This window comes from Exiguobacterium sp. UBA7533, from assembly GCF_002479335.1.
GTDB lineage: Bacteria > Bacillota > Bacilli > Exiguobacteriales > Exiguobacteriaceae > Exiguobacterium_A.
In genome coordinates this window covers 1-230686 of the sequence record NZ_DLMP01000001.1, presented here as the reverse complement: position 1 = coordinate 230686, position 230686 = coordinate 1, and the positions used below count along the sequence as shown (strand labels likewise).

Here is a 230686-nt window from a genome sequence, read left to right as displayed (position 1 = left end):
AAAATGCCGATGCCTGCCATGGATCCTACTGCAAGCATGGCAAGTAACAAAAATAGTAGACGCATGTTTTTTCCCCCTCTACCCGTGAGTACGTTAACAGTGTAGCGTGAATGAAGAATAATGAAAAGGCTTTCGAGATGATGTCGAATCTTAGTCATTGCCAATTAGGACTCTACCTGTGCTATACTCTTAAAGTTGACCGAAAGTATGATAAGATTTATTTAAATGAATAGAAAGAGGTACACACCTATGACAACATTAGTACGAAATGATTTACGCAACGTTGCGATCATCGCTCACGTTGACCATGGTAAAACAACATTAGTCGATGAGCTTTTAAAACAGTCTGGTACGTTCCGTACGAACGAACAAGTCGAAGAACGCGCAATGGACTCAAATGACATCGAGCGGGAACGTGGAATCACGATTCTTGCGAAAAACACTGCAATCGACTACAAAAACACACGCATCAACATCGTTGATACGCCAGGACACGCCGATTTCGGTGGAGAAGTTGAGCGAATCATGCGTATGGTGGATGGCGTCATCCTCGTTGTCGATGCACGTGAAGGCTGTATGCCACAAACACGTTTCGTTTTGAAAAAAGCACTCGAGCAAGGACTTCAACCAATTGTCGTCGTCAACAAAATCGACAAACCGATGGTCCGTCCTCTTGAAGTCGTCGACGAAGTCGTGGATCTCTTGATCGACCTCGGAGCTGACGAAGATCAACTCGAATTCCCAGTCGTTTATGCATCGGCAGTCAACGGCTCAAGTTCATTCGAACCTGAATTAGATAAACAAGAAGATACAATCACGAACGTTCTTGATTTAATTCTTGAGCATACACCAGCACCTGTCGATAACACAATGGAGCCACTTCAGTTCCAAGTTACGATGCTTGACTATGATAACTACCTCGGACGGATCGGTGTTGGTCGTGTCTTCCGTGGCGAAATCAAAGTTGGCGATAGCGTTTCACTTTCAAAACTTGACGGTTCAACGAAGAACTTCCGTGTCACGAAGTTGTTCGGTTACTTCGGTCTAAAACGTGTCGAAATCGAAACTGCAAAAGCAGGAGACTTGATTGCGATCGCTGGTATGGAAGACATCAACGTCGGTGAAACAGTTTGCCCAACTTCACACGTTGATCCACTCCCATTATTACGTATCGATGAGCCAACGCTTCAAATGACATTCATCGTCAATAACTCGCCATTCGCTGGTCGTGAAGGGGATCTTGTTACTTCACGTAAAATCGAAGAGCGTCTTGAAAAAGAACTTGAGACGGACGTTTCACTCCGTATCGAAAACACGGATTCACCGGACCGCTGGATCGTTTCTGGTCGTGGGGAGCTTCACCTCGGGATCTTGATCGAGAACATGCGCCGTGAAGGATACGAAATCCAAGTATCTAAACCGCAAGTTATCATCAAAGAAGAAGAAGGTGTCAAAGTCGAGCCATTCGAACGCGTCGTCATCGATACACCAGAAGAGTACACAGGTTCTGTCATGGAATCGATTGGTCTCCGTAAAGGTGAATTAACGAACATGCAAACAATGGACAACGGTCAAACGAAAATGGAATTCATCGTTCCTTCACGTGGTTTGATCGGTTACCGTAACGAATTCCTTTCTGCTACACGCGGATACGGAATCATGAACCACACGTTCGAAGAATACCGTCCGTTCATCCAAGCGGATATCGGTGGACGTCGTAGTGGTGTTATGGTCTCAATCGAAACGGGTAAAGCAACTGCTTACGCGATCTCAGCTCTTGAAGACCGCGGAACGATCTTCATCGAGCCTGGTATTGAAGTATACGAAGGTATGATCATCGGCGAATGTAACCGTGATGTCGATCTCGCTGTCAACGTCGTTAAAGCAAAACAATTAACGAACATGCGTGCATCTGCAAAAGACTCAACGAACGTTCTTAAACGTCCACGTGTCTTCTCACTTGAAGAGTCGTTGACATTCTTGAATGAAGATGAGTACTGTGAAATCACACCACAATCGGTTCGTCTCCGTAAACAAGTCTTGAACAAAAACGAACGTGAAAAGCAAGAAAAACGTCGTCGTCTAGGTAAAGATTGAGTCTTGAACGAATAGGGGGATTGGCAATGAATGCACAAGCTGCCGTTGCTTCTGATTTTCCGAAATACGATATTCCGTTCATCGCGAAACTTCTCGGTGTCGGAAGTGATCCGAATAACATCGAAACGGGATTTTATCCTTTAATGATCACCGTCGTCATCTTGACGCTTGTCGTCTTTAAGTTAGGATTTGCTAAGGAACTAGCATGGTGGAAATCACTGATCGTCTATCTGTTGCTCGCTGTCTTCTCGGCAGCATTGACGCTTGTCTTCTGGACATGGCCGATTCCTGAAGTACTCCTTGCGATGGTCTTCGTACTTGGTATTTATCGCTTCCGGATGTGGATGGTCAAGCGTGAACGTGAACGGACAGCTTCTTGACGGAAGCATGTCATGAATCAAAAGAACGAATCTCTTCGGAGGTTCGTTCTTTTTTTGTGCTAATTCAGATGCATGATTTAAAGCGTAGCGGGAACAGGGATACTAAAAGGGGGGAGAAAACAGTGAAAATAAGGTATGTCATACCCCTGCTGTTAGCGGGTATTCTGATCGGCTGTACACAAACGTCAGAAGAATCGTCAACAAAGGAAACCAATCAGAAGACACAAAAAAACAATCAACAGGATTCAGGTAATCAAGAAGATACGCAATCATCACAAACGCAAGAAGGAGTCGTATTTAAAGAGCTAAACGCCCCATGGAATATCGTTCGCGAAGGAGAGACTTTTTATATTACAGAGCGCGAAGGAACAATCGTCAAAGGAAAACAAGGTGATTATGAGAGGATGCGCTTGCAACTGAAGAAAGATGTAATTGCTGAAGGAGAAAGTGGATTACTCGGTATGGTACTTGACCCTGATTTTAAGAACAATAAGACGGCATACGTCTATCATACGTATGCAAAACAAAATCAAGCGACCAATCGTGTCATTGCAATCAAAGAGGAAGGCCATCAGTGGGTCGAAGAGCGTGTGTTACTCGACGATATTCCGGGAGCGACGATTCACAACGGAGGACGACTTGAGTGGGGTCCAGAAGGTGCACTCTACGTCACAGCAGGAGACGCAGCAAATCCTGAACTGGCGCAAGACATCGATTCACTTGCAGGAAAAATTTTACGCATCACACCTGAAGGAAAACCGTTCAAGGGGAATCAAAAAGGCTATGTCTATAGTCTTGGTCACCGAAATCCACAAGGGCTTGTTTTCGTCGATGACCAACTGTATGCAAGTGAGCACGGACAAAGTGGACACGATGAAATTAATCGAATTGAACAAAAAAATTATGGATGGCCAACGATTGAAGGAACAGAGAAAGCAGAGGGACTCGTGACACCGTGGTACGAAGTGGGAGAGCGATCCGTTGCACCAAGTGGGATTGCAGAAGCGGATGATACGTTGTATTTTGCAACACTTGTAGGTCAACGATTACAAGCGATGGATTTAAAGACGAAACAGGTCAAAACGATTGTCGAAAATCAAGGGCGGATTCGCGATGTGTGGATTGATAAGACGTCAATTTATTATATTACGAACAATACAGATGGTAGAGGGACTCCGTCGACCGAGGATGATCGATTGGTTCGAATCAAACGGTGAACAAAAAAAGGTCTGCCAGGGAAGTTTCCCACAGACCTTTTATTTACCAGTGTTTTCGTTTTGTTTCCCAAGTAGGGTATAAATGAAATTGTCCAGAGGCATGGCGTTCGAGTGTCCGTTCTTCTACGCGAGATCGACACTCATCACATAGATGGACACGAACTGGTTTATTGCGTAATCGCTTCGCCGTGAAGGACCAATCATCAATCGTCTCACGCTTATCGCAAATCGTACATTTCACTCGCATGTCGGGTCCTCCCTTTTTTTCTTAGTATATCATATTAGAAGATTATTCAGATGTAAAAAAGGGAATCGAGAAGTATATCTCGAAATATCATCACTAAGTCATAGAGGAGGTGATGTCATGGCAAATAAAGTAGAGCAACATCTCAGCTCACATCAACTAGATGCGTTATCACAATTACCACTTGTTTTTTTGATCACGCATGATCAATCCAAACATTGGCCGATCACACATGCAATTAGTTGGGTATATGCGAAGGATTCACAAACGGTTCGTTTTGCGATCGAAGCAGATTCTCATCTCGTCAAAACGTTACGAGAACATCCGGTTTTCACCTTGATCTTCTTTGCAGAGCAGTCGACACACAGCTTAACGTGTACGGACGTCAAGGTGTTTACGCCGCAAGAACCACTTCCACTTTCGCTCTCTTTTTATGAGGGGCGCGTCGAAGAGGTACGTGACATCTTATTTTACGGAGCAGCTGTCACACAACGACCGACCATTGAAAAAACATACGATGAACAGGCAGCTGAACGGTTGGATCAACTTGTTCATCGCATCCTAAAAGCGTAACATTCATCACAAACTCGACTCTAAAGGGGCGAACGATGGAATGAAAAAAATATACGTACTTGATACCAATGTCATGTTGCACGATCCACTTTCTCTCTTTCAGTTTCAAGAGCATGATGTCGTCATACCAGCGATCGTACTAGAAGAACTGGATGGAAAAAAACGCAACATGGATGAGGTGGGGCGCAACGCACGAGAAACAGCTCGCATTTTAGACCAATTGCGGGAAACCGGTCAGCTTCATGCGGGAGTTCCGCTTGGTAACGGTGGCATTCTTCGCGTCGATATCGGTGACTCCATTTACGAGGGCTCGCCGTTTATCCATGAATCGAACGATAATAAGATTATCGAGCTCGCATGGTCGATTCATCGTGAACAACAAACTGAAGCGACGCCACGAGATGTCATTCTCGTCTCAAAAGATATCTTAGTCCGCGTTAAAGCGGATGCGTATGGATTAGTCGCTGAGGACTATATGACGGATCATATCGCTGACTTGACTGGTCTTTATACAGGATTCATCGAAGTGACCGTCGATCAGGAATATATCGATGCTTTCTATCAGGATAAACGACTTTCAGTTGATGTATTGCCGGAAAAAGTGCAACCAAATGAATTCATCATTCTAAAAAGTAATATGTCAAAAGCCTCTGCCATTGCTGTCGTTGATCAGAATTTGCCGATCATCCGGGCACTTTCGATCGATGTCGATCAAGTCTGGGGTGTTATTCCCCGAAACGTTCAACAACGGATGGCGTTTGAGTTATTACTTCGAGACGATGTACCGCTCGTTACACTCGTTGGGAAGGCAGGTACCGGAAAGACCTTACTTGCACTCGCTGCGGGGCTCCTGCAAGTAGAAGACGAGCATAAATATAAAAAACTTGTCGTTGCTCGTCCAGTCGTGCCGATGGGAAATGATATTGGCTACTTGCCAGGTGAGATGGAGGAAAAGCTTCGTCCGTGGATGCAACCGATCTACGATAACCTCGAACATCTCTTTAATACGGGATCAGGAGACGAACTTGGTAACATTCTCGCGGGAATGAAGACGATTCAACTGGAAGCGTTGACATATATTCGAGGACGGAGCATGCCGGGGCAATTCATCATCATCGATGAAGCGCAGAATTTGACGAAACACGAAGTCAAGACGATTTTAACACGTGTCGGTGAAAACTCAAAAATCGTGTTAGTGGGTGATCCGCAACAGATCGATCACCCGTATTTAGATGAATATTCGAACGGTTTATCCTACGCCGTAGAACGCCTTAAAAATGAGAAAATGACGGGACACGTCAAACTCGTCAAAGGGGAACGCTCGAATCTGGCGCGCCTCGCAGCCGACTTATTATAAAAAACGTGGTGCGTCTATTCAGGCGCACCACGTTTTCCTTATATGACGGTAACCGTGTGAACAGATTTGACGATCCGTTGTCCGTGCAACAGGTGAACGGGTCCATCTGCTAACACTTTGCCGTCTTGTGAGAACTGCAGGTATACTTCGTCGAGTTGCTCAAGTGGAAGTTCGACCGTTTCTTCACCTTCGAAACGAATAGCGGTCGCTTCCGGTAAGAGTTCAGCATTCCGGATGAACGGTGCGAGCGCCATGGCGAATGACCCTTGAAGCGCGGCTTCTTTTTCAGCGCGTGTCATCGGACGATTATGATCCGTACGACTGCCTTCCATGATGCCTTTATCCCACGCTGCCCCCATTTTCGCGTAGTACGCCTCTTGTTCGCTCGTATCTGCTGGTTGGCCAATCTTCTCGATCGCAACCTTTCGTTCATCAAAGATCCAAACTGTCGGATCAATCGTCAACTGGTGCCGTACTTTACCGTTAATCGGAAAAATCATTTGTTATACCCCCTAAATGTGTAAGTCCAACAAATCCATTATACCGAAACGTTGAATTGTTGGCGAAAGTAAGGTAAAGTTTAGCTATAACAGGAACGCGTCATTTGATGAGGAGGGATTGGATTGTCAACTGAAATCGAGACAGTTCATCGCCAGCGCGCTCTTGAGCTACTAGAAGCGGATGCACAAAAAATCCGCCGGTTGATCGAGGTCCAGCTTGCGAATTTAACGATGCCACAATGTCCTCTTTACGAGGAAGTATTGGATACACAAATGTTCGGATTGTCCCGTCAGATTGATTTTGCGGTACGTCTTGAACTGATTGATGCGGGTGAAGGGAAACAGTTGCTCGAATCACTTGAACAGCAATTATCTGATTTACATGATGCGGAGACGTGCTGATTTTCTACTCAAACGTGAAATGCGGCGTTTGGGTATTTTTTTTTAGAAAACGAAAAAAAGGACGTGTACATATGTTAGCGAAGTTTAAAGAAAAACGAGCATTTTTTGACTACGGTCTCTTCTTTACGATGCTCATCCTCATGGCGATCAGTACAGTCATGGTCTATAGTGCCAGCGTTTGGAACGGTGGCGATTATGCGAATACGTCCTTCTTTGAGAAGCAGTTGATGTTCGATGCGATGGCCATCGTGCTGTTCCTTTTAGTTTCGCAAGTGAATCATGAAGTATTTCGTGGACCAGTCATTCGTTTACTCTTGTACGCGATTACATGGTTGATGCTGATGGCAACACTATTTTCGGCTCCCCTAAACGGAGCTCGCGCCTGGTTGAACTTCGGTATCTTCTTAATTCAACCAATCGAGCTTTGTAAATTCGTGCTCGTCGTCGGGCTTGCCAGTTATTTTGATCAAAAGCACAAAGGAAAGATGGATGGCGTGATTGGGATTGTCCATCACTTCATCCATCGTCAAATTCCAGCGACGTCCCCCGGAAAACGGATTTTACTTAGTTTCTCGGACTGGATCTTGATTCCAATGCTTGTGTTACTTGCACCTTACGCGATCATCATTCGTATGCAACCGGATGACGGCGGATTATTCATTCTGTTACTCATCACGGCGATGATTTTATTTGCAGTAGGATTACCGAGTGGTTACATCATGTTATGTGTCGTTACCGTTCCGATCATCTTCTTGTACGCATGGAACAATTTTTCGGATAATCAGATGCAACGGATTCAAGCGAGTTTGAATCCCTTTCTTGACGCAGAAGGTAAGGGATATCAGCTCATCAACTCCGTCATATCGATTGCCCATGGGGGATTGTTCGGAGTGGGTCTTGGGAATAGTTTTCAAAAGTATGGTTATCTGCCAGAGCCTGAAACCGACTACATCATGTCGATCATCTCGGAAGAACTCGGCTTCATCGGGGTCCTTGTCGTACTCGGTCTATTGTTTTACCTGATGATTCAAGGGGCGATCATCGCTAACCGGTGTGTCTCACTTTATTCGAGCATGCTCGCACTTGGGATTTCCGGTATCATCTTCATCCAGACATGTATCAATATCGCAGCCATGTCTGGTCTGTTTCCAGGTACAGGTGTCACCTTGCCATTCATCAGCTACGGTGGGTCATCGTTACTCGTCATGAGTACGATGCTTGGTGTAATGGCAAACATTTCTATGCAAAACAAATATCGGGTGGCTTATCATAAAGAAGTGCAAACTGCACGTTCGATGAGTGCCACGAGCTCATTAACTAAAGGGGGAGCATCAGTTGACTAAAATCCAGAAGATTCTCGTAGCAAACCGCGGGGAGATCGCGATTCGCGTTTTCCGTGCAGCGACAGAACTCGGTATTCGTACCGTTGCTATTTATTCACGAGAGGACATGGGTTCTCTTCATCGTTATAAAGCCGATGAAGCGTACCGGATCGGAGAAGGAAAAAAACCGATCGAAGCCTACCTCGACATTGAAGATATCATCGCAACAGCGAAAAAAGCCGAATGTGATGCGATCCATCCTGGTTATGGATTCCTCTCTGAGAATATTGAGCTAGCCAAACGTTGCCGCGAAGAAGGAATCATCTTCATCGGGCCGCAAGAAGATCACCTGTATAAGTTCGGAGATAAGGTACGGGCACGGACGACTGCAATTGAAGCGGGTCTTCCTGTCATTCCAGGAACAGATGGTCCGATCTCATCAATTGATGAAGCGTATGCGTTCGCAAAAGAAGCAGGCTATCCACTCATGGTCAAAGCATCGCTTGGTGGTGGTGGACGTGGTATGCGTGTCGTCCGGACAGAAGAAGAGCTTCCAGACATGATTGAACGAGCGAAATCTGAAGCTTTAAAAGCATTCGGTTCGGATGAAATTTACGTTGAAAAATTAATCGAACGACCAAAACATATTGAAGTCCAAATCATAGGGGATGCACATGGAAACATCATTCATTTGTTTGAACGAGACTGTTCCGTACAACGACGTCACCAAAAAGTCGTCGAAGTGGCGCCATGTGTCACGCTTTCAGAAGAAGGGCGTAAAAAGATCTGTGACGCGGCTGTCACGTTGATGAAACATGTCGGATACGAAAATGCGGGTACGGTCGAATTTCTCGTCACACAAGATGAATCGTTCTATTTCATCGAAGTCAACCCACGTGTACAAGTCGAGCATACGATTACAGAGATGATCACAGGCGTTGACATCGTTCAGACTCAAATCCGTGTTGCTGAAGGCGAATCATTACATAGCGACCTTGTCGGCATTCCACAACAAGAAGAGATTAAGATGCTTGGTTTTGCGATCCAGAGCCGAATTACTTCAGAGGACCCAGAGAACGGCTTCTTGCCGGATACAGGTAAGATTAAAGCGTATCGTTCACCAGGCGGCTTTGGTGTACGTCTCGATGGTGGGAATGCCTATGTCGGAGCAGAAATTTCACCGTATTATGACTCGTTGCTCGTTAAAATCTCGACGCACGGTTTGACGTATGACCAAGCGGTCGCGAAAATGCGTCGAAACTTAAGTGAATTCCGGATTCGTGGTATTAAGACGAACATCCCATTCTTGAGCAATGTCTTGAAACACCACGCGTTCGTCAGCGGCGATTACAATACATCGTTTATCGATGATACACAAGAATTATTCATCTTCCCAAAACGTCAAGACCGGGGAACGAAGCTGTTGACGTACATCGGAGAGGTTTCCGTCAATGGATTCCCGGGAATCGGAAAACTGGACAAGCCACTTGCGCGTGACGTCCGAATTCCAAAAAATCTTCCGGCAGACTACACGCCAGGCGCAAAAGCGATCCTTGATGCAGAAGGACCGGAAGCTGTCGCGAAATGGTTGAAAGCACAAGACAACGTTTTGTTAACGGATACGACATTCCGTGACGCTCATCAATCGTTACTTGCGACACGAATGCGGACGAAGGATCTCGTTGCGATCGCAGAGGCGGAAGCGAAACTGCTTCCTGAATTGTTCTCAGTCGAGGCATGGGGAGGGGCAACGTTTGATGTCGCGTATCGATTCTTATCAGAGGATCCATGGGTTCGTCTGATGAAATTGCGTGAAAAGATGCCGAACGTCCTGATTCAGATGTTACTTCGCGGTGCGAACGGCGTTGGTTACAAGAACTATCCAGACAATGTCATCCATACCTTCGTCAAGGAAGCGGCGCAAGCGGGAGTCGATGTCTTCCGGATTTTCGACAGCTTGAACAACCCGGAATCAATTCAACTCGCCATCGATGCGGTCTTGCCAACAGGTAAAATCGCGGAAGCAGCTGTCTGTTACACAGGGGATCTGTTCGATGCGAATCGTCCGAAATATCATCTGCCGTATTACGTCAATCTGGCGAAACAACTGGAAGAGAGCGGTGCTCACATCATTGCCATCAAGGATATGGCGGGTCTCTTGAAACCGGAAGCAGCCTATGCACTTGTATCGGCACTTAAAGATGCAGTATCGTTACCAATCCATCTTCACACCCATGATGCAAGTGGAAACGGGATTTATACGTATGCGCGTGCGATCGATGCCGGGGTCGACGTCGTTGACGTCGCGGCATCAAGTATGTCAGGACTGACGAGTCAGCCAGCGGGTGGTAGCTTGATTCATGCCCTAAGTGGTCATCCACGTCAACCACTCGTCTCAGCACAGAAGTTCGAACAGATTTCGGACTATTGGCAGGACGTGCGTCATTTGTATCAAGCATTCGAACTTGATATGATCGCACCAAATCCAACCGTCTACGATCATGAGATGCCGGGTGGGCAATATTCGAACTTACAGCAACAAGCAAAAGCGGTCGGGCTTGCGGATCGTTGGTCTGAAGTCAAAGAAATGTATGCGCGTGTCAACATGTTGTTTGGCGATATCGTTAAAGTCACACCGTCGTCGAAAGTCGTTGGAGACATGGCGCTCTTCATGGTCCAACATCATCTGACGGAAGAAGACGTACTGCACCGAGCAAGTGGACTTGATTTCCCGGATTCAGTCGTTGAACTGATGAAGGGCGAACTCGGAACTCCGCCGGACGGTTTCCCGCAAGAAGTACAACGTGCCATCTTGAAGGGAGCTGCTCCGTTGACGGAACGTCCTGGTAAGATGATGCAACCACTCAACTTTGATGCAATAAAAAATGAGTTGTTTGAGAAACTTGAACGACCAGTCACTGAATTTGATGCTCTCGCTTACGCGCTCTATCCAAAAGTCTTCATGGACTACAGTTCGTATGTCGCGCGATATGGCGATATCTCGGTTCTTGATACGAATACATTCTTCCACGGTATGCGCCTAGGCGAAACGATCGAGGTCGAAATTGAACGAGGGAAGACACTATATCTCAAGTTGATTCAAATCGGTCAGCCAGACGATCACGGGATGCGGACAATCTATTATGAGATGAATGGTGTTCCTCGTGAAGTCGAAGTCAAGGACATCAGTATTAAGGAAAGTTCATCAAGCCGTCCAAAAGCAGATCGAAGTAACGCAAAACAGATCGGTGCGTCGATGCCGGGTAGTGTGCTGAAGGTACTCGTTGAGACAGGCACTCGTGTCCGTAAAGGAGAACAACTTCTCGTTACGGAAGCGATGAAGATGGAAACGACGATCCAAGCACCAGAAGACGGTGAGATCAAAGCCGTCCATGTTAAAGAAGGCGAAGCTATTGCGAGTCAAGACTTATTGATTGAATTCGTATAAGGTCTCAATGAAAAACAGGCGCACGCTCGGCGGGCTGCCTGTTTTTCATTCAATATGTAATGGGAGAGGATACGGTTGAACATTATTTGTTGGATTCGAAGCGATTTTCGATTACAAGACAACCACATGTTGGCACGTGCGATTGAATTACTGAAGGAAAATCCAAAAGCGACAGTCGAGTTCGTCTTTTGGCTTAATCCAGATTACATTGGAGAATATGAAGCGCGGCAACAATATTTCTTTCAAGCGCTCGAATTGTTTTCAGATGATTGTAAAGAAAAAGAGATGCCGATTCGCTTCATCGAAGGCGATGAACAAGCTTTCTTAGATGCAACCAATGATGCGGACGTTCTGTTATTCAACGCGGAATATGTCGAACCATTCAAGGCGCGGGATGAGGGAATCATCAAAAAACGTAAGGAACGACAAACGGAGCGCTTGTTAGACCGGCATCTGCTCCATCCACATGACATTAAAAAGCAGGATGGAAAGTTCTATAAAGTATTCACGCCGTATAAGAATGCGTTCATGAAAAAAGAAATTCCGACACCCTATGATGTGAAGTGGCAAACGCTACGGGATCATTATCATAAGCGCCAGCACACTAATAGTTTCATTGATGCCTATTTTAAAAAGGCACAGTCTGATGCGGCATTTCATCCGGGTGAGAAGCAAGCGAAACAACGCTTAAAGAAATTCATCGAGCAATCGCTTGAAAACTACGAAGAGAATCGTGATCTTCCAGCGATGGACGGTACGAGTTTACTCTCACGTTATCTACGGACCGGTGAGATCGGGATTCGAACGGTCTATGCAGCTATTCAAGATGCAAAAGAGTCGAAAGGGAAGCAGACATTCATCACCGAACTCATCTGGCGTGAGTTTTATTACATGATTTTAATGCACTTCCCGGAATCGAAACGACAAGCGGTCAACACCCAGTACCGAGAAATCGAGTGGGAAGAAAACGAGGACGGATTCAAGGCTTGGTGTGAAGGGAAAACCGGCTATCCGATCGTCGATGCAGCGATGCGTCAATTGAACCAAACCGGTTGGATGCATAATCGTCTGCGGATGATCGTCGCGTCGTTCCTGACAAAAGATCTATTGATCGATTGGCAAAAAGGGGAACGTTATTTCCAACAGAAACTCGTCGATTATGAAGCGGCTTCGAACATCGGTGGTTGGCAATGGGCGGCATCGGTCGGGACGGATGCCGTACCGTACTTCCGAGTCTTCAATCCGACGACACAATCAAAGAAGTTCGATAAGGACGGAGAGTTCATTCGGCAGTATGTCACGGAAATCAAAGATCTGTCGAAGCAATATATTCATGAACCGACGCAGCAACAACGAGAAGACTCTGGATACCCAGAACCAATCGTTGCACATGATGAAGCGCGAAAGCGTGCAATCGCTCGATTCAAATAATGAAAAAAGGATATTCCTCAGTGGAGGAACATCCTTTTTTTTACGACCTTATTGAAGACGGCTATTTGCTTTACGTGTTCGGAATGCATGATACGTCAAGTAGGATAAGACACCGAAATAACACGTAATCAAGAAGGCGTGCAGTAACGGTACATATGTTGCATGTCCACCGAGAACGATCCAAGCACCTGTAGCAACTTGACACGAGATGAAGAACGTCGCGAATGCCATGCCGATTGTCGTCGTCCGGTGTTTTAAGCGAATGGCTGTAATATGAACGAACAACGTATAGAGGAATAATAGCCCAGCCATGATTCGGTGAATCATTTGGACCCAGGCTTCGAACGTCATCGACGGTTGGGAACAAACGGGCCAACCCACACACGCATATGTAGCGCCAACATGGCGAACGTAAGCACCAGTATAGACGACGATCAGCGTGTAGACGAGCAGACCGTACAAGAGCTTCCGCAAGAATGCTGGGACAGATTCCCTGAATTCCTGACCAGGACGCTCCATGATCAATATCGTTAAAATCAATAAGGCAGCAAAGGAAATCAAGGAGATACCAAAATGTAACGCCATGACGAGATCTGATTGTTGCCAAACGACAGCTCCTGCTCCGACGATGGATTGAATCAACATGAAGATGAAGGCAAGAAATGCAAAAATCTTCGTATCTAATCGATCCTTAAAGGCAACGAGCGTCCAGAGACATAAGGCGATGATTAGGAGTCCAACGACTCCGGTCACAGCGCGGTGACTATATTCAATCATCGTTTCAACACTTGGGTTTGTCGGGATGAGTTCCCCATGACAGAGTGGCCAATCTGTTCCGCAGCCATCTCCCGAGTCCGTTTTTGTGACTGTCCCACCCATCAGCAAGACGATCATCATCGTAAACGTGACGAAGGCTGAAAACATCGAAAGCTTTCGATTCAAGATTTGGACACCACCTTTCTAAAAAATACGAAATACATGGATTTCCATAGGACTAGTATCGCATAAAAAGTCTCGAAACGCTTGCAATCTTTTAGAACAACGCTATTCTAGTATTAGGTAAATATGGTGAACTGTGATGAAAATCACATAGATTTCACATTTTGTTCATTATGTCGAAAGTATTTTCATACGTCACGGTCCTAAATATGTGGTATCTTTTATAGAGAAAAGGACGTTTCGTGGCATGTCTGTGTTATTTCTGTGAAGAAATTACGTGAAGCCTAGGTGCTACACGGAAGCAGATGGTGAAAAGGAGGGAACAGCATGGCGAAAGTTACTGGAGAGGCACTGGATATGGCAATCGAGCAGGCGGATCAGCCCACATTCAAGGACTATATCACCCTAGCAAAAATGGGGATCGTCCGTGCCAATCTGATTACGGTCTTCGCAGGGTATGTCGTAGCGGCATCGTACATAACGGATGATGTCCTATTGTATCTATGGCAAACCAAGTGGATGTTACTGTGGACGCTTCTCGGGAGTGGATTAGTCATTGCCGGAAGTTGCTACCTCAATAACTACATTGACCGGGACATCGATTATAAGATGGAACGGACGATGGGAAGACCAAGCGTTACTGGGAAGATGGATGGACAGCGAATACTCGCGCTAGGACTCGGGATTCTTGCGACCGGTACGGTATTGTTGTTGATCGTCAACCATGTGGCGGCAGTGTTCGGATTGATCGGATCATTCGTTTACGTCGTGATTTATACGATGTGGTTAAAGCGAACACACACGATCAATACAGTCGTAGGTGGTATATCAGGAGCTGTGCCACCAATCATTGGATTTGCGGCAGTCACTCCGACGCTTCACATTGATGCGTGGATTTTATTCCTCATCATGTTCGTGTGGCAACCACCACATTTCCTCGCACTCGCGATGCGACGGACAGAGGAGTATCGGGCAGCAGGTATCCCGATGTTACCTGTCGTAAACGGATTCGCGATCACGAAACGACAAATTGTATGGTGGATTGCAGTACTTATTCCATCATCACTCCTCTTAGCACACTATGGCATCATCTACATGATCGTCATGGCATTGCTCGGTGGATATTGGCTCTATATGGGACTGAAAGGTCTGAAGATCCAAGATGAACAAGCCGAAATCAAATGGGCGTCGAAGATGTTCTTCTTCTCACTGTTTTATTTCACGGCTTGGATCGTGACGGTCGTACTCGTTTCTTTCTAAAACGATTTGACATAATTCACGTACACCATTACGAAAGACAAAATTGGGGACAAAGAAAGTGGGGATGGTTGTGAAAAAATCAGTAAAAATGCTCTTCCGGCTTCTTCCAATCGGCTTGATGGCACTCATGTTATCAGGTTGTGGAATTCCGGAATTGTCTGCGCTACAGCCTCGCGGAGAAGGCGCTGAAATGCAACTTGAGATCATCAAGCTTAGCTTGTGGGTCATGTTGTTCGTCCTTGCGATCGTAGCCGTCATTTATATTTACGTACTTATGAAATTCCGTCGTAAATCAGGTGATAACACGGTTCCGAAGCAAGTCGAAGGGAACCACACGCTTGAAATCATCTGGACAGTTATTCCGATCCTTCTCTTGATCGTTCTTGCAATTCCGACGATCAAAACAACGGTTGAACTTGCGGATGCAAAAGAAGCGAAGAAAAACGAACAAATCAACGTTACAGCGAACCTTTACTGGTGGGAATTCGAATATCCAGACAAAGGTGTTTCGACAGGACAAGAACTTGTCATCCCAGTCGGTAAACGTGTTGCGGTTAACTTGACGTCTAAAGACGTCATTCACTCATTCTGGGTACCGGCTCTTTCTGGTAAGACAGATACAAACCCAGGTCTTGATAACGAAATGTGGTTACAAGCAAAAGAAGCAGGCACGTACTACGGTAAATGTGCCGAGTTGTGTGGTCCTTCTCACGCATTGATGGACTTTAAAGTCGTTGCGATGGAGCAGGATGACTACGACAAATGGTTGAAAGACATGAAATCTGCAAAAGAAGCAGAAACAAAACAGCTTGATAAAAAGAATGAAAAGAACTGGACGACTGGTGAGCAAGTCTACGCCCAGAACTGTCTCAGCTGTCATGGCGGCGGGAAAGTCGCACCTAGCTTGACGAACTTCGGTGATCGTCAGCGTATCGCGGGTTACCTCAAGCATGATAAAGAAAACCTCGAAAAATGGATTCGCGATCCACAAAAAGAGAAACAAGGTACAAAAATGCCTGGATTCTCTGAAGATAAGATCAGCGATGAAGAATTGAGCGAATTGGCAGATTATCTATTGGACAAAAAGCTCCAATAATTTTTTAAGGGGGAATCATAGTGGGGACACATACTATGGGTATGCCGCAGAAAAAAAGCGGCATCATGGACTGGCTAACGACAGTCGACCATAAGAAAATCGGGATTCTCTACATCATCTCTGGATTGTTCTTCCTTCTAGTTGGTGGCGTAGAAGCCCTAATGATTCGTTTTCAATTGATTAAACCGATGAACGATTTCGTCAGCGGTGAACTTTTTAACCAATTGATCACGATGCACGGTACGACGATGATCTTCTTGGCAGCGATGCCGATGTTGATCGGTTACATGAACGCAGCAGTACCGCTTCAAATCGGAGCACGCGATGTTGCGTTCCCATTCTTAAATGCACTTGGTTTTTGGTTGTTCTTCTTTGGTGGAGTCTTACTGAACCTTTCATGGTTCTTCGGCGCTGCGCCAAACGCAGGTTGGACAGCTTACGCACCACTCTCGACAGTACCAGAGTCGCTTGGTGTTGACTTCTACTCACTCGGGTTACAGATTTCTGGTTTCGGTACACTTATGGGGGGGATCAACTTCCTCGTTACAATTTTGAACATGCGTGCACCAGGTATGAAACTGATGCGGATGCCGCTCTTCACATGGACAGCATTCGTTGCTTCTGCCTTGATCGTTTTCGCATTCCCACCACTTACGGTTGGATTGTTCCTCTTGACGTTCGAGCGACTCTTCGGAGCGCATTTCTTTGACCCGGCAGCGGGCGGGAACATCGTCATCTGGGAACACCTCTTCTGGATCTTCGGTCACCCGGAAGTTTACATCTTGATTTTACCGGCATTCGGTATCTTCTCTGAAATCATCCCTACGTTTGCTCGTAAACGTCTCTTCGGATACACGACGATGGTCTTTGCGACGATGTTGATCGGTTTCCTCGGATTCATGGTATGGGTTCACCACATGTTCACAGTCGGTCTCGGTCCGGTTGCGAACGCGATCTTCGCAGTAGCGACGATGGCGATCGCTGTACCGACAGGGGTCAAGATCTTCAACTGGCTCTTTACGCTATGGGGCGGGAAGTTGACGTTCCCAGTCGCGATGCTTTATTCGGTCGCCTTCATTCCATCATTCCTTGTTGGTGGTATGACAGGGGTCATGCTTTCAGTAGCACCTGCCGATTATCAGTACCACGACAGTTATTTCGTCGTTGCCCACTTCCACTACGTTATCGTTGGTGGGGTCGTCTTTGGTCTCTTCGCAGGTCTTTACTACTGGTTCCCACTCATGTTCGGGAAACAACTCAACGAGTTCTGGGGTAAAATTCAATTCTGGTTGTTCTTCATCGGCTTCCATTTGACATTCTTCCCACAACATATTCTTGGTCTTACAGGTATGCCACGTCGTGTCTTCACGTACTTGCCAAACCAAGGCTGGGAAACAATGAACTTACTTTCTTCAATCGGTGCAGCCTTCATGGGTGTGTCGACGATCATTCTCGTCATCTCGATCGTTGCCGCATTGATGTCAAAAGAATATGTAAAACGCGACGTATGGGGCGATGGACGTACGCTTGAGTGGACACTTCCTGTTCCAACTCCAGAATACAACTTCGCACAAATTCCACTCGTCAAAGGTTTAGATACGTACTGGCTCGAAAAAATGGCAGGTAACAAAACAGTCTCTGTTTCGGAAGAAGTCGGTGATATCCACATGCCGAACAACTCGATCTTGCCGTTCGTTATGTCAGTCGGTCTGTTCCTTGCAGGTCTTGGATTCATTCTTCGCCTAGATTACGGTACTGTCGGTCTGGTCATTGCCTTGATCGGTCTTGCGATGACATTCATCGCGATGTTCTTCCGTTCTTGGATCGACGATGAAGGATACTACATCCCGAAATCAGTCGTCGAAGAAGATCTACGCCTTGAAGCAGAAAAGGAGGCGAAGTAAGATGGGTCATCATTCAGTACCAAACAACCCGATCACGGGTATTCCGGATCATGTTGAAAAAGCAACACTTGAGGGTAAGAATAAATATGTAGCCTTCTGGTTCTTCCTTGGAGGAGAGACGACTTTGTTCGCCTCTCTCTTCGGAACATACATCGGACTTCATAACTCCGGTGCTAAAGAAGGTCTACGCAGTTATGACATCTTCGAAATGGGTCTCGTCTTCATCATGACGATGCTCCTCTTGACAAGTTCGTTGACAAGCGTTCTTGCAATGATGGCAATGAAACGTAACGATGTGAAAAAGATGAAGCTTTGGCTCATCATCACATTGCTTCTCGGTCTTGGATTCTTAAGTGGTGAGATCTATGAGTTCAATCACTACTACCACATCGGTCATACGTTTACGTCGAGTGCATTTGGTTCTGCCTTCTATACACTCGTTGGGTTCCACGGTGGACACGTCTTATTTGGTCTTCTTTGGATCTCGACATTGTTGATCCGGAACTGGAATCGTGGCATTACAGTCGTGAACGCGCCGAAGTATTATGTTTCAAGTCTTTACTGGCACTTCATTGACGTCGTCTGGGTCTTTATCTTCTCAGTCGTCTACCTCATGGGGATGGTGAAATAAGATGGAAAAACACGAACCGCAATTAACACGCAATCAAGTCGAACTCGAAATGAAAGCAGAACGTGGTCGTGAGACTCAACTGCAACTCATCAGTTTCGCACTCATGATTTTCTTGACGCTCATCGCTTTCGGTGCAGTCATGGCAGATCTCATGCCTCACTGGGCAGCTGGTGGATTCTTGATCATCATGGCAATCGTTCAAGTTTATCTCCAGCTTTATATGTTCATGCACATGAACAATAAAGGCAACACATGGATCAAAGTTATGATGGGTCTTGGTATATTCGTCGCCTTGACGATCGTCGCAACGCTCCGTCTGTTAATCTGGTAAGAAATGTGACCATTCTGCTAACGTTTAGCAGGATGGTCTTTTATTTTGGAATCGTTTTATGAGAAACCTTTACAATGAAATAGGGGAACGGTAATCTTAGTTTGTAAGAGAAAGGAACGGGGTGAAGAAATATGTTAGGCAATTTAAGGGGAGCACTTTCGCAATTCGAATGGACTGTCTTATGGAGTCCGTATTATGCGTTGATACTCGTTGGATTGTATATCCTATATGCTGTCGTGACAGAAAAGCTGCGTCGTCCGGACGAGCCGGAAACAACGCTCGGACAAAAATTTTCGATGCTCGCGGCATTGGTCGTTTTTTACATCGGTTTTGGAAGTCCGTTAGACCTGCTAGCGCATATCACCTTCTCTGCACATATGTTGCAGATGGTATTCGTCTATATGGTCGCACCGCCGCTCTTGTTGATTGCACTACCAGAGTGGCTTTATAAGCGCTTGTTCAATATACCGTATCTTGGGAAGATTCTTCGTTTCTTCGTCAAGCCGTTGATTGCACTCGTCGTCTTTAATGCCTTGTTTACGTTTTATCATATGCCATTTATTTTTGATTATGTCCTGACGAACTATACCGTTCACCGTCTGTTCCATGGAACACTTATTTTCTTGAGCATGACGATGTGGTATCCGATCATTGCACCCGTCAACGAAAACGATAGTTTGTCTGACCTGAAGAAGATGGTCTATATCGTCGCGAACGGTGTCTTATTGACACCTGCTTGTGCGTTCATGATCTTTAGTCAAAGTTTCCAGTATCAAGCGTATCAGGATCCAGCGACGTTCGCGAAAGTACTCGCTTACTGTATGCCGAACAATGATTTGAGCGGGTTGAATCTGGAACGATTGCTTGGAACGACTGATGACTTACTAGAGGATCAACGCTTCGGTGGTGTCCTGATGAAGCTCGGTCAAGAACTCGTATACGGTCTATTCTTCGGATTGACCTTCTTTACATGGGTACGCCGTTCGAAAAGTACTGCCGTGGATGAAGGCATGTCCTTCACACCAAAAGCGGATTAAATTGGAGGAAGTTGGAACATGAGTTATTTGCCGTTGATTTGTGTATCGCTGATTGTCATCAGTGCGATTTTCGTAGCGATTGGCTGGTTCTTGATTGCTCAGACACGTCGCAACATGAAAGCTCACCAAACCGTGATGACAATCGCTGCTGCACTCGCTTTACTGTTTTTCATTATGTACGCCTTACGGACGATTCTACTTGGTAATACCGCTTTTGGTGGTCCTGCATCCGTCAAGCCATATTACACAGGATTCTTGATTTTCCACATCCTACTTGCGACATCCGGTGGGGTGCTTGGATTGATGGCGCTCTATCATGCCTATAAGAAGAACTTTGCGCGTCATCGTAAAATCGGACCAGTTGCTTCGATCATTTGGTTTTTGACGGCAATCACCGGCGTCATCGTCTATTGTCTATTATATGTCGTCTACGATCCTGGTGAGACGACGAACGTATTCCGGGCGATCTGGAGTCATTAAGGGGGAGCCAACTTGAAAAAAAATAGTTACTTGACGGTTGCTGCCGTTGTCCTCATCTTAGTTGCGGCAGCCGGGGGATATTATTATTTCTTCATGAAAGAAAAATTGCCTGTTATCGCTGAGCCGACACCATTTGAATTAACGAACGCCGTGAACGGTAAGTCGTTTAACTCGGAAGATGGAAAGGTCAAGGTATTGACATTCTTCTATTCGAACTGTCCTGATATTTGTCCATTGACGCTAAATGATTATCGGAAACTAGAGAAAAAGCTTCGTAGCGAAGAGCTATATGGAAGTGACGTCGAGCTCGTTGCAGTGACAGTCGATCCGAAAGTCGATACACCGAAAGTCTTAAAAACGTATGCTTCCAACTTCGAAGCAGATGCTGAAGGATGGAGAGTACTGACAGGAGACCCAGTCGTCATCGATCGTCTGACACGTCAGTTGAACTTCTATTATTCAAAAGCAGAAAGCGGCTTAGTGACACACGGGACGCAAATGTTTATTTTAGACCGTGAGAACAAAGTTCGGGCGATCTCTTCGATGGCGAAGACACCGGACGAACCAGTCGACTTGGAAGAAGTCATGTCTTCAGTCACACAACTAGCAAAGGAGTGAAGGAAGATGACTTATGAAGATTACATGCAAGGAGATGTGATCGTCTCTGTTCAAGCAATCGAGGAGTTACTCGCTTGTACGATCGAAGATTACGGGGTTCGACACTATCGGATTAAACGGATGGACTGGGAAGAGATTGCTTTTAGTGTAAAAGTGGATGTCTCAGCGACGTCACTGCATGCGCTCTATCAACATGTACGTCAACAACTTAAGATTCAACTCGGCGATGACGTCGTATCTTACGTACAATTCGTCACGCGCTAAGATAAAACACACGAACGCTGCGCAATCACTATACAGATAGGTAATGAGCCGATGACTTCATAAGTAGTACGAAGTCATCGGCTTTTTTATTGGAAAAAAGACCGAAAAAAATAGAGGTCCCGATTGGAACCTCTACGTGTAGCTTATTTTTCAAGTGTTTCAAGCAGTGCTGCTAAACGACGTTCGCAGTCCTTGACGATTTCCGGTGGGAACGTCTCATCATACTCGACGCCGTGTGGATAGTAATGTTTCCCTAGAAGTGGTGTCATCATACGGACGACAGCGTGACGATCTTCGATCTCACCTTGGATCGCATAGACTGGAACACGGAGATAGAATACTTCGCCTGTTGATTGTTTTTCGTATTTCATGTCGTACATCGCACGTTCGTAATCCCATTGTCCTTCGCGAACGAAACGGTGATGATCCATAATTGTTTCAAGAAGACCGAACTTCAGTTCCTTGCCTTCGATGCCATATTGTTCAAACTTCATGTTTGAATCCCCCTATACCCCAGTTTGCTAGTAGATACTAGTCTTTCCAAACTATCATACCATAATGAATGAAACGATGACGTAAAAGTTGTGAAGTCATTTTGAAGAATTCATGAACTTCCGTATTTTCGTTCAACGTACTCAAGGATCGTATCTGGTGCATGAATGCCGAGGTGATTAAGTCCTTCACCACCAAAGAAGACATTGAACTCGAGAACGTACCATTGTCCGTCGCGGATGATAAGATCAAAACCAGCGTGATCGATATCAAGCTGTTTCGCAAGCGCGAGCACGAAATCAATTGCACCTTGTGGCACATCATCGAAATCAAGGACGCCACCTTGAGCGACGTTATTTAAGAACTGTGCACCACCGACGCGCCAATACGCCGCGAGGACTTGATCACCGACGACGACGACACGTAAATCCTTTTCGTTCGGAATGTACTCTTGGATGTAGAACGTCTCGTGTGTATCCGTGTATTTCTTCCAGTCCGCTTCATTTTTGATGAGATGGACACCTTGCCCCATCGAGCTACGGACTGTCTTAGCGACGAACGGAAACGAAAATTCACGTAAGACTCGATCGACCGTGAACTCATTTTTCCCGTAGATGCCTGTCCGAGGGATATTGTCCGGAATGACGGTCTGAAAAATCCGAGTCATCTCGATTTTGTCATGACCTAGGTGGAACGTAGCGGCAGATGGAAAGATCGGCTTCTTCATTCCATAGATGATCGAGTGGATTTGCCAGTATTCCGGGAACAAGACGACGTCCGCCTGTTCAATCTTTTTCAAGGAATCAAAGTGATAATCTGATTTGGCATGTTCCGTCTTGATTCCAATCGTCCGGAACATATTAAAAGAGAGCAGTTGCATAAAGTTCATTCCTTCCTTCTGAACAAATTATACACAATTCAACGGGCTAGGAGGGAGAGAAATGTTATGATAAGATGGTAAAGTTAAGGAGGAGATTCGTTGTGATATATACCGATAAGACGATTGACCTCATCAACGCAGCGGAAGACCTCATTCGATCTCTCGCTCAAAGTGAAACGGGGCAAGCATATAGATGTGCGAAACAAGCACAGCAAGAGTCAGTGGAGGCACAGTCCGTCATTCGAGACTTTCATCAAGTCAAAGAAGATTACGAGCTCGTGCAACGATTTGGACGGTACCATCCGGACTATCAGACGATCACAAAAAAGGTCCATGAAGTCAAACGTCGACTTGATCTACAAGAGGAAGTCGCGCAGTTTAAAAAAGCAGAAAAACAACTCGAGACGCTACTTGGACAAATTAGTCTGAAACTCGCTGGTGAAGTATCACCGCAAATCAAAGTACCAACGGGGAATCCATTCTTTGACCAAGGATGTGCCGGAGGCTGTTCGACCGGTGGAAGTTGCAGTTGTAGCGGATAATGAAGATGAAGGGGGTAGGCTGGCGTGATCAAGGAACGAGTGGGACTCATCGTCTATGTCAATGCGATGAAAGCATCCCGTCAATTACGCCGTTACGGGAACGTCTACTTTACGTCTAAACGTGAACGATACGTGCATCTGTATGTCGATTTAGATCAGCATGAACAGGTGATGGAAGTCATTTCGACTCTTCCGTTCGTCGATTCGATCAAACGTTCAGAACGACCGTTCATCACGGAGACGTTCGCGAATAAAAAAGGTAAAATGCAAGAAGAAGCATAATCCAAGGAGCGATGAGGACATCCTCGTCGCTTCTTTGTTGAAAGGAATGAAGGAAATGCGAGTCATTTCAGGGGAACGGAAAGGAACGCGGCTAAAAGCAGTACCAGGGGATCAGACACGACCGACGACGGATAAAGTAAAAGAATCGTTGTTCAACGTCATCGGTCCCTATTTCAATGGAGGACGAGCGCTTGATCTGTTTGCGGGTAGTGGTGGTCTTGGCATCGAGTCTCTTTCGAGAGGATGCGATGAGGCGGTATTCGTCGACCAACACCATAAAGCCATTCAGACCATTCAAGATAACTTGCAGACGACGCACTATACGGATCAAGCACGTGTGTTGAAAAAAGACGTTACGATCGCCTTGACGGAACTAGCCTCCGAAAAGCCATTTAAATTAATTTATTTAGACCCTCCCTATGCAAAAGAACGATTGACGGAACACGTCACGTACATAGAGCAACACGACATGCTGACAGACAATGGTGTCATCGTGTGTGAACATGACTCTGCTGTTGTATTACCGGACCGGATCGGACGGCTAGAGGTCGTTCGTCGACTTCGTTATTCCGCTGTCATCTCAATCACGTTATATGAATTTATGGAAGCGGAGGAAGACCACGTATGAAACGAATCGCCATTTGCCCAGGGAGCTTTGATCCAATCACGAACGGACATTTAGACATCATTGAACGGGCTGTTCCGATTTTTGATGAGATCATCGTTGCCGTATTGAACAATTCTTCGAAGCAACCGCTCTTTTCTGTTGAGGAACGGATGGAGTTGATTGCAGATGTGACGTCGCATCTACCACATATCAAGGTCGATTCCTTCAATGGTTTGCTCGTCGATTACGCAGCGGAAGTCGGCGCAACCGCGATCGTCCGTGGTCTACGGGCGGTCTCGGACTTTGAGTATGAAATGCAGGTCGCATCCATCAACAAAAAGATGAACGATCAAATCGAGACACTGTTCATGATGACGAATAACCAGTATTCCTTCTTAAGTTCTTCGATCGTCAAGGAAGCGGCCAAATACGGTGCTTCCGTCGTTGATCTCGTGCCATCTTCCGTCGAAGAGGCGCTACGTCAGAGATATACGAGAGGAGAACTGCGATGAAAGCTTGGAAACCCGCCTTAGCAGCGGTCATTGCTGCCTTGCTCGTGTTTTTCGTGCCACTTCCGTATTTTATCTCCTATCCAGGTGATGCGACATCGACTGAAGATTTGATTGATGTGTCTGGGGGTGACAAGGAGCCAGGCGATTTGATGATGCTGACGATCGCCCAACGTCGAGCAACCCCTTACTTCCTCGTAGAAAGCCTCTTCCTACCGTTTTCCGAAACGTCGAGCGTAAGTGATTATTTGTACGACGGAGAGTCAGATGCACAGTATGAAACACGTCAGAAACTATACATGGAAGAAGCACAACATAATGCGACGATCGAGGCCTATGAATTAGCTGATAAAAAGGTCGATATCGACTTTAAAGGGGTCTATGTGTCCGGTGTCATTCCAGGTGGTCCAGCCGAAGGGAAACTGAAAGCTGGAGACCGGATCACGGGCGTCGATGGGAAATCGATTACGTCATTTGATGGCTTCATGAAGACGATTCAATCGAAAAAAGCAAAAACAGCCGTTCCAATTCAGTTCACGCGTAAATCGGAAGTCAAGAAGACGACGATTCGAGTGGATCAGTTGTCGAAAGAAGTCAAACGTGTCGGACTTGGTATTTATGAACCATTACCGATCTCAAACGTAACGACAGACCCCGCTATTAAGTTTCAGATCGAGGATGTCGGTGGTCCTTCTGCAGGAATGATGTTCACGCTTGAAATCTATGATCAATTGACGCCGGGTGATTTGGCGAAAGGACATAAGATTGCCGGTACAGGAACGATTGAAGAAGGCGGTAAAGTTGGACCGATCGGTGGTGCGTGGCAAAAGGTAGTCGCTGCTGACGAGGCAGAAGCAGAAATCATGTTCGTACCAGCAGGAGAGAACTACAAAGAAGCAAAACCATCCATAAAAAAACTCGGAACGAACATGAAGCTCGTTCCGATCAAGACAGTTGAAGATGCGATTGATTATTTGGAAGAACTTCCAGCGAAATAAGGAAAACGACGGTGTTCGAGCAACGCGTCGTAGCGAGCCAAGGGCAGTGCGTATGCAGCTGTCACTTGGCTTTCTTTTGTTAGCCAAGGATGGCTCGTGAACGTACTTAAAACAGGGACACGCGTTTTGATACTCTTAAGTGCCAGTCGTCCTTGTTCTGAAAAAGCGAGGGGGCGAACGAAATCAACATGATCATAATCAATCCGTGCGACCTCTTCCGTTGTCGTTGAAGTCAACAGATAGACAATGGCACGCTGCAGGCTTGTACGCGTATAACGACGTGTTTTGACGTGATTTAAAAAGAAATCGAACGTCTCTGCTTGTTTGGCACCTTCGATGAGACGAGGAGCTAGTGAAGCATCAATTCCGGCGATTCGTATCAACTCAGATACGGGAGTCGTCAATAGGCGTTGTCGAATCCATGGATAATAGTGCGAAAAATGAGCGAAAGAAGCGTTTGTCAGGACGTCCTCCGTCTGTTCGGGAAGTGCGAGCAGCTGACCGTGCGTCTGGTAATGGGCGCGTATCGCAGTGGCGCTCATGATAGCTCCGGTTGATAGGTCATGATAGCCACTTCCAATTCGTTTTGTCGTATGAAGCGAAACGGTCTTCGCGGCGCGAGCATAATAATAACCAAGTGTATTGTTCGGTTGTGTCAAATCAAGCGTCTGTGAGACACTCTTGAACGCTTGACTAGCAGCGTGAGCAGAAGAAAGACCAGCTGTTAATCCGTCACGTAACGCTTGCTTATATGCAAGAGTCTCTTCAATTTGTTCCGATGCCGCATGCAAAAAGGGATGGATGTCTCCACATTCGCTTCCGAACGAAAGTGACTCACAACCAATCGTCTCAGCGATCGTCACCCCACCGAGCGCAAACCGATCTGCGCGTTGGACGGCAAAATAAAAGGGGAGTTCAAGAACGAGATCAACGGCACCACTTGTGACTGCTGCTTGAGCACGTGTCCATTTGTCTGTAAAAGCGGGCTCACCACGTTGCATGAACGTCCCGCTCATGATGGCGACGATGACGTCGGCATCCGTTTCCCGTCGTGCTGTCGTCGCTTGATAATAGTGTCCATTATGAAACGGATTGTACTCTGAAATGATAGCTGTCATCCTCATGAAAACTTTCTCCTTTGCAAACCGAATTAAGTGCGGTAATATGGATAAAGACGTCCAAAAGTGTTCGTTCTCTAGCGATTTCAGTGTAAAGAAAAAACATTGACAAAACAAGATGTCCTCTCTATAATTCATATTGTTGCAATTGAGGTGATTCGGATGAAATGGTCCCTGATGCAATTGAATAAATTGCGCAATCTGGGTCAACTTCAGGTTAACGAGACGATCGAGCTCAATGAGCTAGTCGCCCTCCATCCGGATATCCGGGCGGTGCAACCTGTGCACGTTCGTGCAAATGCATCGTTTACATCGAATCAATTAATATTCAATCTCCGGATTACCGGCGAAATGACGCTTCCGGATGCCCGGACGCTAAATGACGTCGCTTATCCATTCGAGATTGAATCCATCGAGCCATTCCTGCTCGAGGTTGATGCTGTTTCGAACGAAGCAGATGACATCAACGTGCCGATCGGGAATACGGTCGATCTTCGACCGCTCGTGCAAGAATTGATTTTACTTCATGTGCCAGTGCAAGTGCATGGGGATGATGAAGAGAATCAGTTGGTTGAGGGGGAAGGCTGGACGATTCTTTCTGAAGAGGATCCAGAGGAAACCGAACCAAAAATCGATCCGCGACTCGCGGGTCTCGCTCAGTTCTTTAAAAAAGATCAGGATTCCTGATTTCTGAAGTAAAGGCGAGTGTATTTTTTCAAGGAGGTGGACAACGATGGCAGTACCATTCCGCAGAACGTCGAAAACACGCAAACGTCTTCGCCGTACTCATTTCAAACTCCGTGTACCAGGTATGGTCGAGTGCCCAAACTGTGGTGAAATGAAACTTTCACACCGTGTTTGTAAAGCATGTGGCTCGTACAAAGGTAAAGAAATCGTCAGCAAGTAAGCTGATTGATCGGTATAAAAGCGACCTTCGAATCGAGAAATCGGTTTTGGGGTCGCTTTTTTCATGAAAGGGGAAATGATGAAGATGAACGTTGGAATCATTGGCGCGGGAGCCATCGGTTTATTGCTTGCCTCTTATTTATCGGAAGAGCATGCAGTCACGCTCTATACTCGACAAGAACAAGAAGAGGAACGTTCGATCATTCGCGATGGACAGGCAAGTCGACTTGTACGAATCCGGAAGATTGATCGACTCGAGTCAGAAGACTTGGTGTTTGTAGCGACAAAGTCGTATGATATAAAAAGTGTGATTCCATTCCTCAAACGGCTGACGTGTCCCGTCATGTTCCTGCAAAATGGAATGGATCATTTGAAATGGAAAGAGCAATTGCCGCAAGTCTTATTCGGTGTCGTCGAACATGGAGCCATGCGCACTGCGCCGTTTGAAGTCAGGCATACTGGACAAGGACGTATTCGATATGGAAATCAAGAAATTTCGAACTTGTCGTCAATACAGCTCCGTTTTGAATTCGAGTCGGATATGGAAGCGGTCTTATTGACGAAACTGTTCATCAACGTCGTCATCAATCCAGTGACGGCATATTACGGTGTTGAGAATGGATCTTTGTTAGAAATGCCTTATCGACAAGAAGCACGTCAATTATTTGACGAAATGCAGACGATTTTTCCGAATCATAGCATTACTTATTCCGAAATCGAGCGAATCATGGAGAACACGAGTAAAAATCGTTCTTCGATGTTACGAGATCTTGAGCAAGGACGCCAAACAGAAGTGGAACCGATACTTGGATACGCGTTACGTCAGGCGACGACTGCGACGCCACGTTTATCTTTTTATTATGAACAGATCAAACAGAGGGAGGGTCCGCAGTGACGGTCTTCATCATTTTTCCTTTATTCAGCCTACTTGCGTTGTATCTCATCTTTTTACTTCTGTTTCGAAAACACGGGAAGGCAGTCCGATTCGCACTCGACGTTGGGACATTCATTGTTCTATATGCCATTCATGTCGCATTGATTGCCTTGACCGGAACAAATTACTTAGGATGGATCGTCATCGTCGTGTTGGTAGTGTTTGCGTTGAACGCGCTCTGGCAACGGATTCGGCAACTTGATGTCGATTTAAGACAAATGATTCGGCACAGTTGGCGGATCATCATCTTGCTAGCGTTACCCGTTCATTTCGTGTTATTCGTGCTCGGTATACGTCAACTGTTCATCAGCTGACGAGTTAGGTAAGAAAGAAGGGATTTTGTTTGAAGGTACAACCATTTGAAGCCTTATATGATGATAACTCGCTGATGCATCGTGCTTCACGAGAAGAATTCTTAACATATGTCGATCACCTCGGAACGAGTGGTTTAGCGTCGAGAAGCCGCTTACTTGAAGAGCGTCACTATCCGCATCTTGCGGCGCTAACGGACGAACTCGAACGCCAAAATCCAAATATGACGGAGCGATTGCGGGAGCGTGTCGCGAAACTTCGTACAGGTGAGGCACAAGCTGTGGTCACAGGGCAACAAACCGGCATCTTTGGCGGACCATTATATGCCATCTATAAACTGTTGACCTGTCTTAAGGTCGCGCAGCAGGCGGAAGCGACACTTGATCGCCCTGTCGTTCCAATTTTTTGGCTCGCGACCGAAGATCACGATTTTGATGAGATCAATCATGTTTATGTTCCGACAGCAGATTTTCAAACGCGAAAAATCGCAGTCGCCCCTGCGGAAACGATTGCCCGCTCGGTCAGTCGCTTGTCTTTTGATCAGCCGGCACTTCTAGAAATCATTGAAGAAACGTTCCGGGCAATGCCGGAGACGATCCACACGAAACGATTAGTTGCGCGGCTGAAACAACTCGTTGAAGAATGTACATCGTATGGCATGTTTTTCTCACAATTAATCGGCGAATTGATCGATTTCGATATCGTTTTCTTTGATGCTGATACACACCCTGTCCGTGAACTCGAGATTCCGTTTTTTGAACGGTTGATTCAAGACAATGCGGAATTCAGACAGGCATTGACGGACGGAATAACACAGACGAAAGAGTTACCCGACACATTCTTGAACGAGGAGGCCGCGCATCTTTTCATCGATGATCACGGTCGTCAGTTGCTTTATCCGACAGCAAGCGGATTTGAGACGAAACAAGGGAAGCAGTATACAGAACTTGAATTGATCGCGTTACTGTACTCCAGTCCGGAACGATTCTCAAACAGTGTGGTGACCCGACCATTGATGCAGGATTATCTGTTCCCGACGCTTGCCTACATTGGTGGACCGGGAGAATTAGCTTACTGGACGCGCTTACGCCCACTGTTTCACCATCTGAAGTGGACGATGCCGTTATTGATCCCTCGTATGGGCGGATTACTCGTGCGTCATAGCGATGAAAAACGGCTTATGAAACTCGACGTATCACTCGAAGAGATCGTCCGGTCAGGCGTTCCGATTCCCGTCTATTCGGAAGAGCAGATGACAGGGCGCCTGCAGACGGCAGCGATGCTGAAAGATAGCTTCGTCTCCGAGTTTCTTTCGCTCGAACATCAGCTACTGCGAACTTCGAGTAAGAGTGAGAAAATCAAGAAACAACTCGAACAATCGATTGCTAGTTTGTTAGCAGAAGATCGACGTCAATTTGATCGACAGACGCGACAGTATAAAGAAACGGCCTATCATTTGCTACCGGATGGAGCGCCACAAGAAAGGATTCACTCCATCTTACCGTGGTTGAATCATCATGGTCCTGATTTTGTTCGGGACTTAAGGAACGCTTATGAGGCAAATGCGGCTGAACAACTGAAAATTTTCCTTTAAACCTGCTGAAACAAGCAGGTTTTTTTGATTTTTTAGCGAAAATTACACAAAAGTTAAATAAATCAAGGAAACTGTCTCATTTTCGTAACGTTTTCATGAGAGAATGTGATACATTGAAAAAGAGTAACGTCCTTCAAGGACAGTGAAAGGTGAGGCAGGACATGTTTGAGCATGAAACGGTATTGAAATGGGAGTCAATCGAAGGACTCGCGATTAAACCCGACGGTATTTACGTCGATTGTACATTAGGTGGAGCAGGACATAGCGAAGAGATTGTCAAACAACTGACGACAGGTCATCTATACGCATTTGATCAAGATGATGTCGCCCTTGCTCATGCAGCAGAACGTCTCGCGGCGTATGAAGGTCGCTTTACTTTAATAAAGAGTAATTTTGCTTATCTAAAAGAGCAATTAGCAGCACATGGCGTCGAGAAAGTAGACGGCATCTTATTCGATCTCGGTGTCTCTTCACCACAATTAGACGAAGGGGAACGGGGATTTAGTTACAATCACGATGCACGTCTCGACATGCGCATGGATCAATCTTCTCCACTTTCTGCCTATGAAGTCGTCAATGAATGGTCTTATAATGATCTCGTACGTATCTTCTTTACATACGGGGAAGAGAAATTCTCAAAACAAATTGCACGCAAAATCGAAAAAGCACGAGAAGAGCAACCGATTGAGACGACGTTCGAACTCGTCGAATTGATCAAGGATGCGATTCCAGCACCAGCACGACGTAAAGGTGGTCACCCCGCGAAACGGACGTTCCAAGCGATCCGAATTGCCGTCAATGACGAATTGAACGTCTTTGACCGTGCGGTACACCAAGCAATTGATGTATTACGGGTTGGTGGACGTTTATGTGTCATTACGTTCCATTCACTTGAAGATCGCATGTGTAAACAGGCGATCAAAGAAAAATCATCACTACCCGAGCTTCCACCGGGCTTGCCGATGATACCAGTCGAGATGGAGCCCGAACTCCGACTCGTCACACGCAAGCCGATTACAGCTGGTGTCGAAGAGCTGGATGATAATCGTCGCGCTCGATCGGCAAAATTACGAATCGCTGAAAAAATGAAAGAATCTTGAGAGGAGCATTCCAATGGCAGAACCACTTCGTAAATCGGTCCAAACGGTTCAACCCGTTCGTCAACAACCTGTTCAGGAACCACGGAAGACGGAAGATATCGCACGTCGCGTCGCCGTCCGTCCGAAGTATCGCTTGTATCCCTTTGAAAAATTCTTATACAGTGCGATGATTGGTGGTCTTGTGTTATTTGGGAGTTTGACGATCAGTACGCACAACGAGGCGTACAATGTCAGTCGTGACTTAGCGAAAGAAAACCAAGTCACACAGTCACTCAAAAAAGAAAATGAACGTTTACAACTAGAGGTCACGAACTTAAGCTCTCCGGAACGGATTTATAAGATTGCAAAAGAACAGGGTCTTGATATGCGTAAAGGGAACATCAAGGTGATTCCTAAATGAATCCACTGAAAAAATCCCGTTGGAGAGTAGCCTTTATCATGGTGATATTTGCTACTCTCTTTTTTGTGTTTATTGGCAGATTTTTATACTTAGCGACAACTAAACAATTCCATGGGGAAGATATGATTGCCTATGCTGAGAAAAAGCGATGGGAGTCCCAGGAGACGCTTGGAGCAGAACGCGGTGAAATTTTTGACCGTCTCGGTTCTCCAATCGCCATTAATGTTCCGTCGTATCACCTGATTGGTATTTACCGACTAGGTGGCGTCAAGGATCCGGATGAGACGATCGTCGACTTCAAAAAGACGGCTGAAGGTCTTGCACCGATACTTGGAATGACGACGAAAGAACTGGAAACCTATTTGATTGAGAACAAAGAACGTTCGCAAATCGAATTCGGAAAAAAGGGAAATGACTTAACACTCGATCAAAAAGAGAAGATCGACAAGTTAAAACTCCCTGGAATCCGGATGATCGAAGAGCCAAAACGATACTATCCAAACGGTATCTTCTTGTCCGATACACTCGGATTCGTCCAAAAGATCACCGAGGAGAATGGTCGTGTCGCGTTACAGGGACAAATGGGGATCGAAAAACAGTATGATAATGCCTTGAGTGAGTCTTACGGAGCACGCGTCTTCGAGAAAGACCGGAGTGGTAATCCGTTGATCCAAGGTTCTTCACGTGTCTCGAATGAACCGAAGGACGGATCGAATCTGTACTTGACAATCGATCATCGCATTCAACAGTCGCTTGAGAAACAGATGCAAAAAATGTACAACACGTATAAGCCGAAAAACGCAACGGGTATCGTCATGGATGCGAAGACTGGTGAAATCCTTGCCATGGCGGATCGGCCATCATTCAACCCGAATTTACGTGACATGAAAGATTTTACGAACTTCGCCGTATCCTCACGATTCGAACCGGGTTCAACGATGAAGATTTTTACGCTCGCAGCAGCGATTGATGCGGGAGTCTTCCGTCCGAACGAGAAGTATAAATCGGGTAGCTATAATTACAAAGGAACGGTCATCAAGGATTACAATGATGTTGGTTGGGGCACAATTCCGATGATCGAGGGCGTCTATCACTCCTCGAACGTCATGTTCTCGAAGTTGACAGCAGAAAAACTTGGGATCGAACGGTATAAAGAATACTTTAAGAAGTTTCATTTTGACCAACGAACGGGTATAGACATCTCGGGAGAAGTAAACAGTCAGTCTGATTTGTCAAAACCGCTGAATGCGCTCATCACTTCATGGGGACAATCGACTGCAGTCACACCAATGCAATTACTCCAAGGGGCAACAGCAATTGCTGGTGACGGTGAAATGGTCAAACCGCATATCATCCAAAAAGCTGATCATACGGATAAAGCACCTTACCGAGCGAAAACAGAAGTCGTCGGTAAGCCAATTTCGGCAGAGGCGGCCAAAGCGACGCGGGATGCACTGGACGGTGTCGTCAACAGTAAAATCGGAACGGGTCAAATGTACAAGTTGAAAGACTACCGTGTCATCGGTAAGACCGGTACAGCTCAAATTTCTGAGAACGGAAAATACATTCAAGGAAAATTCATTCACTCGTTCATTGGCATGGCACCAAAAGATGATCCGGAATTGATCATGTACATCGCGGTCGATCGTCCGTCAAAAAATGAATCATCGGTTTCAGGACCACTCATCATGAGTCCGGTGTTCAAAAGTGTCATGAATACAGCATTACAGTACCGGAGCATTCAACCGGAAACGCAAAAAGATTCGGTGGATGTCAAAGCGAAGATTACGCCGAGCTATATCAAGAAGAGCGCTCGACAAGCAACGGATTTGGCGAAAGAACAAGAAGCTGTTCCAATCATCCTTGGGGATGGAGCGGAGGTCGTTTCGCAGATTCCGTCTCGTGGTCAAGAATTCGTCAGTGGAGAACGTGTCTTGCTGAAGACGGCGAACACATTTAAGATGCCGAATCTGACGGGGTGGTCGCAGCGAGACGTCAAAAAGCTCGTCAGCTTATATGACTTGAAGCTCGATGTCATCGGTAAAGGTTTTGTAACCAAACAATCAGCTCGAACTGGTACACTAGTGAAGGAAAATGGAAAGTTGACGGTCGAACTAGCTGAACCTAAAGAATAACGGTGGGGCAAGTTTCCTGATTTCTACAGGAAGACGAGGACGAACAGGAGTCATTCGTTGACTTTTGCATTCGTCCTCTTTTGCTGTCATCGAATGGAGGTATATATCATGTTAACAATTACGCAAATTGCTGAGTGGCTGCATCTTGATGTCAGAGACGACCGGGTCGTCCGCCACTTCGCAACGAATTCACGCGCACATCTTGAAGATGGTCTCTATGTTCCGATTCAAGGAGCACGCGTCGATGGTCATCGCTTCCTGGAAGGCGCAAAAAATCAAGGAGCGATCGTCACCTTATGGAAGAGAGGGATTGATCGACCGGACATCGATGTCGTTTTCTTAGAAGTCGATGAACCACTGGTTGCCTTGCAAGAGATCGCTAAACAATACTTAATGCGGATTGCGCCAAAAATCGTTGCCATCACTGGATCGAATGGCAAGACATCGACGAAAGACATGGTCGAAAGTGTACTCAAGACAACGTTCAAGACACATAAGACACAAGGGAACTTCAATTCGGATATCGGGATGCCGTTAACGATTCTCATGATGCCGGCTGACACGGAAGTCGCCGTACTGGAAATGGGAATGAACGGTTTTGGCGATATCGAATTCTTATCGAATCTTGCTGAACCAGATATTGCGCTCGTCACGAACATCGGTGAATCCCATGCGGAGCAAGTCGGTGGACGTAGTGGAATCGCCAAAGCAAAGCTTGAGATTCGGTCTGGTCTTAAACCAGGAGGTCATCTGTTCGTTGATGGGGATGAACCACTTCTAGCAGAAGTCGAAGCGGAGAAAATCGGTTATCAGATTGGGAATACGTACCGGATCGAGACGACAGAAGCAACATTTTTCGGAACAGCCTTTGCTTACGATGGTACTGCCTTTCATCTGCCTGTGTTAGGAAAACACCAAGTCCGAAATGCAGCGTACGCGATTGCGACAGCGCGCGCGCTTGGCGTGACGGATGCCCGGATCCAAGAAGGATTCGACGCGGTTGAACTGACACCAATGCGGATGGAACGACTGCTCTTTGAGGAGACGGCGGTCATCAACGATGCGTATAACGCAAGTCCGACATCGATGAATGCAGCGATTGAGACAATCACTGCATTAGAAGGGTATACGACGCGCGTTCTCGTGCTCGGCGATATGTATGAACTAGGAGACCAGGAACGCTTGTTACATGCCTCGGTCGGAAAGCGGATTACGTTACCGGTCTCGCATGCTATTCTAGTAGGGGAGAAAGGCGCGTGGATTGCTGAAGGAATCAGCGACCCATCCGTCCAAATCCAATTTGCGGCAACTGTTGAGGATGCTGCTGAACAATTGCGTTCGCTGCTTGGAGAACGAACAATCGTTTTATTGAAAGCGTCACGTGGGATGGCGCTCGAACGGATATTGACCTATCTGAACGAAAACTAATTTTTGAAAAAGGGTGTCTGCTATGATCACATTATTCATCAGTCTTATTCTTGCATTTCTTGTTGTACTACTTGTTATGCCAAAGGCAATTCCGTTTCTACACCGATTGAAGTTCGGTCAGGAAATTCGGGAAGAAGGACCTCAATGGCATCAGGTCAAATCGGGAACGCCAACGATGGGCGGGATCGTCATTCTCGTCGCGATGATCGTCAGTGTTCTTGGAGCAATCGTCATGGGTGATTTATCAACGACACAGTTATCGTTACTCTTTTTAACACTTGCATATGGTGCGATTGGTTTCATCGATGACTACATCAAAGTCGTCAAGAAGCGTAATCTCGGCTTGAATTCGAAGCAAAAACTGATTGGGCAAATCGTCGTCGGATTGTTATTCGTTTGGTTGAGTGGTGGATTTACGAGTGACGCGACGTATCTGTCGATTCCATTCACAGACTTCAAACTTGATTTTGGTATCATCTATCCGTTCGTTGCCTTGTTCTGGTTAGTCGGATTCTCGAATGCTGTCAACTTGACAGACGGGTTAGACGGTCTCGTATCGTTTACGGCGATTCCGACATTCCTCTTCTTCGGTTTGTACAGTTGGTTCATCGCGGATGAAGTGGGTGCTGCTTGTTTTGCCTTCTCAGCAGTTGGTGCCCTAATTGGATTCCTTTTATTCAATGCTCATCCAGCAAAAATCTTCATGGGCGACACAGGGTCCCTTGCACTCGGTGCCGCACTAGCAGGTCTATCGATTGTCCTAAAACTAGAACTTCTCCTTGTCTTGATCGGCATTGTCTTCGTTGTAGAGACACTATCTGTCATTCTACAAGTCATCTCATTTAAGACGACAGGGAAACGTATCTTTAAAATGAGTCCGATTCATCACCATTTTGAAATGGTTGGTTGGAGCGAATGGCGGATTGTCGGTACATTCGCAGGAATCAGCTGTTTGATGGCATTCATCGCCTACGTATTTATGTGATAAAAACGAAGAGAGAAAGTGAGCGATTCAACAATGGAACAACGACAATGGAATGATCAAAAGGTGCTCGTTCTCGGAACGGCGAAAAGTGGAATCGCAGCCGCTCGTTATTTAGCGAGCGTAGGTGCAGAAGTGACAGTGAATGACGGGAAAACACCGTCCGAGAGTGATCAAGCAGTGCTTGCATCACTCGATGTCCAAACGGTTTATGGTGGGCATCCGCTTACACTACTCGATGACATCGATTTGATCGTCAAGAATCCAGGGATTCCGTATCAGATCGAATTGTTACAAGAAGCATTACGACGCAACATTCCCGTTTGGACAGAGGTGGAACTGGCGTATCACGCAACAGATGCGACGTGGATTGCTATCACAGGATCAAACGGGAAAACGACGACGACGACACTCGTTCATGAATTGTTGAAAACAGGGTCTCGACGTGTGCATTTGGCAGGAAACATTGGATTCCCGGCAATTGAAATCGCACGTCAGGCGAAACGAGATGACATCATCGTCATTGAATTATCGAGTTTTCAATTGATGGGGATCGATCAGTTCCGACCATACACAGCAGCCTTTTTAAATCTATCACCGGCACATCTCGATTATCATGGTGATTTTGAATCATACGGAGAAGCAAAAGCTCAGATTTTCAAAAACATGACATCTTCGGATCGGCTTATCTTGAACGCTGATGATGCATCGGTCAACGAGCTCGGTAAGACAGCAAATGTGACGCCGCTCCTATTCTCACGTCGTCAATCTGCTTATGCAGAAATAGTGAATGATGTGTTGACGATCAATGGATCGAGTATTCTACCCGTCAAAGAACTTGCTCTCGGTGGTGGTCACAATGTTGAGAACGTCCTCGCGGCCTTAGCGCTTGTCGAACCATTCGACTTACCATTAGCGAATGTCCAGCATGTGTTGCGGACATTCGGAGGAGTAGAGCACCGGACACAGTTCGTCGGTGAAATTGCTGGTCGAAAAGTTTATAACGATTCGAAAGCGACGAATAACGTCGCGACAGAAGCAGCCCTATCTGGATTCACGACAAACATCATCTGGTTATGTGGTGGGCTCGAGCGTGGAGCGGATTTGACACCGCTACTCGATGCGATGAAGCACGTCAAACATGTCATCGGACTGGGAGAAACCGGACATCGCTTCGGAACGCTTGCATCTGAAAACGGCTATTCATCAACGGTCGTCAAGACGATGGATGAAGCCGTGAAAGTAGCGTTTGAAGTATCACAACCTGGAGACATCATTCTTTTATCACCAGCATCCGCAAGTTGGGATCAGTATAAGACATATGAAGAGCGCGGCGATCATTTCGTTCGTGCCGTACATGAAGTAGGGGGAACAACAGTATGAAAATCGTCGTCTCTGGTGGCGGTACAGGTGGTCACATCTATCCGGCACTTGCCATGATCCGAGAGCTCGAAGAACGCATGCCGTGTGAGGTCCTCTATATCGGAACAGAAAACGGTCTCGAAGCGGACATCGTCCGTCGGGCAGGAATTCCATTTGAATCGATTGAGATCTCTGGCATCCGTCGTTCGCTGTCGTTCGAGAACGTCAAGACGGGTATCCGGTTCGTCAAGAGTGTCCGACGGGTTCGCCGACTACTGCGCCAGTTCCAACCGGATATTGTCGTCGGTACAGGTGGGTTCGTCTGTGGACCTGTTCTGTACACAGCAGCAAAAATGGGTTTTAAGACACTCGTTCATGAACAAAACAGTCTTCCCGGTATCACCAATAAATTTTTAGCGCGTTATGTGGACCGTGTCGCATTATCCTTCAAAGGATCCGGTCATCACTTCGGTAAAAACGAAACAAAGACGGTTCTGATCGGAAACCCACGCGCTTCTGAAGTAGCGGAGTTACAAATCAACCCAACGGAAGAGCGTCAACGTTTCGGTTTCGAGGAAGGGCGTCCACTCGTCGTCATCTATGGTGGTAGTCGTGGTGCGCCTGCCATCAATGAAGCAGTCGTCGACATGATGCCGAAAGTTGAACAAGCCGGATGGTCGCTCCTCTTCGTTACGGGTCAGATTCATTACGATACGATTGTTTCACGCGTTGGCTCAGTACCTGAACGCATTCAACTGCGTCCATTTGTATATGATTTACCGAACATCCTAAAAGCAAGTCAACTTGTCATTTCGCGTTCGGGAGCAAGTACATTAGCAGAACTGACGACGCTTGGGTTACCGAGTGTCCTCATTCCAAGTCCTTACGTGACGGAAAACCATCAAGAAGTCAATGCCTCATCGCTCGTCGAGACAGGTGCGAGTCTATTGATTCGTGAACAAGAACTGACAGGTGAACGGTTATTTGATGCATGTGAAAAAGCATTGGCGCAACAACAAAAGATGTCTGAAGCAGCACTTGCGCTCGGTATGCCGAATGCATCACGAGACTTAGTTGATGAATTGTTACGACTAACAGGACAAAAAAACTAAACTATTGCAGGAAAAGACCGATAGGGAAATGAACTGTTACGTATAGAGGAGGAATGAGACGTGAGGGAACGGAGAGCGGTCGGACGACCGCAAGAGGACAAGAACGTCCGCAGTCTCGAGGATAAGATACCTTATATCCGTGAACAACGTCGCAAAAAAGCTAACCGAAGACTCATTTATGTCCTGATTTTGATTGGTCTATTGGTCGGTGTCGTCTTTTATCTGCAGTCAAGCTATTCCCGGGTCGCTCGATTTGATGTTGATGGTAACGTCAATGTGAAATCAGAGGATATTTTGCAAGCATCCGGGATCAAGGTGAAAGAGACACATGCCTTTAATGTGTCAGAGGAAGACGTTCTTGAACGGATTGAGAAGGTCCCAGGTATTCAAGAAGCAACGATGCAAAAGCAATTTTTGCACCAATATCGCGTGACGGTGACGGAAGAGAAAGAGATTGCCTATGCGAAAGATAAACCGGGAGACCGGATCGTCCTTGCGGATGGAACGATCATTCCCGGTAAGTCGAAGGAAGAATTGTTTGACGCTCCGATCCTGACTGGCTTCACCGATCAATCTCTAAATCGATTGACGAAGGAGCTTGTTAAAATCGAGCCGAAAGTACGGAGCCGGATATCCGAGATCGTCGCTAATGATAAGACTGACAAAGGTGGTCTGAAGTTGTTCATGACGGATGGGAATACGGTTTTGCTCAGTACTTCTGCCTTTTCTAATTCATTGAATGAATATGTAAAGGTCATTTCTGCCTTACCAAAAGGAAAGACAGGAACAATTACAATTGATGGTGGTATCTATTTCAAACCATATAAAGGGAAAAAATAGAAGATTCGTAAAGGGCTGACGAACAAAAAAACAAACATGTGTTTTCATTCGTCGACCTTTATTTGAATCGTCATCAAATCGTAATCTATTAGGACGCTAAGACGGGCAATAACTTCTTTTCGTAAGTATTTATATAGTGTAGACTTAAACGAGAAGAAGCCTGATCTATTCCTAGAATATAATTAGGAATAAAAAGGATTAGTATTATGAAAGTGGAGGTGTCACTCCCATGGAAACGAAAGGTACGATTGCCGCACTCGACATTGGGACATCGGAGGTGAAGCTCATCGTCGGTGAACTACTTGGTGGAACGCTGAACGTACTTGCTGAAGGTTCTGCACCATCCGCGGGTGTTAAACGAGGTGTCATCGTTGACATCGATCAAACGGTACATGCCATTAAACAAGCGGTCACAGAAGTGGAACGTACACTTGGTGAACCAATTGGTGAAGTATATGTCGCTATTTCGGGCGAGCACATTCAAGTCAAGGATTGCCAGGGGATGACGTCAATCAAAGGTGAGGACAATGAAATCACGGATGATGATGTGAAAGATGTCTTGCATTCTGCGATGGTCATGCGAATTCCAAATGAACTCAGTGTAGTTGATGTCTTGCCGAAGACGTTTACGGTTGATCAGCAAACAGAAATCACTGATCCAAGAGGAATGATTGGTTATCGTCTCGAAGTAACAGGGAAGCTCATCATCGGAGCGAAGACGATCCTACATAGCATTAAACGTTCCATTGAACGGGCTGGTTTAGAGCTTGCTGGATATGTGCTGGAGAGTTTAGCGGTATCTAGAATCGCAGCATCGATTGATGAACTAGAACTCGGTGTTGGGATCATCGATATCGGACATGAGACGACGACGCTTTCCATCTATGAAAAGAACGATCTCGTCTACTCGACGACGTTGCCTTACGGTGGAGATCATCTGACACGTGATTTGACGTACAAGATGAACTGCAAATACCAAGATGCGAAACTCGCTAAAGAAGAATACGGCGTTGCACTCGAAGCACTCGGTGATCCGGAGGAGAAAGTCTCATACGTCACGATCAACGGGGAACATCGTTTCGAACCACAATCAGAGATCGGATTCGTTTTAGAAGCGCGACTTGAGGAAATCTTCGAGATGATTCAAAAACGAATGACGCAAGCGGGATACGCTCACATGAATAGCGGCTTGATCTTATGTGGTGGAAGTTCTTCACTACCTGGCATCGATCAGCTCGGAAAACGGATTTTCAAGCAGAGCGTCAATGTTTATCAGCCTGCTAGTCTTGGTATTCGTCATCCGAAGTATGCCGTTGCAGCTGGTATGTTACGTTATGTACTCTCAAGAAGCGCCGTATCGAAATCAGGTTTCGACCGGGCAGAAGAGAAAGAAGTCGTAGCATCCGGACGTGAGCAGGATGCACTGCTCATGAACGAACAGGCATCACCTGCTCGTGAAGAACGACCAACGCGTGAACAGCCTCCAAAAGAGAAAAAGTCATTCAGTAGTTTCTTTGAGAAATTCTTTGGTTAATGCCTACAAAAAAATCCAATGAGTAAAAAATATTAGGGGGCCCTTTTTATGTTGCATTTTGATGAAATGATGGACCAAGTAGCAAAAATCAAGGTCATCGGTGTAGGCGGTGGCGGTTCGAACGCCGTCAACCGAATGATTGAACACGGTGTCCAAGGCGTAGAGTTCATCGCTGTAAACACAGACGCTCAGGCATTGAACATGTCACAAGCTGACGTGAAATTACAACTCGGCGCAAAATTGACACGTGGTCTCGGTGCGGGTGCAAATCCGGAAATCGGTAAAAAAGCGGCAGAAGAGAGCCGTGAACAATTAACAGAAATCCTTTCAGGAGCTGACATGGTCTTCGTCACAGCCGGTATGGGTGGCGGAACTGGAACAGGAGCTGCTCCAGTCATCGCTGAGATTTCAAAAGAAATCGGCGCATTGACAGTCGGTGTCGTGACAAAGCCATTCATGTTCGAAGGACGTAAACGGATGCAACATGCTGTTTCTGGTGTCCAGAACTTCAAAGAAAAAGTCGATACGTTGATCGTCATCCCGAATGATAAGTTGCTTGAAATCGTCGATCGGAACACACCGATGCTTGAAGCGTTCAAAGAAGCGGATAACGTCTTACGTCAAGGTGTACAGGGTATCACGGACTTGATTGCCGTTCCTGGTCTAATCAACCTCGACTTCGCCGATGTGAAGACGATCATGACTGAAAAAGGTTCTGCTTTGATGGGTGTAGGTGTCGCAACAGGTGAACATCGCGCGACGGAAGCCGCTAAAAAAGCGATTTCAAGTCCATTGCTTGAAACATCAATCGAAGGCGCGAAAGGTGTTCTAATGAACATCACGGGTAGTGCGAACCTCAGCTTGTATGAAGTAACGGAAGCCGCACAGATCGTTCAAAGTGCAGCAGATGAGGAAGTTAACTTGATCTTCGGTTCGGTCATCAATGATAACCTAGAAGATGAAATCATCGTCACAGTCATCGCGACAGAATTCGAAAACGAACCACTCGACTTCGAAATTCCATCCGCACAAGAGATGATGAAAAACCTATTGAAGAAAAAACAAGCGACTCCACCACCAACAGAGGAGTCTAAACCACAAGTCGAAGAGACGCCTGTCAGCTCAAATCCTGAACCAGCTAAAGCGCCAGATGTCGAAGAAACGATGGACATCCCATCATTCCTTCGCCGGAATAATCGTTGATCGATGTTCCAGTGACACGACTGCTAAACCAAGAGGTGTCGCGAAAGCGGCGCCTCTTTTTTTAAAATCGAAGGAGGCATCAACATGTTTGGACAATGGATCAAATGGGATACACCAACAGGTACCGTACGTGCCGCCTTTACGACGAAGTTTGCAGCACCACATGGAAACGGTAATTTAGGATTACATGTCAACGATGATCGTGACGGCGTCATCCAGAACCGACAAGTCATTGCTCGACAGCTTGATCTATCTCTTGAGAACTCAATTTGGGCGCAGCAAATCCATGGGAATCACGTTGAACAGGTGACGACACTTGACTCCGGACGCGGCGCTCTGGATTACGAAACAGCGATTCCGGGTACAGATGGATTGGTGACGACTGATTCGAATGTCTTACTGATGATGCTCTTCGCTGATTGTGTTCCGCTTGTCTTCTGTGATCCGACGACAGGAATCATCGCGAATACGCACGCCGGATGGCGGGGGACTGTTGGCAATATCGTTGAAGAGACAGTCAAACAAATGGAGCGTGCAGGTGCGAGTCGCTCATCGATTCAGATGGTCATTGGTCCATCGATTCGTGATTGTTGTTACGAAGTCGATCAACCCGTTATCGATGCGATCGACGCACTTGAACTCGATGAGTCTCCTTACATACGCAAGGAAGATGGAAAAGCGATGTTATCGCTACAAAAAACAAATGCTGCGCTTGCTGAGCGTTGTGGAGTGGGTGATGTCCTTGACTCAGGTCTATGTACACATTGTCAGGCGGAAGATTACTTCTCTTATCGCCACGGCGACCACGGCGGTCGGTTCGCGAGTTTGATCGTAAAGGAGTCATTGGATGTCAATTCTTGAAAATGTACAAGAGGTTACACGACGGATAAAACAAGCGAGTGAAAAGAGTTCATCCAAAAAGCAGGTACAGTTGATTGGCGTGACGAAATCAGTCTCAAGTCAAGTTGCTTCTGAATTATTAGAGGCCGGTGTAACGCATCTTGGAGAAAATCGTCCGGATGGACTGCTCGAAAAACAAGCAGAACTTGGACGTACAGCCTGTACATGGCACTTCATCGGCACGTTACAGACGCGTAAAGTTCGTCAGATCATCGATGCCATTGATGTGCTGCATTCGCTCGATCGTCTTCATTTGGCAGAAGAGATCAATAAACGAACGAACCGAATCATTGATTGTTTCATTCAAGTCAATATCTCGGGAGAAGAATCGAAGCAAGGTATTGCACCGGAGGATGTACCGTCGTTCTTACACGAAATCGGTCAGTATCCCGCGATTCGTGTCATCGGACTGATGACGATGGCACCGTTGACGGAAGACACGACGCGTATACGTGAGGTATTCCGGTCATTAAAAACATTGCAAGAAGAGGTCAAGGCAAAAAAATTGTCGTATGCTCCATGTACAGAGTTATCCATGGGGATGTCATCGGATTTTGAGATTGCCATCGAAGAAGGGGCGACGTTCGTCCGAGTCGGGACGACGCTCGTTCACACCTAAACGAGAAGAAGGGAGAATGGATATGGGTTTCAAATCAAAAATGCAAAATCTATTTCTCGGCAACAGCGATGATTTAGATGAACTCGAATATGAAAATGATGCTACAATAAATAAAGGTAGAGGTGCTTCACAACAAGAGTACGAAGAGTATTACGAGGAATCTACCCCAAGTGTTACTCAAAAGGAGGACAGCGTGAGACAATCGAATATCGTGCCGCTACATGCGACGAAAAAAACGAAATCGCAGGTCATCTTGAGTGAACCACGTGTCTTTAACGAAGCCCAAGAGATTGGGGAACATCTTCGTCAGAACCGTGCTGTCATCGTCAATATGCAACGTATGTCAAAAGATCAATCACGACAGATGATCAACTTCTTATCTGGTGTCGTTTTCGCTCTCGATGGAACGATCACGACGATCAGTCAGAATACCCTCCTCTGTGTTCCAAACAATGTCGAGTTGGCTGGTAGCATCTCGAATCTCCTAGGAGAAGATGATATTAATCATAAGGGGTGGTAAGTATGGATTCACAAGTGATGTACGCGATTGGTCGTACATTAAGTACGTTATTACAATATTATAGTTATGTCATGATTGTGTACATTCTGCTATCTTGGTTCCCGAATGCCCGTGATTCGAAATTCGGACAAGTGCTCGCGATGTTGGTCGAGCCATTCCTAGCACCCTTCCGTCGTATTATCCCGCCTATCGGAGGCATGCTAGATATCTCGCCGATTGTTGCCTTTCTCGTCTTGAACTTGGCACAATCCGGTATCCGAGCTATCTTCTTCGTATGAGTGTATATGATCATTATCGTGGAAGCGAGCGGGAATTCGTCGATTCGGTCTTGAACTGGATTGATCACGTGGAAGCGACGTATACGTTTAAATTAACGGATTTTCTAGACCCTCGTGAACAGCAAATCACACAAGAACTCGTCGGTTCGAAATGCGCCCTCTTTTTTGAGGGCGGTTTCGAAGGCGCCGAACGTAAACGAGCAATCCTCGCACCAGACTATTATGAATACAACGCGGATGACTTTGACATTTCCATTTATCGCATTCATTATCCTACTAAATTCGTTGAACTATCTCATCGTCAAGTCACCGGTACATTATTGAACGTCGGATTGAAGCGTGCCAAGTTCGGCGACGTCATCATCCAGGATCAAGTGCAATTTGCTGTCGCGGACGAAGTTGCGACATATATCGAAGCAAACGTCGAACGCGCAGGTAAGACGAAGATTCGTCTTTCGCGCGTAGACGCAGAAGATCGCTTGAAAGTGAAGGAACAAGAGTGGGAAGAGACGCTCGGGTTCGTCAGCTCACTTCGGTTCGATACGGTCGTCAGTGAAATTCTCGGCTTCTCCCGTCAAAAGGCACAGACGCTCATTAAACAGGGTGAAAGTAAAGTGAATTATAAGGTAGTCGATGACGTGAGTTTCATGCTTGAAGAAGGGGATCTGCTTTCCTTACGTGGAACGGGACGCGTTAAACTGATTGCGATTCTCGGATCAACGAAACGGGATCGAATCAAACTACAATACGGTATTTTAAAAGGATAAAAAAAATGCGGAGGAGGAATTCATCATGCCATTAACGCCACTCGATATTCATAATAAGGAGTTCACACGAAAGTTTCGCGGCTATGACGAGGATGAAGTGAACGAATTCCTAGATCAGGTCATCAAGGATTTTGAGTTGTTGTTACGTGAGAACCGTCAACAACAGGAAGTCATCCAAAACATGCAAGCGCGTGTCGATTACTTTAGTTCGATGGAAGAAACATTGAATAAATCGATTATTGTCGCACAGGAAGCGGCAGAAGAAGTGAAAGCGAATGCTTCAAAAGAAGCAAGCTTGATCTTGAAACAGGCAGAACGCGAAGCAGAGCAATTGCAAGATGCGGCACAACGCCGGGCACAACGGACGGACTTCGAAGTGGAACAGATGCGTAAGAAAATCGAGCTCTATCGCAATCGCTTCAAAGTGTTGATCGATGCTCAAATGGAATTATTGACGAGCCACGACTGGGATGCATTTGATTTCTCTTCTCGTGGAGCGCTTGACGATGTTCCAGCAGTTGCGTATAATGACGACGATGTCGTATAAATAAAATCAATGATAAGGACACGTCGCATCTTGGACAGTTGACAGCGAATCGGGAAATGGTGGAAGCCCGAGCAACGAAAGAGATGGGATATCCCCTTAGAGTGTATGACTGAACGTTCTCCGAACAGTAAGTCATGCCGGTTCACTCCCGTTAGCGAGTTCTTAAGCGGTCCTGCGTCGTCGAACAGACGAGCAGGATTAGTAGGGTGGTACCGCGAGTTCAGCCAAGCTCGTCCCTATCTCAGGGATGAGCTTGGCTTTTTTTGTACTTTTAAAGCGAAAGGTGAGAGATGGTCAGATGGATTACAAAGAAACCTTATTGATGATGAAAACGGAGTTTTTAATGCGAGGCAACTTGCCAAAACGTGAGCCGGATATGCAAGCACGATGGGAAGAGATGAATCTCTATGCTGCGGTCCAAGAAAAGAATGCTGGAAAACCGACGTTCATTCTTCACGATGGTCCTCCTTATGCGAACGGTGACATCCACATGGGTCACGGATTAAACAAAGTCTTAAAAGACATCATCGTCCGTTACAAATCGATGAATGGCTTCCAGTCCCCTTACGTACCAGGTTGGGACACACATGGCTTGCCTATCGAGACAGCACTTCAAAAAGCAGGTGTTGACCGCAAATCGATGACGGTCGCGGAATTCCGTGAGTTATGTGCGAAATATGCGCTCGAACAAGTCGATCACCAACGTGATCAATTCAAACGTCTCGGTGTTCTCGGTGACTATGACAATCCATATATTACGCTTCAACCAGAATTTGAAGCAGCTCAAATTCGTTTGTTCGGGGACATGGCGAACAAAGGCTATATCTATAAAGGGAAAAAGCCGGTCTATTGGTCACCGTCTTCTGAATCAGCACTAGCTGAAGCAGAAATCGAATATCAAGACAAACGGTCAGCTGCGATCTATGTCGCATTCCAAGTCATGGATGGAAAAAACATCCTTGAGCCGACGGATCATTTCGTCATCTGGACGACCACTCCATGGACGATCCCAGCGAACCTTGGAATCTCTGTCAGTGCGGAATTGACGTATGCGCGGATCGAGTATCAAGGAAAAGGATATATCGTAGCGGAAACACTTGTTCCAGAAGTCATCGAAGCGCTCGGATGGGAAGACGCGACAATTGGACGTGTCTTCAACGGTGCGGACTTCGAGTACGTGAAAGCGAAACATCCGCTTTATGACCGTGAATCACTCGTCATGCTTGGCGACCACGTTACAGCGGAAGCGACGGGTGTCGTTCATACAGCTCCAGGACACGGGGAAGATGACTTCCGTATTGGTCAAGCATACGGGCTTGACGTTCTCTGCCCAGTTGACGATAAAGGTGTCATGACGGCAGAAGCTCCTGGATTCGAAGGCATGTTCTATGAAGATGCGAACAAAGAAATCGGTCTCGCACTCGAAGAAGCAGGCGCTCTCTTAAAACTGTCATTCATCAAACACTCGTATCCACACGACTGGCGGACGAAAAAACCGGTCATCTTCCGGGCAACGCCACAGTGGTTCGCTTCAATCAAAGACTTCCGTGCGGAAATCCTTGATGAGATCAAAGGCGTCCAGTGGGTACCAGAGTGGGGTGAAACACGTCTCCACAACATGTTCAAAGACCGCGGCGACTGGGTCATTTCCCGTCAACGTGCTTGGGGCGTTCCACTTCCAATCTTCTACGCTGAAGATGGAACGGAAATCGTCACACCAGAAACGATTGATCATATCGCGAATCTATTTGCAACTCACGGATCAAATGTCTGGTATGAGCGCGAAGCAGTCGACTTGCTTCCTGAAGGATTCACACATCCAGCAAGTCCGAACGGTATCTTCAAAAAAGAAACGGACATCATGGATGTCTGGTTCGATTCTGGTTCATCACATGCCGGTGTCCTTGCGACACGTCCTGAATTGACGCGTCCAGCGGATCTCTATCTTGAAGGTTCTGACCAATACCGCGGTTGGTTTAACTCGTCGCTATCGACAGCCGTCGCAACGACTGGGAAAGCACCATACAAAGCGGTCGTCAGTCACGGATTCGTTCTGGATGGTCAAGGTCGCAAGATGTCGAAATCGATTGGTAACACGATTGCACCAATCCAAGTCATGCAACAATTCGGAGCAGAGATCCTTCGTTTGTGGGTGGCATCTGTCGATTATCAAGCTGATGTTCGGGCATCGATGGATAACTTCAAACAAGTCTCAGAATCATATCGTAAAATCCGGAACACGGTTCGTTTCCTTCTCGGAAACTTGGATCAATTCGATCCTGCGACGCACCGAGTCGCATTTGAAGACTTACCAGAGTCAGACCGTTTCATGCGTACGAAACTGGACCAACTTGTTGGAAAAGTAAAAGCGGCTTATGATGCGTACGACTTCATGTCGGTCTATCAATTGCTCCACAACTTCTGTGTCCTTGATTTGTCGTCGTTCTACCTCGATTACACGAAAGATATCCTGTATATCGAAAAAGCAGACGCGACATCGCGTCGTGCGGTTCAGACGGTCATGTATGATACAGTCGTCGCCTTGTTGCAATTGATGGCACCTGTCTTGCCACACACGGCAGACGAAGCATGGGAATTCGTACCAGCTGTTGAGACGAAGAGCATCTTCTTGACGGACCTTCCAGAAACGGTCGAAGTCTCAGAAGAAGGACTTGCTCTCATCGAGAAATGGAACGCGTTCCTGACGTTCCGTGATGATGTCTTAAAAGCACTCGAGGAAGCACGCGTCGAGAAACTCGTCGGTAAGACACTTGAAGCAAAACTCTTGCTTGCACCGAAGGAAGAAACAAAAGCATTGCTTAAAACGATTGATCATCTTGAGCAGTTGCTCCAAGTCTCACAACTCGAATTCGTGGATACAACGGATAAGATGTATGAGACGACCGGTATTACAGTTCAAAAAGCTGACGGTGAAAAATGTGAACGTTGTTGGACATATTCGACAGAACTCGGACAAGATCCGGCTCATCCGACGCTTTGCCCACGTTGTACTGAAGTCGTCAATTCTTTATAATGATACAAAGGGAGGGGCGACTGCGACTTCGCAGGACGTCCCTCATTATTTTTGGATGCGGAGGACAATAGGATGTGGCTTTACTTAGGGATTGCTGCTTTACTCGTTGGAATCGACCAGTTGACGAAATGGATCGTCGTTCAAAATATGACGATCGGTCAAGCGATCACAGTCATTCCGGATTTCTTTTATCTCAACTCGTATCGGAACCGTGGCGCTGCATGGGGAATGCTCGAAGGTAAATTCGGCTTCTTCTTCTTCGTCACGATTATCGTCGTCATTGGATTGATTTACTTCCTCTACAAGGAAGGCACGAAAAATAAGGTATTTGCTTGGAGTATCTCGCTACTACTTAGTGGTGCGATCGGAAATTTCATTGATCGAATGGTTCGAGGAGAAGTCGTTGATTTCTTCCACTTCTTCCCGTTCGGCTATAATTTCCCGATCTTTAATGTCGCAGACGTCTGTTTGACGTTTGGTGTCATCACGATGCTGATTAGCGTCATGTTCGAAGAACGGTTGACTAAGAAAGGAACGATGGATAAATGAATGAAGTAGAAACATGGTCCGTACAAGCGGATGGAGCGACAGGGCGCATTGATAAGTGGCTCGCAGATCAAAATGAATGGTCGCGTTCGCAAGTACAGGAATGGTTAAAAGCGGGACGCGTCGAAGTCGATGGTCGTGTCGTTAAACCAAACTATAAATTATCGGGAACAGAATCGATTGCCGTTCATATCCCGGAAGCGGTAGAACTTGAGATTTTACCAGAAGATATCCCGCTTGAGGTCGTCTACGAGGACTCAGATGTCATTGTCGTCAACAAACCAAAAGGAATGGTCGTCCACCCAGCGGCAGGTCATGTCTCAGGGACCCTCGTCAATGCCTTATTACATCATTGTCAAGATCTCTCGGGCATTAATGGAGTCAAACGTCCAGGAATCGTTCACCGAATCGATAAGGACACGTCTGGTCTGTTGATGGTTGCTAAGAACGACTTAGCGCATGAATCACTCGCGCATCAGTTGAAAGAGAAAACGACGGAACGTCTCTACATTGCGCTCGTGCACGGTGAGATTCCGCACGAGCTCGGAACGATTGAAGCACCGATCGGACGCGATAAGAACGATCGTCAACGGATGACGGTAACGGATAAGAATTCAAAAACTGCCGTAACCCATTTCCGTGTTCTCGATCGGTACGAAGGGTTTACAGTCGTGGAATGTAAACTCGAAACAGGGCGAACACACCAAATCCGTGTCCACATGCGTTATATCGGTTTCCCGCTTGCCGGTGACCCGAAATATGGTCCACGTAAGACGATGAAAATGAATGGTCAAGCCTTGCATGCTGCGGTTCTCGGCTTCGAACATCCACGGACAGGCGAATGGATGCGTTTTGAAGCACCACTCCCAGAAGAGATGACATTCGAGATTGGTCAACTGAAAAAACTTGAATTAGAGTCTTGACGTTTTTCTAATAAAACGGTAGAGTATCACCTAGAGAGCGATGCGAGACATCCTCTACTGACACTTCGGTCGTCCGAGCGATGATCCTACCAAACTAGTATCACCTTTAATCGAGTCCGGAGAGGCTGCGAAAGGGAGAACCTACCACAAACGTGCGTAGGCATGCATACAAGACGTATGCCATGATTCTGTCTTCGATGACCTTCTGCGGATTTCCGCAGAAGGTCTTTTGTATGAAAGGAGAAACTATGAAACCAGCCGTCATCTTAGATGAAGCCGCGATTGGACGCGCACTGACACGGATCGCCCATGAAATCATCGAACGTAACAAAGGCATTGCTGATTTAATGATCGTCGGAATCAAGACGCGTGGTGAGACACTCGCGCGCCGCCTTGCGAAGCGGATCGAACAGATCGAAGGAAAGCCGGTCTTACTCGGTGTCGTCGACATCTCAATGTACCGAGATGACTTGTCAAAGCGAAGTTTAGAGCCAGAAATAAAAGGATCTGATCTACCGGAAGACATTACCGGAAAAATCGTCGTCCTCGTTGACGATGTGCTCTACACAGGACGCACCGTCCGTGCCGCGATGGACGCACTCGTCGACCACGGAAGACCGAGTATGATTCAACTCGCTGTCCTCGTCGATCGTGGGCATCGAGAGTTACCGATCCGTCCAGATTTCATCGGCAAGAACGTTCCGACGTCACGTGACGAGCAAGTCGTCGTCGCGCTCGCTGAAGTCGACGAAGCCGATCAAGTATTCATTAAACGCTAAAAATCAAAACCTTTAAGGTGGTCCAGAGAGACCAGAAAGGGAGTCATCCATATGGCAAAACATGCCGCAGTACTTGATGTACAAGAAGTACCTACTCACCCTCTAAATTGGCTGATGCTCAGCCTACAACACGTCTTCGCGATGTTTGGTGCGACCGTGCTCGTCCCACTCTTAACGGGACTCAACACATCGGTTGCACTCGTCGCAAGCGGAGTCGGCACACTGATTTTCCTCGCCGTCACTCGCTTCAAAGTACCCACATATCTTGGTTCTAGTTTTGCCTACATCGCCCCGATCATCGCCGTCAGTGAACGGTGGGGTGTCGAGGACGCCTTAATCGGCGGAATGGTCGCTGGACTCGTCTACGGACTTGTCTCACTTCTCATCCGTTACACGGGGGCTGCTTGGTTGCTTCGCTTACTCCCGCCTGTTGTCATCGGTCCGGTCATCATGGTTATCGGGTTATCGCTTGCCCCGACCGCTGTCAACATGGCGATGAACGGAGCGGACGGTAAGTACAACGGACTTTACTTCCTCGTCGCGATGGTCACGCTCGGTGTCACACTTCTCGCAATGACGTATTTAAAAGGAATGTGGAGCACGATTCCGATCCTGTTCGGAATCACGGTCGGTTATCTCGTTGCGGCATCGGTCGGAATCATTGACTTCAAACCACTTCAACAGGCAACGTTCTTCCACGTGCCGGACTTCACGATTCCGTTCTTGAATTACACACCATCATGGAATACAGCTGCCTTGCTTCTGATCGTTCCCGTGACGCTCGTCACACTGACGGAGCACATCGGCGAACAAAAAGTGACATCACGGATCATTGGGCGCGAGACGCTCCTTGATCCAGGGATGCACCGGACAGTACTTGGCGACGGAATCGCGAAGACAGTCGCTTCGATGCTTGGTGGACCACCGGTTACGACGTACGGTGAGAACAACGGCGTCATGTCGATCACACGGGTCTACAGTGTCTTCGTCCTAGGTGGGGCAGCGGTTCTTGCTATCAGCTTCGGATTCCTCGGATATGTCGAAGGATTCATCAAGACGATTCCTACACCAGTCATGGGTGGCATCAGTATTCTCTTATTCGGAGTCATCGCGTCAAACGGTCTCCGGACACTGACGGAAAGTAAGATCGACCTTGCTGATAAACGGAACTTGACGATCACAGCTGTCATTCTTGTCACGGGAATCGGAGGGGCCGCCTTGAAAATCGGGAACTTCTCCCTCGAAGGTATGGCACTGGCGACGATTCTTGGGATCATCCTGAATCTGATCCTTCCGAAAACGACGGAACAGGTCGAAGAAACAGTTGAAACAACGGAAAACTCTACAACTCAATCTGTAGCGAACAACTTTTAAGACGTTCCGAGAGAACGATAAAGTGAAGGCCATGAAAAGATGCAGGGACTCCTCTGTCTTCTTTCGGCGCACCTTCACTTAGAAGGTGCGCCTTTTTCATGACCTGAAGGAGTGAAATACATGAAAACGATCTTGCAAACCCGACATTTCGTCAATTTAGAAAGCTTATCCATAACGGAGATCAATTCGTTGATTGAACGTAGTCTCGCTTTTAAACAAGGCGAACCGGCACCAGACTTTTCCGACAAGACACTCGTCAATCTGTTTTTTGAAAACTCGACGCGGACACGCTCTTCCTTTGAAATGGCAGAGCATCGCTTGAACATGCATCTACTGCCGTTTGAAACAGCGACGTCATCCGTGCAAAAAGGGGAGACGTTACACGATACGTGCAAAACACTCGAAGCGATTGGTGCCGATGGATTGGTCATTCGTCACGGTGACACCGGTTATTATGAAGAATTGATTCAGACACTCGATATTCCGATCATCAATGCAGGAGACGGGAGCGGACAGCATCCATCGCAGTCCTTGCTTGATTTGATGACGATGGTCGAGACGTTTGGAACGATTGTAGGAAAAGTAGTCGTCATCTGTGGGGATTTACAACATAGTCGTGTCGCTCGGTCGAATGCCGATATCTTAAAACGACTTGGGGCCATCGTCTATGGATCAGGGCCACGCGAATGGTATGACGAAGCGATGGGAATACCGTATCTTTCAATGGACGAAGCAGTTGAACAGTGTGACATCTTGATGTTGCTTCGAGTCCAGCACGAACGGCATGACGGAACGACACGGTTTGATCCAGATGTCTATCACGTCACACATGGATTGACGCATGAGCGGATGAATCGACTGAAACCTTCAGCGATCGTCCTACATCCGGCACCGGTCAATCGCGGAGTCGAGATTGCCGACGAACTCGTCGAACACCCGCAATCGCGGATTTTTGAACAGATGAAAAATGGTGTCTTTGCGCGAATGGCGATTCTGGAATGGTGCTTTTCGATGAAAACAATCAAAGGAGACGATGCAGATGACAACACGAATTGAAAATGCGAGATGGTACGAGGCTGGACAAGTTCGAACAGGGGATATTCGAATCGAAGCTGGAAAAATCACGGACTTAGCAGCAATACCGCAAGTTGGGGAAACGGTCATTGATGCTTCCGGATTATTCGTTGCACCAGGATTCGTCGACATCCATGTCCACCTGCGGGAACCGGGCGGCGAACATAAGGAGACAATTGCGACAGGTACGGCAGCTGCGGCAGCTGGTGGATTTACGACGATTTGTCCGATGCCGAATACGCGTCCCGTACCGGACGATCGTCAAACACTTGATGCATTGTTCCAAAAGATTGAAGAGACGGCATCTGTCCGGGTTTTGCCTTACGCGGCGATTTCAAAAAATCAACTCGGACAAGAACTCGTCGCGTTCGATCAATTAACGGATGCCGTGGCATTCACGGATGATGGTGTCGGGGTCCAGACGGCAGCCGTCATGCGAACGGCAATGCAACAAGCAGCACGGCTCGGGAAGACGATTGTTGCCCACTGCGAAGATGATTCGTTAAAAGCAGGATGTGTGCACGAAGGAAACTACAGTCGACGGGAAGGTTTGCAAGGTATTCCATCGCTTGCTGAGAGTATCCACATCGCACGTGATGTCCTGATTGCAGAAGAAACCGGCTGTCATTATCACGTCTGTCATGTCTCGACGAAAGAATCCGTTCGCGTCATTCGTGACGCCAAACGAGCAGGGATCCGAGTGACAGCAGAAGTCACACCGCACCATCTTGTATTGATCGATGAAGACATATCGAATCAGGATCCGAACTTTAAAATGAATCCACCACTGCGGAGTGAGGCAGATCGCCAAGCATTGCTCGAAGGATTAGCAGACGGAACGATTGATTGCATCGCAACGGATCACGCTCCTCATGCAGCAGAAGAGAAGGCACTCGGTATCGAACGCGCCCCGTTTGGCATCACAGGATTCGAGACAGCATTCCCGCTCCTCTATACGAAGCTTGTCGCTGAAGGCAAGATGACACTTGAGACACTGATTCGGAATTTGACGGACAAGGCAGCAGCGATTTTTGAACTACCTTACGGCAAACTCGAAGTGGGGGCGGAAGCAGACTTAGTCCTGCTTGATCTAGAGACGGAGCGGACGGTTTCACCGGAACGGTTCCGTTCAAAAGGTAAGAACACACCGTTCGCAGGAGAACGGTTAAAAGGATTCCCGGTCATGACGTTCGTCAAGGGAGAAATCGTATTCAAGGAGGACATAGCACATGCGTAAACGGACACTGGTGTTAGAGGATGGTATGACGTTTGAAGGAACGGCGTTTGGATCGGACACGACAACAACAGGAGAGGTCGTCTTCCAAACCGGAATGACTGGTTATCAAGAGATGCTATCGGATCCATCTTACTGTGATCAGATGATCGTGCTGACGAATCCGTTAATCGGCAATTACGGAGTCAATCGAGAAGACTATGAAACGACGCGTCCACTCGCTAAAGCATTGATTGTCCGCGAACATTGCCAAACACCGTCGAACTTCCGCAGTGAGATGTCGCTCGATGCAGCTCTTCGAGATCTTGATATTCCAGGATTAAGTGGAATCGATACGCGACAGTTAACACGACATATCCGCTCGAAAGGCGTCATGCGCGGCCGACTCGTTGATGGAGAGTTCGACCTAGAAGAGGAATTAAGCCACCTGCAAGATGCACCAATCGAGACGGATCAAGTCAAACGTGCTTCAACGGAACGGGCGTATATCATCCCAGGAGCTGGACCACGAATCGTTCTCGTCGACTTCGGAGCGAAGCTCGGAATCGTCCGCGAACTTGTCAAACGCGGCTGTGAAGTTGTCGTCGTACCATACGACGTGAGTGCAACGGAAGTCTTACGCTATCGTCCAGACGGTGTGATGCTGTCGAACGGACCAGGGAACCCAAAGGATGTCCCGACAGCGATTCCGCTGATTCACGAATTAACAGGGAAAGTCGTCATCTTCGGAATTTGTCTTGGGCACCAGTTGATTGCACTAGCACATGGCGCGGATACGTTCAAACTGCCATTCGGTCACCGGGGTGCGAATCATCCCGTCCAAGATATCCGGACAGGTCGCGTCGACATTACGTCGCAAAACCATGGATATGCCGTCGATGAACAATCATTGCAACATACAGTGCTTGAAGTAACGCATCTCGCAATCAACGATGGAACGGTCGAAGGCATCCGTCATACGTCAGCATCTGTCTTCTCCGTCCAGTATCATCCGGAAGCATCACCCGGTCCAATGGATGCGAACGGTCTATTCCAACAGTTTTTAGAAGAAATCACGAAACAACAGGAGGTCTCTCATGCCTAAACGTCAAGATATCCAGAAGATTCTCGTTATCGGGTCCGGTCCAATCGTAATCGGACAAGCCGCTGAATTCGACTACGCAGGAACACAAGCGTGTCAAGCCTTAAAGGAAGAAGGATATGAAGTCATCCTCGTCAACTCGAATCCAGCGACAATCATGACAGATCCAACAGTTGCTGATCGTGTCTACATCGAGCCTCTTCAAGCAGAGTTCGTTTCGCGGATCATCCGGAAGGAACGACCAGACGCCTTACTTGCGACACTTGGCGGTCAGACGGGTCTGAACTTGGCTGTTGAACTAGATCGTCTTGGTGTCCTAGCTGAATACAATGTCGAGTTGCTCGGAACGAAATTATCAGCAATCGAAGAGGCAGAAGATCGTGATTTGTTCCGTCAACTGATGTTTAGACGCGGACATGGCGTACCGGATAGTGAAATCGTGCATTCGCTCGAAGAAGCACAACAATTCCGACAACAGATTGGTCTACCAATCATCATCCGTCCAGCATATACACTCGGAGGAACGGGTGGTGGAATCGCCCATACACCGGAAGAGTTCACGCGAATCGTCGAAGGGGGACTCAAGGCAAGTCCGGCAACACAAGTACTCCTTGAAAAATCAATTGCTGGGATGAAAGAGGTCGAATTTGAAGTCATGCGTGATGCAACGAACCAAGCCATCATCGTCTGTGCGATGGAAAACTTCGATCCGGTCGGTGTTCATACCGGAGACTCGATCGTCTTTGCTCCGACGCAAACGTTATCGGATCGCGATTATCAACTGCTACGTAACGTCTCGCTCGATATCATTCGCGCACTCGGTATCGAAGGTGGATGTAACATCCAGTTCGCGCTGGATCCGACGAGCTTTGACTACTATGTCATCGAAGTCAATCCACGTGTTTCCCGCTCGTCCGCACTTGCTTCAAAAGCGACCGGTTATCCGATCGCAAAACTTGCTGCAAAGATTGCCGTCGGGTATGCCTTATCTGAATTAAAGAACCCGATCACCGAGACGAGCTTTGCTTCGTTCGAACCGGCACTCGATTATGTTGTCGCCAAAATTCCGCGCTGGCCGTTCGATAAATTCGAAACGGCAGATCGGACGCTCGGGACACAGATGAAGGCGACCGGTGAGGTTATGGCAATGGGGCGGACGATGGAAGAGGCATTACTGAAAGCCGTTCGTTCGCTTGAAATCGGTACAGCGGATTTGTACATGCCACGCTTCATCGAAATGGCAGATGATGCTTTGCAACAAGCGATTCGCCAGGCGACAGATGATCGACTTTTCGCCTTATACGCTGGTTTTGTCCGCGGCTATAGCGTCGAACAGATTCATGCTTGGACGGCAATTGATCGCTTATTCCTCGAAAAGCTACAGCACATTTGGCAACTTGAGCAATCGGTCGCTACCGGTTTGACACCTGAACTGCTACTTCATGTGAAGCGGTATGGATTCAGTGACCCAATGCTCGCTCGGATCACAGGACAAACGGAAACAGAGATTCGCCGGATGCGTGAAGCGCAAGCGATTCATCCTGTGTATAAAATGGTCGATACGTGTGCGGCAGAGTTCGCTTCTGATACACCGTACTACTATGGAACATACGAACGCGAAAATGAGGCAATCGCGACGAATCGTTCTTCGATCCTCGTCTTAGGATCGGGTCCGATCCGGATTGGTCAAGGAGTCGAGTTCGACTATGCGACAGTCCATTCGATTCAAGCGATTCGTCAAGCTGGCTATGAAGCAATTATCGTCAACAACAATCCGGAAACCGTGTCGACCGACTTCTCGATTTCCGATCGACTCTACTTTGAACCATTAACGACGGAGGATGTCCTCGAAGTCATCCGAAATGAACGTCCGCTCGGTGTCATCGTCCAGTTCGGTGGACAGACAGCAATCAACTTAGCTGAGTCATTAGCAGCAGAAGGTGTAAAAATCCTCGGGACATCGCTTGAGGATTTAGACCGGGCAGAGGACAGAAAACAGTTCGAAGCAGCGTTGACGGCGCTCGACATTCCACAGCCACCAGGTAAAACGGCCGTCACAGTCGAAGAAGCGGTCACGGCAGCAGCGTCACTCGGTTACCCGGTCCTCGTTCGTCCATCGTATGTCCTCGGCGGTCGGGCAATGGAAATCGTCTATGCACAAGAAGAACTGGAACATTACATGAAACACGCGGTCATCGCCTCACCGGAACGACCGGTCCTCGTCGACCGTTACCTGACAGGAATCGAACTCGAAGTCGACGCGATCTGTGATGGAACAGATGTCGTCATTCCAGGCATCATGGAGCATATCGAACGTGCCGGTGTTCACTCAGGTGACTCGATTGGAGTTTATCCGCCACAACGTGTCTCCCAAGACATCAAGGACCGGATCGTCGACTACACGACACGAATCGCCAAAGCATTCGGCATCAAAGGATTGCTCAACATCCAGTTCGTCTATGCGGACGGCGCACTCTATGTTCTTGAAGTCAATCCGCGTGCCAGCCGGACGGTGCCATTCATCTCGAAAGTGACGGGACTTCCGGTCGCGCGGCTCGCGACGGACATCATTCTCGGTGAAACGCTCGCTTCTTACGGGTTAACAAGTGGTGTCCTACCGGAAGAATCGCTCGTCTCGGTCAAAGTACCGGTCTTCTCGTTTGCGAAGCTTAAAGAAGTCGACCCGACGCTCGGACCGGAAATGAAATCGACCGGAGAAGTCATCGGAACAGACCGAACACTTGAAAAAGCACTCTACAAAGGATTGCTTGCTTCAGGGATGGCGATTCCAGAACACGGTCGTGTTCTCTTGACGGTCGCAGACCCGGACAAAGCAGAAATGACGGATCTCGCACGACGCTTTGCCTCACTTGGATTCACGTTGCTTGCGACGGAAGGAACGGCAGCGTACTTGACGGAGCAAGGGTTACCGGTTCAGACGGTCGGTAAAATCGACTCGTCTTCCGAATCGATGCTCGACGTGATTGAAAAAGGGGAGATCGAGTATGTCATCAATACGATGAGTCGCGACTCACAAGTCACGAAAGACGGCTTCATCATTCGCCGGGCAGCAGCGGAGAATCAAGTCGTTTGTCTAACATCACTCGATACGGCGGAAGCGATTCTACGCGTCATCGAGAGTCGCTCGTTCGAAGCGAGTGCGATTCAAGCCTTCACACACGAAAAGAAAGTGGTGATCCAATGAAGCAACTCTTGACGGTCGTCTCTCGACGAACGGTAGCTCAAGGCGCGACAGAACTCGTCTGTCGCCTCGAGCAACCGCAGGACATTGCGCCGGGGCGATTCATGCATCTACGCGTCGGTCCACTCTTACGCCGACCGATCTCGATTGCTCGGGTCGATCGTGATCTGATTACGTTTCTCTTTAAAGAAATCGGACAAGGGACAGCAGAACTAGCTTCCTTGCGTCCCGACGACAAAATCGATGCCCTCGGACCACTCGGAAACGGTTTTCCGATCGAGGCCATCAACCGAGATCAACGGGTCGTTCTCGTTGGTGGAGGGATTGGGGTACCGCCGCTGTATGAGACGATGCGCCAACTTGTCGCGCGTGGTGTGACGTGTGAAGCGATTCTAGGATTTGATACGGCAACGAGTGTCTTTTACGAAGCGGAATTCCAAGCGCTTGGTAAGACGACGGTCACGACGGTTGATGGAACGCATGGAATGAAAGGGTTCGTTACGGTTGCCTTACATCCGGAAAGCTATGATGTGTTACTCGCTTGCGGACCAGAGCCGATGTTGCGGTCACTCCAGCAACAACCGATTGAGCATAAGTATCTCTCCATCGAAAATCGAATGGGGTGTGGCATCGGTGCTTGTTTTGCCTGTGTCTGTAAAACACCAACAGGAGGGTACGTCAAGACTTGTTCCGATGGTCCAGTCTTTCGGGCAGAGGAGGTCGTATTATGATGGAACGATTACGTGTCGAGTTGCCGGGACTTTCCTTGAAAAACCCGATCATGCCGGCATCTGGATGTTTTGGATTCGGTGAGGAATACGCGAAGTTATATGATCTATCAGAGCTTGGGGCAATCATGATCAAAGCAGCGACGGGCGAAGAACGTTACGGAAATCCGACGCCGCGTGTCGCGGAGAGTGGAATGGGGATGTTGAATGCAATCGGTCTCCAAAATCCGGGTGTCGATGGTATCTTAACGAAAAAACTACCGTTCCTTGAGACGTTTGATACAGCAATCATTGCGAATGTCGCCGGATCGACACCAGAAGAGTATGAGCTTGTCGCAGAAAAAATGAGCCGTCACCCTGGCATTCATGCATTGGAATTAAATATCTCCTGTCCGAACGTCAAATCAGGTGGAATCCAGTTCGGAACGGATCCGTTGCTTGCCGCTGAATTAACGCGTCGAGTCAAACAGGTCTCGACCAAACCGGTTTACGTTAAGCTTTCACCGAATGTCACTTCAATCGTCGAGATGGCACGTGCCGTCGAAGCAGCAGGTGCAGACGGGCTGACGATGATCAACACACTCGTTGGGATGCGAATCGATGTCCGAACGGGACAGCCAATCCTTGCCAACCGGATTGGTGGATTATCCGGTCCATCCATCAAGCCAGTCGCGATTCGGATGATTCATGATGTCGCACAAGCTGTCTCGATTCCTATTATCGGGATGGGTGGCGTGATGGAAGTCGATGACGTCTTAGAAATGATATACGCTGGGGCTTCCGCTGTTGCCGTCGGTACCGCAAACTTCGTCAATCCATACATCTGTCAAGAATTAATCCAGCAGTTACCGGATCGCATGGATGAACTCGGCATCGACCATATTTTAGACATCAGGGGGAAAGCATATGAATCAACTTTACATCGCGCTTGATTTTCCGACCGAAGCAGAAGCGTTTTCGTTCCTCGAACAGTTCGAAGAGACACGACCAGCCGTAAAAGTTGGGATGGAATTATTTTATGCTGCAGGGGGATCGTTCGTCCAAAAACTCGTCGAGCGTGGGCACGCTGTATTCCTCGACGTCAAAGTCCATGACATTCCAGAGACGGCGCGCCGGACGATGCGCATCATCGGGCAATTAGGTGTTGAATTGACGAACGTCCATGTTGCCGGTGGGAAAGAGATGATGATCGCAGCGCGAGAAGGACTTCGTGAAACGAATGCTAAGACACAACTAATCGGCGTGACGCAGTTGACATCGACGGATGAAGCGATGTTACGCGACTTAAAGGTTGAAGGAGCGATGCCAGCAGTCGTTCGTGAGTATGCGCAACTGGCAGAAGCAGCCGGACTAGATGGTATCGTCTGTTCGGCGCTCGATCTTCCTGAACTAATCGAAGTTTGCCGAACGGACTTCCGTTTTGTCACACCAGGTATTCGTCCTTCTAGTAATGAAGCAGATGATCAAAAGCGAGTCGCGACCGTTCTTGGTGCGCGTCGAAATGGAGCGACGGATTTAGTAATTGGTCGCCCGATTACACGTGCCAAACAACCAGAACAGGTCTATCAGGCGTTACTCGAAGAATGGAAGGGGCAATTATCATGTTAAATCCAATTGCAAATGCATTACTCCGTATCAAAGCCGTCACGTTATCTCCAAACGATCCGTATACGTGGGCGAGTGGGCTCCGTTCTCCGATCTATTGCGATAATCGGTTGACACTTTCGTACCCAAAAGTCCGCTCTTTGATTGCCGATGCCCTCGCTGAGAAAGTGAAGGATTTAGGAATCGAAGTCGTTGCCGGAACAGCGACAGCAGGTATTCCTCACGCGGCATTCGTCGCGGAACGATTAGGGTTACCGATGGTCTACGTGCGTAGTGGCAGTAAGAAACACGGGAAAGGTAATCAAATCGAAGGTGTTATTCAACCAGGCCAACGCGTCGTCGTCATCGAAGACTTATTATCAACGGGGATGTCTGCGATCGAGGCAGCGGAAGCACTCCAAGCAAAGGGAGCGAACGTCATTCGGATTCAAGCGATTTTCTCTTACGGGATGGAACGCTTGAAGAACAATCTCCGAGACGCGAAGATTGACGCGGATGCATTACTGACGTTCGAAGCGTTACTCGAAACGGCACAACAACAAGGGGATATCACGGTAGAAGAACAGGAACAATTGGCAGATTGGTCGAAGGACCCAGTTGCTTGGAGCGAACGTTTTACCGCAAACGTGTAAAAACAGATAGATTCCGTCGGACGACCTACGATTTCTAGTGCATGATTTGGTACACTATAGAAATAAAGGAGGTCGTCGACTATGGTGACGCATTATCGTGATTATGAACAATTCAAAATGGTCGTCCTCCCGTTTCTGCTTGAACGTCCAGATACGCATCAGTTGATGCTAGGTATATTAGAACGTGGGGATGAACCGCTCTTGATGGCAACGGCACAAGAAGGCGATCATCGTCTCGTCATATTGCAAACGATACCGGAGCAAGTCATCGTCGCAGGGGATATGTTCTCGCAAGAAGGGATTCGAAAGCTTGCGCGAATTCTGGATAGTCCAGGATTCGTCGGAGAACAGGCCATCTTAGCGCCGCTTTTACTCCCACATTCCATGTATGAGGTACATATGGAACAAGGGATGTATGCATTGACGAAGGTCGAGATGCCACATGTTCCGGAGAACGTCGTCTTCCGACCGGTTTCGAACGATGAAGGACAACAAGCCTTAGAATTTGCGTCCGGATTTTTATATGAGGTCGAAACGCGTCCATCTGATCGACAGCTTACGCAACTCCATCAGTCAATGACGCGACACATTCAGCAAGGAAGCTTGTTCGGATTGTTTAGCGGAAATACGCTCGTCGCGATGGCGGCAGCGACACGTCCCACGCAAACTGGGATTACGATTTCTTACGTCTATACGCCGAAAAAACTACGTGGGAATGGATATGCTTCTTATCTTGTCGCAAAACTATCTGAACACCTCCTACAGTCTTATCCGGTCGTGACGCTCTATACCGATTGGTCGAACCAGACAGCGAATAAAATCTATCAGCATGTCGGTTTCGAGTTAGTCGGACGATCCTTACATATCAAAAAACAAGAACGCTACCGGTGAACATGGCTGATGCTTTTTCAGTCAACGTTCAGGAATTAAAAAATAGAGTACGACAGCAGCCGACCGTCCTATTATCTAAGGACAGTCGGCTGTTTTATGCCGCGGCAAGTATTAGTTAAATTTAGCGATGATTTTACCACGGACGTGACGTTCAGATAGACGTTGTAATCCTTTGACGATGTCCGCTGCTGGAATCTCCTCTGTGACGAGTGGATCGAGTTCTTTCGTTGCGACCAGTTGTAATAATTCACTTGCCATATGACCAAGGTTTCGGATCGCGCGGTCATCTTCGCTTGCATAAGCAGCCGCAAGTGCTACTTCATGGATCGAAGGGGAGAGCGTGAACGGCTTGACGACCGATTGATCAGGACCGCCGGCGATGAAGGCGAGTTGACCCGAGAAGGCAAGACGTCCGAGATCTGCTGTTGCTTCATTTCGACCGACCGTATTGAAAATCAAGTCAGCGCCGCGATCATTCGTCCAATCGCGAATGACCTCGGTTACATTTTCTTTTTTGTAGTCGATGGCAAGATCGGCACCGAGTCGCTTGACCCACTCATGGTTTTCCGTCGAAGCAGTCGTCGCGACCTTAAGACCCAGGCGTTTTGCGAGTTGAATGCCGATGCCACCCACACCACCTGCACCAGCATGGATGAGAATCGTCTCTTTACCTGTCGTATTCATCTTTTGGACGATCGCTTCATAAGCTGTCATGCCTGCGCAAAGAATCGCAGCGGCTTCAGCGAATGAGACGTCTTCTGGAATCGGGGCAAGAGCACGTGTATCAACAAGTACGTATTCAGCAAAAGCACCATCGCGTTGCAGGTTCGTATGAATCGCTACACGATCGCCGATTTTCACTTCTGCGCCGGGTCCGATTTGTTCGACGACACCCGCTAGGTCAACGCCCGGAATATGCGGGAACGTCCAAGCTGGATTTTTGGTTGCCTTATAGTCGACGGGATTCAGTGCGACCGTCTTGACGCGAATCAAGGCTTGTCCTTCTCCTGGCGTCGGTGTCTTGACCTCTTCGAATGTCCATTGATCAATGGCTGTACCTGAGTGGTTTAACCATGCTTTCATGTTTAATAAGCTCCTTTCGAATACGTGAGTTAATATGAGTGAGAGTAAATTTCGACGAGATTACCAAATGGATCCTCACAGTAGACTATCCGGTAAGGTTTGTCTCCTGGATAGTATTCGCAGATCGACATCCGTTGTTTACCGCCGTGAGGACGATTTTTTCGACGAACCCTTCGACATCTGGGCCTTGAACCGTATAATGCAAGATACCTGTTTCAGGAATTCGCAATTACTCTCGGATTGTTCATTGTTCGGGAATTCAAACAACTCGATGTCGATGCGATCATCTGACGCCATGTGGGCGATCCGGAACTTGTCCCATCATGTACCAAAGACGTCTGTGTACATGACACCGATGGTAGAATCATCTTCGAGGACATCAAATGGTTCCATGATAATATACCAGTCCTTCATCTCTTGATAAAAACGAACAGCTTCGTCGAGATTCGGCACGGAAAGACCGATGTGCGAAAAATTATATGGATACGTCATGTCTAACACTCTTTTTGCAAAATGATTTAAGCATACTTTAACCTGCGCTACACTCCATTTCATAGTACGCACTTTGAAGTAACGACTTTGGGGGAGAGAACAACATGTCGACTGAACAATTTCCGGTCAATCGGGAGCTCGCCATCATCGGCGGAAAATGGCGTTCACAATTATATTGCACGTTAGAGAAAGATACGAAATATTTTTAAGTTACAACGTGCCATTCCCGGGATTTCTCGGAAAGTCTCGACTGATCAGTTGTAGGAACTTGAACGACTCAAAATAATTGAGCAGATTGAGTATGATGAAGCCGTTCTGCACGTCGAATACAAATTGACAGAGGCGTCATTTACACTACAACCGGTCATGAAAGGTTTATGTGCATGGGGGGAAGGGAATCAATTATCCGAATCCTAATCGAGAGGCAGTGAACTAGATGAAGCTAACTTATCATGGACAGTCAACAGTAACGATTGAAACGAATGGTCACCATCTCGTCATCGATCCCTTCTTTAGTGGTAACGATAAAGCGACGACGAATCCCGATGACGTCAAGGCGGACTTCATTCTTTTGACGCATGCGCATGCCGATCATATGCTTGATGCAGAGCGGATCGCGAAAGCAACGGGGGCGACGATCATCGCTACGCATGAGTTGGCAACGTATTTAAGCTTCAAAGGATTGAATGTCCACCCGATGAACCTTGGCGGACAGTTTGAATTCTCGTTTGGTAAAGTAAAGATGACACAGGCATTCCATTCATCAAGCATCATCGATGAAGAGAAACAAACCATTACGTATATGGGGATGCCGGCTGGATTCTTGCTGACAATCGAAGGCAAAGAAATCTATCACGCAGGCGATACGGCACTGTTCGGGGATTTAGCCCTTTATGGCGCCCATCACGAAATCGATTTAGCCTTCTTACCGATCGGTGATAACTTCACGATGGGTCCGGATGATGCGTTGATCGCTGCAGATATGTTGCAAGCGAAAGCAGTCGTACCGATCCACTACGATACATTTGATTTAATCAAACAAGATGCGAACGCATTCTGTGAACAAATTGAAGCGCAAGGTCAAACTGGTCATTTACTCGCGATCGGCGAGTCACTCGAATTATAATCCGTTCTTAAGCAAAGGAGAGGAAACGTCAAGGTTCCTCTCCTTTTTGTCGATTATTCTTCTGGAATATCTGTAGTTCATCCGATTATGCTTCCTTCTTCCGCCCGATGGCGAAACGGTGAACTTCTTCTATGATAAGAAGGGGCTGTTGACAGCCGATTCAGATATTCGGAATAATGGTAGACATGAGATGGAGGGACTGACATGGAAGAGCATAATAGTAGGAGTGTGCGGAAACGAAAACAATCGTCGTTCACACGCTTAAAAAATAAACAAAAACAAAAGATGGATGCACGGTTGAACCGCATTGGAGAAAAAGGACCAGTGAAGCGACCGCTTTATTTATACGGTGGTGTCGTTCTCGGACTTGTCGTCATCTATTCGATTACATTGCTCGTCTCAACGGAATTGTTATCGCGCGGCGAAACATTCAAGACGACGAATCGCTATAAGTCTCTCGCTATCGAGGCACCGCACGCAACGGTACAATTCGTTCGAAGCACAGACGGAAACGTCCAAATCAAACTCGTCGATAGTGCGTCGAGTGGAAAACGACTGAAAATCAGTACATCGACGAATACGGTAACGGTGACAGGACGAGATGGTTGGCTGTCTCGACTCGGCAATCGTCCGAGCGAAAAAACAGCAGACTATACGATTCAAGTGGGACTACCGAGTTATATGAACCGTGTCGATGTCGATGCTGGAACACTTAAAGGAATGGGCATCTACGCAAAAACGATCGAGATGGACGGAGAAGCGATGAGTCTCGATAAAGTAAAAGGTGATGAGATTACACTGAATGCAACACGTGCGATTTCCATCAAAGAGATGGATGCCGTCCATGCGCAAGTGACAGGTGAAAGTGTTTCTCTTGCGGAATATGTGGCGAAGTTGAGTCTCGACGTCACAACGATTGACGGCGCGACGAAGCTAAAACCAAATAAATCAGCCGGTACGATTACGATTGACACAGGAGGCGATATTAAAGCCTCTGACCGATATACGAAACAAAAGAATAAGGATGAGACAATTTATGAACTGTCGAAACAAGAAAAACCGGAAGTGACAGTCAATAGTGAAGTCGGGCAGGTGACGCTCGAGTGAAATTAAAGTTTCGGATTGGACTACGAACGGTCAAGACCGGTATCGCGGTAGCTCTTGCGCTTAGTATCTCCTGGTATGTGTTCGATATTTATTCGGGAATGGGGGCTGTCGCAGCAATTGTTGCCATGCAACCGACGATTCATCGGTCGTTTAAAATCGTCTTCAACCGGATTTTCGGAACAGTACTTGGATTAATGTGTGGTCTTGCGATTGTTGCGACACTTGGGGCGAATCCGCTGACGATTGGACTCGCCGTAATTGTCTCGCTCGTCCTTAATTCGATGATTGGAAGAACGGATATGTCGACGTTCGCGGCCTTTGCCATCGTGTTGATGTTCGAGAGTCCGACCGCCGACTACGTCCACTATGCATTATCACGTTCGTTGTTGACTGTCGTCGGTGTGTTATCTGCTGTCCTCATCAATTACATCGTCTTCCCGCCACATTATGAGGATCGTTTACTCTTGCTTGTCAAAAAAACGACGCAACAGTTGATGGAAGATTGGCGGAGTCTTGTGCAAGATGATACGAGGCTGCTTGCCGTTCGGAAACAAATTCTCAAACATGAAGAAATGATGTTGATGCTTCAAGAAGATCAAAAATATCCATTGATGGCAAGCGGTCAAAGTGAAGCGTTCATCCGACTGAAGGAGCTTGTCGATCTTGAAGACAAGTTGCTCGTCTTGCTTGAAAGCATTGCCAGTCATCGGGATATCCCGATGACAGAAGAACAGGAAAAGACGCTCGGCCAGGAAATTGATTTCTTACTCAGCCATCATTACGATGTCATCTTCTCCCACGAACGAAAACAAGCGATGTTCTCATTCAATCAAGAATTAAGCGAGGCGAAGGATATCATCCATGGGCATTTGCTCGATTATCGGGAACAGTTAGAAAAAATGAAGTGAAGATGAAAAAGCGCTGTCTCTCCTAAGTGATATTTAGGAAAAACAGCGCTTTTTTGTGTAGCGTCATTGACGTAAGGATTGGACGACATCTGGATCAGGTGTGACGTAAAGTGTCGTTTGATCCGTATAGATGACGAAGCCGGGTTTTGCACCACTCGGTTTTTTGACATATCGTAACTCCGTAAAATCGACCGGGACTTGGCTCGATTCACGTGCTTTCGAGTAGTAGGCGGCAACAATCGCTGCTTCTTTTAACGTTGTCTCATCCGGTGCATCACTTTGAATGATGACGTGCGATCCTGGGATATCCTTCGTGTGTAACCACGTATCGGACCGACGTCCAAACTTGAACGTCGCGTAATCATTTTGTTTATTGTTCTTTCCGACGAAGAATGGAAGGCCGGTCGAAGAACGATATTCTTCGAGTTGTGGGAGTTGTGGTTTCTTTTTCTTCTTTTGTCGTTCGCGCAGATAACCTTCTTCGACGAGTTCCTCGCGCATTTCCCGGATATCTTCCGGGGATGCGACATCGAGTTGGGCAAGCAAACCTTCGAAGTACGCAATCTCGGCTTGGTTCTTCTCAAGCTGGCGCGCGACTTCGACTTTGGCGGTTTTTAATTTGTTATACCGTTTGTAATAACGCTGTGCGTTCTCGTTTGGCGAGAAGCGGGGATCAAGCGAGATCGTGATTTCAGCACCGTCTGGATCATAGTAATCGACGACGGTTGCTTCCTTCATCCCGCGTTCGAGCTGATAGAGATAAGTCGTCAGCAGTTCTCCTTTATGCTTCCATTCATCCATTCGTAACGTCGCTTCTAAATCTTTTTCGAGTTTTGAGCGCTTTAAGATATTCTTATCGTACTCACTCTTGATGAACCGTTCGAGATCGGCCGCTTGTTGTTTGACACGATCGCGGTTTGCTTTTTGATGGAAGAATGCGTCGAGGACTTGACCACTCGTCGCGAACGTCTTTTCGTCAATGATTGAACCTTCCGTTAAGCGGACCGGTGCAAAGCGTTCCTTGCCGCCTTCCATCCGTTGCAATACATAAGGACCGTTTAGTTCTTTTAAGACGTCCTGGAAAGCGGTAGCAAGATTCGTCCGGTTCGCAAGACCTGCCCGCGTGACGACTTCCTTAGCAATTTGTGGAGACAGACCACTGAAGAGACCAAGTAACTGGCGATCCAGTTTCCCAGCGTTCCAGTCGATTCGGTGGAGTGCCTTTTCGATATCTCCTGTGAGTGGATCCACTTTATCCTGTGCTGGTGGAAGTTGATAGGTCATCCCTGGCATGATCGTCCGGAATGTATTTTGACTGAGTGGTAAGTGTTTGATCGCATCGAGGATCTTATCTTGTCCATCGGTCAAAATGATGTTCGAGTGTCGTCCCATCAACTCGACATAGATTTTTTTCGCTTCCTCATCGCCAAGTTCGTTGCGGGAACGGACACGTAAGACAATGATCCGGTCGCGTTCGAGTTGTTCGATCGATTCGATGAATCCGCCTTCGACATGCTTGCGGAGCATCATACAGAAGAGTGGGGGTTCACTCGGGTTGCTGACCGCTTCCGACGTAATGTGCATCCGTGCATACATGGCATTCGCAGAGGCGAGCAACAATACGTTTTTTCGCTCGGCCCGGACCTGGAATACTAAATCCAATGTATATGGTTGGTATACCTTATTGATCCGTCCTCCGACGAGCGGTTGGAGTTCTTTGACGACGCGTGTCGTCATCAATCCGTCAAAAGCCATACGATTACCTTCTTTCTTGATTTCGTTCTCACTTTCTAAAGGTAACAGAAATGGCATCGTTATGGTATGATAAAGCAGTCGAGCTAAAAAAGATGACTTGCGAACTTCCTATCTCTACTGCTAATATGAAACAATGTGAAGTTTGTGAGATGGAGGGGTTTTTGAAGTGATTTTCAAAGAGCGTGGCTTATTACTCGTATTATCTGGTCCAAGTGGTGTCGGAAAGGGAACGGTCTGTCGTGCCTTGCGCGAAGATCAGGATAACAATCTGCATTACTCGGTATCCTGTACGACGCGCCAACCGCGTGAAGGAGAAGTAGATGGTGTCCACTATTTCTTTAAATCGCGTGAAGAATTCGAAGAGATGATTGCGAACAATCAACTCTTGGAATATGCTGAATTCGTAGGGAACTACTATGGAACACCTGTCGAATGGGTGAACCAGATCCTAGATGAAGGAAAAGACGTCATTCTCGAAATCGAAGTTCAAGGGGCCATGCAGGTCAAAGAACATTTTCCGGAAGCTGTCTTCTTATTCCTTGCACCTCCAAGCCTCCAAGAATTACGGAACCGCCTCGTAGGGCGTGGAACGGAATCGGAGGAAGTCATTAAGCAACGTCTTCTCGTCGCTAAGGAAGAGATCGAGATGATGGATGCCTATGACTATGTCGTGACGAACGACGAAATTCATAAAGCCTGTGACCGGATCCAAGCGATCGTCACAGCGGAACATTGCAGTCGGGAACGTGTCGCGTCCCTATATAAAAAAGCCATGGAGGTTAAGTGATATGTTATATCCATCAGTTGATAAGCTTCAAAAGAAAGTACCGTCGAAATATACAATCGTTACAGTTGCCGCTAAGCGTGCGCGTCAAATCCAAGACGGGAAACGCGTGAAAGTCACGAACCCAAAATCGCATAAACCGGTCGGGAAAGCTTTAGAAGAGCTTTATTTCGAAGAAGTATCCGTCACGAACCAACCGCAAGACTAATTTTGAAGCAGCCACTTGTCATCGTGGCTGTTTTTTTCAATAAGGAGGACACCTACATGTTAACCAACCGAAACATTCTACTGTGTGTCGGCGGTGGAATCGCTTCCTACAAATCAGCAGCACTCGCTTCAAAGCTTGTTCAAGCAGGCGCACACGTTCAAGTCGCGATGACGCGTAATGCGCAACAATTCGTCGGTAAGACGACGTTTGAAGCACTGACGCGAAAAGCGGTCTATGATGACGTCTTCATCGAGCATGATCCGTCAAAGATCGCCCATATCGATTTAGCGGACGAAGCGGACCTGATCGTCGTCGCACCAGCGACCGCGAATTTAATTGCAAAACTCGCGCACGGGATCGCGGATGATTTCATCACGACGACGATCCTTGCAGCGACATGTCCCGTCATCGTCGCACCAGCGATGAATGTCAACATGCTCGAACATCCGGCGACAGTCCGCAACATCGAACAACTGAAGCAGGACGGTGTCCAGGTGATTGCACCGGGAGTCGGAAATCTCGCATGTGGTTGGGTCGGGAAAGGTCGTTTACCTGAACCGGAAGACTTAGTCGCAACACTCTCAACGTTCTTTGAAGAGAAGTATCTAGCCGGACGAAAAGTCTTGATCAGTGCGGGACCGACCGTGGAACGGATTGATCCGGTTCGTTACTTGACGAATGATTCTTCCGGAAAGACAGGAATTGCGCTAGCAGAAGCGGCAAGAGACGCAGGTGCCGATGTCACGCTCGTCCATGGACCACTTCGGATCGGATTACCGACCGGGATAGCGACGATTGCTGTTGAATCAGGAGAAGAGATGCTTGAAGCCATGTTACGTGATTATGAAACGCAAGACATCGTCATCATGTCAGCTGCCGTAGCTGACTATCGACCGTCTATCCAGTACGATCAGAAGCAGAAAAAAATCCACGGACCACTTCGAATTGAACTCGAAGAGACGACCGATATTCTGAAGACGCTTGGTGAGCAGAAACAACATCAGCTATTAGTCGGATTTGCGGCTGAGACGACGGATGTCGAGACGTTCGCTAAACAAAAACTCGTCCGAAAGAAAGCCGATTTCATTGTCGCGAACGATGTGTCACGATCTGATATCGGATTCGTCAGTGATGAAAATGAAGTCGTCGTTTTTGGAAAGAACGATTCCGTCACGCGATACGATCAACAATTGAAATCGACGCTCGCCAAATCGCTCATGCGCCAATTCGCGGAGGCATTGGCATGATAGCCGAAGTCATCGTTGACGTCGCAGCAGCAACGGTCGATCGTCCGTTCGATTATGCCGTTCCAGAACTCTGGCAAGAGCTGATCGTTCCCGGTATGCGCGTCGAAGTACCATTTGGTCCACGGGCGTTGCTTGGAATCGTCGTCGGAACGAAAGCAACGTCTGATCTGACGAACGTCAAATCGATCGTCCGTGTCTTAGATGAGACCCCGACCTATACACAGGAATTACTCGAGTTATCGGCGTATCTATCGGAAACGACTTTGTGTTTTCAAGCGACGGCATTGCTTGCGATGCTGCCGGCTGCCTTAAAGGTGAGTTATGATAAACTGGTCATAGTCGAGTCGGGCCCACTTCGGGCATATCATGGCAAGAAAATGAGTCAATTGCCAACGGAAGTCCAACAAATCGTCTTAACAGCGGCGAAACAAGCTGACGTGACGCTTCAACCGGTCATTCGCGAGAAAAAGACGTCTAAGATCGATAAACGGATTCGTCTTCTAAAGGAGCAAGCAACTTTTACGAAACAAGCGAGCCAACAAGCGGCACTTTACTCGTATATTCAAGAATTTCCGGATGCGCTTTGGAGTGAAGTCAAGCAGGCAACGGGCGCAACGAGCGCGACGTTGAACGCCCTCGAGAAAAAGAGCATCATTCAAGTCGAGACGATCGATGTTCGGCGAAATCCTTATGAACATCTCGTTCAAGACATCTTTGTGCCGTCCTCTTTGACGGAAAAGCAACAGGAAGCTGTCTCGGCGATTACGGCTGAAGCTGAGACCGGAACGTTTTTGTTACATGGCGTAACAGGAAGCGGTAAGACGGAAGTGTATCTTGAATCGATTCATGCACAACTCGAACGCGGTAGACAAGCGATCTTGCTCGTCCCAGAAATCAGTCTGACGCCGATGATGGTCAAACGGTTTAAACGCCGTTTCGGAGAACGGGTCGCTGTCTTGCATAGCGGTCTATCGCTCGGAGAAAAGTATGATGAGTGGCGCAAAATCGCCCAAGGCGAGGTCGATGTCGTCGTCGGTGCACGGTCTGCTGTGTTTGCGCCGCTGACGAACATCGGAATCATCATTCTCGATGAAGAACATGAAACAACTTATAAGCAGGAAGAGAATCCGCGCTATCATACGCGCGACGTCGCAAAATGGCGGGCAGCCTATCATCGTTGTCCCGTCGTGCTCGGAAGTGCAACACCGTTACTCGAGACGTATGCACGGGCACAAAAAGGGGTTTATCGTTACTTACCGCTTCGTGAACGATTCGGTGGGGAACTGCCTCCAGTCGACATCGTTGATATGCGTAAGGAACTCGAACGGGGCAATCGTACGCCGTTCAGCCTCGCGCTAGTCGAAGGCATCAAAGAACGCATCGAACGTGGGGAACAAACCGTCTTACTCCTGAACCGTCGCGGATATACGACCTTCGTCTTATGTCGGGATTGCGGGGAGACGCTACAATGTCCGCATTGTGCCGTGAATTTAACCTATCACCAACATGAAGATCGCTTGAAATGCCACTACTGTGGGTTTGAAGCCGCAATGCCGAAAACTTGTCCGTCCTGTGAATCGACGAAAATTCGTCAGTTCGGAACGGGTACGCAAAAGATTGAGGAAGAATTGGCACACTTGATTCCGGAGGCGCGAATCATCCGGATGGATCAGGATACGACGTCGCGTAAAGGTGCGCATGAGAAATTACTCGATGCCTTTGAACGCAAGGAAGGAAACATTCTGCTCGGAACACAGATGATCGCAAAAGGTCTCGACTTTCCGAACGTTACACTCGTCGGAGTGATTGCTGCCGATGCGACGCTTGGTATTCCGGATTTTCGAGCAAGTGAGCGCACGTTTCAGTTGATCACCCAAGTGTCGGGTCGTGCCGGACGGGGTCAACTCGCTGGTCAGTCAATTATCCAGACCTACAACCCGGAGCATTACGTCATTCAAACGGCCAAACAGCATGATTTCGAAACGTTTTATAAGCGAGAGATGCAATTGCGAAAGCTCGGTGGGCATCCACCATTTTGGTTCCTTGGTCTGATTACAGTTTCAGCAGCGCATCCGCTCGAAGCACAAGCAGAAGCGCAGCAAATCGCTTCCGAGCTTCGTGCCTTTGAATCTGAGGATTTAGTCGTCAATGGACCGTTTGATGCACCACTCGCTCGACTCAAAAATATGTACCGGCAACAGGTCTTAATTAAACATAAAGGACAGGAGGATGTCCGGACACATCTCCGTGATATCTTATCCCGTCGTCAAAAATCAAAAACACAAGTCGCGATTGACTTGAATCCATTTGTATTCATGTGAGGTGTCTGTATGTATAAAGTAGTAGAAGTACCAAATGATGTATTACGACAGGTGTGTGAACCTGTCACGAAGTTTGATAAAAAACTCGGTAAAATGATCGACCGGATGTTCGATACGATGTACGAATATGACGGGGTTGGTTTAGCCGCACCGCAAATCAACCAGCCGATTCGTGTAGCCGTCGTTCATACCGATGATGAGACGGGACCAATCGAGCTGATCAACCCGGAAATCATCGAAGCGGACGGTTCGCAAATCGATGATGAAGGATGTCTCAGTATGCCGGGCATCTTCGGACCGGTTGAACGGTTCGACCGAATCGTCGTCAAGTCTCAAGATCGTCTCGGGCGGACGGTTAAAATCAAAGCAAACGGTTTTTTTGCACGTGCCATCCAACACGAGATGGATCATTTAGATGGTGTCCTGTTCACGGATAAACTCGTCGAGCAAGAAAAACCGCGCGTCGTTTTCATGGGTACGCCTGAGTTTGCAGCAGGAACGCTGCGTGAAGTCATCGATGCTGGGTATGACGTCGTCGGTGTCGTCTCACAACCAGATAAACCAGTCGGACGAAAACGGGAAGTCAAACCGACGCCTGTAAAACTCGTCGCGATGGAACACGACATTCCTGTGTTGCAACCGAAACGAATTCGAGAGGATTATCAAGATGTTCTCGATTTAAAACCAGATCTCATTATCACGGCAGCTTACGGTCAGATCGTCCCGACCGCTATTCTCGAAGCACCACGTTTTGGGGCGATCAACGTCCATGCGTCACTCTTACCGAAATATCGTGGCGGTGCACCGATTCATCAAGCGATCATCGATGGAGAAAAAGAGACAGGTGTGACGATCATGTATATGGTCGATCGGCTAGACGCAGGTGATATGTTGTCAAAAATCATCGTTCCAATCGAAGAGAACGATACAGCCGGTTCGATGTTTGAGAAGTTAGCGGACGCAGGAGCGCGCCTGTTACTTGAAACGTTACCACGTCTGTTAGCAGGTGAATTGACACCGGAAGCACAAGTCGAGGAAGAAGCGACATTTGCGCCGAACATTTCACGTGAGCGGGAACGACTTGATTTTACGCTACCGGGTGAGACACTCTACGATCAAATTCGTGGGATGAATCCATTCCCGAGTACGTATACGATGCTTGGGAACGATCGCTTAAAAGTCTTTTTCGCAACGAAAGTCTCAGGAACGGGACGACCGGGTGAAATCATCGCATTAGAAGCGGATGGTCCCGTCATCGCGACAGGTTCCGAAACAGCGTTGAAGCTGATCGACTTACAGCCGTCCGGCAAAAAACGGATGGATGGTGCCACGTTCATGCGCGGGATTGGTCAATCGCTTGAACTCGGACAACAAGTAGGTGAGAACGCATGAATGTACGCGACGCAGCAGTAACGACACTGATGAAAATCGGACAAGGTGGCGCCTTCTCAACAATTACGGTCCACCAAATGCTTGAAAAACGCGCCATCTCGGCGTCAGATGTCGGCTTGTTCACGGAACTCGTTTACGGGACGCTCAGTCGTGAATTGACGCTTGATTATATTTTAGAACCATATTTAGCGAAACAGAAAAAACTTGATCCATTCATGCGCCCATTGTTAAGAATGAGTGTCTATCAGTTGTTTTATCTCGATCGTGTACCGGATCATGCCGTCATTCATGAAGCCGTTGAAATTGCTAAAAAACGTGGGAAAGTCCATGTCTCGAAAGTCGTCAACGGAGTGCTACGGAATGTATTACGGGCGGGAATGCCTCATTTCGCTGAGATTGAGCCTGCTGCAAAACGAATCAGCATTGAAACGAGTCACCCGCAGTGGCTCGTCGAACGTTGGATCGAACTGTTTGGTCCGGAAGAAACGCTTCAGATCTGTCAATTAAATAACACACCGGCACCGGTCACGGTCCGCATCAATCGCACGAAAACGACGCGGGAGGAAGCAATCGAGCTTCTACTCGATCAAGGTGTGACGGCAAAACCATCTACGGTCGCGCCGGACGGTCTCGAAATCGAACGAGGAAGCGTCCAAAAAACGGATCTGATTGACCGTGGGTATCTTTCTCTTCAGGATGAGAGCTCAATGCTCGTCGCCCGTGCGCTTGGTGCAGAAGCATCCGATCATGTACTCGACAGCTGTGCCGCACCTGGTGGGAAAGCGATGCATATTGCTGAAGGTTTGACGACGGGTACACTACAGGCACTTGATCTTCATCCACATAAGATTAAATTGATTGAACAGCAAGCGACACGATTAGGTCTTACGACTGTTCAAGCAGAAGCGTTAGATGCCCGTAAAGCAGGGGAACGCTTCAAAGTAGAATCCTTTGACCGGATTCTTGTCGATGCACCTTGTTCAGGACTTGGTGTCATTCGGAGAAAACCGGATATCAAATGGACGAAACGTCCAGAACAACTCGAGCAACTCCCAAAAATTCAACGAGACATCTTGACATCTGTCTTACCACTCGTTAAAAAAGGTGGAATCTTCGTCTATTCGACTTGTACGATTGATCCGACCGAAAACGAGGAGCAGACAGCGTTCATTCTCGATCAGGGTTTTGACTTTGATGCATCTTTCGCGGAACGCATGCCAGAATCCGTGCGGCATCTAATCGGAGATCGAGCAGAACTCAAGTTGTTACCGACGACAGTCGGAACGGATGGCTTCTACATTGCCGCGTTTAAGAAACGAGAAGATTGATACGAACGGAGGACTGTCATGGAGTTAGCTCACCTTTCGACCACTGGGAAAGTCAGGACTAAAAATGAGGATACGGTATTACTCATCGGGAACGCTGAACGTGGTCTTGCTGTCGTTGCGGATGGTATGGGAGGTCACGCTGCTGGCGATATCGCAAGTGCGATTGTTCGCGAGGTATTTGAAGCATCCTTTTCCCTCATGCCAAATCGTCCGATGGAATTGTCCGAATGGATAGAACAACGTGTAGCCGAAGCGAATGCCCGGATTCTTCAGTTTTCAAAAGAAGAACAACTTGCGATCGTCGGAACGACCATTGCCTGTGTGTGCTGGGTCGAGGATTTGCTCGTCATCGGTCATGTTGGAGACAGTAGGGTCTATGCCCTTGAGGGTACGGCGTTAAAACAATTGACGGATGATCATTCTTACGTCAACATGTTACGACAAATGGGAGAGCTTTCGGACGAGGAAGTCGAAAATCATCCACGTAAAAATGTCATCACACGATCGGTCGGCTCGAACGAAACGGTCGAAGTCGACATTCAAGTAAGAGATGCTCCAGACTATGACCTCGTCCTTGTGTGTAGCGACGGGTTGACCGATGAAGTGCCAGATGATGTCATCGAACAAATCATCTTACGGGATGATCCGCTTGATGAGATCGTCGGACGATTGGTGAAAGAAGCGAATGCTCGAGGAGGCGCGGATAATATTACGATTGCCGCCATCCGGTTCAAAGAAAGAAAGAGGGTCTGAATATGCGATACGGAGATCGATTAAATGACCGCTACCGCATAGAACGGCTAGTTGGAAGTGGCGGGATGGCGAATGTCTATCAAGCCTATGATGAGATTTTAAAGCGTCATGTTGCCATTAAGATTTTACGGACTGAATTTTCGCATGACGAACAGTTCATTCGTCGATTCGAACGTGAAGCGCATGCTGCTACCAGCTTGAATCATCCAAACATCGTTGCCGTCTATGATGTAGGCGAAGAAGATGCCATCTATTACATCGTCATGGAGTATATCGATGGTATGACATTAAAGACATTTTGTGAAAATCAAGCATTACCTGTGCCGCAGGCCGTCGATATCATCGCTCAAATTTGTGATGCGATCGATCATGCCCATGCACACCGAATCATCCATCGCGATATCAAACCGCAAAACATGTTGATTCGAGAGGATGGTACCGTCAAAGTAACGGATTTCGGAATCGCTGTGGCGATGTCGAATGCGACTCTGACGCATACTATGTCCGTCCTTGGGTCTGTCCATTACTTCTCGCCAGAACAAGCAAAAGGTAAATTTGCCGATGAGAAGTCGGATATCTATTCGCTTGGTGCTGTCTTATACGAACTTGTGACAGGACAAGTCCCGTTCGAGGGTGATTCACCGGTTGCGATCGCTTTGAAGCATCTGCAAGATACACCGCGTCGTCCATCCGTCTTGAATCCGAAAGTGCCACAAGCGCTTGAGAACTGTATCATGCAGGCGCTCGCAAAAGCACCGCATGACCGTCAGCAGTCCGTCGCAGCCTTTAAGGCAGATATGGTGACGGCGTTGTCTGACGAACGAGCAAGTGAAGGCATCCGAGGTGCAGAAGAGGATGAGATGGAAAAGACGATGGTCTTATCACCTGTACAAGTGCCAGAAGAATCAAAAGCGGAACCGGACACACCTGTCGTCACGACCGTTCAACCGAAACCGTCAGAAAAGAAAAAGAAAAAACGCTGGTGGGTCATCCTATTATTACTGGTATTACTCGGTGGAGCGGCTACGACGTTTGCGATGTGGCCGGATCCTACCGTTACGGTACCGTCCGTCGTCAAAACGGATGGAGATGAAGCGGAAACGAAGCTTGAGAAACTTGGATTTGTTGTCGAGACGACAGAACGAAACAGTGATACGGTCGATGAGGGAGACGTCATCAGTCAGACACCGCGTGAAAACGCACAGGTCAAGAAGGGCTCGACAGTCAACTTGGTCGTCTCTACCGGAAGTGCTCCGGTCGAAGTACCGGATGTGACAGATGACGCTGAAAAAGAGGCGATTGAGACGTTAAAAGAGGCTGGATTCGCTAAAGTCGAGGTCGAACGTGAAAAGTCGGATGAAATCGAGCGAGGTAATGTGATCCGGCAATCGATCTCGGCTGGTACGGAGGTCATCGCGAAAGAACAAACGATTACGATCACCGTCTCGGAAGGAACATCTTCCTTCGAGTTGAAGGATTTGACGAACTTATCGAGTGACGAAGCAAAAGCCTACCTGGACGAAAAAGGGCTCGATGGAACGTTCGAGCAAGAATTTTCTAGCGACGTGAAACTCGATCAAGTTATCCGTCAATTCCCACAAGCAGGGACTCAAGTCGAACCGAACGACTCCGTGACGGTCTTCATCTCAAAAGGTGAGGAAGAAAAAACGTTGACAGCGACGTTCCCTGAAAAGGTCGTCTATGACGCGGTCAGCGAGAACGAGGACGAGGAACCACCGAAACAAGTCATCCGGATTGAGACGGAAGATGCGAAAGGGAAGCGGACCGTCATCGAGGAATCAATTGACCAAGATGAGACATTCGACGTGCCGGTGACGATTGATCCGGGAGAAGAAGGCAAGATTACGATTTATAAAGACGATACGGTGTATCGTTCAAAAACCATCACGTACAATCAAGCAAAAGACGCACAGTGACTGTGATGAAAAAGGAGTGCATAGGATGACGGAACAACGCATCGAAGAGAATCGAGAAGGAACGATCATACGCCTGCAGGGTGGCTTTTATGATGTCATGACACCAGAAGGAGAGGTCCGTTCACGGGCAAGAGGGAATTTCCGAAAACGCGGCATCAGTCCAGTCGTTGGAGACGAAGTCGTTCTTCATATCGAAAGTGAGACCGGGTATATTCTCGAAGTGAAGGAGCGGGACAACTTTTTAGTACGCCCGCCTGTCGCGAATATCGATCAAGCGTTGCTTGTCGTCTCGGCTGCAGAACCTGATTTTTCAGCGCACTTGCTCGATCGTTTCCTCGTCTTGATCGAAGCGAAGGAAATCCAACCCGTCATCCTGTTAACGAAGATGGACTTGCTTGATGATGTCAAAGGTCCTGCAGTTAGAGAGGCAATTGCCGCTTACCGGAAGATTGGTTATACGGTCATCGAGACATCAAGTGAGACATTGACAGGTGTTGAACAAGTCCGTCCGTTACTGGCCGGGAAAACGAGCGTTCTTGCCGGACAATCCGGTGTTGGGAAAAGTTCGCTCTTGAACGCACTTGAACCAACACTCGACTTAGAGACGAGTGCGATTTCGAAATCACTCGGACGTGGACGGCATACGACACGTCACGTCACGTTGATGCCACTTGCCGAAGGCTTGATTGCTGATACACCAGGTTTCTCGAACCTTGATTTTCCGTATGATATGGAAATCGAGGATGTACGGTGGAGTTTTCCTGAATTCGTGGCTGTACAGGACGAATGTAAGTATCGAGGATGTTTGCACTTGAATGAACCCGGATGTGCCGTCAAGGAAGCCGTCGAAGCACAAGAAATCATGTCCTCTCGTTATGAGAACTATGGTATGTTTATAGACGAAATCAAGAATCGAGCCCGGAGGTATTGAAGATGATTAAAATTGCACCATCTATCTTATCAGCAGATTTTGCGAATCTTGAGCGTGATGTCAAAGCAGTCGAGGCAGCAGGCGCGGACTATATCCATTTTGATGTCATGGACGGTCAGTTCGTACCGAATATCTCGTTTGGACTACCTGTGCTTAACAGCTTACGTCAAAAGACGGATATGATTCTCGATGTCCATTTGATGATCGACCAGCCAGAACGTTTCGTCGAGGATTTCGTCAAAGCAGGGGCGGACATCGTGACGTTCCACGTCGAAGCGACGAATCATGTCCATCGTGTCTTGCAACAAATCAAAGCAGCGGGCGCAAAGGCAGGAGTCGTCTTGAATCCCCATACGCCATTATCAACGATTGAACACGTCCTTGAGGATGTCGATATGGTCTTATTGATGACGGTCAATCCGGGCTTCGGTGGACAAGCCTTCATCGAGCGTGTCATGCCAAAACTCGCATCACTTGCGCAAATGAAAGCAGATCGCGGTCTGACATTTGAAATCGAGATTGACGGTGGCGTCAATCCGGAAACGGCAAAGCTTTGCATCGATAACGGTGCGAACGTTCTCGTCGCAGGATCAGCAATCTACAATGCACCAGATTATGCGGAAGCGATTACTAGCATTCGTCAAGGGGCTGCCGTATAATAAGAACGAGAAAACGAAATATGATGACCGCAAGGGGTGTCGCTTGAAAAGCGGCTGAGAGGAGTCTTTTAGACTTTAACCCTTCGAACCTGTTCCGTTCAAACGGACGTAGGGATGTGGCGCACGCAGGCAGTACGGCGTTCGTCGTACTGCCTTTTTGCGTCCTCTCGTACAATGAAGGAGGAAAATAGCATGAAACGGTTACAAATGATGATGGAAATTGCCATCTTCGCCAGTCTCGGAGTCGTCTTTGATTTACTGATTCCATTCAAAATGCCACAAGGTGGCTCGATCAGCTTAGCGATGTTACCGATCTTCGTCATGGCATTTCGCCACGGGGTCGTCGGAGGGGTCGTCACGGGAGCGCTTGTCGGTACGATTCAATTGATGTTCGCTCCACAAGTCTTGACGATCGTTCAACCGATGCTTGACTATACGATTGCGTATGGTGTCGTCGGATTAAGTGGTCTGTTCGCGCGTCAAGTCAGACTAGCCGCACGCAATGGACAAAAGAAAAGCTTGATGGCGTTCGTTCTCCTGGCGACGTTATTAGGCGCAGGACTCCGTTATATCTGTCATGTCATCAGTGGAATCGTCTTTTTTGCCGAGTATGCCGAAGGTCCAGTCGTACCGTATTCATTGATTTATAACGCGACATACATGGTACCGTCTTACGTTCTTTGTGGTGTCGTTGCGGGTCTTTTATTTACGACTGCGCCACGCTTACTCCGTTATTCGGCACGAGGCGTCTGAGATGCGGGCGATTCTCGTCTGTGCCGGTCCGCGAGAAGAAGCGCCGGATTTACGGACGTTTTGTCAGCCAGGTGATTTTATCGTCGGTGTCGACGGTGGTGTTCAGACGATTGAATCGTTTGGGCTGACATGCGACCTGACGATTGGTGATTTTGATTCGCTTGGTTATGTACCAGAAGGGGCAATCGTTCATCCGGCCGAGAAAGATGAAACGGATCTCGAACTGGCACTTCGTACAGTCTCAGAGAAGAAACAGTTTGAGGATACCTTCATTATCGGGGCGACAGGTGGGCGGCTCGACATGACCGTCCAAAATGTATATCTATTGAAGCGATACCCAGAGGCACGACTCGTGACGAAACGAGAAGAGGTACGATACTTGGCTGAGGGAACGTATGCAGTCGAAGCAGGGAGCTATCATTATCTTTCGTTCATTCCACTCGTACCATCGACTTTAAGCTTATCCGGAGTCAAATATCCACTTGATGCACATCCAGTACCGGTCGGAGGTTCCTTGACCGTCAGTAATGAATGGTGTGCGTCAGAAGCGAAGGTAGAGCTCCATCAAGGAGAACTATTGATGATGCGGACGCTTAAGGAATAGCACAATCATAGGAAAGAGGCCGTGGATGACTCCGCGGCCTCTTTTTAGATGAAATTATTCTTCGAGTTGAGAAGGGGCGACACGGATGTCGCTTTGAGCGGATAGATGTTTTCCTTTGACGAAGAGATGATAACTTCCCCACATGACAAGGAAGAAAGGAACACCGATGTATAGAGCGATTCGTTGATCCGCTTGAAACGCAAGACTGACGAGGACGACGACGTTAAGTGTCAACGAAATCAGTGGTAACACCGGATAGAGTGGTGTCTTGAATTTCAGTTCGGATACATCGTGTCCGTTTCGGACGAACTGACGACGAAATGCAAGCTGCGAAGCAGAGATTGAAATCCAGCCGACTTGAGCCCCGAGTCCGGCTAAGGACAAGAGCCAAATGAAGACGGTATCTTCTGCGAAAAATGCGGTCAGAAGCGATAACATCGCGAACATCATCGTAAAGAGCAACGCCCGCATCGGCACACCACGTGCATTGACGTAAGATAATTTCTTTGAAATCATCCCTTCTTGCGCCATTGCCCATAACATCCGAGTCGCCGCATATAATCCGGAGTTTCCGACGGACAACAACGCTGTCAAGACGACGATGTTCATCAAATCAGCAGCGTACGGAATACCGATCGCATCAAAGACCATGATGAACGGACTGCTGACTCCGCCAGCTGTTTCATACGGAATCAATGCACCGACGATCGTAATCGATAAGACGAAGAAGATGAACGTCCGCCAGACTGTATTGCGGATCGCTTTTGGAATCGATTTTTCGGGCGTGTCGGACTCCCCAGCCGCAACACCGATCAATTCCGTTCCTTGGAAGGCGAAGTTGACGGCAATCATCGTCGTCAAGACACCGAGAATCCCGTTTGGAAACCAACCGCTTGCCGTAAAGTTCGCAAATAACGATGTTGGGCGATCTGCTTCCATCGGTAACCAGCCGAACCAAGCAGCGCCACCTAGAATGATGAAGAACAGGATCGCGAGGACCTTCAAACTCGAGAACCAGAATTCAGCTTCACCGAATGCTTTGGCGGAGACGGCATTCAGACCGAACAGTAAGACCGTAAAGACGGTACACCAGACGACAACGGGTACGTTCGGAAACCAGCGGTCCATCAAACTGCCGGCAGCTGTAATTTCGAGTGCCACCGTCACGGCCCAGCCGAGCCAATAAATCCAACCGACGGCAAAGCCGATTCCTGGTCCGATGAAGCGGGTCGTATAGGTCTGAAATGACCCCGAGACCGGCAGATAGACCGCTAATTCTCCTAGACATAACATCGTCAGATACATGATGGTCCCACCCACGATGTAACTGAGGACCGCCCCGAGAGGTCCTGCTTGTGAAATCGTTAACCCTGACCCTAAAAATAAGCCTGTTCCGATGATTCCGCCGAGTGAAATCATGAACAGGTGTCGACTCGTCATCTCTCGTTTGAGTTGCATGATGACTTCCCCCAATTCTGACAAAATAAAGTACGTTCCTATTGTAAGCGTTTTCAATAAAAGCGACAATTAGTTTATGAGAAAAATAAATGAGGGCATAAAAAAACCGGAAGGGAAGATTCCCATCCGGTGGTTGCGCCTTATACGCGTTCGACTTTACCTGATTTAAGAGCTCGAGCTGAAACCCAAACCTTTTTCGGCTTACCGTCGACGAGGATACGTACTTTTTGTACGTTGACTCCCCAAGTACGTTTTGTTTTGTTCAATGCGTGTGAACGGTTGTTACCCGACTTTGGCGATTTCCCAGTAACGTAGCATTTACGTGCCATGCGTTCCGCCTCCTTTTATGTTGTTTTGCGTTCGTCCTAATAGACACTTTGCTATCTTAGCATGGTGTCAGGGCGGTTGCAACATAAAAAAAGTAGCTGACAAGAAAAAAACTTGACAGACAACCTCGAAATTTAAAATAATGGATGAGGATGATGGTAAAAGTTCATTTGACCGCTACTATTTTTCACTTATTCATTGTATAGTCAGTACGGCGACTTTTCAATAGTAGGTCCTTATAGTAGAATTATGAGAAGAATACAATATTCAAAGGGGGCTACTCAGGTGGCGATCGAGATGAAAACGACCTATGGAAAGATTGATGTAGATAATGATGTCGTCGCGCAACTTGCGGGCGGCGCAGCAATGGAATGTTTTGGTGTCGTTGGTATGGCATCCCAGTCTCAAATCAAGGATGGTCTTGCTGAACTCTTAAAACGTGAGAACTTTGCACGCGGTGTCATCGTTCGACAGGCTTCAGAGCAGGTCCATATCGATATGCATATCATCGTAAGCTATGGAACGAAAATCTCAGAGGTGGCGAACAACGTACAGAGTCGCGTGAAATACACGCTCAGTCAGGCACTAGGTCTTGACGTGACATCTGTGAACATCTTTGTCCAAGGAGTCCGCTTGACGAATGTCTAAGGCGGGAATAGAGGAGGAAACTTTAGTGAGTGTAGATCGTTTAACAGGAGCGCAGTTAGTCAAGATGATTCAAAATGGCGCGGCGAATCTCTATCAAAACGCAGATTTCGTCGATTCATTGAACGTCTTCCCTGTGCCTGATGGTGATACGGGAACGAACATGAATTTGACGATGACTTCAGGTGCAAAAGAAGCAGGTAAATCCACTTCGGATTCTGTATCGGAAGTCGCAAACGTCTTCGCACGTGGATTATTGATGGGGGCGCGCGGAAACTCTGGCGTCATCTTAAGTCAATTGTTCCGTGGATTCTCGAAATCAATCGAAGGAAAAGCAACGATTGATACGAAAGAGTTCGCTGATGCGTTACAAAAAGGTGTCGATACAGCATACAAAGCAGTCATGAAACCGGTCGAAGGAACGATCTTGACAGTTGCCCGTGAGACAGCTGTCGCTGCTATCGCACAATCTGAAACGACGACGGATTTCTTAGAGTTGATGCGTCAACTCGTCGAAGCATCGAAAGTATCGCTTGACGGAACTCCTGACCTTCTTCCTGTATTAAAAGAAGTTGGTGTCGTTGACTCTGGTGGTCAAGGTCTCGTCTGTATCTATGAAGGATTCCTCGCGACACTCGAAGGAAAAGAACTTGATAAGCCACATGCGCCAGTCATGGAAGCACTCGTCGAAGCAGAGCATCATAAATCGGCTCAAAGCTTCATGTCGACAGAAGAGATCCATTACGGCTACTGTACGGAAATCATGGTTCGCTTCCAAGATGACAAGTTAGCAAATGCGCCGTTCAGTGAAGAAGCATTCCGGAACGAATTAGCGGAATTCGGTGATTCGTTGCTCGTCGTCGCGGATGAAGAGCTCCTTAAAGTTCACGTCCACGTTGAAACGCCAGGAGAAGTCATTACAAAAGGACAACGTTTCGGTGAGCTCGTTGCTGTTAAGATTGAAAATATGCGTCAACAACACTCGACGATCCTCGAAGAAGAGGGCGCGAACCAAGTCACTCCAGTCGCTGCACCGAAGACAAAAGCGAAAGCAGCCCTCGTGACAGTCGCAATGGGTGAAGGTATCAGTGAACTCTTTAAATCACTCGGTGTCAGTGTCGTCATCGAAGGCGGACAAACGATGAACCCGTCAACGGAAGACATCGTCAAGGCGATCGAGGATGCACACGCTGAACATGTCTATGTTTATCCGAACAACTCGAACATCATCATGGCCGCTGAACAAGCAGCTTCTGTTGCGAATTGTGGCGTAACAGTCGTGAAATCAAAGACAGTCCCACAAGGTTTGGCGGCGACGATCGTCTATAATCCGGAAGCGACTGTTGAAGAGAACGAAGCACACATGGAGGATGCGATCGCAGCTGTAAAGTCGGGTCAAGTCACATATGCCGTTCGTGATACGAATATTGATGGTGTTGAAATCAAGAAAGACGATCACATGGCGATTGCTGAAAAACAAATCGTCGCTACGGACACTTCGAGTCTTGGTGCTGTCAAGAAACTGGTCGATACACTCGTCACAGAGGACGACGAAATCATCACAGTTCTTTACGGTGAAGGCGTTTCGACAGAAGAAGTCGACGACCTCGTCGCGTACATCGAATCGGTTAATCCGGATGCTGAAGTGGAAGTCCACGACGGCAAACAACCACTTTATTCGTACATTTTAAGCGTCGAATAAAACCATCATACTGAAAAAGGGCGACTAGCCTTTTCACGAATCCCACCATCTGCGATAATAGAGGTGGGATTTCGTTTGTTTCATAGAGAGGGGAAAAGAAATGAAATATCGTAGCGTCTTTGACATCATCGGACCAGTCATGGTTGGTCCATCGAGCTCGCATACAGCAGGGGCTGCACGGATTGGATTGATGGCGGGTAAATTATTCGGGGAAACGCCTACTGTCATCCACATCACGTTTTACGGTTCATTCGCTGATACGTATCGTGGACATGGAACGGATGTCGCCATCATCGGCGGTGTTCTCGGATACGATACGTTTGACGACCGGATTCCGCAATCGATCGATATCGCGAAGTCGAAAGGGATTGAGATTCATTTCGAGACGAGTGAAGCGTTGACGGATCATCCGAATACGGCTCGTGTCCATTTGACGAATGGAGTAGAAGAGTTTGAATTGGTCGGTATTTCAATTGGTGGGGGAACGATTGAAATCACGGAATTAAATGGCGTACCGCTTCGTTTGTCCGGTGGGGGACCGGCACTTGTCGTCTTACACCATGACCGGTTCGGAGCAATTGCAGCCGTGACGAGCATTTTGGCTGATTACGAAATCAACATCGGGCATATGGAAGTATCACGGCACGAAAAAGGAAAACAAGCACTTATGGCAATTGAGATTGATGACCGGATAACGGCAGAAGTGTTGGAAGAAATCGATCGGTTACCTCAAGTCGAGCGTGCCGTCATGATGGGAGAGTGAAGAAATGTTTAAATCCGTTAAAGAACTCGTCGCCATCGCGACGGAACGAAATATTCCAATTTCGGAAGTCATGATCGAACAAGAGATGACGGTTCGTCATTTGGAGCGAGATGAAGTCTATGCGATGATGGAACGAAACCTACAAGTGATGGAAGATGCGGTCGCTCGTTCACTTGATGGCGACGGTGTCCAATCGGTGACAGGTTTAACTGGTGGAGATGCTGTCTTACTCCAGCGGTACCGTGCTTCAGGTAAAGGATTATCCGGTGATTTATTACTGGACGCCGTTAGTAAAGCAATCGGAACGAATGAAGTCAATGCTGCGATGGGAAAAATTTGTGCGACACCAACGGCAGGGAGTGCCGGCGTCGTGCCAGGTACGTTATTTGCGGTCAAAGATCGCTTAAACCCAACGCGTGAGCAAATGCTACGCTTCTTATTCACATCCGGTGCGTTCGGCTTCGTCGTCGCGAACAATGCGTCGATCTCCGGAGCGGCTGGTGGCTGTCAGGCAGAAGTTGGTTCAGCAACAGCGATGGCAGCTGCTGCCATCGTTGAGATGGCGGGCGGAACACCGGATCAGTCAGCACATGCCTTTGCGATCGCACTGAAGAACATGCTCGGACTCGTCTGTGATCCTGTCGCAGGACTCGTCGAAGTGCCATGCGTGAAACGCAATGCGATGGGCGGGGCGAATGCTGTTGTCGCTGCCGACATGGCACTCGCAGGAATCACGTCACGGATTCCGTGTGATGAAGTCATCTCAGCCATGCATGAGATTGGTCAGATGATGCCGTCTGCGCTTCGCGAGACAGCAAAAGGTGGACTCGCGAATACGCCGACGGGTCGCTGGCTCGAAGCGAAAATCTTCGGAGAGTTATCGAATGAATCCATCACGTGACGTCAAGACATTAAAAGGTGTCGGACGGGATTTGGCGAAAAAACTAGAAGAGATGAATATTCTCACCGTTGCGGACGTGCTCGAGCACGTCCCGTTTCGTTATGACGACTTCGTGACGGGAAGTCTAACGGAAGCAATCCATGAGGATAAAGTCAAGTTCACGGGTCAAGTCCAGTCTGAACCACTTGTGCGCTATTATGGCAAAGGAAAGAATCGTTTAACGTTCCGTCTGCTCGTTGAAGAACGGTATAGTGTGACCGTAACAATGTTCAACCGGGCATTCTACAAAGACCAATTGCAACTCGGAGCAGAAGTGACGGTCAGTGGCAAGTGGGATTTACACCGGATGACGATCTCTGCGACGGAATTGCAATTCGGGGCAATCGAAGGCGAATTGACACCAGTCTACTCGCTCCGGGGTGACATGCGGATGAAGACATTCCGACGCGTCGTCGACTTGGCGTTCAAGGAGACTGAGGCATTAGCTGAACGAATCCCGGATAGCATCCGGAAGACGTATCGGTTGCAAGACCGGATGACGATGTTGAAGTCGCTTCATTTCCCAACGAATCGACAAGAGTTGACGGCTGCTCGTCGCAGTTATGTCTACGAGGAGTGCCTCTATTTCCAGCTGAAATTACAGGCGTTACGTCTTGGACGACGGAAAGGTCAAGGGATGGCCTTGCCTTTACATGAAACGGATATTGCCAATTTCATCAAGAGCCTGCCGTTTCCGCTGACAGGTGCCCAGCAACGTGTGACAAAAGAGATCCTAGACGACATCGGTCGCGGCGAACGAATGAATCGGTTGCTGCAAGGGGATGTCGGAAGCGGGAAGACCGTTATCGCTGCCATCGCCTTGTTCGCGACGGTTCGTGCGGGAAGACAAGGCGCTTTGATGGTGCCGACCGAAATTTTAGCGGAACAGCATGCAGCGTCGCTCGCCCCATTGCTTGAACCACTTGGAATCCGAGTCGGTCTACTGACGAGTTCCGTTAAAGGGAAAGCGCGTGCTCACTTGCTCGAAGCTCTTGTAACAGGAGAGATCGACGTCTTGGTCGGAACACATGCGCTGATTCAAGACACCGTCCAGTTCAAGGCATTACACCTCGTCATCACCGATGAACAACATCGCTTCGGTGTCGAACAACGGAAACGATTGCGCGCGAAAGCCGAACAGGCAGATGTATTATATATGACAGCGACACCGATTCCGCGTACGCTTGCGATATCGGTCTTTGGAGATATGGATGTTTCGATCATCGATGAGATGCCGGCGGGACGAAAGGAAATCGAGACCTACTGGGCGAAACCGCAACAGATGGAACGCGTTTTCGGGTTCGTCGAGAAAGAATTGTCGCAAGGTCGACAAGCCTACGTCATCACGCCATTGATCGAGGAATCCGAATCACTCGAAGTTCAAAATGCGATCGAATTACATGCGACATTGACCGAGCGGTTCAAGCCCTATCATGTCGGTTTGATGCATGGGCGCTTGACTTCTTCAGAAAAAGACGAGGTCATGCAGGCGTTCAAGGACAACACCGTTCAAATTCTTGTTTCGACGACGGTCGTCGAGGTCGGCGTGAACGTTCCGAATGCATCGATTATCGTCATTCATGATGCAGAACGCTTTGGGCTAGCTCAATTACATCAATTAAGAGGACGCGTCGGACGAGGCGATGCTCAGTCATACTGTATTTTGATCGCTGATCCATCTTCTGACACAGGGAAGGAACGTATTAAAACGATGACGGAAACGAATGATGGCTTTAAGCTAGCGGAAAAGGATTTAAAACTGCGTGGAGCCGGAAATTTCTTTGGTACCGAACAAAGTGGATTACCAAGATTCGTCTTAACCGATCCAGCACTTGATATTCAAGTCATGGAAACGGCCCAACAAGATGCAGTCCGATTACTGCGATCGGATGCTTTTTGGCAAGCGCCGGAATACGATGTCTTACGTGAATATATCGAACGGCAAGGGCTTCTTGAAGGAGAAAGAATCGAATAATACTTGAAAGTGAACAACAAGGGATATATACTACTGTTAGTACCAGGTAATAATAGTAGTCATCCTTCTTGTGGGAGGAACGTACATGCGGGTACCTAAAAAACAGAGACAACAAGAATTATTACAGACGATCGAGCAAAATCCGTTCATCACGGATGAAGCGCTGGCGACACGATTTCGTGTCAGTATCCAGACGATTCGTCTGGACCGGATGGAATTAAAAATTCCGGAATTACGGGAGCGAATTAAACATGTCGCGACTGAACGCCTGGATGATGTGCGTACGTTGACTGAAAATGAAGTCATTGGTGATATGATTGACCTGAAACTTGATACATCTGCCATCTCAATCCTTGAGGTTTTGCCGGAACATGCGTTTAGTCGAAATGCAATCGCCCGTGGACATATCTTGTTCGCACAGGCGAACTCGCTTGCGATTGCGCTCATCGATGATGAACTCGCGTTAACGACCCGTGCGAACGTTCAGTTCACACGCTCCGTCCACGTCGGAGAACGCGTCGTTGCGAAGGCATTCGTCAGTTCCCATCGCCAAGATGGGCGTTCTGACATCACGGTAGAGAGTTATGTCGGTGAAGAATGTGTCTTTATCGGCGAATTCACAGTGTATCGAAGTAGTAAGGAGGAATCGAAATGATTTTAGCAGTTGACGCCATGGGGGGCGACCATGCACCCCGTGCCATCGTAGAAGGGGTCGTTGCCTATCTGGCAGAACGTCCAAACGACAACATCGATATCCGACTAGTCGGAGATGAGTTGAAGTTACGCTCATACACAATCGAGGATCCGCGCGTGACGATCGTCCACGCAGCATCCGTCATCACCGGAGAAGATGAACCGGTACGTGCCATTCGCCGCAAGAAAGATAGCTCACTCGTTGTGGCTGCAAACCTGGTGAAATCAGGAGAAGCAGATGCCTTGATTTCAGCAGGCAACACGGGAGCGCTCATGACTGCCGGATTGTTCGTCATCGGTCGGATCGAAGGAGTTGACCGTCCTGCACTGGCCCCGACTTTCCCGACACGTAATGGGAAGGGTGTCGTCATCTTAGATGTCGGCGCCAACCCGGATGCGAAGGCAGAGCATTTGCTCGATTATGCCATCATGGGGTCTGTCTACGCAGAACAAGTTCGCGGTATCACACGTCCTAAAGTCGGGCTCCTGAATATCGGATCAGAAGCCGGTAAAGGGAATGCATTGACGAAGGAAACGTATCCGCTACTTGAGACAGCACCGATTCATTTCGTTGGGAACGTCGAGGCGAGAGAAGCGATGAGCGGTGACGTCGATGTCATCGTTACGGAAGGTTTTGCCGGCAACACGTTACTTAAGAGTACTGAAGGGGCAGCCAGTATGATCATGGGTGTCATGAAAGAACAATTCATGAGCTCGTGGACATCAAAGCTCGCCGCTCTCGTACTTAAACCGAAGTTGAAAAAAATGAAGCAGTTGCTCGCCTATGAAGAATATGGTGGTGCCGGACTATTCGGTATTGCGGCTCCGGTCATCAAGGCGCATGGATCAAGTAATGCCTATGCATTCAGCAGAGCGCTCGTTCAAGCTGAAAAGATGGTCGAACAAGAAGTCGTTGCCAAAATCGTTCAGGCGAAAGCAACTGAAGCACGTTAAGAAGGAGTGAGACGAGATGGGGAAAACAGTTTGGATGTTTCCGGGACAAGGGTCACAGACGCCTGGAATGGGACAGACGCTCATCACGCAAGACGAGACACGCCAAGCACTCGCTGACCTCGGAACGCGAATTGGTCTGGATCTGACGACGCTGATGACGACAGGGACGAAGGATGAATTGAAAGCGACGGATATCGCTCAACCAGCCATCGTCGCACACAGTGCATTACTCGCACAGCAGTACGCAGCACAAGGACATACACCTGATTTCGTACTCGGACACAGTGTTGGAGAATATAGCGCGCTCGTCGCAGCTTCTGTCATCACACCGTCTGAAGCCGTCTATCTCGTCCGCGAACGCGGAAAACTTATGAATCAAGTCACGGGTGGAACGATGGCAGCAGTCATTGGCATGAATGATGTCGAGGCAGCCCATCACGCGGTTGAATCAATTGCGGCAACGGGAGAAATCGTTCAAATCGCCAACTACAACTGTCCTGGACAATTCGTCATCTCTGGACAAATCGCGGCGGTCGAATCTGCCACAGCGAAGTTAAAAGAGCTCGGAGCAAAACGTGTCTTACCGCTTGATGTATCAGGTGCGTTCCATTCGTCGCTCATGACACCATTCGCACCACGATTCGAAGATATTCTCGTCTCGTCACCGTTTGAAGCGGCGAAGACGAAATTCATCTCGAACGTTGATTGTGCATTTCACGATCAACCAGACGAATTGATTCGTTTGCTCGTTCAACAGCTCTATTCGCCGGTCCGGTTCGAATCATGCGTCGAGCGTTTAATCGAAGAGGGTGCGGATACATTCATCGAGTTCGGTCCGTCATCTCCACTTAGCGGTCTCGTGAAACGAATCAAAAAAGATGCGAAAATCATCAGCATCACGACACTTGAGCAATTGGAAGCGGAGGGAATTCGTTGAGTAAAGTAGCACTCGTCACTGGCGCGTCACGCGGCATCGGAGCTGCCATCGCGAAGCGATTGGCAACGGATGGGTTCCGTGTCGTCGTCAACTATGCAGGAAGCACGGACAAGGCGGAAGCTGTCGTCCGTGAAATCAAGGAAGCAGGCGGTGAGGCACTCGCGATTCAAGCGAATGTCGCTGAAGCGGATGCTGTCAAACAGATGATCAAACAAACGATTGATGCGTTCGGTCAACTGGATTGTGTCGTCAATAATGCCGGCATCACGCGTGATGGTTTACTAATGCGCATGAAGGAAGCAGACTTCGATGCCGTCATCGATACGAACCTGAAAGGGGCGTTTCTTGTCACGCAAGCCGCGACACGTCCTTTGTTAAAAACAAGCGGTCGTATCATCAACATCGCATCAGTCGTCGGTATTTCCGGAAATCCAGGGCAAGCGAACTATGTCGCAGCGAAAGCGGGTCTGATCGGGCTGACGAAATCCGTCGCACGTGAACTTGCGAGTAAGGGCGTCACAGTCAATGCCATCTGTCCAGGCTTCATCGAGACGGACATGACGGATGAATTGACAGAAGAACAGCGGAACCTGTCACTTGGGCAAATTCCGTTGAAACGCTTCGGTCAAACCGACGATATCGCTTCACTTGTCAGTTTCATCGCTTCAGATGAAGCACGATACATCACAGGACAAACTCTTGCCGTCGATGGCGGCATGACGATGTAACACAACTAACGGTAGTACTTTGCCAAATCGGCAATCATCTTATATACTCAACTCATGGAGGGATTTTAAAATGACAAAAGAACAAATCTTAGTAGACGTACAAGAAGCAATCGCAGAAAAATTAGGAAAAGAACAAAGTGAAATCACACTTGATAAATCGTTCAAAGACGACCTCGGTGCTGACTCTCTCGAAGTCATGGAACTCGTCATGGACTTAGAAGACAAGTTCGAAATCACGATCGAAGATGAGCAAGCAGAAAACTTGAAGACTGTCGGCGATGTCGTCAACTACATCGAAACACAAGTCTGATCATTGAAGCTGACCCACCGCAATTTGCGGTGGGCTTTAGCTGTTTAGGAGGAACTATGACGAATCAAAAAGGACGTCGTGTCCGAAAAGGACCCTATGTAAAACGACGCAAGGATGCTCGGACGCTCGCTCAAATCGAGCAGAAATTCGAAGCGTTACAAGAGCGTCTGAATATCAGGTTTTCTAATGTCGAACTATTAAAACAAGCCTTCACGCACTCTTCGTTCGTCAATGAACAACGTGAGTCGGAAGGGGATAACGAACGCCTAGAATTTTTAGGGGACGCTGTCTTAGAGTTGACGGTGTCACGCTATCTATTCGAACACTACCCGGAACGTTCCGAGGGGGAATTAACGAAATTGCGAGCGGCGATCGTCTGTGAACCGTCACTCGTCCAATTTGCGAATCACTATCAGTTTTCCGATATGATTCTGTTAGGTAAGGGGGAAGAACTGACCGGTGGTCGGAATCGTCCAGCCTTACTTGCGGATGTCTTCGAATCCTTCATTGGCGCCTTGTATCTTGACCAAGGCATCGAAGCAGCCGAACGATTCCTCGCCGAAGCGGTTTTTCCGAAAGTGGCGACAGGCTTTTTCGAAGAACAGACAGATTTCAAGAGTCAATTACAGGAAGCGATTCAACGTGTCGGTTTAGGTGTCATCGAATATGAAATCATCGAGGAACGCGGTCCGGCGCATAGTCGGGAGTTCATCTCTCGTGTTCAAGTCGCGGATGAGCTCGAAGGGATTGGAACGGGGCGTTCGAAAAAAGAGGCAGAACAACAAGCGGCAAAACAAGCCTTACTTGAATTAAAAAAACAGTTTTAAGCAACAAAAGGCCGACCATCTCTCGAACGCACAAGAGATGATCGGCTTTTATCGTGTGGTGCTTACTCGATTAAACAGTCTTAAGGGATTTCAGTTCATCGACGATCGCGTCGACCTCTGCAAGTGATAGCGAGTCTCGCATCATGACGAACTCATAAATCTCTTTTAAGTCCTCATTTTTTGAGCCATCGAACTGTTCTGCTTTAATGACCCCTTTGTTGATGATATTCAATTTATCTAAGATTGCTTCAATCATTTGTTCAATCGTCATCGTGTTATTCGCTCCTCTTCTTCTTGTTTCGCATGATACTACCTTAAAACCTATCATGTTGCTAGCGTTTCGGCTATGGTAAACTGAAAGAAATTCAAAAGAAATTTAAACATACGGGTGATCAAGATGTACTTAAAACGAATTGAAATCAATGGCTTCAAATCATTTGCCAATCGAACTGAACTAGAATTCCTTCCGGGTGTCACGGCAGTCGTCGGACCGAACGGAAGTGGAAAATCAAATATATCGGACGCTGTCCGTTGGGTGCTCGGAGAACAATCTGCGAAGTCACTACGTGGGGCGAAGATGGAAGACGTCATTTTTGCCGGCAGTTTGTCTGAACACCGAAAACAATTTGCAGAAGTGACACTCGTCTTAGATAACGAGTCGGGAACGGTCGCGTTACCTTATCAGGAGATCAGTGTTACACGTCGTGTCAGCCGTAATGGCGATAGCGATTATTTTTTAAATAAAAAACCATGTCGCCTGAAGGATGTCCTTGATTTGTTCATGGACACAGGCTTGTCGCGTGACGCCTTTGCGATTATCGGACAGGGTCGGGTCGAACAAGTCATTTCCGGAAAACCGGAAGAACGTCGTGCTGTCATTGAAGAAGCAGCAGGCGTCTTGAAGTATCGTCATCGCAAGAAGCAAGCCGAGCGGAAATTAAGTGATACGGAAGCGAATCTATCGCGTGTCGATGATATTTTATATGAACTTGGTGGACGAATCGAGCCGTTACGTGAACAAGCGGCGCTCGCGAAAGAGTATCTCGTCGCTCGAGAACGGCATGATGTACTGGAACGTGGCATCTTGGCGCATGAAATCACGACGTATCAGACGGAGCTCGAAACACTGGCGCGTGATATCGCACAATGTGAAGAACGTCTTGCATCTCAAAAGACGACTCACGAAGAGACCGTCGTGTCCCGGGAGAAACAAGAAGCGACGCTTGAAGAAGAACGACAACAAGAAAACGCTTTGCAGGAGCAACTTCGACATGTCTCGACGCGACTTGTTGAGATCCAAGGTGCCCTTAACCTAGCAAAAGAACGTGAAAAACACGGGACCGAGACGAAAGAGCGACTCGAACAAGAGGTCGCGATCGTCGAAGAACGCGTCAAGGAACTAGAACTCGAACTAACCGCTTTACAGGAACGCCAAGCAGAAGTCGATCAGGAAGCAAAACGGATTACGGCTGAGCGAGAACGAGCTGATCAAGCGTTGACACAAACTGATCGTGATTTTGATAAGGAAGCCGAAGCATTACGTTCGGAAGCCTTTGAAGTGGCGAGCCGATTGGCTGCGACGAATAATGCCTATAATCGGGCGAAGCAAGATCTCATGCAGGCAGAAGAACAACAACGTTCCTTTACGGTGGATAGCGGTACGAAGCAGTCGACCCGTCGTCAACTTGAGGAAGATGTCGCTCGATTAGAAGCGGACGTTGCTTCGATCCGGACAGAATTGGATCAAGTGACTGAGGAAGAGGCAACGGCACTCGCAGCACGAGACGAACAACAACATGCGTTACGCCAAGTTGAACAGTCCGTTGCGGATTTAGAGCGACGTCGTCATAAGACGGAAGATCGGATTGAATTTCTTGAATCCGTCAAAGCCGACTATAGCGGTTATTTCGGTGCCGTTAAGACGATATTAAAACAACGAGATCATTACCCAGGTATTCACGGAGCGGTCGCGGAGTTGATTTCGGTCCCTGCGCGATTTGAAGCGGCAATCGAGACGGCGCTTGGTGGGGCAATGCAAAACATCGTCGTTGATACCGATGCGACAGGACGTCGTCTAATCCAGGAACTGCGACGCTTAAATGCCGGTCGAGCGACGTTCATGCCGCTCGCCTCACTCCAAACACGTGAAGTCAACCGTTCGGTGCGAGAACAAGTCGGGGGGATGTCTGGATTCGTCGGGATCGCAAGTGATCTTGTGACGACAGACGAGACGCTGACGAAATTAAAGATGAACTTACTCGGTACGACACTCGTCGTCGAATCACTTGAACAAGCGAACCAAATTGCCCGTTCGACAGGACATCGCTATCGTCTCGTCACGCTCGAAGGAGATGTCGTCAACGTCGGTGGAACGATGACCGGCGGAAGTCGGAAAAAAGGCACACCATTGTTCAGTCAATCGCGCGAGCTCGACGAGTTAAAAGAGGGACTGACGCGAGGGCAAGCGGTCATTCGGGAGCAGATGCGCCGCTTGGAAGATCTAAGAGCGGCGATTCAGACGCTTGATGCTACTGCTCGGACGCGGACAGAAACGATTCAAGAATTACAAGGACAACTCGAGCAATCGCGGGATACGTTGGCAGATGCGAAGCGTCACCTTGCCGTCATGACGTCCGAATTATCGGTTGAAGATCGGCAGATGGCACGTGTGCTCGAACAAGAAAAGGAAGCACGCCGTATCATCGAAATGTCAGAAGTCGAGATCGCGAAATGGACGGAACGTCAAACAGAGCTCAGACAAGCACTTGATCGTCTTAAGGATGCTCAAGCCCGTGGTGCCGTCACGATGGACGAACTGAAGAAGGAACAAACAGAAGCAGTTCTTGAAGAGCGGACGATCCAAATGAAACAAGCGCAACTTTCGCAAGAGATCGAACGCCTGACGGAACAGGTCAGTCACGCGAAGCTTGAACGTGGTCATAAACGCCGTGACTTGCGTCATGTCCTCGAAGGATTCGACGAAGCGAAAATCGATGCCTTGCACGCGGAACAGCGCGAACAGGAACAGGAACAACAACGGGTCGAGACCGAACTCGTCGCGATCGGGCAACGGATTCAAGTACAAGCAGAATCCCTGCGTTTGATCCGGATCCGCGAAGCGAAGACGAAGGACGATCAACAAACGACGAAACAGGCACTCGAGCAGCTACGACTCTCGCAAGGGAAAACGAGCACGCGTCTTGAGACAAGACAAGAAATGCTGGAAGAGATGGGATTACTGCTCGAACTGATTGCACCACTTGATCTATCGTATGAAGAGGCAAAAGAGGAAATTCATCTGCTCAAGCGTCAACTCGAAGAAATCGGCATCGTCAATATCGGTGCAATCGAAGAATTCGCGGAAGTCGATGAACGGTTTACGTTCCTATCGGCGCAACGAGATGATCTCGTCGCCGCTAAAACGGATCTCTATGGTGTCATTGAAGAGATGGACCGGGAAGTCATTCGATTGTTCCGACAAACGTATGATGCCGTCCGTGAGCATTTCCGAGAAACGTTCCGGGAGTTGTTCGGGGGTGGAGAAGCCGACCTTGTACTCGTCGATCCGACTGATCTACTGACGAGCGGAATCGATATCGTCGCGAAACCGCCAGGCAAAAAGCTACAAAATTTGTCGCTCTTGTCAGGTGGAGAGCGTGCCTTGACGGCGATCGCTCTCTTGTTCGCGATTCTAAAGACCCGTCCTGTCCCATTCTGTGTCCTCGATGAAGTCGAGGCGGCACTTGATGAAGCGAACGTCGCGCGATTCGGCGAATTCGTCCATCAGCTAGCGCGCGAGACACAGTTCGTCATCATCACCCATCGGAAAGGAACGATGGAGGCGGCAGACGTCTTGTACGGCGTCACGATGCAGCAAAACGGGATATCTGAAGTGTTATCCGTTAAACTAGAAGAGGCACGACGTACATTAAGTGAAGAACCAAAGGAGATTAAACAATGAGTTTCTTTAAAAAACTGAAAGACCGCTTGACGACTTCGACGCAAGAAGTCACGACGAAATTCACACAAGGACTGACGAAGACACGCGATGGGCTAGCAAGTGCCGTCAATGATCTCGTCTATCGTTTCCGCGAAGTCGATGAGGATTTCTTCGAAGAATTAGAGGAAGTATTGATTCAAGCCGACGTCGGCGTGACGACGACAATGGATTTGGTCGAGGAGTTAAAGACAGAAGTTAAACGACGTAACGTCAAGGATCCAAAAGAAGTACGTGATGTCCTCGTTGAAGTCGTCGCGAAGATGTTAGTTGAAGAGGAAGAGACAGCACTTGATCTCGATCATGAGCTGAACGTCATTCTCTTCGTCGGTGTTAATGGGGTCGGGAAGACGACGACGATCGGGAAACTTGCGAACCGCTTGAAACAAGAAGGCAAGAGCGTCATGTTAGCAGCGGGTGATACGTTCCGTGCGGGTGCAATCGATCAACTGCAAGTCTGGGGCGAACGCTCCGGTGTACCGGTCATCCGTCAAGGAGAAGGATCGGATCCGGCCGCTGTTGTTTACGACGCTGTCCAAGCAGCTAAAGCACGTAAGGTCGATGTCCTGATTTGCGATACGGCAGGACGCCTTCAAAACAAGGTCAACCTGATGAACGAACTTGAAAAGGTCAAACGTGTCATCGAACGTGAAATTCCAGGTGCTCCCCACGAAGTATTGCTGGCGCTTGACGCGACGACAGGACAAAACGCGATGGTGCAGGCGAAAGCCTTCAAACAAGCGACGAACGTCAGCGGGATCGTCTTGACGAAGCTTGATGGAACGGCAAAAGGTGGAATCGTCCTTGCGATCAAGAACGAATTGAACCTCCCGGTCAAGTTCGTTGGTCTTGGTGAAAAAATCGATGATTTACAACCGTTTGATGCAGAACAATTCGTTTATGGATTGTTCGGTGATGTCTTTGAAGAAAAAGAAAACGTTGACACGGAAGAAAGCGCAGAATAAGCGACGTTTCATGTAAAGAAAAAAACTTGACAACACACTGTGAGGGCTGTACTATACTATCTGTAAAGGAATTTCACTTAACATTGCGGAGGTGCTCGGATGACACTTGATAAAACGAACCGGATGAACTATCTGATTGACTTTTATCAGGAGCTTTTGACACCAAAACAACGGAATTACATGTCACTCTATTACTTAGATGACTTTTCCTTAGGTGAGATCGCCGATGAGTTTGAAGTCAGCCGACAAGCAGTCTACGACAACATAAAACGCACGGAAGCCATGCTCGAGCAGTATGAAGAACGACTATCCCTGTTCAAGAAACACGAACGGCGAAAGCAGTTACTCGATCAGCTGAAGCAATGCGACCTTCCGGGTGAAGCCCTAGTGATCATTGAGACATTGGAGCAATTAGAGTAGGAGGCATTCTTAATGGCATTCGAAGGATTATCGGAACGGCTTCAAGCCAGTCTCGCTAAAATGCGAGGTAAAGGTAAGATTTCTGAAGCAGACGTCAAAGAGATGATGCGCGAAGTTCGCTTAGCGCTACTTGAAGCCGACGTCAACTTCAAGGTCGTCAAACAATTCGTAAATGATGTAAAGGAACGTGCCGTCGGACAGGACGTCATGACATCTTTGACGCCAGGGCAACAAGTCGTCAAGATCGTCCATGATGAATTGACGAATCTGATGGGTGCGGAAGTGTCACCATTGACGCTTGCGAACCGTCCTCCGACCGTCATCATGATGACAGGTCTGCAAGGGGCAGGTAAAACAACGACAACGGGTAAGCTTGCCAATCATTTACGTAAAAAACATAATCGTAGTCCTTTGCTTGTTGCGGCGGATATTTATCGTCCGGCAGCAATCAAACAATTAGAGACACTCGGGAAACAATTGGAGTTGCCGGTCTTCTCAATGGGAGATCAGGTCAGTCCGCAAGAAATCGTTACCGGTGCACTCGATTATGCAAAAGAGCATCATCACGATATCGTGTTGATCGATACGGCAGGTCGTCTGCACGTCGATGAGGAACTAATGCAGGAACTCGTTGATGTTAAAGAGATCGCCAAACCGCATGAAATCTTCCTTGTCGTCGATTCGATGACGGGTCAGGACGCCGTCAACGTCGCAGAAAGCTTCAACGAGAAGCTTGGCGTGACGGGGGTTGTTCTGACGAAGCTCGACGGAGATACGCGAGGTGGTGCAGCACTCTCCATCAAGGCAGTCACCGGAGCACCGATTAAATTCGTCGGTCTTGGAGAGAAGCTCGATGCCATCGAACCATTCTATCCCGAGCGGATGGCGTCTCGGATTCTAGGCATGGGAGACATGCTGACACTGATTGAAAAAGCAGAGTCACAAATGGACGCTACGCGTGCCAAAGAGTTAGAAAGCAAAATGCGCGATGCATCGTTTACATTCGATGATTTCATCGAGCAGTTGCAGCAAGTGAAACAGATGGGTCCACTCGACGAACTGTTGGGAATGATCCCTGGGGCAGGTAAAGGGAAGATGAAGGGGTTGAAAAACGCCCAAATCGATGAGAAGCAACTCGTGTATGTCGAAGCGATTATCCAATCGATGACGAAACGAGAGCGGACTGAACCTGAAATCTTGAATGCGAGTCGTCGGAAGCGGATTGCCCGTGGTAGCGGACGCAGTATCCAAGAAGTCAACCGTCTCATTAAACAGTTCGAAGACATGCGGAAAATGATGAAACAATTTTCCGGACAGATGGGCAAAGGGAAAAAGAAAGGCTTTGGCCTTCCATTCTTTTAAAAGTCTTTTCTCTTTTGCTGTAACGTTGTATACTAATGAAGTTGTCAATTTGACTAAACGAAAAAATCATCTATTATTTGGAGGGACTTACGAATGGCAGTTAAAATTCGTCTTAAGCGCATGGGCGCAAAAAAATCACCTTTCTACCGTGTGGTAGTAGCAGACTCACGTGCACCACGTGATGGTCGTTTCATCGAGCAAATCGGATACTACAATCCAGTTGCTAAACCAGAAGCAGAAGTTAAAATCAACGAAGAGCTAGCTCTTAAATGGCTCTCTGAAGGTGCTAAACCTTCGGACACAGTTCGTAACCTCTTCTCACAAGCTGGTATCATGGAGAAATTCCACAACGCGAAACTCGCGAAGTAAGACGTTAGGAGGTGAGCAAAAGCTTACCTCCTTTTTTTAATTCAAGAAAGGAAGTGAAATGAATGGAATGGTTGGAAATTGCGAAAATCGCCAATACACATGGTCTAAAAGGTGAATTAAAGTTACTCGCGAGCACGGATTTTCCGGAGGAACGCTTTAAAGTCGGGAAGGAAGTTTTTCTTGGATCTGACGGAACGTACACACCGGTGACAATCAGTGGTTACCGAAAACACAAACAATTCATCATGGTGACGTTCAAAGGGATGCACCATATCAATGACGTCGAGAAGTATAAAGGATTGAAACTCTATGTCCACGCAGAAGATTTACAAGACTTAGACGAGCATGAATTTTACTATCATGAGATCATCGGTTGTACGGTTTATGACGGTGAGACGAAAATCGGAGTCGTATCCGACATTCTTGAAACAGGCGCAAATGACGTCTGGACGATCAAACGCGATGGGAAAAAGGATGTCCTGATCCCGTATATCGAGCAAGTCGTTGCTTCCGTCGATGTCGAGCAAAAACGTATCCAAATCACACCGCTTCCAGGATTGATTGAAGAATGAACATCCGAGTGTTGACGCTGTTTCCGGAAATGTTTTCAGCGCTCGATCATTCAATCGTCAAACGAGCGCAAGATGATGAACGTGTCAGTCTTGAAACAATCAATTTTCGAGACTTCTCGACGAATCGTCATGGTAAAGTCGATGATTACCCGTATGGTGGGGGAGCAGGCATGCTGTTGACCCCTCAACCCGTCTTCGACGCGATGGCGAGTCTGCCGGAAGGAAAACGACGAATCATCGTCATGACACCGACCGGTAAACGTTTTTCGCAACGGATGGCAGAAGAGTGGGCACAAGAAGAAGAACTGGTCTTCCTATGTGGTCATTACGAAGGATTTGATCAGCGGATTCATGATCACCTTGTAACGGATGAGGTCTCGCTTGGGGACTTCGTCTTGACGGGAGGGGAACTGGCTGCGATGACAATGATTGACGCTGTCGTCCGTCTCTTGCCAGACGTCCTCGGTGCGTCTGAGAGTCATGAAGATGATTCCTTTTCGACGGGACTTCTTGAATATCCACACTATACACGTCCTGCTGAATATGCCGGATACCAGGTACCCGACGTCTTGTTATCAGGCAATCATGCGCGGATTGCAAAATGGCGACGGGAACAGTCGCTGAAGCGGACATTTGAGCGTCGTCCGGATCTGTTGGCTGATGCTCCATTAACCGAGGATGATCGTCTTTATTTAGAATCGATTTCAGGATTGTCAAACGATTGAATCTATGATAAGTTAAAACATGTGGCAAAAGCCACCCATTAACGATGTTCCGCTGTCGGATGCTGAAAGCAAATGAAGATAAGAACATTGGTGAAAAAAGGAGAAATCATTCATGAACACACAACAATTGTTCCGTGAACTTACACAAGAACAAATCAAGTCAGACGTCCCTGCGTTCCGTCCTGGGGATACAGTCCGTGTACACGTTAAAGTCGTCGAGGGTACGCGTGAGCGTATTCAGCTCTTCGAAGGCGTAGTCATCAAACGTCACGGTGGCGGCATCAGTGAAACATTCACAGTCCGTAAAATTTCTTACGGAGTTGGCGTTGAGCGTGCTTTCCCGCTCCACTCACCACGTGTTGCACAAATCGAAGTTGTTCGCTACGGTAAAGTCCGTCGTGCGAAACTTTACTACCTCCGTAACCTTCGTGGTAAAGCGGCGCGTATTAAAGAAATTCGTCGTTAATCATGTGAAAAAGTGGCTTGTCTCCGGACAAGCTTCTTTTTTTTGTTGTTTATGCGTATACTAGTCCATAGGAAGAAATTGCGTTAATCAAGGGAGTGGAATTCGTGAAGGAGTTATTCAGTTGGGTAAAAGCGCTCGTCGTAGCGCTTGTCATCGCGTTCATCATTCGAACGTTCCTGTTCGTACCCGTCATCGTCGATGGGGAATCGATGATGCCGACCTTACACAATGCGGATCGGATGATCGTCAATAAGATTCCGTATTATTTTAATGAACCAGAAAGAGGCGATATCGTCGTCTTTCATGCAACGGAAACACGCGACTATATCAAACGAGTGATCGCTGTTCCGGGAGATACGATGTATTATAAAGACGATACGTTGTACGTCAACGATAAGAAAGTAGCTGAACCGTATTTAAAAGAGTACAAAGCTCAGATGAATGGTGTTCCATTGACGGAGGACTTTACACTTGAGGAACGGACAGGAAAAACGACTGTTCCAAAAGGGAAGGTATTCGTCATGGGAGATAATCGTCAAAATTCAAAAGATAGTCGTGATATCGGTTTTGTGGATGAGGATCAAATCGTCGGAACGACGAACTTCGTATTCTATCCATTCAATGATGTACGCTCTGTCGATTAAAACGAAAGAAGATGAGACGCTTACCGTGAAAAGTAAGTACCTCATCTTCTTTTCTTGTCTTAAGTTGCGTATACTAGAGAGTGGATGTTTTTTCAAGTATCGTATGATCAGCAAGAAGTCCAGGAATATATGAACGAGGTGAAGGATATGACGATTCAATGGTTCCCCGGTCACATGGCCAAAGCACGGCGGGAAGTTACAGAAAAATTAAAGTTGATCGATGTCGTGATCGAACTTGTCGATGCACGTCTTCCAATGTCGAGCCGTAACCCGATGGTCGAACAAATCACGGCAGGTAAGCCACGATTGATCGTCCTCAACAAAGCGGATATGGCGGACAAACGAGTGACAGAACAGTGGATGCACGCATTACGGGCAGATGGTGTTGATGTCGTCGCGGTCGACGCGAAGCACAATAAAGGATTGAATCAAATTCATGAAGGTGCTTTACGACTAATGAAAGAAAAACATGCACGAATGCGGGAGAAAGGTCGGAATCCGAGTGCGATTCGTGCCTTGATCATCGGCATTCCAAACGTTGGGAAGTCGACACTCATCAATCGACTCGCCGGTCGGAACATTGCGATCACGGGTGACCGCCCAGGTGTGACGAAACGCCAGCAATGGATCAAGATGAAGACAGGTGAGATGGAATTACTCGATACACCAGGTATCCTCTGGCCGAAGTTCGACGATCAAGTCGTCGGGTATCGGTTGGCAGCGACAGGAGCGATCAAGGATGATATCTTAAACATCGACGATATCGCGCTGTTTGCCCTTCGTGAGCTAAAGACGCGTTATCCAGAGCAGTTACGTGAGCGTTATCGTCTCGACGAAGTATCAGGAGAAGCGGTTGATGTACTCGAAGCCATCGGTAAAAAGCGCGGATTCGTTTCAGGTGGCTACGTCGATTTCGAACGGACGAGTGAAATGCTTCTGCATGAACTACGGACGGAAAAGCTAGGGCGTGTGACGCTCGAAACAGTGGAAGAATGGGAAACGCATGCATAACGGACTTGGACATCCTTCGATGTCCAAGTTTTTTTCAAAGGAGCGAAACAGATGAAGATTACGGAATTAAAGGAACGTCTACACAACATCACGATCGAGGAGTTTTCACAATTGAAGCAGGAACTCGCATCGGACGCGCGAAAAGGGGTGCATACACTGTTTCGTCAGACAGAACGACGATTTGCCCTCGAAGAGCAACAACGGATCGATTTCAAGGAGCGGTTCATTTTCGAAGAACAGTATCATCAGCAAGGATATAGACGGATTGCCGGAGTGGATGAAGTGGGACGGGGACCGCTTGCTGGTCCAGTCGTCGCGGCAGCTGTCATCTTACCAGAAGGGTTCTATCATCCAGGCCTAACGGATTCAAAACAAATGAGTAAAATACAACGACAAGCGGCATTTAAACACCTACAAGACGTTGCAGAGATTGCGGTCGGCATCATCGAACCAGCTGAAATTGACGAGATCAACATCTATCAAGCATCGAAACGGGCAATGCAAGTCGCGGTTCGTCAACTCAAACCTGATGCCTTGCTGGTTGATGCGATGACACTCGACGACGATACACCACAACTCTCTCTCATCAAAGGAGATGCGAGAAGTGTCTCCATCGCAGCAGCGAGCGTCGTCGCAAAAGAGACACGAGATGCGATGATGGAACAATACGCGATCGAGTATCCGGGATACGGATTTGAAACACACGCAGGTTACGGGACTGCGACGCATTTACAAGCGCTTGATACACTGGGCGTCACACCGATTCACCGAAAAACATTCCGTCCTGTCAAAGAACGTCTCTAGGAGGGATCGAGCATGCACATCGAACATCGTGCCTTACTACCATTTAAAATCATCGAGCATGCGAACTTACCGTTACGGGAAGGCGCAAACATCGTCGGCAAAGTATTAAAACTGTTGCCGGACGGATTAATGGAACTACAGGTCGGTCAACGCGTCTTGACGGCAGGGACGACGGCTGAACTAAAAGAAGGGAGCATGTATCGCTTTCAAGTCGTTTCAGCAGAAGGACAACCGGTCTTAAAAATCATCTCGACTGAGTCTGTCCCGCAAAAATCAGCATTACCCCAGTTACTCGATTCCTTTTTACAGCGCCAGACGGTACCGACTGCGGAAACACGGGAACTACTAAGGCAAATCGGTCAACCCGTGACGGAAGGAGAAGCGAAGCAGTTAAAACACGCTCTTACTGAACTCGTTCAATTGGCAAAGGGCGACGAGGCAGGTCGATCGCTTGATCGAAAGACGAGTGATCAAATTTTAGCGCAACAACTCGTTCAAGCAACAAATGAAGTAGGAAAAGGAGTATATTTATTTCAATTACCTCAATTCGGACCTTTCGAAGATGTTGATCTCATGATGGAAGCACCGTTCGAACGAACGTTTGATCCAAATCATGCCCGTATCGTCTTATACTTACAATTACCGACGCTTGGTGAGGTCGCAATTGATGTCTTGATCGTAGACCGGAACGTTTCGATTTCCGTCTTTCATCCAAACGCACACGTCAATACGTTCATGCAAGCCTATACGCCTCAGATTCAAGCACGACTCGAGGAACAGGGCTATGCGTTGACGCGATTCGATTGGGTCGAACAGACGAAAGAACGTGTACCACATGATATCTCGACGCGTAATGGAAGGGTGGATCTCCATATATGAAAAAAGCGATTGCTCTATCATACGAAGAACAAATGCATGCGCCGAAAGTCGTCGCTAAGGGATCAGAACACATCGCGGAACGGATTTTAGAAGAGGCATTAAAGCACGATATTCCGATCCGGCAGGACGAAACGCTGATGACGTTACTGGATGCTGTTCAAGTATCAGAACAGATCCCAGAAGAACTATACGGTGTCATTGCCGAATTATTCGCCTTTTTATATCGTCTTGATCAAAATGGAATTCTGAAAAAATAAAGCTTTCGGTCGATAACGATAGACAGCGCTTCCAATTTTAACTACAATGAAAGAGCCGAAACTAAAGGGGTTAAGGGGGATTTTTTCATGAATGTACATGAGTATCAGGCAAAAGAATTACTTCGTTCGTACGGGGTACCCGTACCAAACGGAATCGCAGCCTTCACCGTCGAAGAGGCGGTCGATGCATCAGAACAATTGTCAGGCCCGATTAAAGTCGTCAAAGCTCAAATTCACGCGGGGGGACGCGGTAAAGCAGGTGGCGTCAAGCTTGCGAAATCGCAAGAAGAAGTGAAGGAATATGCGACGGAGTTACTCGGCAAAACGCTCGTCACGCACCAAACAGGTCCCGAAGGAAAAGTCGTTCAACGTCTTCTCGTCGAAGAAGGCTGTGCGATTGATAAAGAATACTATCTTGGAATCGTACTTGATCGTGTGACAGGACGTGTCGTCATCATGGGATCAAGCGAAGGTGGTATGGACATCGAAGAGGTGGCGGAAGCGACACCGGAAAAAATCATTAAAGAAGTCGTCGATCCTGCAGTTGGTCTTCAAGGATTCCAAGCGCGTAAACTTGCGTTCGCAATGGGTGTTCCTGTGAAGCTCGTCAACAAGTTCGTCGGTATGGTCACGAAACTTTATAATTTCTTCGTCGACAAGGATTGTTCAATCGCAGAAATTAACCCACTCGTTACGACGAAGGATGGCGAAGTTCTCGCGCTGGACGCGAAGTTGAACTTCGACTCGAACGCATTATATCGTCATGCGGACATCGTGGCGTTACGTGATGAAACAGAAGAAGATCCACGCGAAGTCGAAGCATCGAAGAGTGATTTGAACTACATCGCGCTCGATGGAAATATCGGCTGCCTCGTCAATGGTGCTGGTCTTGCCATGGCAACGATGGATATCATCAAACACTTCAGTGGTGATCCTGCGAACTTCCTTGATGTCGGTGGTGGTGCGACGAAGGAGAAGGTAACAGAAGCCTTCAAACTGATCTTGTCGGATGAGAACGTTAAAGGGATTTTCGTTAACATTTTCGGTGGAATCATGAAATGTGACGTCATCGCAGAAGGTATCGTTGCGGCGACAAAAGAAGTCGGTCTCGAATTGCCGCTCGTCGTTCGTCTTGAAGGGACGAATGTTGATGCAGGAAAACAAATTCTCAAAGATTCAGGTCTAGCGATTACAGCAGCTACATCAATGGCAGACGGCGCAGAAAAAATTGCTGCGCTCGTGAAGTAAGGGGGAGCTAAAGATGAGTATTTGGGTGAACGAATCGACGAAAGTCATTATTCAAGGGATTACAGGTAATCAAGGGATGTTCCATGGTGAACAGATGATCGACTACGGAACAAACCTCGTAGGTGGTGTCACACCAGGAAAAGGCGGTACGGAAGTACTTGGTGGTGTTCCTGTCTTCGATACGGTCGCACAAGCGGTCGACAAAACAGGTGCGAACGCATCGATTATCTACGTGCCACCAGCATTCGCAGCAGATGCGATCATGGAAGCAGCAGATGCGAACATCGCATTAATCATCTGTATCACGGAAGGTATTCCAGTCCTTGATATGGTTAAAGTAAAACGTTACCTTGATGGCAAGCCAGTTCGTCTTATCGGACCAAACTGTCCAGGCGTCATCACTCCAGGTGTCGCAAAACTTGGTATCATGCCAGGATACATCCATACACCGGGACATGTCGGAATCGTTTCGCGTTCTGGAACGTTGACGTATGAAGCCGTTCATCAATTGACGACGGCAGGCATCGGTCAATCGACAGCTGTCGGTATCGGGGGCGACCCAGTCAATGGAACAGACTTCATCGATACGCTAAAAGCGTTCAATGAAGATCCAGAAACAAAAGCCGTCATCATGTTAGGTGAAATCGGTGGAACAGCGGAAGAAGAAGCGGCTGAGTGGGTCAAAGCGAACATGACGAAGCCAGTCATCGGTTTCATCGGTGGTCAAACGGCTCCTGCCGGTAAACGGATGGGTCACGCAGGTGCGATCATTTCCGGCGGTAAAGGAACAGCTGCTGAAAAAATCAAGACACTCCGTGCAAACGGAATTGAAGTGGCAGAAACACCAGCTGTCATTGGTGAGACGTTAATCCGTGTCATCAAAGAAGCAGGGATCTATGACGAGTGCGTGACGAACAGCACAGTCAAATAAATCAAAAAAAGAGCTGTCCTGATCAAATCAGGACGGCTTTCTTCTATATAAATAAGAAGCTTAAAGAAGGAGCGTTGATCTCATGAATCGAGAACTGTATGTCCGCTTCGCCATGTGTCAGGTACCATATCCGATTGTTCAATTGATTGAACGGTTCGGAATCGTTCCAAGTCATGAATTACCCGTTTCAAATCGGCTTCGAAAACGATATGAACAAGCACTGCAACTTGATCGGATCGAAGAGTCGATTCTAGTTAAAGGAGATCCACTGTTTCCAACCGTACTACTGACGATTCCTCAACCTATCTATGCCCTCTTTTACCGCGGTGATCCGTCCCGCCTAACTCTTCCACGCATCAGTATCATCGGTAGTCGAACTCCCTCACCGCAACACCTTTCCCGCATGCATTTTCTACAATCCTTCTTTCATCCAGATCTCGCCACCGTTTCCGGAGGCGCATATGGCATCGATGCCCTCGTCCATCGTCTATCCTTAAAACATCAACAGACAACGATTGCGGTTCTGGCCGGCGGACTTGATCGTCTATATCCAACTTCCCATGCTGCTCTTTTTGAACGTATCTTCTCGAATGGTCTTCTTCTCTCCGAATATCCACCTGGCACACCCATTCAAAAATTTCAATTTCTAGAACGAAATCGGATTATTGCCGGCTTGTCCTCGTCGTTGATCATCGTCGAGGCAGCAAAACGAAGTGGTACGATGAACACAGCAAGTCACGCGCTCGATCAAGGAAAAGATGTCTATTGTTTACCGGGGTGTCCGACTGAAACGTTCTTTGCCGGAACGAATCAATTGATCGCAGAAGGAGCGATTCCACTCCTTGATCCGGAAGAAGTTTCAAAAACTATTCGGCTGAACGTTGACAAATGGGAATCGAGACTACTATGATAAGTGAGATTAAAATACGGAGTACGCCTCTAATAGGGAGCGATTGCAATGGCAAAATATCTAGTAATCGTCGAGTCACCCGCTAAGGCAAAAACCATTAAACGTTATCTCGGATCCAACTATACCGTGAAAGCGTCGATGGGGCACGTCATTGACTTGCCGAAAAGCCAAATGGGAGTCGACGTCGAACATGACTATGAACCGAAATATATCACGATCCGTGGTAAAGGTCCGGTCTTAAAAGAACTCAAGACAGCTGCGAAAAAAGCACAAAAAATCTATCTCGCAGCCGACCCCGACCGTGAAGGAGAAGCGATCGCATGGCATTTAGCCAAAGCATTAGGCGTTGATGAATCAACAGAGTGCCGCGTCGTTTTCAATGAAATCACGAAAGATGCCATCAAGGATTCGTTCAAGCGACCACGCAAGCTCAATTATGATCTTGTGGATGCACAGCAAGCACGTCGTATCTTGGACCGCCTTGTTGGTTATAGCATGAGTCCGTTATTATGGAAGAAGATCAAAAAAGGTTTATCTGCAGGACGTGTACAATCGGTTGCCGTTAAGATGATTATCGACCGGGAACAAGAAATCAATGCGTTCATGCCAGAAGAATACTGGACGATCAAACTCGAACTCGATGCAAACGGTGAAAAGCTCGAAGCAAACTTCTACGGAGTCGATGGTAAGAAACGTGAACTTCATTCGCAAGAAGAAGTCGATCAAATCTTGAATCAACTCTCAGAAGACTTCACAGTTGATTCCGTCACGAAAAAAGAGCGGAAACGGAATCCAGCGTTACCGTTTACGACTAGTTCTTTGCAACAGGAAGCAGCACGTAAACTGAATTTCCGAGCGAAGAAGACAATGATGATCGCACAACAGCTATACGAAGGAATCGAGATCGGAAAAGAAGGTACGGTCGGTTTGATCACGTATATGCGTACCGATTCAACACGGACGTCTGAATCGGCGAACCTCGAAGCACACGGGTTCATCGAGCAGGCGTATGGAAAAGAATACATCGCAAGTGAAAAACGCAAAGAAAAGAAATCAGCGAACTCACAGGATGCGCACGAAGCGGTTCGCCCGACTTCGACAATGCGTGAACCACAACTCGTTAAATCGTATCTATCGCGTGACCAATTCCGTTTATATAAACTGATCTGGGAACGATTCGTCGCAAGTCAGATGGCGCCAGCAATTCTCGATACCGTCAAAATCGACCTTGTCTCGAACGATGTTATGTTCCGTGCGAACGGATCAACTGTTAAATTCCCAGGCTTCATGAAGGTTTACATCGAAGATACCGATGATGAGGCCGTCACCGACGTCAAGGAAGGATTACTTCCTCCACTTGATAAAGGGGAAGAGTTGAAACAATCAGCAATCGAACCGAAGCAACACTTTACTCAACCACCACCACGTTATACGGAAGCGCGTCTTGTCCGGGCGATGGAAGAACTCGGAATTGGTCGTCCGTCGACGTATGCGCCGACACTTGATACGATTCAAAAACGGGGTTACGTGACGCTTGAAGAGAAGAAATTCTTACCAACGGAACTTGGTGAACTCGTCATCGATATGATCAGCGACTATTTCCAGGAGTTCATCACTGTCCAGTTCACGGCAGACATGGAAGCTTTACTCGATGCGATCGAAAAAGGCGACATGCAGTGGACGGAAGTCGTCGATCCAATCTATAAATCCTTTGCGAAACGTCTGACACGAGCGGAAGCAGAGATCGAGAAGATTGAAATCAAAGATGAACCAGCTGGAGAAGATTGTGAAGTCTGTGGTCATCCGATGGTCATAAAGATGGGACGTTATGGTAAGTTCATGGCGTGCTCGAATTTCCCAGAGTGTCGTAACACGAAACCGATCCAAGTCGAGATTGGTGTGAAGTGTCCGACATGTGGAACCGGTGATATCGTCGAACGACGAAGTAAAAAAGGACGTTTGTTCTACGGTTGTTCGAACTATCCGGAATGTGAGTTCGTTTCGTGGGATAAACCGGTCGAAGAACCATGTCCGGTATGTAGCAGTATGATGGTACAAAAGAAAATCAAGAACGGTGTGAAAGTAGAATGTACATCTTGTGGACATCATGAAACACGCATCGATCAGGAGCAAGAGGAGGAATGACCGTTGAAACGTGTAACGGTAATCGGCGCGGGACTTGCAGGTTCTGAAGCAGCATGGCAACTTGCAAAACGCGGCGTACAAGTAGATTTATATGAAATGCGGCCAGTCAAACAGACACCCGCACACCATACAGACCAATTCGCAGAACTCGTCTGTTCGAACTCACTTCGGGCAAATCAGCTGACGAATGCAGTCGGTGTATTAAAGGAAGAAATGCGTCAGCTCGATTCCTTGATCATGAAAGCAGCAGACTTAGCGAGCGTCCCAGCAGGTGGAGCACTTGCTGTCGATCGGCATGACTTCGCAGGATACGTGACGGAAACGTTAAAAAACCATCCGAACGTTACAGTCCACCATGAAGAAATCGAAGCGATTCCAGATGGTCCGACGATCGTTGCGACGGGTCCGTTGACGAGTGCGGCATTATCGGAATCACTTAAACAATTCACAGGTGAAGATTACCTGTACTTCTTCGATGCAGCGGCACCGATTCTCGATGGGGATACAATCGATCGTGAGAAGGTGTACCTAAAATCGCGTTACGATAAAGGAGAAGCTGCCTACTTGAATTGCCCAATGACGGAAGAAGAATTCCAACTCTTCTATGACGAGCTAATCAATGCGGAAGTCGTTCCGTTGAAGGAATTCGAAAAAGAGATTTACTTCGAAGGATGCATGCCTTTTGAAGTACTCGCTTCTCGTGGGCCGAAAACGCTCTTATTCGGACCAATGAAGCCAGTCGGACTCGAAGATCCGAAAACAGGAAAACGACCATATGCTGTCGTTCAACTGCGTCAAGACAATTCAGCAGGGACACTGTTTAATCTCGTCGGCTTCCAGACCCATTTAAAATGGGGCGAACAAAAGCGGATCATTCGTTTGATTCCAGGTCTTGAAAATGCAGAAATCGTCCGTTATGGTGTTATGCATCGGAACACGTTCGTCAACTCACCGAACTTGTTGAAACCGACGTATCAAACACGTACGCGTGACGACTTGTTCTTTGCTGGTCAAATGACAGGGGTCGAAGGATACGTCGAGTCAGCAGCATCCGGCTTGACTGCCGGAATCAATGCGGCGCGTCTTGTTAACGAGGCAGAACCGGTTACATTCCCGCAAGAGACGATGATGGGTGCAATGTCGCATTACATCACGACGACGGAGGGGAAAAATTTCCAGCCAATGAATGCCAACTTCGGTTTGGTTCCGGCACTTGTCGGTCACCCGGTTCGGATGAAAAAACCAGAGAAGTATGCGCTCTATGCAGAGCGAGCGCTTGAAGCGATCAAAGATTTCACGGATATGTGATTGTTGATGGGGAGAAAGGCGTGATTCAGCGCTCTTTCTCCCCATTTCTTAATTTGTCATAAAAGCGTGATAATTTCGTTAATTTTTCGGTTTTTGGTCTATTGTCAGACTACTTGGTCTGTGCTATGCTAAGGGCGATTCGAGAATGAAATGGTCAGAAGGGGGCGCATTCATGGGGATAGACACTGCTTTTGAGCGACTGCTAGAAGATTTCATGCGGTATGTTCATATTGAACGTCAATTATCTCCGAATACAGGTCGCTCTTATGATCAAACACTTCGACAATACGCCGCTTTTTGCCGCGATCATCAATTACGATCGATTGAATTGGCAAGTGCACGGCGTTATTTGTATGCTCTTTACGATCAGGAGCTGGCGCGAGCAACGATTGCGCAAAAAGTTTCCTGCCTCAAACAATTTGGTCGTTTTTTGACACGTGACACCGATGAACCTAATCCATTTGATGGATTAAAAGCACCAAAACGACAACAAGGACTTCCGACATTCCTTGTCCCAACGGAATATGAACGTTTCCTCGATGCATTTCGATCGAGTGATACGCTTGGTAACCGGAATGTCGCGTTAGTGGAACTTTTATATGCGACGGGTATGCGAGTCAGCGAGGTCGTTCAACTGGATCTTCGTGATCTCGCAACTGATCATTCCTACGTCCATGTGTATGGAAAAGGTGGGAAAGAGCGCATTGCGCCAATTGGAACCTTTGCGAAAGATGCATTAGAACTGTACCTACCATCACGAGATCCAGTTGCAGGTCATGAGCAAGCATTGTTCTTGTCTCATTCAGGACGTCGATTGACGACGGATGCGATTCGGAAAATCATGAAAAAAGGGGAACAACTCGTTGGGAAACATGTGACACCCCATGCGCTTCGTCATAGTTTCGCGACGGATCTGCTAGAAAGAGGAGCCGATTTGCGAGCGGTCCAGGAGCTACTTGGACATGCATCTCTTTCGACGACCGGTCAGTATACACACGTAACAACGGAACGATTACGACATGTTTATCAACAAGCACATCCTCGTGCCTAAGGGAGGAAACATTGATGTTTCATGCAACGACGATTTTTGCGATTCAACATAACGGACAATCCGCGATGAGTGGAGACGGACAGGTGACTTTCGGAAACCAAGTCATCATGAAGAAAAGTGCGAAAAAAGTACGGCGCCTCTATGGTGGCAAAGTCATTGCCGGATTTGCTGGAAGTGTCGCGGACGCGTTTACACTCTTTGAAAAATTCGAAGCGAAACTTGAAATGTATAACGGGAACTTACAACGGGCAGCTGTTGAACTGGCGAAGGAATGGCGAGGCGATAAGATGTTGCGTCAACTAGAAGCACTCTTACTCGTCATGGATGGAACACATCTATTACTTGTATCCGGAAACGGAGAAGTCATCGAACCGGATGACGGCATTCTTGCGATCGGTTCAGGTGGTAATTATGCGCTTGCTGCAGGTCGCGCGTTAGCTCGACACGCAAGTCATCTCACGGCAGAAGAAATCGCTCGTGCGGCGCTTGAGACGGCTGGAGAACTCTGTGTCTTTACGAACGATCAAATCATCTTAGAAACGATCGGAGGCAATGACCATGCATGAATTGACGCCAAGACAAATCGTCGAGAAGTTGAATGAACATGTCATCGGACAAGCTGATGCTAAACGTGCGGTGGCGATCGCTTTACGTAATCGATACCGTCGACAATTACTCGATGCATCGATGCGGGATGAAGTCACGCCAAAGAATATCCTGATGATCGGACCTACCGGTGTCGGAAAAACAGAGATTGCGCGACGTCTCGCGAAACTCGTCCGAGCGCCGTTCGTCAAAATCGAAGCGACGAAGTTCACGGAAGTAGGATATGTCGGTCGCGACGTAGAATCGATGGTACGAGATCTTGTGGAAGCGTCTCTACGTCTTGTCAAAGATGAGAAAAAAGAAGCGCTTAAAGATCGGGCGGAGGCAGTGGCGAACGAACGAATCGTTGATGCGTTGTCTGGCAAAAAAGCGTCATCTGGTCTCGGGGGTGGAACGAATCCGTTTGAGATGTTGTTCGGTGGGAACCAAAAGCAGCAAGAGCCAGATACATCGGAAGCAACAGCTGATCGTTCGCTACTCCGTCAGCAATTGCTGACAGGTCAACTCGAAGATCGAATGATCGAGGTCGATGTTGAAGAACGTCAAGTTGATTTATTCTCCGGACAACAAGGCATGGAGGGGCTCGCAAATCTTCAGGATATGCTTGGACAAGTCATGCCGAAGAAAACGAAGAAGCGCCAGCTCACGGTTAAAGAAGCACGTCCGATTTTGACCGCAGAAGAAGCGGAACGATTGCTTGACTTAAATGAAGTTCATGACGAAGCGGTCCGCCGTGCAGAACAAATGGGCATCATTTTCGTTGATGAGATTGATAAGATTGCGACAAAGGGACATGATTCAGCAGGTGTTTCACGAGAAGGTGTTCAACGAGATATTTTGCCGATCGTTGAGGGATCGACGATCGTCACGAAATATGGACCAGTCAAGACGGATCATATCTTGTTTATCGCTGCCGGTGCATTCCATATGGCGAAACCGTCTGATCTAATTCCTGAACTCCAAGGTCGTTTCCCGATCCGTGTCGAACTCGACAGTTTGACGGAAGATGACTTTGTTAAAATTTTAACTGAACCGAATCAAGCATTACTCAAACAATATAAAGCATTACTAGGGGCAGAGCACGTTCATGTCACCTTTACAGAAGAGGCCATTCGTGAAATTGCACGGATTGCTGCACAGGTAAACGATGAGACGGATAATATCGGAGCGCGGCGCTTGTATACGATCATGGAGCGCGTACTTGAAGAATTATCCTTCGAAGCAGCAGACATGCCTGAAACGGATGTAACGATTACGCCACAATACGTGACGGATCGTGTTGGAAAAGTAGCAGATGATCGAGACTTAAGTCAGTTCATCTTATAAAGTGGAGGAAGAAAAAATGAATTTATTGGCGAAAACGCGGAAGCTGAATACGATGTTACAACAAGAAGCAAGCACACATGTTGATTTCAAGGTCATGGCTGATCGGCTCAGCGAAGTCATGGAATCGAACACATTCATCGTAAGTCGACGCGGTAAGTTACTAGGTATCGCAATTAAGCAACAAATCGAAAATGACCGGGTCCGTGGTTTCTTGGAAGAACGCCAATTTCCGGAAGATTACACGAAAAAATTATTTAACGTCACTGAAACGACAGCAAACATTGCCATCGATAGCGAACACACGGCATTCCCAGTCGACAACCGTGATACGTTCGAAACGTCGAAAACGACGATCGTACCAATCATCGGTGGTGGAGAACGCCTTGGTACGCTTGTCCTAGGCCGTATGGTAGAAGACTTCAACGAAGAAGATCTCGTGCTTGCAGAGTATGGGGCGACAGTCGTTGGGATGGAAATCCTTCGTGAGAAGGCTCATGAAGCGGAAGACAAGGCACGTAAGAAAGCAGTCGTTCAGATGGCGATCAATTCGTTATCTTATTCAGAACTCGAAGCAATCGAACATATCTTCGAAGAACTCGAGGGTAATGAAGGACTACTTGTCGCTTCAAAAATTGCCGATCGTGTTGGTATTACGCGTTCTGTTATCGTCAATGCACTTCGTAAACTCGAAAGTGCAGGAGTCATCGAGTCACGTTCGCTTGGTATGAAGGGAACGTATATTAAAATCTTAAATGATAACTTCCTATATGAATTAGAGCGAATTAAATCAAACTAAAAATAGAAAATGGCTATTAATAAATAAGAGACCTAGTAAAGTACTAGGTCTCTTTTGTTTGACTAGGTATTATTTATCATTTTTATAAGAAAAGGGAATAAAAAACAGAATATTAGCATCTCATTACCCTATTTTTCAAAAAACTTCTTTTCAAACATTGACCTATTTGTTTCAATTATTTCAGATGTGTTACTAATGACTTAATATTTGTCGCAAATTCGAATACTAGTTCCATGAGTGGAGGAAAGAACATGAATTGGTTAGGGTCTGACTACAGTTTGATGACGCAAGCCGTCAATCGAACGGTCATGGCACAAGAAGTTATTGCTAAAAATATCGCGAATGTCGATACACCGGGTTATAAGGCGAAGCGAGTGGCGTTTGGAGATGTTCTCGATTCAGAGATGAAGATGAGCCTAAAACGTCATGCAACAATCGGAACGACCGGTAGTATCGTCGATCGACCAAATACGATGCGTAATGATGGAAACGGTGTCGATATCGATCTTGAGATGTCTGAATTATCACGCAATCAAATTGAGTATGAGGCGCTCGTGGAGCAATTAAATCGTAAGTTCTCGGGTATCCAGTCTGTCATCCGGGGAGGAAAATAATCGATGAGTATGTTCAATGGCTTCCATACATCTGCGTCTGGGCTTACTGCCCAGCGTTTACGACTGGATACTGTCTCAGCAAACATCGCCAATGCTCAAACGACACGTGGTGAGCTTGTCAACGGTCAATGGCAACCCTATGCGAGGAAACTTGCTGTTTTAAAAGAAACTGCTAATGGGGTCACGGTCAGCGAATTGAAGAAAGATCCTGAACCGTTCAAATTAGAATATAATCCGACGCATCCAGATGCGGATGAACTTGGATACGTCAAGATGCCGAATGTCGATCTATTGAAAGAAATGGTCGACATGATGGGAGCGACACGTTCTTACGAAGCGAACGTAACGGCCTTAAATGCAACAAAAGCGATGCTCGTCAAAGCGATGGAGATCGGTAAATAGATAGAGGAGATGACGGGATGGCAATTCAACCTATTCAAAACATGCAAATGGTCTTACCCACTCAGACAATCGCGAAGACGACACCAAGTGATTTCAGTGAGGTGCTCAGCGAGGCGATGAACGGACTGAATGCAACACAGCAAGCCTCATCTCAAGCGCGTGTCGACCTAGCGACAGGGAAGACGACGGATCTACATAACATCATGATTAAAACAGAAGAGGCATCGCTTTCTATGCAACTCGCCCTTGAAGTCCGAAACAAAGGCATCGAAGCATACCAAGAAATGATGCGTATGCAACTGTGACTGTTAAGGAAAGCGTGGGAGATGTTGAATGAACGAACGAATAAAAGCTCGATTCGGAGCTATGAATACGACATGGAAAGAGTGGTCACTTGCGAAAAAAGCGATGATTCTTGGAAGCATCGTCGTCGTTTTAGCAGCGTTGATTGTCGCCATTATCTGGTTATCTAAACCAACGATGACGCCACTTTATTCGAAATTGTCACCTCAAGAGGCAGGGCAAGTAACAGAAAAGCTAAATGAGGATGGAATCGCGTCGGAAGTCGTCAGCTCAGCAAACGGTGTGACGATTCTCGTTCCGGAAGCAAACGTGGAAAACTTGAAAGTCGAATTAGCAACGGCAGGTATTCCGAAGTCTGGTCAGATTGATTATTCCTTCTTTAGTGAGAATGCTGGATTTGGTACGACAGATAAAGAAATGAATATTCTTGAACGCGATACGATGCAGACAGAACTTGAAAACTTGATTACACAAGTTAACGGGATCGAGTCTGCAAAAGTCATGATTACTCTTCCAGAAAAGAGCGTCTTTCTCTCCGATGAAAAAGAATCTTCAACGGTTTCTGTCGTCTTGACTTCTAGTGCGGGTAGTAATCTGAACAATCAAACAGTCCAAGGTCTTTACCATCTGATTGCAAAGAGTATCCCGAACTTAAAAGAAGAAAATATTACGATCATGGATCAGTACTTTACGTACTACGAGCCAGGTAACGCTACGCAAACAGCGGGCGGGACAGATCCGATGGCGCTGAAAAAAACGACGGAAAACGATTTACGTAAACAGATTCAACAAATGTTGTCTGTCGTTCTCGGTCCACAAAAAGCGCTCGTTTCGGTTACGGCAGATGTCGATGTCACGAAACGTCAGGAAGAACAAAAGCTTGTTGAACCAGTAGATCCCGATAAAATCGAAGGGATTGTCACATCGGCAGAAAAAGTAGCAGAGGCGTATACAGGGTCTGCGAATGCCGGAACAGCAGGTACGGGACAAAATGAGACGACGAACTTCCCAGCAGGTACTGGAACGACCGGTGATACGAGTGAGAAGACGCACGACATCATCAACTATGAAGTCAATCGCATCACGAAACAGATTACAGGTGCTCCTTATGAGATTCGGGATTTAGGAATTCAAATCATCGTCGAGCCGCCAAAAGGTCAAAATCAAATCGATCCGCAATTACAGACGGATTTACAAACAATGATGTATTCCATCATCCGGACGTCGTTGACGAAGACGGATGCGAAAACGACGCTGACGGATGTAGAACTTGCTAATAAAGTCGTTGTCATGTCTCGACCGTTCGCTAAAACAACGACGGCGACGAAAACGACGACGACGACACCGATGTGGGTATGGTTCGCACTTGGTGGTGCAGCAATCCTCGTCATTGGAGCAGTCATTCTCCTCATGCGTCGACGGAGAGCGAATGAAATCGAAGAACTTGAGGAATGGACACCGATCGAAACCGAAATTCCTGAACTCTCAACAGAAGATACAAGCGATGGTGCGGTCAAACGCAAACAGCTTGAGAAACTCGCCGCGTCTAATCCGGATGAGTTCGCAAAATTATTACGTACTTGGTTAGCGGAGGATTGATGAGATGAAGAAGCTAGAAATGAACAGTCGTGAAAAGGCTGCGATTCTCATGATTTCGTTAGGTCCTGAAGTCGCCGCCAGTGTATATAAACATTTATCGGAAGAAGAGATGGAATGGTTAACCCTTCAAATCTCTAGCATGAAACGGATTGATCCAGAAGAGAAGTTAGTCGTCCTTGATGAGTTTCATGAACTAGCGATGGCGCAGAACTATATCACGCAAGGTGGAATCGGATTTGCTAAATCTGTCCTTGAAAAAGCACTTGGCGAAGAAAAAGCGATGGAACTCATCTATCGCCTGACGTCGACGTTACAAGTCCGTCCGTTTGAGTTTGCACGCAAGGCAGATCCGAAACAGCTTCTGAACTTCATTCAAAATGAACATCCACAAACGATCGCACTTGTTCTTGCCCATCTCGATCCTGCAAAATCAGGTCAGATTCTCTCGGAGCTCCCGGCAGAAGCACAGTCCGATGTAGCAAGACGGATTGCGACGATGGACCGGATGAATCCGGAAATCATCAGCGAGGTAGAACAAATTCTTGAACGGAATCTATCACAAGCAGGGATGCAAGATTTTGCTCAATCGGGAGGCATCGAGGCTGTCGTTCAAGTATTAAATGGCGTCGACCGCACAACGGAACGAACGATTCTCGATACGCTCGAGATTCAGGATCCAGAACTTGCGGAAGAAATCAAAAAACGGATGTTCGTCTTCGAAGACATCGTCACACTCGATGCGCGGGCGATACAGCGAATCATTCGCGAAGTCTCAAACGAGGATTTACTATTGGCACTCAAAGTATCGTCAGACGATGTCAAGGACATGGTCTATCGCAACATGTCACAACGGATGGTCGAGTCGTTCAAAGAGGACATGGAATTCATGGGTCCTGTGCGTCTCCGAGACGTCGAAGAAGCTCAAAGTCGAATCGTCGGAATCATCCGCCGCTTAGAGGACATGGGTGAGATCGTCGTTGCTCGTGGTGGAGGAGATGATATTGTTGTCTAACGTCATCAAGAGACAAGCAGTAATTGAACGACAGGAGCGAACGCTCGTGCAGGTTCGGACCAGTCAGGAAGAGCCTACGATCGTTCCAGATACATTCTACGAAGAGAAGATGGCAGAAGGACACGCTGAGTTAGAGCGCCTTCGACAGGCGATGCTCCTAGATTTCGAACAGCGTCAACAGCAGTTCGAGCAAGAACGCCTTCAAGCGTTAGAAGAAGCACGTCAACAAGGGTATCAAGCTGGATTTGAAACAGGACATGCGGAAGGACAAGCAACGTTTGAAGAGCAGATTGCCAAAACGAATTCGTTTGCTGATCGCCTAGAAGAGCAGAGTCAAGAACGATTGATGCGACTAGAACATGAATTATGTGTCCTCGGACTCCAAGTGACACATCAATTTTTAGAACAGTTACATGATGAAGAGGAAGAAGCGTTATACCAATTGTTACATCAATTGATCATTCAGTTCCGAGATCGTGAAAAAATCATCATCTATGCGTCACCGGCGGATTTTGAACGGGTCGTGTTACTTGAAGAACGACTACAAGGCGTTCTAGGTGCCAACGCAACGATTCAATTGCGATTTGATCCAGCGTTAAAGGCACGTGATTATCGGATTGATTCGGAGAATGGAGCGATCACTGGCGGTTTAACCAGTGGCTTTGAAGCATTGCAAACCAAAATCAATGAGGTTTTACATCATGTTTAATCTCAATGCGATGCAGGCCGCGGTTCGAGAAATTCGCTCAGAAGAACTTGTACAGCACTCTGGTAAGGTCGTCCAAGTGATCGGGTTGATGATCGAATCGCGAGGACCGACAGCAGTGGCAATCGGTGAGCGGTGTTTAATCCAAATCCAACAACGTCAGACAATCGAAGCAGAAGTCGTCGGATTTAGAGAAGGGCATGTCCTACTCATGCCATACGGTGAAACGACATCGATTGCTCCAGGCTCGATTGTTCTTGCGACAGGAAAACCACTCCACGTTCCAGTAGGGAACGAACTGATTGGTAAGGTGCTTGATGGTCTAGGAAGACCACTAGATGGTGAGTCATTAGAAAATTTACGCACGACATCGATCGTTCGTAAACCACCTAGTCCACTCGAACGTCCTCGCATCAGTGATGTTCTCTCGACTGGCATCCGTGCCATTGATGGACTGTTGACAGTCGGTCAAGGACAACGTGTGGGTTTGTTCGCAGGATCAGGTGTCGGAAAATCGACATTACTCGGGATGATCGCGAAACGATCGACAGCAGACATCAATGTCATCGCTTTGATTGGTGAACGAGGACGTGAAGTCAAGGAATTTGTAGAGGCAGAACTTGGTGAAGAGGGGATGAAACGATCTATTTTAGTCGTAGCAACGAGCGATCAACCTCCACTTGTTCGTCTAAAAGGTGCCTATACGGCAACGGCAATCGCTGAATATTTTCGAGATCAAGGGAAAAATGTGGTCTTGATGATGGACTCAGTTACTCGTTTTGCGATGGCACAGCGGGAAATCGGTCTTGCAACAGGTGAACCCCCTGCGTCGAAAGGATATACACCAAGCGTATTCGCTCTGCTTCCTCAGCTACTTGAACGGAGCGGGAAAACACAAGACGGTTCGATTACTGCTTTCTACACAGTCCTCGTCGATGGAGACGACATGAATGAACCAATCGCCGACGCCGTACGAGGGATCTTAGACGGTCACTTCGTTCTGGATCGTAACCTTGCGAACAAAGGGCAGTTCCCAGCGATTCATGTCTTACGGTCCATCAGCCGTGTCATGAATCAAATTACGACATCTGAACAAAAGACCGCTGCTGTCGCATTTCGACAATTGTTATCGACGTATCTCGATTCGGAGGACTTAATCAATATCGGAGCATACAAAACAGGAACGAACCCGGAAATTGACCGTGCCGTCGATACATATCCGGAGCTGATTCGTTTCTTGAAACAACAAATTCATGAAGACAGTGATTTCGAAGCGGCTTGTCATCAACTCATGGCAACGATTCAGTAAGGAGGACGAATGATGAAGACGATCTATGAACGAATCATTCCTTTAGCTGAAGCGGAGAAGGATCGCGTCGCTAAAGAACTGAGCCTTCATAAAAAGCAATATGAGCTTGAAGTCGAAAAATTATATCATCTGCTCGTTCGATATGAGTCCTTTCTGAAGGCACAAGATGAGATTGGCGTCGTGGAACTGACGTCTTCGCAATATCGAGAACGCGCTCGGGATGTCGTGAAGCAGGAAATCGAACGACAGCAATTGTACGTGACACAATCGAAAAATCGTTACGAACGTACACAAGAAGCACTCGAACGAGCGTTAATCGAAGAGAAGAAATTTAGTCGTCTCCAAGAGAATCATACAGTCGAAACGAAACGAATCGAAGCATTGACGGAACAAAATCAATTAGATGAACTGGCATTGTTACAGTTTGGAAGAGGACGGATGATATGAGTGAAAATAAAACATCAAAAGGGTGGATTTTACCTTTATTGGTCATTCCTTTGATTTTAATCTTGTTGACGGCTTATTTCGTATTGAATTATGCGAATGGACGTCCACTACTATCCTTACCGTTCGCAACCGAAAAAACGACTACGAATCAGGCGAATCCATCAGCAGAACTCGAACGTCGTCTGAAAGTAGCGAATCAAGAAATCAAAAAATTACGCAATCAAAGTAAGGAACAATCGGATACCTTAAAAGCGAAAGAGCAGGAAGTTGAACGTTTGATTGCTGAGAGGGATCAGTTAAAACAGACACCTGCGCAAACAACGGATCAAACAAAAACGACGAAGAAAAAAACAGCATCCGTGACGGATGTATATGCTGAAATGGCACCAAAGGATGCTGCGCTGATTTTAAATGAACTCAGTCCGACCGAAGTCGTACCAATCATCGAGGACATCGATGCGGAACAACAGGCGGCGATCATTGCCAAGATGGATGCTAAGAAAGCAGCCGCCTTGACACAGTTACTCGCGACGAAGTAAGGAGGGAAGCCTGATGAACATGACGGAAGTAACACAACCATCCTTCCCGACCTTAAATACAGGATCAGGAAAAAAAGGAGAGATGACTACGGTTGGTGGTCAATTCGCCTCATTACTTGATTATCTGACAAAACTGCCGACGGCGTTACCGTCATCAGTCTCAGCGGATGCGATGACACTCGAGCCGGAAACGGAGACGCAACCCTTACCGGACTGGATGCAACAACTTGTAGACCAGCCGGATGAGATTCTCTCCTTACTGAAACAACCAGAAGTAGAGGCGTTAAAACAAGACCCAAAGAAAATGGAGCAACTTCTAGCGTTCGTCAAACAATTGCTCGAAGGAAATATGGAGCAGGCGAAAGGTCAGTTCGATCAATTGCCACCATCACTTCAACAGTTCGTCTTGCAGACAATGACGAATGATACGATCAAAGTAAAAGATTATGACACGAACATGTTAAAGCAGTCGCCAGTTTCAACAATGGACGGAGTGGTTTCTGCGATGCCAGTGAAACAGACACTCCCGCAAACTGGTTCTGTTGTCGAAACGATCAAGCCGGACACTGTAGCTGTAGCCGAGCAGGCAAAAGGAAAAACACCGCTTCCGTTAGCATTCGCTTCACTCATGCGAAAAGCGACCATGCCCGTTGATCCAGAAGGAAAAGCCGCACCGCCTCCGATGAGTATGCCGATTTACAGAGGCACTCCGTTGCAAACGATTCGTCCAGTGCCGCTACCTGTCTCAGAACAGATTCAACAACGGATTGAAGCCGCACTGCAGCAAGCACCATTCATAAAAGGTGCGGATGGGTCCACACGATTGTCGATTCGCCTGTACCCAGAGCAACTTGGTGAGGTTGTCGTTCAACTCGATCGTAAAGAAGGGGCATTGACTGTCAAACTATTTGCGAGCACCGAGCAAGCAAAACAATCAATCGAGCAACAACTTGGGAAATTACAAACCGTCTTGCATCAACAGACACCAGTCGTAAAGATCGAGACGGGGATGATTGCTTCGAGTGCGCGGGAGTTCCAACAATCTTTCACACGTGATCAGCAGGAGCATGAGTCACCGTATCAAGAGACACCCGTTCCAGTAGACGAAGAAGAGGAGGAAGACGATGACTGACGCAATCAAAACGGATAGTAGTTCATACCAGCTTCCTGAAAAATCACAGGTACCGACGAATAAAGCGATGGATAAGGATATGTTCATGAAAATTCTGATTGCCCAGCTTTCGAATCAGGATCCAACAGCACCGATGGAAGACAAGGATTTCATCGCTCAAATGGCCCAGTTTTCTTCGCTGGAACAGATGCAAGCAATCGGGAAGACGATGGATACGATGGTTTTGAACCAACATGCAACAGCATTGCTGTCCTACAGCAATCTGATTGGTAAAAAAGTCAGTTATGAAGCGGAGTCGAAGACGACGGATGCTTCAGGTGCTGAGCAGACGACCACCGTCGAAGAGACAGCCAGTGTCGTTAGTGTAAAACGGGATGGGCTGGATATCATGGCCGAACTATCGAACGGAAAACAGATCAGTGTTTACGAGTTGACGCAGATTCAATCAAAGGAGGAAAAATAATGTTACGTTCAATGTATTCAGGAATCAGTGGGCTTAAGAACTTCCAGACAAAACTGGATGTCGTCGGGAATAACATCGCGAACGTCAACACGTTCGGTTATAAAAAAGGACGGGTGACGTTTAAAGACCTCGTCAGTCAATCGGTCGGCTCATCATCTGGTGCAGGCGGCAATGTCGGTGGGACGAACCCGAAACAGGTCGGTCTTGGAGCATCGATGTCAACAGTCGATAATGTGTATAACCAAGGTGCGCTTCAGAATACAGGTCGCGTCCTCGATGTCGGGATCTCTGGGGAAGGATTCTTCCAGGTCGTCACGGCGGAAGGGATTCGTTATACCCGTTCAGGTAACTTCTATACGGATCTTGATGGAAACTTAGTTACAGGTGACGGAAACTACTTAATCGGTACCGGGACACAAGCAGCTGCAAACGGTACTCCGCCAGTACCACTCCCGGAAGCAGGTGGTGCAGGATTCCAAAAACTAAAAGTACCAACGGATGCACGTAACTTATCGATTGGTAAAGACGGTCTCGTCACTTACGTCGATACGACGGGAGCATTGCAAAACGTCGGTTATATCACGATCGCGAACTTTGCTAACCCGGGTGGTCTAGAAAAATCAGGTGTCAACGTATTCGCCGCATCACAGAACTCAGGTCCACCGGTACTCGGAACACCGAGCTTGAACGGAATGGGACAGTTGACGTCGGGAACGCTTGAGATGTCGAACGTCGACTTATCAGAAGAATTCACGGAGATGATCATTGCTCAACGTGGTTTCCAGGCGAATACGCGAATTATCACGACATCGGACCAGGTTCTTGAGGAACTGGTCAATTTGAAACGATGATCACGTTAACGACGTTACGTAACGCACCACTCGTACTGAACGCCGTGTTGATCGAATCCGTCCGTTCTACACCGGATACGACGATTCAACTCATCGGAGGACAGATTTATGTCGTGAAGGAATCAATGGAAGAGGTCAAAGCAATCGCAATCGCTTTTTATCAACAAATCGGATTAGCGGGCTTGAACAGTGTAAGGAGGCTCGAAGATGGCCGAGGAAAAGAAGAAGAGTAAACTGAAAATCCCCTTGATCATGATCATTGTTGCAGCATTGATGATCGGGGCAGGATACATGATCATGAATTATTTTTTAGCAAATGACACGACGGAAGCAAAAGTTGAACAACCGACAGGTGAAGAACTTGATGCACGAAGTCTGCAAACGGACGACTTGACAACGAACATCGCTGACGAACGTTTCTTAAATGTCCAGTTCACGATCGTCACCGATGATCAAGCAACGCGTGACGATTTAGAATTACGAAAGTTTCAAATCAATAACATCATCTTGGGTGACCTTTCGGCTATGAAAAAGTCGGACTTAGACTCAAAAGCGGATATGGAGAAGCTTGAAGAGCGGTTACGGATGCAATTCAAAAAGCTCATCCAAGAAGGCGATGTCCAGCGTGTCTACACGACGAAAAAAATCATCCAGTGAGGTGGCAGCATGAGCGAAGTATTATCCCAACATGAAATCGATGCCTTGCTATCAGCCATTTCAAGCGGAGATATGGAAGTCGAGGAAATCCGAAGTCAAGAGGAGCAGCGTCGAGTCAAGGTCTATGACTTTAAACGAGCACTCCGTTTCTCAAAAGATCAATTACGGAATTTGACGCGTATTCATGAACAGTTCGCCCGAGTCTTGACGACACATTTTTCTGCACAACTTCGGACATATGTTCAGTTCACGGTTAATACGGTCGAACAACTTCCGTATGATGAATTCATTCATTCCATTCCGAACATGACGTTGATTAATCTAGTGAATCTTCATCCGCTCGATGGAAAAGTCTTATTTGAAGTCAATCCGAACATCGCCTATGCGATGCTCGATCGTTTACTTGGGGGACCAGGTGAAGGAATGAACAAGATCGAGAATTTGACGGAAATCGAGACACGTATACTAACACAACTGTTCAAGCGTGCCTTTGTTCAATACGGGGCGGCTTGGGAGTCGGTAACAGAAGTCGAAGCGGAATACGATGATTTGGAAATCAATCCGCAGTTTCTGCAACTGGTCTCTCCAAATGAGACAGTCATTCTCGTCTCGATTTACGTAACGGTCGGAGAAGTGAGCGGTACGTTGAATGTCTGCTTGCCGTTCGTGACCCTTGAATCCGTTCTTCCGAAATTATCAAGTCATTATTGGATGCAACAAGAAAAGCGAACGACAGCAGATAATCAAGAGTCTGAACACATGCAAACGCAGTTGATGAGTTCCGTCGTCGATTTAAAAGCAGTGCTCGGCCAAACAGAGCTTTCGTTTGGTGAATTGTTACACCTCGAAGTAGGCGATTGTTTATCCCTGAAGACACGAGCCTCGGATGCCGTCGATGTATTCGTCGACGACCGGAAGATGTTCAAGGCGCGACCGGGATTAAACGGGAAACACCTCGCTTTGCAAGTCTTACAACGAATTGAGGAGGAATAACATGAGCGATATGCTTTCGCAAGATGAAATCGATGCGTTATTACGCGGAACGCCATCCACCGATGAACCGCAAGAGCCAGACGTAAAGGAAATACTAGATGACATGGAGATTGATGCATTAGGGGAGGTCGGAAATATCTCACTTGGTAATTCGGCAACGGCCTTATCGGCATTGTTGAATCAAAAAGTAGAGATTACGACACCGCACGTCCGAATGATCTCCATGGAAGAATTACGCAGTCGTTATCCGATTCCGCACGTCGCGCTACGTGTCGGTTATACGGAAGGATTCAAAGGAGAAAACGTCCTGATCCTGACACAGCGAGATGCTTCCGTCATCGCGAACCTGATGATGGGAGGCGATGGCGTCATCGACGAGTCACTGGAGATGGACCCGATTGCTCTATCTGCCGTACAGGAAGCGATGAACCAGATGATGGGAGCAGCTGCTACCTCGATGTCGACTGTATTCTCGATGCGAATCGATATTTCGCCGCCAGCAGTTGAAATCTTCGACTTTTCTCAAGATAAGAGTATCGTCGATAGCTTTTCTCTTTGGGAGAACATGGTCATCATCGAGTTTGATCTTAAGATTGGCACGATGATCGATTCAAAAATCGTTCAATTAGCACCACTGGACTTCTCGAAACAATTGATTCAAAAACTCTTTAGCGCGAGTACGACTCAACAAGCAGAGCCTGCACCACAAGTAACGGAGCAAGCACAACCATCACCATCACCACCATCGGCGCCAGCAATGGCACAACAAACTACAGTTGCATCACCTGAACCGAAAGCAACGCCAGTCGGTGTCAGTCCGGTTCAATTCAGCCAATTAGGTGAGATGGAAGTAGAGGGTACGCCAGGAAATATTGGGATGTTATATGACGTTCCGTTGAACGTCACGGTTGAGTTAGGACGGACACGTCGCTCCGTTCGTGACATATTGGAATTGACACAAGGTTCCGTGATTGAGCTGGATAAACTGGCAGGAGAACCGGTTGACGTTCTCGTCAACAATACATTGATCGCAACAGGTGAAGTGGTCGTCATCGAAGAAAACTTCGGTGTACGCATTACAGAAATCGTAAATACAAAAGAACGTCTTCGGATGTTCTAAGGAGGAACTAATATGAGTGCAAAAGTATTAATCGTAGACGACGCCGCTTTCATGCGGATGATGATCAAGGAAATCTTATCGAAGAACGGCTATGATGTCGTCGGTGAAGCAGAAAACGGACGAGAAGCGGTCTCTAAGTACAAGGAATTGACACCGGACCTCGTCACGCTAGACATTACGATGCCTGAAATGGACGGAATCTCTGCGCTTAAAGAAATCAAAGCATTTAACCCTGCCGCTAAAGTCATCATGTGTTCAGCGATGGGGCAACAGTCGATGGTCATCGATGCGATTCAAGCAGGTGCAAAAGATTTCATCGTTAAACCGTTCCAAGCGGATCGCGTGCTTGAAGCGGTCTCGAAAACTGTCTCGTCATGAAAAAAGTGACTTTGCTGATTTGTCTCCTGTTTCTGCTTGCGCTTCCTGTGCAAGCGGAAACAGTCGAAGAAAAATTGAATCCAACTCAGAGCGATACACCAACGACTCAGCAAGTCGATGAGAGTCCTTCCATGGCGTTGACTATCTTCAAAGGAGTCGTCGTTCTCGTCGTTTTGATCGGCGGATTCATCCTTGTGACACGATTCATTCATGAACGGACACGAGGTGTGAGACATTCTGGTCGATTGACTCACCTAGGTGGTGTACCACTAGGAAAGGATCGATCCGTCCAGTTAGTGAAGGTGCAGGACAGGATTTATGTCGTAGGTGTTGGAGAGAACGTACAGTTGTTAGATACACTTGATGATTTAGAGGGATATGAGCCGATGGATCTTGAAGAGTCTTCATCTAAAACGGGATCTTCACCGTTTCTTGAGACATTCAAACAACAACTCGAACAATTGCAAAAGAATCGAGGACGCTCATGAACACGATTGAAAATCTAATCTCACTTGATACTCCTTCAGGAACGGCGACATCGATCAAACTACTCGTATTGCTGACATTATTGTCGTTAGCCCCTTCATTACTGATCTTGATGACTTGTTTTACGCGTGTCGTCGTCGTGTTGTCTTTTGTCCGTTCTGCCCTTGGAACACAACAAACGCCGCCGAACCAGCTACTCGTTGGACTGGCACTGTTCATCACGCTGTTCGTCATGTCACCCGTTTTATCAGAATTGAACACGACAGCCTTGAAACCGTATATGGCAGATAAAATCAGTCAAGATGAGGCATTTGATAAAGCTGGGGATACGATGAAGCGATTCATGTCGAAACACACGCGAACGAATGATTTAGAGTTGTTCTTAAAATACGGCAATTATGAAAAACCGAAAAAGATTGAAGATATCCCACTCGTCGCACTCGTTCCAGCATATGCGATTAGTGAATTAAAGACGGCTTTTCAAATCGGATTCATGATCTTCATTCCATTCCTTGTCATTGATATGGTCGTCTCGAGTGTCTTGATGTCGATGGGGATGATGATGTTACCGCCGGTCATGATTGCCTTACCGTTTAAACTTTTGTTATTTATTTTAGTCGATGGCTGGCACCTGATCGTTGAATCACTGCTCGTCAGTATGCGTTAGGGGGAGAGAAGATGACTCAAGAAATGATTATTCAGTTGGCAAGCTCTGCTGTCTGGACATTACTAAAAGTATCAGCTCCCTTATTACTGGTCTCGCTCGTCGTCGGTCTGCTCGTCAGTATTTTGCAGGCGACGACACAGATTCAGGAACAGACGCTATCGTTCGTTCCAAAGATCGTTGCCGTATTTTTAGCACTCGTTTTTTTCGGACCATGGATCATGCAGGAATTACAGACCTTTACGATTGACTTATTTAAGCAAATCGCTGAGGTTTCCCGCAAATGACGTTACTATCTTTCCTGAGTGTTTTTTTGCTCGTCTTTGGACGAATCGTCGGTTTTCTTGTCGCGGCTCCATTGTTTTCCTCAAAGCAATTACCAGCGCAACATAAATTAGCGCTTGCGGCCGGTCTTGCTTACTTTGCGAGTTACGCTGTAAAGACAGACGTTCGAGTAGAAGACTTCGATTTTTTCTTTCGGATGGGAACGGAAGTTTTAGTGGGTCTAGCGCTTGGTTTACTTGCTAGTTTTTTATTGTATGCGCCACAAATTGCCGGTTCGATCATCGATTTGCAGATGGGTCTCGCGATGGCTTCCGCTTATGACCCGATGTTTGGTGGACAGTCACCGATCGTCGGAAGATTTTATTACATGTTGACGTTACTTGTTCTACTCGCTTCTGATATGCATTTAATCCTGCTTGACGGAATCTACACGAGTTTTCAAATCTTTCCGCCGGGCAGTCTGCTTGCGGTATCGGGCGACGCTGGGATGAGTCTTGTCATTCGGGTCGTTGGGCTTGCCATGTTAACTGCGTTACAAATGGCGATGCCACTTGTCGTTTCCCTATTTTTAGTGGATCTCGCACTCGGATTCCTCGCGAAGACGGCACCTCAGTTCAACATTTTCGCGATTGGTTTTTCCGTCAAACTGCTGATGGGATATGTGATTCTATTTTTATTAGCAGGTGCAACGATCACAGGAATCGGTCGATTCGTTCCGTTGTTGCAGGATGTACTTGCAGATGCCATTCGATTACTAGGAGGTTGAGGACATGCATTCATATCGATTACGCCTTGATCTTCAGTATTTCGCTGGTGAAAAGACGGAAAAGGCGACACCTCGAAAGCGGGATGACTCCCGTAAGAAGGGACAAGTCGCAAAATCAGCAGATTTAACAAGCAGTTTCATGTTGTTCGCCATGTTTCTCGTCCTCTATTTTTTTGGTCCGTTTCTAGGACGGCGTTTCGTTCTCGTCCTGCAAGATGGTCTTAGTGCTAGTCAAGTCCTGCAAGCGGTTGAAGAAGGACGAGTTGAACAGATTCTCATCGAGATGCTGATGCAAATGGGGATTTTAGTCGCACCTTTCTTTTTAACAGCGGTCGTGATTGGTATTCTCGGAAACTTCGTCCAAATCGGTGTGCTCTTAAGCGGTGAGGCGATTCAGCCGAAACTGGACCGGATCAATCCGCTTCAAGGCGTCAAACGGATCGTGAGCGTCAAAGCACTTGTCGAGTTTTTGAAATCGGTCTTTAAATTGCTGGTGATCGGTGTAACAAGTGGAACAGTCTTATGGAACAACAAGGTCGAGATCTCGAGATTGACCTCGGAACCGATTGGCGATGCGTTAGCTATCATTGGTCATTTAACATTTTTACTCGGTTTATCGGTCAGTATCGCCTTGATTGCATTAGCCATTCTTGATTTTGCCTATCAGAAATTTGATTTCGAGAAGTCGATCCGAATGAGTAAGCAGGATTTAAAGGATGAGCATAAAAACACAGAGGGTGACCCTCAAATCAAAGGAAAGATTAAACAACAACAACGGGAGATGGCGATGCGGCGGATGATGCAAGAAATACCAAATGCCGACGTCGTTATCACGAACCCGACCCATTATGCGGTAGCGATCCAATACGATGACGGTAAACATATGGCACCGATCGTCGTTGCAAAAGGCGTAGATGCTGTCGCGTTCCGGATTCGGGAGAAGGCGACAGCAGCTGAGGTCCCGATTGTTGAAAACCGTCCGCTCGCGCGGGCGTTGTTCGCTCAATCAGAAATTGGTATGGCAGTGGATGAAACGTTCTATCAGGCGCTCGCTGAAACACTCGCCTTTGTCTATCAACTGAAACAAGCAAAATGAAAGGATGAAGCATCATGAGTATATCAACAAGAGATTTAACGGTCCTGCTAGGCGTCATCATGATCGTCTTCATGCTCGTCATTCCACTGCCCGCTATCATGCTCGATTTTTTAATCATCATCAATATTCTCATTGCCTTGATGGTATTGCTCGTTGCGATGAATGCCAAAGAGGCACTAGAGTTTTCTGTCTTTCCAACATTGTTATTGATCGTTACCTTGTTTCGTCTTGCGCTTAACGTTTCGACGACACGGGCAATCCTGTCAAACGGAAACGGTGGCGAAGTCATTGAAGCATTTGGTGATTTCGTCGTCGGCGGAAATGCCCTCGTCGGCTTCGTCGTATTCTTGATTCTCGTCTTAATCCAGTTCCTCGTCATCACGAAGGGTTCGGAACGGGTCTCAGAAGTGTCGGCACGTTTTACGCTTGATGCGATGCCAGGGAAACAGATGGCAATCGACGCCGATTTGAATTCCGGTATGATCGATGAATTACAAGCTCGGACCCGCCGCCAAAAAATCCAATCTGAAGCAGACTTTTACGGTGCGATGGATGGTGCCTCGAAGTTCGTTAAAGGAGATGCGATCGCCGGGATCATCATCGTCATCATCAATTTAATCTTCGGTATGATCATCGGTGTCGTTCAGCAAGGTTTACCGATGGCGGACTCAGTCAAACTGTATACGTTACTGACGGTCGGAGACGGACTTGTCAGTCAGATTCCAGCCCTTTTAATTTCGGTGGCGACCGGGATCATCGTCACGCGCTCGACTTCAGACGGAAACCTCGGTGAAGATGTCATCGGTCAATTGGCACGGACACCTTTACTTGTCGGAATCGCAGCTGGGGCGATCTTCTTACTCGGATTGTTCACGGCGATTCCCGATTACGTCACGATGCCGATTGCAATCCTGTTCGGCTTCTTCGCTTGGCGGATGAAGCAGACGACGAAGACGATGCAAGAAGAAGTTGCGGTTGAAGAAGCACCGAGTGAAAACTTACGATCAAGCGAATCAGTCATTTCCTTACTCAATGTCGATACGATTGAATTCGAATTCGGTTACGGATTGATTCCACTCGCTGATGAAGCCCAAGGCGGCGATTTACTCGATCGTGTCGTCATGATTCGTCGGCAACTAGCGCTTGAACTTGGATTCGTTCTACCGACCGTTCGGATTCGCGATCATCTGCAGTTATCCCCGAACCAGTATCGAATCAAGATTCGCGGAAGTGAGATGGCAAGTGGTGAGCTTTTACTGGATCATTACTTAGCGATGAGCCCAGGTGTCGATGATCCAGAAATTCGAGGTATCGAAACGGTCGAACCAGCCTTTGGTATGCCAGCACTCTGGATTGATGAACAGACACGTAGTCGAGCAGAGATGTCAGGGTATACGGTCGTTGATCCACCATCTGTCGTCGCGACACATTTGACGGAGCTCTTGAAGAAACATGCCGCTGAATTACTCGGACGAGAAGAGACGAAACAATTGGTCGACCATTTGAAGGAATCGCATCCGATTCTAGTCGAAGAAGTCACACCACAGCTGTTATCGATCGGTGAACTTCAAAAAGTATTCGTTCAATTACTAAAAGAAAAAGTCTCGATTCGAAATCTACCATTGATTTTCGAAACGCTCGCAGACTATGCAGCTGTGACGAAAGACAGCGAATTGCTCGCGGAATATGTTCGTCAATCCTTATCGCGTCAAATTACGGAACAGGTCATGCAAGGAGATGTCTTGCACGTCGTGACGATCTCAAGTGAGATGGAACTGGATATCCAGTCGGCCATCCAAAAGACTGAGTTCGGTAATTATTTAGCGCTTGATCCCGAAAAGGCGACACGTTTCATCGAGACGTTGCAAGAGCGAGCAATGGAATTCGAACGATACGGGGCGCATCCGATCATCCTGACTTCTCCAAGTATCCGGATGTTCGTTCGTCAATTGACAGAACGCTATTTTCCAGATATTCCGATTTTGTCCTATAACGAATTAATGCCGACGATCGAAGTCAAGAGTATTGGGGTGATTTAAGAGATGATAGTCAAAAAAGTCACGGCGGATTCTGTTAGCGAGGCCATGGAACGGATCAAACGCGAACTCGGGAACGATGCCATTATATTAAATACTCGCCACATCAAAGTGGGCGGATTCTTTGGTTTATTTGCGAAGAAAAAAGTGGAATTGGTTGCATCGGTGGATGAACATGTCTCAAGCGAACCTGTCGTCTCGAAGCAAGCAACGAGTCGACAGGAGGTTGTGGAAATTATCCAACCAGTACCAGTGCGTCCGACGATTGTTACGGTCGGCGAGCGACCATTGCCAAAAGAATTGCGACATTATGCGCCGTTACTGGCTGAACCAGCGTTACAGCAGGTATCTGAACGATTACACGAACGGTTATTGACTGCGTATTATCAAACACAACAAACGGAGTTAACGGATCTCTTGACGGAAGAAGTGAAAGCGTCATTACGCGTCACACCGTCGACTGCACGGTATGTCATGTTGACAGGACCGACTGGTGTCGGAAAGACAACGACCATCGCTAAGCTTGCTGCTCACCATGCTCTCATTAAAAATCAACGAGTTGGACTCATCACGACCGATACATACCGGATCTCAGCGATTGAACAATTAAAAACATATGCAGACATATTAGGCATTCCGATTCATGTCGCATATGACTTGGATGATTTCGAACGAGCCAAGCAGGCGTTAGCATCGTGTGACATCGTACTTGTCGATACAGCGGGGCGAAATTTCTTAGACGAAGCGTATGTGGAGCAGTTACGAAGTCGGCATGATTTTGCGGATACGGATGTATTTTTGGTTCTTAGTTTGACCTCGAAATACCGAGATTTATTACAAATCCACGACCGTTTCGGCAAGATTCCTTTATCCGGAATCGTCTTTTCGAAAGCAGATGAAACAAGTGAACTCTGGTCGATATTCGGACTCGCGACCGAGACGAAGTTGCCGATCTATTGTGTGACGACGGGGCAAGAAGTGCCGGAAGACATCACGTTCGCTACGGCGGATGAGTTATCCCGAATGATTGTCGAGAGAGGGATGAGATGATGCGAGAAGATCAAGCACGTGTCTTACGATCTAAAGTGACCGTCAAGGAAACGAAGACGATTGCCATCGTGAGTGGAAAAGGTGGCGTCGGAAAAACGAATGTCGCGGTGAATCTTGGCGTGGCATTATCGTTGCAAGAAAAACGAGTGCTTTTGATTGATCTTGATATTGGAATGGCGAACATCGGGATTCTATTCGGTAAATCGTCGAAGTCATCTTTAATGGAATGCGTCAAACGACGAGAATCACTCCAGCACGCAATCGTGGAACAGTCTCCGTCTCTTCATTTCATTCATGGCGGAAGTGGTTTTGCAGAATTGACGAATCTGACGAAGGAAGACGTGATGTTCCTTCTACGGGAGTTCCAATTTTTCTATGAATATGACTATGTGTTACTCGATTTAGGAGCCGGTGCGAATCATCAGACATTTGATTTCATCAGTAGTGCAGACGAAGCATGGTTGATTGTCACGCCAGAGCCGACTTCGATCATGGACGGATATGCGTTTGTCAAACTGGCACACCATCATGCGACGGATCTTCCGATTTCCGTTGTCGTCAATCGGGCGACGAATGGTGGGGAAGCGCTTGAAACGTTTGATCGATTAGCACTTGTCAGCCAACAGTTTTTGCAAAAACCTCTTCGCTTTACCGGTTTTTTACCAGAAGATCCGACAGTCGTTAAAGCAGTCAAGGCACAGATGCCATTTTATTTGATGGATCGAACGAGCGACGTCAGTTGGCGGCTCGATCACATCACGACATCGTTAACAGGTGTACAAGTCAAGGAACGGAAGTTTTTAGATCGATTGTTACATCGTCTGAAAAAAAGAAAAGATCATGTCCGTTAAGATTAAAGGAGGGTATCAGTCATGGACTTAAATGAATATGTAGGGTTGTTCCTCGATGAGTCGATGGAGCATTTACAAGCAATCAATACAAGCTTATTAGTTTTTGAGGAGCGGCTAGACGACGAGGCGGTCATCGATCAAATTTTCCGTTCTGCCCATACGTTAAAAGGAATGGCAGGAACGATGGGATACGACGCAATCGCTGATTTAACGCACGAGATGGAGAGTGCCCTTGATTTAGTCAGATCGAAAAAACAACCTGCTACTGCTGAACTGATCGATGTTCTCTTCGTAGCCGCCGAGCAACTAGAGACGATGGTAGAAGACATCAGTCGAGGTGGGAAAGGAAAGCTTGACGTCACTGAAACAGTGAGACGTTTACAGCAGTTCATTCGTCCCGAGCAAGAAGAAATCGTTCCAGTTACACCTATAGTTGCTTCACAAACCTTTGAGTGCGACGTTTACTCGGAGGCAGTCGTCAAACAATCGATTGCATCCGGTTATCAAGCGTATATCGTCCACGTCGAACTCTCGGCGGACGTCATCTTAAAAGCGGCACGCGTTTATATGGTGTTTGATCGTTTACAACAACTCGGAGATGTCATCTTATCGAACCCGACATCTGATGAACTGGAGCAGGAGCATTTTGAGACGACGTTCTCAGTCTTGTTCGTGACGCAACAAGATCAGGTGACGATTCAAGAAGCGATTGCTTCTGTATCCGAAGTTGCGATAGTAACGATCGACACATTCGAGACAACACCTGAAGCGGAGGTGGCGACGTCCACACTGCCGCAGGAAGTTCCTGTGCCGACATCTGTCTCTGCATCAGTAGCTTCACCGGAATCATCCGACCAGACAGACATATCTGCGCCTGTCGCTTCGAAAACGATTCGTGTTAACCTCGAGCGAATCGATCGTTTGATGAACCTGTTCGAAGAGTTCATCATCGATCGCGGACGTTTGGAGCGTATTGCAGCAGAAGTCAGCTCACCTGAATTGACAGATACGGTCGAACGGATCAAACGAGGTACGAATGAATTGCAATCGCTCGTCCTAACGTTACGGATGATGCCGATCGAACAAGTGTTCAACCGATTCCCAAGAATGGTGCGTTCCGTTTCGAAAGATGTCGGAAAACATATCAAATTACACATTACGGGTGCCGAGACGGAACTTGACCGTACAGTTATCGATGAGATCGGTGATCCGCTCGTCCACTTGATCCGAAATGCCATTGATCATGGGATTGAGAACAAGGCAGAACGTATTTTAGCAAATAAGCCGGTCGAAGGAAATCTTTCGCTACGTGCTTATCACTCAGGAAACCGGGTCTTCATCGAGATTGAAGATGATGGAGCCGGTATCAATCACGAACGTGTCACACGGATCGCGATTGAAAAAGGATTGATCACGGAAGAAGAAGCAATGCAATTAACGATGGAAGAGGCTTCGATGCTGTTATTTGCACCTGGTTTCTCAACGGCAGAAGAAGTCACCGACTTGTCTGGTCGTGGTGTTGGTCTCGATGTCGTCAAATCGAAGATCGAGTCACTGGGCGGAGAAGTGTTCGTCGAGACACGTCGAGGAGAAGGAACGATTTTCCGAATCAGTTTACCACTGACGCTATCGATCATCTCAGCCATGCTCGTAGAACTCGGACAAGAGACGTATGCGATTCCATTGACTGCCATCATCGAAACAACCTCTTTACGTAAATCAGCCATTCTACAAGCACACCGGGAAAAAGTATTTGATTTCCGTGGGCAGTTGGTTCCGCTTATTTCGTTAAATGAGGTTTATGGGTTGCCGCAACATGAGGCAGAAGCCTATTCGGTCGTCGTCGTCCGGAGTGGTGAAAAATTAGCTGGTTTGATTGTATCTGAATTGATTGGTCAACAAGAGATCGTCATGAAACCACTTGGCAGTTATCTTGAAGGAATCCGTGCCATTTCTGGTGCGACGATTCTTGGAGACGGGCAAGTCGCGTTGATCATTGACAGCAATGCACTATTACGGAAGTGAGGGGAACGAAGATGGAACAAAAATGGGTTGTTTTTCAATTAGAAGATAATGCATACGGTATTGATGTACAGTCTGTTCGTTCAATCGAACGGCTCATCCCGATCACGCGGATTCCGAACGCTGCATCTTATGTCAAAGGAGTCATCAATTTACGCGGTGTCGTTACGCCCGTGATTGATTTGCGTGCTCGTCTTGGATTCGAGTTAGCGAAAGAGACAGAAGAGACACGCATCATCATCGCCACTTTAGAGCATGGAGATGCTGGATTCATCGTCGACCGGGCAAACGAAGTCGTCGAATCAACGGATGTTCGCATTGAACCGCTCAGTGAACAAAAGCAGGAGGATGCCTCATATTTGACTGCAGTCGCCAAAGGCGATCAGCAATTGTTCTCGTTGATTGAACCGAATCGCTTATTTGAGGACATTGTTCATGCTTAACCCAAACGAACGTGACATCTTGAGAGAAGTCGGCAACATTGGAGCCGGTCACGCGGCAACGGCACTTTCTACTTTACTCGGACAGCCGATTGAGATCGAAGTCCCTTCCGCTGAGCTGGAGGATTTCACGACGATCGTCGAGCGAAGTGGAGGAGCTGAGACGTATACTGCTGGTGCATTATTACGTTTTTCTGGAGACATTCAAGCCACGTTACTCTTTTTGATGCCACTACGCGATGCAGAAAAACTTGTGAGTCAATTGATGCAGACGGAATTCCACTTTTTTTCCGAGTCCCACGAAATGGGGGTTTCCGCATGGGAAGAAATTGGGAATATTTTAATAGGAGCGTATGCTCGGGCTATCTCCGATTGGCTTAACTTATCGTTACATGTCAGTGTTCCTGCATCGGCGTTTGATATGGTAGGTGCGTTACTTGAAGTAGCCTTACTTGAATCAACGACTCCTGGAAATATGGCTGTCTATATTGACACGCACTTGTCTAGTGCAGGAAACGATTTGACCGGACATTTACTTTTGTTGCCTGAAGCTAACGCCTTTCAGACGGTCTTTGAACGATTGGGTGTGGACATGAATGGATGAAATCGTACGGATTGGCATTGCGGAGTACGCCATCAGTAAGCACCCCGTCATTTTACGAACGGCAGGTCTTGGATCGTGTGTAGGCGTTGTCATCTACGACCTGGAACAAGGGTTATCGAGTATGGCGCATGTCATGTTACCTGATTCAGCTATCAGTCGGAATCGGGAGCTTGAAGTCGGGAAGTTTGCCGATACGGCAATTCTAGAAGTAGCCCGCCAACTTCGAGCAAGTGGTGCCATCCGATTACGTGCGAAGATTGCTGGTGGGGCTCAGATGTTTCAATTTAAATATGAACATGAATCAATGCGGATCGGTGAGCGAAACATCGCTGCGGTCAAAGCAATGCTTCAACAAGTCAAAATTCCACTCGTTGCTGAAGATGTTGGCGGCACGAATGGACGAACGATCGAGTTCCACTCACAATCAGGGCGTCTCGTCATCCGGACGGTGAATGTCGGGACGCTGGAAATCTAGAGGAGGAATGGTCATGCGTGAGGAATTACAACAACTTTGGGATCGATGGCTGACCACACGCGATATTGCGGTGGCAGACCTGTTACTTCACAATTATGAACCACTTGTTCAATACCACGTTCAGCGTTTAAGTGCGACATTGCCTAAAAGTGTCGATCGAGACGAGTTGAAAAGTTTAGGGATGATGGGATTGTACGATGCGCTTCAAAAATTCGATCAAAATCATAATAATAAATTCGACACGTATGCCGCCTTTCGGATTCGAGGAGCTATTTTAGATGGGCTTCGTAAAATCGATTGGTTACCACGTTCCTTACGCGAAAAAGCAAAGCGGGTCGAGGCAGCTGTCGAGATCCTAGAACAATCCTTGCAACGGACGCCGACGATAGAAGAAGTCTCTTCTATCGTCAATATGACACCAGACGAGGTCAAGGGTGCGTTAGCAGAAAGTTATTTCGCGAATGTATTATCGATCGATGAAGCAGTCACGTTACAAGATGAGGGAAAAGCGATGACCGTCTCCTATCTTGATCCGGATACCGCTACACCAGAAGATATGTTGTTAATGCGTGAGTTGATTGCTAAACTGGCAGAGGAAGTCGAAGGGTTATCAGAAAAAGAACAACTTGTCGTTTCTTTGTTCTACTATGAGGAATTGACGCTTACTGAAATTGGTGAAGTTCTCGGACTCTCGACTTCCCGTATTTCGCAAATCCATTCCAAAGCGCTTCGTAAGTTGAAAAATGCGCTCGGAAGTGCCTATTTAGCAGATCGTGTCGCCATGTGAAAGGGAGAATTATGACTGTCGTTTATATCTTATTAGCTGCACTCGTCTGTTATGCCCTGCTAGTTTTATTTCGTCAGCAGGCGGCGCTCAAAGACCGGATCACACATTTAGAACGCGAAAAAAACGAGACGGAACAAGTGTTATTACATTTCATGGAGCACGTCAACGCCATGACGGATACATCTATATATGAGACAACCGAACCCGTTGATCAAGTACCGGATGCGTCTTTACAAATAGTGCAGGTTGCTACAAATGAGAAGCCAGAAACCGTCGAAGTCGAACGGTCCGTTTCAAAGGAACCATCGTTAACGGATATCAAGCAGGCGCTACGAGAAGGAGCAGATCTTGAGACGCTTGCACGATCTTTGAATCGGGGGACCGGCGAGGTGGCTTTGATTGCTAAACTTTCTCATCAAACGAAGGTTGCCCCTCGGTAATCTTTATGCTATATTAGTCTACGGTGTTAATTACGCACGCATGTATCGCCAGCTGCGGTGCCTTTAATAGGTTAGCTGGACAGACGATCATCGCGGAGGACATCCAAAACCCAAAAGGAGGAATTCATCATGGCAGTAATCTCGATGAAACAATTGTTAGAAGCTGGTGTACACTTCGGTCACCAAACACGCCGTTGGAACCCAAAAATGGCAAAATACATCTTCACAGAACGGAACGGAATCTACATCATCGACCTTCAAAAAACGGTCAAAAAAGTAGACGAAGCATATAACTTCATCCGTGAAGTAGCGTCTGAAGGCGGAAACGTTCTTTTCGTTGGTACGAAAAAACAAGCTCAAGACACTGTGAAAGAAGAAGCGATCCGTGCAGGTCAATACTTCATCAACGAACGTTGGTTAGGTGGAACTCTCACGAACTTCTCTACAATCAAAAAACGTATCAACCGTTTGAAACAACTCGAAAAAATGGAAGAGAACGGTACATTCGAAGTTCTTCCTAAAAAAGAAGTCATCATTCTTAAAAAAGAAATGACTCGTCTTGAGAAATTCCTTGGCGGTATCAAAGATATGCCAGGCGTTCCGGATGCACTCTTCATCGTTGACCCACGCAAAGAGCGTATCGCGATTGCAGAAGCACACAAACTCAACATCCCAATCGTTGCGATTGTTGATACTAACTGTGATCCAGACGAAATCGACTACGTCATCCCAGCGAACGACGATGCGATCCGTGCAGTCAAATTGCTCACTGGTAAAATGGCTGACGCAATCCTCGAAGTTAAACAAGGCGAAGATAACGTAGCACCTGAAACTACTGAAGAAGTAGTAGCAGACGCTGAGTAATTCGTGATGCCAGGTGATAAAGGGAATCGACCTTTTATCACCTTTTTTTTGAAAATAAGGATGTTATAAGGAGGAATATCGAATGGCTATTACAGCAGCAATGGTTAAAGAACTTCGTGAAAAAACAGGTGCAGGTATGCTCGACTGCAAAAAAGCACTCGTTGAAACTGACGGTGATATGAATGCAGCAGTAGATTTCTTGCGTGAAAAAGGAATCGCTAAAGCAGCAGCAAAAGGCGATCGTATCGCAGCTGAAGGATTGACTGCAGTTGCAGTTGATGGCAACAAAGCGGCACTCGTCGAAATCAACTCAGAAACAGACTTCGTTGCAAAAAACGAACGTTTCCAAACGCTCGTTCAAAACATCGCAAACGCTGTTCTCCGTAACGGTTCAGAAACAGCTGAAGCGGCTCTTGCTTCTGAATATGAAGCAGGTAAAACAATCGACACATACATCTCAGAAGAAGCTTCAACAATCGGAGAGAAAATCTCACTCCGTCGTGTAGCGCTCTTCACAAAAGCAGATGATGCAGTCTTCGGTTCTTACCTCCACATGGGTGGACGCATCGGTTCAGTTGTCGTCATCGAAGGTACGACAGACGAAACAGTTGCAAAAGACGTTGCAATGCACATCGCAGCAGCACGTCCACTTTACGTTGACCGTACTTCTGTCACAGAAGAAGAAAAAGCACGTGAAGAAAAAGTCCTCACTGAGCAAGCATTGAACGAAGGAAAACCAGCTAACATCGTTGAAAAAATGATCGTTGGTCGTATGAACAAGTTCTTCGAGGAAATCTGCCTTGTCGATCAAACGTTCGTCAAAGATCCAGACTTCAAAGTTGGTAAATATGTAGAGTCTAAAGGCGGTAAAGTCGTGTCATTCGTACGCTTCGAAGTTGGAGAAGGTATGGAAAAACGCGAAGAGAACTTCGCTGAAGAAGTTATGAACCAACTTAAAAAATAAGAATCGGGATCATCCTGATGACAAGAGAAGGAACACGTATGCTTCAATCCACTTTCGTGTGGAAGTGGTTCGTGTTCCTTTTTTACGGAATTTAGCAAGGGGGACATAGTCATGCAACCGAAATATAACCGGATTGTGTTAAAATTGAGCGGAGAAGCGCTCGCAGGAGATCAAGGGTTTGGAATCAATCCTGTCATCGTCAAATCTATCTCGGAACAGATTCGCGAATTAGTTGAACTGAACGTTGAAGTAGCGGTCGTCGTCGGAGCTGGAAACATTTGGCGTGGCAAAACAGGTGCAGAACTTGGGATGGACCGGGCCAACGCCGATTATATGGGGATGTTAGCGACAGTCATGAACTCGCTTGCGCTTCAAGACAGCTTGGAAGATGTAGGTGTCGAGACACGCGTCCAAACATCTATCGAGATGCGCCAAGTAGCAGAACCGTACATCCGCCGCCGTGCGATGCGTCACCTTGAAAAAGGACGTGTCGTCATCTTTGCAGCAGGTACAGGGAACCCGTACTTCTCGACAGATACGACAGCTGCTCTTCGTGCAGCTGAAATCGAAGCAGAGGTCATCTTAATGGCGAAAAACAACGTCGATGGTGTGTACTCAGCTGACCCGAATGTTGATCCAGAAGCGAAGAAATTCGAGACGCTCTCTTACTTGGACGTCTTAAAAGATGGACTTCAAGTTATGGATTCTACAGCAACTTCACTTTGTATGGACAATGACATCCCGCTCATCGTCTTCTCGTTGATGGAAGAAGGTAACATCAAACGTGTCGTCATCGGTGACGAAATCGGGACAATCGTAAGGGGGAAATAATATGTCAAAAGAAATCTTAAAACAAGCCGAAGAACGGATGGAGAAAGCACATCTTTCACTTAAGAAAGAACTTGCGACGCTCCGCGCAGGTCGTGCAAACGTTGCGATTTTGGATCCCGTTCAAGTCGAATACTACGGTTCACCGACACCGCTCAATCAAGTAGCGAACGTCAACACACCAGAAGCACGTCTGATCTTGATCACTCCTTGGGATAAATCAATGGTCAGCGAAATCGAAAAAGCGATTCAACGTGCTGATCTTGGTCTTGCGCCGTCGTCTGATGGTACGGTCATCCGTCTTGCGATTCCACCATTAACGGAAGAGCGCCGGAAGGAACTCGTCAAACTCGTCAAGAAGTATACGGAAGAAGGTAAAGTTGCCCTCCGTAATATTCGTCGTGATACGAACGAGCAGTTAAAGAAACAAGAAAAAGATGGTGCATTGACAGAAGATGATCTGCGTGGATACACAGAAGATGTTCAGACGTTGACAGACAAGTTCGTTAAACAACTTGATCAGACGGCAACGGAAAAAGAACAAGAAATCATGGAAGTATGACGCGACGGATCGTCATGGGGGGGACTCTTTGTCACACGAAGAGTCCCTTTCTTCATAATTGAGAGAGGAGGAAGTGCGGATGTTTCAATGGTTGAATCAGACGAAAGAAACCGAGACCTATGATCGGGTACCAGAGCATGTCGCTATCATCATGGACGGAAACGGTAGATGGGCACAAAAACGCGGACTTCCGCGTATCATGGGACATCGCGAAGGTATGAAATCGATTCGTGAAGTCGTTCGGGTTGCAAATGAACTCGGCATTAAGAGTCTGACATTATATGCTTTCTCGACGGAGAATTGGACGCGTCCGGAAGAAGAAGTGAGTTTTCTCATGAAGCTGCCGGCGCAATTCTTAGAGTCGGATTTAAAAGAGTTAGACGCGCAAAATGTTAAAGTCGAGGTAGCAGGAGAAGTATCACGCCTCCCTCATTTCACACGTGAGGCAGTGGAACAAGCGAAACTGGATACGCAACATAATACAGGACTTCGTCTGATTTTCGCTCTGAATTATGGAGGACGCGATGAACTCGTTCAAGTCATGCAAAAACTGGGCGAACAGGTTCAGGCAGGAACACTGTCACCGGATGCGATTACACCGGAGACGATTGAACGCGAGTTGATGACAGGATCCGTAACCGACGTCGATTTCGTCATTCGAACGAGTGGGGAACAACGGTTATCGAACTTTTTACTTTGGCAAGCGGCATATGCGGAGTTTTATTTCACAGACGTCTTGTGGCCAGAATTTCGCCGAAATGCTTTCTTAGCAGCAATTGAAGATTACAATCAACGGACACGCCGATTCGGTGGCGTCTGATTAAATGAGGAACTAGCTTATGAAAACTCGAATCATCACAGGGATATGGGCTGGTGCTATCTTTTTGGCACTTCTGTATCTCGGCGGACTTCCCTTTTTAGCATTTATGGCAATCTTAACGCTTCTCGGATATACCGAGCTCGTTCGGATGCGACAATGGAGCGGCTCACGCGTTCCTCGGATTCTGTTTGGTATTGGGACGTTATTGCCTTTCGTTGGTATTTATGAAGAAGCAGTCGATCAGACGCTTCCGATCGGACTTTCGCCAATCGCTTGGGCAATGATCATTTTATTGATCGGTCTCTTCTGGAACGTATTCTCAAAAAATGTCTTTACGTTCGATGATGTTGCGTTTTTACTGCTGACGGCCGTGTATGTCGGTGTCGGTTTTGCATCATTCGCCTATATCCGCTTACTCGAACACGGATTAACGTGGTCACTGTTGATTATCCTCTTGATCTGGTTCACGGATTCAGGCGCTTACTTCGTCGGGAAACGATTCGGTAAGAATAAACTGTGGCCGTCGATCAGTCCCAACAAAACGATCGAAGGGGCAGTCGGTGGCGTACTGCTTGCCATCTTACTCGGTGTCGTATTTGAAGGTATCGAACCGACAGTCGGTTTTGGGAAAGTCATTGTCCTTGCCATCATCGTTGCCGTCGTTGGGCAACTTGGTGACTTGGTCCAGTCTGCTTACAAACGCCATTATGGTGTGAAAGATTCTGGAACGTTACTACCGGGTCATGGTGGTATTCTAGATCGGTTCGACAGCATGATGATCGTCTTTACGGTCCTCGTCGTACTTGATATCTTTGCTTGAGGAGGCACTTCATTATGAAGAAAATCAGTATCATCGGTGGTACAGGATCGATTGGTACGCAGACGCTCGATGTCATTGCGGCTAATCCAGACCTTTTTGAATTGACGAGTTTTGCATTTGGTCGAAACACGACGGTCGCCATACCGTGGTTGAACCGTCTGCAACCGATGCTTGTCGGCGTCCAAGATGAGACGACACGTCAAGAACTCGAGCAACACTTGACTTATCAGCCAACGATCGTTGTCGGTGAAGAAAAATTGCTTGATGTCGTGACGCATCCCGAAGTCGATACGGTCATTACAGCGGTCGTAGGAGCTGTTGGCTTACGTCCAACGCTTGCTGCAATCGAGGCGGGTAAGACGATTGGTCTTGCGAATAAGGAGACACTCGTCACGGCAGGTCATCTTGTCATGAAGTTGGCACGTGAGAAAAACGTGACGATCTTACCAGTTGACAGTGAACATGCGGCGATTTTCCAATGCTTAAACGGGGAAAGTCGTGAAGATGTGCGTCAAATCATCTTGACGGCTTCAGGTGGTAGCTTCCGCGACCAAACGCGGGATGAGTTAGCGAATGTTACGGTCGAACAAGCACTAGCGCATCCAAACTGGTCGATGGGAGCAAAAATCACGATTGATTCTGCGACAATGATGAACAAAGGGTTCGAAGTCATTGAAGCACATTGGTTATTTGATGTCGATTATGCAGATATCGATGTCGTCATTCACCGTGAATCCATCATCCACTCGATGGTCGAATTCAACGATGGTGCGGTCATGGCACAACTTGGTATGCCTGACATGCGAGAACCGATTCAGTACGCTCTTACATATCCGTCCCGCCTTGAAATTCAAGGGGGAGAACGGTTAAACTTAAAGGAAATCGGACGCCTACACTTTGCTGATGCTTCATTTGAGCGTTATCCGTTGTTGCGACTTGCTTTTGAAGCAGGTCAAGCCGGCGGATCGATGCCATCAGTACTCAATGCTGCGAACGAACAAGCGGTGGATCGCTTCTTAAAAGGAGACATTCGCTTTTTAGAAATCGAAGCGAGCGTTGAGGCGGCGCTTCAAGCTCATGAACTTATCGAGGAGCCTTCCTTGGATCAAATCCTTGAGGCTGATCGATGGGCGCGTGAGTTCGTATCGTCTCTTACATTCGCTAACTAAGGATGGGATAAGTAATGACGACCTTTATTTCAATCGTGCTGATGTTCGGTGTACTCGTCGCCGTCCATGAATGGGGTCATCTCGTGATGGCGAAACGGGCAGGTATTCTCTGTCGGGAATTCGCGATTGGATTTGGACCGAAGATCTTTTCAGTGTTTAAGAATGAGACGTTGTATACGGTACGTCTGTTGCCAATCGGCGGTTACGTCAAGATGGCGGGTGAAGAACCGGAACTCGTTGAGATCAAATCAGGTCAAACCGTCGGATTACAGTTAAAGGACGGCGTCATCGAGACGATTTATTTCGATGCGGATCAGCCACAAGTCGACCAAGTCGTTACTGTCGAACGGATTGACTTATTGCGTCAACTCGAACTCGTTGGATTACAAGACGAGACATCGGTTCGCTACCCCGTTTCACCGACAGCATTTCTCGTTGAAGGTCAGACACGGACACAAATTGCACCGTACGATCGTACATTCGGTTCGAAATCCGTATGGAAGCGCGTCCTTGCGATCGCTGCAGGACCGTTCATGAACTTTGTCCTCGCGTTCGTTATCCTGTTCGGTCTTGCCTTATATAATGGCTCTCCAACGGGGGACAGCGTCATCGGAACAGTTCAAAAGGGTTCTCCGGCCGATCAAGCTGGACTTGTTGAAGGTGACCGGATTGTCTCGGTCAACGGTCAGGATACAGCCAAATGGACTGATTTACGTGCTGGATTCCAAGATCGTGCCGGTAAAGCGACAGAAGTGAAATACGAACGTGATGGGAAAGAAACGACAACACAAATCACGCCAAAAGTACAACAGCAAGGAGAACAGAAGGTCGGCATCATCGGCGTCACGAATGAGACAGAAAAATCATTCGGGACAGCACTCCAAACCGGAGTTTCAGAAACATGGCGGATGTCGACGCTCATTGTCGGAGCTGTTGGAGATCTCGTGACGGGTGTCGTCGGCGTCGATCAATTATCAGGACCAGTCGGGATCGTCAAAATGACCGATCAGGTCGCAGATAGTGGGTTCTCGATGCTATTGACATGGACAGCATTGTTGTCCGTCAACTTAGCAGTCTTCAACTTATTGCCACTTCCAGCACTTGACGGAGGACGACTGTTGTTCCTCTTCCTTGAAGCCTTACGCGGTAAACCAGTTGATCCTCAAAAAGAAGGATTGGTTCACTTCGTCGGTTTCGCGCTTTTGATGCTACTCATGCTCGTCGTCACTTGGAACGACATTCAAAAATTCTTTTAATTAATCACTCAGTCAAAGGAGTTCGTGACTCATTATGAAACAATCAAAACTATTCATGCCAACGTTGCGTGAAGTACCATCTGATGCAGAAGCCATCAGTCACCAACTCTTGCTTCGTGCAGGATTCATGCGTCAAAATGCCGCTGGGATCTATTCGTATCTACCACTCGCAAAACGAGTACTCGCAAACATCGAGACGATCATCCGCGAGGAATTAGAAGCGGCGGGTGCGCAAGAATTACTGATGCCAGCGATTCAACCAGCTGAACTATGGGAAGAAACAGGACGCTGGGATATCTATGGACCTGAATTAATGCGCTTGACGGATCGTCATGATCGCCGGTTCGCGCTCGGTGCGACACACGAGGAACTGATCACTTCGATCGTTCGTGATGAATTGAACTCGTACAAAAAGTTACCGGTCAATCTCTTCCAGATTCAAATGAAGTACCGTGACGAACGTCGTCCACGTTTCGGTTTATTACGTGGTCGTGAGTTCATCATGAAAGATGCTTACTCGTTCCACTCGTCACAAGAGAGCTTAGACGAAGAGTATCAAAACATGTTTGATACGTATTCGCGGATTTTCACACGTGTCGGTCTTGAGTTCCGTCCAGTCGTCGCTGACTCAGGTGCGATAGGTGGTAGTGGAACACATGAGTTCCATGCGTTAGCAGCAATCGGTGAAGATACGATCGTCTATTCGGATCAGTCGGACTATGCGGCAAACTTAGAGATGGCAGAGTCGATCGATGCCTATCCGAAGCAAGACAAAGCACCAGAAGCACTTGAAGAAGTGCATACGGCAGATGCGAAGACGATCGAAGCGGTCAGCGCACATTTGAATTTACCAGCAAACGAATCAATCAAGACCGTCATCTTCAAGACGGAGCAAGGGCTTGTCATGGCACTCGTCCGGGGCGATCACGAAGTCAACGATATCAAGTTGAAAAACTATCTCGGTGCACTCGACATCACGATGGCGAGCGACGAAGAGATTGAAGCAGCGCTTCACTCAACGCCTGGAACACTTGGACCAATCGGGGCAGATATGAAGGTCGTCGCGGACTACGCGATTCGTGCCTTGACGAACGCTGTCTGTGGTGCAAATAAAGCGGAAACGCATTATATCCATGTCGACCCAAGCCGTGATTTCGAAGCAGAATATACAGACTTGCGCTTCGCAGAAGAAGGTGACGCGTCACCAGACGGTAACGGTCAAGTCAAGTTCGCTCGCGGGATTGAAGTCGGTCAAGTCTTCAAACTCGGAACACGTTACTCAGAAGGAATGGGAGCGACGTTCCTCGACGAGGGCGGTAAAGCACAACCTCTCATCATGGGTTGTTACGGCATTGGTGTCTCGCGGACATTGTCGGCAGTCGTTGAACAACATTATGATGAGCGTGGAATCATTTGGCCAAAAGCAATCGCGCCATACGATGTTCATTTAATCGTCGTCAACGGTAAAAATGCAGAACAACTCGAACTCGGAGAGACACTATACCGTGAGTTGACGGCTGCAGGATTCAGCGTCTTGCTTGACGACCGGAAAGAACGAGCAGGTGTCAAGTTCGCCGATGCTGATTTGATCGGTCTACCGGTTCGCTTGAACGTCGGGAAAAAAGCGACAGAAGGAATCGTCGAATTAAAAGCCCGTCGTGGTGGCGATGCAGAAGAAGTTGGACAGGAACAAGTCGTTGAGGCTGTTCGTTCACTCTATGAAGGTTTAGAATAAAGAATGGAGACGGTCACTTTTCATAAAGTGACTGTTTTCTTGTCTCACACCCATTCGCCCCTTGGGCAATCCGCAAGAGGAGGAGGAGTTGCTGTCACGGTGTGAAGCGATCAGACAGCACAATTGCGAGTGGATACACAACAACGCATGTCACTGTTGCTCAGTGACTTGGAATTACCGAACGGTATCATTGAAGAATACTTTCACGAAGCAGTTCTCGAGAAGCTTCGCGTCAATAAAGCAAAGGCAACCTGGACATTTGAAATTCGCTTGCCACATGTTTTACCCCAAAACGTCTATCAACTCTTTACGAGTCGTTTGACAAGTCGGTATCAGCAATTTGCCGAAGTCAAAATCATATTACACGCAGATAGCCGTCCAGATGAACGGATGTATCATGATTACTGGCCATATGTCGTGCAGGATCTCGCAGATGTCTCATCGGCAATGCGGACACAACTCGGGCGTGTCTTACCGGAGTTTAAAGAACAGAAACTATTCATTCCGGTCCGAAGTGAACCGGAAGCAGGTTTCTTAAAGAGTAGCTTATGTGGGGAATTACAATTACTCTATAGTGCTTACGGATTCCCAAAATTCAACTGTGAACCGATTGTTCAGATCAACGAATCGAAACAAGAAGCGTTGCGAAATCAGGTGAAACAGGAAGACATGGAAGAAGCAAAACGGATGCTCGAGTTGCAATTCAAACGGGAACAATCGCGAGATGACGATGATGGCCCTGTCGAAATCCGGATCGGGAAACCAATTCAAGATGAGATCGTTCCGATCAAGACGATTCAAGATGAGGAACGACGGATTGCGATCCGTGGTCTTGTTTTCTCAGCTGAGAGTCGTGAACTACGAAGTGGGAAGACAATTTTTACGTTCAAGATGACAGATTATACGGACTCGCTCGTCGTCAAAATGTTTGCGCGTGACGAAACAGACGTCAAAATCCTCTCAGCCATCAAAAAAGGCATGTGGATTCAAGCAGCAGGTCGTGTCGAGTTCGATACGTTCCTGCGCGATCTCTGTATGATGATTGCCCAACTGTCAGAAGTGAAGATGGAAGCCCCTGCTGACCCTTGGGCAGGCGAGAAACGCGTCGAGTTACATGCGCACTCGCAAATGAGCCAGATGGACGCCGTCATGAACGTGACAAAATACGTCGAGCGTGCCGCAAAATGGGGTCACCCTGCTGTCGCGATCACGGATCACGCCGGTGCACAAAGTTTTCCGGATGCCTACTATGCCGGAAAGAAAAACGATATCAAGGTACTGTACGGAATTGAAGCAAACGTCGTCAATGACGGGGTGCAAGTCGCCTACCATCCGGTGGAGCGCAATTTGGATGACGCGACATTCGTCGTCTTTGACGTCGAGACAACTGGTTTATCGGCGATGTACAACAAGATCATCGAACTTGCAGCTGTTAAAATCCACGATGGTGATATCATCGATAAATTCGAAGCATTCGCGGATCCGAAGCATCTATTGTCGGCGACGACGATTGACTTGACAGGGATTACCGATGATATGGTCCGGGGAAAACCAGACCCGGAACAAGTCGTCAAGGAATTCATGGACTGGGTCGGCGACTCGATTCTCGTTGCCCACAATGCCTCGTTTGATATTGGATTCTTGAATGCGACACTCCGGTCTGGTGGTCACGATGAATCAGTCTTACCGGTCATTGATACGCTTGAGTTAGCCCGTGTCCTGATGCCGACACTTAAAAACCACCGGTTGAACACACTCGCGAAACGATTTGACATCGAATTGACGCAGCATCACCGCGCCATTTATGATGCGGAAGCGACAGGCTATTTGATGGTCAAGTTGCTTCAAATGGCAGATGAGATGTTCAACATGAAGACACATGCCTCACTCAACCGAGAGATGGGAAAAGATATCTCGCGGGCACGACCATACCACGCGACGGTCTATGCGAAGAACCGGACGGGCTTGAAGAATCTGTACCAATTGATTTCGATTGCTCACACAAAACACGTGCACCGTGTCGTGCGGACACCACGCTCGCAACTCATCGCACATCGGGATGGATTGATCATCGGGTCAGCTTGTGATAACGGCGAGGTATTTGATGCCGCCTTGAATAAGTCGGACGAAGATTTAGCAAAAGTGATGCAATTCTATGATTTCATCGAGATTCAACCACCCGCGATGTATGGTCATTTGATCGAACGGGAAATCGTTCAGAATGAACTTGAACTGCGCGAACTGATCAAAAAGATCATCCGTGTCGCGGAAGAACATGACATCTTACCAGTCGCGACTGGTAACGTACATTATCTCGATCAACATGACGCCACGTATCGAGAAATTTTGATCCGGACGCAAGGTGGAGCGAACATGCTGAACATGCGAAAACAATTGCCACCGGCGCATTTCCGGACGACGAAGGAAATGATGGACGACTTTAAGTTCCTCGGACCGGATGTGTCGGAACGTCTCGTCATCACGAACAGTCAAGCCGTCGCGGAACAGTTCGAGAACATCGATATCATTCCAAAAGATCTTTATACACCGAAGATCGAAGGGGCAGACGAAGAAGTTCGGAATTTGTCGTACGATATGGCGCACCGGATTTACGGCGAGACGTTACCGGAGATCGTCGAAGCCCGACTCGAAAAAGAGTTGAAGTCGATTATCGGTCACGGATTCGCTGTCATCTATTTGATTTCCCATAAACTCGTAAAAAAATCACTCGACGACGGCTATTTGGTCGGTTCACGGGGGTCGGTCGGATCAAGTCTCGTTGCGACGATGACGGAGATCACGGAAGTCAATCCATTGCCGCCACACTATGTCTGTCCGAATTGTAAGGAATCGGAGTTCTTTGATGATGGTTCCGTTGGTTCTGGATTCGATTTGCCGGATAAGTCCTGTTCGAAATGTGATATCCCATTGTTCAAGGATGGTCATGATATTCCGTTTGAAACGTTCCTTGGATTTAAAGGGGATAAGGTACCGGATATCGATTTGAACTTCAGTGGAGAATACCAGCCGCAAGCACACGCCTATACGAAAGTCTTGTTCGGTGACGATTACGTCTACCGTGCCGGAACAATCGGTACGATCGCTGAGAAGACGGCGTATGGCTATGTCAAAGGGTATCAGTCAGAGAATGAGCTGACATATCGGAATGCGGAAGTCGATCGTCTTGTCAGTGGTGTCACTGGCGTCAAACGGACGACTGGTCAACACCCGGGAGGGATCATCGTCGTACCGGACTACATGGATATCTATGATATCAGTCCGATTCAGTATCCGGCAGACGATATGGGTTCTGAATGGAAGACGACACACTTCGACTTCCATTCGATTCACGATAACTTACTCAAACTCGATATCCTCGGTCACGATGATCCGACGATGATCCGGATGCTACAGGATTTATCGGGACGTGATCCGAAGACGATTCCCGTCGATGATCCAGAAGTGATGAAAATCTTCAGTTCGACGGAATCGATCGGTGTGACGCCGGAACAGATTGATTCAAAAACCGGAACGCTCGGTATTCCGGAGTTTGGGACGAAGTTCGTTCGCCAAATGTTAGAGGAGACGAAACCGACGACGTTCTCAGAGCTCGTTCAGATTTCAGGACTCTCGCACGGAACGGATGTCTGGCTTGGAAACGCCAGCGAATTGATCTACAACGGAACGTGTGAACTAAAAGATGTCATCGGTTGTCGAGATGACATCATGGTCTACTTGATCTACGCCGGTCTTGAACCGTCACTTGCCTTTAAAATCATGGAGTCGGTCCGTAAAGGGAAAGGACTCTCGATTGACATGGAAGAGGCGATGATTGAGAACGATGTGCCACTCTGGTATATCGATTCTTGTAAGAAAATCAAGTACATGTTCCCGAAAGCCCATGCTGCTGCCTACGTCTTGATGGCTGTCCGGATTGCCTATTATAAAGTCCATCATCCGATGTATTACTACGCTTCGTACTTTACGGTACGTGCGGGTGATTTTGATATCGGTGCGATGAATAAGGGCTCTGCTGCCGTTCGGAAAGTCTTGCAAGACATCAAGGACAAAGGTTTCGAAGCGACGGCGAAGGATAAGGGATTGTACACGGTTCTTGAAATCGCGCTTGAGATGATCGAACGCGGCTTTACGTTCCAAAAGGTCGATCTCTATCGCTCGAGTGCAACGGAATTCCTCATTGACGGGGATACGTTGTTACCACCTTTTAACGCCGTGACAGGTCTAGGGACGAATGCTGCGAAGCAAATCGTCGAAGCACGTAAAGGCGGCGAATTCCTCTCGAAGGAAGACCTCCAAAAACGCGCCAAATTGTCGAAATCGATCATCGAGACGCTCGATAACCTAGGCTGTCTCGAAGGGTTACCAGACGAGAATCAGCTCTCCTTGTTCGACTTGTAAGCCCTTAGGAACACTTGCTTTGAGCGCTTTCCTATGCTATATTGAGTGAGGAAATGTTTTTTATACTACGACTTGGAAGGAGTAGGGGGACCTGCTCCTTTCTTGTTTGTTTTTTGAAGGAGGATGAAGATGACGAACGTAACGGAAAAGGTCGAAGCGCTCGCAAAACCAATCGTCGAACGAGAGGGGATGGAGCTAGTCGACGTTGAATTCGTCAAAGAAGGGGCGGATTGGTTCCTACGTGTCTCCATCGACAAAGAGGGTGGCGTAGATCTTGAAGACTGCGTCAAAATCAATGAACAGTTATCGGAAGCATTGAATGACAATGATCCGATCGACGAGCCGTATTACCTCGACGTCGCTAGTCCAGGAGCGGAACGTCCACTGAAGAAAGACGAGGACTTCGAAAAGGCGATTGGGAAACATGTGTACATCAAAACGCACGATCCAGTAAAGAATGCGGTTGAATTCGAAGGAACGTTGCTCGCGTACACACCTGAGATGCTTGAAATCGAAGTGCGTGTCAAAACAAGAAAATTGAAAATTGAGATACCGGTCGACAAGATTTCACTTGCGCGACTTGCGGTAATGTTCTGACGGAAAGGAAGAGAACGATGGGACCACAGTTACTCGAGGCGATCAATCAAATCGCGAAAGAGAAGGAAATTGACAAGAACATCATCATCGATGCGCTCGAACAGGCATTGATTTCAGCGTACCGACGCAACTTCGGAAAAGAGTCGGAGGCTGTAAAGGTCGAATTCGACCAGCAGACAGGAGACATTCGTGTCTTCGCGCTCAAGGAAGTCGTCGAACGATTGACGCAACCAGAGGAACAACTCTCGCTTGAAGAGGCGCACGAAATCGATCCGACATATGAACTCGGCGATTTCCATAAAGTCGAAGTGACGCCAGGCGATTTTGGTCGCGTTGCGGCACAAACAGCAAAACAAATCGTCACACAAAAAATGCGTGAAGCAGAACGCGAACGCATTTACAATCACTTCGCGGATCGTGAAGACGAGATCATGACGGGTATCGTCGAGCGTCAAGATGCACGCAACTTGTACGTCAACCTAGAAGGTATCGAAGCTGTCTTGACGACACACGAGCAAATGCCGAACGAGCGTTTCGGGATTCGTGATCGCATCAAGGTGTACGTCACGAAGGTTGATCCGATGGTCAAAGGATCAGGAGCATCAATTCTCGTATCACGGACACATCCAGGTCTCTTAAAACGTCTCTTTGAAATCGAAGTACCAGAGATTTCAAGTGGCGAAGTCGAAGTCAAGTCTGTGGCGCGTGAAGCGGGCGACCGTTCGAAAATCGCAGTCGCAGCGGACGACATCGATCCAGTCGGTGCATGTGTCGGACAAAAAGGGGCGCGTGTTCAACGCATCGTCAATGATTTGAACGGGGAAAAAATCGATATCGTTCGTTACTCGGATGATCCGAAAGAATATGTCGCGAACGCACTCAGCCCAGCTCAAGTCGTTGCGGTCTATGTCAACGAACCAGCGAAAGCGACAATCGTCGTCGTTCCAGATTTCCAACTGTCGCTTGCAATCGGGAAACGTGGTCAAAACGCACGTCTCGCAGCGAAATTGACAGGATGGAAAATCGACATCAAGAGCGAGTCTGAAGCGGAAGCGATGGATCTCGAAGATGTCTTCGCGACGGAAGAGCCGGCAGTAGAAGCGGTCCAAGTCGAAGGCGAGGAATAATTCGTGCAAAAAAAGGTACCATTACGTAAGTGTGTCATCACACAAGAAATGAAACCGAAAAAAGAATTAATTCGTGTCGTCCGGACACCTGAACAAGAGGTCGTCATCGATTTAAATGGTAAGATGAATGGGCGAGGTGCCTATTTATCGAAAGATGCGGCAGTCATTGCGACGGCGAAGAAAAAACGGACGCTTGATCATCATTTAAAGGTCAAGACGACAGATGCCTTATACGATGAATTGCTTGAAATCGCGGGAGGTACAAATGAGTAAATGGGAATCCCTTCTCGGTCTCGCGAATCGAGCTAGAAAAGTGACGACGGGAGAAGAACTCGTACTGAAAGAAGTACGAGGAGGGCAAGCGAAGCTTGTTCTTTTAGCAGCAGATGCGGGGGCTGCCACGCGTAAGAAAGTCACAGATAAATGTACGAGTTATCAGGTTCCTTACCTAGAAGTCGCCGACCGTACGATTCTCGGTCAAGCATTAGGAAAGGATGCGCGTGTTGTCGTGTCAGTCAATGAAGCCGGATTTGCGAAAAAGCTAACTGAACTCCTCTCGAACGACTAATTGGAGGTGGATCCTTTGGGTAAACGTGTATACGAATTCGCCAAGGAACAAAATGTAACAAGTAAGCAGGTCATCACCCAGCTTGAAAAGCTGGAGAAACCAGTCAAGAATCATATGGCAGTATTAGATGAACAGACAGTACAGCAACTCGATCAAGTATTTAATCCCGAGAAATATCGGGCTCAAAAGACGGAGGCTCCAAAACAAGTGAAATCAGATAATAAACCGAACCGACCAGGAAGTACAAACAAACCAGCAGGTAACCAATCACGTAATAGCAAAGGCGGACGCCCAGAATTCGGCAACCGTAACAACCGTGGCGGCAAACGTCGTCCGAACCAAAAGAAAGCAGAACCGCGTAAACTTGAAGTAGCGGATCCGAACTCGAAGTCGAGTCAACGTAAAGCTGCTCGCCGTGCACAAGAAGAGGCGATGGCAAACGTCGTTCAATACTCTGACAACTTGACAGTCGGTGAACTCGCTGAAAAAATGGCGAAAAAACCGAATGAACTGATCATGAAATTGATGGGTCTCGGTGTCATGGCGAACATCAACCAAGATCTTGATGACGAGACAGTGGAACTTCTCGCGACAGAGTTCGGCTTTGAAGTCGAGAAGACAGTCCAAGTCGATGAGACGGACTTTGATCAGTACGAATTGAATCTCGACCAGTACGAATTGTCTGAGCGTCCACCGGTCGTTACGATCATGGGACACGTTGACCACGGTAAAACGACATTGCTCGATTCGATCCGTAACACGAAGGTTACTGCAGGCGAAGCTGGCGGGATCACACAGCACATCGGTGCTTACCAAGTTGAGATCGACGGCAAGAAAATCACGTTCCTCGATACACCAGGTCACGCGGCGTTCACGACGATGCGTGCACGTGGAGCAGATGTCACGGATATCGCGATCATCGTCGTTGCAGCGGATGACGGTGTCATGCCACAGACAGAAGAAGCGATCAGCCACGCGAAAGCAGCTGGCGTTCCAATCATCGTTGCTGTCAACAAGATGGATAAAGAAGGCGCAAACCCAGACCGTGTCAAACAAGAATTGACAGAGTTCGAACTCGTTGCAGAGGACTGGGGCGGCGATACAATCTTCGTACCGGTTTCAGCTCTTAAAGGAGACGGCATCGACGAATTGCTCGAGATGATCCTTCTCGTCTCAGAAGTTCAAGAATACAAATCAACACCAGACATGAACGGTCGCGGAACAGTCATCGAGGCGAAACTCGATAAAGGACGCGGTCCAGTCGCTACACTTCTCGTTCAACACGGAACACTTCGCGTTGGTGACCCGATCGTCGTCGGTCACACGTTCGGTCGTATCCGGGCAATGGTCAACGATATCGGTCGTCGTGTCAAAGAAGTCGGACCATCGACGCCAATCGAAATTACAGGTTTAAATGATGTCCCGAAAGCAGGCGATCAATTCTTCGCATTCGAAGATGAGAAAAAAGCACGCCAAATCGGTGAAGCACGTTACCAACGTGAAATCGAAGCACAACGTCGCGATTCAGCGAAAGTCAGCTTAGAAGATCTCTTCGACCGCATTAAAGAAGGCGAAGTCAAGGATCTCAACATCATCATCAAAGGTGACGTACAAGGTTCAGTTGAAGCCTTAGCCGGTTCATTGAAGAAAATTGATGTCGAAGGTGTTAAAATTAACATCGTACACTCAGGTGTTGGTGCGATCACGGAAGGTGACGTCATCCTTGCTTCGGCAGCGAATGCGATCATCATCGGATTCAACGTTCGTCCGGATGGTAACGCGAAATCAATGGCAGATCAGGAGAAAGTCGAAATTCGTCTTCACCGGATCATCTATAACGCGATTGAAGAAATCGAGCAAGCGATGAAAGGTCTCCTTGATCCTGAATTCGTCGAGAAAATCATCGGTCAAGCTGAAGTCCGCGATGTCATCAAAGTATCGAAAGTCGGTACGATCGCAGGTGGATATGTCACAGAAGGTAAGTTGACGCGTGATGCAGGCGTACGTGTCGTTCGTGACAGCATCGTCATCTACGAAGGAAAACTCGATACACTTCGCCGCTTCAAAGATGATGTCAAAGAAGTCGCTGCTGGTTACGAGTGTGGTATTAAGATCGAACGTTATGATGACGTAAAAGTCGATGATGTCATCGAAGCGTTCATCATGGAAGAAGTCAAACGGAAGTAACAGAACGGAATCCATTCTTCCGAACTGGAGGGAACAAACATGAGTTTACGCTCGAATCGTGTCGCCGAACAGGTGCGTAAGGAAATTACGCAACTGCTCATCAAGGATGTCAAGGATCCACGCGTCAAGCCGATTACCGTCACAGGTGTCGAAGTGACAGGAGACTTGCAACAAGCGACGATCTTCTATTCAGTCCTCGGTGACGAAAAAGCACGTGAGGATGCGCGCATCGGTCTTGAAAAATCAAAAGGCTTCATGCGTAAGGAAATCGGATCGCGGATTCGTCTGCGGAAAACACCTGAACTATTGTTCGAGGTCGATTCTTCTGTCGAATACGGATCACGCATTGATGAGTTGCTTCGGAATTTGAACAAAGATTAACATCTAAGGCAACCACGTGTGTGGTTGCCTTTTTTCAAGGAGGAAATAACGTGGAACCCATAGGAGTATTACCGTTAGATAAACCAGCGGGTATGACGAGTCATGATTGCGTCTTTCGTCTACGTCGCTTGTTTCAAACGAAAAAAGTCGGACATACAGGTACGCTTGATCCGGAAGTAACGGGTGTCTTACCGATTTGTCTCGGTCGAGCGACGAAGCTTGCCCGCTTCATCACAGATGAAGGAAAGCGCTATGCGGCGGAAGTGACGATTGGCTTTGCAACGACAACGGAAGATGCGCACGGGGAAACAGTTCGCGAAACAGCGGTTGAACCGGGAACTATTACCGAGGAAGCAATTGAGGACATCTTGACTCAATTGACAGGAGAGATCGAGCAGACGCCACCGTATTATTCAGCTGTTAAAGTGAACGGGAAGAAACTATATGAATATGCACGAAAAGGCATTGAAGTCGAACGACCGACACGAATCGTCCGCATCGATCGATTAGAACGGACATCGGACCTTGTGTTCGAAGGTGGTCTTTGTCGTTTCCGTCTCGATATCGCTTGTGGAAAAGGAACGTATATTCGGACATTAGCAGTAGAAATCGGAGAACGACTTGGTTACGCGGCACACATGAGTGAACTACGCCGGACAGGCTCTGGTGCGATTGCTGAGACGGATACAGTGACTCTTGAGACACTCGAATCGTATGAGACGGTCGAAGAACGGATGCAACACGTTCTACCGATTGAACACGTCATCCAAAAATGGCCACGCTTGACGGTCGATGCGTCGACTGCACAGCGTGTATTGAACGGAGCAAAGCTGACAAGCATTCCAGTCGAATTCGAGCTGTTTACTGTCTATAATGAAGAAGACGTACCTTTAGCGCTATATCGACGTCTTCCAGAAGAACAGGTAGCACGCGTTGAGGTCATGCTACAAATCGATTAAGATCGGAGAGAGCATCATGGACATCATACATTTAACATATCCGGAACAACCTCAAAAAGACCCTGCTGTCATCGCACTCGGCTTTTTTGACGGTGTACATCTCGGACATCAGCAAGTCATCGCAGCAGCACTAAAAGAAGCGGAGGCTCGTCGCCTGCCTTTGGCTGTCATGACCTTTGATCCCCATCCGAAACAAGTGCTTGGTAAAGGGGATGAACCAGTCCACTACATCACGCCGCTTGAACGCAAATTAGAGAAACTCGAGCAGCTTGGTGTCGATCGTGTTTATGTGATTGAGTTTACGATTCCTTTCTCGGAATTATCACCGCAAGCTTTCGTCGACGAATATCTGATTGCGTCTGGAGCAGAACACGTCGTTGCTGGATTCGATTATTCCTACGGTCGCTTCGGAGCCGGCAAAATGGCGACGCTTGATTTTCATAGTCGTGGCACATTTACGCATACCGTTGTAGCAGAATTCCAAGAAGAAGCTGAAAAGATCAGCTCAACCCGGATTCGTCGTTTACTTGCTGCAGGAGAAGTCGAACCGGCTGCACGTTTGCTTGGAGAACCCTACCAAATCAAAGGCACGATCATTCACGGTGACGCACGCGGACGGCAAATCGGTTTCCCGACAGCCAACATGCGACCGGAATTCGCCTACGTCATTCCGAAACTTGGTGTGTATGCGACATTCGTTCGCTTAGCAGACGGTCGCCGGTTCAAGGCGATGACGAATGTCGGGAGACGCCCAACGTTCTATGAGACGGGAGACGTCAGTATCGAGACGCATCTTCTTGACTTTGATGAAGATCTTTATGGTCAAGAATTGACGCTTGAATGGATCGCTTACTTACGCGATGAAAAAGCCTTCAACGGTATCGATCAATTGAAAGAACAATTGGCACGGGACCGCGAAGAAGCAAATGTACAATTAAGCGTTTGACAGTACGGACAGGGTTCGTTATGATAGGTCAGTACGATCACGTACAGCCGATTCACTTGGCATCTGGTCTCACCATCCGATGCTCGGGAATATGGTCATTCATAAGATGGAGGTGGAGTGACAATGGCACTCACAAAAGAACGTAAAAACGAAATCATCGAAGCATATGCTACGAAACAAGGCGATACTGGTTCGCCGGAAGTACAAGTTGCTGTTTTAACTGAACAGATCACAACTTTGAACGATCACTTACGTACACACAAAAAGGATCACCACTCACGTCGTGGTCTCTTGAAAATGGTCGGTCGTCGCCGTAACTTGCTCACATACCTTCGTAACAAGGATGTTGCACGTTACCGTTCGTTGATCGAGCGTCTTGGTCTCCGTCGCTAATTTCGACGAGAACGAGGTAGGGAAGCAGGAGCATCGTCTCCTGTTTCTTTTTTTTGCCGATTCATGGACTTTTTGCGCAAGAACCTACATAATTAGATTTGAATGAAAAAACGGATAGCAGTGAGAGGAGATTTGTGCATGTCACAAACAAAACAGACGTTTTCGACCGAACTCGGTGGACGTCCATTAACGATTGAAATCGGTCAATTAGCAAAACAAGCGAACGGAGCAGCATTGATTCGCTACGGTGATACAGCCGTTCTTGCTACGGTCGTTGCATCAAAACAACCAAAGGACTTAGATTTCTTCCCATTAACAGTGAACTATGAAGAAAAATTATATGCGGCAGGGAAAATCCCAGGTGGATTCCTTAAACGTGAAGGACGTCCTGGAGAGAGCGCGATCTTGACTTCGCGTCTGATCGACCGTCCAATCCGTCCATTATTCCCGGATGGTTTCCGTCACGACGTACAAGTGGCGACGACGGTTCTTTCGTCAGATGCTGACAATTCACCAGAAGTCGCTGCGATGATCGGGGCTTCGATTGCGCTTTCGATCTCGGATATTCCATTCGACGGTCCAATCGCAGGCGTGACGATCGGTCGCGTCGACGGAGAATTCGTCGTGAACCCGACTTCAGCGCAAATGGAAGTCAGCGACATCGACCTTCAAGTTGCCGGAACAAAACATGCCGTCAACATGGTTGAAGCAGGTGCGAAGGAAGTATCGGAACAAGCAATGCTTGAAGCGATTTTACTTGGACACGATGTCATCAAGGAAATGATCGCGTTCCAAGAAGAAATCGTCGCACAAGTCGGTAAAGAGAAGTTCGAATATACGGTATCAAGCTTCGATGAGACAATCGTCAATCGCCTGAAAGCAGAAGCATTAGCAGAAGTCACACAAGCGGTTCAAGTTGAAGAAAAACAAGCGCGTGACATTGCTATCAACGAAGTCATCGCAAAATACATCGAGTTGTATGCAGCTGACGAGTCCGTCACAGCAGAGCAACTGGCAGAAGTATCAGGCGTGCTCAACAAGTTCGTCAAAGACGAAGTCCGTCGTCTCATCACGGAAGATAAAGTGCGTCCAGATGGTCGTGGTCTTGCTGAGATCCGTCCGCTTGATTCAGAAGTCGGTCTCTTGCCACGTGCACACGGTTCAGGTCTGTTCACACGCGGTCAGACACAAGTCTTGTCTGTAGCGACACTTGGTGTTGCGGGTGACGCTCAAATCATTGATGGACTTGGTCTGAAGGAAGAGAAACGTTTCATGCACCATTATAACTTCCCACCATTCTCAGTTGGGGAAGCACGTCCGATGCGTGCACCAGGTCGTCGTGAAATTGGTCACGGGGCACTCGGAGAACGCGCACTTTTACCAGTTCTTCCGAATGAAGTTGATTTCCCGTACACGATTCGTCTCGTGTCAGAAGTGCTTGAGTCGAACGGTTCTTCATCACAGGCTTCCATCTGTGGTTCGATCCTTGCCATGATGGATGCGGGTGTTCCATTAAAAGCACCTGTCGCTGGTATCGCGATGGGCTTGATCATGGAAGGCGAAAATTACTCGATCTTGACAGATATCCAAGGGATGGAAGATCATCTCGGAGATATGGACTTTAAAGTCGCTGGAACTCACGAAGGTGTCACAGCTCTCCAAATGGATATGAAAATTGGCGGAATCACGCGTCAAATTCTTGAAGAAGCACTTGAACAAGCACGTCTTGGTCGTCTGCATATTCTTGAGCATATGCAATCTGTCATTGCTGAACCGCGTGTCGAATTGTCGCAATACGCGCCGAAAATCGTCACACTTAAAATCAATCCAGATAAAATCCGTGATGTCATCGGACCTGGTGGTAAAGTCATCAACGGTATCATCGATGAGACAGGCGTTAAGATCGACATCGATCAAGATGGAACAGTCTTTATCGCTTCGACGGATCAAGCTGGCATCGATCGTGCCCGTCAATTGATCGAAGATATCGTCCGTGAAGTCGTCGTCGGTGAAGAATTCGATGGAACGGTCCGTCGCGTTGAGAAATTCGGTGCATTCGTCGAATTGTTCAAAGGAAAAGACGCACTCGTCCACATCTCGGAACTCGCACTTGACCGTGTTGGTCAAACGGAAGATGTCGTTAAACTTGGAGATAAGCTAAAAGTCCGTGTCACAGAAATCGATGACAAAGGACGCGTTAACGCGTCGCACAAAGTCCTGCTCGTCGAAGGATTAAGCGAAGAAGACCGTGCCGCATACGAAGAAAAGAAAAAGACAGAGCGTGAGAACCGCCCGCCACGCCGGGATCAGGGTTCACGCCCACCACGTGACGGACAACGTCCACCACGTCGTAACTAATGAATCCAAGGTGGCTCGACGGTGCAGAGAATGCAACGAGAGCCACCTTGTTTCCTATATTTGGAGGAATTACTATGATCGAACGGATACAACTAGAAAACGGGGTTCGACTAATCGTTGAACGGATGCCAGAAGCACGCAGCGTCGCGACCGGAATCTTCATTCAAGCAGGAAGTCGGACGGAACAGGTCGAGGAGCATGGTATCAGTCATCTCATCGAGCATATGATGTTCAAAGGAACAAAACGCCATACGGCAAAAGAGATTGCGGTTTATTTTGACCGACTTGGTGGAAATATTAATGCGTTCACGAGTAAGGATCAAACGTGTTATTACGTCAAGACATTAGATGAACATGCAGGTGAAGCCTTTCAAGTGTTGGCGGACATGTTCCTCGAATCGACGTTCGATGCGGAGGAACTAGAAAAAGAGAAAAAGGTCGTCATTGAAGAGATTAAAATGTACGATGACACACCAGATGATCTCGTCCATGAGTTATTAGCTGTTGCGGCTTACGGAGAGGATGTCATGGCTCGTCCGATTCTTGGAACGGAAGAGAGTGTGCTTCGGATTGATCGTACAATGATTGAACAGTATCTCGAAGAAGCATATGCTCCGGATCAAATCGTCATTTCCGTTGCCGGAAACGTCTCAGACGAGTTGATTACGCAGATTCAAGAGCGGATGTCGATCCTCATATCACGATCGAAGACCCGTGAGACAGCGTCACCAAGGTTACAAAATGGTGTGATTCGTAAGGAAAAGGATACGGAACAGGCACATATTTGTTATAATTTCCGTGCGATTCCTTCTGCTGATCCACGATTGCCTGCCCTCGCCTTACTCAACAATGCATTCGGTGCGACGATGTCGAGTCGCTTGTTCCAATCAATCCGAGAGGAACGCGGTCTTGCTTATTCAGTCTTTTCCTATTACACGACGTTTGACGATCATGGCACGTTCACGATTTATGTCGGTACGTCTCCGGAATCAGTCGAAGAGGTCGAACAGGTTCTCGCTGCTGAGATTGATCGCTTGAAGCGAGACGGACTATCCGCTAAGGAACTCGAAGATGGCATTGAACAGCTAAAAGGTTCTCTGATTTTAGGAAACGAAGGCACATCGAGCCATATGAACCGAAATGCCCGAAATGAGTTGCATCTGCATCGTCACCCGTCACTCGAAGAAGTACTAGCGGATGTAGAACGAATTCGTCCATCGGACATCGATGGGCTGATTGAGCACATCTTTTCGGAGGAACCGGCAAAGGCCTATATTCTTCCAGCAGACCAGGAAGAGGAAGCATGACAGCAGAACGGAATAGATGAAACATATGAAATGACGATGTCGAGAAAGAAGGAATACCGTTGAATTTAGCTGAACTGATTCAAGTCATACAGACGCAAAAAATCGAACGAATGGTAGAAGTGGATGTCACGTCCATCACGACCGATTCACGGGATGTTAAACCGGGAACATTGTTCGTCGCCATCAAAGGGTATACTGTTGATGGACACGACTATGCCAAACAGGCAGAAGCACAAGGAGCGGTCGCAATCGTTGCGGAACAACCGGTCAATGTGTCGATTCCTGTCATTCTCGTTCGTAGTACATCACGTGCCATTGCCGAATTGGCTGGCAAATTCTATGATTATCCTTCTGAAAAGATACGGATGATTGGTATTACAGGAACGAACGGGAAAACGACGACGACGACGATTGTCCGTGATATATTAGCGCACCTTGGTCGGAAAACGGGTATCATCGGAACGGTCGAAGTCAAGATTGGTGACCGCGTCGTACCAAGTCGAAATACGACACCACAAAGCTCCGAATTACAAGCATTTTTGCATCAAATGCATAAAGAAGATGTCCAAGACGTCATCATGGAAGTCTCTTCGCATGGACTAGAGCTTGGTCGAGTAACGGGTGTCGATTACGACATTGCGGGATTCACGAATCTGACGCATGATCATCTCGATTTTCACAAAACGTTTGAGAACTATGCGCGTGCCAAAGGATTGTTATTCGCACAGCTCGGACAACGGCTGTCGACAGAGAAAGTCGCGGTCTTGAATGCCGATGATCCGACGAGCGAACTGTACGAAATGATGACAGGTGCTCGTGTCATGACGTACGGTATCGACAACGCAGCTGACCTCCGAGCAACGGCGATTGAACAGTCACTTCAACAAACGACGTTCACGATGATGTACAAAGAAGAACAAGTCGACGTCACGGCGAATTTCATCGGTCGCTTTAACGTCTACAATCTGTTGCTTGCGACAGGGATCCTCTTGTCTTGCGGATACGACCTAACGACGATTGCAGGAGCGATTTCAGCAATCCGTCCGGCAAAAGGTCGGATGCAACGCTTACCAATCGAAGGATATAACGTGTATGTCGACTACGCGCATACTCCTGACGGCATTGAACAGTGTCTGAAAGCACTCGTTGACGTACCGAAGGAAAAGATCGTCTTCCTGATCGGGACAGGTGGAAACCGCGACGTGACGAAACGACCGAAGATGGGCGAACTGGCTTCGACCTACGCAGGAACCGTCGTCATCACGACGGATGATCCACGATATGAAGCATATGAGTCAATTACATCCGGCATCGCCAAAGGGATGACCCACGATCAGTTCGTTGAAATCGGTGATCGGGAAGAGGCCGTGCGTTATGCAGCACGACTCGCACGACCAGATAATATCGTCATCTTAGCCGGTAAAGGTCATGAAAAATATCAAATCATTGGGGATGAGAAAATCCCTCTCGATGAGGAAGTCATCGTCAAAGAGATGATACGGCAAATGGAGGAACAGAAGTGACTTATCAACCAATCGTTGTAACCATAGATCAATTTGAAACATTCGTAAAAACACATCCAAAAGGCGACTTACTTCAGCTTCCAGCATGGGGAGAAGTCAAAAGCGCGACAGGATGGACACATGAACGGATCGCGGTCGGAACAACTTCTGGTGAGATTGCCGGAGTTGGTCTGCTCTTGTTTAAGAAAGTACCGAAGCTACCGTTCACGCTTTGTTATGCACCGCGCGGTTTCGTCGTCGATTATACGGATACGGACGCACTTCGTGCTCTTCGTGATGAAGCGATACGTGTCGCAAAACAACAGAAGGCGATTGCGATTAAATTCGATCCGAACGTCGAGCGGGAAGAATATCCAGGTCTGTTACAGGAGATGCAAGGACTTGGCTTCAAACATAACGGTTTTGGCGGCGGTTTTGACTACGCGCAACCACGCTTTACGATGGAGACGAATCTTGAAGGAACAGAAAAAGAGATCTTCGACGGTTTCCATTCGAAGTTCCGCTACAACGTCCGTCTTGCTGAACGCAAAGGGATCGTATGCGAACAAGCGGATCGTGAAGGACTCAAGACATTCGCGAAGCTGATGGTCGAGACGGGCGAACGGGATGGGTTCTCGATCCGCGGTCTGGATTATTTCGAGAATCTGTATGATCATCTCCATCCAAAGGGTGATGCGGTCTTGTTTTTGACGAAACTTGATGTCGTACGTGCTCTTGAGAATACGGAAGCCTTATTACTTCAAGCCGATAAGGAACTCTCGAAGATTCACCGTCAGCTTGAGAAAGAGACGGCTGAGAAGAAGCTAAAAAGCTTAAACAATCGCTTGGAGCAGACGACAGCACAAATCGAAAAAGCAGAGAAGTCGAAAACGGAACTGATGACGATTGCTGCCAAACATCCAAACGGTGTCATCCTGTCTGGTGGTCTTTTGACGCTTGCTGGTCGTCGTTCCTATTACTTATATGGAGCCTCATCGAACGAGTACCGGGAATTCATGCCGAACCATTTGATGCAATGGACGATGATGCAATATGCGAAAGAACATGGTGCGCTCTCCTATGACTTCGGTGGAGTCAGTGGTTCGACCGACCCGGATGATCATTACGCGGGACTCTATGCCTTTAAATCTGGGTGGGGCAGCCGAATGATTGAAAAAATCGGTGAGTTTGATTATGTACTCAATCGTCCGCTCTATCTGTTGCTTGAGACGGGGTTACCGATTCTACAAAAACTTCGGAAGAAGCTTCGCCGCTGATGAAACGGGGAACAATCTTCGGTTGGATCGTATTTTTATTGACGATGTTTGCGATTGGATTGTTTCTTGCGGCATCCATGAACCGGATGCCGACGATTTTGATGGACCAACCGGAACTCGGGATTGATAGTTGCCCACGAGACGTAGCAGGGGAAAACCGTTTGATCAATGCAAGCGAGGCGAACCTGAAGCGTCTCCATCCAGCTGTCGAGACAGGGGCAAAGGATCTGATCCGTGTTGCACATTCTTGCTACAATATCGATATCAAGATCACGCAAGGGTACCGCTCGATCCAGCAACAGAACGCACTTTTTGAACAAGGGCGTTCTGAGGCAGGTGAAGTCGTCACGAATGCACGAGGCGGTGAATCGATGCATAACTACGGACTTGCAATTGATTTCGTGCAACTCGTAAATGGACAGATTTCGTATGATCTTGAGTATGATGGGAATCGGTCAGGGAAAAGTGATTGGCGTGAAGTCGCTGATATCGGGAAAGCACTCGGTTTTGAATGGGGAGGCGATTGGAAGCGATTCGTCGATTACCCTCATTTTGAGATGACGTTCGGGTATTCGCTCGACGAACTGAAGGCTGGTGAACGTCCAAGCCGTTCGGAAAAAGCGAAACGAACAGAAGAAGTCGAAGATTTGTTGAATACATGATTAATGTCATTCCTGGAGTAATGTGGCAGGAATGACGTTTTTTTTAGATTTCCTAGTCCGATTGTTGGCAGATTGTGAAAATTCGGCTAGAATAGTGATAGTGATAAGTGGACGGCTCACGAAAAGTGAATATGAATTATAGGAGGTCATGTCGTGTCAAAGAAGAAGACGGAAAAAGTAAGCGTCTTTGCTCTTGGTGGCGCCGGTGAGATCGGTAAGAACATGTACGTCGTCGAACTCGACGAGGACATCTTCGTCATCGATGCCGGGTTAATGTTCCCAGGAGATGAGATGCTTGGAATCGATAAAGTCATTCCAGACATCAGTTATTTAAAAGAAAACAAAGAGCGGATTCAAGGGATTTTCATTACCCATGGTCACGAGGATCATATCGGGGCACTCAGTTACGTCTTGCGTGACTTGAAGGTACCTGTTTACGGAACACGTTTGACGCTCGGTTTGATTGAACACAAATTAAAAGAAGCCGGTTTATTGAAAAAGGCAGATCTTCGTCCAATTGATGCCAAGACGAAATTAACCGTTGCAGGTCATTTTATTACGTTCTTCCGGGTCAACCACTCGATTCCGGATGCAGTTGGGGTTTGTATTCAAACGTCTCAAGGTGCCATCGTTCATACGGGGGATTTCAAGTTCGATTACACACCAGTCGATGGAAAACAAGCAGACTTCGGGAAAATTGCAGCGATTGGTCAACGGGGCGTACTGTGCTTGCTGTCTGACTCGACGAATGCAGAGCGACCAGGGATGTCTGGGTCAGAATCGATTGTCGGTTCTGAATTGAACGACGTCATTTATGAAGCACCGGGTCGTGTGATTGTAGCTTCATTCGCTTCGAACATTCATCGTCTACAACAAGTGTTTGCAGCAGCAGAAGCGAACAATCGAAAAGTAGCGGTCGTCGGTCGTAGCATGGTCAACAACGTTGAAGTGGCACAGCGTTTGAATTACTTACGCTTCAAGCAGAAAACATTGATTGATCTATCTGACATCAATCGCCTCGATGATAACCAAGTCGTCATCTTGACGACAGGATCTCAAGGTGAGCCAATGGCAGCCTTGACACGAATGGCACGTAACGCACACAAGCAAGTCAATATTCGCTTGAATGATACGGTTGTCGTCGCGGCTTCCCCAATTCCAGGTAACGAGAAGTCGGTTTCGAAAACGATCGATCTCTTATTCCGTGCGGGTGCGAATGTTATCTACAACCAACGGAAAGTACACGTTTCCGGTCACGGTCATGCGGAAGATCTGAAGCTGATGCTCAACTTGATCAAACCGAAATTCTTCCTACCGATTCACGGAGAATTCCGGATGCAAAAGGCACACAGTCGTCTCGCACAGACGGTTGGCGTCAATGCGAACAATATCTTCATCATCGAGAATGGAGATGTCGTTGAGTTTGAGAAGCGTAAAGCACGGATGTCACGCAAAGTGAACGCCGGAAACGTCTTGATCGACGGAATCGGTGTTGGTGATGTCGGAAACATCGTCCTTCGTGATCGTCGCTTGTTGTCACAAGATGGTGTCGTCCTCTGTGTCATTACGATTAGCCGAAAAAACAAAACGATCGTCTCGGGACCCGAAATCATTTCTCGCGGATTCGTCTATATGCGTGAATCAGAAGATATGATCAATGAAGCGAACCGAATCGTCGCGAAACAACTACAAGGTAAATTAAACGGAGAATTGGATTGGACGGAGATGAAGTCGTTGATTCGAGATAAACTCAGTGCTTATCTCTATGAACAGACGAAACGCCGCCCGATGATTCTTCCAATCATCATGGAGATTTAACAAACGAGCGGCTCAGATTGACCAATACCTGGTCCACTGAGCCGTTTTTTTATCAGGAGGGATGACGTATGGCGACGACGAAACGAAAAACCGTACGAAAAAAAACGCCGCCACGGAAACGACCGGCAGCGAAGAAACAACGTCAGCCGATTGCGTATCGTACATATGCGACCATCATCGCAATCGTTTCACTACTTGCCTTCGTTCTCGCATTTGGGGAATTCGGGAAAGTCGGACTGACGCTAGCTGATGGAGGAGAACGATTAATCGGTCAGTTCGGTTCCTTATTATACGGCGGGATAGGTGCCGTGCTACTCTTGCTACTATCGAACGCGTCACGGGCTCAGAAATGGGCATGGTCGATGCTACTAATGGGTTCAGTCGTCTGGATTGATCTAATGCTCGGAGCACCGCGTGGTATTCTCAATGGATGGCTCTATCAAAACGCAGCATATTACATTTCAAGTAGCGGTGCCTTCTTGATTGGTCTGTTCTTCATCGGCGCAGCTGTTCATCTACTACACCCTTCGTTTTATGGAGAGCTATGGCTTGGACTGCGGGAACGCGCAGAAGAATTTCGTAATCGTGAACGGACACCTCGTCCTCGGATCGAAAAAGACCTGACACCGAAACCGGTCCGCGAGAAAAAAGCAAAGACGTTGCGACCAGCAACTGTTGAGGAACCAATCGAAACAGAGCAAGAAGCAGAGGATCCTTCGGTCAACATTCAAGACGTTCCAATTATCGGCTTTACGGATCACGTTGAACCGCAAGCAGCGGAGACACAAGGACCACTGACGATGACGGAGACACCGGACGGATATCAATTGCCGTCGCTTGATTTATTAGCAGAGCCGACGTCCAAAGACTTATCGGGTGAGAATAAGCGACTAAAGGATAATGCGACGAAATTGATTGCGACCTTAAAATCGTTCGGGATCGGAGCGAAAGTGTTGAAGATTCATCTCGGACCAAGTGTCACGAAGTATGAGATTGAACCAAAACAAGGTATCAAGCTTAGTCGGATCACAGGACTCGCCGATGATTTAGCGCTTGCGTTAGCGGCGAAAGATATTCGAATCGAAGCACCGATTCCTGGTAAAGCGGCTGTCGGAATCGAGGTGCCAAACCGTGAAGTCGCCATGGTATCACTTCGAGAAGTGTTAGGAGCGGAGAGCGTTCAATCCGACAATGATCGTTTGCTCGTCGCACTCGGACGAAGCATTTCTGGTGAGACGGTGACAGCAAAGCTGAATAAGATGCCACACGTCTTAGTTGCCGGTTCGACCGGTTCCGGTAAATCGGTCTGCATTAACGGGATGATCGTCTCAATTTTGATGCGAGCTCGACCGGATGAAGTCCGCCTGATGATGATTGACCCGAAAATGGTCGAATTAAACGTCTACAACGGTATTCCTCATCTTTTGGCACCGGTCGTCACCGATCCGAAAAAGGCGGCGCAGGCGTTAAAACAGGTCGTCTCGGAAATGGAACGTCGTTATGAGATTTTCAGTCAAAACGGAGCGCGCAACATCGAAGGCTACAATGCACTAATCGATAAGATGAACGCAGAGGAAAAAGTGCATCAACGATTACCGTATATTGTCGTCATCGTTGATGAGTTAGCCGACTTGATGATGGTCGCGTCAAACGAAGTTGAAGATGCAATCATGCGACTTGCACAAATGGCGCGAGCAGCTGGGATTCACATGGTTATCGCGACCCAGCGACCAAGTGTTGATATCATCACTGGTGTCATCAAAGCGAATATTCCGTCACGTATCGCCTTCAGTGTGTCGAGTGCGACGGATTCACGGACGATCCTTGATACGGGAGGCGCTGATAAATTGCTTGGACGAGGGGATATGTTGTTGCTCGGTAACGGCATGAACAAACCCGTCCGTGTACAAGGTGCGTTCTTATCAGACGAAGAAGTCGAGAAGGTTGTCAATCATGTCATCAGTCAACAAAAAGCGCAGTATGTTGAAGCGATGATTCCAAAAGATGTACCTGAAGGTGAAACAGAGGTCGATGACTCACTCTATGATGAGGTCGTCCAGTTCATTCTGACCCAAGAGACGGCATCGACGTCGATGATTCAACGAAAGTATCGTATCGGCTACAACCGAGCTGCCCGGTTGATTGATGCTCTAGAAGAAAATGGTCTGATTGGTCCTTCTGAAGGATCAAAACCACGCCGCGTCATGGGACGTTAATCAAGAATCACGGTATCCACCGTGATTCTTTTTTATTAAAATAATGGATATATATGGATGAGCGTATAATGTGCTCAAAAAAATGATACAGGAGTCGTATATGAGATGAGAAAATTAGAAATGAAAGGAAGGAAAAAAGACAAAAATAAAATAAAATCGCTTTCATGAAAATAGTTGTCAGACGTCTGTTGATTTTCAATATTTTTTTTGGCATACTCAGACATATGAGTGACCGACCTTCAACATGAGGGCTGGGAGCGACTTTTTCACAAATAGATAATGAAAGCGCTCTCATAAATGCAGAGGAGATGGATGATATGAAGAAAAAACAGGTAATCGTATCGATGATGTCAGTAGCAACAGTTGGACTTGCAGCCTGCGGCGGTTCAGGTGAGAAAGCTGACCAAAAAGATCAGTTCTCTGTCGCTATGGTAGCGGATAAAGGTGGAATCGATGATAAATCGTTCAACCAATCAGCTTGGGAAGGTCTGCAAGCGTACGGTAAAGATAACAAACTCAAGCAAAATGAAGGGTTCTCTTATTTACAGTCTAAATCACAACAAGATTATCAACCGAACTTGTCACGTCTTGCACGTGGTGGAGAAGATCTCGTTTTCGGTATCGGGAATACATTCAATGAAGATGTTAAAACCGTAGCAGATCAATTCAAGGATACACAATTTGCAATCGTTGATAATGTCGTTGAAGGGAAAAACGTCACATCGATCACATTTAAGGAAAATGAAGGGGCGTATCTTGCAGGGATCGTTGCTGCTATGGAGACGAAAAAAGATCACATCGGTTTCGTCGGTGGCATGAAAATGGACGTCATCGAACGGTTCCGAGCTGGTTTCGAAGCTGGAGCGAAATCCGTCAATCCAAAAATCAAAATCGATGTTCAGTACGCAGAGGACTTCGCAGCACCTGAAAAAGGTCAAGCCATCGCAGCCGGCATGTACGGTAAAGGAGCGGATATCATCTTCCCAGCAGCAGGCGGTACAGGAAATGGTGTCTTCACAGAAGCGAAGAACCGTAAGAAAAATGGAGAAGATGTATCGGTCATCGGTGTCGACCGTGATCAAAAAGAAGAAGGTATGCCGGAAGACGTGACGTTAACATCGGTCATCAAACGTGTCGACCGCGCAGTTGAAGATACAGCTAACGCAGCGAAAGATGGAAAACTCGAAGGTGGTAAAACGGTTCGTTATGGTCTGAAGGAAGACGGCGTTGATATCGTCCCATCTGAAAAAATCTCGAAGAAGACGATGACTGCGCTTGAGAAAGCAAAAGCGGCTGTCGTTTCAGGGGAAATCGAAGTACCTGAGCAATAAGCGTTGAAAAGATAAAGGGCATTCTTAGGTAGAATGCCCTATTTTCTTCCATTATTGATTACGTTATGAAAAGGGTTACAAAAGCGCCAGAAGTCAGACTTCTAACCTGTTACAAAATGATTGCAGGATTGTGTTAAGCGTCATATACTTATCTTGGCTGGAGTTCTCATACGTCAGAAGTCTGAGCACTGGTTACAACTAGATAGAGGATGGAGATGCGTCATGTCGATTAAACTAGATCATCGTTTGCTTTATTTACGTGTGATTGAAAAAATCAAGTCAGACATCGATGACGGCGTTTACAAGGAAGGCGAGAAGCTCCCTTCAGAGTTTGAACTTTCAAAGCAACTTGGCGTCAGTCGAGCTACTCTTCGAGAGGCATTACGAATTCTTGAAGATGAGAACATTGTCATCCGTAAACACGGTGTCGGTACGTTTATCAATGCAAGACCACCGTTTACTTCTGGTATCGAGGAGTTATACAGCGTGACAGAGATGATCGCGCGCGCAGGCATGATTCCGACCTCAGAAGTGCTATCATCCGAGATGGTCCAACCGACTGAGCGCGACCGAGAACGCTTTCAACTTGGTCCGGATGAATTGGTATATCGAATCGAACGAATCCGACTCGCAGGAGATGTTCCTGTCGTCTATTGTATCGATAAGATTCCAAGCCATTATATTAAAAATGAAGAGCAGTTCACCTCTTCGACATCATTGTTTGATGCTTTAGAAAAAGAACTCGGACGACGTGTCACACATGCTGTGACGCATATCGAGCCGCGTATTGATCCGAAAATCGCTGAACAATTACATACGGACCAACCTCTGCTCGCTTTGCGTCAGACGCATTATGATGAGCTCGACCGTTCCGTTCTTTTTTCAGCGAACTATTTCCGAGCAGATAAGTTCGATTTCCACGTCATCCGTAAACGTGTGTGAGCCATTGTTTTAGGATGAATACTGAAAGCGCTTCCCGTCAAAACCTACGTAACGCTCCTCATCGCCAGCCTCAGGTGCTAGACGTAGTCTTGAACTTTGTATGACCATATTCGAAAGGGGATTTTTCCAGATGAAAAAGAAGTCACTTCTCGCATTAGCAGCAACAGGTTTAGCAATGAGTTCCGTCCTTGCAGCATGTGGTGGCAACGACGATTCGAAAGATTCAGGTAGCGGCAGCAAATCAGAAGGCTTTAAAGTAGGTATGGTTACAGATACAGGCGGCGTGGATGATAAATCATTCAACCAATCTGCTTGGGAAGGTATCCAAAAGTTCGGGAAAGACAATGACTTAAAAGAAGGTACTGGCTATAAATATCTCCAATCTGCAAAACAATCAGACTATCAACCGAACCTTCAGCAATTAGCACGTGCAAAATACGACTTAATTCTCGGGATTGGTTTCTTGATGGCTGAAGATATCGGTAAAGTAGCGGATCAGTTCAAAAAGAACAACTTCGCACTCGTTGACCAAGTCGTCGATAAACCAAACGTCGCTTCAATCGTCTTCAAAGAAAACGAAGGTTCGTTCCTCGTTGGTGTCGTTGCAGGTCTAACGACGAAAACGGATAAAGTTGGATTTGTCGGTGGTGTCAACTCGGACTTGATCAAAAAGTTCGAAAGCGGATTTAAAGCAGGCGTTAAAGCGGCTAACCCGAAAGCGGAAATCGAAATTCAATACGCAGAAGATTTCAACGCTGCTGAAAAAGGACAAGCAATCGCTTCAGGTATGTACGGTAAAAAAGTCGACGTCATCTATCACGCAGCTGGTGGTACTGGACAAGGGGTATTCACAGAAGCGAAAAACCGTAAAAAGAACGGTGAAGATGTTTGGGTTATCGGTGTAGACCGTGACCAAGTCGAAGAAGGTATGCCAGAAAACGTCACATTGACATCAATGGTCAAACGTGTAGATACAGCAGTAGAGCAAGTCGCGAAAGACACGAAGGACGGCAACTTCCCAGCAGGTAAAGTCGTTGAGTTCGGTCTAAAAGACGGCGGTGTCGATATCGCTCCTTCAAAAGACAACGTCTCAAAAGAAGCACTCGACAAAGTCGAAGAGTACAAAAAACAAATCATCGATGGTGACATTAAAGTTCCATCGACTGACGACGAGTATAAAGAGTACGAAGCGTCACTTAAATAATAATGAAAGCGGGGGTCGCTAGCATTGCGACTCCCCTTTTAAACTAAACATGGGAGTGGATTTTCTTGGAATACGTCATTGAGATGCTGAACATCAGAAAAGAGTTTGGCAATTTCGTCGCAAATGATAATATCACGCTCCAGCTTCGGAAAGGTGAGATTCACGCTTTACTTGGTGAAAACGGTGCCGGAAAATCGACGCTGATGAACGTCTTATTTGGTTTGTATCAGCCTGAGGCTGGAGAAATTCGTGTACGCGGTGAAAAAGTCAATATTACGAGTCCGAACGTCGCGAATGATCTTGGAATCGGCATGGTGCACCAACACTTCATGCTCGTTCAAAATTTCACTGTTACTGAAAACATCATTTTAGGTGCAGAGCCACGTACAGGGATTAAGATTGATCGTGCATCGGCGCGTGAAAAGGTACGCCAGATTTCTGAACAGTATGGTCTTGCTGTTGATCCTGATGCAAAAATCGAGGATATTTCAGTCGGAATGCAACAACGTGTTGAAATTTTGAAGACGTTGTACCGTGGGGCAGACATCTTGATCTTTGATGAACCATCTGCTGTTTTGACACCGCAAGAGATCAAAGAATTGATTCAAATCATGAATCGCTTGATTGCGGAAGGAAAGTCGATTATCCTCATTACGCATAAACTGAAAGAAATCATGGAAGTAGCTGATCGCTGTACGACGATTCGCCGTGGTAAATATATCGGCACGGTCGATATTGATGAGACGATGACACAGTCGCGTCTTGCTGAAATGATGGTAGGTCGTGAAGTCAACTTTAATGCGGAGTATTCCAAGGCAACTCCACAAGAACTCGTTCTCGATATCAAGAATCTAGTCGTCAAGGACGGTCGTGGCATCAAAGCAGTCGATGGATTGAATCTCGACATTCGTGCCGGAGAAATCGTTGGAATTGCCGGAATCGACGGAAACGGACAAACGGAATTGATTGAAGCCATTACAGGTCTTCGTAAAGCAGACAGTGGCGAAATCTTCCTCAACAACAAATCGATTAAAAACCTGAAGCCACGGAAAGTAACGGAATCAGGTGTCGGTCATATCCCGCAAGACCGACATAAACATGGACTTGTCCTTGATTATTCGATTGGACATAACATGGTCTTACAAACGTACTACAAACAACCGTACTCAAAAGCAGGCATCATGAACTATAAACAAGTCATGGAAAAAGCCAAAACGCTCATCGAGAAGTTCGACGTCCGAACTCCAAGTCCAGAGACGTTCGCTCGTGCCTTGTCTGGTGGTAACCAACAGAAGGCGATCATCGCGCGTGAAGTCGATCGTTCACCAGATTTGCTGATTGCGGCTCAGCCGACTCGTGGTCTTGATGTTGGGGCAATCGAGTTCATTCATGAACAATTGGTTCTTGAGCGCGAAAAAGGTCGTGCTGTCTTGTTGATTTCATTCGAACTCGAAGAAATTCTGCAAGTCTCTGACCGGATTGCCGTGTTATATGAAGGAAAAACAGTGGCCTTCTTGGATCCGAAAGAAACGAACGAAATTGAGCTTGGCTTCCTGATGGCCGGCGGTAAGAAAGAGGAGGTAGGTCATTCATGAAGTTAGAGCGTTTTTACGGCATCCTCATTCCGATTCTTTCCATCGTGCTTGGGATGGTCGTCGGGGCAATCGTCATGCTCATTGGTGGGTATGATCCGATTGCTGGGTTTGATCAATTATTCTATGGTATTTTTGGCGAACCGTACAGCATCGGTGAAACATTGCGTGCGGCGGCTCCATTGATCTTCGCGGGTCTTGCTGTCGCGTTTGCTTTTCGGACAGGACTTTTTAACATCGGTGTCGAAGGTCAAGTGCTCGTCGGCTGGATGGTTGCAGTCTGGATTGGAATCAAGTTTGATTTGCCGACAGTTGTTCATTTACCACTCGCTTTGATTGGAGCAGGTTTAGCAGGTGCGCTTTGGGCATCGATTCCTGGTATCTTAAAAGCGAAATTCCACGTACATGAAGTCATCACGTCGATCATGATGAACTATATCGCGTTATACGTCACGAACGATATTTTACGTCACGTCATCGGCATTACGAATGAGCGGACGGAGACAATCAAGGAATCAGCATCACTTGCGTCACCGTTCTTACAAGAAATCACGGATTTCTCACGTCTTCATAACGGAATTTTCATCGCAATCATCGCTGCACTCGTCTTCTGGTTTATTCTTTGGAAAACAACACTCGGTTATGAACTTCGAGCTGTTGGATTCAATAAGAATGCTGCTGAATATGCAGGGATGGGCGTTAACCGCAATATCATCTTATCGTTCGTCATCTCAGGTGTGTTCGCTGGCCTTGCTGGGGCGATGGAAGGTCTTGGGACGTTCCAAAACATGACGTTGAATGCGTCCTTCACTGGTGTTGGATTCGACGGGATCGCGGTTGCCTTGTTAGGTGCGAATAATCCGATCGGCGTCGTGCTCGCTGCATTGCTATTTGCAGGACTCAATATCGGTGGTCTGTCGATGCAACAGATTGGTATTCCACCGGAACTGATCAAAATTATCATTGCGTTCATCATCATCTTCGTGGCTTCTGGATACGCGATTCGTCTCGTCATCGAGAAGTTCGCAGTTAAGAAAGAATCTAAAAAAGCGAAAGGAGCCGGTCAGTAATGGGCTTTCTTGAAGTACTTTATATCATCGTGCCAATCGCACTTGCCTATTCGGCTCCGTTGATCATTGCAGCACTTGGCGGCATTTTCAGTGAGCGTTCTGGCGTCGTTAACATCGCGTTAGAAGGTTTAATGGTCATGGGTGCCTTCACGGGTGTCGTCACGGCATTGACGCTATCAAAAATGGGCTTGGGTGCTGCGAGTCCTTGGCTTGCGATGCTCATTGCGATTGTCGTCGGAGCAGTTTTCTCGCTCTTCCTTGCGATTCCGGCAATCCTTTTCCGGGCTGATCAAACGGTTCTTGGAGTTGCGATCAACTTGCTTGCAGTCGGTCTTGCCATCTTCCTCGTCCGGGCGCTTTACGGAAAAGGACAAACGGATTCGATTCCAAACCGAATCTCAAAAGAGAACGTGCCATTCTTGTCTGATATTCCTGTGCTGAAGATGTTCTTCGCGAACGTCTACTACACATCGTATATCGCGATCATCCTTGCCTTCGTCGCGTGGTACATCATTTTCAAGACGCCATTTGGTCTTCGTTTACGTTCTGTCGGGGAACATCCGATGGCGGCAGATACAATGGGAATCAACGTCACGAAGATGCGTTTCATCGGTGTCATGATCTCTGGTGGTTTCGGTGGTCTTGCTGGTGCTGTTTATGCGACATCGATCTCACTGAACTTCAGTGTCACGACGATCCTCGGTCAAGGGTTCCTCGCGATTGCGGCGATGATCTTCGGAAAATGGAATCCACTCGGGGCTATGGGTGCTGCACTATTCTTCGGATTCGCTCAAGCGATTTCAATCATCGGTCAGCAATTGCCGTTACTCGATCAAATTCCGCAAGTGTATCTATTGATTGCACCGTATCTCTTGACGATCCTAGCACTCGCTGGTGTCGTTGGTCGGGCGGATGCACCAAAAGCTGTTGGTGTACCATATATCAAAGGAAAACGCTAAATTTTTTACCACTTAGAAACCGGATGTTGCCAAATGGCGACACCCGGTTTTTTTAATGATTGATAGATATATCGCGTGAATAAAAGACCAACAAAAAAAGATGTTTCGCAAGGAAACATCTTTTTTTATTCACTTATTCGAATTTTAACGCATCGCCTTCGAACGATTCATCTGCTACTTTGATTGAATCCGTCGGGCATCCTTCAAATGCATCAATCATATCGTCGAATAATGCTTCTGGAATTTCGGCAGTACCATTGTTATCATCAAGAATGACATATGCCAAACCCTCATCATCATAATCATAGATATCTGGTGCCGCTGCTCCACAAGCACCACAAGCGATGCAAGTATCTTTGTCGACAATCGTAAATTTAGCCATTGAACGGTCTCCTCTCTATACGAAAACATTATTGAAACACGCTGTTCTCATCTATATGTCATTGTATCGGACTCATCGTTGCATTTCAATGACGAAGCGTAAGTGATAACAGAAAATGTATATATCATCACATGCCCGCAAACAGTATGTCTAAAACGTAACGAAAAGAAAATGGATGAGGTATCATCTTCAAATCGATAAACACTATATATCAGAAAGGAGCGTGGCAGATGGAAATTTCATTACTAGAGCGCATTTTTCTAGAATCGATTCAGCGTCTTCGAGACGAACGTTCGGACCGGAGTCTTTATCATGTTTTTCAAGGGAAGAAGTCAGCAACTTCTCTTCAAGATGCTCATTTTTATGATTTAGAGTCGACGTTCGGTACCGTATTAGTCAGTAAACAGCGATTCGAGTCGGTTTTAACGGAACTCGCTCAGAAAAAGTGGATCGAACGGCAAGAGACACTTCGACTGACGAGCGAAGGCGCTCGACTAGTAGGACAAACGGATGGAGTAATCATTGATCAACTTGGTGGTGAACTTCGGGGATATGCTGAAATGATGTGGAAACGGCTCAGTCTTCTCGTTCAAACGGTAATTTGTCTAGAAGCGCAACAACCATTCATTCCCGTGCAACAAGAGACGATCGTTCGGGAGTGGGTCAAGAGTGTTCTTCCGACCATCTCGAATCGAGCAGATTGGTTAGCGCAGATGTATCAAGAATTGACGCTCCTCCTTGAGCGCTTACCGGAACGAGATGCGACATTGATCAGTCATCGATTATCAGGTGTGCAAACGGGATGGTCATATCCTCAATTGGCACGAATGATGAAGGTAGATGTCGAGACGGTCCAGTTCGAATTTATCATAGCTTGGCGAAGATGCATCAATGACTTAAAAAGTACACCGCTCATTCAACAAATCGGAGCCGGTCTCCACACTCCGAAGATGACGCAGTCTGCTCAAACGACTTGGGAATTATTGCAACAAGGACTCACTGTTGAAGATGTTGCGGTCAGAAGACGTCTAAAAAATAGCACGATGGAAGATCATCTTGTTGAAATTGCAATGTATGCACCCACTTTTCCGTTAGATCTTTTCGTTGATACGGCTCAACAAGAAGAAATTCGACATATCGCACAACAACTCAAAACTTATGCGCTCAAGCGAATCAAAAGCGCGATGCAATCAGACGTATCCTATTTTCAAATTCGATTGGTCTTAGCTCGTAGTAAATGGGAGGGAAGTTAATGGAAGCGTTATTGCATCGACATTTCGGTTATGAAGCGTTTCGACCTGGACAACGCCAAATCATCGAATCCATCCTGAATGGAACAGATACGTTAGCAATTTTACCGACAGGTGGAGGAAAGTCTGTTTGTTATCAGTTTCCTTCGTATGTAAAAGGAGAGGGACTGACATTGATTTTGTCTCCGCTGCTCTCTTTGATTGAGGATCAAGTCATGCAAATCAAACGTCGGGGAGAACGTTCTGTCGCAAAATTAACATCTGTTGAGACGCGAGAAGAAAAAGAGCAAATCTTATCCGTACTCGAACATCTACGGTATCTCTACTTATCACCGGAACAACTCGCGTTACCACAAATACGGGCTCGTCTGAAACAGGTCGACATCGCGCTATTCGTCGTCGATGAAGCCCACTGTATCTCGCAGTGGGGACACGAGTTTCGACCTGAGTATGCAAGACTTGGGCAAATTCGCCGGGAACTAGGTTTTCCGCAGTGCCTCGCCTTAACCGCAACAGCGACTCAAGCTGTTGAACGAGATATCCGAATACAATTGCAGATGCGAGAACCGCATGTCATCCGTCGTTCCGTCAATCGACCGGAAATCCAATACACCGTGGATCGCGTCGATCGAGAAGAAAAAGACGCAGCACTCGACCGTTGGATGACACGTATCGTTCGTCCATGTGTCATCTATACGACAACGCGTAAAGAAGCGGAACGGATTGCAGGAATCATTGAAGGGGCAACCTACTATCATGCCGGATTAACGATGGAAGACCGTCAGCTTGTTCAACAACAGTTTCTTCATGATGAAATGGACTGTCTCGTTTGTACGAGCGCATTTGGAATGGGTGTTGATAAAGGAAACGTTCGTACAGTTATCCATCACACGATGCCGGCGACGCTTGAAGCTTATATGCAGGAAATCGGACGTGCCGGTCGGGACGGAAAAGAGGCGACGGCGATCTTGCTTTATGCTCCTCAGGATGAACAATTACAAACCTTTCTGATTGAGACACAATATGCGCCTGTCCTTTGGATTGATCAGTTACAACAAGGGGTGAGAAGAGGGGAGTCCTACGCGAAAATCGAGACTCGTCTACACCTCAATCCGGAAGATCCAGCATATCGGTTACTGAAATCGCAACTTGAGAATGGCTGGTCGAAGGAACGTATCATGCAATGGCAGGTGGAACGAAAACAGCTCAAAGGACGAGAAGTCAGCCGGATGATGGACTATATTCACCGGAATGAATGTCGCCGTACGATGTTATTGCATCATTTTGATGAACCGGCAATCGTTCAGCCACGTTGTTGTGATATATGCGGTACGATCGAATGGCAGGATCCCGTGAAGAGTAAGGTGCTTCAAACGGTAAATTGGAAAAAGCGTTTAGAACAAGTCTTTTTTTCGTCACTAGATTCGGTGTAAACTAGAAAATATCCTTATTTTTTTCAAGAAAAGGTGATGAACATTGAGTAAACAAGATCAACGGCGGTTACATCAGAACGAAGAGGAGCAACTCTTACCACCACGTTCCTCGCGAATCGAACACGTTCGAAATGAACGACTGAAGCAACCATTTCGAAAAAATCCGCTAGCAATCACGCTAACGGTACTCATGATCACGATCATCATCGCCTTCGTCTCCATCGGTTTCATGATGTAAAGGCACATTGTGAACGGAGATTTTTTTCCTTTCAGCGTATACTAGAAAGGAAGGGGAAGGAGGCACGATGCATGGATCGTGGGAAATACAATATCAAAGCAGTCGCTGCGTTGGTGGGACTCAACCCGACGACCATTCGTGCTTGGGAGCGGAGATATCAAGTGCTTGATCCGGATCGAAGTGAATCCGGGCATCGCATTTATAGTGATAGTGACGTTGCGAAATTGCGTTGGATCGTCGATAAACAAAAAGAAGGATTGTCGGTTTCAAAGGCAATTCAATTATATGAGATGCCTGTCAATCGAGCTGAAGTGCCCCATGATTACGGAGTCGAACTACGAGATCAGTTATTCCGTGCATTGACGAACTTCGAAGAACGACACGCGCATGACATCATGAATAAAGCGTTCTCGATGTTTAGTTTCGATAAAGTCATTCAAGATATCGTTGGTCCACTCTTACATGAAATCGGACTGAAATGGGAGTCAGGAGAGATTACAATTGCGCATGAACATTTTGCAACAGCTTTCTTAAGAGCCCGTCTTTCGACGTTATCACTACAGATGCCGATCAATCCGTTCTTGCCGCGAATCGTTTGTGTCTGTGCACCAGAAGAAGAACATGAGCTCGGACTACTCTTCTTCACACTCTACTTGCGGCAATCGGGTTTTGATGTGATTTTCCTCGGTTCCGGTATTCCGGTGCCGGACTTAGTAGCCGTGACACATCAATTGCAACCGAAAGCTGTCATCTTATCGTGTACGTTATCCGATCATTTACCATTGCTTGATGAAGCATTAGACTGTTTGATGGCTGATTTTCCGAATCTTGAAATTGGACTTGGAGGATACGCGGTCGATCAGCTTCCGGAACGATACGGACCACACTTACTTGGTGCGGACGATCAATCGTGGAAAAGTTGGTTAAGTCGACTCACTCCGGTATCTGGTGTATAGTATGGTTCATAGCGAACGGAGACACCTATGTTTCCGGTCTTGACTGGAGGAGTCTATATGAGGTTTGAACAAATGAAACAAGGACACCTTCGTGTCTTCATTACGAAGCAAGAGTTATCACTTCACGATGTCCGACCAGAAACGTTGGCCGTTGGGAAGGGACAAGCTCTATTGCGCAATTTATTAGAGGAAGCTGAATCGAATTTTGGTTTTCAGGCAGCAGGAACACTCGAATTTTTCGTCACATTCTTTCCGAATGACGGCATGCTCGTTGATGTGCGTCGTGAAGGTGATCTACCGGAAGAGATGAATGACGAATTTGATCAAGTCGAAATTCGCATGACGGTCGACATCGTCCATCATGTCTTGTATGCCTTGAATTCGCTCGAAGATGTCATTCAAGCGAGCCATGGGTTATTACGACATATGTCGTACACGGAGACAGGCGGTAGTCTTTATTTCTTCGAAGGCAGCTATTATCTCTATTTCCAGGAACGAATGAATGACGCGCTCGAGCGTACGGTGACGACGATTTTGTCAGAATACGGGGAACCGAGCCCGAAAAGTCCGCTCGTCATGTCAGAGTACGGAAAAACGATTCAATCGAAACAAGCCATTGCCACGATTGCGGAACAATTCCACATTTAGAACATTAGGTGCGACATTGCCTCGTCAGGCAATGTCGCACCTTTTTATCTTCTACCAGAAGTGGCACCATTTTGTATTTTTTCGTGGTCAGAAGGATGGTATGATAATCATTGAACGTAAGAAGAAGGAGTGAAGTAGGATGAAAGTGGCAGTGTTATATGGTGGGACTTCAGGTGAACGGGAGGTTTCATTAAACAGTGGAAAATCAATCATGGAAGCGTTAAACAGTAAAGGACATGAAGTCACGGCTGTTGATTTCCATCCTGATCGAGCACATGAACTCTTCCAGCTGGATGTAGATGTGGCTGTCATCGCTCTTCATGGGAAAATTGGTGAAGATGGACGCGTGCAGGCGTTACTTGAACTTGCGAATATTCCATACACAGGTTCAGGTGTGTTAGCGTCAGCACTTGCGATGGATAAGGCACGTTCAAAAGTTCACTTTGATAAAGCGGGTATCACGATTGCACGTGATGTATTATTAGAACGTGAAGATGATGTCGAGGCGAAAATCGCAGAATGGAATGGTCAATTCCCTTGTGTCGTTAAACCAGCACAAGAAGGTTCATCGAATGGATTGACAATCGCACAAGACGAGACGATGTTACGTGAGGGGATTGCAAAAGCGTTCGAAGCCGATGATGCGGTTCTCGTCGAACAATTCATTAAAGGACGCGAAGTGACGGTTCCAGTCGTTGGTCATAAAGGTGCAGAAAAAGCATTACCGGTCATCGAGATCATTCCGAAGAATGCTTTTTATGATTACGAATCGAAATATGCAATCGGAGGTTCAGAGCATATCTGCCCTGCCGAACTAGATGAGACGACGACAGCAATACTTCAGGAGTGGGCCGTCAAAGCACATCAAGTACTGGGTTGTGCTGGGTATTCCCGGTCAGATTTCCTTGTTCCTGAGTCCGGAAATCCAGTTATTTTAGAGACGAATACATTGCCAGGTATGACATCAACGAGTTTATTCCCGGACGGAGCACGAGCAGTTGGTATCGAATATCCGGAATTGGTCGAGTATTTCATGGAATTAGCGATTGAACGCCACGCCCAAATCAAGTAATCCAATCATTGATATCCTAGGAAAAGAAGTGAGAAAGCGCTTACAAATATGGGCGTAACCCCTTTCATTACGTTCGAGAAAAGAGTATACTTTATCCGAACAAGGAAACGGCATAGGGGATGCCACTTATGGGGAGGAACGTTGGAATGATTACTGACCAACAACATGCGAATCATCGCAAGAACGTACTGGAAGCAACACAAGAAATCGTCAAGGAAGCACTAGGGAAATTAGGGTATCCAGACGAAATGTATGAATTACTTAAAGAACCACTCCGGATGTTGACAGTCCGGATTCCGGTGCGAATGGATGATGGTTCGACGAAAATCTTCACAGGATATCGTGCGCAACATAACGATGCTGTTGGACCGACAAAAGGGGGAATTCGTTTCCACCCAAACGTGACGGAAGTCGAAGTCAAAGCATTATCCGTCTGGATGAGTCTGAAGGCAGGTATCGTTGATTTACCATATGGCGGCGGGAAAGGCGGGATCATTTGTGATCCACGTGAGATGAGCTTCCGCGAAATCGAACGTCTCAGCCGTGGATATGTCCGTGCCATCAGTCAGATCGTTGGACCGACAAAGGATATTCCAGCACCTGACGTCTTCACGAACTCACAAATCATGGCTTGGATGATGGATGAGTACAGCCGGATCGATGAATTTAACTCTCCTGGTTTCATCACAGGAAAACCGCTCGTTCTTGGTGGCTCACACGGTCGTGAAACAGCAACGGCGAAAGGTGTCGCAATCATGATCCGAGAAGCGGCAGCAAAAAAAGGCATTACACTTGAAGGAGCACGCGTCGTCGTTCAAGGGTTCGGGAACGCAGGTAGCTTCTTGTCGAAGTTCATGTATGACTTAGGTGCAAAAGTCATCGCCATCAGTGATGCTTACGGTGCACTTCATGATCCGAACGGACTCGACATCCCATATCTACTGGACCGTCGCGACTCATTCGGAACGGTTACGACATTGTTCAAAAATACGATCTCGAATAAAGAATTGCTTGAACTCGAATGTGATATTCTTGTTCCTGCGGCAATCGAGAATCAAATTACAGAAGACAATGCACATGATATCCACGCAGCGATCGTCGTAGAAGCAGCAAACGGTCCAACGACGAACGAAGCAACGAAAATTCTTGCAGAACGTGACATTTTGATCGTTCCGGATGTTCTTGCTTCGAGTGGTGGCGTAACGGTTTCTTACTTCGAATGGGTACAGAATAATCAGGGGTATTACTGGACGGAAGAGGAAGTCCACGAGAAACTCGAAAAGGTCCTCGTGAACTCATTCAACCAAGTCTATCAGACAGCACAGACGCGAAATGTCGATATGCGTCTCGCCGCTTATATGGTAGGTGTGCGGAAAATGGCAGAAGCATCCCGTTTCCGTGGTTGGGTCTAATTAAACGTTAAAAATACGTACCACCCGTTCCTCTAGATGAGGAGCGGGTGTTTTCCTATTGCAATTTCTTTCGTCTCTTGATGAGATTTGCTAAGATATAAAAAAAGCAACCGGAAGAGGAGATATTCGAATGTTAGATTGTATCGTAATCGGTGCAGGACCATGTGGTTTATCGGCAGCGATCGAAATGCAAGATCGAGGACTAGACGTCGAAGTGCTCGAAAAAGGAAATATCGTTGAAGCGATCTATCGTTATCCGACGCATCAAACGTTCTTTTCAAGTAGTGAAAAATTAGAAATCGGTGGCGTGCCGTTCATCAATAAGGAATTAAAACCACGTCGTCTCGATGCACTCGTCTATTATCGAGAAGTCGTCAAACGAAAGCAGTTGACGATTCGTCCATTTGAGACAGTCGAGCACATTGAACGTCAGGCGGATCGCTTCATCATCCATTCAGAACGCTCTGGAGTGAAGAAACAGCGAGAAGCACGATCTGTTGTGCTTGCGACAGGTTATTATGGGTTACCGAACCGAATGGACGTCCCAGGAGAAACGTTACCCCACGTATCGCACTATTTTACGGAAGGGCATCCATACTTTGATCAGGATGTCGTCGTCATCGGTGGGAAGAATTCAAGTGTTGATGCAGCAATCGAGCTTGAAAAAGCAGGAGCACGCGTAACTGTACTTTATCGTGGACCCGAGTATAGTCCATCGATCAAACCATGGGTCTTGCCGAACTTCGAATCACTCGTTCGTTCGGAAAAGGTCAAGATGGTGTTTGACGCGATGATCGAGGAAATCACGGACCAAGAAGTCGTTTACCGAGTGGAGGGAGACAAGCGGACTGTCCGAGCAGATTTCGTATTTGCGATGACGGGTTATACACCAGACGTCGGCTTGTTCGCTGATGCTGGTATCGCGATCGATCGCAAGACAGGTGTTCCGAGTCATGATGAAGAGACGATGGAGTCGAATGTTCCTGGGATTTATATTGCCGGCGTCGTTGCAGCAGGATACGATGCCAATAAGATATTCATTGAAAACGGACGTTTTCATGGCGCGAACATCGCGAATCATCTCGTCGAACGATTACGTGGTCTATCAATTCACGTCTAAAAAACCTCTTGATTCGGAATGATGAGTTCCGAGTCAAGAGGTTTTTTCATTTATTCGACCCTGAATGACTCTTCGAGTTCTGATTGGGTCGCATTGATTTCGAGTTCAATCATTAATTTAAGTCGTGCTTTTTGTGAGTTCAGTCCATTTGAGAAAATGACACCGATCTCTTTTAACTGTTGACCGCCACCTGTATATCCATAAACATCTTGCACGATTCCATTGAAGCATCGACTAACGATGACGATCGGCATGACTGCGATCAATTCGGCAATGGCATCGACGATACTCGGAGGGACGTTTCCTTGACCGAGAACTTCAAGTACGAGTCCATCGTAACCGAGTTGTTTCACGGCTAGTAATAAATCTGGTTCCATTCCGGCATATACTTTCAAAACAGCAACACGTTTAGAGAGCGAGGTTACCATATGTGTTTGCTTCAGAAGTGGCGTGTTGAATAGGTAAACGTGATCTTTCGTCACCATGCCAAGATTTCCGAAGTGAACCGATTTAAACGTATCGACGGATGACGTATGCGTTTTCGTGACGTTGAATGCCGAATGAATCTCACCATTAAAGACGACGAGAACACCTTTTTCACGCGCTGCTTCACTGACTGCGACACGGAGTGCCGTGATCAAATTAAACTCGCCATCCGATCCGACTTCGTTGGATGAACGCATGGCTCCAGTCAAAACAATCGGAACAGGTGCACCAATTGTCAAATGTAAGAAATAAGCGGTCTCTTCAAGTGTATCCGTCCCATGGGTGATGACGACTCCATCGTAGTGTTCCTTAGCAAGTTCACTTTCGATGAAGTGTGCCAAACGTAGCATGATGTCGGGCGTCATATGTGGAGAAGGTAAATTTGAAAAATGACGCGTTGTGATGTTTGCGATATCCGTCGCTCGAGGTAGTGAAGCATCCAGTGGATTGATGTCATTCGGTAAGACGTGACCAGAGTGATCTTGCGCCATCGCAATCGTTCCACCCGTATGAATTAATAATAATGATTTCATTCTAAATGGTCTGTGTCAAAAGACAAAAGACCTTCACCTACTTTCTATAGCATATTCAATTAGTTCTTCCATATTGTAACCTTTTTCCCTCCCGAAACAACGAGGACGTTTTCTTTTTTCCAAGAAACCTTTATTCTTATGGAGAGGAAGAAAGGGGGAGAGGAAGCGTGATTCAAATCGTTTTCTCCGGAGTTGCCCCAGGCATCGCACTCCTAACTTATTTTTATCTACGTCACGAACATGAATCAGAGCCCGTTGGATATATCCTTCGAAGCTTCATTTTTGGAATTTTACTCGTTTTTCCCTTGATGTTCATCGACTACATCGTTCAAACGGAGTTTGGTGGGCGTGAAGAGGTGCAATTGATTCGAACAGCAGTCACAGAAGAGTTTGCAAAATGGTTCGTCGTCTTTTATACCGTGTATATCCATCAACGGTTTAATGATTATTATGATGGGATCATCTATGCCGTAGCGTGCTCGCTTGGATTTGCTACCCTTGAGAACATCTTATATCTGATGGTGAATGGAACGGTCGAACACATGCTATTCCGAGCTTTACTACCGGTATCCGGTCATGCTTTGTTTGCTGTCATCATGGGCTTCTTCATGGGAATGGCGAAATTCTCGCATCACCCGTATCGGTGGTTGTCCTTATCGATAACGATTCCGGTATTTGCACATATCTTATTTAATTTGTTAATATTGGAAAATGGTGGTATATCTGTTTTGCCAATCGTCTTCATGATCATTTTATGGACGATCGGATTATTTCAAGTACGAGGTGCCAACCGTTTGAATCGTCGATTCAAACGAAAAAAACAACATTCAGATGGCATCGAATAGAAAGTAGGAGCGAAGTAGGATGATGGAAATCGGGGATTTAGTAATGCTTTCGAATAGTGAAGATCGACAAGGACGGTCAAAAGTAACAGCCGTAACGAATCGATTGATTTGGATCGAGGCGCCAAGTGAGGTCGCGACATTAAAAACGTTCATCTTGTCAGATCACGAAGAAGTTTCTTTTTTCTTCTTTAAAGAAAAAGGTAAATTATTTGGGTTTGATACGGTCGTCGTGGAACGACAAAATGATCCACTTCGTGGTCAGCGGTACGCCTTAAAGCGACCGAGTGATGATCAAATCGAGCGCATCCAACGACGTCAATTCGTTCGAGTACCACAAATGCTCGATGTCGCCGTTCATCCGCATAAAACGCAATTTGATCCGTTTACGACGGTGACGCTTGACTTATCGGCTGGTGGCATGATGATTTTGTCGGATCAGTTACCGATTCAAAAAGAGGAAGAGGTGGAGATGACATTCATTCTACCTACTGGTGACGGTATTTCGAGTACTTTAGATGTTATTGCTGAGCTCGTCCGTATCGATCGACGGGAAGAACGGTATGAACTCGCATTCCAATTTACAATGATTCCTGACAGAAGTCGTGAGCTAGTATTGCGTCACTGTTATCAAATGCAAATGAAAAGTTCAAGAAGGGGCATGAATCCATTCACCTGACCGCATTTTTTTGCTATGATAACGTTCGGAAGAATGAATCCCCATCAAATATGGGGAAGATGGAAGGATTGGATGGATGATGAAGAAGATTCAAATTGCATTAGATGGACCAGCAGGTGCTGGGAAAAGTACGATCGCAAAACAACTGGCGGCACGCCTTGACTATGTATATATCGATACAGGGGCGATGTATCGTGCCGTTACGCTCGCAGCACTCGAACAATCGCTTGATCTGAACAACGGAGAAGTGCTTGGCGAATTGATGAAATCGCTTGATATTCGTTTAACACCAGGCGAAAACGGGCAACGTGTCTTTATTGGTGATCGCGAAGTGACGGATGCGATCCGTTCCATCGAAATCACGAATAATGTATCGTTCGTCGCTCGTCAAAAAGAAGTTCGAGCAGCACTCGTCACGGCGCAACGAAAATTAGCAGATCAGGGTGGCATCGTCATGGACGGTCGTGACATCGGTACAGTCGTATTACCTGATGCTGAATTAAAAGTTTTCTTGACGGCAACTGTGGAAGAGCGTGCAGCTAGAAGGCACCGGGAGAACATCGCGCGTGGGATGGATAGCGATATCACAGTTCTTCAAGAAGAAATCGCGCTGCGGGACAAACGGGACAGTGAACGTGAAGTCTCTCCTCTACGCCAAGCAGACGACGCATTATATCTAGATACGACAGAGATGACGATTGATCAAGTCGTTGTTCGCCTGATGGAACTAGCGGAAGGTGTTCTAAAATGAAACGTCAAGATACCGTTTATCGGATTGCGCGGTTTGTCGTCTGGGTCATAGCCAAAACAGTCTTCCGATTGAAGGTGACGGGGCAAGAGAATATTCCGAAAGACGGTTCCTTACTCATCTGTGCCAACCACAGTTCAAATTGGGATCCCGTCTTCCTCGTCAGTGCGATTCCACCGAAACGTTCGGTTCGTTATATGGCGAAGGAGGAGTTGTTTAAAGTCCCTGCCTTAAAGCAGCTGATGATTGCGGCAGGAACCTATCCTGTCGGTCGTGGTCAAGGGGACCGTCAAGCCTTGAAACGGACGATCGAGCTGTTAAATACGGATGAGACTGTTGGCATTTTCCCAGAAGGAACGCGTTCTGCTCCAGGAGAATTCACATCAGCACAACCCGGTGTAGGGTTCTTCGCCTTACGATCGAATGCTCAGATTTTACCGATTGCCATCATAGGATCGTATCGCCCTTTCAAACGAATGCGCGTCGCGATCGGAAAACCGGTCGATATTTCGGATTTACGTGATCAACGTGGTGCTGCGAAAGCGATTTCTGATCGAATCATGGACGAAATCAAATCCGTCTACTTCAATCACGCTTAATACCTTGACAAATAGTCAGAATTGTAAGAAGTTAGAAGCAGGATAAACGCATTGACACGTGTCAGGCGTTTCTTGTACTCATCGTGAGGAGGTTGTTTTGGAATGGTCGAAGAAATGAAAGATATGCCTGATTTTGAAATTCATCGGGACCAGGTAGTTACCGGAATGGTCGTGAAAATTGAAGACAAGCAAGCACTCATTGATATCGGATATAAAACAGAAGCCATCTTACCGATCAGCGAAGTATCGAGTCTTCATCTCGATGATATTCGTGGTGTGTTGAACGTCGGAGATGAACTACAAGTGAAGGTCAAGAAAATCACGGATGAAGAGGTCGTCGTCTCAAAACGAGAAATTGATGCACTTAAAGCGTGGGAGCAAGTTGAAGAGAAGTATAAATCAGGTGAGATCTTTGAAGTTGTCGTGAAAGACATCGTTAAAGGTGGTCTCGTCGTTGATATCGGTGTCCGTGGATTCATCCCAGCGTCGCTTGTCGAGCGGCATTACGTCGAGGACTTCTCGGATTACATCGGTCGTTCGATTGACGTCAAGGTCGTTGAACTCGATCAAGAGAAGAACCGTGTCATTCTCTCGCACAAAGCCGTCGTTGAAGGTGAATTGAACGCGAAGAAAAAAGAGACACTCGAAAATCTAGAAGTGGGGCAAGTTCTAGAAGGAACAGTCCAACGATTGACAGATTTCGGTGCTTTCGTTGATATCGGTGGCGTCGATGGTCTCGTTCATATCTCGGAAATGGCACACCATCGTGTCGAACGTCCTTCGGACATCGTCACGGAAGGTCAGAAAGTCGAAGTCAAAGTACTTGGCGTCGACCGTGATACAGAAAAGGTTAAGTTGTCGATCAAGGAAACACAACCGGGTCCATGGCAACAGATGGAAGGGAAAATCGAAGCTGGGGATATTGTCAAAGGACGTGTACGTCGTCTTGTCCAGTTCGGTGCCTTCATTGAGCTTGCACCGCAGGTAGAAGGGCTTTTGCATATTTCACAAATCGCGAACCGTCATATCGGATCGCCTTCAGAAGTACTTGAAGAAGGACAAGAAATTGAAGCGAAGGTACTCGAAGTGCGTCTTGATGAGCACAAGATCTCGCTCTCGACACGTGTTCTCGAAGAGGAAGAAGGGTCTTCTGAGGACTATTCGGATTACTCGAATCAATCAGAAGGATTTTCTGTCGCTGACTTGACAGAAGACGATTCAGAGACGAAAGAATAAAGGATGACACAAAGCGGACACAAGCGTGTCCGCTTTTTATATGCGGTTTGTTATGGTATATGAGAGTTTGATTTGATACAATAGAACGGCTATGAAGCGAGAGAAGAGAAAGAAGGTGTTGGGATGGCAATTCCAGTCGTGGCGATCGTAGGTCGCCCAAATATCGGAAAGTCGACGATTTTTAACCGGGTGATTGGAGATCGGGTTTCAATCGTAGAAGACAAGCCAGGCGTTACCCGCGACCGTATTTACGGAACTGGAGAATGGCTGAATCGTCATTTTCATTTGATTGATACAGGTGGAATCGAAGTTGGGGATGAGCCCCTACTTCAAATGATGCGTCATCAGGCGGAGCTCGCCATTGATGAAGCGGACGTCATCATTTTCATGGTGAACGGACGCGAAGGAATCACAGCAGCGGATGAGGAAGTCGCGAACATGTTGTTCCGTTCGAACAAACCAGTCGTCGTAGCTGTCAATAAAGTGGATAATTTTGAGATGCGTGATTTAATGTATGAATTCTACTCTCTTGGATTCGGGGACTTATTCCCGATTTCTGGTACACATGGTCTTGGACTTGGTGATTTACTCGACCGTGTCCTTGAATTAGCACCAGATAAAGAAGAGTTGGAATATGACGAAAGTACGATTAAGTTTGCCTTGATTGGTCGTCCAAACGTCGGGAAATCAAGTATGACGAACTCAATTCTTGGTGAAGAGCGTGTCATCGTCTCGAATATCGCTGGTACAACACGTGATGCAATCGATACACCATTTACGCGGGATGAACAAGAATACGTCATCATCGATACGGCAGGGATGCGAAAACGCGGGAAAGTCTATGAATCGACAGAACGCTTTAGTGTCATGCGTGCTCAAAAAGCAATCGAACGAGCGGATGTCGTCTGTGTTGTTCTTGATGGTGAAGAAGGTATCATCGAACAAGATAAAAAAGTAGCAGGATATGCCCATGAAGCAGGTCGCGCGGTCATCATTGTCGTCAATAAATGGGATGCTGTTGAAAAAGATGATAAGACGATGAAAAAGATGCAAGAAGAGATTCGGGAAGAATTCCGTTTCCTTGACTATGCACCAATCGTCTTCGTCTCAGCAAAAACAAAACGTCGTTTACAAACGTTATTACCAGTCATTCAGCAAGCAGCGCACAGTCATGCGCAACGGATTCAGACAAGTGTCTTGAACGATGTCATCGTCGATGCTGTCGCTATGAACCCTGCGCCGACAGATAAAGGAGTTCGTTTACGGATTAACTATGCGACTCAGGTCGCGTCGCGTCCGCCAACGTTCGTCTTGTTCGTCAATGATCCAGAATTGCTTCACTTCTCTTATAAACGATATCTCGAGAACCGGATTCGGGAGGCATTTGATTTCACAGGTACACCAATCCGGATTTTAGCTCGTCAAAAACAATAATGAGGTGATTCAGTATGACCAAAATCGCTGTCATCGGAGCAGGAAGCTGGGGAACAGCGCTCTCGCTCGTCTTAGCCGATAATGATCAGGAAGTCATTCTTTACGGTCGTGAACAAACAAATGTCGACCGTATCAATGAGCATCATGAAAATGCGCAATTCTTGCCGGGCGTCGTGTTGCCACAATCATTGAAGGCGACGACGGATCTCAAAGTGGCGGTCGAAGGCGCAACACATATTTTGATCGTGACACCGTCATCTGCGATTCGTGCGGTTTCTCGTCAACTAAATGAACTATTGACAGAACCAGCCGTCCTGATTCATGCATCAAAAGGAATCGAACCGAAGACACATCTTCGATTGTCTGAGTTGATCGAAGCAGAGGTCGACCCGGCGAAACGTAAAGCGGTTTGTGTCTTGACAGGTCCTTCACATGCTGAAGAGGTTGCGTTACGTAAACCGACGACGGTGACCATTGCATCGGATGATTTAGAAGAGGCTGGTCGTGTGCAGGAATTGTTTACGAATGAAAACTTCCGTGTCTACCTCAATGCGGACATCATCGGGGCAGAACTTGGTGGAGCACTGAAGAATATCATTGCACTTGCTGCGGGTATGACAGATGGTCTCGGTTACGGGGACAATGCCAAGGCAGCCTTGATTACGCGTGGAATGGTCGAGATGGCTCGTCTTGGAACGATGCTTGGGGCAAACCCAATGACGTTCACCGGCTTGACAGGAATGGGTGACTTAATCGTCACTTGTACTTCTGTCCATAGCCGAAATTGGCGTGCGGGAAATGCCATCGGTCGAGGAGAAAAACTAGAGACGGTGCTTGAAAACATGGGAATGGTCGTAGAAGGTGTTCGTGCGACACAAGCTGCATATGATCTAGCAGAGTCGAAACAATGTGAACTCCCAATTACTTCTGCTTTATACCATGTTCTCTTTGACGGTCATACACCGGAAGAAGAAGTCAAAAAGTTGATGCAACGACCACAAAAAAATGAGATCGAGCATCTCTTCACGACGAAAGATTAACGGAGTGGGGTGGAAACCTTGAGTCCAGGATTATTAAAAATGTGGATTTCGTTCGCTGGCATCGGACTCTTTGCGATCAGTGTCTTGCTGGTCACGGTCAGTCGGACGAAGTTGAAAGGGATTTGGCAGATTCTCGTGTCAACCTTGGCATTCGTTTGTTTCATCGTTGCGTCGATCATCATGGTATTTATCGTCATGGCGGGACCGAGCGCATGAAAAAGTGGTTCGTACTACTCATGCTCATTCCGGTGACGTTATTATCAGGTTGTCTCTTTCCGGACAGCCAGAAACCGTCGAACCGCGTGCCGTATCCGCAACAATTACGTACCGTTCAGGATGCCGTCGATGCATACCAGAAAGACACAGGTGTTTTGCCGATCAAAACGATGGAGGCAGATACGCCACTCATGGAACGTTATCAAATCGAACTGGGCCGTCTGATACCTCGTTATATGAGTGATCCACCAACGAACAGTTTCGAAGGCGGGGGAACATTCATCTATTTGTTGGTCGACGTTGAGACGAAGCCGACTGTCAAATTGATGGATTTGCTTGTCGCGGAAGAACTACAGAAGCTTCAAGTCCGAATTGATGCGTATCGCAAGAAGAATGATAAGTACCCATTTAAAGGCTCCATCGGAAAAAATCAGTTTACCCTTGACTATAAAAAGTTATTCATCAAAAAAGAACCGACTGTCCCAAGTCCGTACTCAGATGAAAAGCTATCGATCTATGTCGATGGTCAAGGTCGTCTTTTCATCAACTATTTGCCAGAGTTGAAGAAAGCTGTACAAACTGCGAAGAAAAAGCCGAAAGTCGGTCAGGATATTCGGTATTTGCTTTATGAAGATCAACCTTTTGTTCCTGCCTATTCTCAAAGCTACACGATAAACGAAAAAGGCGAACCTGTGTTTTCAGAGAAATCGAGCGAAGAATCTGAAAATTGAACGTTATTTACACGAAAATGTTGTAATAGCAACGTTTATAGGGTATGATTACCCTCGAAGAAGTGATTGGGAGGGGGTGAAAGTAATGAACAAAACTGAACTCATTCAAGCAGTCGTCGAAAAATCAGGTCTTACAAAAAAAGACGTGACGAAAGTTGTTGAATCAACATTCGAATCGATCACTGAGACACTTCAGTCTGGAGAGAAAGTCCAATTGATTGGATTTGGTAACTTCGAAGTCCGTGAGCGTGCAGCCCGTAAAGGTCGCAACCCACGTACGAAAGAAGATATCGAGATTCCAGCAAGCAAAGTACCTGCCTTCAAACCAGGTAAAGCATTGAAAGATGCTGTGAAGTAATCCGGCTACATAGTCGCCCGAGATTTTCTCGGGCGGCTTTTTTGTGGACATTCAGAAGCGTGAAAGCCCGCCGATTATGGTATATTAAAAAAGAAGAACGTCCATCAACGAGATGGCACTGGAGATCGGGGGGTAAAAGCATGGAACAACATGAGCTGCGCGTGGATGAAATCATCACTGCACTCACCACTAAACAAACGACACGATTGGCTCGACATGTGGATTTCCCTTCCATCGATCGTGAACAGATCCGTTGGTTGATTGATGTCGCTCAACATGACAAGCTAGATTCAGAAGCACTCGTCAAAGCGATTCATTTCGCACAAGTCGCTTTACGTCTGCATGAACGCGTCAGTAAAACATTACGCGGTTCGAAGGAAAGACAGCTTCTTGTATTAGCTGGAGATCTTTTCTCGAGCTACTTCTTCGAACAATTAGCGGGTTTGCCGAAAGAGGTTCTTGTCTCACTCGGACGGACCATTCAACGTGTCAATGAAGCGAAGTGTGCCTTACACGAAATGAACTATGAATCAACGGAAGAACGGGTTCTCTTATGGTTAACAGCAGAGTTCGGATTAATGCAAGGACTCGCGGCAATCACCAAACGAGAATGGCTGACACGACAAGGACGGCAGATCATTCAACAACAGGCAGAGCAGCTAGATCTGGTCGCACAGAAATTACTGTTATCGCATCTCGAACAGATGGCGGTAGCATGAGATCTTGGAAAGGGTGAGCAGTGTGCAGACAAAAGATAAAGAAAAAAAAGTGTATGAAGTGTTCCAATCGATATCAACGAACTATGATCAAATGAATTCAGTCATCAGCTTCCGACTGCATAAATTGTGGAGACGCGAAACGATGCGCCGGATGCAAGTCTTCCCAGGTGCTAAATGTCTTGATCTTTGTTGTGGAACGGCAGACTGGACGATTCAACTGGCAAAAGCAGCCGGTCCGACTGGTGTCATCAAGGGACTTGATTTTTCAGAGAACATGTTAAAAGTCGGCGTGGAGAAAGTAGAAGCGCTCGATATGAAAAACATCGAATTGATTCACGGAAATGCGATGGATTTACCGTTTGGTGACAACTCATTTGATTTCGTGACAATTGGTTTCGGTTTACGGAACGTTCCTGATTACCTTCAGGTCATTAAAGAGATGCATCGCGTCTTAAAACCAGGTGGAACGGTCGTCTGTCTGGAAACGAGTCAACCGACGGCACCGATTTTCCGAGAAGCATATTCGCTATACTTTGGAAAAATCATGCCACAAGTAGGTCGTTTGCTTGCTAAATCGTATGATCAATACAACTGGTTACAAGAATCAACGGAAGTGTTCCTCGACCGTGTCGAACTGAAACAACTCTTCGAACAGGCAGGCTTCATGCAAGTGGAAGTCAAAGCATTCGCGGGTGGGGCTGCTGCGATGCACCTTGGGAAGAAGTGGTGAGATGTCACTGCATTCCATCTACCGTGATGTCACGAAGGAAGTTAATTTAGTCGATCGTTTTCTGATCAGTCATATCGCTTCGGAGGAACCAACGATTGATGCAGCAGGAAAACAACTGTTGAAAGCTGGTGGAAAACGGATTCGACCAGCGTTCGTATTGTTAGCCTCTAAATTCGGTGAGGCAGATCGAGATGAACTGATCCGTGTAGCAGCAAGTCTTGAGCTCGTCCATATGGCATCGCTTGTACACGATGATGTCATTGATGACGCTGAACTACGACGAGGAAAACCGACCGTTATGCAATACTTCGATGAAGAAGTGGCGCTTTATTCAGGCAATTATTTGTTTGGGGAAGCGATTCGGTTGATTGGAGAAGTCGGAAAACCAGAGCTGGTCCAAGTCATGGTCCATACGATGCGTGAAATTTGCGAGGGTGAGATTGAACAGATCTATGATCAATATGATTGGGAACAGTCGATTAAACGTTATATCAAACGAATTGAACGAAAAACAGCCATTCTCATTGAAGCAAGTTGCCATCTAGGTGCAATCGTTGCGAATTGTTCAGCGGCCGATACGAAAGCGTTACGACTGTTTGGACGAGATATCGGACTCGCTTTTCAGATTGCTGATGATTTGCTTGACTTCACAGCGAATCGAACGCAACTTGGTAAGCCAGTGGCAGAGGATCTACGTCATGGACATAAGACGTTACCCGTCTTTTATGGAGCGGAAGATGCTGCCTTTTACGAAAGTCTTTCGAAAATCGAGACGATGCCTACCCATGAAGAAGTTGCACCATTGCTAGCATTTCTTCAAACTTCAGGTGCCCTCGAACGAACACAACGAACGGTCGATCTTTACATTCGTCGTGCCATCAACCGGCTCGAACCCTTACCTAAATCTTCCGCTAAACGATCGCTCGAAGAAGTGGCGCGCTACGTTGGTAAACGAAAAGGATAAAGATTGTCAAAAATTTCTTGCTGTTCTTCTAAAAAGCCAGTAAACTGACTATGTAAGCGCTTTTCTAAAAGCATTTCATAGGGGGAACTAGAGATGGAACAGACATTTTTAATGGTCAAACCGGATGGCGTAGAACGTGGATTGATTGGGGAAATCATCGGACGGATCGAACGCAAAGGATTCATCATTCGTGAAATGAAAATGATGAACGTCACAGAAGAACTCGCAAAAGCACACTACGAGGAACATGCGGAGAAACCATTCTTTGGAGAGTTGGTCACTTTCCTGACGTCAGGTCCTGTCGTCGCTTTGCGTGTTGAAGGGGCAGACGTCGTTGCCGTTTCTCGTTTGATGATCGGAAAAACAAAACCACTTGAAGCAGCACCTGGAACGATCCGTGGTGATTTTGCGAACACGATGAGTGAGAACGTCATTCATGGTTCAGACAGTATCGAAAGTGCGGAGCGTGAGCTTGGTCTTTGGTTTCAAGGACAGCCAGTTAATGTCTAATACATGAATAGTAGGACAAGCGGGGAGGGATTCGATTCAATCGAATCCCTTTTGTCGTATTCTTGTAAAACGGACTGACCGGATTGGTTAATTGCTTTTTGGAATGCCTATAGCTTTATGCTACTATAGAAAATAAGTTGAACCGGTCAAAGAGATGACCATTTGATATCGAGAGTGAGCGAGGTGTGCCAATTGGAAGATTACGAACTTTTCATTCAAAGATTCAAGATCAAATCAGGGATTGATCTCGGTCAGTATAAAGAAGCACAGATGAAACGACGGTTGACAGCGTTACGTGACAAAAAAGGGTACAGTACGTTTGCGTCCTATATGCAGGCAATGGACAAAAGTACCTCGTTATACGAAGAATTTTTAGATCGGATGACGATTAATGTCAGTGAATTCTTCCGTAATCCGATACGTTGGCAACAATTGGAGCAAGACATCTTACCGGTCTTGGAATCACGTGCACATGGACGAATTCGAACGTGGAGTGCTGCCTGTTCGACGGGAGAGGAACCGTATTCCCTAGCGATGATCTTAAGTGAACGACTCGATTCGTCGGCTTTTACGATTCAAGCAACGGATTTGGATGAGCTTGTCCTTGAAAAAGCGAAGCTTGGTCGATACGGAGCTTCCGCATTGAATGAGGTCGTAGAAGCGCGGAAAAAGCAATATTTCATCGAGCAAGAGCAGACATTCGAAGTTGTTCCAGAAATCAAACGACTTGTTCGTTTCAGTAAACATAATTTGTTAGGCGACCGGTACGATACCGGTTTTGATTTAATCATCTGCCGTAATGTACTGATTTATTTTACGGAAGAAGCGAAAGCACATGTCTATCGTTCGTTCGTCGAGGCATTAAAACCAGGCGGTATTCTGTTCGTTGGAGGAACGGAACAAATTTTCCAACCAGAACGATTTGGATTAAAGATGAAACAAAGCTTCTTTTACGAAAAAATCGGTTGAACAGGAAGGGATGAAGTGAATGCGTTACATGACAGCAGGAGAATCGCACGGAAAAGGATTGACCGTCATCATTGACGGGATGCCGGCAGGACTCACGATTGATTTCGAAGCCATTCAGCGTGAAATGACGCGTCGTCAAGGGGGATATGGACGAGGTCGACGGATGCAAATCGAACAAGATCAGATTGATGCACGTGGTGGGATTCGCCACGGATACACGACGGGATCACCGATCAGTTTGTTCATCGAGAATAAGGATCATACGCACTGGACACAAGTCATGCAGGCGGAACCGCTCGAAGAAGAGTTGGAACGCCCACGGACATTAACGCGTCCACGTCCCGGACATGCGGATCTCGTCGGAGGATTGAAGTACGGTCATCGCGATTTACGCGATGTGCTGGAACGTTCTTCAGCGCGTGAGACAGCAGCACGTGTTGCCGTCGGTGCCTTCGCTAAACAATTACTGAATGAACTCGGAATTGAAGTATTCTCGCATGTACGATCGATCGGTGGGATTGATGCCCCTTGGAAAGATCCTGTAGAATATCAGGAAACAATTGATGCTTCACCTGTTCGCTGTGCCGACGAACTTGCAGGACAACGAATGATGGAGGAAATTGATGCTGCCAAAAAAGAAGGCGATACACTCGGCGGTGAGATCGAAGTCGTCGTGACAGGCATGATGCCAGGCATTGGATCCTTTACCCAAAACGATCTAAAGCTCGACAGCCGAATCGCGCAAGCTGTCATCAGCGTCAATGCGATGAAATCCGTCGGTTTTGGTGACGGGTACGAGCTCGGTCGTCGCAAAGGAAGTACCGTCCAAGATGAGATCGTCCATGATGCATCCGGATATCATCGACGGACGAATCATCTAGGTGGAATCGAAGGAGGGATGTCGACAGGGATGCCGATTCGCGTCCAGGTCGCGATGAAGCCGATTCCGACTCTCTATCGTCCCCTGCAATCAGTCGATATTGAGACGAAGGAAGCCTTCACGGCACAAATCGAGCGAAGTGATGCCTGTGCCGTTCCTGCCGCATCTGTTGTTTTAGAAGCCGTCGTTGCGTTTGAGATTGCGGTCGCTATCCTTGAAATGTTCGGAACATCAACGATTGATCGTCTTCAAGCTGCCGTTGCCGCTTATACAGAGGAGGTTCGAACGTTTTGATCGAGCTTGATATCCGGTTAAAAACGTCATATCCAGTATTTGTCGGAAATGGGGCATTAGCACGTTTATCGCATCTTTCGGCGCTGAACGAGGCGGATCGCATCTGGATCATTACGGATGAGACGGTTCGAGACTTGCACTTGCACACGTTGCATGAGGCATTAGGGTCTATATCTCAATCAACAAGCATTCATGTCAGCACTGTGCCGACTGGGGAGCAGAGTAAATCACTTGCGGTCTACGGTTCTTTATTGGAAGAGGGAATACGTCATGGAATGACACGACATAGTATCATCCTTGCGTTTGGTGGTGGCATGATAGGTGATTTAGCGGGATTCGTTGCAGCGACTTTTTTGCGCGGCATCCCGTTCATTCAAATTCCGACGACACTCTTAGCACATGATTCGAGTGTAGGTGGAAAGGTCGGTTTGAATTTATCGCTTGGAAAAAACTTGGTCGGGGCATTTTATCAACCGAGCGGTGTCGTGTATGATTTAACGCTTCTTCAGACATTACCAGATCGGGAATGGCGGAGCGGCTTCTTTGAATTGGTCAAACATGGATTCCTCGCACGACCATCGTTTGCAGATACGTTACTCGATGTCTCGTTGGATACTATCAAAGGGCTTGATCTTGAAGACTGGCTCGCACGAGGGATTAACGTTAAACGGGATATCGTCGAACAAGATGAGACGGAGCAAGGGATGCGTGCCTTCTTGAATTATGGGCATACATTCGGGCATGCCGTTGAATATGCGAGCCAGGGTCTGTCGCATGGCGAGGCAGTAGGGATCGGACTCGTCTTCGTCAAGTTTTTGGAAGGAAATGAGGAACAGGCGGAACAACTCGGACGGTTGCTCCACCGTCTCGGAACCGGATTGCCGGACCGACAATCGTTCGAGACATATCTGGAACTGATGCGTCGCGACAAAAAGAATCACCAAACTACGATCCGATTCGTCCTTGAGAAAGAAGGACGTTTTGACTTAGAGGCAATCAGTGAAGAACGATTGCAACAAGCGTTCAATCAAACAATGGGGTGTTTAGAATGGGATTAAGAGGAACAGTACAAGTACCGGGCGATAAATCAATGACACACCGTGCTTTTCTGTTCGGTGGGATCGCTAAAGGAACGACACATGTCAGAAATGCACTCGAAGGAGCGGACTGTCTCGCCTCATTAGAAGCGATGCGAGCGCTTGGGGCACACGTCGAACGAACAGCAGAAGAAATTCGCATCACCGGTACGGAAACGTTTCAAGAAGCAACGATCGATTGCGGAAACTCGGGAACGACGATCCGTCTTTTATGTGGGATTCTAGCAGGCGGTCAAGCAACGTATGTACTTGATGGAGATGCTTCCTTGCGCAGACGTCCGATGAAACGGATCACGGAACCACTTGCCTTGTTCGGAGCGAACATAACAGGTGAGACGGCGCCGCTTCACATTGCAGGAACGCCACTTGTCGGAACGACGTATACGTTACCGGTCGCAAGCGCGCAAGTGAAAAGTGCCGTCTTACTCGCAGGTTTACAAGCGACGGGCGAGACGACGGTCATCGAGCCGATTTTATCACGGGACCATACGGAACGGATGCTGCCGCAGTTTGGCGTTGACGTATCGATCGATGACTACGAAGATGGTCGACATATTCGTGTTCAAGGTCCTGTACATTTACAAGCGACGTCACTCGACATCCCGGGGGATCCATCGTCAGCAGCGTTTTGGTGGACGGCAGCAGCGATCGGGCAGGATAGTCGGATCACGACGACGCACGTCTTGATGAATCCGACACGGATCGGTTTTTTACAGACGTTGCGCCAGATGGGGGCGAGTGTCGAAATCGATCACCGCTCAGAAGATGGTGGAGAGGAGACGGCAGATGTGACCGTCGAGACGACATCGTTGCAAGCGACCACGGTCGAAGGTGAACAAATCCCTTCCTTGATCGATGAGATCCCGTTACTTGCATTGCTTGCGACGCAAGCAGAGGGACGAACGATCATTCGCGATGCGGAAGAGCTCCGTGTCAAGGAGACGGACCGGATCGAGACGGTCGTGACGGCGTTACGGCGTCTCGGGGCGAATATCGAGGCGACGGATGACGGTATGATTATCGAAGGACCGACACCTTTGCAAGCAGCGGAAGTCGACAGTGCAGGTGATCACCGACTCGCGATGATGTTGACGATCGCGGCGACAATCAACCCGGAAATTATAGTGCATGGACGCGAAGTAGTTGAAGTCAGCTACCCAACGTTCTATGATGATTTAAAGAAACTTCAATCCGACCGATCTGAGTAAGAAATAGGCGGATGACAGAAAGTGGGGCGTTTGCCTTGAATGAACAAGTATTGAATGGCATCATCGAAGAACTAGAACACGGCCATACCTCGGAAGCCTTAGCGACACTAGAACAACTCGAAAAGACAGGGACGGATAAGGATCGCCTCGCGGTTGCCGATCTCTATATCGAACTTGGATTATCAGACCGAGCAGTTAATCTATTGGCACCGCTTTACGTCGAATACGCAGGTAACGCCGGAGTCGCCTTGTTACTGGCAGAGTGTTATATCGATTTGGACCGGGAAGAGGAAGCGATTTCTGTCCTTGAGCAGGTCGACACAACGGACATGGAATATGGTCCCCGTTCTCTCGTATTACTCGCTGACCTCTATCAGTCACAAGGTCTTGACGAAGTGGCATTAGCAAAGCTGAAGGAAGCACGTAATCTCGCTCCTGAAGAACCATTACTGGCATACGGATTAGCCGAGCTCTACATGACGCTCGGTGCGTTTGATCAAGCGGTACCACTATTCGCTGAAATCGCAGAGCGTCCAGAGTTACGTGCTGAATTACCGCTCGATGCCCTGTACGCGGAATCACTCGCGATGACAGGACAATTTGAGGATGCGATTCCACTGTATGAACGTGCTGTCGCAGAACGTTCCGACTTGCATACGCTGTTTGGTCTTGCGATGACGGCTCACCGTGTCGGTCAACACCAAAAAGCAGTCGAGACATTCCAACAATTGATTGCGCAGGATCCGGATTATACATCAGCGTATGTACCGTACGCGGAAAGCCAAGCCGAACTTGGGCTGACGAAAGAAGCACTGAACGTCATCAAGCAAGGGATGGAGCGCGATGATTATAATGACGAGTTACGGACGATGGAAGCCTTATTCCTTCTCAAACTCGGCGATCGCGCAGGAAGTGTTCAAGCGTTACGTGAAGCACTCGCTTTAAACCCGGAATCAATCGTCGCAGCGGAACGTTTGCTTTCGTTACTGGCAGAAGACGAGGATCATGAAGCAATGATTGAGACGATCTCAGCCATTGAAGAACATGTCACGGCTCCAATTCTGACATGGTACCGGGCGCGCGCTTTATATGCGTTAGAGGAATACACGCAAGCGATGGAGAACTATGCGATAGTCGAAGGCGCATTCACGGAAGACGCGCTTTTCTTGAAAGAGTATGGTTTTGCACTCGTCGAGGAAGGACGGCGTGAAGAGGGACAACGTCTCTTACGACGCGCTGCACAGTTGACACCAGAGGATAACGAACTCGTCGACTATGTTGAACGAATGGATGGATGACTTCACGGGAGAAGGGAGTAGGATTGAGATGATAGAGAGAAAGCAGCGATTCTTACGCCGCATCTTGACCTATTACACGTTAAAGCGACGGGAAGCAAAATGGATCATCGATTACTGGTTGCGTAACGAGGCAAAACTCGAGCAGGTACACTTCGTTCAAAATGCGACTTTCGCTCCGAAAGCCATTATCATGACGACATATGGATTCGATGCGGAACCGTTTCTTTTTAAAAAAGGGGACGTCACGACGCTAGATCCAGAAAAAGCGTATCATGACATTCGTTTGACATCGGAAGATATCTACATCGAGCTAAACTTCCAAGGCATGATGATGGACGATGAATACTTGTCTTTACTGGAAGAAAATCCATTTCGTCCGGAAGTCGCTGTTGAACCGCGTTTAGCAGATGAAGCGACTCATTTCATCGCTGTCACGGTCAATCGACAAGAAGAAGAACGGTTGGTCCGATTGATCGATGAAGCACTTGATGCACGCGATCAACATCGATTCCACTCCCTTTCCGAACAGTTACGTCTCGTTCGAAATCAACTCCCTTAATCAAAGAACTCTATTGCTTATAACAGGCGATAGAGTCTTTTTCGTATGTGAAGATTTGTGCAAAATATGAAGAAAAATAGGGTGGAATTTCATAAAACGTTCACATTAAGAGAGCAGGAGGAAATGTGGATATGATACATTAAATGTGACGAATTGTAAGTAAGAAAGAAAGGGGGAAATGACTTGCGTTTCAAACCATCCGACGTACAGCGGACACGAAGCGAGCAAGCGTATATCGACACGCTAATCGTGCCTTTGCTTCCGATCGGTTTCGATGAGGCGATGCATGCTTATGCGGAATGCGCAGACATGACATTGACGGTGGCGTCCGAAGTCGAACGCCAGCTATCTGGACGGGCGTTGCTCTTACCTGCCATGACCTACATCGATGTACCGTCGATCGAACAGTTGGAAGGATGGCGTCAAGCGGCTGCTTCCGGGCAATTCCGTTTCATCACCTTCATCACCGCTGATTTAAGGTGGAAGGAGACTGCCGCAGAAGAGATTATCTACGTGCCACGTCTAGCTCTTGAGACGATGAGTCGTGACCAACAAGGTCAGATGGTCGGGAATTTTGTTGGACAAGTTCTCGAACAGTTAGGAAACCGTTGGACCGCGCTATGAAGCGGTTGACGCAATGATTTTATTAAGATACTATTACCATGTGAGAAATTTGTGTGAAGTACTGTCGTCTTGGGGCACAGCGTACATCACAAGGGGGGATCGAGATGGCTCAAAACGGGTCTAACGTAACACGTCGTCAATTCTTGACGTATACATTGACAGGCGTCGGCGGTTTCATGGCTGCGACAATGGTCATGCCGATGGTCAACTTCGCAGTTGATCCAGTCCTGAAGAAATCAGGAGCAGGCGATAAAGTAAAAGTAATGAAGTTGTCGGATATCACGACAGAACCAAAACGGGTCGACTTCAAGAAACAAACGCAAGATGCGTGGTATGAGTTCGAAGAAACGTTGTCGGCTTGGGTGTTCAAAGATGATAAGGGAGAAATTTTGGCCCTTTCACCGATTTGTAAACACTTAGGTTGCCAAGTCAGCTTCGGCGCAGATCCAACGCACCCGGAGCAATTCTATTGCCCATGTCACTTCGGACGGTATACGAAGGATGGCACGAACGTACCTGGTACGCCTCCAACGAAACCACTCGATGAGTATGAAATGCAACAGAAAGATGGTTACCTCTACCTTGGTAAACCAGTCGAAAGAGGTGCGTAAGCGATGATGCAAAAAATCTATGATTGGATTGATGAGCGCGTTGATATTACGCCGCTCTGGCGAGACATCGCCGATCATGAAGTACCGGAGCACGTCAACCCGGCACATAACTTTTCAGCTTTCGTTTATTGTTTTGGCGGATTGACGTTCTTTACGATCGTCATCCAGATTCTTTCGGGGATGTTCTTGACGATGTATTATGTACCGGACATCATCAACGCACACGCGTCCGTCTACTATCTACAAAACGAAGTCGCACACGGACAAATCGTTCGTGGTATGCACCACTGGGGTGCGTCTGTCGTTATCGTAATGTTGTTCCTACATACATTACGTGTCTTCTTCACTGGTTCATACAAAAAACCACGTGAATTGAACTGGGTCGTCGGAGTTCTCTTGTTCTTCGTCGTCTTAGCTCTCGGTCTGACAGGATACCTATTGCCTTGGGACATGAAAGCGTTGTTCGCGACAAAAGTTACGATTCAGATTGCTGAAAGTATCCCGGTCATCGGTGGTATCGCGAAGACCCTCCTTGCGGGTGGAGAAATCGTCGGCGCAAGTACAATCGCTCGATTCTTTGCGATTCACGTCTTCTTCCTTCCTGCAGCATTGTTCGTCTTGCTCGGGGCCCACTTCATGATGATCCGTAAACAAGGGATCTCTGGACCACTTTAAACCGACTATCATCTAGACAACAAAAAAGGGGGAGAACACGATGCATCGTGGTAAAGGAATGAAATTCGTCACCGATTCACGGGTGTCGATCAATAACCGGATGCCGAACAAGTCAAAAGACTATTCGGAATATCCAGGTCGAACGGAAGCGTTCTGGCCGAACTTCTTACTTCGCGAATGGATGGTTGGAGCGGTCTTCTTGATCGGCTTCATGACTCTGACAATCGTAGAAGCAGCACCACTTCAAAACATTGCCGATCCGACGAATACGTCGTACATTCCACTTCCGGACTGGTACTTCCTATTCCTCTATCAGCTCTTGAAATACCAATTCGCTGCAGGTCCATACATCTTGATGGGAACAGTCATCCTTCCAGGTCTTGCGTTCACAGCACTTCTCGTCGCGCCATGGCTCGACCAAGGTCTTGAACGCCGTCCTGCGAAACGGCCAGTCGCCGTCAGCATGATGCTCCTCGCAGTCGTCTCGATCGTCTTCTTGACATGGGAATCTGTTCAAACGACACACTGGGATACCATCCACAAGCAAGGTGAGTTGACGATGAACGAAGGACCAAAAATTGATACATCGGCAAAAGGATACGAAATTTATTCGAACCAGTCATGTGTCAACTGTCATGGTAAGAACCTCGAAGGTGGAGCAGCAGCTCCAGCGCTCGTCGGAACGAAAAAGACTGAAAAAGAGATTTATGATATCGCAGTCAAAGGTGTCGGTTCGATGCCGGCTGGTCAGTTCAAAGGCTCAGATGCCGATCATAAAGAACTTGCGAAATTCATCGCTTCATACGGTGAAGGCGGCGAAAACAATAAATAAGCCAAAAGCCGGGGGAGCAATCCTCCGGCTTTTGTCGATGATGAGGTGAAACGATTGCAAGGAATATTTACTTTACTCCGTCATAAAGCCGTGCTTTGGATCGTCGGATTGATCAACTTAGCAGGCACCTTATACGGCTACTACTGGTATGAACCACAACTCGCGACATCGAAGTGGTACTTCTATCCGTTCATTCCGGATAGCCCAACCGCATCGCTGTTCTTTACGATCATCGTTTTTCTATGGATTTTCGGACGACGTTCCCGCTTGTTTGAAGCGCTCGCATTCGTGACATTGATCAAATATGGTGTCTGGGCGGTCGTCATGAATGCCTTGATGTTGAACGAACTCGGCACATCAAACGCCTACTTAACAACGATGGCACTGATGCTGATGGTATCGCACGGAGCGATGGCGTTCCAGGCGTTGTTATACAGTCCGCTGATGACGTTTCGCGTCAAGGAACTCGTCCTCGTCGCCATCTGGGTCATTCATAACGATGTCGTGGATTACGTCCTCGGTCAGTGGCCGCGTTACCCAGCGCTTGCGGAGCATATCCAGTGGATCGGCTATGGCTCCTTCTGGTTGACCGGATTATGTCTTTTGATGGGATATCTGCTTGTTGCGCGCGATTCAATTGACAATAAGATCACTTGAACATAAAATAGACCTATAATCAAAAAAAGAAAGGAACGATGTCTCGTGGCAAACTATTTGATCTATCTCGCGATCATCATGATCGTCCCGATCTGGGCTCAGATGCGGGTGCGGAGCACCTATAAAAAATATCAAGATGTTCCGATTCAGAGTGGGGTGACGGGAGCGCAGGTCGCAGACTTCATCATGAAGCAGAACGGGATCACGAACGTCCGTCTCGAGCCAATCGGTGGAACGATGTCCGACCATTATGACCCAACGAACAAAGTCGTTCGTTTGTCGGAAGACGTCTATTACGGTTCGACGGTCTCAGCCGTTTCGATCGCAGCACACGAAATCGGCCACGTCATTCAAGATGCGACGGATTACAATATGATGCGTGTCCGGCACCGCATTGCACCTGTCGCCTCAATCACGTCGAACTTATCGTTCCCTCTGTTGTTGATTGGTCTATTCGCTGGGTTCACTGGTCTTGCGATGCTAGGTGTCGTCCTGATGCTTGGAGCGGTCATCTTCCAACTCGTCACGTTACCGGTCGAGTTCGATGCTTCGAACCGAGCAATGGCGCAATTGACAGATCACGGAATCATCGACGCGGAAGAAGAACGTGGTTCACGCCGTGTCTTGAACGCAGCCGCTTGGACATACGTCGCGGCAACACTCGTTGCCGTCGCCGAGTTCCTTCGTCTCGCACTAATCGTCTTCAACCCGTCAAGTGATGACTAAAACGAAAAACACGGATCGCTCGTTTGAGCGATCCGTGTTTTTTACGTTTCTTTGATCGGAATCCGATTCTCATCGAACGTGAAACCTTCCCCCGTCACCTCATAGACATCATGCAAGGTGATGAAGGCATGCTGATCGACACTTTTAACGAGTGTCTTCAAGCGATTGATCTCGTTTCGAGCGACGACGACATATAATACTTCGAGGTCGCGTCCCGAGTATCCACCCTTCGCAATCAGACGGGTCGTACCTCGGTTCATCGTCGCATGGATGCCGTCCGCGATCTCCGTGCGGTGGTCACTGATGATCATCGCCGCTTTACCAGCGTAAGTGCCTTCTTGCATCCAATCGATGACACGGGCACCGACGTAGACGGCAAGTAACGTATACATTGCCTGCTTATAATCGAGATACGTCAAAGAAGCAACGATGACGAAGAAGTCAAAGACTAAGAACGTTCGACCGATCGACCAACCAAAGTAGCGTTTCGTCAGACGCGCGATGATATCGACACCACCCGTCGTTCCGCCATTGTTGAAGATGATTCCGAGTCCCACCCCGATGAACACACCTGCAAACAGGGCAGCAAGGACCATGTCTTCTCGTAAATCAATCACGAGTGGTGAATACTTCGCAATCACTCCGTACCAAAAGGAAAAACTGAATGTACCAATCAACGTATAGACGAACGTCGTTCGCCCTAAAATCTTATAGCTGACGAAAAAGAGAGGAACGTTCAGCACTAAGTTCGTGATCGATGGTGATAACCCGAACAGTCCTTTTAGAATCAGCGTGATTCCGGTGAAACCGCCCTCTGCCAATTCGTTTTGGACGTTAAAATGATAAATACCAAAAGCAAAGATGAATGACCCGACTAAAATCCAGAGAATGTTCTGAACCCGAATCGGAAACTGGAATGGAGGTGCCATTTCCGTGTGCTCCTTTCAAATCAAGACTCTTTCTCTAGGGTAACGGCACGGTCGGAAAAAGACTAGCTTTTCCTACGAAAATCAGTCGAAAAGTGATCAGTATGGTCATTCTGATCGATATTGCTTAGAATAGAGACGAATAGAAGTCATAAAGAGAGTGTGGTTTTATCATGAAAAAAGCAATTGGGATTCTCTGTTATCCATCAGTCGGCGGTAGTGGGGTTGTCGCGACTGAACTTGGTATGAAGCTAGCAGATCGTGGACATGACGTTCACTTCATTACATCGAGCATGCCGTTTCGGCTGACGGAATATCGACCAAACATCACGGTCCATTTGGTTGAGGTCAACCAGTATTCTGTTTTTAAATATCCACCCTATGACATTACGTTAGCGTCAAAAGTCGCAGAAATCATTGATTTATTCGATCTCGATGTGATCCACGCCCATTACGCTGTTCCGCATGCCGTTTGTGCAGAACTCGGACGAAACATGGCGAAGAAAAAAGGCGTCGCCGTCGTCACGACATTACATGGAACAGACATCACCGTCATCGGTCAGGACTTAGAGATGCAACCGGCCATTCGGTATGGTATCGAACAATCGGATGCGGTCACGGCTGTTTCTGAGAGTCTTGCGCTTGAGACGAATGCGACACTTAACGCCCATTACGACATCGATGTCATCGCGAACTCGATTGATGAGAGTGTCTATTATCCGATGCGGGATGAACGATTGAAGCGGCATTACGGTATCGAATCGGATGAAGTCGTCGTCATCCATATCTCGAACTTCCGACCGGTCAAACGAATTGACGATACAGTCGCGGCATTCGCAATCGCGGCAAAAGATCGGAAGATGCGTCTGTTGCTCGTCGGAGATGGTCCAGAGATGGGACAAACGAGACGGCGTGCGAAGGAACTTGGCATTGACGACAAAGTCATTTTCGCTGGTAAACAGGAACATGTCGCGCAGCTGCTCGCCATCAGTGACATTCATGTGTTGCTGTCGGAAAAAGAAGCGTTTGGACTCGTCGTCCTCGAGGCGATGGCAATTGGTGTCCCAAGTGTCGTCTCGACAGCAGGTGGATTACCAGAAGTCATTCAGGACGGCGTGACAGGATATATCGTTCCGACTTACGACGTTAAGGTCGCTGCGGCGCGCATCGGTGAACTTGCGGATGATCCGTTGTTACGAGAACGGATGGCAGAAGAGGGTATTCGCGATACTCGTCGTCGTTTTGATTCGAATGAGATCGTCCGTCGTTATGAACAAGTCTATGAACGGGTGTGTGCGCGTCATGAACTTGCTTGAAGGCGCGCATCATATCATTCAGACGATCGAACAAGCGGGTGGTGAGGCTTATATCGTTGGTGGTGCCGTTCGCGACATGTTACTCGACCGGACACCAGGAGACTATGATTTAGCGAGTTCGATGTTACCGGAACAGATCATCGACTTATTCCCTGTCGTCATTCCGACAGGGCTCGAGCATGGAACCGTAACGGTTGTTCTCAACCACGTACCGTACGAAATCACGACGTTCCGCTCGGAAGCAACCTATAGCGATCGTAGGCGACCGGATGCGGTGACGCTTGGCGTTAGTTTGGAAGAGGATTTGACCCGGCGTGATTTTACGATCAACGCGATGGCACTCAGACCATCCGGACGTGTGGATTTGTTCGGCGGAGCGCGCGACATCGAAGAGCGGATCATCCGCACGGTCGGTGAACCAGTCGAACGTTTTAATGAAGATGCACTCCGTATGATGCGGGCGTTCCGCTTTATGAGTCAACTTGATTTTTCGCTTGAGGAGACGACCGAGCAAGCAATCTTTGAACTCGCTCCGCATCTAGAGGCCGTTGCGATTGAGCGGATCGCGACCGAGTTTGAGAAACTCTTACTTGGTCCAGGGAAACAGCAGGCGTTACAGGCGATGCTCCGGACAGGGATCGAACGCTATCTACCCGGCATGACTTCAGAAATCGTCGAGAGACTCGCCAAGCAATCGTTTCGGGGTGTTTCAAAGGATGCCGTCTGGACACTCGTACTTGATGCCGGTCTAACGCGCGATCAATTGACACGCTGGAAACGATCGAAACATCAAATGCAGCTCGCTGTGCGTTTAGTCCCTCTGTTATACCGACCGTTACAGGACTGGGATCGTTATCAATTGTCGGATGAAGAACTGGCGATTCTGCGGGAGATGACTGGAATGGATTATCCGGATCGATCGGATTTACCGATTCGCGGTCGCAAAGAGCTCGCTGTTGACGGAAAAGACATGATTCGTCTTGGTCTTCGAAAGCAACAGATTAAAGAAGCACTCTTGCACTTAGAGTACAGCGTCGTCATACGGTCTTGTCCAAACGACCGAACGGTATTGATGAAGGAGGTAGAGCGATGGCACACACAGTCCGAGAACAAATCTTGATAGCACTGCGCAAGCGGACGTGGTATTCCGGACAGGAATTAGCGGAGACACTAAATATTTCACGTACCGCTATTTGGAAACATATGCAAACCTTAAAGGAAGAAGGATACCAGATCATCTCCAATAAAAAACAAGGCTATCAATTGGTCGATGAAGGTGACTTGTTGACACCGATTGCAATTGAGCACGGATTAACAACAGTGCGTTTCGGTCGACACATCCTTCATTTCGAAGAACTGGACACGACGCAACGGATCGCACATGAACAAGCACAACAGCAGGCGCAGGAGGGAACACTTGTCGTATGTGATCATCAGACGAATGGTCGCGGACAACTGGGACGGACTTGGCATGAGGCGAAGAATGAGGGGATCGCGATGAGTTTGCTCGTCCGCCCGGATGTACCGATGCACCAAGCGGGACAATTGACGCTCGTAGCAGGTATTGCGCTTGCGCAGTCTCTCCGGACATTCGATGTTCCGGTTACAATCAAATGGCCGAATGATATCTTGATCAACGGTCGCAAGGTAGCTGGCATCTTAACAGAGATGCAGACCGAGGCAGACCGGATCAGTTCAGTCATCATCGGCATCGGAATCAACGTGCATCATGAACAGTTTCCGGAAGGGATCAAAGATCGTGCTACCTCACTTGTCCGAGAATCAGGAAGAACTTTCCGACGTGCGGAAGTCGTCGCAGCTTTTTTGAATCGATTTGAACGACTATATACGCAGTGGGTCGAGCTAGGGTTCGGACCTTTCGTATTCGAATGGGAAACACTCGCTGATCGCCTACATGAACAAGTGACGCTACGGACACGTCAAGCGACCGCTTCCGGAACATTGCTCGGTATTGACGAGACGGGAACGATCCGGATTGAGACGAATGCAGGCGAGACCCGTTTCCATTCGGCAGAGCTGATTTACTGGGAAAAAGAATGAAGATTTGAATCAGACGGTTTGCAGAGAGCTTTTCCCGTCATGTATAATAAAGCCACGGATGGTATCCGCTCGTCGGAATCATACCGAATTGACAGGTGCCAGTTTTAGCTGTTTCAACTGCCTTGATCTTAACGGACAGGGACAGAAGGACGATATTCAATTATTCCGCCTTCTTTTCCGCATGCGTTTATTTTGGAGAAGAAGGCGTTTTCCTTTTGTCCTCCCTACACACGTAAGGAGAGAACACGATGCACACAATGGGTCCATTATTAAAAAAACAACAAGCTGGAGAGAAGCTCGTCATGTTGACGGCATATGATTATCCTTCAGCAAAATTATCAGAGGCAGCAGGGGTCGATATGTTACTCGTCGGGGACTCCCTCGGAAACGTCATTCTCGGCTATGACTCAACGATTGCCGTCACGGTCGACGACATGGTCCACCATGCGCGTGCTGTTCGCCGCGGCGCACCACAGACGTTCATGATCGTCGATATGCCGTTCGCAAGCTATCATGGTTCATTTGATCGCACGCTTGAATCAGCGGCCCGTATTTTCCAAGAATCACAGGCGGATGCTTTGAAACTAGAAGGGGCAGGGGAGATCTTAAAAACGATTCGTCGTTTGACGGACGCTGGGATGCCTTGCGTCGCACATCTCGGACTAACACCACAATCCGTTGGAGTTCTTGAAGGATTCAAGGTCCAAGGGAAATCACTAGAAGCAGCCGAACAACTGATTGCAGATAGTTTGGAAGCAGAGCGTGCCGGAGCGAAAATGCTTGTCCTTGAGTGTGTGCCGCATCCGCTCGCGAAACGAATTCAAGAGCTCCTCTCGATTCCCGTCATCGGCATCGGAGCCGGTGCAGATGTCGCCGGTCAAGTACTTGTCTATCATGATATCTTGACGTATGGCGTCGGACGTTTACCGAAGTTCGTCAAAGCGTATACGGACTGGAATACTTCAGGAACAGAAGCAATCGCTGCTTACGTCAAAGATGTCAAAGCCGGTGCCTTCCCTGAACTTGCACATTCGTTCCAGATGGACGAGGAACTGATCGGTGCGCTTTATGGAGGAAACAAGGAATGAAGATTGTTCAAGATATTCAGACGTTACGAGAACGTCTAGCGGGAGCCGGTTCAATCGGATTTGTACCGACGATGGGATTCCTGCACGAAGGGCATGCCTCATTGCTAAAACAAGCACGACAAGAGAATGATGTCGTCGTCTTAAGTATTTTCGTCAACCCGACACAATTCGGACCAAACGAAGATTTGGATCGTTATCCACGAGACGCGGAACGCGATCAGAAGATCGCGGAGGCAGAAGGTGTCGATTATCTGTTTTATCCGACGAACGAGACGATGTATCCGCTGGATATGGCCCGTGTTACAGTCCGCTCCGGTGATGATGTCTTATGCGGCGCATCGCGACCAGGACATTTTGACGGTGTCTTGACGGTCGTCAGTAAGCTGTTGAACGTCGTCCGTCCAACCCGTGCATATTTCGGCTTAAAGGATGCACAACAGCTCGCCTTGATTGAAGCGTACGTCGCTGATTACTTCGTTCCGGTTGAAATCGTCCGTTGCCCAATCATTCGCGAAGCGGATGGTCTAGCGAAATCGTCACGAAATGTCTATCTTTCGGAGACGGAACGCACGCAAGCACCGGGAATTCAACAGGCGTTGCAACAAGCGAAACAAGCACTCGATCAAGGAGTGCCTGTTGAAAAGGTTCTCGAACAGACGCGCGCAGCACTTCAATTTGAGGGGACGACGATTGATTACGTCGAAGCTGTCGACTATCCATCACTACGACCTGCCACTGAACAAACGACTACGATTCTCTTAGCTGTTGCCGTGCAGTTCGCATCGGCACGCTTAATCGATAATTTACTATATACGAGAGGAGTATGACGATGTTACGCACATTCATGCATGCTAAACTACACAAGGCCCGGGTCACCGAGGCAAACTTACACTACGTTGGGTCGATTACGATTGATGAGGATTTACTCGATGCTGTCGGGATCCTTGAAAATGAAAAAGTCCAAGTGACGAACAATCAGAATGGTGCGCGGATTGAAACGTATGCGATTAAAGGGGCTCGCGGCTCAGGTGTCATCTGTTTGAACGGTGCTGCAGCACGCCATTTTCAAGTTGGAGATGAGGTCATTATCATGGCGTATGCGCAATTGTCGACGGAAGAAATTGCGACACATGTCCCAAAAGTGGCTGTTCTAAATGAGCAGAATGACATCAAACAAATGTTGTCTCAAGAAATCGCCCACACGATCTTATGAAATTTTAGAGACCCGATTATGTCAGCGGGTCTCTTTTTTGTTAAGATGAAGAATGAGATGCCATCCAATCATGGATAGGATGGATTAAAGGTGGAGGATCAGTGTTGAAGAAAAAGTACGTCGTAGTCGACCTGGAAACGACAGGTCATTCCATAAAGGCTGGCGATGAGATGATTGAGATCGGAATGGCGGTCATTGAAGATGGACAGTTGACAGAACAACTGTCTGCCTTCGTCCGTCCGACCCAACCGATTCCTCCATTCATTTCCCAGTTGACGGGCATCACGGATAAAGATGTCAAAGATGCCGAGACGTTCGATGTCATCGCACCACGAGTTTTATCATTGCTCGATGGTGGCGTCTTCGTCGCACATAATGTGCAGTTCGATTTAAACTTCTTAAACGATGCGTTAGAAGAAGAAGGATACTTGCCGTACACAGGTCCCGTCATTGATACGGTAGAACTTGCGCGAATCTTACTTCCAACAGCAGAAAGCCATGCGTTGTCGCATCTGTCAGAATCATTGCATCTTGCTCATCAAGAAGCACATCGGGCAGGAAGTGATGCTTCGGCGACGGCTGAATTGTTACTTGAACTACTCAAGCGACTACATACGTTGCCGCTCGAGACATTAAAACATCTCAGACGGTTATCACCACGTCTATTTAGTGCCATCGAAGAGGAAATCGACCATGCGATTCGTTTAGTCGGCATCGAAGAGGATGAGCGATTCGATCGTTTTCGTAAAATCGCTTTGAAAAAGCGTCAGACAATAGAACGTTTGTCACATCCGCCCATTCTTGAACCGTTCGGACCGTTCGTTGATGAATTGAATGCCGTGACGTTCCCTCGTCTATTTGAAGGATATGAAGAACGGCGTGGGCAGCTCGAGATGATGCGTCATGTCTATCAGTCGCTCGATCAAGAAACGCCGTTACTTGTCGAAGCGGGAACAGGGACCGGGAAATCGCTCGGTTATCTCGTGCCTGCAGCGCACTACGCGCTCGAACACGAAGTGCCGATTGTCGTCAGTACACACACGATTCAATTACAGGAGCAACTGTTTGCGCGTGATTTACCGCTATTGCGTCAATTGTTCGATACGCCGGTCCAGATTGCATTGCTTAAAGGACGAAGTAACTATATCGATTTACGGAAATTCGAGTTTTTCTTGAATGATCAAGAGGATGTCTATAACTTTACGCTCGCAAAAGCGATTCTTCTCGTATGGTTGACGGAGACGGAAACAGGAGATTTAGAGGAAGTCAGCTTACCGGGTGGTGCAGCGCAAGGCAATATCGGAATCAAGCAATTGATTCAATCCGATAGTCAATCGCAGCTTGGACGGTTTGATCCCTGGTACAGTCGGGACTTCTTCCAGCATGCGATTCGCCAAGCGAAAGATGCGACGATTATCGTCACGAACCATGCGTTGTTGTTTAGTGATCTGCAGTTCGAAGCAGGGGTCTTACCGAAAGGAAGCCCGTTGATTCTCGACGAGGCACACCAAATCGAAGAAGTCGCGAGCCATCATTTTGGTCTCGTTTTTGATGGTCATACGTTCGATCGTCTGTTCCGCCAACTCGGGTATTCATCTGACAAAAAATTATTGCACCGTTTGCTTGATCTGTCGGAAGAATGGGATATTGCCGAGATGGTGGAAGCCCATAGTGAGACGGTCGATGAAGCACTGACGACGTTGCTCGAAGAAGCAGACGGCCTACTGATGATCGTTCAAGCATATGGGCTCGAACTGGCTTCCCGCAAAGCACGACGGGAAGGAATGGTCAGCATTCGCTTTAAGCGACTTGATCGTTCGATGCGTGCCGTCCAAGAGAGTGCCAAGCGGGTTGAATTGGTGTTGCGGCGTTTGCGTCAAGCAATTCGTGCGATTCATAAACTGTTCCATGAACATCGGGAGCAAATGAGTTATCGGGAGCGTTCGCTCGTCGCGGATTTAAAAGCGATCACGGCACAAATCGAAGAAGCAGAGCTCGCGATCTTCGAGACGATGCTTGCTCCGCACGATGAGACGGTATCTTGGATCGAGACGTCCGTTAAGAACCGGAAGCTAACACGCGTATACACACAACCAATTGACATTTCAGAGCGATTACGACGCGATGTCTTTTCAAAACGCACGTGTATCCTGACGTCTGCGACGTTGACTGTCTCGAACAAATTCCAATTCATTGAGAACCGATTAGGACTCGATGCTTTTGAGACTCGTCGTTTCGTCGTGCCGTCGCCGTTCGGATATGCCGATAATGTGCGACTGATGATTCCGACGGATCTCCCACTCTTACAGGATGTGCCATTGCCAGAATTCGCGGAGACGATTGCGGAAGCAATCTTACAAATCGCAGAGGTGACGGAGGGACGGATGCTTGTCTTATTTACCTCGAACGACTTGCTACGACTGACGCATGAGGCGACGAAGCCGTTGCTGCCAGACCGGTTTACATTACTCTCGCAAGGGGTCACGCAAGGTTCACGGCAACGACTGATGAAACAGTTCAAGCAACTCGATGCCTGTATCTTGTTCGGGACGGCTAGTTTTTGGGAAGGGGTCGATATCCCGGGAGATGATCTCAGTTGTCTCGTCATCGTCCGCCTACCATTCGCGCCACCAGATCAACCAATTGTCCAAGCACGCTCGGAACGGATCGAAAAACTCGGAAAATCATCATTTTTCGAATACAGCCTACCGCAAGCAATCATTCGCTTTAAACAAGGGTTTGGTCGCTTAATCCGGACGACGAACGATCGTGGTGTTGTCTTCGTGCTCGATCGCCGGATTGAGACGACGAGATACGGAAAACGATTCGTTACGAGTCTGCCGAAAGTGCCTGTTTTATCAAAACCGCTTGATGAACTGACCGCAGAACTTGAATTGTTTTTGAATGATAGCGATTGAGTCTATTCAGATAAACCCTATCGCATTATAATAGATAGAGAAAAATGAGGGAGGACATACAGATGGATTCAAAAATTGAAACACTTGCGACCGTCAAAGTGAACCGCCATGACGATACGTATAAAATCGTCGACTTATTGAACCGGACGCTGAAAACGGAAGATTTAATGTTCGGTCTTGCTCTCGATGAAAAAGACAAGGAGCAGATGGTTTTCACCATCTATCGCACATGAAGTGGAAAGTCACGCTTGCTCTACTGAGTGCACTCCTCATCTTGGCTGTTCTTGGAACAGCTGTTTATCAGGTGACGATCGCTGAGGCAAAAGACCGAGAACAGAGCGTCGCGGAACAAGCAGAGACGCGTCTAAAAAAAGAACTAAAGCCGACAGACGTCCGGTTCGAATCTGTCTTTAGCGGAAAACGCCAATATGTCGTTTTTACGATGAAGCAGAGTGGACAGGCGGTACGGGCGTTTGTTCCGGAAAAAGGAACGATTGAGACGCGACCGGTTGCTGATGGTATTGCCATTAAAACGGTTATCGCGGATCATCCGGAACTCGGAGATATCGTGTCTGCTAAATACGGTTTTGAGGATCGTGCTGTCATTGAGATCGTTTCAAAAACGAAGACAGGCTATGATTATTCGTATTACACGTATCAAGAAGGTTCTTTCATCAAACGATTACGAATTAAGTAAAGGGAGTGGGCGACATGTTATCGAAACGCGTACGACAATTGACACCATCTACGACTCTAGCCATCACTGCGAAAGCTAAGGCACTACGTGAAGAAGGTCAAGACATCATCGGTTTAGGTGCGGGAGAGCCCGACTTCAATACACCGGAATTCATCATTCAAGCAGCATTCGAGGCAGCAGAAGCAGGCGATACGAAATACACGCCGTCTGGCGGAACGGTTGCCTTGAAGGATGCGATCATTGAAAAAACACGCCGTGACTTATGGATGCCATATGAACGTTCAGAAGTCATGGTCGCTTCTGGCGCAAAGCATGCGCTCTCGACATTGTTCCAAGCGATTCTCGACCCAGGCGATGAAGTCATCGTCCCAGCACCATACTGGGTCAGTTATCCAGAGCAAATTAAACTCAGTGACGGTGTCCCTGTCATTCTCGAGACGGACGAATCGTCTCGCTTCAAAGTGACACGGGAATTGCTTGAGCAACATATCACTCCGAAGACGAAAGCACTTGTCTTGAATTCACCATCGAATCCGACGGGGATGGTTTATTCGAAAGAAGAGCTTGAGATGGTAGCAGATGTTGCAATCAAGCACGATTTACTCGTCATCAGTGACGAGATTTATGAAAAGTTGCTCTATAACGGTGTGACACATATCTCGATCGCGTCCTTACCAGAAATGCGCGAACGGACGGTCATCATCAATGGTGTCTCAAAATCACATGCGATGACAGGCTGGCGGATCGGGTATGCGATTGGACCTAAAGAGATCATCGCAGCGATGACGAACTTAGCGAGCCATTCAACGTCGAATCCGACATCGATTGCGCAAGCAGCATCGGTTGCTGCGTATGCAGAGGGTGATGCACCGGTCGAAGCGATGCGTGTCATCTTTGAAGAACGACTTGAAAAAATCTACGCACGACTCATCGAGATTAAAGGATTGACGTGTCTGAAGCCGGAAGGGGCATTTTACTTGTTCCCACATGCAAAGCAAGCTGCTGAGATGTGTGGATTCGATAATGTCGATGACTGGTGTACAGCTGTTTTATCTGAAGCGAAGGTTGCCTTGATTCCAGGTTCAGGATTTGGTGCACCGGACTATGTCCGCCTATCTTATGCAACGGATCCGGCACGTGTCTTAGAGGCACTCGACCGGATTGAAGGATTCATCACGGCCCATACAGCCGTTTAATAGAGAGAGGATGTTGACTGTTGAAAACAATGATTCGGGATGTAAATAAATATGTAGGAGAAGAAGTGACGATTGGGTGTTGGTTAGCAAACAAACGCTCGAGTGGTAAAATCGCCTTCCTCCAACTTCGGGATGGCTCTGGATTCATGCAGGGTGTCGTCGTTAAAGAAACGGTCGGCGAAGACTTATTTAAACAAGCAAAAGGCTTAACACAGGAATCGTCACTTTGGGTAACAGGTGTCATCAAATCAGATGGCGGTCGGACAGCGATCGGTCATGAAATGGAAATTTCAAAAATCGAAGTCATCCATGAAGCGATCGATTATCCGATTACACCAAAAGCACACGGAACGGATTTCTTGATGGATAACCGTCACCTCTGGTTACGTTCAAAGCGTCAGCATGCGGTCATGGTCGTTCGGAATGAATTGATTCGTGCGACGTACGAATTTTTCAACCAAGAAGGATTCATCAAAGTGGATCCGCCAATCTTAACAGGTAGTGCGCCAGAAGGAACAACAGAATTGTTCCATACGAAATATTTCGATGAAGATGCATACCTTTCACAATCTGGTCAGCTCTACATGGAAGCGGCAGCAATGGCACTTGGAAAGGTCTTCTCGTTCGGTCCGACGTTCCGTGCTGAAAAATCAAAAACACGTCGTCACTTGATCGAATTCTGGATGATGGAGCCGGAGATGGCATTCCACGATCACGAGATGAACCTCGAAGTCCAAGAAAATTACGTCTCGCACCTCGTGCAATCGGCACTGAAGAACTGCCGTGCGGAGCTTGAGTTGCTTGGACGTGACTTGACGGTCCTTGAAAACATTAAAGCACCGTTCCCACGCGTCAAGTATACAGAAGCAATCGACATGCTCAAAGAGCAAGGATTCGACGATATCGAATTCGGGGATGATTTTGGTGCACCACATGAGACAGCGATCGCAAACAGCTTTGCGCGCCCTGTCTTCATCACGCATTGGCCAAAAGCAATTAAGCCGTTCTACATGAAAGAAGATCCGGAAAACCCAGACTTCGTTTTATGTGATGATTTGATTGCCCCTGAAGGATACGGGGAAATCGTCGGTGGTTCACAACGTGAAGAAGATCATGACAAACTTCTCGCTGAGATGAAGAAACATGGTCTTGATGAGACGGGTGCCTATAAATGGTATCTTGAAACACGTCAATACGGTTCTGTTCCACACAGTGGCTTCGGTCTTGGTTTAGAGCGGACAGTTGCTTGGATTACAGGCGTCGAGCACGTTCGGGAAACGATTCCGTTCCCACGTCTGCTGAACCGCCTCTATCCATAAGCAGTAAGGAAAAACATCGACCCATCGTCTCGACGGGTCGATTTCTTGTTTAGACTAGAGAATCGAGGAATTACGATGAATCATAATTTAGTGCAATTATTCGAGGAAGGGACGGTCGTCTTACCAAAACGATTGTTCACCGAGGCGAAACGATTAGGTATCAGTTTTGTCGAGTTCACGTTGATTGGTCAACTGTTTGCCTGTCGGGCAGAGGGCATGGAGATGCCATCTCCGGAAGAGTTAAGTAATCGACTTGGACTATCCGAGACGGAAACAATCGAGACGACACTCGGTTTATTACAAAAAGGATTACTAGCGATGGAGAACGTCAACGGATCAGAACGTTATTCGCTTGTGCCACTTTACGAAAAACTGATGGCACCACCGGAACAGGAAGCACCGAACTTTGATACAATCAACCCATCCGTCTTCCAACAATTCGAGCGGGAACTCGGGATGATGTCACCGTTTCAGATGGAGCAAATCATTCAGTGGTTGACGATCGAGAACATTTCGGAAGAGCTGGTACTTGCCGCACTTCGAGAAGCGGTCTATCATAACGTTCGCAAGATGACTTATATCAATCAAATTTTACGAACATGGGAACGCGAAGGCATCAAGACACTTGAGGATCTTGCCGGGCGAGGAGGCTGAGTAGATGTTACGGAAAGCTGAAATCGATCGGATTGAAGCGACGTTAGAAGAGATGTTTCCGGATGCATTTTGCGAGTTGATTCACCGCAATCCGTTTGAACTGGTCGTCGCGGTCGCACTGAGTGCGCAAGCGACCGACGTACTCGTCAATCAGGTGACGCCTGGATTATTTGCTGCGTATCCGGATCCTGCTTCACTTGCTGCGGCGCCGGTTGAGGAAATCGAGGACAAGATCAAACGACTTGGATTATACCGGAATAAAGCAAAAAACATCAAGGCACTGGCAGCACAACTCCTTGCGCAACACGACGGTGAAGTCCCGATGGAACGAGCCGGACTTGAAGCACTACCTGGTGTCGGGCGTAAAACGGCGAACGTCGTCTTGTCTGTCGCCTTCGATGTCCCGGCATTTGCGGTTGATACACATGTCGAGCGCGTCTCGAAACGTCTCGGAATCTGTCGGTGGAAGGATAATGTCACACAGGTTGAAGCGACACTCATGCGCCGTTTCAAACGAGAACGTTGGTCAAAACTCCATCATCAATTCATCTTCTTTGGACGTTATCACTGTAAGGCACAACGTCCGAACTGTGAAGCTTGCCCGTTACTCGACATGTGTCGAGAAGGGAAAAAGCGGACAAAAGGATTAGCGACACCATAAAAAAGTGGATCCCTATCGGATCCACTTTTTTTGAGTCATCAACCATTCCAAGGGGTATCGGACCATTCACGACGCTTTTTCGTGATCGGTACTTTTTTGAAACCCCAGTTTCGGAAATCTTGGTCCGGGCTATCGCGGCGAATGTAAATTTTATCTTTGATGGCTTTAAAAATCCGGTTTTCGTCCCCATAATGGACAAACCGTGGTTTTACCTCGATGACACCACGACGGACGCGGGACAAAGGTAAGCAGACCAAATCGGCAATCTCAAGACCAGATTGGTAGAGGTCGCTGTCTTTTTCAGCAAAGATGAAGCCCTTGATTTTTTGACGGCTTTTTTCAACGTCGAGATGGACCGTTCCTGAATTGAAGATATCGAAGAATGCCTTTTGAATCAGCAAGTTCTGATAATCATCACGACTTTCAAGCACAACACGTGCACTCGTCGCTTCTGTCTCATCAAGGAAGGAATAGAACGATTTCATCAGATGAGCGAAGGCAACGACATACGGATCCTTCGGTGTCGAGAAGAAGTCTTGCAGCTTCTGTTTATCGACTTCGACACTGACGATCGTACAATCGATATCGACTAAAAATTCCGGTAAGGCAATCCAGAAGTGACGCAACATATCGATCGTGATCCCGTCTTCTTTTCCATATGGATGTTCGGCTTTTAAAATTTCTTTGAGATGAAGCGGAATATGTGGATCCTCAAAGACTTTTGCCTTGAAATCCATCAAACGTTGACGAAGCGGACTCGGTTCGCCCGTCTCATCCGAATCGATGGCATATTTATATTCCATCAAGACACCTGTTAGATTGAATTGTGTATTCCCCTTAGGTGTTCCTGTCTCGTCAACGAACATGATGTATTTCTTCGGGGCAGGGGTTGAGTTCTTAGGAAATCCTTTGACATCAACGCCTTTGACGTTCGATTGTACCCGTTTGTTCAAATGAATCTCCTCCAATTGCACGATAATTACACAGTCTTTAAGAAAGAAATGCTCTTGATGCCACTTTACACGCTAGGCCACTGAAAAGCTATAGCCTGGCAAGTGAAACCGGTGAAACATTCCCTTATAGATTAGGTGTTCGACTCAAGGAAGATAATTCCTGTTTTTAATTATTATTCTTCGCCATTCATCAATCGATCGATATAGCGGACGGATTTAATCGTTTCATTGAAACGTTTCAGACTCGTCTTTGGCTGAAAGGCTTGGACAGAAATCTGCTTCAGTTGATCTACGGCACTTTCGACCATGCTCGGACGTAAGTAAGGACTATCTTGGGCATTCGTTTGCCACTGCGCAATCAGTTGATCGGCTCGTTCGACGAACGGTACGACGTCTCGATTGAAGTCATATTCGGTTCCGGCACGTCCTTCTTGATATATACGTTCGATCTCTTGTAATAATGGTTCAATTGTCATTGGTTTTTAACTACTCCTCTCGGCCGATACGGTACAATCACATATCATGGTACAATAAACGCGATAGGAGGGGAATCGTTTTGAATTACCCGAATGGGAAAAAATTTCAAAAGCCACTCGAGTCGCACGGAACCCGAATCAAGAAGGCACGATCAACCGATTCAACCTTTTCAAATCGTGGGATGACGCTCGAAAAATTATTGAATGAAAGTAATACGTTTTATCTGACTCATAATCGGGCAATCATTCACAAGAAACCCACTCCGTTACAAATCGTTCAAGTGGATTATCCGAAGCGATCTGCAGCTGTCGTCAAGGAAGCCTATTTCAAGCAACCATCGACGACCGATTATAATGGTGTCTACCGCGGAAAATATATTGATTTCGAAGCGAAGGAGACGACGAATAAAACGTCCTTCCCGATAAAAAATTTTCACCCCCATCAAATCGCACACATGCGTCAATGTGTCGAACATGGAGGAATTTGTTTTGTCATCATTCGATTCAGTCTGTATAATGTGCAATATGTGCTTTCAGTCGAGCACGTGTTCCCCTGGTGGGATCAACTCGAAAGCGGACGGAAATCCATTCCGCTGACGATCATCGAACGAGACGGTATCAAAGTCGAGACTGGCGCGTACCCTGCTATCGATTATTTAAAGGCAGTGGACGAACTATATTTCAATTCAGACACTTTTTGATTGAAGGAGAAGGATAGCATATGGAAAGAAGTCGTGTCGCACGTCGTGAAGAGACGAAGTCATCTGAGAAAAAGATGAAACGGACGAAACGTCCCCAAAAGAAAAAATCCGGTGGAGGATCCGGCGGGAAAGGTCCACTTTGGAAAAAGTTATTGTTGATTGCTACCGGGTTATTCATCTTGATGATGTTGATCGGAGGCGGATTTGCCGCTTATGCGATTGCTACGGCACCAGAGCTCGATGAAGCAGAACTTCGTGATGCGTTGCCACTGAAGATTTATGCAAGTAACAAAGAAGAAATCACGAAAGGCGGGACGAGTCGAGAGTACGTGTCAATCGATGAAGTACCAGAAGTCGTCAAAGATGCATTCATCTCGATCGAGGACCGTCGTTTTTATCAGCATAACGGGATTGATTTCCGCCGTCTCGGAGGTGCCATCATCGCGAACGTCACTGATGGATTTGGTTCTGAAGGCGCTTCGACGATTACGCAACAGGTCGTCAAACAATCATTCCTCAGCTTTGATAAAACAATCACACGGAAAGTCCAAGAGCAATGGCTTGCGATCCGCTTAGAGCAGGATTATACGAAAGATCAGATTTTAGAGATGTACTTGAATAAAAACTACTATGGTCAAAACTCATTTGGCATCCAGACCGCTTCAAAAGCCTATTTCAATAAATCAGTTGATAAGTTGAATTATGCGGAAGCTGCAATGCTCGCGGGATTACCGCAACGTCCGACAGCTTATGATCCAATCAAAGGAGATCCGAAGCTAACGAAATGGCGTCAGACACAAGTCCTCAATGCGATGCAAACGACAGGCGTCATTACAAAAGTGCAACGAGATAAAGCGGTCAAACAACCAATTTCGAAATTAATCAATCCGGCGCCGAAGTCAACGAAGGATGAATCATATGATAGTGTCATCTTCGACATGGTATCAAAAGAGTTAGAAGATGATTTTGGTCTAGAAGGAAAAGATATCTATGGTCAAGGGTTAAAGATCTATACGTCGATTGATAAGCCGATGCATGACTATATGAACGAAGCGATCAAAAAAGATCAAATCGTTCAATTACCGGAATATGCTGAAACGGCTGCTACGGCAATTAATACGCAAACCGGAGAAGTTCTTGCAGTCGTCGATGGTAAAAATCCAGGTAAAGGAACAGCGCGACGAAACTATGCAAATGAACCCCATCAACCGGGATCATCCGCAAAACCATTCTTCGCATACGGTCCGGCCATCGAAAATGACAAATGGTCGACTGCGAAACAATTGACGGATAAGCCGACAGAAGTTAACGGAAAAGAGATTGGAAACTATTATGATGGATATCGTGGTACGAATACGATTCGTCATTGGTTGAAAATCTCGGCTAACACACCTGCCATTCAAACGTTCCAAGAAATTGGTGGGGATGCAGTCGAAGCATTCGCTGAAAAGTCTGGTTTGAAAATGAAAGACGATGAGTCGATTTCACCAGCTTATGCAATTGGTGGGATGAAGCATGGTTTTAATACGACTCAGATGGCAGGAGCTTATGCAACACTGGGTAATGGGGGCGATTATATCAAACCACACGTCATTAAATCGATTGAGTACAGTGACGGATCTAAAATCAAGTCACCAATCAAATCGAAAAAGGCGATGGAAGACTACACAGCTTATATGTTGACGGATATGCTTCGTGATGTCTTGAAACCAGGTGGTACGTTCCCAAGTGCTGGGTTATCGTTTGATGCAGCCGGTAAGACAGGGACAACCAATGCTTATAAAGATGTCTGGTTTGCAGGATATACATCTGATGTCTCGATCAGTGTCTGGACAGGAACAACAAAATCAGGAAACAACAATGGATCCGGACTCAGTGGTCCATATAACAGTACGATGGCACAGCAAATCTGGAAAGATTTCATCACGAAAACACGCGATCGAACGCCAGCGCCATTTGAACAACCAAGTTCTGTCCTCAGTATCGGAAACGAATTATACGTGAAAGGGACGAAGGAACCTGTCGTTGAAAAAAAGACGGTACCCGCTCCGACTGGATTACAAGCATCTTACGATGAAGACAAAAAGAGCGGTGAACTGACTTGGAACTACAATGACGCTGCGCTTCGTGCCAATGGGTATGATAATGTATCATTTGAAGTAAAGATGACAGATGCTGATGGTAAATCATCGACAGTCGGAACGAGTACGACGAATCGAATCAGTATCAGTGGATTAAAGCCAGGTCGCTCGATATTCCAAGTCGTAGCGAAAGCGTCAGGAGAAAAATCGGGACCAGTCTCGACGACGGTAACGGTCACCGATCCTGAAGAAGAAAAACCGTCAACGGACGAGCCAACGACGGATGAACCAACGACGGATGAACCGTCAACGGACGAGCCAACGAC

The 230686-nt window shown here is 47.3% G+C and carries 237 protein-coding genes, 2 pseudogenes, 1 riboswitch and 1 other annotated feature (1 of these 241 cut by a window edge); of the genes and pseudogenes, 220 read left to right on the top strand and 19 right to left on the bottom strand.

Features of this window, described 5'->3' with window-relative positions:
* Window positions 1-65, bottom strand: the 5' end (the start) of a protein-coding gene (locus B2U10_RS01195; protein ID WP_290785199.1) for a DUF5325 family protein. It extends 106 nt beyond the left edge of the window; only the first 65 of its 171 coding nucleotides appear in the window; it begins with the start codon at window positions 63-65; the stop codon falls past the left edge of the window.
* 184 nt (window positions 66-249) lie between these two features.
* Between B2U10_RS01195 and typA the strand changes: the two genes are divergently transcribed.
* From typA to B2U10_RS01180, 3 genes are all read left to right on the top strand, one after another.
* On the top strand, window positions 250-2097 hold the full coding sequence (gene typA / locus B2U10_RS01190) for a translational GTPase TypA (protein ID WP_035406711.1): 1848 nt from the start codon (window positions 250-252) through the stop codon (window positions 2095-2097).
* A gap of 26 nt (window positions 2098-2123) precedes the next feature.
* Window positions 2124-2477: a YlaH-like family protein gene (locus B2U10_RS01185; RefSeq protein WP_058264776.1), complete on the top strand. Its 354-nt coding sequence runs from the start codon at window positions 2124-2126 to the stop codon at window positions 2475-2477.
* Window positions 2478-2599: 122 nt separating this feature from the next.
* A complete protein-coding gene (locus tag B2U10_RS01180) occupies window positions 2600-3694 on the top strand; it encodes a PQQ-dependent sugar dehydrogenase (RefSeq protein WP_290785197.1) in 1095 nt (364 codons plus the stop codon).
* Between the two features lie 43 nt (window positions 3695-3737).
* Here B2U10_RS01180 and B2U10_RS01175 read toward each other — a convergent pair whose 3' ends face one another.
* Complete coding sequence (locus B2U10_RS01175; RefSeq protein ID WP_035406716.1) at window positions 3738-3941, bottom strand: YlaI family protein; 204 nt, start codon at window positions 3939-3941, stop codon at window positions 3738-3740.
* A 117-nt stretch (window positions 3942-4058) separates the two neighbouring features.
* Here B2U10_RS01175 and B2U10_RS01170 point away from each other — a divergent pair, with 117 nt between their 5' ends.
* Together B2U10_RS01170 and B2U10_RS01165 are read left to right on the top strand one after the other, a co-directional pair.
* Window positions 4059-4511: a hypothetical protein gene (locus B2U10_RS01170; RefSeq protein ID WP_290751608.1), complete on the top strand. Its 453-nt coding sequence runs from the start codon at window positions 4059-4061 to the stop codon at window positions 4509-4511.
* 40 nt (window positions 4512-4551) lie between these two features.
* Entirely contained in the window at window positions 4552-5868 is a 1317-nt protein-coding gene (locus B2U10_RS01165) for a PhoH family protein (RefSeq protein WP_035406722.1), read from the top strand.
* 38 nt (window positions 5869-5906) lie between these two features.
* On the opposite strand, the gene B2U10_RS01160 is transcribed toward B2U10_RS01165, so the two are convergent.
* Window positions 5907-6368, bottom strand: a complete 462-nt coding sequence (locus B2U10_RS01160) for a hypothetical protein (protein ID WP_056062372.1) — start codon at window positions 6366-6368, stop codon at window positions 5907-5909.
* Window positions 6369-6491: 123 nt separating this feature from the next.
* Between B2U10_RS01160 and B2U10_RS01155 the strand changes: the two genes are divergently transcribed.
* From B2U10_RS01155 to B2U10_RS01140, 4 genes are all read left to right on the top strand, one after another.
* Window positions 6492-6770: a YlaN family protein gene (locus tag B2U10_RS01155; protein WP_023468835.1), complete on the top strand. Its 279-nt coding sequence runs from the start codon at window positions 6492-6494 to the stop codon at window positions 6768-6770.
* Between the two features lie 71 nt (window positions 6771-6841).
* The gene (locus B2U10_RS01150; protein ID WP_035406728.1) at window positions 6842-8113 is read left to right on the top strand and encodes an FtsW/RodA/SpoVE family cell cycle protein; all 1272 of its coding nucleotides are present in this window, start codon (window positions 6842-6844) and stop codon (window positions 8111-8113) included.
* A complete protein-coding gene (locus B2U10_RS01145) occupies window positions 8106-11540 on the top strand; it encodes a pyruvate carboxylase (protein ID WP_056062369.1) in 3435 nt (1144 codons plus the stop codon). Before B2U10_RS01150 ends, B2U10_RS01145 begins: the two co-directional genes overlap by 8 nt.
* A 75-nt stretch (window positions 11541-11615) precedes the next feature.
* Window positions 11616-12971, top strand: coding sequence for a cryptochrome/photolyase family protein (locus B2U10_RS01140; protein ID WP_290785195.1), 1356 nt, complete (start codon window positions 11616-11618; stop codon window positions 12969-12971).
* Window positions 12972-13019: 48 nt separating this feature from the next.
* Here B2U10_RS01140 and B2U10_RS01135 read toward each other — a convergent pair whose 3' ends face one another.
* Window positions 13020-13913: a COX15/CtaA family protein gene (locus tag B2U10_RS01135; RefSeq protein WP_052018990.1), complete on the bottom strand. Its 894-nt coding sequence runs from the start codon at window positions 13911-13913 to the stop codon at window positions 13020-13022.
* A 324-nt stretch (window positions 13914-14237) separates the two neighbouring features.
* On the opposite strand from B2U10_RS01135, the gene cyoE reads away from it, so the two are divergent.
* The 9 genes from cyoE to B2U10_RS01090 all read left to right on the top strand — a co-directional run bounded on the left by cyoE (window position 14238) and on the right by B2U10_RS01090 (window position 21531).
* Entirely contained in the window at window positions 14238-15170 is a 933-nt protein-coding gene (gene cyoE, locus B2U10_RS01130; RefSeq protein WP_035406737.1) for a heme o synthase, read from the top strand.
* Between the two features lie 64 nt (window positions 15171-15234).
* Entirely contained in the window at window positions 15235-16266 is a 1032-nt protein-coding gene (gene coxB / locus B2U10_RS01125) for a cytochrome c oxidase subunit II (protein WP_081780348.1), read from the top strand.
* Between the two features lie 35 nt (window positions 16267-16301).
* Window positions 16302-18170 carry a cytochrome c oxidase subunit I gene (gene ctaD / locus B2U10_RS01120; RefSeq protein ID WP_052018991.1) on the top strand — a complete coding sequence of 623 codons (1869 nt, stop codon included), beginning with the start codon at window positions 16302-16304 and terminating at the stop codon, window positions 18168-18170.
* Between the two features lies 1 nt (window position 18171).
* On the top strand, window positions 18172-18801 hold the full coding sequence (locus tag B2U10_RS01115) for a cytochrome c oxidase subunit 3 (protein ID WP_035406743.1): 630 nt from the start codon (window positions 18172-18174) through the stop codon (window positions 18799-18801).
* A gap of 1 nt (window position 18802) precedes the next feature.
* The gene (locus tag B2U10_RS01110) at window positions 18803-19132 is read left to right on the top strand and encodes a cytochrome C oxidase subunit IV family protein (RefSeq protein ID WP_035406746.1); all 330 of its coding nucleotides are present in this window, start codon (window positions 18803-18805) and stop codon (window positions 19130-19132) included.
* A 131-nt stretch (window positions 19133-19263) separates the two neighbouring features.
* Entirely contained in the window at window positions 19264-20169 is a 906-nt protein-coding gene (ctaG, locus tag B2U10_RS01105; protein ID WP_035406749.1) for a cytochrome c oxidase assembly factor CtaG, read from the top strand.
* 18 nt (window positions 20170-20187) lie between these two features.
* Window positions 20188-20649 (top strand): DUF420 domain-containing protein, encoded by a 462-nt coding sequence (locus tag B2U10_RS01100; protein WP_290751586.1) that lies wholly within the window; start codon window positions 20188-20190, stop codon window positions 20647-20649.
* 12 nt (window positions 20650-20661) lie between these two features.
* A complete protein-coding gene (locus B2U10_RS01095; protein WP_035406755.1) occupies window positions 20662-21267 on the top strand; it encodes an SCO family protein in 606 nt (201 codons plus the stop codon).
* A 6-nt stretch (window positions 21268-21273) separates the two neighbouring features.
* Entirely contained in the window at window positions 21274-21531 is a 258-nt protein-coding gene (locus B2U10_RS01090) for a hypothetical protein (RefSeq protein ID WP_035406757.1), read from the top strand.
* Between the two features lie 143 nt (window positions 21532-21674).
* On the opposite strand, the gene B2U10_RS01085 is transcribed toward B2U10_RS01090, so the two are convergent.
* Both B2U10_RS01085 and B2U10_RS01080 read right to left on the bottom strand, forming a co-directional pair.
* Complete coding sequence (locus tag B2U10_RS01085) at window positions 21675-22025, bottom strand: YugN family protein (protein WP_035406760.1); 351 nt, start codon at window positions 22023-22025, stop codon at window positions 21675-21677.
* Between the two features lie 110 nt (window positions 22026-22135).
* Window positions 22136-22912 carry an ATP-grasp domain-containing protein gene (locus tag B2U10_RS01080; protein ID WP_035406763.1) on the bottom strand — a complete coding sequence of 259 codons (777 nt, stop codon included), beginning with the start codon at window positions 22910-22912 and terminating at the stop codon, window positions 22136-22138.
* A 92-nt stretch (window positions 22913-23004) separates the two neighbouring features.
* Between B2U10_RS01080 and B2U10_RS01075 the strand changes: the two genes are divergently transcribed.
* Genes B2U10_RS01075 through B2U10_RS01055 form a run of 5 tightly spaced genes read left to right on the top strand, consistent with a single transcriptional unit; the run spans window position 23005 to window position 25841 of the window.
* Complete coding sequence (locus B2U10_RS01075) at window positions 23005-23445, top strand: YlbF family regulator (protein ID WP_035406766.1); 441 nt, start codon at window positions 23005-23007, stop codon at window positions 23443-23445.
* 24 nt (window positions 23446-23469) lie between these two features.
* Complete coding sequence (locus B2U10_RS01070) at window positions 23470-23727, top strand: YlbG family protein (RefSeq protein WP_290785193.1); 258 nt, start codon at window positions 23470-23472, stop codon at window positions 23725-23727.
* A 46-nt stretch (window positions 23728-23773) separates the two neighbouring features.
* Window positions 23774-24355 carry a 16S rRNA (guanine(966)-N(2))-methyltransferase RsmD gene (gene rsmD, locus B2U10_RS01065; RefSeq protein WP_081780349.1) on the top strand — a complete coding sequence of 194 codons (582 nt, stop codon included), beginning with the start codon at window positions 23774-23776 and terminating at the stop codon, window positions 24353-24355.
* A complete protein-coding gene (gene coaD, locus B2U10_RS01060) occupies window positions 24352-24846 on the top strand; it encodes a pantetheine-phosphate adenylyltransferase (RefSeq protein WP_056062364.1) in 495 nt (164 codons plus the stop codon). The genes rsmD and coaD overlap by 4 nt, the downstream gene beginning before the upstream one ends.
* Window positions 24843-25841: a SepM family pheromone-processing serine protease gene (locus B2U10_RS01055; RefSeq protein ID WP_290751570.1), complete on the top strand. Its 999-nt coding sequence runs from the start codon at window positions 24843-24845 to the stop codon at window positions 25839-25841. The genes coaD and B2U10_RS01055 overlap by 4 nt, the downstream gene beginning before the upstream one ends.
* On the opposite strand, the gene B2U10_RS01050 is transcribed toward B2U10_RS01055, so the two are convergent.
* Complete coding sequence (locus B2U10_RS01050) at window positions 25814-26965, bottom strand: tRNA(Met) cytidine acetate ligase (RefSeq protein WP_290785191.1); 1152 nt, start codon at window positions 26963-26965, stop codon at window positions 25814-25816. The genes B2U10_RS01055 and B2U10_RS01050 overlap by 28 nt on opposite strands.
* Window positions 26966-27121: 156 nt before the next feature.
* On the opposite strand from B2U10_RS01050, the gene B2U10_RS01045 reads away from it, so the two are divergent.
* From B2U10_RS01045 to B2U10_RS00875, 35 genes are all read left to right on the top strand, one after another.
* Entirely contained in the window at window positions 27122-27646 is a 525-nt protein-coding gene (locus B2U10_RS01045) for a YceD family protein (RefSeq protein WP_023468813.1), read from the top strand.
* 46 nt (window positions 27647-27692) lie between these two features.
* A complete protein-coding gene (rpmF, locus tag B2U10_RS01040) occupies window positions 27693-27866 on the top strand; it encodes a 50S ribosomal protein L32 (protein ID WP_012370841.1) in 174 nt (57 codons plus the stop codon).
* A gap of 84 nt (window positions 27867-27950) precedes the next feature.
* Complete coding sequence (locus B2U10_RS01035) at window positions 27951-28760, top strand: ketopantoate reductase family protein (protein ID WP_035409503.1); 810 nt, start codon at window positions 27951-27953, stop codon at window positions 28758-28760.
* A complete protein-coding gene (locus B2U10_RS01030) occupies window positions 28757-29113 on the top strand; it encodes a DUF3397 family protein (protein ID WP_035406782.1) in 357 nt (118 codons plus the stop codon). Before B2U10_RS01035 ends, B2U10_RS01030 begins: the two co-directional genes overlap by 4 nt.
* Before the next feature lie 29 nt (window positions 29114-29142).
* Window positions 29143-30705 (top strand): bacillithiol biosynthesis cysteine-adding enzyme BshC, encoded by a 1563-nt coding sequence (bshC, locus tag B2U10_RS01025; RefSeq protein WP_290785189.1) that lies wholly within the window; start codon window positions 29143-29145, stop codon window positions 30703-30705.
* 161 nt (window positions 30706-30866) lie between these two features.
* Complete coding sequence (rsmH, locus tag B2U10_RS01020; protein WP_056062348.1) at window positions 30867-31805, top strand: 16S rRNA (cytosine(1402)-N(4))-methyltransferase RsmH; 939 nt, start codon at window positions 30867-30869, stop codon at window positions 31803-31805.
* 13 nt (window positions 31806-31818) lie between these two features.
* Window positions 31819-32205: a cell division protein FtsL gene (gene ftsL, locus B2U10_RS01015; protein ID WP_023468808.1), complete on the top strand. Its 387-nt coding sequence runs from the start codon at window positions 31819-31821 to the stop codon at window positions 32203-32205.
* Between the two features lie 122 nt (window positions 32206-32327).
* A complete protein-coding gene (locus B2U10_RS01010; protein ID WP_231496838.1) occupies window positions 32328-34340 on the top strand; it encodes a penicillin-binding protein in 2013 nt (670 codons plus the stop codon).
* Window positions 34341-34448: 108 nt separating this feature from the next.
* A complete protein-coding gene (locus B2U10_RS01005) occupies window positions 34449-35768 on the top strand; it encodes a UDP-N-acetylmuramoyl-tripeptide--D-alanyl-D-alanine ligase (protein ID WP_290785187.1) in 1320 nt (439 codons plus the stop codon).
* A gap of 22 nt (window positions 35769-35790) precedes the next feature.
* Window positions 35791-36753 carry a phospho-N-acetylmuramoyl-pentapeptide-transferase gene (gene mraY, locus B2U10_RS01000; RefSeq protein ID WP_035406797.1) on the top strand — a complete coding sequence of 321 codons (963 nt, stop codon included), beginning with the start codon at window positions 35791-35793 and terminating at the stop codon, window positions 36751-36753.
* Window positions 36754-36786: 33 nt separating this feature from the next.
* The gene (gene murD, locus B2U10_RS00995) at window positions 36787-38133 is read left to right on the top strand and encodes a UDP-N-acetylmuramoyl-L-alanine--D-glutamate ligase (protein ID WP_290785185.1); all 1347 of its coding nucleotides are present in this window, start codon (window positions 36787-36789) and stop codon (window positions 38131-38133) included.
* Window positions 38130-39224, top strand: coding sequence for an undecaprenyldiphospho-muramoylpentapeptide beta-N-acetylglucosaminyltransferase (gene murG, locus B2U10_RS00990; protein ID WP_035406803.1), 1095 nt, complete (start codon window positions 38130-38132; stop codon window positions 39222-39224). Before murD ends, murG begins: the two co-directional genes overlap by 4 nt.
* A gap of 60 nt (window positions 39225-39284) precedes the next feature.
* On the top strand, window positions 39285-40064 hold the full coding sequence (locus B2U10_RS00985) for a cell division protein FtsQ/DivIB (protein ID WP_290751541.1): 780 nt from the start codon (window positions 39285-39287) through the stop codon (window positions 40062-40064).
* 229 nt (window positions 40065-40293) lie between these two features.
* Complete coding sequence (ftsA, locus tag B2U10_RS00980) at window positions 40294-41598, top strand: cell division protein FtsA (RefSeq protein WP_035406809.1); 1305 nt, start codon at window positions 40294-40296, stop codon at window positions 41596-41598.
* Between the two features lie 48 nt (window positions 41599-41646).
* Window positions 41647-42801: a cell division protein FtsZ gene (ftsZ, locus tag B2U10_RS00975; protein WP_029342137.1), complete on the top strand. Its 1155-nt coding sequence runs from the start codon at window positions 41647-41649 to the stop codon at window positions 42799-42801.
* A gap of 84 nt (window positions 42802-42885) precedes the next feature.
* The gene (gene pgeF, locus B2U10_RS00970) at window positions 42886-43662 is read left to right on the top strand and encodes a peptidoglycan editing factor PgeF (RefSeq protein WP_056062337.1); all 777 of its coding nucleotides are present in this window, start codon (window positions 42886-42888) and stop codon (window positions 43660-43662) included.
* Complete coding sequence (locus tag B2U10_RS00965) at window positions 43649-44320, top strand: YggS family pyridoxal phosphate-dependent enzyme (protein WP_035406814.1); 672 nt, start codon at window positions 43649-43651, stop codon at window positions 44318-44320. Before pgeF ends, B2U10_RS00965 begins: the two co-directional genes overlap by 14 nt.
* 22 nt (window positions 44321-44342) lie before the next feature.
* A complete protein-coding gene (locus B2U10_RS00960; protein ID WP_035406816.1) occupies window positions 44343-44840 on the top strand; it encodes a cell division protein SepF in 498 nt (165 codons plus the stop codon).
* Window positions 44841-44842: 2 nt separating this feature from the next.
* The gene (locus B2U10_RS00955) at window positions 44843-45118 is read left to right on the top strand and encodes a YggT family protein (protein WP_035406819.1); all 276 of its coding nucleotides are present in this window, start codon (window positions 44843-44845) and stop codon (window positions 45116-45118) included.
* A complete protein-coding gene (locus B2U10_RS00950) occupies window positions 45115-45885 on the top strand; it encodes an RNA-binding protein (protein ID WP_035406822.1) in 771 nt (256 codons plus the stop codon). The genes B2U10_RS00955 and B2U10_RS00950 overlap by 4 nt, the downstream gene beginning before the upstream one ends.
* Window positions 45886-45910: 25 nt before the next feature.
* A complete protein-coding gene (locus B2U10_RS00945; protein ID WP_023468794.1) occupies window positions 45911-46432 on the top strand; it encodes a DivIVA domain-containing protein in 522 nt (173 codons plus the stop codon).
* Window positions 46433-46673: a binding site (T-box leader), on the top strand.
* Between the two features lie 57 nt (window positions 46674-46730).
* A complete protein-coding gene (gene ileS, locus B2U10_RS00940; protein ID WP_035406825.1) occupies window positions 46731-49466 on the top strand; it encodes an isoleucine--tRNA ligase in 2736 nt (911 codons plus the stop codon).
* A gap of 72 nt (window positions 49467-49538) precedes the next feature.
* The gene (gene lspA, locus B2U10_RS00935) at window positions 49539-50015 is read left to right on the top strand and encodes a signal peptidase II (RefSeq protein WP_056062334.1); all 477 of its coding nucleotides are present in this window, start codon (window positions 49539-49541) and stop codon (window positions 50013-50015) included.
* Window positions 50012-50935 carry an RluA family pseudouridine synthase gene (locus B2U10_RS00930; protein WP_290751524.1) on the top strand — a complete coding sequence of 308 codons (924 nt, stop codon included), beginning with the start codon at window positions 50012-50014 and terminating at the stop codon, window positions 50933-50935. The genes lspA and B2U10_RS00930 overlap by 4 nt, the downstream gene beginning before the upstream one ends.
* A 248-nt stretch (window positions 50936-51183) precedes the next feature.
* Complete coding sequence (gene pyrR, locus B2U10_RS00925) at window positions 51184-51714, top strand: bifunctional pyr operon transcriptional regulator/uracil phosphoribosyltransferase PyrR (RefSeq protein ID WP_035409506.1); 531 nt, start codon at window positions 51184-51186, stop codon at window positions 51712-51714.
* A 51-nt stretch (window positions 51715-51765) separates the two neighbouring features.
* Window positions 51766-53088, top strand: coding sequence for a uracil-xanthine permease family protein (locus tag B2U10_RS00920; protein WP_290785182.1), 1323 nt, complete (start codon window positions 51766-51768; stop codon window positions 53086-53088).
* Window positions 53089-53208: 120 nt separating this feature from the next.
* The gene (locus B2U10_RS00915; protein ID WP_035406837.1) at window positions 53209-54144 is read left to right on the top strand and encodes an aspartate carbamoyltransferase catalytic subunit; all 936 of its coding nucleotides are present in this window, start codon (window positions 53209-53211) and stop codon (window positions 54142-54144) included.
* Window positions 54128-55399 carry a dihydroorotase gene (locus tag B2U10_RS00910; RefSeq protein WP_290751517.1) on the top strand — a complete coding sequence of 424 codons (1272 nt, stop codon included), beginning with the start codon at window positions 54128-54130 and terminating at the stop codon, window positions 55397-55399. Before B2U10_RS00915 ends, B2U10_RS00910 begins: the two co-directional genes overlap by 17 nt.
* A complete protein-coding gene (locus B2U10_RS00905) occupies window positions 55392-56480 on the top strand; it encodes a carbamoyl phosphate synthase small subunit (protein WP_290785180.1) in 1089 nt (362 codons plus the stop codon). Before B2U10_RS00910 ends, B2U10_RS00905 begins: the two co-directional genes overlap by 8 nt.
* On the top strand, window positions 56473-59682 hold the full coding sequence (carB, locus tag B2U10_RS00900; RefSeq protein ID WP_035406847.1) for a carbamoyl-phosphate synthase large subunit: 3210 nt from the start codon (window positions 56473-56475) through the stop codon (window positions 59680-59682). The genes B2U10_RS00905 and carB overlap by 8 nt, the downstream gene beginning before the upstream one ends.
* On the top strand, window positions 59679-60410 hold the full coding sequence (locus B2U10_RS00895; RefSeq protein WP_035406850.1) for a dihydroorotate dehydrogenase: 732 nt from the start codon (window positions 59679-59681) through the stop codon (window positions 60408-60410). Before carB ends, B2U10_RS00895 begins: the two co-directional genes overlap by 4 nt.
* The gene (locus B2U10_RS00890) at window positions 60410-61339 is read left to right on the top strand and encodes a dihydroorotate dehydrogenase (protein WP_056062795.1); all 930 of its coding nucleotides are present in this window, start codon (window positions 60410-60412) and stop codon (window positions 61337-61339) included. Before B2U10_RS00895 ends, B2U10_RS00890 begins: the two co-directional genes overlap by 1 nt.
* Complete coding sequence (gene pyrF / locus B2U10_RS00885; RefSeq protein WP_290751502.1) at window positions 61314-62015, top strand: orotidine-5'-phosphate decarboxylase; 702 nt, start codon at window positions 61314-61316, stop codon at window positions 62013-62015. Before B2U10_RS00890 ends, pyrF begins: the two co-directional genes overlap by 26 nt.
* Window positions 62009-62644 (top strand): orotate phosphoribosyltransferase, encoded by a 636-nt coding sequence (gene pyrE, locus B2U10_RS00880; protein WP_290751499.1) that lies wholly within the window; start codon window positions 62009-62011, stop codon window positions 62642-62644. The genes pyrF and pyrE overlap by 7 nt, the downstream gene beginning before the upstream one ends.
* 81 nt (window positions 62645-62725) lie before the next feature.
* Window positions 62726-63535, top strand: a complete 810-nt coding sequence (locus B2U10_RS00875; RefSeq protein ID WP_290785178.1) for a GNAT family N-acetyltransferase — start codon at window positions 62726-62728, stop codon at window positions 63533-63535.
* A 111-nt stretch (window positions 63536-63646) separates the two neighbouring features.
* Here the strand turns inward: B2U10_RS00875 and B2U10_RS00870 are convergent, their stop codons facing one another.
* Together B2U10_RS00870 and B2U10_RS00865 are read right to left on the bottom strand one after the other, a co-directional pair.
* Window positions 63647-64618 carry a zinc-binding dehydrogenase gene (locus B2U10_RS00870; RefSeq protein ID WP_035406862.1) on the bottom strand — a complete coding sequence of 324 codons (972 nt, stop codon included), beginning with the start codon at window positions 64616-64618 and terminating at the stop codon, window positions 63647-63649.
* 29 nt (window positions 64619-64647) lie between these two features.
* Window positions 64648-65110, bottom strand: a pseudogene (locus B2U10_RS00865) (VOC family protein).
* A gap of 282 nt (window positions 65111-65392) precedes the next feature.
* Between B2U10_RS00865 and B2U10_RS00860 the strand changes: the two are divergent.
* The 4 genes from B2U10_RS00860 to B2U10_RS00845 all read left to right on the top strand — a co-directional run bounded on the left by B2U10_RS00860 (window position 65393) and on the right by B2U10_RS00845 (window position 68251).
* Window positions 65393-65527 carry a winged helix-turn-helix transcriptional regulator gene (locus B2U10_RS00860; RefSeq protein ID WP_349677888.1) on the top strand — a complete coding sequence of 45 codons (135 nt, stop codon included), beginning with the start codon at window positions 65393-65395 and terminating at the stop codon, window positions 65525-65527.
* A 19-nt stretch (window positions 65528-65546) separates the two neighbouring features.
* Window positions 65547-66236 (top strand): metal-dependent hydrolase, encoded by a 690-nt coding sequence (locus B2U10_RS00855; protein WP_035406865.1) that lies wholly within the window; start codon window positions 65547-65549, stop codon window positions 66234-66236.
* A gap of 204 nt (window positions 66237-66440) precedes the next feature.
* A complete protein-coding gene (locus B2U10_RS00850; RefSeq protein ID WP_035406868.1) occupies window positions 66441-67343 on the top strand; it encodes a DUF4097 family beta strand repeat-containing protein in 903 nt (300 codons plus the stop codon).
* Window positions 67340-68251 carry an FUSC family protein gene (locus B2U10_RS00845; RefSeq protein ID WP_290751486.1) on the top strand — a complete coding sequence of 304 codons (912 nt, stop codon included), beginning with the start codon at window positions 67340-67342 and terminating at the stop codon, window positions 68249-68251. Before B2U10_RS00850 ends, B2U10_RS00845 begins: the two co-directional genes overlap by 4 nt.
* Before the next feature lie 63 nt (window positions 68252-68314).
* Here B2U10_RS00845 and B2U10_RS00840 read toward each other — a convergent pair whose 3' ends face one another.
* Window positions 68315-70006 carry an Rqc2 family fibronectin-binding protein gene (locus B2U10_RS00840; RefSeq protein ID WP_035406875.1) on the bottom strand — a complete coding sequence of 564 codons (1692 nt, stop codon included), beginning with the start codon at window positions 70004-70006 and terminating at the stop codon, window positions 68315-68317.
* A gap of 169 nt (window positions 70007-70175) precedes the next feature.
* Between B2U10_RS00840 and gmk the strand changes: the two genes are divergently transcribed.
* The 13 genes and pseudogenes from gmk (at window position 70176) to B2U10_RS00775 (ending at window position 82923) form a co-directional block, all read left to right on the top strand.
* A complete protein-coding gene (gene gmk, locus B2U10_RS00835) occupies window positions 70176-70793 on the top strand; it encodes a guanylate kinase (RefSeq protein ID WP_290785802.1) in 618 nt (205 codons plus the stop codon).
* A 1-nt stretch (window position 70794) separates the two neighbouring features.
* Window positions 70795-70998 carry a DNA-directed RNA polymerase subunit omega gene (gene rpoZ, locus B2U10_RS00830; RefSeq protein WP_029342114.1) on the top strand — a complete coding sequence of 68 codons (204 nt, stop codon included), beginning with the start codon at window positions 70795-70797 and terminating at the stop codon, window positions 70996-70998.
* Between the two features lie 56 nt (window positions 70999-71054).
* Window positions 71055-72245 (top strand): bifunctional phosphopantothenoylcysteine decarboxylase/phosphopantothenate--cysteine ligase CoaBC, encoded by a 1191-nt coding sequence (coaBC, locus tag B2U10_RS00825; RefSeq protein ID WP_035406877.1) that lies wholly within the window; start codon window positions 71055-71057, stop codon window positions 72243-72245.
* Window positions 72242-74566 carry a primosomal protein N' gene (gene priA / locus B2U10_RS00820; RefSeq protein WP_290785175.1) on the top strand — a complete coding sequence of 775 codons (2325 nt, stop codon included), beginning with the start codon at window positions 72242-72244 and terminating at the stop codon, window positions 74564-74566. The genes coaBC and priA overlap by 4 nt, the downstream gene beginning before the upstream one ends.
* A 9-nt stretch (window positions 74567-74575) precedes the next feature.
* A pseudogene (def, locus tag B2U10_RS00815) lies at window positions 74576-75013 on the top strand (peptide deformylase); the annotation flags it as partial.
* A 24-nt stretch (window positions 75014-75037) separates the two neighbouring features.
* Complete coding sequence (gene fmt / locus B2U10_RS00810; protein ID WP_035409509.1) at window positions 75038-75958, top strand: methionyl-tRNA formyltransferase; 921 nt, start codon at window positions 75038-75040, stop codon at window positions 75956-75958.
* The gene (gene rsmB / locus B2U10_RS00805) at window positions 75955-77286 is read left to right on the top strand and encodes a 16S rRNA (cytosine(967)-C(5))-methyltransferase RsmB (RefSeq protein ID WP_290785173.1); all 1332 of its coding nucleotides are present in this window, start codon (window positions 75955-75957) and stop codon (window positions 77284-77286) included. The genes fmt and rsmB overlap by 4 nt, the downstream gene beginning before the upstream one ends.
* Window positions 77287-77304: 18 nt before the next feature.
* Complete coding sequence (locus tag B2U10_RS00800) at window positions 77305-78039, top strand: Stp1/IreP family PP2C-type Ser/Thr phosphatase (RefSeq protein ID WP_056062297.1); 735 nt, start codon at window positions 77305-77307, stop codon at window positions 78037-78039.
* Window positions 78040-78041: 2 nt separating this feature from the next.
* A complete protein-coding gene (gene pknB / locus B2U10_RS00795; RefSeq protein WP_214854573.1) occupies window positions 78042-79976 on the top strand; it encodes a Stk1 family PASTA domain-containing Ser/Thr kinase in 1935 nt (644 codons plus the stop codon).
* 25 nt (window positions 79977-80001) lie between these two features.
* Window positions 80002-80907, top strand: a complete 906-nt coding sequence (gene rsgA, locus B2U10_RS00790) for a ribosome small subunit-dependent GTPase A (protein ID WP_035406891.1) — start codon at window positions 80002-80004, stop codon at window positions 80905-80907.
* Window positions 80908-80909: 2 nt separating this feature from the next.
* Complete coding sequence (gene rpe / locus B2U10_RS00785) at window positions 80910-81566, top strand: ribulose-phosphate 3-epimerase (RefSeq protein WP_290785171.1); 657 nt, start codon at window positions 80910-80912, stop codon at window positions 81564-81566.
* A 22-nt stretch (window positions 81567-81588) separates the two neighbouring features.
* Window positions 81589-81698, top strand: a riboswitch (TPP riboswitch).
* Between the two features lie 60 nt (window positions 81699-81758).
* A complete protein-coding gene (gene thiT / locus B2U10_RS00780; RefSeq protein WP_023468761.1) occupies window positions 81759-82319 on the top strand; it encodes an energy-coupled thiamine transporter ThiT in 561 nt (186 codons plus the stop codon).
* 1 nt (window position 82320) lies between these two features.
* Window positions 82321-82923, top strand: coding sequence for a thiamine diphosphokinase (locus tag B2U10_RS00775; protein ID WP_029342104.1), 603 nt, complete (start codon window positions 82321-82323; stop codon window positions 82921-82923).
* A 54-nt stretch (window positions 82924-82977) separates the two neighbouring features.
* Here B2U10_RS00775 and B2U10_RS00770 read toward each other — a convergent pair whose 3' ends face one another.
* Together B2U10_RS00770 and rpmB are read right to left on the bottom strand one after the other, a co-directional pair.
* On the bottom strand, window positions 82978-84381 hold the full coding sequence (locus B2U10_RS00770) for an amino acid permease (RefSeq protein ID WP_223040565.1): 1404 nt from the start codon (window positions 84379-84381) through the stop codon (window positions 82978-82980).
* Between the two features lie 140 nt (window positions 84382-84521).
* Window positions 84522-84710 carry a 50S ribosomal protein L28 gene (gene rpmB / locus B2U10_RS00765; RefSeq protein ID WP_023468758.1) on the bottom strand — a complete coding sequence of 63 codons (189 nt, stop codon included), beginning with the start codon at window positions 84708-84710 and terminating at the stop codon, window positions 84522-84524.
* Window positions 84711-84993: 283 nt separating this feature from the next.
* Here rpmB and B2U10_RS00760 point away from each other — a divergent pair, with 283 nt between their 5' ends.
* From B2U10_RS00760 to rnc, 11 genes are all read left to right on the top strand, one after another.
* Entirely contained in the window at window positions 84994-85356 is a 363-nt protein-coding gene (locus B2U10_RS00760; RefSeq protein ID WP_023468757.1) for an Asp23/Gls24 family envelope stress response protein, read from the top strand.
* A 25-nt stretch (window positions 85357-85381) separates the two neighbouring features.
* Entirely contained in the window at window positions 85382-87055 is a 1674-nt protein-coding gene (locus B2U10_RS00755; RefSeq protein ID WP_375091899.1) for a DAK2 domain-containing protein, read from the top strand.
* A 100-nt stretch (window positions 87056-87155) separates the two neighbouring features.
* A complete protein-coding gene (gene sdaAB, locus B2U10_RS00750) occupies window positions 87156-87818 on the top strand; it encodes an L-serine ammonia-lyase, iron-sulfur-dependent subunit beta (protein ID WP_023468755.1) in 663 nt (220 codons plus the stop codon).
* Between the two features lie 4 nt (window positions 87819-87822).
* Window positions 87823-88719, top strand: coding sequence for an L-serine ammonia-lyase, iron-sulfur-dependent, subunit alpha (sdaAA, locus tag B2U10_RS00745; protein ID WP_035406913.1), 897 nt, complete (start codon window positions 87823-87825; stop codon window positions 88717-88719).
* Window positions 88703-90733: an ATP-dependent DNA helicase RecG gene (gene recG / locus B2U10_RS00740; protein WP_290785167.1), complete on the top strand. Its 2031-nt coding sequence runs from the start codon at window positions 88703-88705 to the stop codon at window positions 90731-90733. Before sdaAA ends, recG begins: the two co-directional genes overlap by 17 nt.
* A gap of 85 nt (window positions 90734-90818) precedes the next feature.
* On the top strand, window positions 90819-91388 hold the full coding sequence (gene fapR / locus B2U10_RS00735) for a transcription factor FapR (protein WP_035406919.1): 570 nt from the start codon (window positions 90819-90821) through the stop codon (window positions 91386-91388).
* Complete coding sequence (plsX, locus tag B2U10_RS00730) at window positions 91385-92380, top strand: phosphate acyltransferase PlsX (protein WP_035406922.1); 996 nt, start codon at window positions 91385-91387, stop codon at window positions 92378-92380. The genes fapR and plsX overlap by 4 nt, the downstream gene beginning before the upstream one ends.
* A gap of 16 nt (window positions 92381-92396) precedes the next feature.
* On the top strand, window positions 92397-93317 hold the full coding sequence (gene fabD / locus B2U10_RS00725; RefSeq protein ID WP_290785165.1) for an ACP S-malonyltransferase: 921 nt from the start codon (window positions 92397-92399) through the stop codon (window positions 93315-93317).
* Window positions 93314-94045 (top strand): 3-oxoacyl-[acyl-carrier-protein] reductase, encoded by a 732-nt coding sequence (gene fabG, locus B2U10_RS00720; protein ID WP_035406929.1) that lies wholly within the window; start codon window positions 93314-93316, stop codon window positions 94043-94045. Before fabD ends, fabG begins: the two co-directional genes overlap by 4 nt.
* 70 nt (window positions 94046-94115) lie before the next feature.
* Entirely contained in the window at window positions 94116-94355 is a 240-nt protein-coding gene (acpP, locus tag B2U10_RS00715; RefSeq protein WP_029342095.1) for an acyl carrier protein, read from the top strand.
* Between the two features lie 56 nt (window positions 94356-94411).
* The gene (gene rnc, locus B2U10_RS00710) at window positions 94412-95182 is read left to right on the top strand and encodes a ribonuclease III (RefSeq protein ID WP_035406932.1); all 771 of its coding nucleotides are present in this window, start codon (window positions 94412-94414) and stop codon (window positions 95180-95182) included.
* 70 nt (window positions 95183-95252) lie between these two features.
* Here rnc and B2U10_RS00705 read toward each other — a convergent pair whose 3' ends face one another.
* On the bottom strand, window positions 95253-95453 hold the full coding sequence (locus tag B2U10_RS00705) for a DUF1128 family protein (protein WP_023468746.1): 201 nt from the start codon (window positions 95451-95453) through the stop codon (window positions 95253-95255).
* 126 nt (window positions 95454-95579) lie between these two features.
* On the opposite strand from B2U10_RS00705, the gene smc reads away from it, so the two are divergent.
* The 85 genes from smc (at window position 95580) to B2U10_RS00280 (ending at window position 181334) form a co-directional block, all read left to right on the top strand.
* Window positions 95580-99143 carry a chromosome segregation protein SMC gene (gene smc / locus B2U10_RS00700; RefSeq protein ID WP_290785162.1) on the top strand — a complete coding sequence of 1188 codons (3564 nt, stop codon included), beginning with the start codon at window positions 95580-95582 and terminating at the stop codon, window positions 99141-99143.
* The gene (ftsY, locus tag B2U10_RS00695) at window positions 99140-100144 is read left to right on the top strand and encodes a signal recognition particle-docking protein FtsY (RefSeq protein WP_035406938.1); all 1005 of its coding nucleotides are present in this window, start codon (window positions 99140-99142) and stop codon (window positions 100142-100144) included. The genes smc and ftsY overlap by 4 nt, the downstream gene beginning before the upstream one ends.
* A gap of 99 nt (window positions 100145-100243) precedes the next feature.
* A complete protein-coding gene (locus B2U10_RS00690; RefSeq protein WP_023468743.1) occupies window positions 100244-100564 on the top strand; it encodes a putative DNA-binding protein in 321 nt (106 codons plus the stop codon).
* 12 nt (window positions 100565-100576) lie between these two features.
* Entirely contained in the window at window positions 100577-101926 is a 1350-nt protein-coding gene (gene ffh, locus B2U10_RS00685; RefSeq protein WP_023468742.1) for a signal recognition particle protein, read from the top strand.
* A 93-nt stretch (window positions 101927-102019) separates the two neighbouring features.
* Window positions 102020-102295 (top strand): 30S ribosomal protein S16, encoded by a 276-nt coding sequence (rpsP, locus tag B2U10_RS00680; RefSeq protein ID WP_023468741.1) that lies wholly within the window; start codon window positions 102020-102022, stop codon window positions 102293-102295.
* Between the two features lie 62 nt (window positions 102296-102357).
* Window positions 102358-102867: a ribosome maturation factor RimM gene (gene rimM, locus B2U10_RS00675; protein ID WP_056062252.1), complete on the top strand. Its 510-nt coding sequence runs from the start codon at window positions 102358-102360 to the stop codon at window positions 102865-102867.
* Window positions 102864-103592 (top strand): tRNA (guanosine(37)-N1)-methyltransferase TrmD, encoded by a 729-nt coding sequence (gene trmD / locus B2U10_RS00670; RefSeq protein WP_035406944.1) that lies wholly within the window; start codon window positions 102864-102866, stop codon window positions 103590-103592. The genes rimM and trmD overlap by 4 nt, the downstream gene beginning before the upstream one ends.
* A gap of 112 nt (window positions 103593-103704) precedes the next feature.
* Window positions 103705-104058, top strand: a complete 354-nt coding sequence (rplS, locus tag B2U10_RS00665; RefSeq protein WP_023468738.1) for a 50S ribosomal protein L19 — start codon at window positions 103705-103707, stop codon at window positions 104056-104058.
* 104 nt (window positions 104059-104162) lie between these two features.
* Window positions 104163-104702, top strand: a complete 540-nt coding sequence (lepB, locus tag B2U10_RS00660) for a signal peptidase I (RefSeq protein WP_035406947.1) — start codon at window positions 104163-104165, stop codon at window positions 104700-104702.
* Window positions 104703-104849: 147 nt separating this feature from the next.
* Window positions 104850-105713 carry a ribosome biogenesis GTPase YlqF gene (gene ylqF, locus B2U10_RS00655; protein ID WP_035409511.1) on the top strand — a complete coding sequence of 288 codons (864 nt, stop codon included), beginning with the start codon at window positions 104850-104852 and terminating at the stop codon, window positions 105711-105713.
* A gap of 51 nt (window positions 105714-105764) precedes the next feature.
* Window positions 105765-106517, top strand: a complete 753-nt coding sequence (locus B2U10_RS00650) for a ribonuclease HII (protein ID WP_290785160.1) — start codon at window positions 105765-105767, stop codon at window positions 106515-106517.
* 12 nt (window positions 106518-106529) lie between these two features.
* Window positions 106530-107396, top strand: a complete 867-nt coding sequence (locus B2U10_RS00645) for a flagellar hook-length control protein FliK (RefSeq protein ID WP_290785158.1) — start codon at window positions 106530-106532, stop codon at window positions 107394-107396.
* Window positions 107393-107653, top strand: a complete 261-nt coding sequence (locus B2U10_RS00640) for an EscU/YscU/HrcU family type III secretion system export apparatus switch protein (RefSeq protein WP_056062244.1) — start codon at window positions 107393-107395, stop codon at window positions 107651-107653. Before B2U10_RS00645 ends, B2U10_RS00640 begins: the two co-directional genes overlap by 4 nt.
* An 87-nt stretch (window positions 107654-107740) precedes the next feature.
* Window positions 107741-108901, top strand: a complete 1161-nt coding sequence (gene sucC / locus B2U10_RS00635) for an ADP-forming succinate--CoA ligase subunit beta (RefSeq protein WP_023468732.1) — start codon at window positions 107741-107743, stop codon at window positions 108899-108901.
* A gap of 13 nt (window positions 108902-108914) precedes the next feature.
* Window positions 108915-109832 carry a succinate--CoA ligase subunit alpha gene (gene sucD / locus B2U10_RS00630; protein ID WP_056062240.1) on the top strand — a complete coding sequence of 306 codons (918 nt, stop codon included), beginning with the start codon at window positions 108915-108917 and terminating at the stop codon, window positions 109830-109832.
* Window positions 109833-109914: 82 nt separating this feature from the next.
* Window positions 109915-110742 carry a DNA-processing protein DprA gene (gene dprA / locus B2U10_RS00625; protein WP_290785154.1) on the top strand — a complete coding sequence of 276 codons (828 nt, stop codon included), beginning with the start codon at window positions 109915-109917 and terminating at the stop codon, window positions 110740-110742.
* Window positions 110743-110790: 48 nt separating this feature from the next.
* Entirely contained in the window at window positions 110791-112887 is a 2097-nt protein-coding gene (topA, locus tag B2U10_RS00620; protein WP_035406961.1) for a type I DNA topoisomerase, read from the top strand.
* A 3-nt stretch (window positions 112888-112890) separates the two neighbouring features.
* The gene (trmFO, locus tag B2U10_RS00615; protein WP_023468729.1) at window positions 112891-114195 is read left to right on the top strand and encodes an FADH(2)-oxidizing methylenetetrahydrofolate--tRNA-(uracil(54)-C(5))-methyltransferase TrmFO; all 1305 of its coding nucleotides are present in this window, start codon (window positions 112891-112893) and stop codon (window positions 114193-114195) included.
* A gap of 145 nt (window positions 114196-114340) precedes the next feature.
* Window positions 114341-115246: a tyrosine recombinase XerC gene (locus tag B2U10_RS00610; RefSeq protein ID WP_231496840.1), complete on the top strand. Its 906-nt coding sequence runs from the start codon at window positions 114341-114343 to the stop codon at window positions 115244-115246.
* 14 nt (window positions 115247-115260) lie between these two features.
* Window positions 115261-115812, top strand: a complete 552-nt coding sequence (hslV, locus tag B2U10_RS00605) for an ATP-dependent protease subunit HslV (RefSeq protein ID WP_023468727.1) — start codon at window positions 115261-115263, stop codon at window positions 115810-115812.
* On the top strand, window positions 115805-117178 hold the full coding sequence (gene hslU, locus B2U10_RS00600; protein ID WP_035406964.1) for an ATP-dependent protease ATPase subunit HslU: 1374 nt from the start codon (window positions 115805-115807) through the stop codon (window positions 117176-117178). Before hslV ends, hslU begins: the two co-directional genes overlap by 8 nt.
* Before the next feature lie 16 nt (window positions 117179-117194).
* A complete protein-coding gene (gene codY, locus B2U10_RS00595) occupies window positions 117195-117974 on the top strand; it encodes a GTP-sensing pleiotropic transcriptional regulator CodY (RefSeq protein WP_023468725.1) in 780 nt (259 codons plus the stop codon).
* A 251-nt stretch (window positions 117975-118225) separates the two neighbouring features.
* Window positions 118226-118588: a flagellar basal body rod protein FlgB gene (gene flgB, locus B2U10_RS00590; protein ID WP_035406967.1), complete on the top strand. Its 363-nt coding sequence runs from the start codon at window positions 118226-118228 to the stop codon at window positions 118586-118588.
* 3 nt (window positions 118589-118591) lie between these two features.
* Window positions 118592-118990 carry a flagellar basal body rod protein FlgC gene (flgC, locus tag B2U10_RS00585; protein WP_035406970.1) on the top strand — a complete coding sequence of 133 codons (399 nt, stop codon included), beginning with the start codon at window positions 118592-118594 and terminating at the stop codon, window positions 118988-118990.
* A gap of 17 nt (window positions 118991-119007) precedes the next feature.
* On the top strand, window positions 119008-119295 hold the full coding sequence (gene fliE, locus B2U10_RS00580; RefSeq protein ID WP_035406973.1) for a flagellar hook-basal body complex protein FliE: 288 nt from the start codon (window positions 119008-119010) through the stop codon (window positions 119293-119295).
* 28 nt (window positions 119296-119323) lie between these two features.
* Complete coding sequence (fliF, locus tag B2U10_RS00575) at window positions 119324-120892, top strand: flagellar basal-body MS-ring/collar protein FliF (RefSeq protein ID WP_290785152.1); 1569 nt, start codon at window positions 119324-119326, stop codon at window positions 120890-120892.
* A gap of 4 nt (window positions 120893-120896) precedes the next feature.
* The gene (gene fliG, locus B2U10_RS00570; protein WP_035406978.1) at window positions 120897-121904 is read left to right on the top strand and encodes a flagellar motor switch protein FliG; all 1008 of its coding nucleotides are present in this window, start codon (window positions 120897-120899) and stop codon (window positions 121902-121904) included.
* Window positions 121888-122613: a FliH/SctL family protein gene (locus B2U10_RS00565; protein ID WP_035406981.1), complete on the top strand. Its 726-nt coding sequence runs from the start codon at window positions 121888-121890 to the stop codon at window positions 122611-122613. Before fliG ends, B2U10_RS00565 begins: the two co-directional genes overlap by 17 nt.
* 10 nt (window positions 122614-122623) lie before the next feature.
* The gene (gene fliI / locus B2U10_RS00560) at window positions 122624-123919 is read left to right on the top strand and encodes a flagellar protein export ATPase FliI (RefSeq protein WP_290753250.1); all 1296 of its coding nucleotides are present in this window, start codon (window positions 122624-122626) and stop codon (window positions 123917-123919) included.
* Window positions 123920-123931: 12 nt separating this feature from the next.
* The gene (locus B2U10_RS00555; RefSeq protein ID WP_035406985.1) at window positions 123932-124366 is read left to right on the top strand and encodes a flagellar export protein FliJ; all 435 of its coding nucleotides are present in this window, start codon (window positions 123932-123934) and stop codon (window positions 124364-124366) included.
* Complete coding sequence (locus tag B2U10_RS00550) at window positions 124363-124905, top strand: magnesium transporter MgtE N-terminal domain-containing protein (protein ID WP_056062230.1); 543 nt, start codon at window positions 124363-124365, stop codon at window positions 124903-124905. The genes B2U10_RS00555 and B2U10_RS00550 overlap by 4 nt, the downstream gene beginning before the upstream one ends.
* Window positions 124906-124918: 13 nt before the next feature.
* Window positions 124919-126037, top strand: coding sequence for a flagellar hook-length control protein FliK (locus B2U10_RS00545; protein WP_035406992.1), 1119 nt, complete (start codon window positions 124919-124921; stop codon window positions 126035-126037).
* Window positions 126030-126500 (top strand): flagellar hook capping FlgD N-terminal domain-containing protein, encoded by a 471-nt coding sequence (locus tag B2U10_RS00540; RefSeq protein ID WP_035406995.1) that lies wholly within the window; start codon window positions 126030-126032, stop codon window positions 126498-126500. Before B2U10_RS00545 ends, B2U10_RS00540 begins: the two co-directional genes overlap by 8 nt.
* Window positions 126500-127351, top strand: coding sequence for a flagellar basal body rod protein FlgG (gene flgG, locus B2U10_RS00535; RefSeq protein WP_035406998.1), 852 nt, complete (start codon window positions 126500-126502; stop codon window positions 127349-127351). The genes B2U10_RS00540 and flgG overlap by 1 nt, the downstream gene beginning before the upstream one ends.
* Entirely contained in the window at window positions 127348-127584 is a 237-nt protein-coding gene (locus B2U10_RS00530) for a flagellar FlbD family protein (protein WP_035407001.1), read from the top strand. Before flgG ends, B2U10_RS00530 begins: the two co-directional genes overlap by 4 nt.
* Window positions 127559-128008: a flagellar basal body-associated FliL family protein gene (locus tag B2U10_RS00525; protein WP_035407004.1), complete on the top strand. Its 450-nt coding sequence runs from the start codon at window positions 127559-127561 to the stop codon at window positions 128006-128008. Before B2U10_RS00530 ends, B2U10_RS00525 begins: the two co-directional genes overlap by 26 nt.
* A gap of 9 nt (window positions 128009-128017) precedes the next feature.
* Window positions 128018-129001: a flagellar motor switch protein FliM gene (fliM, locus tag B2U10_RS00520; RefSeq protein WP_029342065.1), complete on the top strand. Its 984-nt coding sequence runs from the start codon at window positions 128018-128020 to the stop codon at window positions 128999-129001.
* A gap of 1 nt (window position 129002) precedes the next feature.
* Window positions 129003-130121, top strand: coding sequence for a flagellar motor switch phosphatase FliY (fliY, locus tag B2U10_RS00515; RefSeq protein ID WP_035407007.1), 1119 nt, complete (start codon window positions 129003-129005; stop codon window positions 130119-130121).
* A 12-nt stretch (window positions 130122-130133) separates the two neighbouring features.
* A complete protein-coding gene (locus B2U10_RS00510) occupies window positions 130134-130499 on the top strand; it encodes a response regulator (RefSeq protein ID WP_035407009.1) in 366 nt (121 codons plus the stop codon).
* Window positions 130496-130987 (top strand): flagellar biosynthetic protein FliO, encoded by a 492-nt coding sequence (locus B2U10_RS00505; RefSeq protein WP_035407011.1) that lies wholly within the window; start codon window positions 130496-130498, stop codon window positions 130985-130987. The genes B2U10_RS00510 and B2U10_RS00505 overlap by 4 nt, the downstream gene beginning before the upstream one ends.
* Window positions 130984-131652 (top strand): flagellar type III secretion system pore protein FliP, encoded by a 669-nt coding sequence (fliP, locus tag B2U10_RS00500; protein ID WP_035407016.1) that lies wholly within the window; start codon window positions 130984-130986, stop codon window positions 131650-131652. Before B2U10_RS00505 ends, fliP begins: the two co-directional genes overlap by 4 nt.
* Before the next feature lie 11 nt (window positions 131653-131663).
* Window positions 131664-131936: a flagellar biosynthesis protein FliQ gene (gene fliQ / locus B2U10_RS00495; protein ID WP_023468705.1), complete on the top strand. Its 273-nt coding sequence runs from the start codon at window positions 131664-131666 to the stop codon at window positions 131934-131936.
* Window positions 131933-132700, top strand: a complete 768-nt coding sequence (gene fliR / locus B2U10_RS00490; RefSeq protein WP_035407018.1) for a flagellar biosynthetic protein FliR — start codon at window positions 131933-131935, stop codon at window positions 132698-132700. Before fliQ ends, fliR begins: the two co-directional genes overlap by 4 nt.
* Before the next feature lie 4 nt (window positions 132701-132704).
* Window positions 132705-133796, top strand: coding sequence for a flagellar biosynthesis protein FlhB (gene flhB, locus B2U10_RS00485; RefSeq protein ID WP_035407021.1), 1092 nt, complete (start codon window positions 132705-132707; stop codon window positions 133794-133796).
* A gap of 14 nt (window positions 133797-133810) precedes the next feature.
* Entirely contained in the window at window positions 133811-135835 is a 2025-nt protein-coding gene (gene flhA, locus B2U10_RS00480) for a flagellar biosynthesis protein FlhA (protein ID WP_035407024.1), read from the top strand.
* Window positions 135836-135838: 3 nt separating this feature from the next.
* Window positions 135839-136882, top strand: coding sequence for a flagellar biosynthesis protein FlhF (locus tag B2U10_RS00475; RefSeq protein WP_035407027.1), 1044 nt, complete (start codon window positions 135839-135841; stop codon window positions 136880-136882).
* The gene (locus tag B2U10_RS00470) at window positions 136879-137733 is read left to right on the top strand and encodes a MinD/ParA family protein (protein WP_052018993.1); all 855 of its coding nucleotides are present in this window, start codon (window positions 136879-136881) and stop codon (window positions 137731-137733) included. Before B2U10_RS00475 ends, B2U10_RS00470 begins: the two co-directional genes overlap by 4 nt.
* Before the next feature lie 21 nt (window positions 137734-137754).
* Entirely contained in the window at window positions 137755-139758 is a 2004-nt protein-coding gene (locus tag B2U10_RS00465; RefSeq protein ID WP_290785148.1) for a chemotaxis protein CheA, read from the top strand.
* Window positions 139759-139769: 11 nt separating this feature from the next.
* Window positions 139770-140198 carry a chemotaxis protein CheW gene (locus B2U10_RS00460; protein WP_035407036.1) on the top strand — a complete coding sequence of 143 codons (429 nt, stop codon included), beginning with the start codon at window positions 139770-139772 and terminating at the stop codon, window positions 140196-140198.
* A complete protein-coding gene (locus tag B2U10_RS00455; RefSeq protein ID WP_035407039.1) occupies window positions 140191-140799 on the top strand; it encodes a chemotaxis protein CheC in 609 nt (202 codons plus the stop codon). The genes B2U10_RS00460 and B2U10_RS00455 overlap by 8 nt, the downstream gene beginning before the upstream one ends.
* Entirely contained in the window at window positions 140792-141274 is a 483-nt protein-coding gene (locus B2U10_RS00450; protein WP_035407042.1) for a chemotaxis protein CheD, read from the top strand. The genes B2U10_RS00455 and B2U10_RS00450 overlap by 8 nt, the downstream gene beginning before the upstream one ends.
* A 13-nt stretch (window positions 141275-141287) precedes the next feature.
* Window positions 141288-142061 carry a FliA/WhiG family RNA polymerase sigma factor gene (locus B2U10_RS00445; RefSeq protein WP_035407044.1) on the top strand — a complete coding sequence of 258 codons (774 nt, stop codon included), beginning with the start codon at window positions 141288-141290 and terminating at the stop codon, window positions 142059-142061.
* An 11-nt stretch (window positions 142062-142072) separates the two neighbouring features.
* Window positions 142073-142501 (top strand): hypothetical protein, encoded by a 429-nt coding sequence (locus B2U10_RS00440; RefSeq protein ID WP_035407047.1) that lies wholly within the window; start codon window positions 142073-142075, stop codon window positions 142499-142501.
* Window positions 142502-142630: 129 nt separating this feature from the next.
* Window positions 142631-143365 (top strand): 30S ribosomal protein S2, encoded by a 735-nt coding sequence (rpsB, locus tag B2U10_RS00435; protein ID WP_012370721.1) that lies wholly within the window; start codon window positions 142631-142633, stop codon window positions 143363-143365.
* Window positions 143366-143447: 82 nt separating this feature from the next.
* A complete protein-coding gene (gene tsf, locus B2U10_RS00430) occupies window positions 143448-144329 on the top strand; it encodes a translation elongation factor Ts (RefSeq protein ID WP_056062207.1) in 882 nt (293 codons plus the stop codon).
* 111 nt (window positions 144330-144440) lie between these two features.
* On the top strand, window positions 144441-145160 hold the full coding sequence (gene pyrH / locus B2U10_RS00425) for a UMP kinase (RefSeq protein WP_029342047.1): 720 nt from the start codon (window positions 144441-144443) through the stop codon (window positions 145158-145160).
* A gap of 1 nt (window position 145161) precedes the next feature.
* The gene (frr, locus tag B2U10_RS00420; protein ID WP_023468691.1) at window positions 145162-145719 is read left to right on the top strand and encodes a ribosome recycling factor; all 558 of its coding nucleotides are present in this window, start codon (window positions 145162-145164) and stop codon (window positions 145717-145719) included.
* A gap of 79 nt (window positions 145720-145798) precedes the next feature.
* On the top strand, window positions 145799-146539 hold the full coding sequence (locus tag B2U10_RS00415) for an isoprenyl transferase (RefSeq protein ID WP_290785146.1): 741 nt from the start codon (window positions 145799-145801) through the stop codon (window positions 146537-146539).
* 19 nt (window positions 146540-146558) lie between these two features.
* Window positions 146559-147359, top strand: a complete 801-nt coding sequence (locus B2U10_RS00410; RefSeq protein ID WP_035407053.1) for a phosphatidate cytidylyltransferase — start codon at window positions 146559-146561, stop codon at window positions 147357-147359.
* 14 nt (window positions 147360-147373) lie between these two features.
* Window positions 147374-148528: a 1-deoxy-D-xylulose-5-phosphate reductoisomerase gene (locus B2U10_RS00405; RefSeq protein ID WP_290785144.1), complete on the top strand. Its 1155-nt coding sequence runs from the start codon at window positions 147374-147376 to the stop codon at window positions 148526-148528.
* 14 nt (window positions 148529-148542) lie between these two features.
* A complete protein-coding gene (gene rseP / locus B2U10_RS00400) occupies window positions 148543-149784 on the top strand; it encodes an RIP metalloprotease RseP (protein WP_056062204.1) in 1242 nt (413 codons plus the stop codon).
* Between the two features lie 34 nt (window positions 149785-149818).
* Window positions 149819-151519, top strand: coding sequence for a proline--tRNA ligase (locus B2U10_RS00395; RefSeq protein ID WP_035407061.1), 1701 nt, complete (start codon window positions 149819-149821; stop codon window positions 151517-151519).
* 147 nt (window positions 151520-151666) lie between these two features.
* Window positions 151667-155938, top strand: a complete 4272-nt coding sequence (locus tag B2U10_RS00390; protein WP_197026226.1) for a PolC-type DNA polymerase III — start codon at window positions 151667-151669, stop codon at window positions 155936-155938.
* A 129-nt stretch (window positions 155939-156067) separates the two neighbouring features.
* On the top strand, window positions 156068-156535 hold the full coding sequence (gene rimP, locus B2U10_RS00385) for a ribosome maturation factor RimP (protein WP_023468684.1): 468 nt from the start codon (window positions 156068-156070) through the stop codon (window positions 156533-156535).
* Window positions 156536-156552: 17 nt separating this feature from the next.
* The gene (gene nusA, locus B2U10_RS00380; protein ID WP_023468683.1) at window positions 156553-157662 is read left to right on the top strand and encodes a transcription termination factor NusA; all 1110 of its coding nucleotides are present in this window, start codon (window positions 156553-156555) and stop codon (window positions 157660-157662) included.
* Window positions 157663-157665: 3 nt separating this feature from the next.
* Window positions 157666-157935, top strand: a complete 270-nt coding sequence (gene rnpM / locus B2U10_RS00375) for an RNase P modulator RnpM (RefSeq protein ID WP_023468682.1) — start codon at window positions 157666-157668, stop codon at window positions 157933-157935.
* Window positions 157928-158230 (top strand): YlxQ family RNA-binding protein, encoded by a 303-nt coding sequence (locus B2U10_RS00370; protein ID WP_023468681.1) that lies wholly within the window; start codon window positions 157928-157930, stop codon window positions 158228-158230. Before rnpM ends, B2U10_RS00370 begins: the two co-directional genes overlap by 8 nt.
* Before the next feature lie 15 nt (window positions 158231-158245).
* Window positions 158246-160417 carry a translation initiation factor IF-2 gene (gene infB / locus B2U10_RS00365; protein ID WP_290759187.1) on the top strand — a complete coding sequence of 724 codons (2172 nt, stop codon included), beginning with the start codon at window positions 158246-158248 and terminating at the stop codon, window positions 160415-160417.
* A 39-nt stretch (window positions 160418-160456) separates the two neighbouring features.
* Window positions 160457-160798, top strand: a complete 342-nt coding sequence (rbfA, locus tag B2U10_RS00360; protein WP_023468679.1) for a 30S ribosome-binding factor RbfA — start codon at window positions 160457-160459, stop codon at window positions 160796-160798.
* Between the two features lie 50 nt (window positions 160799-160848).
* Window positions 160849-161757 (top strand): tRNA pseudouridine(55) synthase TruB, encoded by a 909-nt coding sequence (gene truB, locus B2U10_RS00355; RefSeq protein WP_035407072.1) that lies wholly within the window; start codon window positions 160849-160851, stop codon window positions 161755-161757.
* A 16-nt stretch (window positions 161758-161773) separates the two neighbouring features.
* Window positions 161774-162703, top strand: coding sequence for a bifunctional riboflavin kinase/FAD synthetase (locus B2U10_RS00350; RefSeq protein WP_035407075.1), 930 nt, complete (start codon window positions 161774-161776; stop codon window positions 162701-162703).
* A gap of 123 nt (window positions 162704-162826) precedes the next feature.
* Window positions 162827-163096: a 30S ribosomal protein S15 gene (rpsO, locus tag B2U10_RS00345; RefSeq protein ID WP_023468676.1), complete on the top strand. Its 270-nt coding sequence runs from the start codon at window positions 162827-162829 to the stop codon at window positions 163094-163096.
* A gap of 138 nt (window positions 163097-163234) precedes the next feature.
* A complete protein-coding gene (pnp, locus tag B2U10_RS00340; RefSeq protein WP_290751315.1) occupies window positions 163235-165454 on the top strand; it encodes a polyribonucleotide nucleotidyltransferase in 2220 nt (739 codons plus the stop codon).
* 74 nt (window positions 165455-165528) lie between these two features.
* Window positions 165529-166761: a M16 family metallopeptidase gene (locus B2U10_RS00335; RefSeq protein ID WP_290785141.1), complete on the top strand. Its 1233-nt coding sequence runs from the start codon at window positions 165529-165531 to the stop codon at window positions 166759-166761.
* Between the two features lie 59 nt (window positions 166762-166820).
* Window positions 166821-168284, top strand: a complete 1464-nt coding sequence (locus tag B2U10_RS00330) for a UDP-N-acetylmuramoyl-L-alanyl-D-glutamate--2,6-diaminopimelate ligase (protein ID WP_290785139.1) — start codon at window positions 166821-166823, stop codon at window positions 168282-168284.
* The gene (locus B2U10_RS00325; protein WP_290751309.1) at window positions 168281-169540 is read left to right on the top strand and encodes a lipid II:glycine glycyltransferase FemX; all 1260 of its coding nucleotides are present in this window, start codon (window positions 168281-168283) and stop codon (window positions 169538-169540) included. The genes B2U10_RS00330 and B2U10_RS00325 overlap by 4 nt, the downstream gene beginning before the upstream one ends.
* Window positions 169540-170202 (top strand): M15 family metallopeptidase, encoded by a 663-nt coding sequence (locus tag B2U10_RS00320; RefSeq protein WP_056062201.1) that lies wholly within the window; start codon window positions 169540-169542, stop codon window positions 170200-170202. The genes B2U10_RS00325 and B2U10_RS00320 overlap by 1 nt, the downstream gene beginning before the upstream one ends.
* A 153-nt stretch (window positions 170203-170355) precedes the next feature.
* Complete coding sequence (locus B2U10_RS00315) at window positions 170356-172020, top strand: ribonuclease J (RefSeq protein WP_023468670.1); 1665 nt, start codon at window positions 170356-170358, stop codon at window positions 172018-172020.
* A 68-nt stretch (window positions 172021-172088) separates the two neighbouring features.
* Window positions 172089-174236, top strand: coding sequence for a DNA translocase FtsK (locus B2U10_RS00310; RefSeq protein ID WP_035407095.1), 2148 nt, complete (start codon window positions 172089-172091; stop codon window positions 174234-174236).
* Window positions 174237-174553: 317 nt separating this feature from the next.
* Window positions 174554-175567: a BMP family lipoprotein gene (locus B2U10_RS00305; RefSeq protein WP_035407099.1), complete on the top strand. Its 1014-nt coding sequence runs from the start codon at window positions 174554-174556 to the stop codon at window positions 175565-175567.
* 222 nt (window positions 175568-175789) lie between these two features.
* Entirely contained in the window at window positions 175790-176509 is a 720-nt protein-coding gene (locus tag B2U10_RS00300) for a GntR family transcriptional regulator (RefSeq protein ID WP_035407101.1), read from the top strand.
* Between the two features lie 130 nt (window positions 176510-176639).
* Window positions 176640-177713: a BMP family lipoprotein gene (locus B2U10_RS00295; protein ID WP_035407104.1), complete on the top strand. Its 1074-nt coding sequence runs from the start codon at window positions 176640-176642 to the stop codon at window positions 177711-177713.
* A 65-nt stretch (window positions 177714-177778) separates the two neighbouring features.
* Complete coding sequence (locus B2U10_RS00290; protein ID WP_035407107.1) at window positions 177779-179308, top strand: ABC transporter ATP-binding protein; 1530 nt, start codon at window positions 177779-177781, stop codon at window positions 179306-179308.
* A complete protein-coding gene (locus tag B2U10_RS00285; RefSeq protein ID WP_035407110.1) occupies window positions 179305-180375 on the top strand; it encodes an ABC transporter permease in 1071 nt (356 codons plus the stop codon). Before B2U10_RS00290 ends, B2U10_RS00285 begins: the two co-directional genes overlap by 4 nt.
* Window positions 180375-181334: an ABC transporter permease gene (locus B2U10_RS00280; protein ID WP_035407114.1), complete on the top strand. Its 960-nt coding sequence runs from the start codon at window positions 180375-180377 to the stop codon at window positions 181332-181334. Before B2U10_RS00285 ends, B2U10_RS00280 begins: the two co-directional genes overlap by 1 nt.
* A gap of 133 nt (window positions 181335-181467) precedes the next feature.
* Here B2U10_RS00280 and B2U10_RS00275 read toward each other — a convergent pair whose 3' ends face one another.
* Window positions 181468-181716, bottom strand: coding sequence for a ferredoxin (locus B2U10_RS00275; RefSeq protein WP_029342027.1), 249 nt, complete (start codon window positions 181714-181716; stop codon window positions 181468-181470).
* A gap of 230 nt (window positions 181717-181946) precedes the next feature.
* On the opposite strand from B2U10_RS00275, the gene B2U10_RS00270 reads away from it, so the two are divergent.
* The 8 genes from B2U10_RS00270 (at window position 181947) to B2U10_RS00235 (ending at window position 189845) form a co-directional block, all read left to right on the top strand.
* Entirely contained in the window at window positions 181947-182969 is a 1023-nt protein-coding gene (locus B2U10_RS00270; RefSeq protein WP_035407116.1) for a helix-turn-helix domain-containing protein, read from the top strand.
* Complete coding sequence (locus B2U10_RS00265) at window positions 182969-184399, top strand: RecQ family ATP-dependent DNA helicase (protein ID WP_035407118.1); 1431 nt, start codon at window positions 182969-182971, stop codon at window positions 184397-184399. Before B2U10_RS00270 ends, B2U10_RS00265 begins: the two co-directional genes overlap by 1 nt.
* Window positions 184400-184442: 43 nt before the next feature.
* Window positions 184443-184637 carry a hypothetical protein gene (locus tag B2U10_RS00260; RefSeq protein ID WP_035407120.1) on the top strand — a complete coding sequence of 65 codons (195 nt, stop codon included), beginning with the start codon at window positions 184443-184445 and terminating at the stop codon, window positions 184635-184637.
* A 71-nt stretch (window positions 184638-184708) separates the two neighbouring features.
* Window positions 184709-185593, top strand: coding sequence for a MerR family transcriptional regulator (locus B2U10_RS00255; RefSeq protein ID WP_035407123.1), 885 nt, complete (start codon window positions 184709-184711; stop codon window positions 185591-185593).
* A 57-nt stretch (window positions 185594-185650) separates the two neighbouring features.
* Window positions 185651-186241, top strand: coding sequence for an adaptor protein MecA (locus B2U10_RS00250; protein WP_035407127.1), 591 nt, complete (start codon window positions 185651-185653; stop codon window positions 186239-186241).
* A gap of 139 nt (window positions 186242-186380) precedes the next feature.
* Window positions 186381-187313, top strand: a complete 933-nt coding sequence (locus B2U10_RS00245; RefSeq protein ID WP_056062191.1) for a D-alanine--D-alanine ligase — start codon at window positions 186381-186383, stop codon at window positions 187311-187313.
* A 146-nt stretch (window positions 187314-187459) separates the two neighbouring features.
* Complete coding sequence (locus B2U10_RS00240; protein ID WP_035407132.1) at window positions 187460-188725, top strand: Glu/Leu/Phe/Val family dehydrogenase; 1266 nt, start codon at window positions 187460-187462, stop codon at window positions 188723-188725.
* Between the two features lie 130 nt (window positions 188726-188855).
* Window positions 188856-189845 (top strand): YpdA family putative bacillithiol disulfide reductase, encoded by a 990-nt coding sequence (locus tag B2U10_RS00235; RefSeq protein ID WP_056062188.1) that lies wholly within the window; start codon window positions 188856-188858, stop codon window positions 189843-189845.
* A gap of 50 nt (window positions 189846-189895) precedes the next feature.
* On the opposite strand, the gene B2U10_RS00230 is transcribed toward B2U10_RS00235, so the two are convergent.
* The gene (locus tag B2U10_RS00230; RefSeq protein WP_056062186.1) at window positions 189896-190864 is read right to left on the bottom strand and encodes an asparaginase; all 969 of its coding nucleotides are present in this window, start codon (window positions 190862-190864) and stop codon (window positions 189896-189898) included.
* A 167-nt stretch (window positions 190865-191031) separates the two neighbouring features.
* Here B2U10_RS00230 and prsW point away from each other — a divergent pair, with 167 nt between their 5' ends.
* The 26 genes from prsW (at window position 191032) to B2U10_RS00100 (ending at window position 212100) form a co-directional block, all read left to right on the top strand.
* On the top strand, window positions 191032-191709 hold the full coding sequence (prsW, locus tag B2U10_RS00225) for a glutamic-type intramembrane protease PrsW (protein WP_290785133.1): 678 nt from the start codon (window positions 191032-191034) through the stop codon (window positions 191707-191709).
* 19 nt (window positions 191710-191728) lie between these two features.
* Window positions 191729-192385, top strand: a complete 657-nt coding sequence (locus B2U10_RS00220) for a flagellar brake protein (protein WP_290785131.1) — start codon at window positions 191729-191731, stop codon at window positions 192383-192385.
* 76 nt (window positions 192386-192461) lie between these two features.
* On the top strand, window positions 192462-193136 hold the full coding sequence (gene cmk, locus B2U10_RS00215; RefSeq protein ID WP_035407146.1) for a (d)CMP kinase: 675 nt from the start codon (window positions 192462-192464) through the stop codon (window positions 193134-193136).
* On the top strand, window positions 193133-193732 hold the full coding sequence (locus tag B2U10_RS00210; protein ID WP_035407149.1) for a lysophospholipid acyltransferase family protein: 600 nt from the start codon (window positions 193133-193135) through the stop codon (window positions 193730-193732). Before cmk ends, B2U10_RS00210 begins: the two co-directional genes overlap by 4 nt.
* A 102-nt stretch (window positions 193733-193834) precedes the next feature.
* Entirely contained in the window at window positions 193835-194968 is a 1134-nt protein-coding gene (gene rpsA / locus B2U10_RS00205; RefSeq protein ID WP_056062180.1) for a 30S ribosomal protein S1, read from the top strand.
* A gap of 123 nt (window positions 194969-195091) precedes the next feature.
* The gene (gene der / locus B2U10_RS00200; RefSeq protein WP_029342014.1) at window positions 195092-196402 is read left to right on the top strand and encodes a ribosome biogenesis GTPase Der; all 1311 of its coding nucleotides are present in this window, start codon (window positions 195092-195094) and stop codon (window positions 196400-196402) included.
* 14 nt (window positions 196403-196416) lie between these two features.
* Complete coding sequence (locus B2U10_RS00195; protein ID WP_290785128.1) at window positions 196417-197442, top strand: NAD(P)H-dependent glycerol-3-phosphate dehydrogenase; 1026 nt, start codon at window positions 196417-196419, stop codon at window positions 197440-197442.
* An 18-nt stretch (window positions 197443-197460) separates the two neighbouring features.
* Window positions 197461-197658: a DUF2768 domain-containing protein gene (locus B2U10_RS00190; protein WP_231496841.1), complete on the top strand. Its 198-nt coding sequence runs from the start codon at window positions 197461-197463 to the stop codon at window positions 197656-197658.
* On the top strand, window positions 197655-198389 hold the full coding sequence (locus B2U10_RS00185) for a hypothetical protein (RefSeq protein WP_035407154.1): 735 nt from the start codon (window positions 197655-197657) through the stop codon (window positions 198387-198389). The genes B2U10_RS00190 and B2U10_RS00185 overlap by 4 nt, the downstream gene beginning before the upstream one ends.
* A gap of 85 nt (window positions 198390-198474) precedes the next feature.
* A complete protein-coding gene (locus tag B2U10_RS00180) occupies window positions 198475-198747 on the top strand; it encodes an HU family DNA-binding protein (protein WP_012370671.1) in 273 nt (90 codons plus the stop codon).
* Window positions 198748-198887: 140 nt separating this feature from the next.
* Window positions 198888-199466: a heptaprenyl diphosphate synthase component 1 gene (locus tag B2U10_RS00175; RefSeq protein ID WP_035407157.1), complete on the top strand. Its 579-nt coding sequence runs from the start codon at window positions 198888-198890 to the stop codon at window positions 199464-199466.
* Between the two features lie 22 nt (window positions 199467-199488).
* The gene (locus B2U10_RS00170) at window positions 199489-200196 is read left to right on the top strand and encodes a demethylmenaquinone methyltransferase (protein WP_035407160.1); all 708 of its coding nucleotides are present in this window, start codon (window positions 199489-199491) and stop codon (window positions 200194-200196) included.
* Between the two features lies 1 nt (window position 200197).
* The gene (locus B2U10_RS00165) at window positions 200198-201160 is read left to right on the top strand and encodes a polyprenyl synthetase family protein (protein ID WP_035407163.1); all 963 of its coding nucleotides are present in this window, start codon (window positions 200198-200200) and stop codon (window positions 201158-201160) included.
* A gap of 93 nt (window positions 201161-201253) precedes the next feature.
* Window positions 201254-201670 carry a nucleoside-diphosphate kinase gene (ndk, locus tag B2U10_RS00160; RefSeq protein ID WP_035407166.1) on the top strand — a complete coding sequence of 139 codons (417 nt, stop codon included), beginning with the start codon at window positions 201254-201256 and terminating at the stop codon, window positions 201668-201670.
* A 192-nt stretch (window positions 201671-201862) separates the two neighbouring features.
* Window positions 201863-202639, top strand: coding sequence for a CheR family methyltransferase (locus B2U10_RS00155; RefSeq protein ID WP_035407169.1), 777 nt, complete (start codon window positions 201863-201865; stop codon window positions 202637-202639).
* A gap of 19 nt (window positions 202640-202658) precedes the next feature.
* A complete protein-coding gene (gene aroC, locus B2U10_RS00150; RefSeq protein ID WP_035407171.1) occupies window positions 202659-203813 on the top strand; it encodes a chorismate synthase in 1155 nt (384 codons plus the stop codon).
* Window positions 203810-204871, top strand: coding sequence for a 3-dehydroquinate synthase (aroB, locus tag B2U10_RS00145; RefSeq protein ID WP_290785126.1), 1062 nt, complete (start codon window positions 203810-203812; stop codon window positions 204869-204871). Before aroC ends, aroB begins: the two co-directional genes overlap by 4 nt.
* Window positions 204862-206118, top strand: coding sequence for a 3-phosphoshikimate 1-carboxyvinyltransferase (gene aroA / locus B2U10_RS00140; RefSeq protein WP_290785124.1), 1257 nt, complete (start codon window positions 204862-204864; stop codon window positions 206116-206118). Before aroB ends, aroA begins: the two co-directional genes overlap by 10 nt.
* Window positions 206119-206129: 11 nt before the next feature.
* The gene (locus B2U10_RS00135; protein ID WP_290785122.1) at window positions 206130-207416 is read left to right on the top strand and encodes a tetratricopeptide repeat protein; all 1287 of its coding nucleotides are present in this window, start codon (window positions 206130-206132) and stop codon (window positions 207414-207416) included.
* A gap of 28 nt (window positions 207417-207444) precedes the next feature.
* A complete protein-coding gene (locus tag B2U10_RS00130) occupies window positions 207445-207975 on the top strand; it encodes a ReoY family proteolytic degradation factor (RefSeq protein ID WP_035407179.1) in 531 nt (176 codons plus the stop codon).
* Window positions 207976-208158: 183 nt separating this feature from the next.
* Window positions 208159-208599 carry a DUF2487 family protein gene (locus B2U10_RS00125; protein WP_035407181.1) on the top strand — a complete coding sequence of 147 codons (441 nt, stop codon included), beginning with the start codon at window positions 208159-208161 and terminating at the stop codon, window positions 208597-208599.
* Between the two features lie 104 nt (window positions 208600-208703).
* Entirely contained in the window at window positions 208704-209210 is a 507-nt protein-coding gene (locus B2U10_RS00120) for a ubiquinol-cytochrome c reductase iron-sulfur subunit (RefSeq protein ID WP_035396830.1), read from the top strand.
* A 3-nt stretch (window positions 209211-209213) separates the two neighbouring features.
* Window positions 209214-209885, top strand: coding sequence for a menaquinol-cytochrome c reductase cytochrome b subunit (gene qcrB, locus B2U10_RS00115; protein WP_012370658.1), 672 nt, complete (start codon window positions 209214-209216; stop codon window positions 209883-209885).
* A 40-nt stretch (window positions 209886-209925) separates the two neighbouring features.
* Window positions 209926-210717 (top strand): menaquinol-cytochrome c reductase cytochrome b/c subunit, encoded by a 792-nt coding sequence (locus B2U10_RS00110; RefSeq protein WP_035407183.1) that lies wholly within the window; start codon window positions 209926-209928, stop codon window positions 210715-210717.
* A 54-nt stretch (window positions 210718-210771) separates the two neighbouring features.
* On the top strand, window positions 210772-211374 hold the full coding sequence (locus B2U10_RS00105; RefSeq protein WP_290785120.1) for a DUF1405 domain-containing protein: 603 nt from the start codon (window positions 210772-210774) through the stop codon (window positions 211372-211374).
* A gap of 45 nt (window positions 211375-211419) precedes the next feature.
* Window positions 211420-212100 carry a zinc metallopeptidase gene (locus B2U10_RS00100; protein ID WP_035407205.1) on the top strand — a complete coding sequence of 227 codons (681 nt, stop codon included), beginning with the start codon at window positions 211420-211422 and terminating at the stop codon, window positions 212098-212100.
* Window positions 212101-212141: 41 nt separating this feature from the next.
* On the opposite strand, the gene B2U10_RS00095 is transcribed toward B2U10_RS00100, so the two are convergent.
* Window positions 212142-213029, bottom strand: coding sequence for a YitT family protein (locus B2U10_RS00095; protein ID WP_035407218.1), 888 nt, complete (start codon window positions 213027-213029; stop codon window positions 212142-212144).
* A 170-nt stretch (window positions 213030-213199) separates the two neighbouring features.
* Between B2U10_RS00095 and bshA the strand changes: the two genes are divergently transcribed.
* The 3 genes from bshA to B2U10_RS00080 are packed head-to-tail and all read left to right on the top strand — an operon-like array spanning window position 213200 to window position 216403.
* Entirely contained in the window at window positions 213200-214342 is a 1143-nt protein-coding gene (gene bshA, locus B2U10_RS00090) for an N-acetyl-alpha-D-glucosaminyl L-malate synthase BshA (RefSeq protein ID WP_035407220.1), read from the top strand.
* Window positions 214329-215462 carry a CCA tRNA nucleotidyltransferase gene (locus tag B2U10_RS00085; RefSeq protein ID WP_035407222.1) on the top strand — a complete coding sequence of 378 codons (1134 nt, stop codon included), beginning with the start codon at window positions 214329-214331 and terminating at the stop codon, window positions 215460-215462. The genes bshA and B2U10_RS00085 overlap by 14 nt, the downstream gene beginning before the upstream one ends.
* The gene (locus B2U10_RS00080; RefSeq protein ID WP_035407224.1) at window positions 215432-216403 is read left to right on the top strand and encodes a biotin--[acetyl-CoA-carboxylase] ligase; all 972 of its coding nucleotides are present in this window, start codon (window positions 215432-215434) and stop codon (window positions 216401-216403) included. The genes B2U10_RS00085 and B2U10_RS00080 overlap by 31 nt, the downstream gene beginning before the upstream one ends.
* Window positions 216404-216440: 37 nt before the next feature.
* Here B2U10_RS00080 and B2U10_RS00075 read toward each other — a convergent pair whose 3' ends face one another.
* Window positions 216441-216563, bottom strand: coding sequence for a hypothetical protein (locus B2U10_RS00075; RefSeq protein WP_255344361.1), 123 nt, complete (start codon window positions 216561-216563; stop codon window positions 216441-216443).
* Window positions 216564-216651: 88 nt separating this feature from the next.
* Between B2U10_RS00075 and panB the strand changes: the two genes are divergently transcribed.
* From panB to nth, 10 genes are all read left to right on the top strand, one after another.
* Window positions 216652-217491 (top strand): 3-methyl-2-oxobutanoate hydroxymethyltransferase, encoded by an 840-nt coding sequence (gene panB / locus B2U10_RS00070; RefSeq protein ID WP_035407228.1) that lies wholly within the window; start codon window positions 216652-216654, stop codon window positions 217489-217491.
* Window positions 217488-218318, top strand: a complete 831-nt coding sequence (gene panC / locus B2U10_RS00065) for a pantoate--beta-alanine ligase (protein WP_035407239.1) — start codon at window positions 217488-217490, stop codon at window positions 218316-218318. The genes panB and panC overlap by 4 nt, the downstream gene beginning before the upstream one ends.
* 2 nt (window positions 218319-218320) lie before the next feature.
* Window positions 218321-218704 carry an aspartate 1-decarboxylase gene (gene panD / locus B2U10_RS00060; RefSeq protein ID WP_029341994.1) on the top strand — a complete coding sequence of 128 codons (384 nt, stop codon included), beginning with the start codon at window positions 218321-218323 and terminating at the stop codon, window positions 218702-218704.
* A gap of 104 nt (window positions 218705-218808) precedes the next feature.
* On the top strand, window positions 218809-221622 hold the full coding sequence (gene dinG, locus B2U10_RS00055) for an ATP-dependent DNA helicase DinG (protein WP_290785115.1): 2814 nt from the start codon (window positions 218809-218811) through the stop codon (window positions 221620-221622).
* A gap of 62 nt (window positions 221623-221684) precedes the next feature.
* A complete protein-coding gene (locus B2U10_RS00050) occupies window positions 221685-221855 on the top strand; it encodes a YpmA family protein (protein ID WP_012370646.1) in 171 nt (56 codons plus the stop codon).
* The gene (locus B2U10_RS00045; RefSeq protein ID WP_056062159.1) at window positions 221852-222319 is read left to right on the top strand and encodes a hypothetical protein; all 468 of its coding nucleotides are present in this window, start codon (window positions 221852-221854) and stop codon (window positions 222317-222319) included. Before B2U10_RS00050 ends, B2U10_RS00045 begins: the two co-directional genes overlap by 4 nt.
* A 14-nt stretch (window positions 222320-222333) precedes the next feature.
* Window positions 222334-223515, top strand: coding sequence for a pyridoxal phosphate-dependent aminotransferase (locus B2U10_RS00040; protein WP_290774998.1), 1182 nt, complete (start codon window positions 222334-222336; stop codon window positions 223513-223515).
* Window positions 223516-223535: 20 nt separating this feature from the next.
* Complete coding sequence (asnS, locus tag B2U10_RS00035) at window positions 223536-224834, top strand: asparagine--tRNA ligase (RefSeq protein ID WP_035407248.1); 1299 nt, start codon at window positions 223536-223538, stop codon at window positions 224832-224834.
* 75 nt (window positions 224835-224909) lie between these two features.
* Window positions 224910-225488, top strand: coding sequence for a DnaD domain-containing protein (locus B2U10_RS00030; protein WP_023468616.1), 579 nt, complete (start codon window positions 224910-224912; stop codon window positions 225486-225488).
* A 4-nt stretch (window positions 225489-225492) separates the two neighbouring features.
* Complete coding sequence (gene nth, locus B2U10_RS00025; RefSeq protein WP_290785113.1) at window positions 225493-226149, top strand: endonuclease III; 657 nt, start codon at window positions 225493-225495, stop codon at window positions 226147-226149.
* 38 nt (window positions 226150-226187) lie between these two features.
* On the opposite strand, the gene B2U10_RS00020 is transcribed toward nth, so the two are convergent.
* Both B2U10_RS00020 and B2U10_RS00015 read right to left on the bottom strand, forming a co-directional pair.
* Entirely contained in the window at window positions 226188-227102 is a 915-nt protein-coding gene (locus tag B2U10_RS00020) for a DUF3800 domain-containing protein (RefSeq protein WP_023468614.1), read from the bottom strand.
* Window positions 227103-227275: 173 nt separating this feature from the next.
* Window positions 227276-227578, bottom strand: a complete 303-nt coding sequence (locus tag B2U10_RS00015; protein ID WP_023468613.1) for a DUF1798 family protein — start codon at window positions 227576-227578, stop codon at window positions 227276-227278.
* A 74-nt stretch (window positions 227579-227652) separates the two neighbouring features.
* On the opposite strand from B2U10_RS00015, the gene recU reads away from it, so the two are divergent.
* Both recU and B2U10_RS00005 read left to right on the top strand, forming a co-directional pair.
* Window positions 227653-228279: a Holliday junction resolvase RecU gene (gene recU, locus B2U10_RS00010; RefSeq protein ID WP_215148244.1), complete on the top strand. Its 627-nt coding sequence runs from the start codon at window positions 227653-227655 to the stop codon at window positions 228277-228279.
* 20 nt (window positions 228280-228299) lie between these two features.
* Window positions 228300-230686: PBP1A family penicillin-binding protein (locus tag B2U10_RS00005; protein ID WP_290785112.1), on the top strand; the 2387-nt coding region annotated here is incomplete at its 3' end.

Bases quoted from the DNA above. Each gene is read 5' to 3' on its own strand.
- B2U10_RS01115 (WP_035406743.1), top strand. From the start codon at position 18,172: ATGGGTCATCATTCAGTACCAAACAACCCGATCACGGGTATTCCGGAT.
- B2U10_RS01010 (WP_231496838.1), top strand. From the start codon at position 32,328: ATGATTGCCTATGCTGAGAAAAAGCGATGGGAGTCCCAGGAGACGCTT.
- B2U10_RS00415 (WP_290785146.1), top strand. From the start codon at position 145,799: ATGTTTCAATGGTTGAATCAGACGAAAGAAACCGAGACCTATGATCGG.
- aroA (WP_290785124.1), top strand. From the start codon at position 204,862: ATGGGATTAAGAGGAACAGTACAAGTACCGGGCGATAAATCAATGACA.
- rseP (WP_056062204.1), top strand. From the start codon at position 148,543: ATGACGACCTTTATTTCAATCGTGCTGATGTTCGGTGTACTCGTCGCC.
- B2U10_RS00165 (WP_035407163.1), top strand. From the start codon at position 200,198: ATGTCACTGCATTCCATCTACCGTGATGTCACGAAGGAAGTTAATTTA.
- carB (WP_035406847.1), top strand. From the start codon at position 56,473: ATGCCTAAACGTCAAGATATCCAGAAGATTCTCGTTATCGGGTCCGGT.
- rimM (WP_056062252.1), top strand. From the start codon at position 102,358: ATGGAATGGTTGGAAATTGCGAAAATCGCCAATACACATGGTCTAAAA.
- ftsA (WP_035406809.1), top strand. From the start codon at position 40,294: ATGGAAACGAAAGGTACGATTGCCGCACTCGACATTGGGACATCGGAG.
- B2U10_RS00445 (WP_035407044.1), top strand. From the start codon at position 141,288: ATGCGTGAGGAATTACAACAACTTTGGGATCGATGGCTGACCACACGC.
- sdaAA (WP_035406913.1), top strand. From the start codon at position 87,823: ATGTTTAAATCCGTTAAAGAACTCGTCGCCATCGCGACGGAACGAAAT.
- B2U10_RS00950 (WP_035406822.1), top strand. From the start codon at position 45,115: ATGAGTGTATATGATCATTATCGTGGAAGCGAGCGGGAATTCGTCGAT.
- sdaAB (WP_023468755.1), top strand. From the start codon at position 87,156: ATGAAATATCGTAGCGTCTTTGACATCATCGGACCAGTCATGGTTGGT.
- murG (WP_035406803.1), top strand. From the start codon at position 38,130: ATGAAAATCGTCGTCTCTGGTGGCGGTACAGGTGGTCACATCTATCCG.
- sucD (WP_056062240.1), top strand. From the start codon at position 108,915: ATGAGTATTTGGGTGAACGAATCGACGAAAGTCATTATTCAAGGGATT.
- thiT (WP_023468761.1), top strand. From the start codon at position 81,759: ATGAAACGGTTACAAATGATGATGGAAATTGCCATCTTCGCCAGTCTC.
- tsf (WP_056062207.1), top strand. From the start codon at position 143,448: ATGGCTATTACAGCAGCAATGGTTAAAGAACTTCGTGAAAAAACAGGT.
- B2U10_RS00645 (WP_290785158.1), top strand. From the start codon at position 106,530: ATGCACATCGAACATCGTGCCTTACTACCATTTAAAATCATCGAGCAT.
- B2U10_RS00955 (WP_035406819.1), top strand. From the start codon at position 44,843: ATGGATTCACAAGTGATGTACGCGATTGGTCGTACATTAAGTACGTTA.
- ileS (WP_035406825.1), top strand. From the start codon at position 46,731: ATGGATTACAAAGAAACCTTATTGATGATGAAAACGGAGTTTTTAATG.
- B2U10_RS00850 (WP_035406868.1), top strand. From the start codon at position 66,441: ATGGAAGAGCATAATAGTAGGAGTGTGCGGAAACGAAAACAATCGTCG.
- B2U10_RS00335 (WP_290785141.1), top strand. From the start codon at position 165,529: ATGATCGAACGGATACAACTAGAAAACGGGGTTCGACTAATCGTTGAA.
- ffh (WP_023468742.1), top strand. From the start codon at position 100,577: ATGGCATTCGAAGGATTATCGGAACGGCTTCAAGCCAGTCTCGCTAAA.
- B2U10_RS00180 (WP_012370671.1), top strand. From the start codon at position 198,475: ATGAACAAAACTGAACTCATTCAAGCAGTCGTCGAAAAATCAGGTCTT.
- B2U10_RS00945 (WP_023468794.1), top strand. From the start codon at position 45,911: ATGCCATTAACGCCACTCGATATTCATAATAAGGAGTTCACACGAAAG.
- B2U10_RS00855 (WP_035406865.1), top strand. From the start codon at position 65,547: ATGAAGCTAACTTATCATGGACAGTCAACAGTAACGATTGAAACGAAT.
- B2U10_RS00930 (WP_290751524.1), top strand. From the start codon at position 50,012: ATGAATGAAGTAGAAACATGGTCCGTACAAGCGGATGGAGCGACAGGG.
- B2U10_RS00270 (WP_035407116.1), top strand. From the start codon at position 181,947: ATGGAAATTTCATTACTAGAGCGCATTTTTCTAGAATCGATTCAGCGT.
- murD (WP_290785185.1), top strand. From the start codon at position 36,787: ATGGAACAACGACAATGGAATGATCAAAAGGTGCTCGTTCTCGGAACG.
- B2U10_RS00475 (WP_035407027.1), top strand. From the start codon at position 135,839: ATGATAGTCAAAAAAGTCACGGCGGATTCTGTTAGCGAGGCCATGGAA.
- rsmB (WP_290785173.1), top strand. From the start codon at position 75,955: ATGAATGTACGCGACGCAGCAGTAACGACACTGATGAAAATCGGACAA.
- rpe (WP_290785171.1), top strand. From the start codon at position 80,910: ATGATTAAAATTGCACCATCTATCTTATCAGCAGATTTTGCGAATCTT.
- rpsA (WP_056062180.1), top strand. From the start codon at position 193,835: ATGGTCGAAGAAATGAAAGATATGCCTGATTTTGAAATTCATCGGGAC.
- B2U10_RS00565 (WP_035406981.1), top strand. From the start codon at position 121,888: ATGATATTGTTGTCTAACGTCATCAAGAGACAAGCAGTAATTGAACGA.
- B2U10_RS00310 (WP_035407095.1), top strand. From the start codon at position 172,089: ATGGCGACGACGAAACGAAAAACCGTACGAAAAAAAACGCCGCCACGG.
- B2U10_RS01080 (WP_035406763.1), bottom strand. From the start codon at position 22,912: ATGAACTTTATGCAACTGCTCTCTTTTAATATGTTCCGGACGATTGGA.
- B2U10_RS00320 (WP_056062201.1), top strand. From the start codon at position 169,540: ATGAAACGGGGAACAATCTTCGGTTGGATCGTATTTTTATTGACGATG.
- B2U10_RS00015 (WP_023468613.1), bottom strand. From the start codon at position 227,578: ATGACAATTGAACCATTATTACAAGAGATCGAACGTATATATCAAGAA.
- rimP (WP_023468684.1), top strand. From the start codon at position 156,068: ATGACGAACGTAACGGAAAAGGTCGAAGCGCTCGCAAAACCAATCGTC.
- topA (WP_035406961.1), top strand. From the start codon at position 110,791: ATGGCAAAATATCTAGTAATCGTCGAGTCACCCGCTAAGGCAAAAACC.
- B2U10_RS00840 (WP_035406875.1), bottom strand. From the start codon at position 70,006: ATGGCTTTTGACGGATTGATGACGACACGCGTCGTCAAAGAACTCCAA.
- B2U10_RS00135 (WP_290785122.1), top strand. From the start codon at position 206,130: ATGACAGAAAGTGGGGCGTTTGCCTTGAATGAACAAGTATTGAATGGC.
- B2U10_RS00295 (WP_035407104.1), top strand. From the start codon at position 176,640: ATGAAAAAGAAGTCACTTCTCGCATTAGCAGCAACAGGTTTAGCAATG.
- B2U10_RS00130 (WP_035407179.1), top strand. From the start codon at position 207,445: ATGATAGAGAGAAAGCAGCGATTCTTACGCCGCATCTTGACCTATTAC.
- B2U10_RS00905 (WP_290785180.1), top strand. From the start codon at position 55,392: ATGCGTAAACGGACACTGGTGTTAGAGGATGGTATGACGTTTGAAGGA.
- B2U10_RS00650 (WP_290785160.1), top strand. From the start codon at position 105,765: ATGAAGATTACGGAATTAAAGGAACGTCTACACAACATCACGATCGAG.
- B2U10_RS00895 (WP_035406850.1), top strand. From the start codon at position 59,679: ATGAAGCAACTCTTGACGGTCGTCTCTCGACGAACGGTAGCTCAAGGC.
- B2U10_RS01150 (WP_035406728.1), top strand. From the start codon at position 6,842: ATGTTAGCGAAGTTTAAAGAAAAACGAGCATTTTTTGACTACGGTCTC.
- B2U10_RS01100 (WP_290751586.1), top strand. From the start codon at position 20,188: ATGAGTTATTTGCCGTTGATTTGTGTATCGCTGATTGTCATCAGTGCG.
- B2U10_RS00450 (WP_035407042.1), top strand. From the start codon at position 140,792: ATGGATGAAATCGTACGGATTGGCATTGCGGAGTACGCCATCAGTAAG.
- flhB (WP_035407021.1), top strand. From the start codon at position 132,705: ATGCATTCATATCGATTACGCCTTGATCTTCAGTATTTCGCTGGTGAA.
- fliQ (WP_023468705.1), top strand. From the start codon at position 131,664: ATGACTCAAGAAATGATTATTCAGTTGGCAAGCTCTGCTGTCTGGACA.
- bshA (WP_035407220.1), top strand. From the start codon at position 213,200: ATGAAAAAAGCAATTGGGATTCTCTGTTATCCATCAGTCGGCGGTAGT.
- B2U10_RS00255 (WP_035407123.1), top strand. From the start codon at position 184,709: ATGGATCGTGGGAAATACAATATCAAAGCAGTCGCTGCGTTGGTGGGA.
- der (WP_029342014.1), top strand. From the start codon at position 195,092: ATGGCAATTCCAGTCGTGGCGATCGTAGGTCGCCCAAATATCGGAAAG.
- B2U10_RS00250 (WP_035407127.1), top strand. From the start codon at position 185,651: ATGAGGTTTGAACAAATGAAACAAGGACACCTTCGTGTCTTCATTACG.
- nth (WP_290785113.1), top strand. From the start codon at position 225,493: ATGTTACGGAAAGCTGAAATCGATCGGATTGAAGCGACGTTAGAAGAG.
- trmD (WP_035406944.1), top strand. From the start codon at position 102,864: ATGAACATCCGAGTGTTGACGCTGTTTCCGGAAATGTTTTCAGCGCTC.
- B2U10_RS01005 (WP_290785187.1), top strand. From the start codon at position 34,449: ATGTTAACAATTACGCAAATTGCTGAGTGGCTGCATCTTGATGTCAGA.
- B2U10_RS01045 (WP_023468813.1), top strand. From the start codon at position 27,122: ATGAAATGGTCCCTGATGCAATTGAATAAATTGCGCAATCTGGGTCAA.
- flgG (WP_035406998.1), top strand. From the start codon at position 126,500: ATGTTACGTTCAATGTATTCAGGAATCAGTGGGCTTAAGAACTTCCAG.
- B2U10_RS00235 (WP_056062188.1), top strand. From the start codon at position 188,856: ATGTTAGATTGTATCGTAATCGGTGCAGGACCATGTGGTTTATCGGCA.
- rsmH (WP_056062348.1), top strand. From the start codon at position 30,867: ATGTTTGAGCATGAAACGGTATTGAAATGGGAGTCAATCGAAGGACTC.
- B2U10_RS00285 (WP_035407110.1), top strand. From the start codon at position 179,305: ATGAAGTTAGAGCGTTTTTACGGCATCCTCATTCCGATTCTTTCCATC.
- ctaG (WP_035406749.1), top strand. From the start codon at position 19,264: ATGTTAGGCAATTTAAGGGGAGCACTTTCGCAATTCGAATGGACTGTC.
- rsmD (WP_081780349.1), top strand. From the start codon at position 23,774: ATGAAGGAAATGCGAGTCATTTCAGGGGAACGGAAAGGAACGCGGCTA.
- rpsB (WP_012370721.1), top strand. From the start codon at position 142,631: ATGGCAGTAATCTCGATGAAACAATTGTTAGAAGCTGGTGTACACTTC.
- B2U10_RS00300 (WP_035407101.1), top strand. From the start codon at position 175,790: ATGTCGATTAAACTAGATCATCGTTTGCTTTATTTACGTGTGATTGAA.
- B2U10_RS00550 (WP_056062230.1), top strand. From the start codon at position 124,363: ATGAGTGAAAATAAAACATCAAAAGGGTGGATTTTACCTTTATTGGTC.
- B2U10_RS00775 (WP_029342104.1), top strand. From the start codon at position 82,321: ATGCGGGCGATTCTCGTCTGTGCCGGTCCGCGAGAAGAAGCGCCGGAT.
- rplS (WP_023468738.1), top strand. From the start codon at position 103,705: ATGAACACACAACAATTGTTCCGTGAACTTACACAAGAACAAATCAAG.
- B2U10_RS00370 (WP_023468681.1), top strand. From the start codon at position 157,928: ATGAGTAAATGGGAATCCCTTCTCGGTCTCGCGAATCGAGCTAGAAAA.
- pgeF (WP_056062337.1), top strand. From the start codon at position 42,886: ATGTTTGGACAATGGATCAAATGGGATACACCAACAGGTACCGTACGT.
- B2U10_RS00510 (WP_035407009.1), top strand. From the start codon at position 130,134: ATGAGTGCAAAAGTATTAATCGTAGACGACGCCGCTTTCATGCGGATG.
- B2U10_RS00095 (WP_035407218.1), bottom strand. From the start codon at position 213,029: ATGGCACCTCCATTCCAGTTTCCGATTCGGGTTCAGAACATTCTCTGG.
- B2U10_RS01090 (WP_035406757.1), top strand. From the start codon at position 21,274: ATGACTTATGAAGATTACATGCAAGGAGATGTGATCGTCTCTGTTCAA.
- B2U10_RS00275 (WP_029342027.1), bottom strand. From the start codon at position 181,716: ATGGCTAAATTTACGATTGTCGACAAAGATACTTGCATCGCTTGTGGT.
- ftsY (WP_035406938.1), top strand. From the start codon at position 99,140: ATGAGTTTCTTTAAAAAACTGAAAGACCGCTTGACGACTTCGACGCAA.
- B2U10_RS00185 (WP_035407154.1), top strand. From the start codon at position 197,655: ATGAAAAAGTGGTTCGTACTACTCATGCTCATTCCGGTGACGTTATTA.
- pyrE (WP_290751499.1), top strand. From the start codon at position 62,009: ATGTTAAATCCAATTGCAAATGCATTACTCCGTATCAAAGCCGTCACG.
- panD (WP_029341994.1), top strand. From the start codon at position 218,321: ATGTTACGCACATTCATGCATGCTAAACTACACAAGGCCCGGGTCACC.
- fliG (WP_035406978.1), top strand. From the start codon at position 120,897: ATGAAGAAGCTAGAAATGAACAGTCGTGAAAAGGCTGCGATTCTCATG.
- cyoE (WP_035406737.1), top strand. From the start codon at position 14,238: ATGGCGAAAGTTACTGGAGAGGCACTGGATATGGCAATCGAGCAGGCG.
- recG (WP_290785167.1), top strand. From the start codon at position 88,703: ATGAATCCATCACGTGACGTCAAGACATTAAAAGGTGTCGGACGGGAT.
- rnc (WP_035406932.1), top strand. From the start codon at position 94,412: ATGACGAATCAAAAAGGACGTCGTGTCCGAAAAGGACCCTATGTAAAA.
- B2U10_RS01110 (WP_035406746.1), top strand. From the start codon at position 18,803: ATGGAAAAACACGAACCGCAATTAACACGCAATCAAGTCGAACTCGAA.
- ftsL (WP_023468808.1), top strand. From the start codon at position 31,819: ATGGCAGAACCACTTCGTAAATCGGTCCAAACGGTTCAACCCGTTCGT.
- typA (WP_035406711.1), top strand. From the start codon at position 250: ATGACAACATTAGTACGAAATGATTTACGCAACGTTGCGATCATCGCT.
- rbfA (WP_023468679.1), top strand. From the start codon at position 160,457: ATGAGTTTACGCTCGAATCGTGTCGCCGAACAGGTGCGTAAGGAAATT.
- rpsP (WP_023468741.1), top strand. From the start codon at position 102,020: ATGGCAGTTAAAATTCGTCTTAAGCGCATGGGCGCAAAAAAATCACCT.
- frr (WP_023468691.1), top strand. From the start codon at position 145,162: ATGTCAAAAGAAATCTTAAAACAAGCCGAAGAACGGATGGAGAAAGCA.
- pknB (WP_214854573.1), top strand. From the start codon at position 78,042: ATGCGATACGGAGATCGATTAAATGACCGCTACCGCATAGAACGGCTA.
- fliP (WP_035407016.1), top strand. From the start codon at position 130,984: ATGAACACGATTGAAAATCTAATCTCACTTGATACTCCTTCAGGAACG.
- plsX (WP_035406922.1), top strand. From the start codon at position 91,385: ATGATTTTAGCAGTTGACGCCATGGGGGGCGACCATGCACCCCGTGCC.
- fliM (WP_029342065.1), top strand. From the start codon at position 128,018: ATGAGCGAAGTATTATCCCAACATGAAATCGATGCCTTGCTATCAGCC.
- B2U10_RS01085 (WP_035406760.1), bottom strand. From the start codon at position 22,025: ATGAAGTTTGAACAATATGGCATCGAAGGCAAGGAACTGAAGTTCGGT.
- B2U10_RS00465 (WP_290785148.1), top strand. From the start codon at position 137,755: ATGGACTTAAATGAATATGTAGGGTTGTTCCTCGATGAGTCGATGGAG.
- B2U10_RS00195 (WP_290785128.1), top strand. From the start codon at position 196,417: ATGACCAAAATCGCTGTCATCGGAGCAGGAAGCTGGGGAACAGCGCTC.
- B2U10_RS00770 (WP_223040565.1), bottom strand. From the start codon at position 84,381: ATGCAACTCAAACGAGAGATGACGAGTCGACACCTGTTCATGATTTCA.
- rpmB (WP_023468758.1), bottom strand. From the start codon at position 84,710: ATGGCACGTAAATGCTACGTTACTGGGAAATCGCCAAAGTCGGGTAAC.
- B2U10_RS00220 (WP_290785131.1), top strand. From the start codon at position 191,729: ATGATGGAAATCGGGGATTTAGTAATGCTTTCGAATAGTGAAGATCGA.
- B2U10_RS00965 (WP_035406814.1), top strand. From the start codon at position 43,649: ATGTCAATTCTTGAAAATGTACAAGAGGTTACACGACGGATAAAACAA.
- B2U10_RS00870 (WP_035406862.1), bottom strand. From the start codon at position 64,618: ATGAAAGCATGGTTAAACCACTCAGGTACAGCCATTGATCAATGGACA.
- B2U10_RS00405 (WP_290785144.1), top strand. From the start codon at position 147,374: ATGAAGAAAATCAGTATCATCGGTGGTACAGGATCGATTGGTACGCAG.
- flhA (WP_035407024.1), top strand. From the start codon at position 133,811: ATGAGTATATCAACAAGAGATTTAACGGTCCTGCTAGGCGTCATCATG.
- B2U10_RS00800 (WP_056062297.1), top strand. From the start codon at position 77,305: ATGGAGTTAGCTCACCTTTCGACCACTGGGAAAGTCAGGACTAAAAAT.
- fliY (WP_035407007.1), top strand. From the start codon at position 129,003: ATGAGCGATATGCTTTCGCAAGATGAAATCGATGCGTTATTACGCGGA.
- pyrF (WP_290751502.1), top strand. From the start codon at position 61,314: ATGAATCAACTTTACATCGCGCTTGATTTTCCGACCGAAGCAGAAGCG.
- B2U10_RS00230 (WP_056062186.1), bottom strand. From the start codon at position 190,864: ATGAAATCATTATTATTAATTCATACGGGTGGAACGATTGCGATGGCG.
- pyrH (WP_029342047.1), top strand. From the start codon at position 144,441: ATGCAACCGAAATATAACCGGATTGTGTTAAAATTGAGCGGAGAAGCG.
- ylqF (WP_035409511.1), top strand. From the start codon at position 104,850: ATGACGATTCAATGGTTCCCCGGTCACATGGCCAAAGCACGGCGGGAA.
- B2U10_RS01170 (WP_290751608.1), top strand. From the start codon at position 4,059: ATGGCAAATAAAGTAGAGCAACATCTCAGCTCACATCAACTAGATGCG.
- pyrR (WP_035409506.1), top strand. From the start codon at position 51,184: ATGAAACCAGCCGTCATCTTAGATGAAGCCGCGATTGGACGCGCACTG.
- ctaD (WP_052018991.1), top strand. From the start codon at position 16,302: ATGGGTATGCCGCAGAAAAAAAGCGGCATCATGGACTGGCTAACGACA.
- B2U10_RS01165 (WP_035406722.1), top strand. From the start codon at position 4,552: ATGAAAAAAATATACGTACTTGATACCAATGTCATGTTGCACGATCCA.
- acpP (WP_029342095.1), top strand. From the start codon at position 94,116: ATGACAAAAGAACAAATCTTAGTAGACGTACAAGAAGCAATCGCAGAA.
- B2U10_RS00470 (WP_052018993.1), top strand. From the start codon at position 136,879: ATGATGCGAGAAGATCAAGCACGTGTCTTACGATCTAAAGTGACCGTC.
- B2U10_RS00610 (WP_231496840.1), top strand. From the start codon at position 114,341: ATGAAATGGTCAGAAGGGGGCGCATTCATGGGGATAGACACTGCTTTT.
- fliR (WP_035407018.1), top strand. From the start codon at position 131,933: ATGACGTTACTATCTTTCCTGAGTGTTTTTTTGCTCGTCTTTGGACGA.
- ndk (WP_035407166.1), top strand. From the start codon at position 201,254: ATGGAACAGACATTTTTAATGGTCAAACCGGATGGCGTAGAACGTGGA.
- rpmF (WP_012370841.1), top strand. From the start codon at position 27,693: ATGGCAGTACCATTCCGCAGAACGTCGAAAACACGCAAACGTCTTCGC.
- rsgA (WP_035406891.1), top strand. From the start codon at position 80,002: ATGACGGAACAACGCATCGAAGAGAATCGAGAAGGAACGATCATACGC.
- B2U10_RS01055 (WP_290751570.1), top strand. From the start codon at position 24,843: ATGAAAGCTTGGAAACCCGCCTTAGCAGCGGTCATTGCTGCCTTGCTC.
- B2U10_RS01185 (WP_058264776.1), top strand. From the start codon at position 2,124: ATGAATGCACAAGCTGCCGTTGCTTCTGATTTTCCGAAATACGATATT.
- pnp (WP_290751315.1), top strand. From the start codon at position 163,235: ATGTCACAAACAAAACAGACGTTTTCGACCGAACTCGGTGGACGTCCA.
- B2U10_RS00240 (WP_035407132.1), top strand. From the start codon at position 187,460: ATGATTACTGACCAACAACATGCGAATCATCGCAAGAACGTACTGGAA.
- B2U10_RS00960 (WP_035406816.1), top strand. From the start codon at position 44,343: ATGGGTTTCAAATCAAAAATGCAAAATCTATTTCTCGGCAACAGCGAT.
- B2U10_RS00555 (WP_035406985.1), top strand. From the start codon at position 123,932: ATGAAGACGATCTATGAACGAATCATTCCTTTAGCTGAAGCGGAGAAG.
- panB (WP_035407228.1), top strand. From the start codon at position 216,652: ATGCACACAATGGGTCCATTATTAAAAAAACAACAAGCTGGAGAGAAG.
- B2U10_RS00440 (WP_035407047.1), top strand. From the start codon at position 142,073: ATGACTGTCGTTTATATCTTATTAGCTGCACTCGTCTGTTATGCCCTG.
- B2U10_RS01050 (WP_290785191.1), bottom strand. From the start codon at position 26,965: ATGAGGATGACAGCTATCATTTCAGAGTACAATCCGTTTCATAATGGA.
- hslU (WP_035406964.1), top strand. From the start codon at position 115,805: ATGCATGAATTGACGCCAAGACAAATCGTCGAGAAGTTGAATGAACAT.
- B2U10_RS00280 (WP_035407114.1), top strand. From the start codon at position 180,375: ATGGGCTTTCTTGAAGTACTTTATATCATCGTGCCAATCGCACTTGCC.
- fliE (WP_035406973.1), top strand. From the start codon at position 119,008: ATGGCAATTCAACCTATTCAAAACATGCAAATGGTCTTACCCACTCAG.
- dprA (WP_290785154.1), top strand. From the start codon at position 109,915: ATGAATCGAGAACTGTATGTCCGCTTCGCCATGTGTCAGGTACCATAT.
- B2U10_RS00030 (WP_023468616.1), top strand. From the start codon at position 224,910: ATGAATCATAATTTAGTGCAATTATTCGAGGAAGGGACGGTCGTCTTA.
- B2U10_RS00875 (WP_290785178.1), top strand. From the start codon at position 62,726: ATGGTGACGCATTATCGTGATTATGAACAATTCAAAATGGTCGTCCTC.
- fliF (WP_290785152.1), top strand. From the start codon at position 119,324: ATGAACGAACGAATAAAAGCTCGATTCGGAGCTATGAATACGACATGG.
- B2U10_RS00690 (WP_023468743.1), top strand. From the start codon at position 100,244: ATGACACTTGATAAAACGAACCGGATGAACTATCTGATTGACTTTTAT.
- B2U10_RS00910 (WP_290751517.1), top strand. From the start codon at position 54,128: ATGACAACACGAATTGAAAATGCGAGATGGTACGAGGCTGGACAAGTT.
- fmt (WP_035409509.1), top strand. From the start codon at position 75,038: ATGGGTACGCCTGAGTTTGCAGCAGGAACGCTGCGTGAAGTCATCGAT.
- B2U10_RS00045 (WP_056062159.1), top strand. From the start codon at position 221,852: ATGAAGTGGAAAGTCACGCTTGCTCTACTGAGTGCACTCCTCATCTTG.
- fapR (WP_035406919.1), top strand. From the start codon at position 90,819: ATGCGGGTACCTAAAAAACAGAGACAACAAGAATTATTACAGACGATC.
- B2U10_RS00505 (WP_035407011.1), top strand. From the start codon at position 130,496: ATGAAAAAAGTGACTTTGCTGATTTGTCTCCTGTTTCTGCTTGCGCTT.
- B2U10_RS00175 (WP_035407157.1), top strand. From the start codon at position 198,888: ATGGAACAACATGAGCTGCGCGTGGATGAAATCATCACTGCACTCACC.
- flgC (WP_035406970.1), top strand. From the start codon at position 118,592: ATGAGTATGTTCAATGGCTTCCATACATCTGCGTCTGGGCTTACTGCC.
- B2U10_RS00455 (WP_035407039.1), top strand. From the start codon at position 140,191: ATGCTTAACCCAAACGAACGTGACATCTTGAGAGAAGTCGGCAACATT.
- B2U10_RS00410 (WP_035407053.1), top strand. From the start codon at position 146,559: ATGAAAACTCGAATCATCACAGGGATATGGGCTGGTGCTATCTTTTTG.
- B2U10_RS00350 (WP_035407075.1), top strand. From the start codon at position 161,774: ATGGACATCATACATTTAACATATCCGGAACAACCTCAAAAAGACCCT.
- mraY (WP_035406797.1), top strand. From the start codon at position 35,791: ATGATCACATTATTCATCAGTCTTATTCTTGCATTTCTTGTTGTACTA.
- B2U10_RS00545 (WP_035406992.1), top strand. From the start codon at position 124,919: ATGAACATGACGGAAGTAACACAACCATCCTTCCCGACCTTAAATACA.
- fliI (WP_290753250.1), top strand. From the start codon at position 122,624: ATGCAGGCCGCGGTTCGAGAAATTCGCTCAGAAGAACTTGTACAGCAC.
- B2U10_RS01175 (WP_035406716.1), bottom strand. From the start codon at position 3,941: ATGCGAGTGAAATGTACGATTTGCGATAAGCGTGAGACGATTGATGAT.
- B2U10_RS00305 (WP_035407099.1), top strand. From the start codon at position 174,554: ATGAAGAAAAAACAGGTAATCGTATCGATGATGTCAGTAGCAACAGTT.
- B2U10_RS00525 (WP_035407004.1), top strand. From the start codon at position 127,559: ATGGCCGAGGAAAAGAAGAAGAGTAAACTGAAAATCCCCTTGATCATG.
- rpoZ (WP_029342114.1), top strand. From the start codon at position 70,795: ATGTTATATCCATCAGTTGATAAGCTTCAAAAGAAAGTACCGTCGAAA.
- smc (WP_290785162.1), top strand. From the start codon at position 95,580: ATGTACTTAAAACGAATTGAAATCAATGGCTTCAAATCATTTGCCAAT.
- B2U10_RS01035 (WP_035409503.1), top strand. From the start codon at position 27,951: ATGAACGTTGGAATCATTGGCGCGGGAGCCATCGGTTTATTGCTTGCC.
- qcrB (WP_012370658.1), top strand. From the start codon at position 209,214: ATGATGCAAAAAATCTATGATTGGATTGATGAGCGCGTTGATATTACG.
- coaBC (WP_035406877.1), top strand. From the start codon at position 71,055: ATGTTAACCAACCGAAACATTCTACTGTGTGTCGGCGGTGGAATCGCT.
- B2U10_RS00920 (WP_290785182.1), top strand. From the start codon at position 51,766: ATGGCAAAACATGCCGCAGTACTTGATGTACAAGAAGTACCTACTCAC.
- coxB (WP_081780348.1), top strand. From the start codon at position 15,235: ATGGTTGTGAAAAAATCAGTAAAAATGCTCTTCCGGCTTCTTCCAATC.
- B2U10_RS00110 (WP_035407183.1), top strand. From the start codon at position 209,926: ATGCATCGTGGTAAAGGAATGAAATTCGTCACCGATTCACGGGTGTCG.
- B2U10_RS01160 (WP_056062372.1), bottom strand. From the start codon at position 6,368: ATGATTTTTCCGATTAACGGTAAAGTACGGCACCAGTTGACGATTGAT.
- B2U10_RS00640 (WP_056062244.1), top strand. From the start codon at position 107,393: ATGAAAAAAGCGATTGCTCTATCATACGAAGAACAAATGCATGCGCCG.
- B2U10_RS00395 (WP_035407061.1), top strand. From the start codon at position 149,819: ATGAAACAATCAAAACTATTCATGCCAACGTTGCGTGAAGTACCATCT.
- B2U10_RS00085 (WP_035407222.1), top strand. From the start codon at position 214,329: ATGAACTTGCTTGAAGGCGCGCATCATATCATTCAGACGATCGAACAA.
- B2U10_RS00530 (WP_035407001.1), top strand. From the start codon at position 127,348: ATGATCACGTTAACGACGTTACGTAACGCACCACTCGTACTGAACGCC.
- fabD (WP_290785165.1), top strand. From the start codon at position 92,397: ATGGGGAAAACAGTTTGGATGTTTCCGGGACAAGGGTCACAGACGCCT.
- B2U10_RS00540 (WP_035406995.1), top strand. From the start codon at position 126,030: ATGACTGACGCAATCAAAACGGATAGTAGTTCATACCAGCTTCCTGAA.
- B2U10_RS00460 (WP_035407036.1), top strand. From the start codon at position 139,770: ATGGAACAAAAATGGGTTGTTTTTCAATTAGAAGATAATGCATACGGT.
- coaD (WP_056062364.1), top strand. From the start codon at position 24,352: ATGAAACGAATCGCCATTTGCCCAGGGAGCTTTGATCCAATCACGAAC.
- hslV (WP_023468727.1), top strand. From the start codon at position 115,261: ATGTTTCATGCAACGACGATTTTTGCGATTCAACATAACGGACAATCC.
- panC (WP_035407239.1), top strand. From the start codon at position 217,488: ATGAAGATTGTTCAAGATATTCAGACGTTACGAGAACGTCTAGCGGGA.
- flgB (WP_035406967.1), top strand. From the start codon at position 118,226: ATGAATTGGTTAGGGTCTGACTACAGTTTGATGACGCAAGCCGTCAAT.
- sucC (WP_023468732.1), top strand. From the start codon at position 107,741: ATGAATGTACATGAGTATCAGGCAAAAGAATTACTTCGTTCGTACGGG.
- B2U10_RS00080 (WP_035407224.1), top strand. From the start codon at position 215,432: ATGGCACACACAGTCCGAGAACAAATCTTGATAGCACTGCGCAAGCGG.
- B2U10_RS00265 (WP_035407118.1), top strand. From the start codon at position 182,969: ATGGAAGCGTTATTGCATCGACATTTCGGTTATGAAGCGTTTCGACCT.
- B2U10_RS00050 (WP_012370646.1), top strand. From the start codon at position 221,685: ATGGATTCAAAAATTGAAACACTTGCGACCGTCAAAGTGAACCGCCAT.
- nusA (WP_023468683.1), top strand. From the start codon at position 156,553: ATGGGACCACAGTTACTCGAGGCGATCAATCAAATCGCGAAAGAGAAG.
- B2U10_RS00915 (WP_035406837.1), top strand. From the start codon at position 53,209: ATGAAAACGATCTTGCAAACCCGACATTTCGTCAATTTAGAAAGCTTA.
- ftsZ (WP_029342137.1), top strand. From the start codon at position 41,647: ATGTTGCATTTTGATGAAATGATGGACCAAGTAGCAAAAATCAAGGTC.
- lspA (WP_056062334.1), top strand. From the start codon at position 49,539: ATGTGGCTTTACTTAGGGATTGCTGCTTTACTCGTTGGAATCGACCAG.
- B2U10_RS00040 (WP_290774998.1), top strand. From the start codon at position 222,334: ATGTTATCGAAACGCGTACGACAATTGACACCATCTACGACTCTAGCC.
- B2U10_RS00705 (WP_023468746.1), bottom strand. From the start codon at position 95,453: ATGACGATTGAACAAATGATTGAAGCAATCTTAGATAAATTGAATATC.
- B2U10_RS00390 (WP_197026226.1), top strand. From the start codon at position 151,667: ATGTCACTGTTGCTCAGTGACTTGGAATTACCGAACGGTATCATTGAA.
- aroC (WP_035407171.1), top strand. From the start codon at position 202,659: ATGCGTTACATGACAGCAGGAGAATCGCACGGAAAAGGATTGACCGTC.
- B2U10_RS00120 (WP_035396830.1), top strand. From the start codon at position 208,704: ATGGCTCAAAACGGGTCTAACGTAACACGTCGTCAATTCTTGACGTAT.
- codY (WP_023468725.1), top strand. From the start codon at position 117,195: ATGAATTTATTGGCGAAAACGCGGAAGCTGAATACGATGTTACAACAA.
- cmk (WP_035407146.1), top strand. From the start codon at position 192,462: ATGATGAAGAAGATTCAAATTGCATTAGATGGACCAGCAGGTGCTGGG.
- priA (WP_290785175.1), top strand. From the start codon at position 72,242: ATGATAGCCGAAGTCATCGTTGACGTCGCAGCAGCAACGGTCGATCGT.
- B2U10_RS00210 (WP_035407149.1), top strand. From the start codon at position 193,133: ATGAAACGTCAAGATACCGTTTATCGGATTGCGCGGTTTGTCGTCTGG.
- B2U10_RS00245 (WP_056062191.1), top strand. From the start codon at position 186,381: ATGAAAGTGGCAGTGTTATATGGTGGGACTTCAGGTGAACGGGAGGTT.
- B2U10_RS00890 (WP_056062795.1), top strand. From the start codon at position 60,410: ATGGAACGATTACGTGTCGAGTTGCCGGGACTTTCCTTGAAAAACCCG.
- rpsO (WP_023468676.1), top strand. From the start codon at position 162,827: ATGGCACTCACAAAAGAACGTAAAAACGAAATCATCGAAGCATATGCT.